The organism is Natrinema saccharevitans (assembly GCF_001953745.1).
Classification (GTDB): Archaea; Halobacteriota; Halobacteria; order Halobacteriales; family Natrialbaceae; genus Natrinema; species Natrinema saccharevitans.
Genome location: NZ_LWLN01000001.1, coordinates 1890649 through 2115622, shown reverse-complemented (window position 1 = coordinate 2115622; position 224974 = coordinate 1890649). Strand labels below are relative to the sequence as shown.

At 66.2% G+C, this 224974-nt stretch carries 219 protein-coding genes, 3 tRNA genes and 6 pseudogenes (2 of these 228 running past the window's edge); 125 read left to right on the top strand and 103 right to left on the bottom strand.

The genetic code is table 11. The annotated features are described in order from the left end of the window. The 18 genes and pseudogenes from A6E15_RS10730 to A6E15_RS10645 all read left to right on the top strand — a co-directional run. A protein-coding gene (locus tag A6E15_RS10730; protein WP_076146135.1) for a cobalt-factor II C(20)-methyltransferase crosses the window boundary here: on the top strand, window positions 1–367 show its final stretch. 446 nt of this gene lie to the left of the window's left edge; the window shows 367 of its 813 coding nt (coding positions 447–813); its start codon lies off the left edge, out of view; the stop codon is at window positions 365–367. Beyond that, the gene (locus A6E15_RS10725; RefSeq protein ID WP_076146133.1) at window positions 364–1260 is read left to right on the top strand and encodes a cobalt-precorrin-4/precorrin-4 C(11)-methyltransferase; all 897 of its coding nucleotides are present in this window, start codon (window positions 364–366) and stop codon (window positions 1258–1260) included. Before A6E15_RS10730 ends, A6E15_RS10725 begins: the two co-directional genes overlap by 4 nt. A gap of 201 nt (window positions 1261–1461) precedes the next feature. Then, the gene (gene cbiG / locus A6E15_RS10720; RefSeq protein WP_076146132.1) at window positions 1462–2454 is read left to right on the top strand and encodes a cobalt-precorrin 5A hydrolase; all 993 of its coding nucleotides are present in this window, start codon (window positions 1462–1464) and stop codon (window positions 2452–2454) included. Continuing rightward, window positions 2451–3329, top strand: a complete 879-nt coding sequence (locus A6E15_RS10715; RefSeq protein ID WP_076146130.1) for a precorrin-3B C(17)-methyltransferase — start codon at window positions 2451–2453, stop codon at window positions 3327–3329. Before cbiG ends, A6E15_RS10715 begins: the two co-directional genes overlap by 4 nt. An 18-nt stretch (window positions 3330–3347) precedes the next feature. After that, window positions 3348–4376 (top strand): precorrin-3B C(17)-methyltransferase, encoded by a 1029-nt coding sequence (cobJ, locus tag A6E15_RS10710; protein WP_076146129.1) that lies wholly within the window; start codon window positions 3348–3350, stop codon window positions 4374–4376. 16 nt (window positions 4377–4392) lie between these two features. Further along, window positions 4393–4659: a ferredoxin gene (locus A6E15_RS10705; protein ID WP_076146128.1), complete on the top strand. Its 267-nt coding sequence runs from the start codon at window positions 4393–4395 to the stop codon at window positions 4657–4659. Next, window positions 4656–5360 carry a cobalamin biosynthesis protein gene (locus A6E15_RS10700; RefSeq protein ID WP_076146127.1) on the top strand — a complete coding sequence of 235 codons (705 nt, stop codon included), beginning with the start codon at window positions 4656–4658 and terminating at the stop codon, window positions 5358–5360. Before A6E15_RS10705 ends, A6E15_RS10700 begins: the two co-directional genes overlap by 4 nt. 1 nt (window position 5361) lies before the next feature. Beyond that, window positions 5362–6594, top strand: a complete 1233-nt coding sequence (locus A6E15_RS10695; protein ID WP_076146125.1) for a CbiX/SirB N-terminal domain-containing protein — start codon at window positions 5362–5364, stop codon at window positions 6592–6594. Between the two features lie 59 nt (window positions 6595–6653). Beyond that, window positions 6654–7025 (top strand): DUF3209 family protein, encoded by a 372-nt coding sequence (locus A6E15_RS10690; RefSeq protein ID WP_076146123.1) that lies wholly within the window; start codon window positions 6654–6656, stop codon window positions 7023–7025. 2 nt (window positions 7026–7027) lie between these two features. Then, complete coding sequence (locus A6E15_RS10685; protein ID WP_076146121.1) at window positions 7028–8320, top strand: outer membrane protein assembly factor BamB family protein; 1293 nt, start codon at window positions 7028–7030, stop codon at window positions 8318–8320. A gap of 105 nt (window positions 8321–8425) precedes the next feature. Next, window positions 8426–8692, top strand: coding sequence for a hypothetical protein (locus tag A6E15_RS10680; protein ID WP_245800558.1), 267 nt, complete (start codon window positions 8426–8428; stop codon window positions 8690–8692). Next, window positions 8689–9204, top strand: a complete 516-nt coding sequence (locus A6E15_RS10675) for a hypothetical protein (RefSeq protein WP_076146119.1) — start codon at window positions 8689–8691, stop codon at window positions 9202–9204. Before A6E15_RS10680 ends, A6E15_RS10675 begins: the two co-directional genes overlap by 4 nt. A gap of 41 nt (window positions 9205–9245) precedes the next feature. Further along, window positions 9246–9923: a hypothetical protein gene (locus A6E15_RS10670; RefSeq protein ID WP_076148305.1), complete on the top strand. Its 678-nt coding sequence runs from the start codon at window positions 9246–9248 to the stop codon at window positions 9921–9923. 64 nt (window positions 9924–9987) lie between these two features. Beyond that, window positions 9988–10739 (top strand): annotated as a pseudogene (locus tag A6E15_RS10665) (hypothetical protein). A gap of 192 nt (window positions 10740–10931) precedes the next feature. After that, window positions 10932–11852, top strand: a complete 921-nt coding sequence (locus A6E15_RS10660; protein ID WP_076146117.1) for a substrate-binding domain-containing protein — start codon at window positions 10932–10934, stop codon at window positions 11850–11852. Window positions 11853–11891: 39 nt separating this feature from the next. Next, window positions 11892–12563 carry an ABC transporter permease gene (locus A6E15_RS10655; RefSeq protein ID WP_076146116.1) on the top strand — a complete coding sequence of 224 codons (672 nt, stop codon included), beginning with the start codon at window positions 11892–11894 and terminating at the stop codon, window positions 12561–12563. Between the two features lie 49 nt (window positions 12564–12612). After that, window positions 12613–13416 carry an amino acid ABC transporter ATP-binding protein gene (locus tag A6E15_RS10650; RefSeq protein WP_076146114.1) on the top strand — a complete coding sequence of 268 codons (804 nt, stop codon included), beginning with the start codon at window positions 12613–12615 and terminating at the stop codon, window positions 13414–13416. An 18-nt stretch (window positions 13417–13434) separates the two neighbouring features. Continuing rightward, window positions 13435–14151 (top strand): TOBE domain-containing protein, encoded by a 717-nt coding sequence (locus A6E15_RS10645; RefSeq protein WP_076146112.1) that lies wholly within the window; start codon window positions 13435–13437, stop codon window positions 14149–14151. A gap of 5 nt (window positions 14152–14156) precedes the next feature. Here A6E15_RS10645 and A6E15_RS10640 read toward each other — a convergent pair whose 3' ends face one another. Next, window positions 14157–14822, bottom strand: coding sequence for an HD domain-containing protein (locus A6E15_RS10640; protein WP_076146111.1), 666 nt, complete (start codon window positions 14820–14822; stop codon window positions 14157–14159). Between the two features lie 132 nt (window positions 14823–14954). On the opposite strand from A6E15_RS10640, the gene A6E15_RS10635 reads away from it, so the two are divergent. From A6E15_RS10635 to A6E15_RS10600, 8 genes are all read left to right on the top strand, one after another. Beyond that, the gene (locus A6E15_RS10635) at window positions 14955–15440 is read left to right on the top strand and encodes a universal stress protein (protein WP_076146109.1); all 486 of its coding nucleotides are present in this window, start codon (window positions 14955–14957) and stop codon (window positions 15438–15440) included. Between the two features lie 51 nt (window positions 15441–15491). Further along, window positions 15492–15992 carry a universal stress protein gene (locus tag A6E15_RS10630; RefSeq protein ID WP_076146108.1) on the top strand — a complete coding sequence of 167 codons (501 nt, stop codon included), beginning with the start codon at window positions 15492–15494 and terminating at the stop codon, window positions 15990–15992. 85 nt (window positions 15993–16077) lie between these two features. Next, window positions 16078–18078, top strand: coding sequence for an acetate--CoA ligase (gene acs / locus A6E15_RS10625; protein ID WP_076146106.1), 2001 nt, complete (start codon window positions 16078–16080; stop codon window positions 18076–18078). A 134-nt stretch (window positions 18079–18212) separates the two neighbouring features. Then, the gene (locus A6E15_RS10620) at window positions 18213–20429 is read left to right on the top strand and encodes a bacterio-opsin activator domain-containing protein (RefSeq protein ID WP_076148303.1); all 2217 of its coding nucleotides are present in this window, start codon (window positions 18213–18215) and stop codon (window positions 20427–20429) included. 259 nt (window positions 20430–20688) lie between these two features. Next, window positions 20689–22668 (top strand): acetate--CoA ligase, encoded by a 1980-nt coding sequence (gene acs, locus A6E15_RS10615; protein ID WP_076146104.1) that lies wholly within the window; start codon window positions 20689–20691, stop codon window positions 22666–22668. A gap of 59 nt (window positions 22669–22727) precedes the next feature. After that, a complete protein-coding gene (locus A6E15_RS10610) occupies window positions 22728–23174 on the top strand; it encodes a DUF4212 domain-containing protein (RefSeq protein WP_076146102.1) in 447 nt (148 codons plus the stop codon). Beyond that, the gene (locus tag A6E15_RS10605; protein WP_076146101.1) at window positions 23171–24862 is read left to right on the top strand and encodes a VC_2705 family sodium/solute symporter; all 1692 of its coding nucleotides are present in this window, start codon (window positions 23171–23173) and stop codon (window positions 24860–24862) included. The genes A6E15_RS10610 and A6E15_RS10605 overlap by 4 nt, the downstream gene beginning before the upstream one ends. A gap of 4 nt (window positions 24863–24866) precedes the next feature. Beyond that, window positions 24867–25325, top strand: a complete 459-nt coding sequence (locus A6E15_RS10600; protein ID WP_076146099.1) for a universal stress protein — start codon at window positions 24867–24869, stop codon at window positions 25323–25325. A gap of 103 nt (window positions 25326–25428) precedes the next feature. Here the strand turns inward: A6E15_RS10600 and A6E15_RS10595 are convergent, their stop codons facing one another. Together A6E15_RS10595 and A6E15_RS10590 are read right to left on the bottom strand one after the other, a co-directional pair. Continuing rightward, window positions 25429–25647 (bottom strand): hypothetical protein, encoded by a 219-nt coding sequence (locus A6E15_RS10595; RefSeq protein WP_076146098.1) that lies wholly within the window; start codon window positions 25645–25647, stop codon window positions 25429–25431. 65 nt (window positions 25648–25712) lie between these two features. After that, on the bottom strand, window positions 25713–26201 hold the full coding sequence (locus tag A6E15_RS10590) for a cupin domain-containing protein (protein ID WP_076146096.1): 489 nt from the start codon (window positions 26199–26201) through the stop codon (window positions 25713–25715). Between the two features lie 278 nt (window positions 26202–26479). On the opposite strand from A6E15_RS10590, the gene A6E15_RS10585 reads away from it, so the two are divergent. Further along, complete coding sequence (locus A6E15_RS10585) at window positions 26480–27037, top strand: tRNA (cytidine(56)-2'-O)-methyltransferase (protein ID WP_076146094.1); 558 nt, start codon at window positions 26480–26482, stop codon at window positions 27035–27037. A gap of 52 nt (window positions 27038–27089) precedes the next feature. On the opposite strand, the gene A6E15_RS10580 is transcribed toward A6E15_RS10585, so the two are convergent. Continuing rightward, the gene (locus A6E15_RS10580) at window positions 27090–27743 is read right to left on the bottom strand and encodes a hypothetical protein (protein ID WP_076146093.1); all 654 of its coding nucleotides are present in this window, start codon (window positions 27741–27743) and stop codon (window positions 27090–27092) included. Between the two features lie 129 nt (window positions 27744–27872). On the opposite strand from A6E15_RS10580, the gene A6E15_RS10575 reads away from it, so the two are divergent. After that, window positions 27873–29450 (top strand): class I adenylate-forming enzyme family protein, encoded by a 1578-nt coding sequence (locus tag A6E15_RS10575; protein WP_076146091.1) that lies wholly within the window; start codon window positions 27873–27875, stop codon window positions 29448–29450. 21 nt (window positions 29451–29471) lie between these two features. Here the strand turns inward: A6E15_RS10575 and A6E15_RS10570 are convergent, their stop codons facing one another. Further along, window positions 29472–30467, bottom strand: a complete 996-nt coding sequence (locus A6E15_RS10570) for an MBL fold metallo-hydrolase (RefSeq protein WP_076146089.1) — start codon at window positions 30465–30467, stop codon at window positions 29472–29474. A 160-nt stretch (window positions 30468–30627) separates the two neighbouring features. Here A6E15_RS10570 and A6E15_RS10565 point away from each other — a divergent pair, with 160 nt between their 5' ends. Genes A6E15_RS10565 through A6E15_RS10555 form a run of 3 tightly spaced genes read left to right on the top strand, consistent with a single transcriptional unit; the run spans window position 30628 to window position 32610 of the window. Next, window positions 30628–31152, top strand: coding sequence for a transcription factor (locus tag A6E15_RS10565; protein ID WP_006181860.1), 525 nt, complete (start codon window positions 30628–30630; stop codon window positions 31150–31152). Further along, a complete protein-coding gene (locus A6E15_RS10560; protein ID WP_076146087.1) occupies window positions 31152–31838 on the top strand; it encodes a DUF2110 family protein in 687 nt (228 codons plus the stop codon). The genes A6E15_RS10565 and A6E15_RS10560 overlap by 1 nt, the downstream gene beginning before the upstream one ends. A gap of 1 nt (window position 31839) precedes the next feature. Continuing rightward, complete coding sequence (locus tag A6E15_RS10555) at window positions 31840–32610, top strand: DUF5803 family protein (protein WP_076146086.1); 771 nt, start codon at window positions 31840–31842, stop codon at window positions 32608–32610. Window positions 32611–32666: 56 nt separating this feature from the next. On the opposite strand, the gene A6E15_RS10550 is transcribed toward A6E15_RS10555, so the two are convergent. Further along, on the bottom strand, window positions 32667–33125 hold the full coding sequence (locus tag A6E15_RS10550; protein WP_076146085.1) for a chemotaxis protein CheW: 459 nt from the start codon (window positions 33123–33125) through the stop codon (window positions 32667–32669). Between the two features lie 173 nt (window positions 33126–33298). On the opposite strand from A6E15_RS10550, the gene A6E15_RS10545 reads away from it, so the two are divergent. The 9 genes from A6E15_RS10545 to A6E15_RS10505 all read left to right on the top strand — a co-directional run bounded on the left by A6E15_RS10545 (window position 33299) and on the right by A6E15_RS10505 (window position 43890). After that, on the top strand, window positions 33299–34084 hold the full coding sequence (locus A6E15_RS10545) for a chemotaxis protein CheW (protein ID WP_076146084.1): 786 nt from the start codon (window positions 33299–33301) through the stop codon (window positions 34082–34084). Window positions 34085–34224: 140 nt separating this feature from the next. Then, on the top strand, window positions 34225–34587 hold the full coding sequence (gene cheY, locus A6E15_RS10540; RefSeq protein ID WP_006181855.1) for a chemotaxis protein CheY: 363 nt from the start codon (window positions 34225–34227) through the stop codon (window positions 34585–34587). Beyond that, on the top strand, window positions 34584–35789 hold the full coding sequence (gene cheB / locus A6E15_RS10535) for a chemotaxis-specific protein-glutamate methyltransferase CheB (protein WP_076146082.1): 1206 nt from the start codon (window positions 34584–34586) through the stop codon (window positions 35787–35789). The genes cheY and cheB overlap by 4 nt, the downstream gene beginning before the upstream one ends. Beyond that, on the top strand, window positions 35782–39291 hold the full coding sequence (locus A6E15_RS10530) for an Hpt domain-containing protein (protein WP_076146080.1): 3510 nt from the start codon (window positions 35782–35784) through the stop codon (window positions 39289–39291). The genes cheB and A6E15_RS10530 overlap by 8 nt, the downstream gene beginning before the upstream one ends. Before the next feature lie 31 nt (window positions 39292–39322). After that, entirely contained in the window at window positions 39323–39928 is a 606-nt protein-coding gene (locus A6E15_RS10525; RefSeq protein WP_066298150.1) for a chemotaxis protein CheC, read from the top strand. Next, window positions 39925–41193, top strand: a complete 1269-nt coding sequence (locus tag A6E15_RS10520) for a chemotaxis protein CheC (protein ID WP_076146078.1) — start codon at window positions 39925–39927, stop codon at window positions 41191–41193. Before A6E15_RS10525 ends, A6E15_RS10520 begins: the two co-directional genes overlap by 4 nt. Beyond that, entirely contained in the window at window positions 41190–41711 is a 522-nt protein-coding gene (locus A6E15_RS10515) for a chemotaxis protein CheD (protein WP_076146077.1), read from the top strand. The genes A6E15_RS10520 and A6E15_RS10515 overlap by 4 nt, the downstream gene beginning before the upstream one ends. Then, on the top strand, window positions 41708–42592 hold the full coding sequence (locus A6E15_RS10510; protein ID WP_076146075.1) for a CheR family methyltransferase: 885 nt from the start codon (window positions 41708–41710) through the stop codon (window positions 42590–42592). The genes A6E15_RS10515 and A6E15_RS10510 overlap by 4 nt, the downstream gene beginning before the upstream one ends. A gap of 89 nt (window positions 42593–42681) precedes the next feature. Then, on the top strand, window positions 42682–43890 hold the full coding sequence (locus tag A6E15_RS10505) for a hypothetical protein (RefSeq protein WP_076146074.1): 1209 nt from the start codon (window positions 42682–42684) through the stop codon (window positions 43888–43890). A 13-nt stretch (window positions 43891–43903) separates the two neighbouring features. Here A6E15_RS10505 and A6E15_RS10500 read toward each other — a convergent pair whose 3' ends face one another. The 7 genes from A6E15_RS10500 to A6E15_RS10470 are packed head-to-tail and all read right to left on the bottom strand — an operon-like array spanning window position 43904 to window position 52652. Further along, on the bottom strand, window positions 43904–44680 hold the full coding sequence (locus tag A6E15_RS10500; protein ID WP_076146072.1) for a DUF7289 family protein: 777 nt from the start codon (window positions 44678–44680) through the stop codon (window positions 43904–43906). Further along, on the bottom strand, window positions 44677–45150 hold the full coding sequence (locus A6E15_RS10495; RefSeq protein WP_076146070.1) for a DUF7266 family protein: 474 nt from the start codon (window positions 45148–45150) through the stop codon (window positions 44677–44679). Before A6E15_RS10495 ends, A6E15_RS10500 begins: the two co-directional genes overlap by 4 nt. Continuing rightward, entirely contained in the window at window positions 45147–45569 is a 423-nt protein-coding gene (locus A6E15_RS10490) for a hypothetical protein (protein ID WP_076146068.1), read from the bottom strand. The genes A6E15_RS10495 and A6E15_RS10490 overlap by 4 nt, the downstream gene beginning before the upstream one ends. After that, window positions 45563–46165, bottom strand: a complete 603-nt coding sequence (locus A6E15_RS10485; RefSeq protein ID WP_076146067.1) for a DUF7288 family protein — start codon at window positions 46163–46165, stop codon at window positions 45563–45565. Before A6E15_RS10485 ends, A6E15_RS10490 begins: the two co-directional genes overlap by 7 nt. 1 nt (window position 46166) lies before the next feature. Next, a complete protein-coding gene (locus A6E15_RS10480) occupies window positions 46167–46697 on the bottom strand; it encodes a DUF7287 family protein (RefSeq protein ID WP_076146066.1) in 531 nt (176 codons plus the stop codon). Window position 46698: 1 nt separating this feature from the next. Next, window positions 46699–48762, bottom strand: a complete 2064-nt coding sequence (locus A6E15_RS10475; RefSeq protein WP_076146065.1) for a type II secretion system F family protein — start codon at window positions 48760–48762, stop codon at window positions 46699–46701. After that, window positions 48759–52652 carry an ATPase, T2SS/T4P/T4SS family gene (locus tag A6E15_RS10470; RefSeq protein WP_076146063.1) on the bottom strand — a complete coding sequence of 1298 codons (3894 nt, stop codon included), beginning with the start codon at window positions 52650–52652 and terminating at the stop codon, window positions 48759–48761. Before A6E15_RS10470 ends, A6E15_RS10475 begins: the two co-directional genes overlap by 4 nt. A gap of 217 nt (window positions 52653–52869) precedes the next feature. Here A6E15_RS10470 and A6E15_RS10465 point away from each other — a divergent pair, with 217 nt between their 5' ends. Further along, complete coding sequence (locus A6E15_RS10465; protein WP_076146061.1) at window positions 52870–53637, top strand: SDR family NAD(P)-dependent oxidoreductase; 768 nt, start codon at window positions 52870–52872, stop codon at window positions 53635–53637. Between the two features lie 114 nt (window positions 53638–53751). Then, a complete protein-coding gene (locus tag A6E15_RS10460) occupies window positions 53752–54993 on the top strand; it encodes an acyl-CoA dehydrogenase family protein (protein WP_076146060.1) in 1242 nt (413 codons plus the stop codon). A 330-nt stretch (window positions 54994–55323) separates the two neighbouring features. Here A6E15_RS10460 and A6E15_RS10455 read toward each other — a convergent pair. Both A6E15_RS10455 and A6E15_RS10450 read right to left on the bottom strand, forming a co-directional pair. Further along, window positions 55324–55396: transfer RNA gene (locus tag A6E15_RS10455), tRNA-Arg, on the bottom strand. 16 nt (window positions 55397–55412) lie between these two features. Further along, window positions 55413–55712: a Sec-independent protein translocase subunit TatA/TatB gene (locus tag A6E15_RS10450; RefSeq protein ID WP_076146058.1), complete on the bottom strand. Its 300-nt coding sequence runs from the start codon at window positions 55710–55712 to the stop codon at window positions 55413–55415. 231 nt (window positions 55713–55943) lie between these two features. Here A6E15_RS10450 and A6E15_RS10445 point away from each other — a divergent pair, with 231 nt between their 5' ends. Both A6E15_RS10445 and A6E15_RS10440 read left to right on the top strand, forming a co-directional pair. Further along, window positions 55944–56423, top strand: a complete 480-nt coding sequence (locus A6E15_RS10445) for a redoxin domain-containing protein (RefSeq protein ID WP_076146056.1) — start codon at window positions 55944–55946, stop codon at window positions 56421–56423. Between the two features lie 59 nt (window positions 56424–56482). Then, window positions 56483–57298 carry an HD domain-containing protein gene (locus A6E15_RS10440; protein ID WP_076146055.1) on the top strand — a complete coding sequence of 272 codons (816 nt, stop codon included), beginning with the start codon at window positions 56483–56485 and terminating at the stop codon, window positions 57296–57298. 342 nt (window positions 57299–57640) lie between these two features. Here A6E15_RS10440 and A6E15_RS10435 read toward each other — a convergent pair whose 3' ends face one another. Continuing rightward, window positions 57641–57865 (bottom strand): helix-turn-helix domain-containing protein, encoded by a 225-nt coding sequence (locus A6E15_RS10435; RefSeq protein ID WP_076146053.1) that lies wholly within the window; start codon window positions 57863–57865, stop codon window positions 57641–57643. 255 nt (window positions 57866–58120) lie between these two features. Here A6E15_RS10435 and A6E15_RS10430 point away from each other — a divergent pair, with 255 nt between their 5' ends. Further along, window positions 58121–58315 (top strand): XapX domain-containing protein, encoded by a 195-nt coding sequence (locus A6E15_RS10430; protein WP_076146052.1) that lies wholly within the window; start codon window positions 58121–58123, stop codon window positions 58313–58315. 83 nt (window positions 58316–58398) lie between these two features. Here the strand turns inward: A6E15_RS10430 and A6E15_RS10425 are convergent, their stop codons facing one another. The 6 genes from A6E15_RS10425 to A6E15_RS10400 form a co-directional block, all read right to left on the bottom strand. Continuing rightward, window positions 58399–58590, bottom strand: coding sequence for a hypothetical protein (locus tag A6E15_RS10425; protein ID WP_076146049.1), 192 nt, complete (start codon window positions 58588–58590; stop codon window positions 58399–58401). Window positions 58591–58750: 160 nt separating this feature from the next. Then, window positions 58751–60589, bottom strand: coding sequence for an FAD-binding protein (locus tag A6E15_RS10420; RefSeq protein ID WP_076146047.1), 1839 nt, complete (start codon window positions 60587–60589; stop codon window positions 58751–58753). A 2-nt stretch (window positions 60590–60591) separates the two neighbouring features. Continuing rightward, window positions 60592–61464, bottom strand: coding sequence for a succinate dehydrogenase/fumarate reductase iron-sulfur subunit (locus A6E15_RS10415; protein WP_076146046.1), 873 nt, complete (start codon window positions 61462–61464; stop codon window positions 60592–60594). A gap of 1 nt (window position 61465) precedes the next feature. Further along, window positions 61466–61831, bottom strand: coding sequence for a succinate dehydrogenase hydrophobic membrane anchor subunit (locus A6E15_RS10410; protein ID WP_076146044.1), 366 nt, complete (start codon window positions 61829–61831; stop codon window positions 61466–61468). Then, a complete protein-coding gene (gene sdhC, locus A6E15_RS10405) occupies window positions 61831–62259 on the bottom strand; it encodes a succinate dehydrogenase, cytochrome b556 subunit (RefSeq protein WP_076146043.1) in 429 nt (142 codons plus the stop codon). Before sdhC ends, A6E15_RS10410 begins: the two co-directional genes overlap by 1 nt. 158 nt (window positions 62260–62417) lie before the next feature. Continuing rightward, window positions 62418–63500 carry a succinylglutamate desuccinylase/aspartoacylase family protein gene (locus tag A6E15_RS10400; protein WP_076146041.1) on the bottom strand — a complete coding sequence of 361 codons (1083 nt, stop codon included), beginning with the start codon at window positions 63498–63500 and terminating at the stop codon, window positions 62418–62420. A 184-nt stretch (window positions 63501–63684) separates the two neighbouring features. Here A6E15_RS10400 and A6E15_RS10395 point away from each other — a divergent pair, with 184 nt between their 5' ends. The 4 genes from A6E15_RS10395 (at window position 63685) to katG (ending at window position 70494) form a co-directional block, all read left to right on the top strand. After that, a complete protein-coding gene (locus tag A6E15_RS10395) occupies window positions 63685–64437 on the top strand; it encodes a GNAT family N-acetyltransferase (RefSeq protein WP_076146040.1) in 753 nt (250 codons plus the stop codon). 289 nt (window positions 64438–64726) lie between these two features. After that, window positions 64727–66196, top strand: a complete 1470-nt coding sequence (locus tag A6E15_RS10390; protein ID WP_076146038.1) for a flippase — start codon at window positions 64727–64729, stop codon at window positions 66194–66196. A gap of 597 nt (window positions 66197–66793) precedes the next feature. Next, window positions 66794–68137, top strand: coding sequence for a RimK family alpha-L-glutamate ligase (locus A6E15_RS10385; RefSeq protein ID WP_076146037.1), 1344 nt, complete (start codon window positions 66794–66796; stop codon window positions 68135–68137). 209 nt (window positions 68138–68346) lie between these two features. Next, complete coding sequence (katG, locus tag A6E15_RS10380) at window positions 68347–70494, top strand: catalase/peroxidase HPI (protein ID WP_076146035.1); 2148 nt, start codon at window positions 68347–68349, stop codon at window positions 70492–70494. 98 nt (window positions 70495–70592) lie between these two features. On the opposite strand, the gene A6E15_RS10375 is transcribed toward katG, so the two are convergent. The 6 genes from A6E15_RS10375 to A6E15_RS10350 all read right to left on the bottom strand — a co-directional run bounded on the left by A6E15_RS10375 (window position 70593) and on the right by A6E15_RS10350 (window position 79549). Beyond that, entirely contained in the window at window positions 70593–71879 is a 1287-nt protein-coding gene (locus A6E15_RS10375) for a hypothetical protein (protein ID WP_076146033.1), read from the bottom strand. 239 nt (window positions 71880–72118) lie between these two features. After that, complete coding sequence (locus A6E15_RS10370; protein ID WP_076146032.1) at window positions 72119–72709, bottom strand: DNA-3-methyladenine glycosylase family protein; 591 nt, start codon at window positions 72707–72709, stop codon at window positions 72119–72121. 67 nt (window positions 72710–72776) lie between these two features. Continuing rightward, window positions 72777–74657 carry an L-aspartate oxidase gene (locus tag A6E15_RS10365; RefSeq protein WP_076146030.1) on the bottom strand — a complete coding sequence of 627 codons (1881 nt, stop codon included), beginning with the start codon at window positions 74655–74657 and terminating at the stop codon, window positions 72777–72779. 198 nt (window positions 74658–74855) lie between these two features. Then, on the bottom strand, window positions 74856–77318 hold the full coding sequence (locus tag A6E15_RS10360; RefSeq protein WP_076146029.1) for a heavy metal translocating P-type ATPase: 2463 nt from the start codon (window positions 77316–77318) through the stop codon (window positions 74856–74858). A 63-nt stretch (window positions 77319–77381) separates the two neighbouring features. Next, the gene (locus A6E15_RS10355; RefSeq protein ID WP_076146027.1) at window positions 77382–78137 is read right to left on the bottom strand and encodes a helix-turn-helix domain-containing protein; all 756 of its coding nucleotides are present in this window, start codon (window positions 78135–78137) and stop codon (window positions 77382–77384) included. Window positions 78138–78403: 266 nt separating this feature from the next. Continuing rightward, on the bottom strand, window positions 78404–79549 hold the full coding sequence (locus tag A6E15_RS10350; RefSeq protein WP_076146026.1) for an acyl-CoA dehydrogenase family protein: 1146 nt from the start codon (window positions 79547–79549) through the stop codon (window positions 78404–78406). A gap of 115 nt (window positions 79550–79664) precedes the next feature. On the opposite strand from A6E15_RS10350, the gene A6E15_RS10345 reads away from it, so the two are divergent. Beyond that, entirely contained in the window at window positions 79665–81638 is a 1974-nt protein-coding gene (locus A6E15_RS10345; RefSeq protein ID WP_076146024.1) for a 3-hydroxyacyl-CoA dehydrogenase/enoyl-CoA hydratase family protein, read from the top strand. Window positions 81639–81831: 193 nt separating this feature from the next. Further along, on the top strand, window positions 81832–82404 hold the full coding sequence (locus A6E15_RS10340; protein ID WP_076146023.1) for a HalX domain-containing protein: 573 nt from the start codon (window positions 81832–81834) through the stop codon (window positions 82402–82404). 145 nt (window positions 82405–82549) lie between these two features. Here A6E15_RS10340 and A6E15_RS10335 read toward each other — a convergent pair whose 3' ends face one another. Further along, window positions 82550–83701, bottom strand: coding sequence for an acyl-CoA dehydrogenase family protein (locus A6E15_RS10335; RefSeq protein ID WP_076146021.1), 1152 nt, complete (start codon window positions 83699–83701; stop codon window positions 82550–82552). A 143-nt stretch (window positions 83702–83844) separates the two neighbouring features. On the opposite strand from A6E15_RS10335, the gene A6E15_RS20955 reads away from it, so the two are divergent. Beyond that, complete coding sequence (locus tag A6E15_RS20955) at window positions 83845–84102, top strand: hypothetical protein (RefSeq protein WP_175607241.1); 258 nt, start codon at window positions 83845–83847, stop codon at window positions 84100–84102. Here A6E15_RS20955 and A6E15_RS10325 read toward each other — a convergent pair. The 3 genes from A6E15_RS10325 to A6E15_RS10310 all read right to left on the bottom strand — a co-directional run bounded on the left by A6E15_RS10325 (window position 84099) and on the right by A6E15_RS10310 (window position 86001). Next, window positions 84099–84473, bottom strand: coding sequence for a cupin domain-containing protein (locus A6E15_RS10325; RefSeq protein WP_076146020.1), 375 nt, complete (start codon window positions 84471–84473; stop codon window positions 84099–84101). The genes A6E15_RS20955 and A6E15_RS10325 overlap by 4 nt on opposite strands. Before the next feature lie 251 nt (window positions 84474–84724). Continuing rightward, window positions 84725–85150: a nickel-responsive transcriptional regulator NikR gene (nikR, locus tag A6E15_RS10315; RefSeq protein WP_076146018.1), complete on the bottom strand. Its 426-nt coding sequence runs from the start codon at window positions 85148–85150 to the stop codon at window positions 84725–84727. Between the two features lie 80 nt (window positions 85151–85230). Further along, window positions 85231–86001 (bottom strand): creatininase family protein, encoded by a 771-nt coding sequence (locus A6E15_RS10310; protein WP_076146017.1) that lies wholly within the window; start codon window positions 85999–86001, stop codon window positions 85231–85233. Window positions 86002–86297: 296 nt separating this feature from the next. Between A6E15_RS10310 and A6E15_RS10305 the strand changes: the two genes are divergently transcribed. Next, window positions 86298–89732, top strand: a complete 3435-nt coding sequence (locus tag A6E15_RS10305) for a PAS domain S-box protein (protein WP_076146015.1) — start codon at window positions 86298–86300, stop codon at window positions 89730–89732. A gap of 94 nt (window positions 89733–89826) precedes the next feature. Continuing rightward, window positions 89827–90276 carry a hypothetical protein gene (locus A6E15_RS10300; RefSeq protein WP_076146014.1) on the top strand — a complete coding sequence of 150 codons (450 nt, stop codon included), beginning with the start codon at window positions 89827–89829 and terminating at the stop codon, window positions 90274–90276. 33 nt (window positions 90277–90309) lie between these two features. Here the strand turns inward: A6E15_RS10300 and A6E15_RS10295 are convergent, their stop codons facing one another. Continuing rightward, on the bottom strand, window positions 90310–90975 hold the full coding sequence (locus A6E15_RS10295; protein ID WP_076146012.1) for an O-methyltransferase: 666 nt from the start codon (window positions 90973–90975) through the stop codon (window positions 90310–90312). A gap of 129 nt (window positions 90976–91104) precedes the next feature. Here A6E15_RS10295 and A6E15_RS10290 point away from each other — a divergent pair, with 129 nt between their 5' ends. Next, on the top strand, window positions 91105–91557 hold the full coding sequence (locus A6E15_RS10290; protein ID WP_076146010.1) for a dCTP deaminase/dUTPase family protein: 453 nt from the start codon (window positions 91105–91107) through the stop codon (window positions 91555–91557). Between the two features lie 34 nt (window positions 91558–91591). Here the strand turns inward: A6E15_RS10290 and A6E15_RS10285 are convergent, their stop codons facing one another. Both A6E15_RS10285 and A6E15_RS10280 read right to left on the bottom strand, forming a co-directional pair. Continuing rightward, window positions 91592–92392: an enoyl-CoA hydratase-related protein gene (locus A6E15_RS10285; RefSeq protein ID WP_076146009.1), complete on the bottom strand. Its 801-nt coding sequence runs from the start codon at window positions 92390–92392 to the stop codon at window positions 91592–91594. After that, the gene (locus A6E15_RS10280; protein ID WP_076146007.1) at window positions 92392–93960 is read right to left on the bottom strand and encodes a long-chain-fatty-acid--CoA ligase; all 1569 of its coding nucleotides are present in this window, start codon (window positions 93958–93960) and stop codon (window positions 92392–92394) included. The genes A6E15_RS10285 and A6E15_RS10280 overlap by 1 nt, the downstream gene beginning before the upstream one ends. Before the next feature lie 219 nt (window positions 93961–94179). Between A6E15_RS10280 and A6E15_RS10275 the strand changes: the two genes are divergently transcribed. Beyond that, complete coding sequence (locus tag A6E15_RS10275) at window positions 94180–94800, top strand: universal stress protein (RefSeq protein WP_076146005.1); 621 nt, start codon at window positions 94180–94182, stop codon at window positions 94798–94800. A 32-nt stretch (window positions 94801–94832) separates the two neighbouring features. Here A6E15_RS10275 and A6E15_RS10270 read toward each other — a convergent pair whose 3' ends face one another. Continuing rightward, complete coding sequence (locus A6E15_RS10270; RefSeq protein ID WP_076146004.1) at window positions 94833–96398, bottom strand: HTTM domain-containing protein; 1566 nt, start codon at window positions 96396–96398, stop codon at window positions 94833–94835. Between the two features lie 146 nt (window positions 96399–96544). On the opposite strand from A6E15_RS10270, the gene A6E15_RS10265 reads away from it, so the two are divergent. Further along, window positions 96545–96961 (top strand): thiol-disulfide oxidoreductase DCC family protein, encoded by a 417-nt coding sequence (locus A6E15_RS10265; protein WP_076146002.1) that lies wholly within the window; start codon window positions 96545–96547, stop codon window positions 96959–96961. A gap of 70 nt (window positions 96962–97031) precedes the next feature. Continuing rightward, complete coding sequence (locus A6E15_RS20950; protein ID WP_175607240.1) at window positions 97032–97202, top strand: hypothetical protein; 171 nt, start codon at window positions 97032–97034, stop codon at window positions 97200–97202. A 157-nt stretch (window positions 97203–97359) separates the two neighbouring features. On the opposite strand, the gene A6E15_RS10260 is transcribed toward A6E15_RS20950, so the two are convergent. The 7 genes from A6E15_RS10260 to A6E15_RS10230 form a co-directional block, all read right to left on the bottom strand. Continuing rightward, window positions 97360–97433, bottom strand: a tRNA-Thr gene (locus A6E15_RS10260). A gap of 12 nt (window positions 97434–97445) precedes the next feature. Then, window positions 97446–97961, bottom strand: a complete 516-nt coding sequence (locus A6E15_RS10255) for a GNAT family N-acetyltransferase (protein WP_076146001.1) — start codon at window positions 97959–97961, stop codon at window positions 97446–97448. Next, the gene (locus A6E15_RS10250; protein WP_076145999.1) at window positions 97930–99153 is read right to left on the bottom strand and encodes a phosphoglycerate kinase; all 1224 of its coding nucleotides are present in this window, start codon (window positions 99151–99153) and stop codon (window positions 97930–97932) included. The genes A6E15_RS10255 and A6E15_RS10250 overlap by 32 nt, the downstream gene beginning before the upstream one ends. Window positions 99154–99254: 101 nt before the next feature. Continuing rightward, complete coding sequence (locus tag A6E15_RS10245; RefSeq protein WP_076145997.1) at window positions 99255–99863, bottom strand: CBS domain-containing protein; 609 nt, start codon at window positions 99861–99863, stop codon at window positions 99255–99257. Window positions 99864–99947: 84 nt separating this feature from the next. Continuing rightward, the gene (locus A6E15_RS10240; RefSeq protein WP_076145995.1) at window positions 99948–100718 is read right to left on the bottom strand and encodes a GTP cyclohydrolase III; all 771 of its coding nucleotides are present in this window, start codon (window positions 100716–100718) and stop codon (window positions 99948–99950) included. Between the two features lie 152 nt (window positions 100719–100870). After that, complete coding sequence (locus tag A6E15_RS10235; protein WP_076145993.1) at window positions 100871–101197, bottom strand: DUF5785 family protein; 327 nt, start codon at window positions 101195–101197, stop codon at window positions 100871–100873. 48 nt (window positions 101198–101245) lie between these two features. After that, window positions 101246–103465 (bottom strand): hybrid sensor histidine kinase/response regulator, encoded by a 2220-nt coding sequence (locus A6E15_RS10230; protein ID WP_084177353.1) that lies wholly within the window; start codon window positions 103463–103465, stop codon window positions 101246–101248. Window positions 103466–103841: 376 nt separating this feature from the next. Between A6E15_RS10230 and A6E15_RS20945 the strand changes: the two genes are divergently transcribed. Beyond that, window positions 103842–104012 carry a hypothetical protein gene (locus A6E15_RS20945; protein WP_175607239.1) on the top strand — a complete coding sequence of 57 codons (171 nt, stop codon included), beginning with the start codon at window positions 103842–103844 and terminating at the stop codon, window positions 104010–104012. A gap of 304 nt (window positions 104013–104316) precedes the next feature. Continuing rightward, a complete protein-coding gene (locus tag A6E15_RS10225; RefSeq protein ID WP_175607238.1) occupies window positions 104317–104493 on the top strand; it encodes a hypothetical protein in 177 nt (58 codons plus the stop codon). Window positions 104494–104878: 385 nt separating this feature from the next. On the opposite strand, the gene A6E15_RS10220 is transcribed toward A6E15_RS10225, so the two are convergent. Further along, window positions 104879–105559, bottom strand: coding sequence for a hypothetical protein (locus tag A6E15_RS10220; RefSeq protein ID WP_076145990.1), 681 nt, complete (start codon window positions 105557–105559; stop codon window positions 104879–104881). Window positions 105560–105738: 179 nt separating this feature from the next. Then, window positions 105739–105972: pseudogene (locus A6E15_RS10215) on the bottom strand (restriction endonuclease); the annotation flags it as partial. A gap of 50 nt (window positions 105973–106022) precedes the next feature. On the opposite strand from A6E15_RS10215, the gene A6E15_RS10210 reads away from it, so the two are divergent. Beyond that, a complete protein-coding gene (locus A6E15_RS10210; protein ID WP_175607237.1) occupies window positions 106023–108668 on the top strand; it encodes an AAA family ATPase in 2646 nt (881 codons plus the stop codon). Further along, window positions 108661–110007, top strand: coding sequence for a hypothetical protein (locus A6E15_RS10205; protein WP_076145987.1), 1347 nt, complete (start codon window positions 108661–108663; stop codon window positions 110005–110007). The genes A6E15_RS10210 and A6E15_RS10205 overlap by 8 nt, the downstream gene beginning before the upstream one ends. Window positions 110008–110240: 233 nt before the next feature. Here the strand turns inward: A6E15_RS10205 and mct are convergent, their stop codons facing one another. Next, window positions 110241–111413, bottom strand: coding sequence for a succinyl-CoA:mesaconate CoA-transferase (gene mct, locus A6E15_RS10200; RefSeq protein WP_076145985.1), 1173 nt, complete (start codon window positions 111411–111413; stop codon window positions 110241–110243). A 163-nt stretch (window positions 111414–111576) separates the two neighbouring features. Here mct and glmS point away from each other — a divergent pair, with 163 nt between their 5' ends. The 10 genes from glmS (at window position 111577) to A6E15_RS10150 (ending at window position 122696) form a co-directional block, all read left to right on the top strand. After that, window positions 111577–112032, top strand: coding sequence for a methylaspartate mutase subunit S (gene glmS / locus A6E15_RS10195; protein ID WP_076145983.1), 456 nt, complete (start codon window positions 111577–111579; stop codon window positions 112030–112032). Then, window positions 112033–113478, top strand: coding sequence for a methylaspartate mutase subunit E (locus tag A6E15_RS10190; protein WP_076145982.1), 1446 nt, complete (start codon window positions 112033–112035; stop codon window positions 113476–113478). It abuts the gene before it with no gap. Beyond that, window positions 113479–114756: a methylaspartate ammonia-lyase gene (locus A6E15_RS10185; RefSeq protein WP_076145980.1), complete on the top strand. Its 1278-nt coding sequence runs from the start codon at window positions 113479–113481 to the stop codon at window positions 114754–114756. Continuing rightward, complete coding sequence (gene mch / locus A6E15_RS10180; protein ID WP_076145979.1) at window positions 114749–115816, top strand: 2-methylfumaryl-CoA hydratase; 1068 nt, start codon at window positions 114749–114751, stop codon at window positions 115814–115816. The genes A6E15_RS10185 and mch overlap by 8 nt, the downstream gene beginning before the upstream one ends. A 54-nt stretch (window positions 115817–115870) precedes the next feature. Next, a complete protein-coding gene (gene citE / locus A6E15_RS10175) occupies window positions 115871–116914 on the top strand; it encodes an L-malyl-CoA/beta-methylmalyl-CoA lyase (RefSeq protein ID WP_076145977.1) in 1044 nt (347 codons plus the stop codon). Window positions 116915–117337: 423 nt separating this feature from the next. Continuing rightward, the gene (locus A6E15_RS10170; RefSeq protein ID WP_245800557.1) at window positions 117338–118213 is read left to right on the top strand and encodes a glycerophosphodiester phosphodiesterase; all 876 of its coding nucleotides are present in this window, start codon (window positions 117338–117340) and stop codon (window positions 118211–118213) included. A 334-nt stretch (window positions 118214–118547) separates the two neighbouring features. Beyond that, a complete protein-coding gene (locus A6E15_RS10165; protein WP_076145975.1) occupies window positions 118548–119735 on the top strand; it encodes an ABC transporter substrate-binding protein in 1188 nt (395 codons plus the stop codon). An 18-nt stretch (window positions 119736–119753) separates the two neighbouring features. Beyond that, on the top strand, window positions 119754–120638 hold the full coding sequence (locus A6E15_RS10160; RefSeq protein WP_076145974.1) for a carbohydrate ABC transporter permease: 885 nt from the start codon (window positions 119754–119756) through the stop codon (window positions 120636–120638). 1 nt (window position 120639) lies between these two features. Then, window positions 120640–121524: a carbohydrate ABC transporter permease gene (locus tag A6E15_RS10155; protein ID WP_076145972.1), complete on the top strand. Its 885-nt coding sequence runs from the start codon at window positions 120640–120642 to the stop codon at window positions 121522–121524. 2 nt (window positions 121525–121526) lie between these two features. Then, window positions 121527–122696: an ABC transporter ATP-binding protein gene (locus tag A6E15_RS10150; protein ID WP_076145971.1), complete on the top strand. Its 1170-nt coding sequence runs from the start codon at window positions 121527–121529 to the stop codon at window positions 122694–122696. 341 nt (window positions 122697–123037) lie between these two features. Here A6E15_RS10150 and A6E15_RS10145 read toward each other — a convergent pair. Together A6E15_RS10145 and A6E15_RS10140 are read right to left on the bottom strand one after the other, a co-directional pair. Beyond that, window positions 123038–123121, bottom strand: a tRNA-Ser gene (locus A6E15_RS10145). Between the two features lie 41 nt (window positions 123122–123162). Next, the gene (locus A6E15_RS10140; protein WP_076145969.1) at window positions 123163–123903 is read right to left on the bottom strand and encodes a hypothetical protein; all 741 of its coding nucleotides are present in this window, start codon (window positions 123901–123903) and stop codon (window positions 123163–123165) included. Between the two features lie 104 nt (window positions 123904–124007). Between A6E15_RS10140 and A6E15_RS10135 the strand changes: the two genes are divergently transcribed. After that, a complete protein-coding gene (locus tag A6E15_RS10135; RefSeq protein WP_076145967.1) occupies window positions 124008–124226 on the top strand; it encodes a hypothetical protein in 219 nt (72 codons plus the stop codon). 24 nt (window positions 124227–124250) lie between these two features. On the opposite strand, the gene A6E15_RS10130 is transcribed toward A6E15_RS10135, so the two are convergent. From A6E15_RS10130 to A6E15_RS10110, 5 genes are all read right to left on the bottom strand, one after another. Beyond that, window positions 124251–124853: a uracil-DNA glycosylase gene (locus A6E15_RS10130; RefSeq protein WP_076145966.1), complete on the bottom strand. Its 603-nt coding sequence runs from the start codon at window positions 124851–124853 to the stop codon at window positions 124251–124253. Window positions 124854–124962: 109 nt separating this feature from the next. Then, the gene (locus A6E15_RS10125) at window positions 124963–125223 is read right to left on the bottom strand and encodes a hypothetical protein (RefSeq protein WP_076145964.1); all 261 of its coding nucleotides are present in this window, start codon (window positions 125221–125223) and stop codon (window positions 124963–124965) included. After that, window positions 125220–126296 carry an Mrp/NBP35 family ATP-binding protein gene (locus tag A6E15_RS10120; RefSeq protein ID WP_076145963.1) on the bottom strand — a complete coding sequence of 359 codons (1077 nt, stop codon included), beginning with the start codon at window positions 126294–126296 and terminating at the stop codon, window positions 125220–125222. Before A6E15_RS10120 ends, A6E15_RS10125 begins: the two co-directional genes overlap by 4 nt. Window positions 126297–126408: 112 nt before the next feature. Then, on the bottom strand, window positions 126409–127224 hold the full coding sequence (locus tag A6E15_RS10115; protein ID WP_076145961.1) for an aminoglycoside N(3)-acetyltransferase: 816 nt from the start codon (window positions 127222–127224) through the stop codon (window positions 126409–126411). Window positions 127225–127294: 70 nt separating this feature from the next. After that, the gene (locus tag A6E15_RS10110; RefSeq protein WP_066298326.1) at window positions 127295–127618 is read right to left on the bottom strand and encodes a hypothetical protein; all 324 of its coding nucleotides are present in this window, start codon (window positions 127616–127618) and stop codon (window positions 127295–127297) included. Between the two features lie 91 nt (window positions 127619–127709). Between A6E15_RS10110 and A6E15_RS10105 the strand changes: the two genes are divergently transcribed. From A6E15_RS10105 to A6E15_RS10095, 3 genes are all read left to right on the top strand, one after another. After that, complete coding sequence (locus A6E15_RS10105; protein ID WP_076145959.1) at window positions 127710–128033, top strand: DUF5783 family protein; 324 nt, start codon at window positions 127710–127712, stop codon at window positions 128031–128033. 78 nt (window positions 128034–128111) lie between these two features. After that, window positions 128112–128963 (top strand): translation initiation factor eIF-2B, encoded by an 852-nt coding sequence (locus tag A6E15_RS10100; RefSeq protein ID WP_076145958.1) that lies wholly within the window; start codon window positions 128112–128114, stop codon window positions 128961–128963. Between the two features lie 95 nt (window positions 128964–129058). Beyond that, window positions 129059–130351: a TIGR00341 family protein gene (locus A6E15_RS10095; protein WP_076145956.1), complete on the top strand. Its 1293-nt coding sequence runs from the start codon at window positions 129059–129061 to the stop codon at window positions 130349–130351. A gap of 5 nt (window positions 130352–130356) precedes the next feature. Here A6E15_RS10095 and A6E15_RS10090 read toward each other — a convergent pair whose 3' ends face one another. Then, window positions 130357–131052: a ThuA domain-containing protein gene (locus A6E15_RS10090; protein WP_076145954.1), complete on the bottom strand. Its 696-nt coding sequence runs from the start codon at window positions 131050–131052 to the stop codon at window positions 130357–130359. A 269-nt stretch (window positions 131053–131321) separates the two neighbouring features. On the opposite strand from A6E15_RS10090, the gene A6E15_RS10085 reads away from it, so the two are divergent. Then, a complete protein-coding gene (locus A6E15_RS10085; RefSeq protein ID WP_076145953.1) occupies window positions 131322–132446 on the top strand; it encodes a Gfo/Idh/MocA family protein in 1125 nt (374 codons plus the stop codon). Between the two features lie 189 nt (window positions 132447–132635). Here the strand turns inward: A6E15_RS10085 and psmB are convergent, their stop codons facing one another. Continuing rightward, window positions 132636–133367, bottom strand: coding sequence for an archaeal proteasome endopeptidase complex subunit beta (gene psmB, locus A6E15_RS10080; protein WP_076145951.1), 732 nt, complete (start codon window positions 133365–133367; stop codon window positions 132636–132638). Between the two features lie 165 nt (window positions 133368–133532). Further along, window positions 133533–133703, bottom strand: a complete 171-nt coding sequence (locus A6E15_RS20940) for a hypothetical protein (RefSeq protein WP_175607236.1) — start codon at window positions 133701–133703, stop codon at window positions 133533–133535. A 362-nt stretch (window positions 133704–134065) separates the two neighbouring features. Between A6E15_RS20940 and A6E15_RS10075 the strand changes: the two genes are divergently transcribed. The 4 genes from A6E15_RS10075 to A6E15_RS10060 all read left to right on the top strand — a co-directional run bounded on the left by A6E15_RS10075 (window position 134066) and on the right by A6E15_RS10060 (window position 136362). Further along, entirely contained in the window at window positions 134066–134419 is a 354-nt protein-coding gene (locus tag A6E15_RS10075; RefSeq protein WP_076145950.1) for a DUF555 domain-containing protein, read from the top strand. Window positions 134420–134482: 63 nt separating this feature from the next. Further along, window positions 134483–135022 carry a CBS domain-containing protein gene (locus A6E15_RS10070; RefSeq protein WP_076145948.1) on the top strand — a complete coding sequence of 180 codons (540 nt, stop codon included), beginning with the start codon at window positions 134483–134485 and terminating at the stop codon, window positions 135020–135022. 142 nt (window positions 135023–135164) lie between these two features. Beyond that, entirely contained in the window at window positions 135165–135407 is a 243-nt protein-coding gene (locus A6E15_RS10065; protein WP_076145946.1) for a hypothetical protein, read from the top strand. Between the two features lie 58 nt (window positions 135408–135465). Beyond that, complete coding sequence (locus tag A6E15_RS10060) at window positions 135466–136362, top strand: universal stress protein (RefSeq protein ID WP_076145944.1); 897 nt, start codon at window positions 135466–135468, stop codon at window positions 136360–136362. A 99-nt stretch (window positions 136363–136461) separates the two neighbouring features. Here the strand turns inward: A6E15_RS10060 and A6E15_RS10055 are convergent, their stop codons facing one another. The 5 genes from A6E15_RS10055 to A6E15_RS10035 all read right to left on the bottom strand — a co-directional run bounded on the left by A6E15_RS10055 (window position 136462) and on the right by A6E15_RS10035 (window position 143510). After that, entirely contained in the window at window positions 136462–137436 is a 975-nt protein-coding gene (locus A6E15_RS10055; protein WP_076145943.1) for an aldo/keto reductase, read from the bottom strand. A 169-nt stretch (window positions 137437–137605) separates the two neighbouring features. After that, window positions 137606–139477: a formate/nitrite transporter family protein gene (locus A6E15_RS10050; protein WP_076145941.1), complete on the bottom strand. Its 1872-nt coding sequence runs from the start codon at window positions 139475–139477 to the stop codon at window positions 137606–137608. Window positions 139478–139562: 85 nt separating this feature from the next. Next, on the bottom strand, window positions 139563–140717 hold the full coding sequence (locus A6E15_RS10045) for an ABC transporter permease (protein ID WP_076145939.1): 1155 nt from the start codon (window positions 140715–140717) through the stop codon (window positions 139563–139565). After that, window positions 140707–142596 carry a PrsW family glutamic-type intramembrane protease gene (locus tag A6E15_RS10040; protein ID WP_076145938.1) on the bottom strand — a complete coding sequence of 630 codons (1890 nt, stop codon included), beginning with the start codon at window positions 142594–142596 and terminating at the stop codon, window positions 140707–140709. The genes A6E15_RS10045 and A6E15_RS10040 overlap by 11 nt, the downstream gene beginning before the upstream one ends. Further along, window positions 142593–143510, bottom strand: coding sequence for an ABC transporter ATP-binding protein (locus tag A6E15_RS10035; RefSeq protein ID WP_076145936.1), 918 nt, complete (start codon window positions 143508–143510; stop codon window positions 142593–142595). Before A6E15_RS10035 ends, A6E15_RS10040 begins: the two co-directional genes overlap by 4 nt. Before the next feature lie 119 nt (window positions 143511–143629). Here A6E15_RS10035 and A6E15_RS10030 point away from each other — a divergent pair, with 119 nt between their 5' ends. After that, window positions 143630–144049, top strand: coding sequence for an SRPBCC family protein (locus A6E15_RS10030; RefSeq protein WP_076145935.1), 420 nt, complete (start codon window positions 143630–143632; stop codon window positions 144047–144049). Between the two features lie 29 nt (window positions 144050–144078). Here the strand turns inward: A6E15_RS10030 and A6E15_RS21890 are convergent. From A6E15_RS21890 to A6E15_RS10015, 3 genes and pseudogenes are all read right to left on the bottom strand, one after another. Continuing rightward, window positions 144079–144363 (bottom strand): annotated as a pseudogene (locus tag A6E15_RS21890) (type II toxin-antitoxin system RelE family toxin). Continuing rightward, on the bottom strand, window positions 144353–144649 hold the full coding sequence (locus tag A6E15_RS10020) for a ribbon-helix-helix domain-containing protein (protein WP_076145933.1): 297 nt from the start codon (window positions 144647–144649) through the stop codon (window positions 144353–144355). Before A6E15_RS10020 ends, A6E15_RS21890 begins: the two are co-directional and overlap by 11 nt. A gap of 146 nt (window positions 144650–144795) precedes the next feature. After that, window positions 144796–145424 (bottom strand): annotated as a pseudogene (locus A6E15_RS10015) (flavin reductase family protein). A gap of 123 nt (window positions 145425–145547) precedes the next feature. Between A6E15_RS10015 and A6E15_RS10010 the strand changes: the two are divergent. Next, window positions 145548–145898, top strand: a complete 351-nt coding sequence (locus A6E15_RS10010; protein ID WP_076145931.1) for a winged helix-turn-helix transcriptional regulator — start codon at window positions 145548–145550, stop codon at window positions 145896–145898. Between the two features lie 39 nt (window positions 145899–145937). Here the strand turns inward: A6E15_RS10010 and A6E15_RS10005 are convergent, their stop codons facing one another. Next, window positions 145938–146384: a UPF0179 family protein gene (locus A6E15_RS10005; protein ID WP_076145930.1), complete on the bottom strand. Its 447-nt coding sequence runs from the start codon at window positions 146382–146384 to the stop codon at window positions 145938–145940. Between the two features lie 85 nt (window positions 146385–146469). Further along, entirely contained in the window at window positions 146470–146901 is a 432-nt protein-coding gene (locus tag A6E15_RS10000) for a DUF5820 family protein (protein WP_076145928.1), read from the bottom strand. Between the two features lie 581 nt (window positions 146902–147482). Between A6E15_RS10000 and A6E15_RS09990 the strand changes: the two genes are divergently transcribed. From A6E15_RS09990 to A6E15_RS09965, 6 genes are all read left to right on the top strand, one after another. Then, window positions 147483–149555 (top strand): PrkA family serine protein kinase, encoded by a 2073-nt coding sequence (locus A6E15_RS09990; protein WP_076145926.1) that lies wholly within the window; start codon window positions 147483–147485, stop codon window positions 149553–149555. Between the two features lies 1 nt (window position 149556). Next, on the top strand, window positions 149557–151848 hold the full coding sequence (locus A6E15_RS09985) for a PrkA family serine protein kinase (protein WP_076145925.1): 2292 nt from the start codon (window positions 149557–149559) through the stop codon (window positions 151846–151848). After that, the gene (locus A6E15_RS09980; protein ID WP_076145923.1) at window positions 151839–153167 is read left to right on the top strand and encodes a YeaH/YhbH family protein; all 1329 of its coding nucleotides are present in this window, start codon (window positions 151839–151841) and stop codon (window positions 153165–153167) included. Before A6E15_RS09985 ends, A6E15_RS09980 begins: the two co-directional genes overlap by 10 nt. Next, window positions 153160–155187: a SpoVR family protein gene (locus A6E15_RS09975; RefSeq protein WP_076145921.1), complete on the top strand. Its 2028-nt coding sequence runs from the start codon at window positions 153160–153162 to the stop codon at window positions 155185–155187. Before A6E15_RS09980 ends, A6E15_RS09975 begins: the two co-directional genes overlap by 8 nt. Window positions 155188–155334: 147 nt before the next feature. Further along, window positions 155335–156357: a HEAT repeat domain-containing protein gene (locus A6E15_RS09970; protein ID WP_076145920.1), complete on the top strand. Its 1023-nt coding sequence runs from the start codon at window positions 155335–155337 to the stop codon at window positions 156355–156357. Window positions 156358–156407: 50 nt separating this feature from the next. Further along, window positions 156408–156809: a secondary thiamine-phosphate synthase enzyme YjbQ gene (locus A6E15_RS09965; protein ID WP_076145918.1), complete on the top strand. Its 402-nt coding sequence runs from the start codon at window positions 156408–156410 to the stop codon at window positions 156807–156809. A gap of 111 nt (window positions 156810–156920) precedes the next feature. Here A6E15_RS09965 and A6E15_RS09960 read toward each other — a convergent pair whose 3' ends face one another. Beyond that, the gene (locus A6E15_RS09960) at window positions 156921–157586 is read right to left on the bottom strand and encodes a glycerophosphodiester phosphodiesterase (RefSeq protein WP_076145916.1); all 666 of its coding nucleotides are present in this window, start codon (window positions 157584–157586) and stop codon (window positions 156921–156923) included. 181 nt (window positions 157587–157767) lie between these two features. Between A6E15_RS09960 and A6E15_RS09955 the strand changes: the two genes are divergently transcribed. Further along, window positions 157768–158199, top strand: a complete 432-nt coding sequence (locus tag A6E15_RS09955; RefSeq protein WP_338141481.1) for a response regulator — start codon at window positions 157768–157770, stop codon at window positions 158197–158199. Between the two features lie 152 nt (window positions 158200–158351). After that, window positions 158352–159086: an SDR family oxidoreductase gene (locus A6E15_RS09950; RefSeq protein ID WP_076145915.1), complete on the top strand. Its 735-nt coding sequence runs from the start codon at window positions 158352–158354 to the stop codon at window positions 159084–159086. 21 nt (window positions 159087–159107) lie between these two features. Here the strand turns inward: A6E15_RS09950 and A6E15_RS09945 are convergent, their stop codons facing one another. Continuing rightward, window positions 159108–160457, bottom strand: coding sequence for a sodium-dependent transporter (locus A6E15_RS09945; RefSeq protein WP_076145913.1), 1350 nt, complete (start codon window positions 160455–160457; stop codon window positions 159108–159110). A 353-nt stretch (window positions 160458–160810) separates the two neighbouring features. Between A6E15_RS09945 and A6E15_RS09940 the strand changes: the two genes are divergently transcribed. Both A6E15_RS09940 and A6E15_RS09935 read left to right on the top strand, forming a co-directional pair. Further along, the gene (locus A6E15_RS09940; RefSeq protein ID WP_076148295.1) at window positions 160811–162355 is read left to right on the top strand and encodes an acyl-CoA carboxylase subunit beta; all 1545 of its coding nucleotides are present in this window, start codon (window positions 160811–160813) and stop codon (window positions 162353–162355) included. A gap of 1 nt (window position 162356) precedes the next feature. Continuing rightward, entirely contained in the window at window positions 162357–162710 is a 354-nt protein-coding gene (locus A6E15_RS09935) for a hypothetical protein (RefSeq protein WP_076145912.1), read from the top strand. Window positions 162711–162767: 57 nt separating this feature from the next. Here A6E15_RS09935 and A6E15_RS09930 read toward each other — a convergent pair whose 3' ends face one another. Continuing rightward, a complete protein-coding gene (locus tag A6E15_RS09930; RefSeq protein ID WP_076145910.1) occupies window positions 162768–163922 on the bottom strand; it encodes an SPFH domain-containing protein in 1155 nt (384 codons plus the stop codon). Window positions 163923–164109: 187 nt separating this feature from the next. Here A6E15_RS09930 and A6E15_RS09925 point away from each other — a divergent pair, with 187 nt between their 5' ends. Continuing rightward, entirely contained in the window at window positions 164110–165954 is a 1845-nt protein-coding gene (locus tag A6E15_RS09925) for an acetyl-CoA carboxylase biotin carboxylase subunit (protein WP_076145909.1), read from the top strand. Here the strand turns inward: A6E15_RS09925 and A6E15_RS20930 are convergent. Both A6E15_RS20930 and A6E15_RS09920 read right to left on the bottom strand, forming a co-directional pair. Then, the gene (locus A6E15_RS20930; RefSeq protein WP_175607176.1) at window positions 165937–166098 is read right to left on the bottom strand and encodes a hypothetical protein; all 162 of its coding nucleotides are present in this window, start codon (window positions 166096–166098) and stop codon (window positions 165937–165939) included. The genes A6E15_RS09925 and A6E15_RS20930 overlap by 18 nt on opposite strands. Window positions 166099–166171: 73 nt before the next feature. Continuing rightward, window positions 166172–166641: pseudogene (locus A6E15_RS09920) on the bottom strand (radical SAM protein); the annotation flags it as partial. Between the two features lie 147 nt (window positions 166642–166788). On the opposite strand from A6E15_RS09920, the gene A6E15_RS09915 reads away from it, so the two are divergent. Both A6E15_RS09915 and A6E15_RS09910 read left to right on the top strand, forming a co-directional pair. Continuing rightward, on the top strand, window positions 166789–167151 hold the full coding sequence (locus A6E15_RS09915; RefSeq protein WP_076145907.1) for an Htur_1727 family rSAM-partnered candidate RiPP: 363 nt from the start codon (window positions 166789–166791) through the stop codon (window positions 167149–167151). Further along, complete coding sequence (locus tag A6E15_RS09910; RefSeq protein ID WP_076145905.1) at window positions 167148–168371, top strand: TIGR04347 family pseudo-SAM/SPASM protein; 1224 nt, start codon at window positions 167148–167150, stop codon at window positions 168369–168371. Before A6E15_RS09915 ends, A6E15_RS09910 begins: the two co-directional genes overlap by 4 nt. A 33-nt stretch (window positions 168372–168404) precedes the next feature. Here A6E15_RS09910 and A6E15_RS20925 read toward each other — a convergent pair whose 3' ends face one another. From A6E15_RS20925 to A6E15_RS09900, 4 genes and pseudogenes are all read right to left on the bottom strand, one after another. Beyond that, on the bottom strand, window positions 168405–168554 hold the full coding sequence (locus tag A6E15_RS20925) for a DUF7577 domain-containing protein (RefSeq protein WP_175607234.1): 150 nt from the start codon (window positions 168552–168554) through the stop codon (window positions 168405–168407). Between the two features lie 72 nt (window positions 168555–168626). Continuing rightward, window positions 168627–168758 (bottom strand): annotated as a pseudogene (locus A6E15_RS21395) (CGCGG family rSAM-modified RiPP protein); the annotation flags it as partial. Between the two features lie 133 nt (window positions 168759–168891). Next, the gene (locus A6E15_RS09905) at window positions 168892–169317 is read right to left on the bottom strand and encodes a MoaD/ThiS family protein (protein WP_076145904.1); all 426 of its coding nucleotides are present in this window, start codon (window positions 169315–169317) and stop codon (window positions 168892–168894) included. 108 nt (window positions 169318–169425) lie between these two features. Further along, window positions 169426–169677, bottom strand: coding sequence for a hypothetical protein (locus A6E15_RS09900; RefSeq protein WP_394329271.1), 252 nt, complete (start codon window positions 169675–169677; stop codon window positions 169426–169428). Between the two features lie 297 nt (window positions 169678–169974). On the opposite strand from A6E15_RS09900, the gene A6E15_RS09895 reads away from it, so the two are divergent. After that, window positions 169975–170268 carry a HalOD1 output domain-containing protein gene (locus A6E15_RS09895; RefSeq protein WP_049964392.1) on the top strand — a complete coding sequence of 98 codons (294 nt, stop codon included), beginning with the start codon at window positions 169975–169977 and terminating at the stop codon, window positions 170266–170268. 4 nt (window positions 170269–170272) lie between these two features. Here the strand turns inward: A6E15_RS09895 and A6E15_RS09890 are convergent, their stop codons facing one another. The 3 genes from A6E15_RS09890 to A6E15_RS09880 form a co-directional block, all read right to left on the bottom strand. Continuing rightward, entirely contained in the window at window positions 170273–170671 is a 399-nt protein-coding gene (locus A6E15_RS09890) for an acyl-CoA thioesterase (protein WP_076145902.1), read from the bottom strand. A gap of 72 nt (window positions 170672–170743) precedes the next feature. Further along, the gene (locus tag A6E15_RS09885) at window positions 170744–171496 is read right to left on the bottom strand and encodes a ribonuclease H-like domain-containing protein (protein WP_076145900.1); all 753 of its coding nucleotides are present in this window, start codon (window positions 171494–171496) and stop codon (window positions 170744–170746) included. 69 nt (window positions 171497–171565) lie between these two features. Next, window positions 171566–173185 (bottom strand): hypothetical protein, encoded by a 1620-nt coding sequence (locus tag A6E15_RS09880; protein WP_076145898.1) that lies wholly within the window; start codon window positions 173183–173185, stop codon window positions 171566–171568. A 259-nt stretch (window positions 173186–173444) separates the two neighbouring features. Between A6E15_RS09880 and A6E15_RS09875 the strand changes: the two genes are divergently transcribed. Continuing rightward, entirely contained in the window at window positions 173445–174179 is a 735-nt protein-coding gene (locus tag A6E15_RS09875) for a DUF7547 family protein (RefSeq protein ID WP_076145896.1), read from the top strand. 265 nt (window positions 174180–174444) lie between these two features. On the opposite strand, the gene A6E15_RS09870 is transcribed toward A6E15_RS09875, so the two are convergent. The 3 genes from A6E15_RS09870 to hflX all read right to left on the bottom strand — a co-directional run bounded on the left by A6E15_RS09870 (window position 174445) and on the right by hflX (window position 177321). Then, window positions 174445–174804 (bottom strand): nucleic acid-binding protein, encoded by a 360-nt coding sequence (locus A6E15_RS09870; RefSeq protein WP_076145894.1) that lies wholly within the window; start codon window positions 174802–174804, stop codon window positions 174445–174447. Next, window positions 174801–175958: a thiolase family protein gene (locus tag A6E15_RS09865; protein ID WP_076145893.1), complete on the bottom strand. Its 1158-nt coding sequence runs from the start codon at window positions 175956–175958 to the stop codon at window positions 174801–174803. The genes A6E15_RS09870 and A6E15_RS09865 overlap by 4 nt, the downstream gene beginning before the upstream one ends. Before the next feature lie 61 nt (window positions 175959–176019). Next, window positions 176020–177321, bottom strand: a complete 1302-nt coding sequence (hflX, locus tag A6E15_RS09860) for a GTPase HflX (protein ID WP_076145891.1) — start codon at window positions 177319–177321, stop codon at window positions 176020–176022. Window positions 177322–177687: 366 nt separating this feature from the next. Here hflX and A6E15_RS09850 point away from each other — a divergent pair, with 366 nt between their 5' ends. Further along, window positions 177688–177990, top strand: coding sequence for an FUN14 domain-containing protein (locus tag A6E15_RS09850; RefSeq protein ID WP_076145887.1), 303 nt, complete (start codon window positions 177688–177690; stop codon window positions 177988–177990). 33 nt (window positions 177991–178023) lie between these two features. On the opposite strand, the gene A6E15_RS09845 is transcribed toward A6E15_RS09850, so the two are convergent. The 7 genes from A6E15_RS09845 to tbsP all read right to left on the bottom strand — a co-directional run bounded on the left by A6E15_RS09845 (window position 178024) and on the right by tbsP (window position 183024). Then, window positions 178024–178749: a ribosome assembly factor SBDS gene (locus A6E15_RS09845; protein ID WP_076145885.1), complete on the bottom strand. Its 726-nt coding sequence runs from the start codon at window positions 178747–178749 to the stop codon at window positions 178024–178026. A gap of 170 nt (window positions 178750–178919) precedes the next feature. Beyond that, the gene (gene psmA / locus A6E15_RS09840; protein WP_076145883.1) at window positions 178920–179681 is read right to left on the bottom strand and encodes an archaeal proteasome endopeptidase complex subunit alpha; all 762 of its coding nucleotides are present in this window, start codon (window positions 179679–179681) and stop codon (window positions 178920–178922) included. Between the two features lie 4 nt (window positions 179682–179685). Then, window positions 179686–180171 carry an Rpp14/Pop5 family protein gene (locus tag A6E15_RS09835; protein WP_076145882.1) on the bottom strand — a complete coding sequence of 162 codons (486 nt, stop codon included), beginning with the start codon at window positions 180169–180171 and terminating at the stop codon, window positions 179686–179688. Then, on the bottom strand, window positions 180168–180806 hold the full coding sequence (locus A6E15_RS09830) for a class I SAM-dependent methyltransferase (protein WP_076145880.1): 639 nt from the start codon (window positions 180804–180806) through the stop codon (window positions 180168–180170). The genes A6E15_RS09835 and A6E15_RS09830 overlap by 4 nt, the downstream gene beginning before the upstream one ends. Further along, complete coding sequence (locus A6E15_RS09825) at window positions 180790–181494, bottom strand: RNase P subunit p30 family protein (protein WP_076145878.1); 705 nt, start codon at window positions 181492–181494, stop codon at window positions 180790–180792. The genes A6E15_RS09830 and A6E15_RS09825 overlap by 17 nt, the downstream gene beginning before the upstream one ends. Before the next feature lie 61 nt (window positions 181495–181555). Continuing rightward, window positions 181556–181990 carry a cytidine/deoxycytidylate deaminase family protein gene (locus tag A6E15_RS09820; protein WP_076145876.1) on the bottom strand — a complete coding sequence of 145 codons (435 nt, stop codon included), beginning with the start codon at window positions 181988–181990 and terminating at the stop codon, window positions 181556–181558. A gap of 215 nt (window positions 181991–182205) precedes the next feature. Then, window positions 182206–183024 (bottom strand): transcriptional regulator TbsP, encoded by an 819-nt coding sequence (tbsP, locus tag A6E15_RS09815; RefSeq protein ID WP_076145875.1) that lies wholly within the window; start codon window positions 183022–183024, stop codon window positions 182206–182208. A gap of 266 nt (window positions 183025–183290) precedes the next feature. Between tbsP and A6E15_RS20920 the strand changes: the two genes are divergently transcribed. Beyond that, window positions 183291–183434 (top strand): hypothetical protein, encoded by a 144-nt coding sequence (locus A6E15_RS20920; protein WP_175607233.1) that lies wholly within the window; start codon window positions 183291–183293, stop codon window positions 183432–183434. A gap of 1 nt (window position 183435) precedes the next feature. On the opposite strand, the gene A6E15_RS09805 is transcribed toward A6E15_RS20920, so the two are convergent. Next, window positions 183436–185574 carry a hypothetical protein gene (locus A6E15_RS09805; RefSeq protein ID WP_076145873.1) on the bottom strand — a complete coding sequence of 713 codons (2139 nt, stop codon included), beginning with the start codon at window positions 185572–185574 and terminating at the stop codon, window positions 183436–183438. A 163-nt stretch (window positions 185575–185737) separates the two neighbouring features. Here A6E15_RS09805 and glyA point away from each other — a divergent pair, with 163 nt between their 5' ends. The 3 genes from glyA (at window position 185738) to A6E15_RS09790 (ending at window position 188985) form a co-directional block, all read left to right on the top strand. After that, entirely contained in the window at window positions 185738–186985 is a 1248-nt protein-coding gene (gene glyA / locus A6E15_RS09800; protein ID WP_076145872.1) for a serine hydroxymethyltransferase, read from the top strand. Window positions 186986–187183: 198 nt separating this feature from the next. After that, complete coding sequence (locus A6E15_RS09795) at window positions 187184–187996, top strand: alpha/beta fold hydrolase (protein WP_076145870.1); 813 nt, start codon at window positions 187184–187186, stop codon at window positions 187994–187996. Between the two features lie 95 nt (window positions 187997–188091). After that, on the top strand, window positions 188092–188985 hold the full coding sequence (locus A6E15_RS09790; protein ID WP_076145868.1) for a bifunctional methylenetetrahydrofolate dehydrogenase/methenyltetrahydrofolate cyclohydrolase: 894 nt from the start codon (window positions 188092–188094) through the stop codon (window positions 188983–188985). Window positions 188986–189054: 69 nt separating this feature from the next. Here A6E15_RS09790 and A6E15_RS09785 read toward each other — a convergent pair whose 3' ends face one another. The 3 genes from A6E15_RS09785 to A6E15_RS09775 form a co-directional block, all read right to left on the bottom strand. Beyond that, a complete protein-coding gene (locus A6E15_RS09785) occupies window positions 189055–189420 on the bottom strand; it encodes a PqqD family protein (RefSeq protein ID WP_076145867.1) in 366 nt (121 codons plus the stop codon). A 34-nt stretch (window positions 189421–189454) separates the two neighbouring features. Further along, window positions 189455–191437 (bottom strand): OPT family oligopeptide transporter, encoded by a 1983-nt coding sequence (locus A6E15_RS09780; protein WP_076145865.1) that lies wholly within the window; start codon window positions 191435–191437, stop codon window positions 189455–189457. Window positions 191438–191783: 346 nt separating this feature from the next. Continuing rightward, window positions 191784–192494, bottom strand: coding sequence for a DUF7117 family protein (locus A6E15_RS09775; RefSeq protein WP_076145863.1), 711 nt, complete (start codon window positions 192492–192494; stop codon window positions 191784–191786). 251 nt (window positions 192495–192745) lie between these two features. On the opposite strand from A6E15_RS09775, the gene A6E15_RS09770 reads away from it, so the two are divergent. From A6E15_RS09770 to A6E15_RS09750, 6 genes are all read left to right on the top strand, one after another. Then, window positions 192746–193399, top strand: coding sequence for a hypothetical protein (locus A6E15_RS09770; protein ID WP_076145862.1), 654 nt, complete (start codon window positions 192746–192748; stop codon window positions 193397–193399). 192 nt (window positions 193400–193591) lie between these two features. Then, a complete protein-coding gene (locus A6E15_RS20915; protein ID WP_007142875.1) occupies window positions 193592–193738 on the top strand; it encodes a hypothetical protein in 147 nt (48 codons plus the stop codon). 485 nt (window positions 193739–194223) lie between these two features. Further along, a complete protein-coding gene (locus tag A6E15_RS09765; protein WP_006181693.1) occupies window positions 194224–194499 on the top strand; it encodes a PadR family transcriptional regulator in 276 nt (91 codons plus the stop codon). A gap of 122 nt (window positions 194500–194621) precedes the next feature. Next, window positions 194622–195920 (top strand): MgtC/SapB family protein, encoded by a 1299-nt coding sequence (locus A6E15_RS09760; protein ID WP_076145860.1) that lies wholly within the window; start codon window positions 194622–194624, stop codon window positions 195918–195920. 48 nt (window positions 195921–195968) lie between these two features. Then, window positions 195969–197315: an aminotransferase class III-fold pyridoxal phosphate-dependent enzyme gene (locus A6E15_RS09755; protein ID WP_076145858.1), complete on the top strand. Its 1347-nt coding sequence runs from the start codon at window positions 195969–195971 to the stop codon at window positions 197313–197315. A gap of 97 nt (window positions 197316–197412) precedes the next feature. Then, window positions 197413–197673, top strand: coding sequence for an AbrB/MazE/SpoVT family DNA-binding domain-containing protein (locus tag A6E15_RS09750; protein WP_076145857.1), 261 nt, complete (start codon window positions 197413–197415; stop codon window positions 197671–197673). A gap of 101 nt (window positions 197674–197774) precedes the next feature. Here A6E15_RS09750 and purD read toward each other — a convergent pair whose 3' ends face one another. Further along, complete coding sequence (purD, locus tag A6E15_RS09745; protein ID WP_076145855.1) at window positions 197775–199124, bottom strand: phosphoribosylamine--glycine ligase; 1350 nt, start codon at window positions 199122–199124, stop codon at window positions 197775–197777. Between the two features lie 182 nt (window positions 199125–199306). Between purD and A6E15_RS09740 the strand changes: the two genes are divergently transcribed. The 9 genes from A6E15_RS09740 (at window position 199307) to A6E15_RS09700 (ending at window position 209010) form a co-directional block, all read left to right on the top strand. After that, window positions 199307–199552, top strand: coding sequence for an antitoxin VapB family protein (locus A6E15_RS09740; RefSeq protein ID WP_076145854.1), 246 nt, complete (start codon window positions 199307–199309; stop codon window positions 199550–199552). Next, window positions 199549–199941 carry a PIN domain-containing protein gene (locus A6E15_RS09735; protein ID WP_076145852.1) on the top strand — a complete coding sequence of 131 codons (393 nt, stop codon included), beginning with the start codon at window positions 199549–199551 and terminating at the stop codon, window positions 199939–199941. The genes A6E15_RS09740 and A6E15_RS09735 overlap by 4 nt, the downstream gene beginning before the upstream one ends. A 58-nt stretch (window positions 199942–199999) precedes the next feature. Then, the gene (gene thyA, locus A6E15_RS09730) at window positions 200000–201016 is read left to right on the top strand and encodes a thymidylate synthase (protein ID WP_076145850.1); all 1017 of its coding nucleotides are present in this window, start codon (window positions 200000–200002) and stop codon (window positions 201014–201016) included. Then, window positions 201013–201570: a dihydrofolate reductase gene (locus A6E15_RS09725; protein WP_076145849.1), complete on the top strand. Its 558-nt coding sequence runs from the start codon at window positions 201013–201015 to the stop codon at window positions 201568–201570. The genes thyA and A6E15_RS09725 overlap by 4 nt, the downstream gene beginning before the upstream one ends. Before the next feature lie 622 nt (window positions 201571–202192). Beyond that, the gene (locus A6E15_RS09720) at window positions 202193–202753 is read left to right on the top strand and encodes a calcium-binding protein (RefSeq protein WP_338141480.1); all 561 of its coding nucleotides are present in this window, start codon (window positions 202193–202195) and stop codon (window positions 202751–202753) included. Window positions 202754–203258: 505 nt separating this feature from the next. Next, the gene (acnA, locus tag A6E15_RS09715) at window positions 203259–205991 is read left to right on the top strand and encodes an aconitate hydratase AcnA (protein WP_076145845.1); all 2733 of its coding nucleotides are present in this window, start codon (window positions 203259–203261) and stop codon (window positions 205989–205991) included. A 104-nt stretch (window positions 205992–206095) separates the two neighbouring features. Beyond that, window positions 206096–208288, top strand: coding sequence for a thioredoxin domain-containing protein (locus A6E15_RS09710; protein ID WP_076145843.1), 2193 nt, complete (start codon window positions 206096–206098; stop codon window positions 208286–208288). Window positions 208289–208390: 102 nt separating this feature from the next. Next, window positions 208391–208621, top strand: a complete 231-nt coding sequence (locus tag A6E15_RS09705; RefSeq protein WP_076145841.1) for a hypothetical protein — start codon at window positions 208391–208393, stop codon at window positions 208619–208621. Continuing rightward, complete coding sequence (locus A6E15_RS09700) at window positions 208618–209010, top strand: PIN domain-containing protein (RefSeq protein WP_076145839.1); 393 nt, start codon at window positions 208618–208620, stop codon at window positions 209008–209010. The genes A6E15_RS09705 and A6E15_RS09700 overlap by 4 nt, the downstream gene beginning before the upstream one ends. On the opposite strand, the gene A6E15_RS09695 is transcribed toward A6E15_RS09700, so the two are convergent. After that, on the bottom strand, window positions 209007–209381 hold the full coding sequence (locus tag A6E15_RS09695) for a TlpA family protein disulfide reductase (RefSeq protein ID WP_076145838.1): 375 nt from the start codon (window positions 209379–209381) through the stop codon (window positions 209007–209009). The genes A6E15_RS09700 and A6E15_RS09695 overlap by 4 nt on opposite strands. Window positions 209382–209629: 248 nt before the next feature. Between A6E15_RS09695 and A6E15_RS09690 the strand changes: the two genes are divergently transcribed. Both A6E15_RS09690 and A6E15_RS09685 read left to right on the top strand, forming a co-directional pair. After that, window positions 209630–210610 carry a PLP-dependent cysteine synthase family protein gene (locus A6E15_RS09690; protein ID WP_076145836.1) on the top strand — a complete coding sequence of 327 codons (981 nt, stop codon included), beginning with the start codon at window positions 209630–209632 and terminating at the stop codon, window positions 210608–210610. A 130-nt stretch (window positions 210611–210740) separates the two neighbouring features. Then, on the top strand, window positions 210741–211511 hold the full coding sequence (locus tag A6E15_RS09685) for a hypothetical protein (RefSeq protein WP_245800554.1): 771 nt from the start codon (window positions 210741–210743) through the stop codon (window positions 211509–211511). A 21-nt stretch (window positions 211512–211532) separates the two neighbouring features. Here the strand turns inward: A6E15_RS09685 and A6E15_RS09680 are convergent, their stop codons facing one another. From A6E15_RS09680 to cyaB, 5 genes are all read right to left on the bottom strand, one after another. After that, window positions 211533–212123 carry a DUF5804 family protein gene (locus A6E15_RS09680; protein WP_076145835.1) on the bottom strand — a complete coding sequence of 197 codons (591 nt, stop codon included), beginning with the start codon at window positions 212121–212123 and terminating at the stop codon, window positions 211533–211535. A gap of 524 nt (window positions 212124–212647) precedes the next feature. Then, window positions 212648–213829, bottom strand: a complete 1182-nt coding sequence (locus A6E15_RS09670) for a tRNA sulfurtransferase (protein ID WP_076145831.1) — start codon at window positions 213827–213829, stop codon at window positions 212648–212650. 86 nt (window positions 213830–213915) lie between these two features. Continuing rightward, on the bottom strand, window positions 213916–215175 hold the full coding sequence (locus tag A6E15_RS09665; protein WP_076145829.1) for an MFS transporter: 1260 nt from the start codon (window positions 215173–215175) through the stop codon (window positions 213916–213918). Window positions 215176–215301: 126 nt separating this feature from the next. After that, window positions 215302–216507, bottom strand: coding sequence for a methionine adenosyltransferase (locus tag A6E15_RS09660; RefSeq protein WP_076145827.1), 1206 nt, complete (start codon window positions 216505–216507; stop codon window positions 215302–215304). A 102-nt stretch (window positions 216508–216609) separates the two neighbouring features. After that, window positions 216610–217152: a class IV adenylate cyclase gene (cyaB, locus tag A6E15_RS09655; protein ID WP_076145825.1), complete on the bottom strand. Its 543-nt coding sequence runs from the start codon at window positions 217150–217152 to the stop codon at window positions 216610–216612. An 88-nt stretch (window positions 217153–217240) separates the two neighbouring features. Here cyaB and A6E15_RS09650 point away from each other — a divergent pair, with 88 nt between their 5' ends. Further along, on the top strand, window positions 217241–218200 hold the full coding sequence (locus A6E15_RS09650) for an FKBP-type peptidyl-prolyl cis-trans isomerase (protein WP_076145823.1): 960 nt from the start codon (window positions 217241–217243) through the stop codon (window positions 218198–218200). 171 nt (window positions 218201–218371) lie between these two features. Here A6E15_RS09650 and A6E15_RS09645 read toward each other — a convergent pair whose 3' ends face one another. After that, window positions 218372–218998, bottom strand: coding sequence for an RAD55 family ATPase (locus tag A6E15_RS09645; protein ID WP_076145822.1), 627 nt, complete (start codon window positions 218996–218998; stop codon window positions 218372–218374). A gap of 152 nt (window positions 218999–219150) precedes the next feature. Between A6E15_RS09645 and pyrB the strand changes: the two genes are divergently transcribed. The 4 genes from pyrB (at window position 219151) to A6E15_RS09625 (ending at window position 223224) form a co-directional block, all read left to right on the top strand. Further along, complete coding sequence (gene pyrB, locus A6E15_RS09640; protein ID WP_076145820.1) at window positions 219151–220095, top strand: aspartate carbamoyltransferase; 945 nt, start codon at window positions 219151–219153, stop codon at window positions 220093–220095. Beyond that, entirely contained in the window at window positions 220088–220576 is a 489-nt protein-coding gene (gene pyrI, locus A6E15_RS09635; RefSeq protein ID WP_076145818.1) for an aspartate carbamoyltransferase regulatory subunit, read from the top strand. The genes pyrB and pyrI overlap by 8 nt, the downstream gene beginning before the upstream one ends. A 247-nt stretch (window positions 220577–220823) precedes the next feature. Then, on the top strand, window positions 220824–221666 hold the full coding sequence (locus A6E15_RS09630; RefSeq protein ID WP_076145816.1) for a hypothetical protein: 843 nt from the start codon (window positions 220824–220826) through the stop codon (window positions 221664–221666). Window positions 221667–221946: 280 nt separating this feature from the next. Further along, a complete protein-coding gene (locus A6E15_RS09625; protein WP_245800553.1) occupies window positions 221947–223224 on the top strand; it encodes a hypothetical protein in 1278 nt (425 codons plus the stop codon). A gap of 195 nt (window positions 223225–223419) precedes the next feature. On the opposite strand, the gene A6E15_RS09620 is transcribed toward A6E15_RS09625, so the two are convergent. The 3 genes from A6E15_RS09620 to A6E15_RS09610 all read right to left on the bottom strand — a co-directional run. Then, window positions 223420–223890 carry a hypothetical protein gene (locus tag A6E15_RS09620; protein WP_076145812.1) on the bottom strand — a complete coding sequence of 157 codons (471 nt, stop codon included), beginning with the start codon at window positions 223888–223890 and terminating at the stop codon, window positions 223420–223422. 103 nt (window positions 223891–223993) lie between these two features. Continuing rightward, window positions 223994–224755, bottom strand: coding sequence for an enoyl-CoA hydratase/isomerase family protein (locus A6E15_RS09615; RefSeq protein WP_076145810.1), 762 nt, complete (start codon window positions 224753–224755; stop codon window positions 223994–223996). 124 nt (window positions 224756–224879) lie between these two features. Next, on the bottom strand, window positions 224880–224974 hold the 3' end of the coding sequence (locus A6E15_RS09610; RefSeq protein WP_076145808.1) for a helix-turn-helix domain-containing protein. 571 nt of this gene lie beyond the right edge of the window; only the last 95 of its 666 coding nucleotides appear in the window; its start codon lies beyond the right edge, outside the window — the gene reads right to left on this strand; the stop codon is at window positions 224880–224882.

The window sequence follows — 224974 nt, the reverse complement described above, 5'->3', positions numbered from 1 at the left end:
CAGCCCGACGGGACCGGACCGGATGATCCTGTTCAAGGTCACCGACGCGCCGGCGACCCACGAGGGCCTCGTCGAGGCCGGCTACGACGTGACCTACGGCCGCCGGCTGTTCATGGAACAGGGCGACACGATCGTCACCGACGACCCCGCCGACATCGACGAACGCGACTACTACACGCTCGCCTACGCCGAGAAGGAAGACCTCGAGGTCGAGCAGGCGACGGCGGCGTTCGAGACCGACAGTACCGGCTCGGAGCTGCGCTCCGACGGCGGTCGCGAACTCGCCGACGACGAACTGGCCGCCCTCGAGCGCGCCGAGGGCCGTGCGGGCGGCGACTGCGGCGGCTATCGCGGAGGGAAGCGATGACCGACGACGCGGGGAACGATCCCCAGGACGCGATCGACTCCGAAGGCGAGCGCCGCCGCGAGGAGCTGGACGACCGGATCTTCGACCACAGCGCCGGCGACGACCAGAAGGGGATCCCCTTCGTCGGCGCCGGCCCCGGCAACCCGCGGCTGCTGACCGTCGCCGGGAAGGAACTCCTCGAGGAAGCCGATCTCGTCGTCCACGCGGGCTCGCTGGTCAACAGCGAACTCCTGGACGAGTACTGCGGCCACGCCGAGCTGGTGAACTCCGTCGGGAAAGATCTCGAGGAGCTGATCCCGCTGATGCGGGACGCCTACGAGGACGGCGACGACGTCGTTCGGCTGCACAGCGGCGACCCCGCCATCTACGGCGCGGCGCTCGAGCAGATGGACGCCTTAGAACACGAGGGCGTCCCGACCTACTTCGTGCCCGGCGTCACGTCGGCGTTCGCGGCCAGCGCGACGCTGCGGACCCAACTGACGCTCAACGAGGTCTCGAACCACGTCGCGTTCACCCGACCACAGGGCAAGACCCTGACCCCGGAGGAGGACCACATCTCCGAGTTCGTCGAGATGGGCGACGTGACGACCTGTATCTACCTCGGGACCCACGCCGTTCGCGACACGATGGATCGCCTGCTCGAGGACGGCCACGACCCCGAGACGCCGGTCGCGGTGATCTACCACGCCTCGTGGCCGGACGAGGACGTGATCGTCGGCGATATCGGGACGATTGCGGACAAGGTCGAGGAGGCGGGCTACCGCGCCTCGGCGCTGGTCGTCATCGGCGACGCGGTGACCGGCGCGGGCTACGAGCGATCCTTCCTCTACGGCGACTGGGCGGATCGCGGGCCTTCCGAAAACTCGGCCGAAACGGAGGCTAGTGATGACTGAGATGCGATGGTACCGCGAACACGATGAAAGCCCCTGCCGCGCTCGACCGGTTGCGGCTCGCTGTGGTCCTCGCTCCGCTGCGGTCCTTGCGTCGCCTTACCGGACCGAGCGCGGCAGCCCCTTTCAGTCCCACCCGGGCGGTGGATTGGACGGGAGCGGAAAGCGTGGACGGGACAATATCGATATGAGAGAGAGTACACAATGAGTTCCGGAACTGAGAACACGGACACGACGAACGAATCGGACTCCGATGGCGGCCACTGTTCGACGGCCGACTCGGACGGCGAGGTCGCCGAGGAGATCGCGATCGTCTCCTTCGGGCGGAAGCTGGACACCGCCGAGGAGATCAAGGCGGAGATCGGCGATCGCTACGAGGCGATCGACATCGTCGAGTACCACGGCGACGTCTTCGAGGAGCACTGGGGCGAGTACGACTGTTTCATCGGGCTGATGGCCTCGGGGATCGCGATGCGCAAGACCGCCCACCTGTTAGACGACAAGTGGGACGACCCCGCGATCTGCGTGGTCGACGAGGAGTTGACGTGGGCCATCCCGATCACCGGCGGCCACCACGGCGCGAACCAGGTCGCACAGGATCTGGCGACGATGGGTGCCGTCCCGGCGATGACCACGGCCTCGGAAGCTGCGGGCAAACAGGGCGTCGAATCCAAGGCCAAGGCGATGGACGCCCACGTCGTCAACGGCGACTCGACGGTCAAAACCAACCTCGCCGTGCTGGACGACGAACTCGGGCCCGTCGCGCGACTCGACGGGCCGAAGGCCGTCCTCGTCGGCGACGACGTGACGGTGCTCAAACGGAACAAAGACGACGGCGTCGTCCTCGGGACGGGTAGCGTTTCGGGGGCCAGCAAGGACGCCTTCCTCGCCGCGTGGGAGCAAGCCCTCGAGCGGACCGACTACGACTTCGACGACGTAGAGTTCGTCGGCACCGCGACCCGGAAGGAGGACGAGGCGGGCCTGCTCGAGGCTGCGCAGGAACTCGATCTCGGCGTGGTCGCCTTCGACAAGGAGACGCTGCTCGCGAACGAGGGGCCGACGCCCTCGAAGTCGAAGGAGCTGATCGGCTGGCCCGGCGTCTCCGAGGCCGCCGCGATCGCAGGCGGTGCCGAACAGGAGCTGGTCCTCGAGAAGATCAGCTACGAGAACGAGGTCACGGTGGCGATCGGCCGATGAGTTCCGACGCCGAGTCCATCGACGCGACGGCCGGCGGCACCCCCGACGACCACGGCACCCTCTACGTCGTCGGTATCGGTCCCGGGCTTCCCGACCACATGACCGAGCGGGCCAAAGAGGTCATCGAGACCGCGGACGTGGTCATCGCCTCGAGCCTCTATCAGGAGTTCCTGCGGGACGACGGCACCCTACTGCCGGAAGATGAAACCAACGAGGACGGTATCGCGATCCGAGACGATGGCTTCGAGCAGGAGATCGTCCGCTCGACGATGGGCCGCCAGATCGAACTCGCCCGCGCGGCGTTCGAATACGTCCGCGAAGGAAAGGACGTGGCTCACGTTTCCGGCGGCGATCCGTCGGTCTACGGCAAGTCCGACCTCATCTTCAAGATGGCCGAGGAAGAGGACGCGACGGACATTCCGATCGAGATCGTGCCCGGACTCACCGCGGCGCTTGGCGGCTCGGCCAACGTCGGCGCGCCGCTGTGTAACGACTTCTGTACGGTCTCGCTGTCGGACAAGTGGCGCGGCTGGGACGAGATCGAGGAGAAACTGCGCGCCGCGGCAATCTCGGACTTCGTGATCGTCCTCTATAACTGCTGGCGCAACTACGAGCAGGCGGTCGAGATCGTCCGCGAGGAGCGGACCGACGACGCCTACGTGGCGATCGTCAACGACGCTGGCCGCGCGGACGCCGGCCGCAACGGCGAGAGCCAGTTCATCACGACGCTGGGCGAGGCCGCCGACCACGACGACAAGGTGTCGGGGATGGGCACCTCGCTGATCATCGGCACCCACGAGACCGAGACCTGGCGCAACGACGACCGAACGTACCTCGTCACCCCGCGCGGCGGGCGTGACGTCGACGACTTCTGAACCCAACAGTACACAACCATGAGCACGGACACCAACGCGGACGCTGACGACGAATCGACTTCCAAGTGTGGCGCATCGACGAGCGACGCGAGTACCGACACCTCGAGTTCCGGCTCGAAGTGCGGCGCGTCCAGTAGCACCGACGACTCGAGCGGGTCGAAATGCGGTGGGTCCTCGAGTTCCTCGTCGTCCTCGAACTGTGGTGCCTCGAGTTCGGACGACGGGAGTTCGAACGAGCAGGAGGTCGGCGCGACGGCCGACGACTTCGACGCCGAGCCGGGCCAACTGATCGCCGTCGGCCTCGGTCCCGGTCACCCCGAGGGGATGACCGACCGCGCGAAGACGGCGCTGCTCGAGGCCGACCACATCGTCGGCTACACGACCTACATCGAGCTGATTCCGGACGAGATCACCGACGAGGCCGAAGACATCTACGACACGCCGATGTGCGGCGAAGTCTCCCGCACCGAGGAGTCGATCGACCGCGCGCTGGCGGGCAACGACGTCGCCATCGTCGGCAGCGGCGACCCGAACGTCTACGCGCTCGCGGGGCTGGCCCTCGAGATCTTAGAGTCCAAAGGCGCGACGGCCTCGATGGTCGACTTCGAGGTCGTGCCGGGCGTCCCAGCAGCGCAGTCCTGCGCCGCGCGCCTGGGCGCGCCGCTGGTCAACGACACCGTCTCGGTCTCGCTGTCGGACCACCTCGTGCCGATGCCCGAGATCGAGTCCCGACTGCACTCGGTCGCGAGCGAGAACTTCACGATCACCATCTACAACCCCTGGAGCCGCAAGCGCCGCGAGAACTTCGAGAAGGCCTGCGAGATCCTGCTGACCCACCGCGGGCCCGATACGCCCGTCGGCATCGTCCACGGCGCGGGCCGCGAGGACGAGCAGGTGCTGATCACCGAACTCGCCGAGCTCGAGAACCTCGGCGAGAGCGAGATCGTCGACATGACGACGACGATCGTCGTCGGCACCGAGGACACCTACGTCTGGGACGACCGGATGGTCACACCCCGGGGCTACGAGACGAAGTACGACTACTGAGCGACAGGAATTCACCATGCCACGATACGAAGTCACCATCGAGAAAGACGCCTGCGACGGCATCTTCGCCTGCCTGACCCGCGACCCGCGCTTTATCGAGGGCGAGGACGGCCTCGCGACGATCGATCCGACCGCGGATCCGGTCTACGACTGCGAGGGCGAGGTCATCGACGACGCCGAACGCGTCGTCGCGACGTTCGACGACGACCGTATCGACGAGGCCCAGCAGGCCGCCGCGGCCTGTCCGACCGACGCCATCGTCGTCGAGGAGGTGGGCGAATGAGCGACGCCCGATCCGCCGACGGCGGCGACGACGCCCTCGAGGTTTCGGTCCCGTCGGACCCGCTGGCCGGCCACGCGGCCACGGCGTACTTCTGGGGCCACGTCGCCGGCAGTGGCGACGTTACCGACGACCGGATCGAGGTCGTCGCCAACGACGAGGCGTCCGCACAGGTGCTGGCCGCCGTCGCCGGCGGCGACCTCGAGCGCGAGACGACCAGCCGCGAGTACGCCCACGACACGTCGATCACGCGGACGGAGGAGGAGTACGTGCTGACGATCGAGGGCGAGGACGGCCTGCTCGGCCGCAGCGGCGCGCTCGGACTGCCCGTCGACGGCCGCGGCAACTACCGCTTCGGCGCGTTCGCCGACTACGATCGCGAACTGCTCCGGGGCCTGCTCGAGGGCTGTGGCACCGTCTGCTTCAAGTCCTCGAGCGGCACCGTCGGGATCTCGTTCGTCCACGACGATCGGGACCTGCTCGCGTTCGCACAGGAGTTGATCGCCGACTGTCCCGTCGATGCGCCCTTCGGCGAGCTATCCGAAACCTCCTCGGGCGGCCACTGGTTCGGCGTCGACGACGCCGCCGCGCCCGCCTTCGGCACGTGGCTCTACGAGGACTGCGAGGAGACCGGCCTCTTCGCGCCGAGTCGCCGGCGCAAGTTAGAGCGCAGTCTCGAGCAGGCCGACGCCTACGACGAGTAATATGAGCACACCAGACGACACCACGGCCGCTCCCGCACCCGGCTTCGACGACGAGGCCGTCCTCCTGATCGGCCACGGCTCCAGGCGCGAGAAGTCCAACGAACAGGTCCGCGAGCTGGCCGCCGACCTCGAGTCCCGACTGGGAATCCCGGTCGACGCCGCGTTCCTCGAACTCGCGGAGCCGGCGATCGACGAGGCCTTCGCGGGACTCTCGCCCGTCGCCGAGCGGGTGACGGTCGTCCACTGCTCGCTGTTCGCCGCGAGCCACGTCAAGAACGACGTGCCGCTGGCGATCGAGCAGGCCCGGGCCGAACACGACGTAGAGATCGACAACGGCTCTCATCTGGGAGTTCATCCCGCGATCCTCGACCTGCTGGACGACCGCGCCGCGGCTGTCGAGGCCGAACTCGGCGTCGACCGTGCGGACGGCGACGTGGCCGTCGTCGTCTGCGGCCGGGGCTCGAGCGATCCGGACGCCAACGGCGACGTCCACAAGCTCGCGCGACTGCTCTACGAGGGGCGCGAGTTCGACCGCGTTGAGGCCTCGTTCATCGGCGTCACCGAGCCGACCCTCGAGGAGACGCTCCACGGGCTCTCGAAGCACCGGCCCGACGCGGTCGTCGTCCTCCCCTATATGCTCGGCGACGGCGTCCTCACCCAGCGGGTCCGGGACTGGACCGCCGACTTCGACTCCGACTACCCCTACGTCGACGCGATGGCCGGCGACCCGCTCGGGACCGACTCCCGGCTGCTGGACGTCTTCGCCGACCGCTGGGAGGAAGCCCGGACCGACAGCGTCGAGATGTCCTGTGACACCTGCAAGTACAAGGTCGACCTCGAGGGCTACGAGGAGGATGTCGGCGGCGCTCGCGCCATGTTGCGGGCGCTAGCTCACCAGGAGGCCCACGCCGATCGCGACGACGTCGACGACGAACCCCACAGCCACGACGCGCCGGAGAAACACGTCGCGGTCTGTACCAACCAGACCTGCGCGAAGATGGGGTCGCCGGCCGTCCTCGAGCGGCTTCGACAGGAGGTCCGGGATTCGGACCACTGCGACGCCCGCATCACGCGGTCGTCCTGTCTCGGCCGCTGTGGCGACGGGCCGATGGTCGCCGTCTACCCGGACGGGATCTGGTACGGTGACGTCGACGACGGCGACGCCGAACGGATCGTCTCGGACCACTTAGACCGGGACCGCATCGTCAGCGACCTCGTCGATCAGACGCTGTAGCGGCCGCGAACCGATCACCGACCGAACCACACGACTCCGATAATTCACGACACACACCCATGAGCTGCCACGAAATCGAAGCACTACGACTCGGACTGATGAACGTCCTCGGCGTCGGGGACGACAGTACTCGCGACCACGCGGAGAAGGAACTCGAGGGACACCTCGAGGGCCCCATCGAGGGCCTCGCGGAGGCCGACAGCCTCGCGGAGATCGAACGCCACCTCGACGCGGCGCTGGTCGATCTCGAGCAAGAGGTCGCCGAACTGGACAGCGAGGACCCCGAATTCGATTATACTCGGGGTCGGTTGCTCGAGGTCCGCAACGCCGAGCGGGCCATCCAGCGGCTTCGCACGCAGGGATCGAGCATCGTCGACGGGCTCGGCGACGCCCACGACACCCTCCACGAGACCTTCCCGGTAGAGGAGTAACGATGGCCGGAACTGTCGACACGGAACGCGAGGACGGTCTCGACTTTCGGACCGTCCCGCTGGGCGAGATCGACCCCGCCCGCAGTCGCCACATGTGGACCCGCTCGGCGGTCGGGCTCGCCGAGTCGGGCGACCTCGTCGTCACCGGCGAGTGGGACGGCACCGTTACCGCCCGCGAGGTCGACTCGCTCGAGCCCCGATGGACGGCCGACCACCCCGATCACGCGGTCGGGATCGCGTCGCTCGGAGGCGACGGACCCGGAGACGACGAGACGATCGTCGTCGCCGGTCGCGGCGAGACGGGAACGATCGCGGCTTACGACGCCGCGACGGGTGAACGCCGGTGGCGCTACGACACTGCCGACGACGTCGGTGCGGCAATCGAGGACTCCGTCTTCTACCTTCCCTACGTCGTGGCGCTCGAGACGGGGACCGACGCGGACGGCAACGAACGGCTCTACGCCGCCGCGCGGCGGTACGAACGCGACGGCGAGACCCGGCAGTGGCACAGCACCGTCTACGCGTTCGACTCCGCGGGGTCGCTCCGGTGGACCTACGAGACCGACGCCTCGCCGATCGCGCTCGATCTCGACGCCACGGGCCAGCGCCTCGCGGTCGGCTACAACCGCTGCATGGGCGACCACGACACCGGCCTCGTCGTCCTCGAGGCCGAGACGGGCGCCCTCGAGTGGACCTGGGACCCCGGCACCGAGGGCGATCGCCGCGTCGGCGATGTCTCGTTCGACGGCGACGCGATCGCCGTCTCGAGCCACGGCGACAAGCGGGGCTACCTGCTCGGGCCCGGCGGTGCCGAGCGCTGGGCGATCGACCTCGCCGTCGAAACGGAGATCGACGGCGAGCGGCTGTACGCCTACCCGAACCACGTCTACGCCGACGACGGCCGAGTGGCGTTCGTGACCGGCAACACCTACGCCGTCGAGAGCCGCGAGACCGACGGTCGGCATCCGAACGAACACCGCGTCGCGGCGTTCGACGCCGACGGGACCCCCCTGTGGGACGACGACGCTCGGGGCTTCGTCCACGGCCTCGCCGCCGACGGCGGCCGGCTGGTCGCTCCCTGTGCCCAGAACTTCCGGGTCCGCGACCCCGAGACCCACGCCGTCCGCGCGTTCGACCTCGAGTCCGGTCCGGCCGAGGTCGAACGGCTCGCGGGAATCGCCACGGCTGCCGCCTTCGGAGACGGAACGCTCGCCGCGATCGAGGAACCGGTCGCCTACCACGACGACGGCGAGACCCGCGGCGAGTACGCGCTCCGAGTCGGCTCGCTCGAGTAGCGGATTAACAGCCGTTTTCGACGCTCTTTGTCCACCGAGCCCGCCGACTGTCGCATACGCAAGGCCAATTCCCACAACGCTCACTGCCGTCCGCTTTGCCGTATAATGACCGCAGAGTTCGAACGTGACGGTTCGAGAGAACGTTCGCCCCTCGAGCGGGGCGAGCGTTCCGCGGGTCGTCCCGACGACGGCGAGCGGCTGACGGGGCCGCCGCGTCGGGTACTGACCGACGGCGGCCGGGCGGAGGTGGGAGAACCGGCCGACGAGGGAGACGGCCCCGAGAGCGACACCTCGGAAGCGACGCAGGACGAGTCGACCCGAGATGGCGACGAGGAGACCGAGTCGTCCGCGGGAACGGAGGCGACATCATGAGCGACGAATCAATCACACAGCGGATCGATACGGAGGCGATCACGGAGAATATCGACGTCGACCAGCTCGTCGAGGGCACTCGGTGGGAGGACCAGATCGACGAGGACGTGCTCCTCGGCGCGGTGCTGGGCGGGCAGATCGGCGCGCTCGTCGGCCGGAAGGTCGGGGAGTCGCTCGGTCGGACGATCGGGAACGTGGTCGTCGAGGAACTGCTCAGTAGCGACGAGGCCGAGTCGGTGGCAGAGGGGGAAAGCGGCGTCGCCGACGGCGAGGAGACGGCCGACGAGGAGTCGGACGAGTCAGAATCGGAGAGTCAGGAGTCCGAGGAATCGGACGACGAGGAGAGCGCGGAGTCCGAAGACGGGGCCTCCGAAGAGGAAACGGCAGCGGAGGGCGATGACGAAGGCGGCGAAAAGACCGACGCCAACGCCGACGCCGAGGAGGCGACGGACGGGAGCGATGACGCGTCCGACGAGGAAGAAATGGAAGCCGAAGCCGAGGAGGAAGCGTAAGCCCGTGAGCCGGCTTCGCAATGGCCGCGACTCGAGCGGCGGTGATCGCCGTGAGTAACGAGTCCGGGCTGAAGGGGATGGTCGCCGACGAAATGAAAGCACAGATCGACGTGGCCGACATGCTCGGGGACGGCAGCATCGAGGACAGCATCGACGGCGGCGAGATCGGGACCGCGGTCGGCCGCCAGTTCGGCGAGCAGTTCGGCCGGCAACTGGGGACCGCCGTCGGTCGCGGGGTCCACGAGACGGTTGCCGAGGGTCTCGAGGACGGCAAAGAACTCGGCGAACTGCCGGCCGAGGTTCGGACGGCGGTCGCGGACGCCGTCCGGGAATCGATCTCGGAGATCGGGGGCCGCGACTCCCTCGAGTCGATGGCGAACGGCGTCACCGAGGGCGGCGGCGTCGAAGGGCTTCTCGAGGGGGTCGGCGGCGAAAGCGAGGACAGCGACGGGACCGAGTCGGAAACCGAGGGCGGCGAGGAGATCGACGAACCGGCGGACTCGGACGGCGACCCGTCCGTCGAAGAGATCGAAGACCTGCGGGAAGACACCCTCGAGGACTTCCTCGGGGTGCTGTCCTACAGCGACCTGCAGTCGATCGCGAAAGACGTCGGCGTGAAGGCCAACCTCAGCCGCGAGGAGATGACGGCGGAGATCGTCGAGACGGTGACCGGCGAGGAAGCGGACGACTCGGAGACGGAAGCGGCCGAGGCCGAGTAGTCGACCGACCGCATCGTGTCCCGTCGCGGGGACGACCAGCGAGAACGAAGCGACACAGACACAGATGAGCGACGCAGCACTCCGGGACCGCGTCCGCGAGGTACTGCACGACGCCGACGATGCACGACGCCGACGAGCGCGGCGGCTCGCTCGTCACCGGCGGCGACGAGGACGCCGAATCCGACCCGCTCGAGACCGCACGCGAGGCCGACGACATCCTCGAGTCGGCCGATCCCGACGACCTGCTTTCGGCGGTCGGCCTGGACACGCTCGAGGACGGCTCGGAGCCGGACTCGATCCCCGAGGCGATCGCACGGGGCGAGCGGGAGAACGTCGCGGATCTCCAGCGGTTGCTCCGGCTCTCGAGGCTCGCCGACCGAGCGGACGACGGCGGGCTCGGGGACGCCGTCGGCGAGCTGCAGGAAGCGATCGGCGAACCGGCCGAGTCGACGGAAAGCGAGAGCGGAGCCGAGTCGTCGGCCGACGACCTCGGCGACGGGTTCCGGTCGGCGATGCGCGACTCGTTCGCCGACTTCGGGGACGAGGTGTCGCGACTGAAGGCGCGACTCGAGGAGCGACGCGCCGGGACGGCCGAGAGCGACGCGGACGACACGACGGCCGGGGACGAGGCTGCGGAGGCCGAAGCCGCCGACGAGGACGAGGGGCTGCTGGGCTCGGGACTCGGCGGCGACGGGGAGCGGGGGCACGGCCTCGGGCGGGCCGAGCCGACACTCGACGATGGCACCGCCGCCGTCCCAGCGGGCGGACATGCGCGGGACCGCCCGCCACTCGACGATGCCGGACAAACGCGGGTAAGCGGTCGTTCTTCGGCCGCCCCGCTCGAGCCGACCTTTTTCCGCGGATCCGAGCCGAGCCGTATCGGCCCGCTCGAGTAACCGATTGGGGTTACGATAGCGCCGCTCGACGGCCCTCGAGCGCGTCGCGTAACCGTCCGCGGGTGCCCCGAGCGGTACGTTTATACGATTGTGTTCCATCGTTGTTCCCAGTATGGAATATCGACGTCGGGAGGTACTCGGTGCGAGCGCGGCGGGGATCGCCGCGGCGGTCGGCGGCTGTCTCGGAGACAGCGACGACGACGGCGAGGGGTCGATCGCCGGCGAGGAACTGGCGATGGCGACGACGACCAGCACGGAAGCGACGGGGTTGCTCGACGAACTCAACGCCGCTTTCAGGGAGCGGTTCGGCACGCGCGTGGCGGCCAACGCGGACGGGACCGGTGCCGCGATCCGGTCGGCGCGGGACGGCAACGCCGACGTCATTCTGGTCCACGCCCGGTCCCAAGAGGACGAGTTCATGCGGGAGGGGTACGGCGTCAACCGGCGCGACCTGCTGTTCAACGACTTCGTCGTCGTCGGGCCGAGCGACGATCCCGCGGGCGTCGGCGACACCGAGCAGGCGACGGCGGCGTTCGAGGCGATCGCGGACGCCGAGGCGACGTTCGTCTCCCGCGGGGACGAGTCCGGAACCCACACCAAGGAGCTGGTGATCTGGTCGGAAGCCGGTCTCGAGCCCGGCGGCGAGTGGTACCAGGAACTCGGACAGGGGATGGGCGAGACGCTGACCAACGCGAACGAGTCGGGTGCCTACACCCTCTCGGATCGGGGCACGTACCTCTCGCGGGACGATCTCGACCTCGAGATCCTGTTGCAGGGGCCGATCGAGGGCGGACCCGAACTGCTCGCGAACCCCTACGGGATCATGGCAGTCAACCCCGAGATCCACGACGACGTCAACTACCAGCTCGCGATGGCCTACATCGGCTTCGTCACGAGCCCCGAGGGACAGGCGGTCATCGAGGACTTCACCGCGAACGGCGAGCAGTTGTTCTTCCCGGAGGCACTGTCGGAGGATCCGGACTTCCAGCAATACGTCCCGGAGGGCTGGCAGCCGGACGGATCGGAAGAGTAAACCCCGGCCTGCGAACACGGACGGATACCACCACTACAGATGCCACTCGACGCGCTCTCGGATCCGACGTATCTCCGGAGTATCATTCGGCTCTCGCTGACGGTCAGCCTCGTCGCCGTGCTGGTGAGTACCGTCCTGAGCCTCCCGATCGCCTTCGCCGTCGGGTTCGCGGACTTCCGGGGCAAGCGGTTCGTCACCGCCGTCATCAACACCGGCATGGGGTTCCCGAGCGTCGTCGTCGGCCTGCTCGTCTGGTACGTCCTCTCGAATCAGGGGCCGCTGGGGACGCTGAATCTCATCTACACGCCCGAGGCGATGATCATCTCCCAGTGCGTGCTGGCCGCACCGGTGATCACCGGCGTCGCGCTGTCGGCGGTCGAAAGCGTCGACGACGCCGTTCGGGACGCCGCCTACGGCGTCGGCGGGACACGAGCCGATGTCGCCCTGATCACGCTCAAAGAGGCCCGCTACGGCGTCATCACCGGGATTCTCGCCGGCTTCGGCCGGGCGATCAGCGAAGTCGGCTCCGTCCTGATCGTCGGCGGCAACATCGCCTACGCCGACGGCACCTCGAAGACCCGCACCCTGACGACCGCGATCCAGTTCGAGGTGCGCAAGGGCGAGTTCGAAGTGGCCCTGATACTCGGTGCGGTGTTGCTCGTCCTCGTCTTGCTCGTCAACGGGGTCGTCCTGCGGCTCGGGGGGCGATGACCATGCCGGGGATCGAACCCGGACGGCCCGCAATCGAGGTGGGAACGGCGTGAACCTCGCGTTCGAGAACGCCGCCTACGGCGTCGACGACACGTCGATCCTGACTGACGTCTCGCTGTCGGTCGGGTCCGGCGAGGTGGTGACGATCATCGGCCCCTCAGGGGCCGGCAAGACCACGCTGTTGCGGCTGGCCGCGCTGTTCGAGCGGCCGACCGGCGGCGCCGTTCGCTGTGACGGGGCCGATCCGTGGGCGCTGTCCCGGGCGGAGCGGCTGGCGGTTCGCCGGCGGATCGGGATGGTCTTTCAGCAGGCGAGCCTCTTCGAGGCCTCGGTGGCCCGCAACGTCGACGTCGGTCGGCGCGTTCGCCGTCCGTGGCCCCAGCGACTGCGGGGGTTCGGGCGACGCCTCGTCGATCGGTGGCTCAGTGGCGAACCGACCGTCGACGACCGCACCCGCGAGGCCCTCGAACTCGTCGGCCTCGACGACGCGTGGGACCGCGACGCCGCGTCGCTGTCCGGCGGCGAGGCCCAGCGGGTGTCGTTTGCCCGCGCGCTCGCGACCGAACCGGACCTGCTCGTCCTCGACGAGCCGACCTCCGATCTCGACCCGCGGAACACGGCCATCCTCGAGCGCGCCATCGACCGGGCGCGCGACCGCGGTCACGGCGTCTTGCTCGCGACCCACGACATGCACCAGGCCGAGCGGATCTCGGACCGGGTCGCGTTCCTGCTGGAAGGCGAACTGGTCGAGACCGGGCCGGCAGCGCGGGTCTTCGAGAACCCGCGAGACGAACGAACCGCGCGGTTCGTCCGGGGCGACCTGCTGTACGATGACAACGAACTTTTCGCCTGACGATCAATGGGGAGTCGAATGGAGAAGGAGTTCGAGCCCTACCTGCGGATCGACGACGTGACCGTCGACCGGAGCGACGTCGCGATGTTGCGCGCGATCGACGACCGCGGCTCGCTGTCCGGGGCCGCCGAGGCCCTCGAGCGATCCTATCCTCGCCTCCAGCAGCGCGTGGTCGAACTCGAGGACGCGATCGGCCCGCTAGTCGAGCGCACCCGCGGGGGTGCCGGCGGCGGCGGGAGTTCGCTGACCGACCGAGCCCGGGACCTGCTGGCGCGGTTCGATCGACTGGTTGCCGCCTACGAGGGGGTCGCCCGCGTCGACGAGACGGTGTTGTCCGGGCCGGTCGTCGACCGGGACGGGGAACTCGCGACCGTCGCGACCGACGCCGGCGAGGTGCTGGCGGTCGTGCCCAGCGAGGCCGCGACCGCGTCAGTGACGGTCCGCTCCGACGCCGTGAGCCTGCACGCTCCCGACGAGGTGCCACGGGCCGAGGGCACCAGCGTCCGTAACCGATTCCCCGGGACCGTCTCGTGGCACGAGGCCGGCGACGCGGTCGCGAGGGTCGGGATCGACCTCGAGACGGACGAGGGCGACGCGGACGACGCCGAACTCGTGGCGCTGGTCACGCGGCGAAGCGTCGACGCGCTGGGGCTCGAGCCCGGGCGGTCGATCGTCGCCTCGGTGAAGGCGACGGCGGCCCGCGGCGTCGAGGGCCGAGGGACCGACGGCGACTGAGTCGGTTACTGCGTCCCGTCGACGCCGATCTCGTTCTCGAAGCGCGCGAAGAAGTCGTCGACGAACCGCCGGCGGGACTCGCCGAGGCGGCGTCCGGGGTCGGTATACAGCGCGTCGAGCCGCTCGTCGGCCCACTCCCGAAGGAGCGTGACGTCCGGCAGTCCCGACGCGGCCAGTCCGGACGCCGACGCGTCGTCGATGACCGCGTACGCCTCGTCCCGTCTGCCCGATCGTTCGCCGACGATACAGGCCAGCCGGACGATCCCGCGCGCGCCGGCGGCGTCTAACTTGTCCGCGTCGAAGAGCAGCCGCGCCTCGAGCGTCTCGGGCTCCGGCGAACTCGCGCGGATACTGTGGGCTCGGATACAGTGCGTGACGGCGTCGATCCGGTCCGCCGCCACGCCCTCCGACTCGAGGAGGGCCGCGGCCTCGGCTGCGGCCCACTCGTCGTGATCGTCGATCTCGTCCGTTCGCTCCCGCGGGCGACCGATGTCGTGTAACCAGGCCGCCGCCGCGAGAACGTCGCCGTCGACGGGTCGTTTGCAGTCGTTCGCCAGCCGAATCGACAGGTCGCGGACGCGCTCGGCGTGGTACCGATCGTGTGCCGGGAGGGCGTCGCCGTAATAGGACGACGATAGCGAGCGAGCCAGCGGGCCCAATTTCTGTGCCATCGTGCCCGTGAGAAGTACCGTCCGATACTATAATATTTCTCTACTGTCAGGTCGGCAGTCGGGTCCCGTCGAGGGTGGGACTGCCGGTCGGCGAGCCATAGGCCTTTCTCGAGGGGGGCCGTACCGACGCCCATGTACGACTCGATTCTGGTCGCGACCGACGGCAGCGAGGCGGCGGCGACGGCGGTCGATCACGCCGTCGCGCTCGCCGACCGGTTCGACGCGGCGCTGTTCGGCGTCGCCGTCGTCGACGAGCGAACCGACTACGACACCGGTATCGTCGATCCAGAGGAGGCCAGACGCCACCTCGAGGAGCGGGCGGCCGGCTGGCTCGAGGACCTCGAGGCGCGGGCTCGCGAGGACGGGATCGAGGCCGAGACGGCGGTTCTGTCGGGCGTTCCCCACGAGGAGATCCTCGCGTACGCCGACGAGGTCGGGGTCGGCGCGCTCGTGCTTGGCTCTCGCGGCCGCTCGTCGTTCAAGGGGGCCCTGCTGGGCAGCACCGTCGACAGGGTCGTCCGCATGACGGACCGCCCGGTACTGGTCGTCGGTGGGGGAGAGGAGCCCGACCGGGAAGCGGCGGAACCGACTCGAATTGCGGACGGGGAACGGACGTAGATCCCGGTGTTGGGGCGAACATTTACCTTCGCTGTCGTATGACCTAGCGGCATGTCACTGCTCGTTCCCTTCGACGGCTCGGCGTTGGCGACGCGGGCGCTCGAGCGCGCGTCGACGTTCGGCGACTTGCTCGACGAGGAGGTCGTCGCCCTGACGGTGATTCCCGACGACCCCGAGTACGCGCGCGATCGGGGCTGGATCACGGAAGGCGAACCGTTCGACATGGACGCGGTCGCCGCGGGGATCGGGAACCGGGCCGACGAGGTCGCGCCCGAGGCGACGGTCCGGACCGAGCGGGTCGACTCCGACGAGCCGACCGCGACGTCGACGACTAACGTCGTCCGCGAGATTCGCCGCGTCGCCGCCGAGATCGAGGCCAGCGTGGTCTTCATCGGTTCGGAGAACGCCGGCTCGGTGATCGCGCCACAGTCGAGCGTCGGGAGCCCGGTCGCGAGCGATCACCGGTACGACGTCTACGTCGTCCGCGAACCCGACCACGAGGTCGATCCCGAGGACCTCGCGGATATCGACTCGACGCAGGACGACCTCTAAGCGGGATTCGACCCCATCGAAACCGGCTACCGGCTGGCGATTCGGAGGAACGTTTATTCCGTTGACCGACCACGGTTCGGACGAAATGGTCGATCGGAACGGGCGAGACCGGGACGGCGCTGCGCCGACCGGGACCACCCATAGCCCGCCGGCGTCGTTCGCCGAGCAGGCGAACGTCGCCGATCCGGGAATCTACGAGGCGTTCGAGGCCGACTGGCCGGCTTGCTGGACGCGCGCGGCGGACCTGCTCTCCTGGGACGAGCCGTACGACACCGTCCTCGAGGACGACGAGGCCCCTTTCTATCGGTGGTTCCCAGACGGACGGCTCAACGCCGCGTACAACTGTCTGGATCGCCACCTCGAGTCGGGTCGGAAGAACCACGCCGCGATTCGCTGGGAGGGCAAACAGGGCGAGCGCCGCACCTACACCTACCGCGACCTCTACGTCGAGGTCAACGAGTTCGCGGCGGCGCTGCGGGATCTCGGCGTCGAAGAGGACGACGTCGTCACGATCTATCTGCCGATGATCCCCGAGCTGCCGATCGCGATGCTGGCCTGTGCCCGCATCGGCGCACCCCACAGCGTCGTCTTCGCGGGGCTCTCCGCGGACGCCTTGGCGACCCGGATGGACGCCGCCGACAGCGAGTTCCTCGTGACCTGTGACGGCTACTACCGCCGCGGCGACGCCTTCAATCAGAAGAGCAAGGCCGACAACGCACGGCTCGCGCTCGAGCAGGACGTGCGGACGGTCGTCGTCGACCGACTCGGTGACGACTTGCCCCACGTCCTCGGCGACGACGAGTACGACTATCACGAGCTACGGGAGGCGTTCGCCGGCGAGACCGTCGATCCGGTCGTCCGATCGGCGACGGACATGCTGTTTCTGATGTACACCTCGGGGACGACCGGCGAGCCGAAGGGCGTCGTCCACTCGACGGGGGGCTATCTCGCCCACGTCGCGTGGACGAGCCACGCCGTCCTCGACGTCAAGCCCGAGGACACCTACTGGTGTGCGGCCGACATCGGCTGGATCACGGGTCACTCCTACATCGTCTACGGCCCGCTGGCGATGGGCACGACGACGGTGATGTACGAGGGGACCCCCGACTACCCCGACCGGGACCGGCTCTGGGAGATCGTCGACCGCAACGCCGTCGACGTCTTCTACACCGCGCCGACGGCGATCCGGGCGTTCATGAAGTGGGGCTCGGAGTACCCCGCCGAACACGATCTCTCCTCGCTGCGGCTGCTTGGCTCCGTCGGCGAACCGATCAGTCCCCGGCCGTGGAACTGGTACCGCGACCACGTCGGGGGCGGCGACTGTCCGGTCGTCGACACCTGGTGGCAGACCGAAACCGGCGCGGTGACGATCTCGACGCTGCCGGGCGTCGACGAGATGAAACCCGGCTCCGCGGGGCCGCCCCTGCCCGGCATCGACGCGAACGTCGTCGACGAGGCCGGCGACCCCGTCGAGCCCGGTCGGACCGGCTATCTCACCATCGACCGGCCGTGGCCGGGGATGGCACAGACGCTGTACGACAACGACGACCGGTTCGTCACGGAGTACTGGCAGCGCTTCTCCGACCCCGCGTCCGACGACTGGCGCTACTTCAGCGGCGACACCGCCCGGATCGACGAGGACGGCTACATCACCGTCCTCGGCCGGGTCGACGACGTTATCAACGTTTCCGGCCACCGACTGGGCACCATGGAGGTCGAGAGCGCGATCACCGACGTCGACGGCGTCGCCGAGGCCGCCGTCGTCGGCCGCACGATCCCGGCCGGCAACACCGAGATCTACGCTTACGTCAGCACCGAGAGCGGCCGCGAACCGGGCGAGGCGATCCGAGCGGCGATCCGCGAGAACGTCGCGGCGGCGATCGGCCCGATCGCCAGCCCGACCGAACTCGTCTTCACGCCGGAGCTGCCCAAGACCCGTTCCGGCAAGATCATGCGTCGGCTGCTCGAGGACGTCGCCAACGGGGAGTCGCTGGGCGATACGAGCGCCCTTCGCAACCCGGAGATCGTCGGCGAGATCCAGGCCGCGGTCGGCGACGAGGGAGCGGACGTCTACCGCGACCGATAATAGTTTCGCGCTCTCTGCAATCACGAAACGGTTTCTATGCCGGAATCAGTGCCGTAGATTCGCTCTCGGTCACGGGCCCGCTGGATCGGCGATACAATTATGTTCGCGTCACCAGAATGAGCGAACCAGACGCCATGAGTCTCGAGGCGACCACGGGGGCGGTACTCAGGCGGCGGGAGTACGAATCGCTGCTCGACGCCGCGGAAACCTACCGGGAGGCGCTGGTCGTCCGGCTCTGTGGGGACGTGGGGCTGCGGCCGGCCGAACTGACCCGGCTCACGATCGACCACGTCGACCAGGTCCGGATCGATCCGCCCCGGTATCTGGTTCGGGTGCCGACGGACGACGAGCGGGACGAACGGACCGCCTACCTGCCGACCCGCGTCGAGCGCGAACTCCGGCGCTACGCCCGTAGCAACGATCTCTCGCCGGAGGACCGGATCTTCTCGGTCACGCCGCGGCGGCTCCAGATGCTCGTCTCCGACGTCGCCGATCGGGCCGGCGACCTGTTCGACGACCCCGCCCTCGCGGACGTCTCCACCAGCGACCTCCGGCAGTACTTCGCCCACACCGCCTTGGTCGACCACGACGTCAACCCCCGCGTCGTCAAGACCGCCGGCGGCTGGCGCAGTTTCGAGGCCCTCGAGCCCTATCTCCCCGAGCCGACCGACGCCGAGATCGTCGACGCCTTCGACCCTGTCGAGGGGCCGTCCGGTCCCCGATCCGGCGACACCGGGCCCGGGCCCGCGGTGAGCGACGACAGCGTGATCCGCCTGCTGCTGGCCGCCAGCGACCGGTACGCCCTCCTTCGGCTGGACGCGGACGGCTACGTCGAACGCTGGAACCGTAGCGCGGCCGCGATGTTCGGCTATCGGGCCGGCGAGATCGTCGGCACCCACGTTTCGACGTTTTACACCGACGAGGCCGTCGCCGACGGCGCGCCCGAACGGATCCTCTCGACCGCCCTCGACGAGTCCGGTTGCGAGGCCGACGGCTGGCGCGTCCACAAAGACGGCTCGCGGTTTCGCGCGACCGAGGTCGTCTCCCCGCTCCGGAACGACCAGGGCCACCACCGGGGGTTCGCCGTCTTCGTCCGCGACGTCACCGCCGCCCACGAGGAACTCGCGGCCGCGCGCGACCGGCGCGACGAACTCGAGGGGCTGTACGCGGTCGCCCGGCGACACCGCTCCGTCACCCACGCCCTGCTCGAGGCGACCGACCACGAGGAGATCGAGACGGCTACGTGCGCGACCCTGACCGACAGCCGGGCCTACGAGTTCGCCTGGATCGACCGGGCGACGTTCTCCGATCGCCGCCACGAGTGGCGCGCCGCCAGCGGGATCGAACCCGACGCCGTCGAGCGGCTCGTCCCCGATGAGTGGGACGACGATCCGACGGTCGACCTCGAGAGCGCCGCGTTCGTCCCCGACACGGGCGGCGATGTCGGCGAGCCACCGGTAACCGTGGCCGACGACGTCGCGGCGACCGTCGGCGGGGACTCCTTCGAGGGCGCGATCGCGCGAGTGCCCCTCGCCTACGGAGAAACCGTCTACGGGACGCTCTCGGTCGCGACCGACCGCGCGGGCGCGTTCGAGGACGACGAACGAACGTGGCTCGCGACGATCGGCCGACAGGTCGGCTACGCCATCGCCGCCATCCGGCGGCGCAACCTCCTGCTGTCCGATCGCGTGATCGAACTCGAGGTCGCCTGTCGGGACGATCGCTCCTTCTTCGTCGACGCCTCGCGGCGGCTCGACTGCCGGCTCGAACTCGACTCGCTAGTGCCGATCGACGAGTCCACCCGGCTCTACTACGTCCGGCTCGCGGACGGCTCGCCCGGCGACGTCTTCGACCTCGCAGCGGACGATTCCGCGATCGAGGACTGTCGGCTGGTCGAGACCGACGAGGACGGCTGGCGGATCGAGGTCGTCGTCGAGGGAGCGTGTCCGATCGGCACGCTGACCGAGTACGGCGCGACCGTCCACGAGGCGGTCTTCGACGGCGGCACGGCGACGATCACCGCCGAGTGCGCGGCCGACGCCGACCTCCGGACGATCCTCGACGGCCTGCGCTCGGCGTTTCCCGACTCCGAACTGGTCGGCAAACGCGAGACCGAGCGGGCCGTCCAGACCGCCCGCGAGTTCCGCGAGGGCCTCGAGGACCGACTGACCGACCGGCAGGAGGCCGCGCTCCGGGCGGCGTACTTCGGCGGCTACTACGACTGGCCCCGGGAGAGTACGGCCGAGGAAGTCGCCGACGCGATGGGCGTCTCCTCGCCGACGCTGCACAACCACCTGCGGAAGGGCCAACACGAACTGTTGCGGACCTTTTTCGACGACCCGGACGGCTAACGCGGGCTCCGGGGCGACGCGTAGAGGCTACATACCTAGAGGTGCCGTTCGACCGACCGCCGATCGCGGCCGCCGGCGCGATGACGACCGCGCGATCGGCTCGTCGCGCCGGCGATTCGCCCCCGTTTGCGCGCGTCCCGCACGCCTATCACGTCCTAATACAGTCAATATATGCTAGGGTGTCCGGGGTGAATGGGGTCGATTTTGCACAACTAGAGGGGCTCTTTACTATGGAAGTACGTGATTGAGTGTCTGTACCATGTCACAGGACAATGCCGAACTCGAGGCACGACTCGAGGAGCAGGCGGCCTTCGAGCCGCCCGAGTCGTTCGTCGAGCAGGCAAACGTCACTGATCAGGGGATCTACGAGGAGTTCGAGGAGAACTGGCCGGAGTGTTGGGAGCGTGCGGCCGACCTCCTCTCGTGGGACGAGGCGTACGACACCGTTCTCGAGGACGGGGACGCCCCGTTCTACGAGTGGTTCACCGGCGGCGAACTCAACGCCTCGTACAACTGTCTCGACCGACACGTAGAAGACGGTCGCGCCGACAGCGTGGCGATCGAGTGGGAAGGCGAACTCGGGGAGACGCGGACGTACACCTACGAGGAACTGCTCGACGAGGTCGAGGACTTCGCGGCGACGCTGCGGGATCTCGGCGTCGAGGAAGACGACGTCGTCACGCTGTACATGCCGATGATTCCCGAGTTGCCGATCGCGATGCTGGCCTGTGCCCGCATCGGCGCGCCCCACAGCGTCGTCTTCGCCGGCTTCTCGGCGGACGCGCTGGCGACCCGAATGAACTCGGCCGACAGCGAGTATCTGGTCACCTGCGACGGCTACTACCGACGCGGTGACGCCCTCGATCACATCTCGAAGGCCAACGAGGGCCTCGAGGGCGTCGACCACGAAGTCTCCGACGTCGTGGTCGTCGACCGACTCGGCGACGACTTGGATCACGAGCTGGCGGACAACCAACACGATTACGACGAACTCGTGGCCGACCACGAGGGGTCGACGGTCGAACCGGTCACTCGCGACGCCGAGGACATGTTGTTCCTGATGTACACGTCGGGAACGACCGGTAAGCCGAAGGGGGTCAAACACACCACCGGCGGCTACCTCGCCTACACGGCGTGGACGAGCCACGCGGTGTTGGACATCGAGGCCGACGACACGTACTGGTGTTCGGCCGACATCGGCTGGATCACCGGCCACTCCTACATCGTCTACGGGCCGCTCGCGCTGGGGACGACCAGCGTCATGTACGAGGGGACCCCGGATTACCCTGACAAGGACCGGCTGTGGGAGATCGTCGAGAAGAACGGCGTCGACATCTTCTACACCGCGCCGACGGCGATCCGGGCGTTCATGAAGTGGGGCTCGGAGTACACCGAGAACCACGACCTGTCCTCGCTGCGGCTGCTGGGGACCGTCGGGGAACCGATCAACCCGCGGGCGTGGAAGTGGTACTACAAGCACATCGGCAACGAGGAGTGCCCGATCGTCGACACCTGGTGGCAGACCGAGACGGGCGGAATGATGATCACGACGCTGCCGGGGGTCAACACCATGAAACCCGGCTCCGCCGGGCCGCCGCTGCCGGGCATCGACGCGCAAGTCGTCGACACCGAGGGTGAGGAAGTCGAGGCCGGACGGGCCGGCTACGTCACGGTCAACAACCCCTGGCCCGGCATGCTCCGGACGCTGTACGACAACGACGAGCGGTTCGTCTCGGAGTACTGGGAGGAGTACTCCGACCCCGACGCCGACGAGTGGGTCTACTTCCCCGAAGACGGGGCGAAGATCGACGAGGACGGCTACATCACCATCCTCGGCCGGGTCGACGACGTGATCAACGTCTCCGGCCACCGGCTGGGCACGATGGAGATCGAGTCGGCCGTCGTCGGCGTCGAGGGGATCGCCGAAGCCGCCGTCGTCGGCGGCGACCACGACGTCAAGGGCGAGGCGGTCTACGTCTACGCCATCCCCGAGGACGGCTACGAGGACCGCCACGCCGAACTCGAGGAGACGGCCATGGAAGCCGTCCTCGACTCGATCGGACCGATCGCCAAACCCGAGCAGATCGTCTTCACGCACGAACTGCCCAAGACCCGCTCGGGCAAGATCATGCGTCGCCTGCTCGAGGACATCGCGAGCGGCAACGAACTCGGCAACACGTCGACGCTCCGGAACCCGGGGGTCGTCGACGACATCGCCGAACAGGTCTCGGACGACTGACCGACTGACGAACAAATTTTTCAACAACAAAACGACCGATACGAACGATTCGCAAACATATGCCAGATAATAACACTCAGGATTCGACCGACGATCGAACCGTCACGGACGGTGGCGTCGCCGGCCAAGCGGGCCAGGCCCACCGGAACACCGACTACCTCAGCGCGGAGGTGAACCTGCTGAACCCGAGTACCCAGTTCATGCGCGATCACCTGCGCATCGTCTGGACCGGCTTCGTCATCTGGGTCATCGCCGTTTGGGGGCCGGTGACGGCGACGTACCTGGCGACGGATACGATGACGACCCAGATGCCGGTACTCGGCTTCCCGCTGCACTACTTCCTGGTCGCCTTCGGCGCGCCGACCAGCGCCTTGCTCCTCTCGTTCTGGTACTCGCGCAAGCGCGACGCGCTGGACGAGAAGTACGGCATCGATCACGGTGCCGTCGAGAGCGCCGGCCGCGAAAGCGGTGACGCCGCGGCCGCCGACGGAGGGGTCGACGAATGACGGGCGCTGCGACCGTTCCGCTGCAGGAGAGCCTCCTGCCCGAGGCTCTCAACATCTCGTTCAAGCTCCTCCCGGCACTGCTTGTCATCGGGATGCTCGGGCTGTTCCTGGCGATCGGCTTCGTCTTCCGCGTGGCCGACACCGAGGACATGTGGGTCGCCGGCCGCTCGATCGGGAACGTCGAGAACGGGATGGCGATCGGTGCCAACTGGATGTCGGCGGCCTCCTACCTCGGGATGGCCGCCTCGATCGCACTGGCCGGCTTCTACGGGCTGGTGTACGTCGTCGGCTGGACGACGGGCTATTTCATCCTGCTGATCTTCATGGCCGCACAGCTGCGCCGGTTCGGGAAGTACACCGCGCCGGACTTCGTCGGCGACCGCTTCAACTCCGACGGCGCGCGCGCCATCGCAGCGATCACGACGTTCCTCATCGGCTTCGTCTACGCCATCGGGCAGGCGAAGGGGATGGCACTGGTCGGCCTGTACATCTTCGGCGACTACGGCGGCATCATCCCCGGACTCGACGGCTACCAGGTGATGGTCGTCGCCATGATGGTCATCACCGTCGGCTACCTGACGCTGTCCGGCATGATGGGTGCGACGAAGAACCAGGCGGTCCAGTACACGATCCTCATCATCGCGTTCGTGGCCGGGCTGCTCGTCGTCGGCTACACGAACGGCTACTCGACCGTGCTGCCCCAACTCGAGTACGGCATGCTGATCGACGACCTCGGCAGCGAGTTCAGCGAACCGTTCGCAACCTCGAGTTACTACCTGTGGGTCGCGACCACGTTCTCGCTGATCGTCGGGACCTGCGGACTGCCCCACGTGCTGGTGCGGTTCTACACGGTCGAGAGCGAGCGGACGGCCCGCTGGTCGACCGTCTGGGGGCTGTTCTTCATCTGCATCCTGTACTGGAGCGCCCCCGCGTTCGCGGCGTTCGGGACGGACCTGTACACGCAGAACGTCGACCCGACCTACGGCGATCCCGGTATGACCGGTGCCGCCAGCGAGGTCATCGTCGTGCTTGCGGCCCAGCTGTCGAACCTGCCGCAGTGGTTCGTCGGCATCGTCGCCGCCGGCGGGATCGCCGCCGCAATCGCGACGGTCGCCGGCCTCTTTATCGCCGGCTCGTCGGCGATCAGTCACGACATCTACACGAACATCATCAACGAGGACGCGACCCAGCGCCAGCAGATCCTCGTCGGCCGTCTCTCGATCGTCGCGCTCGGCGTGCTGACGACGCTGGCCGCGCTCGACCCCGCGTCGTCGATCGCCGCGCTCGTCGGCTACGCGTTCGCGCTGGCCGGCTCCGTGCTGTTCCCGATGTTCTTCCTCGGGATGTGGTGGGAGAACGCCAACCGTCCCGGCGCGCTCGCCGGCATGACCACCGGGCTGGTCGGCTGGTCGATCCCGATGATCAACGAGATCGTCCCGACCTACGTCTCCTCGCTCGAGGCCCCGCTGTCGGCGGGCCTGGCACAGTGGATGCCGGCGATCGGCTCGGCGCTGATCACCCTGCCGGTCGTGTTCATCGTCACCATCGCCGTCTCGCTGGTGACCGAAGAGCCGGACATAGAGACCAAGCGAGTCGTCCGGCAGTGTCACAGCCCCGAACCGATGGGCCAGCAACAGGCCGCCGAAGACGTCGTGACCGACGGGGGCGAGACCCCCGCGGACGACTGAACCCATGTACGAACACATACTCGTTCCGACCGACGGTAGCGACACGGCCGAACTGGCGGTCGAGCACGCGCTCGATCTCGCCGAACAGTACGGGGCCGAGGTACACGCCCTGTACGTGGTCGATACCAACGCGATGAGTCTCAGCCTCGGTGGCGAACAGCTCGACCGCATCGAGCAGGGCCACTACGGCGAGATGGACGAGGTGCGAGAACGCGCCGAGAACGCCACGGGTTACGTGGCCGACAGCGCCCGCGAACTCGGGATCGACACCGTCGAACACGTCTCGGCGGGCCGACCCCACGACATGATCGCCAACTACGTCGCGGACAACGACATCGACCTCGTCGTCATGGGATCGCACGGACGTACCGGCGTCCGCCGGGCGCTGCTCGGGAGCGTGACCGAACGGACGCTCCGGTCGACCCGCGCGCCGGTACTCGTCATCGACGCCGACGAGGAGTAACGCGGCTCGAGACTGTTCTTTCGACGCTCCGTCGACCAGCGACGGCGATAGCACGGATTCGCAGCGGCGGGAAAGAGACGACTGCGGCGGGACCGCTCGCGGACTAGTCCTGCTGTCGGACCGCCAGCTCGACGTTCCACATGAACCCGAAGTAGGCGACGATGCCCGCGAGCATGAGCATGTAGTACACCCAGGTCGGCGGCTCGAGGAGGTAGGCGACGACCTCGACCAGCGTCACCCAGACGACCGCGAACGCGAGGTCGGTCAGGATTCCCCACCGCTCCTCGCGGGCGGTCCGCAGCCACTCGCCGGCCCCTGTCATCGGCCGCTCACCCGACGGTCGGATCCGTTCATCGTGTGTCTCGTTCGCAGGGTCGCGGAAAAAGCCTATCGACGCTCGTTTTCCTCCCAGTACTCGACCTCGTCGCCGAGGGCGTAGTAGCCCTCGAGCGATCGCTCGTCCCGACCGCCCGGCGGCGAACCGACGAAGACGTCGAATTTCTCCATCTCGGGGTAGACCGTAACGTCGGGCTCGTTCATCGTTGATATCGCCAGGTATCGCAGCGGTTCGTCGCCGTCGTTGACGACTCTATGCCCGCCCGACTGGTCGGCCGGGAAGGTCGCGTAGTCTCCGGCTCCGAGGGGCTCGAGACCGTCTTCGGTTTCGAGTTGGCCGTCACCCGCCAGCACGTAGATCGCCTCCTCGTTGGCCGTGTGATAGTGGTAGGGCCAGGACCGCTCGCCCGGCGGGAGTTCGTAGAGACTACAGCCGAGGTCGGCGGCGTCGACGGCGTTAGACAGTTCCTTCCGACGGAACGAGGCCTCCTCGCGGTCGTACTCCTTCCAGTCAACGTCGCCCTCGTTGATTTTCTCCATATCCGGGTACCGACGCTCGTCAACGGTATAATATTTCCCGGGACGCGAACCGCCTCGAGTCAGTACTGATCCGGGCTCGAGAGGTGGACGAGGCGATAGTCAAATGCAGTCCAGCATCCGCGAACGAAGTGAGCGGTTCACCGAGCGCGCCGTCGGCGCGCTCGGCCTTTTTTCATCGAAGTTTTTGCGTCGAGAGGCTCGCCGAAGGCGAGCCCGAGACGGAAAAAGTTCGGTGGGAAAACGAAACCCCCTAACCCCGTCCCGGAGTGGGTTCGGCCATGCACGACGACAGCGAGGTCGCCGTCCTCCGGCTCGGACACCGACCCGGACGGGACGACCGGATGACCACTCACGTCGGCCTGACCGCGCGGGCGTTGGGGGCCGACCGCGTGATCTTTCCCGACAACGCCGGCCAGTCGCTCGAGACGGTCGCCGACATCACCGATCGGTTCGGCGGCCCATTCGAGGCCGAACTCACCGCGGGCCCACAGGGCGTCATCCGCAACTGGGAGGGACGGATCGTCCACCTCACGATGTACGGCGAGCGCGTCCAGGACGTCGAGGACGAGATTCGGACGGCCCACGCCGAGGCGGGCGAGCCGCTCCTGCTGGTCGTCGGCTCCGAGAAGGTCCCCTTCGACGTCTACGAGGAGGCCGACTGGAACGTCGGCGTCACCAACCAGCCCCACTCCGAAGTGGCCGGGCTGGCGGTCTTTCTCGACCGCCTGTTCGAGGGGCGGGAACTCGAGCGGGAGTGGGCCGACGCCGACCGGCGCGTCGTTCCGATGGAGACGGGCAAACGCGTGGAATCGGCGGACTCGGACGCCGACGAGTAAGCGAACCGAGCCCTGTAGCCTTCGAGGGCCGTGACGCCGGCCGGCGATGATCTCAACCGCTCGAGCCGACCAGCCGAACCGGGCGGACGAGTCGTCCCCAGACCAGTCGGAGGACCGTTCGGACGGCCGCGAGGACGCCGGTCTCGTCCTCGTTCAGGACGTAGCCGTTGCCGACCCGCTCGATCGGACCCGATCCGCGCTGTACTTCGAGTACCCGGTCGAAATCGGGTTCCATGAGTCCGATCCGGTCACAGAGTTCCGCCCTCGTGAGCGGCCGGTCGGCCTCGCGCAGCTCCTCGAGCAGCCAGCGGCTGTGCAGTGCGACGAGGTGGAACTCGTCGTCGGTCAGGTCGTCCTCGTCGGTCTCGGAACCGTCGTCGGCCCGTCGCGCGGACAGGCCGTCGAGGAGGATCCAGCAGCCGACCGCCAGCAACGCGGCGGCGAGCCAGTGGCTCCCGGCCCGCAACTGCACGGCGCCCGCGGCGACGGCGGTCAGTCCAACACCGATCCAGGCCAGCGCCGGGTCGACGTCGAACTCCTCGAACGCGGCCTCGAGCAGCGGCGCGCCGATCGCGATTCCGAGGACCGTTCCGAGCACACTCGGATCTACGTCGAGGACGGCGACCGCCCCTGCGGCGACGACGGCGGCGACGATATCCCCGGGGTCGATCCGATCGGCGAGACGGGCGACTCCCTCGAGCACCATTCATTGGTGATTCGACACTACCGCTACTAAATCTAGCGCTTTTCGCGGCCCGGACGTCGTCCGGCTTGCGCTCGAGTCTCGGCTGTAAGAGAGGTACAATTTTAAACATGGGGTTCGGTATCACGATTCATGGACCTGGAAGCGGTCGACGAGTCCGCCCTCGAGGGCAACGTCGCGAAGCTGTTCGACCAGACGGCGGCCCACCACGGGGACGCACAGGCGATGGAACACCACGGCCGGCGCTGGACCCACGCGGAGGTCCGGGACTGGACAGCCGAACTCGCCGGCGGGTTCCACGACCTCGGCCTCGAGCCCGGCGACCGCGCGCTTCTGTTCCTGCCGAACTGTCCGCAGTACCTGATCGCCTCGATCGGCGCGTTCAAGGCCGGCGTCGAGATTTCGCCGGTCAATCCCCAGTACAAGCGCCGCGAAGTGGCCTACCAGCTCGAGGATACGAACGCGGGCGCGATCGTCACCCACCCGGCGCTGCGGGAGGTGGTCGACGAGGCACTCGAGGACGCGGGGATGACACCGGAGATCATCACGATTCAAAGCGAGGACTGGCCCCGCGATCCCGAGGATCACGCCTTCGAGGAGCTGCGCGGCGAGCCGACCACGGTCGAGCGCGCGGACGACGACGTGGCCCTGTTGCCCTACACCTCCGGGACGACCGGCGACCCGAAGGGGGTCCAGCTCACCCACGAGAACACGCGGGCCCAGCTCATGTGGCCCCTGACGGCCTCGAACGTCGACGTCGAGCCCGAGGACGTCCGCAGTCTGACCTGGCTCCCGCTCTATCACATCACTGGCTTCACCCACACCGCCCTCCAGCCGCTGGTCGGCGGCGGCCGGCTCTACTTCCGCAGCGCCCTCGAGTGGGACGCCCAAGAGTGTCTGCAGCTCATCGAGGACGAGGGAATCACCCACTACGTCGGCGTGACGACGATGTACGCCGACATGGTCGCGTCCGACGACTTCAGCGAGTACGACCTCTCGAGCCTCGAGTCGGCCTCGGAGGGTGGCGCGAAGCTCTCGCCGTCGGTCCAGAAGCGCTTCGAGGAGGTCGCCGGCGTCGACATCTCGGAGGGGTACGGCCTCACCGAGACCCACGGCGCGACCCACACCCAGAGCGGGTCGACCTTCGGCCTGCAACACGGGACGATCGGCCAGCCCCTGCGGATGACCGACTGCAAGATCGTCGACGGATCGGGCGACGAGGTCGCCCCCAGCGAGGAGGGCGAACTCGTCGTCCGCGGCCCGCAGGTCATGAAAGGGTATCTCAACATGCCCCGGGCGACCGAGGCGGCCTTTACCGAGAACGGCTACTTCCGGACCGGCGACATCGCCCGCCGCAACGGGAACAACTACTACGAGATCGTCGACCGGAAGAAACACATGATCAACACCGCCGGCTACAACGTCTACCCCAGCGAACTCGAGAACCTGCTGCTGGAACACGAGGCCGTCGCGGACGCCGCCGTCGTCGGGATTCCGGACGAGCGGCGCAACGAGGTGCCGAAGGCCTTCATCGTGCCCGCCGAGGGCGTCGAACCGGGCAGCGACGTGACCGCCGACGAGTTACAGGAGTTCTGTCTCGCCGAGGTCGCCGAGTACAAACACCCCCGCGAGGTCGAGTTCATCGAGGAACTGCCCCGGACAACCTCGGGGAAGATCCAGAAGTACAAGCTCGAGGACGGCGAGGAGTAGTCGGCGTCGCTCCACGTGTTTTCACGCGAGCTCGTAGTATCTGACGCCGTCTCTGGTTTCAGAGGTTATCGATCCTCGGCGCTCGAGCGTGCCCAGCGCTCCGATCGTATCGAGCAGGGGGGCCATGTGCCGAACCGTCCCGACGCGTTGTTCGGCGATCGCCAGCGGGCTCGCGGGCCCGACGGCCGCGGCGGCGTCCCGGGTCTCCTCGAGGAGCGCGTCCAGTCGGTCCCGAGTGTTCTCGATGACCGCTTGCGGCCCCTCGAAGACGGGGCCGTGGCCCGGGAAGACGAGCGTCGCGTCCGTCGCGGACAGTCGGTCCATCGCCTCGTAGTAGGCGTCGACGGCCACGTCGGCACCGCGGTCGAGGCCGACCTGGAAGGCGCCGGCGCGGAACGGCTCGATGAGCGCGTCGCCGGAAAACAGCACCGTCGTCCCCTCGACGGTCGTCTCGAGACAGAGGTGATCGACCGCGTGACCCGGCGTCGCGAACGTCTCGAACTCCCGACCACCGATCGCGACCGTCGCGTCGGGCTCGATCTCGCGGGCGGTCTCGGGCTCGATCAGCCGCCGGTCGCGGCGCAACTCCTCGAGTTCCTCCTCGACGATCTCGGCGCGCTTGTCCCCGTCGTAGCCCGCCGCCGTCGTCATCTCCTCGAAGCCTTCGCGGGCGGTCCCGAGATCGCGCTCGAGTCGCGACAGCGACCGCGTCGGCACGTGGACGGTCGCGCCGACGTCCCGAAGGACGGGCAACTGGCCGATGTGATCGCTGTGGACGTGGGTCACGACGACGTGGTCGACGTCTTCCGGTTCGTAGCCGGCCGCGGCCAGCCCCTCGCGCAGTTCCGCCTCGCCGGCGTCGTCCGGTGCGCCCGCGTCGAACAGGATCGTCTCCTCGCCCTCGAGCAGATAGGCGGCGACGTGTTTGGGCGGCCAGGGCACGTCGAACTCGAGTCGATGGATCCGTTCGCGGGCGCGGTCGGCACGGACGGTCCCACAGGAAGTATCGGTAGTCATTATCCCGAGAAGTGCCACCCAGGCACATAAACGTCGCGCCCGAACTCGCCGACGGCGTTCGATTTCGCGCCAGTCGGAGTGGAATTTACCGCGACTCGGCCGGTCGGCAGCGCAGGGCAGTTGGCAAGACTTAATGGCGTCATACCGTTACACGTAGGTAATGGCTTTTGAGGACCTGCTCGAGGACCCGGTAATCCAGAAATATTTGCACGAGCTGGTCGGTCCCAAGGGGATGCCCGTCGCGGCAGCACCGCCTGACGGGGAAGTGACCGACGAGGAGCTCGCCGAGGAACTCGACCTCGAGTTGAACGACGTGCGGCGCGCGCTGTTCATTCTCTACGAGAACGATCTCGCCACGTATCGGCGACTGCGCGACGAGGACTCGGGGTGGTTGACCTACCTCTGGACCTTCGAGTACGACAACATCCCGGAGAATCTAGAGGAGGAGATGTACCGGCTGCGCGAGGCCTTAGACGAGCGCAGGGAGTACGAGCGCAACCACGAGTTCTATCTCTGTGAGATCTGTTCCATCCGCTTCGAGTTCGGCGAGGCGATGGACTTCGGCTTCGAGTGCCCCGAATGCGGCTCGCCGCTGGAATCGATGGACAACGACCGACTCGTCAACGCGATGGACGACCGCCTCGACGCGCTCGAGGACGAACTCAACATCGACGCGGACGCCTAATGGTCGTACTCGCAACCAAACTGTACGTCGAGGGCGAGGCCCGCGAGCGGGCGCTGGACTCGCTGCGCTCGCTGGTCGGCAACGAGATCGGCGATCTCGACGTCGCGTTCGAGATCGGCGTCCGACACGACGACTTCCCCTCGGTGACGATCGAGGGCGACGACGCCACCGTCGCGCGAAACGTCCTCCGCGAGGAGTTCGGCGAGATCGTCCCCGATCTCGAGCCCGGCGAGACCTACGTCGGCACCCTCGAGTCCTGGGACGAGGGCGGGTTCGTCCTCGATGCGGGACAGGGCGACGGCGTCCGGATTCCGACCGACGAACTCGGGCTCGGCCCGGGGTCGGCGACGCAGATCCGCGAGCGCTACGGGCTGGTTCAACACGTGCCGCTGCGATTCGTCTACGGTGCGGACGACGAGTCCGAGCCATCCCGGCTCGCCGACGCCGAACAGGACCGCCTCTACGAGTGGACCCGCGGCGACGGCCGGCTCAACGTCAACAGCGCGACCCGAGCGGAGGTGCGGGCCACGCTCAACCGCGCCGGCCACGCCCAGGACTACGTCACCGTCGAACGGCTCGGCCTGCTCGAGCAGAGCGTGATCTGTCCCGAAGACACCGATCCGCCGGGGCTGCTCGCGAGCGTCGGCGAGTATCTCCCGGCCGAACTCCGCTGTGTCGTTCCCTAGTATGAACCGACGGCTCCTCTTCGCGATGGTCGCGGTCGCCGTGCTGACGATGGGAGCCGGCTGTTCGGCGTTTTCCGGCGGGATCTCGGACGACCAACTCGACCAGGACGCCGAGTACGGCGATCTGCGCGACAGCGACGCCGATGTCGCCATCGAGGTCGAAGGCGGAAACGTGATCAGCAACGGCGAGTTCCGGGCCGTCTACGACCTCGAGGGCACCGACGAACTCTCGCTGTATCGCTCCTCGCTCTATCAGGACGAACCCTTAGAGATCAGCGCCGTCCGCTACTGGCATCCAAACGGCACCGTAGTGAACGGCTCGGACCTCGAGATCGAGCAGGGCCAGTCCGAGACCACCGTGCAGGTGCCGAACGAAAACGGCACGCTGGCGTTTTCCGGTGATGCCGGCCGGAAGACCTTCCAGCTGCCGGCCTACGTCGAGGGCTCCTACGAGGTGACGATCCCCGAGAACCATCGCACCTCGAACTTCTTCTTCGGGGACGTCTCGCCGAACGGCTACGAGCGCGAGGTCGTCGACGATCGGGAACGGCTCACGTGGGACGAGGTCGACAGTCCGATCTCGCTTCGGTACTACCTCACGCGTGACATCCCGCTGTTCCTCGGACTCGTCGGCGCGGTCGCGATACTCGGGGGGATCGGGATCGCCTACTACTACCGGCAGGTCAGACAGCTCCGGGCGCAACGCGAAGAGTTCGGGCTCGACGTCGATACCGACGACGACTCCGACGACGGGCCGCCGGGACTGTTATAGTCGGATCGCCGACACGCGGGATCGGCTCCGCTCGAGGCGGAGTCGAGCCGCCGTTTTCAGCCGTGAATCGTCCGCTCGTCGAGCCAGACGACTTCCTCGCCGCCGATCTCGAGTCGGCCCTTGACGTGGGTCGTCTCGACGCGGAGCGGCTCGAGCGAGGCGGGTCGAACCGAGCGCGTCACGTCGACGTCGTCGACCAGCCAGCCGTAGTACCGGCCCTCGTCGTCGGTCACCGCGAAGACGAGCAGTTTGGGTTCGTCGACGCGAGCGGTCGTCCGAAGCGACGAGCCGAAGGCCCGCGGGAGGTCGACGACTCTGACCCGCTCGCCGGCGAGGGTGACCGTTCCCGCGTCCCACGGGTCCGCGGCGTCCGCGAGGGGGTCGTCGTTCGCCACGCCGAGGACCGATTCGACCGACTCGGCCCTGACACAGTAGCGTCTCCCCTCGAGGTCGAACGTGAGGACGGTGACGGAGTCGTTCGTCTCCGTGTCGTCGGGGTTCGAAGCCGATCCCATTCGAAGTGAACGAGGCCTGTTCGGAAGATAAGCCTTCCGAAAGGTTGGATTTTCGTCGAATTGACGTGTGCAGCGACCGAGACGGGACTTGGGGTTCGGCGACGTGTCAGCTCCGACGACTCCCACGGTGGAGTCAACGTTTTATTGGTGGAACCTGATACACGAACAGGACCATGGCCCCGGATCTCTCGGAAAAGCTTCTCGGAATCGATATCGACGACGACCGGCCCGATGACGGCGACGAGGACGATCAGGAGACGCTGCTACGGTTCGTCTTCGTCGGCGTCGGCGAACACCGACTCGCGCTCCCGGTCGATTCGGTCAGAACCATCGCGGAACCGCCGGACGAACTGACGCGCGTCCCGCGTGCCCCGCCGGCCATCGAGGGGCTGATGGACCTTCGCGGGGAGATCACGGCCGTCATCGATCCGCGGGTCCACTTCCCGGTCACCGAGGAGCGATCGGGGCGCGAGCGCCTGCTCGTTCTCGATCGGCCGAGCGACCGGCAGTCGGCCGCGATCCGGGTCGACGACGTCATCGGCGTCGAGACGGTGCCGGAAAGCGACATCGTCGACGCCGAGTCGGTCGCGGACAGCGACCTCACGGGCGACGCTCTCGAGCATCCGCTGGTCGTCGCGATCGTGACCAAAGAGCGGGACCCGCGCGTCGACGTGGGCGGTGTCCATCCCGAGCGACTGCCCGACGACGGGATGGGCGCTGTCCCCGGTGTCGAGGTCGGAGGCGGAACCGAAGTCGGCGGCGCCGCGGCCCTGTCCTCGAGGCCGGCCGGCGGCGCGCTCGGGAAGTCGGTCGGCGACACGTTCGAAGTCGAACCGATCGACGAATCGACCGCCGAACCCGACGAGAACGACGAGAGGGACACGACGACGGAGATCGTCGTCGAAGCGACGGCCGTGGTCGACGTCGAGCGACTGTTGTTAGCGTCCGGTGGAGCGTGACGAAAGGCCGAGACCACGCCGTTCGCTAAGGGGGGCTTTGACCCGGGTTTCCGGCCCGTATCCGTCGTTTATCACGAGTGATAATCGAGAGACAGCATTTATGGTAGTTGTATCTCAACGAGAGTTTGGTGTACTACTGAATGTCGACAGGGGTGCTCATCGTGGACGACTCTCATTTTATGCGGAACCTCTTGCGTCAGATCTTGGAACAGGATTACCGCATCCTCGGAGAGGCGTCCAACGGCGCTGAAGCCGTCAAACTGTACAAAGAACACGATCCCGACATCGTTATGATGGACATCGTGATGCCCAAATGCAACGGCATCAAGGCGACCGCGGCGATCAAGAAGATCGACCCGGACGCCCGCGTCATCATGTGTACGAGCGTCGGACAGCGTGAGAAAATGAAACTCGCCGTAAAAGCTGGGGCGGACGGCTACGTTACGAAACCGTTCGAAGAACCCAGCGTCAGAAAGGCCCTCTCGGACGTCGTCGCTGCATGACGCGAGTACTCGTTGTCGACGACTCGAAGTTCATGCGGACAGTCATCGGCAACGCGCTCGAGGAGGCCGGCTACGAGGTTGAACGGGCTGAAGACGGTGCGAACGGCGTCGAACGCGCCGCCGCGGTCGATCCGGACGTCGTGACGATGGACGTCGAGATGCCCGGTATGGACGGGATCGACGCCGTCGAGCGAATCATGGCGTCGAATCCGACCCCGATTCTTATGCTCAGCGTCCACACGGAGTCGGGAACGACGGCCACGCTCGACGCGTTAGAGCGCGGGGCCGCGGACTTCCTCCACAAGCCCGACGGCTCGGGCTCGCGCAACATCGCACACCTCACCGACGAGGTCGTCGAAGCGGTCGACGACCTCGCCGCCGCCGAGGTGTCCTCGATGGCGCTGGCCCGGGCGGCCGCAACGGCCCACGCGACCCGGACTGGACGGGCCGGCACGGGGGAACCCGCGACCGGCAACGCCGTCGCCGGCGGGAGTACGGAAACGCAGGTGTCCGATCGATCGACGCCCGGCCCCGCCGTGCCCGGCGTCGGTTCCGGACCCGGACTCGAGGAGGGCGCGACGCCCGTGACCGTCGACGGCGAAACCGAGACCGCCCCGACGGTCGTCATCGGCGCGTCGACCGGCGGCCCGAAGCTCATCGAACAGCTGTTCGAGCGGCTCCCGGCCGCCCTCGAGGCGAAGGTTCTGGTGGTCCAGCACATGCCGCCGGGGTTTACCGATCGGTTCGCCGAACGCCTCGACGCACGCAGCGAGTACGACGTAAGCGAGGCTACGGACCACGAGCGACTGGCCCCCGGCGAAGCGGCCGTCGCGCCGGGTGGCGTCCACCTCGAGGTAGCGAGCAACGTCGGCGAACGGCTCCGCCTGCGACTCGACGACGGCGAACGGGTACACGGCGTCCGGCCGTCGATCGACGTGACGATGGAAAGCGTCGCCGCCCGGGTTACCGACCCGCTCTGTGGCGTCGTCATGACCGGGATGGGCCGCGACGGCGCGGCCGGCATCGAAGCCATCGACGCCGCCGGCGGCCACACGATCGCACAGGACGAGGCGACGAGTCCGGTCTTTGGCATCCCCTGTCAGGCAATCGAAACTGGCTGCGTGGATACGGTCGCGCCCGCCGACGGCATCACCGACGCGATCGTCGACGCGTTCACGACGGACGGTGAGAACGATGAGTGATTATCTGACGGATTTCGTTCAGGAGAGCGAAGAACGAATCACGGAACTGAACAACGCCCTGTTGACCCTCGAGCGGGACCCGGACGACGAGGAGGCGATGGAGCAGATCTTCCGGATCGCACACACGCTCAAGGGCAACTGCGGGGCGATGGGACTGGAGTCGGCCAGCGATCTCGCACACGCGATCGAGGACTTACTCGACGCCGTCCGCGGGGGCGACATCGAGGTAACGCCGGAGCTGATGGACGTCGTCTTCGACGCGGTCGACGAACTCGAGACGATGATCGACGAGGTCGCCGCCGACGGCGAGATCGACACCGATCCGTCGGCGACCATCGACGCGGTCCGGGAGTACCTCGAAGGCGATGCTGACGAGATGCCGGCCGGGCTCGCGTCGCCGACGCCCGAGGAGATCGACGAGATCTGTTCGCGGTTCGCGCCCCCGACCGACGACGACCGGGACGTCTATCTCGTCCGCCTCGAGATCGCCGAACGGGAGGGCGTCAACAACGGCAAACTGGTCGTCGACGCGCTGATCGACGCCTTCGAGCTGATTGGGACCGCCCCGTCCCAGGATCGGATCGAGGCCGACGAGTACGACCGTGGCTTCGACGCCGTCTTCGCGACCGCGGTCGGCGAAGCCGCGATCGCCTCCGGGCTCGAGCCCGTCGAGGAGGTCGACGACTTCGAGATCGTCGACGTGGACGATCGGTTCGAGGCCGCGCCGGCGGACGACTCCGGCGACGTCACGGCCGAGGACATCTCGTCGGCCGACGCCCAGGACCTCGAGGTCGACGAACTCCTCGACGAGTTCGACGAGTTCGACAACTTAGACGAGATGGTCGAGGACGTCGAGGACGAGGACCTCGACGCCTTCGAGGACATGGGCGAGGCCGGTTCCTTCGACGACCTGCTCGACGAGGAAGACGTCGCGGAACTCGAGGCCGAGCCGGGCCAACCGCCGGCCGACCACCGCGAGGCCGACGCAGCGTCCGATGGAGCCGACGGCGCTGCATCGGCGGCCGACGACGAGGTCGAGGACGCCAGCGCGGTCTTCGACGAACTCAAAGACGAGGTCGAGATGGTCGGCTTCGACGAACTCCAGGACGAACTCGAGGAACTCGAGTTCGACGAGTTCGACGAGGAGGAGGAAGTCGACATGGACGATCTCCTCGGCGAGGAGGCCGACGACGAGGCGTTCCTCGAGGGCGAGGAGCCCACCGAGAGCGCGGTCGACGACGTGCTCGTCGACGCCGAGGCCGACGCGGAGACGGAACCGGCGGCCGTCGAGTCGGGAGGCGACGACGCCGACGACGCAGCGGACGCCGAGCAAACGACCGCTACCGACGCGGTCGCTGCGCCCGCTTCCGACGCCCTCGAGAGCGGGGCCGAGCGCGACGAGCCGTCGTTCGGCTTCGAGGACGAGCCGACAGCTGACGAGGCGACGAACGACGCCGCCGAAACCGAACCGGCCGACGACGCCGAAACAGCAACGACAGCGGAGCCCGGCGAACCCGCTACCGCGGGCTCGCCGGAGCCGGACGAGGGCACCGCCGAGTCGGCCGATACCGAAGCCGACGAACCAGTGACGGCAGCGGGGCCCGACGAACCAGAGACGGCGCTTGATAAGTCGACGGAGTCCGACGACACGGCAGCGCCCGACGCCGACGGCGTCTCGGCGGCGGCCGGCACTGACGATACCGACCTCGAGGCGGCGGCGACCGACCGTCCCGACGACGAACCGGCCGCGGTCGACGACGCTCCTGCCGACGACGTGGAAGTCACGGACGCCGATACCGGGACCGACTTCGAGGAGGCCGACACCGTCACCGCTGGGGCCGACGCCGTCGACGACGGTCTCGAGACCGCTGACGCCGACGGCAGTGCTACCGACACCGATGCCGACGCCGACGCGACCGACGGTTCGTTCGGCGACGACGACGGGTTCGAACCGTCGACCGGGTTCGACGACGCGTTCGAGGCGGCCGACGACGACGCCTTCGGCGACGAGTCGCTCGACGCCGCTGCCGACTCGTTCGACACCGACGACGCGTTCGAGGTGTCGGCCGATTCCGTCGACCTCGAGGACGAAGCCGACGCGTTCGGCGGCTTCGATGACGATATCGACGACGGACTCGAGGACGACGCGTTCGGCGATACCGACGCGTTCGACATCGAGACCGACTTCGGCTCGTCGACCGACGAACCCGCATCCGGGACCGAATCGTCGTTCGATGACGACGCCGACGCCGACGATGACGACGGCGAGGACGACGTCGTTCGGATCGTCGAGGAACCCGAGTTCGAGATTCCGGACGTCGAGGTGCCCGACACCGACATCCAGCCCGACGAAGACGAGGCCGACGAGAGCCAGTCGGTCCGGGTCGACATCGAGCAGGTCGACTCCCTGCTGAACCTCGTCGAGGGACTGGTGACCAGTCGCGTTCGGCTCCGGCACGCGGCCGAGGCCGACGACAACAACGACGCGCTCGAGACGGAACTCGACGCGCTGTCGGACTTGACGACCGACCTGCAGGAGACGGTGATGGACATCCGACTGGTCCCGCTGCGGACGGTCACGAACCGCCTGCCGCGGGTCGTCCGCGACATCGCTCGCGAGCAGGACAAAGAGGTCGCCTTCGAGATGACCGGTGAGGACGTCGAACTCGACCGGAGTATCCTCGACCGAATCGGCGACCCGCTGATCCACCTGGTTCGCAACGCCGTCGACCACGGGATCGAACCGCCCGCCGAGCGCGAAGCGACCGACAAACCCAGCGAGGGCAGCGTCGAAGTTCACGCCGACCGTGCGAGCGATCGTGTGACGATTACCGTCGAAGACGACGGCAGCGGGCTCGACCCCGATCGGCTCCGCGACGAAGCGGTCGAGGCGGGCGTCCTCGAGTCCGAGGTAGCCGCCGAACTTCCCGACGAGGACGCCTACGATCTCATCTTCCATCCCGGCCTCTCGACGGCCGAGGAGGTGACCGACGTCAGCGGCCGCGGCGTCGGGATGGACGTCGTCAAGCGGACCGTCGAGGACCTCGAGGGGACGGTCTCGATCGACAGCGAGGCCGGCGAGGGAACGACGGTGACGATGGAACTGCCGGTGACGGTCGCGATCGACGAGATCCTCTTCGTCGAAAGCGGCGGCGAGGAGTTCGGCGTCCCGACCAAGGCGGTCCGGGACATCGAGTCCGCCGCGGCGATCGAAACCGCGGGCGCCGAGTCGATCCTTCCCGGCGAGGACGGCGATTATCCCGTCGTCTCGTTGGCCGACGTCCTCGAGACGCCGGGGGCCGGCGCGAACGGGAACGGCATGGTCGTTCGCATCCGCGACGACGTCCGCGAGGTCGCGCTGCACTGCGATCGGGTCAGCGGCCAACAGGAAGTCGTCGTCAAGCCCTTCGAGGGCTTCATGAGCGGCGTCCCCGGAATCAGCGGCGCGACGGTTCGTGGACGGGGGGAGGTAGTCAACATCCTGGACGTGACGACACTATGAACGAACAACACCCAACCCTACGGAGGAATCAATGACGATGATGGTCGACATTCGAAAGCTGAGTTTCATAAACGAGATGGCGAAGGTCGGGACGAACGGCGTCGCCGACAACATGAGCAAACTGACCGGCGAGGACTCCCAGATGGAGGTGACCAAGACAAACTTCATCGACGTCGACGACATCGAGTCACAGCTCGATGCCGGGAAGCGCGTCGGCGTTCGGGTCCGGCTGCTCGACCCCCCACACGGACACATCCTGATCCTCTTCCCCGAGGCCAGCGCCAAGAAGATCACGGCGATCATGCTGCGTGATGTCGTCGACGACATGGGCGACGTTTCGGGCAAGATGGCCCGTAGCGCCGTCGAAGAGATGGGCAACATGATGGCCAGCGGCTTCATCGACGGCTGGGCCGACGTGCTAGGCCGGGCGATCGACATCGCCGCGCCACAGTTGGTCTACGCCCCGACGGGCGAAATCGTCACCCGGACCGCGAGCCTCGGCGGCGACGACCTCGCGCTGTTCTTCGACTCCGATCTGTCGGTCCCGAGCTACCAGATCGAGGCGGAGATCTACGCGTTCCCGGACTTGGAAGAGTTCGTGGAAATGGTCAACGGCATCGAAGTCCAACCCGCATGAAACTCGACGTCAACGCACTCGGCACGTTCTACCGAATGGCTCGAGAGGGTGCCGGGATCGCGGCCGGCCGACTGACCCACATGATGGGCGTCGAGACGCAGGTCGGCGTCACGAAACTCAACTTCATGCGCGGCCAGGAGATTCGGCGCGATTTCGAGGACTCGACCGAGAAGGTCGGCGTCCGCGTCAAACTCACCGGCGCGATCGAGGGCTACTCGGTCGTCGTTTTCGAACGCGAGAGCGCGTTCCGAGTCGTCGAGACGCTGCTGGCCGAGGCCGGCCCCGACGCGGAGATCGAGGGCGACGCGGGCGAAACCGACGAGTTCGACGAGATGACCGAAAGCGCCGCGACGGAGGTCGGCCACATCATAAACAGCGGGTTCATCGACGGCTGGGCCGACGTCCTCGAGGCCGTCATCGACGTCTCGACGCCCGAGTTCGTCGAGGGGGTCTCCGCGGAGCCGTTCTTCGGCGACATCGACGAAGCGCCGGGCGACGACGACTTCGCCTTGCTCTTCCAGAGTCGGATCGAGACCGTCGGCACCGAGGTCGGGTTCAACCACTACCTGTTCCCGAAACGGGAGTCGATGTCGAAGCTCTTAGAGCGACTGCGAACCAGCGAGGGCATCGAGTACGACAAGCTAGACGGGTTCGACCGAATGGCCGAACGCGGCGCGGAGGAAGTCGCAGAGACCGCCACGACGCTGACCGGCATCGACACCAGCGTCGAGATCCGGCGGCTCAACTTCGTCTCGCTCGAGGCCATTCCGGAGCAGGTCGCCGAGGAGAAACTCGTCGGCGTCGCCTTCGAGTTCGACGGGATGCCAAGCGGCTACCTGCTCTTCCTGTTCGACGAGGAGTCTGCCCACGAGATCGTCGACGCGATGGTCCCGATGGAGGTCGACGAAGACGGCTTCGGCGAGATGGGGACTAGCGCGATCAAGGAACTGGGCAACATCATGGCCAGCGGCTTTCTCGACGGCTGGGCGAACGTCCTGGACACGACGATCGATCACTCGACTCCAGAGTTCATCCACGACATGGGTGCCGCGGCAGTCGATCCCGTCATCATCCAGCTCGGCGAGAACCAGGACTTCGCGTTCGTCTTCGACACGGTCGTCGTGGCCGACGGCCGCGAGTTCGACTGTGAAGTGTACGCAATCCCGGACGAATCGGACCTCGAGCGGGCGCTGAACAACCTGGACGTCGATCGGATCGAAGACGCCAAGACGACGGCGGAGTTCCAGGAAGTCGATACCACATGAAGACCTACGGTACCGAACCGGGCGCACCGACGCCGGTCCAGGTCGGCATCTCCGAACTCGTCGTCAGCGACGGTGACGACACGCTCAAATCCTACGGGCTGGGCTCGTGTCTGGCGATCGCCCTGTATGACCCGCAATCGGCGATCGGCGGCTTGGCACACGTCATGTTGCCCGACGGCGACGCCGCCGACAACAGCGACCGCAAACCGGGTAAGTACGCCGACACGGCCATCCGGGCGCTACTGCGCCGAATGGTCGAACAGGGGGCCAACTACACCGCCGTCGAGGCTAAGATCGCCGGCGGCAGCGACATGTTCGAGTTCGAAAGCTTCGGCGACGGCGTCGGCCAGCGCAACATCGCCGCCGCCAAAGAGGAACTCGAGAAACTCGGCGTCCCCCTCGAGGCCGAAGACGTCGGCGGCGAACACGGCCGCACCGTCGAGTTCACGCCCGGAACCGGAACCCTCGTCGTGAAGACCTCCGACGGCGACGACGAAAACGGAGTGACGGAACTGTGATCGGCGACGGTGCCGGCGAGATCGATCCCGAGGATCTGGATCTCCCTCTCGACGACACCGGCGACGACGACGAGGAGACGTTCACGGAACTGCTGGCGTTCGTCGAGGAGGAACTCTCCTTCGCTACCAGTCACTACAACGACAGCTATCTCGACCGGCGCGTCTCCTCCCGGATGCGACGCACCCAGTGTGACTCCTACGAGTCGTACTTCGAGTTGCTCCGGCGAGACCCGAACGAACGGGAGGCGTTGCTCGAGGCGTTGAGCATCAACGTCACGGGGTTCTTTCGGAACCCGGACGTCTGGGAGGGGATCCGGACCGTCCTCCGACGGCTCTCGGGAAACGGCCCGATCCGGGTGTGGAGCGCCGCCTGTGCCGACGGGCGCGAACCCTACTCGATCGCGATGCTCGCCCACGACGATCCCGAGATCGACGAGTCGTCGGTCTACGTCCTCGGGACCGACATCTCGCGGCCGGCGCTCGAGACGGCCCGCGAGGGCGTTTACGAGGAGTCGCGGACGATCGATCTGGACGAGCAACTTTCCTTTCTCGACGACTATCGGCAGTACGTCGACGTCGACGGCCGACGCTACCGGATCGCCGACGACGTTCGGACGAACGTCCGCTTTCAGCGCCACGATCTGATCAACGACGAGCCGAAGTCCGGATTCGACCTCGTCGTCTGTCGGAACCTGTTCATCTACATCGACAACGCGTACAAACGCTCCATGCTCGAGACCATCGCCCGGTCGCTCCGGCCGTCGGGCTATCTCGTCATCGGGAAGGCCGAAACCATCCCGCCGAACCTCCAGTCGGCCTTCGATGTCCGCGAGGCTCGTCTTCGGATCTACCAGCGAGAAAAGCCGACCGCGACGGACTAGTAGTCCACTCGAACGCGACCGCGGTCCCGTCGCTCGCCGCCTGCAGTCGACCGGACGTTACATGGCGGTCGACCGACTACTCCCGACGAATGCCACCCCTCGACATTCGCTCCTACACCGCTCGCGCCGAGGCACTGGTCGACGCCTCGCCGCCGACCACCCTGCGGGACACCCGCAGGTGGCTCGTCGAGCCCCTCCTCGAGACGCTCGGCTGGGGCGTCCGGGCCGACTCGTGTCTGACCGATCGGGACGTCGACGACGTCCGCCTCGAGTACGTCCCGACCGTCGACTCGATGCCGGCGCTGTTCGTCGCCGTCGAACCCGCGACCGACTCGCTGGACGGCCGTCGGGCGAACGCACTCAGACGGGCGATGGCCTGGACCGGCGTCGACCGGGCAATCTACACGAACGGTCGCGACTCTCTCCTGCTGGCGGGGACGTCAGATATCGATTACCGCACCGTCCGGCTCGCCGACCTCCCCGACGAGGAGTCGGCGCTTGCCACCTACACGCGATCGACGCTCGGGGGCCGCCTCGAGCGTCACTCGCGGGAGTTGGTCGCCAGACAACTCGCCGTCGAACGGCCGGTCCTCGTCGAATCGATCGTCGACCGGCTCACGGCAGCGACGGCACAGGGTGAGGCCTACGCTCCCGAGTTCGAGGCCGCAGCCGAGCGGTTTCTCGACCAGCTCGTCGTCGCGTTCGCCGAGGAGCAGCCGGCCCCGGGCGACGGCCCGGACGTCTCGGTCCAGTTCAGCGAATCGGCGATCACCGACGACGGTCCGACTCGTGAGGGAACGGCCGAGTCACCGACGGCGGCCGGCGACGCCGCGCTCGAGGCGGCCGACTCGACCGGAGCCGAACACGACGAGTCGACGGACGGATCTCGGGACGGGGGGGCCGACACCGAAACTGACAGCAGTTCGGAAAAACGGGACGACGAGCGGGGCGAGGACGGCGAGTACGTCGTCCGGTTTTTCAACGAGCGCGGGTCGATCGGCGCGATCGGCCACTCGACGTCGGACGGCGCATTGGTCGAGGCTGCCGAATACCTCCTCGATCGCGGTCTCGCCGGGATCGATCCGCCGTGGCGTCCCGACGGGAGCGACCGCGCGGTCCTCAACGACGACCCCGTCGGCGCCGACGGCTCACCGATGGCGGCACCGAAGCGGCTCTCGAACGGCCTCGCGCTCGAGACCGCCGGTAGCGTCGATCAGCGAGCCGCCCGCGTCAAAGCACTGGCTGACCGCGCGGGGCTGCGGGCGATGCTGACCGGCGACTGGGCCGAAGACCGGTGACGACGTGAGCCGGTCAGTAGTTGATGTCGACGGGAACGACGGTGATCACGAGTCGGTCCACGTCCTGACACCGGAGTTCGACGGGATTGTTGCGTTCCTCGACGTCCCAGTCGCCGTACGTGGGGTTCGACGCCCACGCCCGTTCGTAGTCCGTATCGACGTGAACGGTAACGGTTGCATCGGAATACTCCTCGACGCGTCGGACGGGGGATCCGTCCTTGGAGATGGTAAATTCCTGTCCCCCGTCGCTCTGGATCGCCCTCTCGGCCGCGTCGACCGTAACAAACGAGACGATCGCCGTATCCGGCCCCGAACCGTCGGTATTACAGCGCAATTGCGGCCGTTTGGCGACGACGCTTCCGGAGTCGGTGCTTCTGATGACGCCGCCACCCTCGTACGCGATCCGCGTCGAATCGTGTTCGTACGTGAACGTGCCGAGGTCAGTATCGCCCAGCGGATCGTCATTCCCGTCTGCGGTAACGTTGACCGTCGTTCCACCGCCACCGATCGCTACCGTTCCGCCCCGAAGTGAAAGCTCGCCATCCCGTTGTTCGACGCCATCGTAGCGAAGCACGTCGTTGAAGTTGTCCGCGAGCGAGACCATCGCGCGCTCGGCGTTTCGCAACTGTTCGCCCTCCTGATAGTCGGTCATCGCCTGAAAGCCGACCGTCGAGAGCAACCCGACCGAGCCGATGATAATCGCGAACACGAGGACGAACGCGATCATGTCCGATACGGCACGGTCGGCGTCGGACGTCCCGGTCTCCCGAAGGTCGCGGCGCGGGATCATCGCTCCTCCTCCGTAATCGAGATTTCGTCTCCATCGGACTGTATCTCGATGGCTCCGCCAGTCGACGTACCCTCGAGGTCCGCGTCGGTCTTGATTGGGACGTACACGGTGACGTCCACGCTTTGTGCCGTCAGTTTCAGACAATCGGTCTCACCCTCGATCAACGGTCCACAGTTCGATGGGGCTGCAGTTACCGTATATCTCGAACTCCCTGCAGTACGCGGATGAGTGACGGTGGCGTCGACCGTCGTATTCTCGTCTGCGATCTGATCGACGTTACCGATCTCGTTGGCGAGTCGCTCACCGATCGTCTCGAGGGACGACTCGGTACTGCGTTCGCTCTCGATATCAAGCATCGTGCTGGCACTGGTCAACAGCATTGCGATCAGGATGGTCGTGATCCCGACCGTCAGGACGTGCGTGATCGAGATCGAGACCGCACGATCGCGTTCCCTTCGTGACTCGATCATGGCTCCTCCGTCGGGCAATCGGACGCAGTGATCGTTCGATTTCGTTCGTAACTGCTCTCATGAGAATCGTACGTGATAGTAATCGTGGCCCGTGGATCCGAGGGAGTCATATTGACATCCAGATCACTGACATTCACGGCCACCGGCCTCGATTCACCCGTCATGTTGCGATAGGCGTCGTTGAACGCCGACACGTTCGATTTCCCGTTACCTCCTTTCGCGAGCGCACAGCTGACTCCCCGTTCGATCTCGAGGTCGGTGACGGTCGCGTCCGGTCCGCTCTGACTCACCGGCCCCGAAGAGAGGGTCTCGGTATAGAGTACGCCGTTGAAGACGACGACGATCCCCAGAATGATGAACGCGAGCGAGATCGCACCGATGAGGATGATCTGTCCGCGGGGCTGCCGGTCGGCTACCATGCGATCACCCGTACTTCGACGACGTTGTAGAGCGTCTCGTCGTTGCCGTCGGCGACATCAGAGATCGGTCCGCTAACGTTCGAAACGGTTTGATCCGACTGGAGGTCGCCGGTAACGTTTTGATCGTCGTATATCGTGACGGTGTAACTCGCAGTGACGGCGCCCGACGGCGGCGTTCCTTGATCGACCAGGTCGTATGTTTCGTTGGTTTGCGAGTGAAGTTCCACGTTGTAGCTCCGTGTGTCCCCGAATCGCCGTTCTAGGATTGAACCGAGGACGAACTCGCTTTTGAACGTCGACTCGTCGTACGTTACGTCGTCGTTGTCGGCGTCTTCGAATCCGTCATCATGCCAGTGACGAACCATATACGAGAGATTCTCGTCGTCGGCCGTCGCAGCGACGACCAGCGCGTCTTGTATCTCCTGTTGAACATAGGGCTGAACCGCTCGGTCGCCACCCGTCGACGGCGCTACTGCGGCCGATTGCAACGCGAACAGCACGGCCATCAACACGATCATCGCACCGATGAATCCCTCGAGCGTGTAGGCTTGTCCCCGATCCGTCGTCGATCGATACGGAGAATCCATCCCGGTCATATTACCAAACCCTCACGACGAGCCGACAAGCGGGCTCGCAGTCGATTGATTCGTCGAACGTGACGATACGGGCGGACATTTCCGCCGGCTGGTCGTCGTACCGGTCACCGCCCGTCTCGACTCTCGTTCCGTCCTCGAGATTCCAGACGGTCACGTTGACCTTGTCTACCCTGACCTCATCGGACGACCGGAGTCCGAGTTCAGATTCTAAGTCCGCAGCGGTGAACTTGTCGAATTTGGTATCGTCGATCTCGTTCGGCGTTTCGGTCGAGGCGTTGCTGACGATCCGATCGGCGATCCGATCGGCCTGTGCCGTCTCCGCGTCGCCGACCGACGACTCAAAGGGCGTCACGACCGACGGCAGGAACAGAAAGACGAACGCAAGCGCCAGCAGGAAGATCCCGATCCCGATTGCGAAGTCCTGCGTGGTCTGGCCCCGATCGCGCTCGGTCACCGACCGACTCGAGGCCACCAGCGGTCCGCGTTCGTCCCCTCGATCTGGGCGTCGATCGCGCGTTCGGTTCCCGGTCATGTTAGGCCACCAGCGTCCAGCCGATGAGTGCGATTGCGGACAGTCCGATCGCGTACTTCAGGCCGCTCAGCAGGTCCGCGTCCCGGATGTAGCCACAGATGAACCCGGAGATGATCGCCTGCAGCGTCACCGCGTGGAAGAACAACACCGACAGCATATTGACGTCGATGTTCTCGCTCAGGTTCGCCCCCTGCATCGCACCGCCGCCGGCGGCCCCGCCACCGCCACCGCTGTCGCCGGTCTCGAGCCCGGCCATCGTGTCGATGAACTGGGTCTTGAGGATCGCGATCACCGCAAGCACGGTCATGAACGTCATGATGATGATCACGATCTGCATGCGGGTGCGTGACTTGCGTTCGCGTTCGATGTCGTCGTGGTTCTCGCTGGCGGTCGCGGCCGTCCGGAGGACGTCCGAAATCTGGTTCGACGCCTCCTGTGCCTCGGTGATCAGCCGCGTCGTCCTGGCCAGCCGCGGGATGTGATACTTGTTGTTGAACTCGATGAGTGCCTCCGTCAGGCTCATCCCGTAGTTGACCTTCGTGTGCATCATCTCGAACTCCCGGGCTAATTTGCCGCTCGTGGTGTCCGAGACGGCCTTGAGTGATTCCAGCAGCGTCAGCCCCGTGTCGTTGGAACTCGAGAGCTTCCGGAGGTCCTCCGAGAGCTTGTTGACGACGGCGTTTCGGTGCCGGACGTTCCACTCCCGAAAGATCGAGAGCGGCAGCGCCGTGATATACAGCGGCACGTAGAGATAGATGAACGTCCCCCAGATCGGGGCGTCGAGCATCTCGTCCCACGAGGTCGGGGCCGAGCCGTTTACCATCGCCGTAACGACGATGACGAGCGCGATCGGGACGGTCAGTGCGAGGGTGACGAGCGGATGGTCCCGGAAGAAGAGGTGGGGTTGGCGCAGGACTTCGATCGTCTCGTGGGTTCCTTCTCGATTCTTGATCCGGTCGAAGACGCTGTGTTCGCCGGTGAACTGCTCGACGAGGCCGAGACTCAGCAGGCCGCCCTCCTGTCCCGTTTCGGTCCGCTGATCGGTGTTACCCATCGTGAGATAGCCGTCACCGGGTTCGTCGTGTTTGACCGTCGAAACCAGAACGATGAATCCGACGCCGATCATCGGGATCAGGCCGTAAACGACCATATACAGCATCTGGTCCGAGACGTCGGCGTTCGGGATCATCTGCATGATCACCATGATGATGATCAGCAACAGCGGGAACAGCGACAGCGTCATGTACATCTCGCCGAACAGCTCGAGCGTCTCGAGGGTCAGCTCCTGTTCCTGCTTGGCGGTCCGCATGTGCTTTTCCTTCTTGTCCTCGAGGAAGCCCTCCATGTCACCGCCGCTGTTGACGATCGAGAGCATGTCGGTCAAAAACTGCGAGAGGTCGTCGCTGGGCGTCTCGAGTGCCTGTTTTCGGATCGCCGTCCGGTAGTCGATGTCGAAGTACTCCGTCTCCTTGACGATGCTCTGGAACTCCCGGGCGACCTCGCCGTAGGTGTCGTCGGCCTCGGCCATCGCCTCGATGATCTCGAGTTGGTTCAGGCCGCCGACCGAGAGGGCGTACATGAACGAGACCGAATCGGTCAACAGCATGTTGATCTCGCGTTTCCGGCTCGAGGCCCGCGAGTAGGGGATCGCGACCATCGAGCCGAACCCGAACGCAAAACCAATCGAACCGAAAATGAGGCCGCTGAAGAAGACGACTGCGGGGACACGAAGGAAGTTAATGATATCGAGTAACAGCCCCTCCCCGACCGGAATCCCGAGCAACGGCTCGTTCGCAAGCAGTCCGAGCGCGAAGAGCCCGTAGCCGATCATCAGCCCGATCAACCAGAGGCTCAGTCCGCTAATGAAGCCGATGCCGAGCGCTCGGGAGAGGTAGAGTTCGACCGTGTCGGTCATCCGGGCCTGTGCGAGTTTCGTCTCGACGTCCGCGACGAACTCGCTGTCCTCGCCGAACAGCCGGTCGTAGAGCGGGTAGAACCGATCACCGAGGGCGTTGGAACTCGCCGACATCCCCGTCCCGCCGCCGTCGTCCCGTTGGAGGCTCATGTGTCTCCGTCCTCGTTCGCATCTCCGGCGTCGAAGATGCCGTCGTCGTCGCTCGATTCATCTTCCTCATCCCTGAATATCGTCTCGTCATCGTCGTCACCGCCGTCGAAGAGCGAACCGCCGTCATCGTCGTCGTCGGCCTCGTCGCTGAAGATCGAGTCCGACCTCCCGCCGAAGATCGACTCCTCGTCCGCCGCGGAGTCGTCGCCCCCAGCAGACGGGTCGTTCGGCGGCGAGCCGTCCGTATTCGTGGCAGCCGAGTCGGAAGCGGCTTCGTCCCCGTCGCCGCTATCGGGGCCGTCCGGCGGGTCCGAACCGCTTTCGTCGATCTCGATCGTCGGCGGTTCGACCGCCGTTGCGTCCGCGGGCTCGTCGTCGCCCCCCTCATCGACGGCGTCGGTCGCTCCCACGTCGTCCGACGACGGCTCGCCGACGTCGATCGTCGGTGGCTCCGGCTCCGACGGTGACGCCTCGTCGACGTCGACCTCCCCCGACTGTGTGGTCGTCTCGCTCGAGGCGGCCCTATCGGTCGCCGACGCGTCCGTCGATGTGGCCGACGCGGTGTCGCTGTCGGGGGCGTTCGGGGGGTGGTCGCCCCGTGGGCTTCCCTCGTGTCCCCCACCGTCGTCCGATTCCGGATCGAAGATCGAGTCGAGATCGTCCTCGGGGAACATCGAATCGAAGCCGGAGGTGTCGGGCCGGCCCGCCGCGGCCCCGTCCCCACCGGCCGGCCGACCGGACTCCGTCGGCTCCCCCAGTTCGTCGATCGTCTCGCCCATGTCGTCGAACAGGCCGCCAAGATCGCCGTCTTCGGCGTCTTCAGTGGGCATCAGCGCCGAGTCGCGGTCGGCTCGTTTCCCGGATGTCGTGCTGTTGGCGGCGGCCGACTGACTCCCGGTCCGTGAGCGATCCGGCGCGGCGTCTGCGGTCGACGCCTCGGTATCGACCCCGGCAGCGACGGCCGAGTCCTCGCTCGAGCGAGCGCTGGCGCCCGTCGCAGACCCGTCAGCACTCGGCTCGAGTTCGGTGGTCTCGCCGGTATCGGGAGCCGTGTCCGCCGGGGCACCGGCGGCGTCGGCCTCGATACCGCCACCGCCCGTCGCGGTCCCGTCGTCATCCCCGATCTCGAAGCCGGTGTCTTCGCTGAGCCACGCCGGTTCGTCGACAGCCTCGTCGCCACCCTCGACGGCGAACGTCGCGTCGCTATCGCCGAGTTCCCACTCCGTGTCGTCGACGCTCTCGTCGACGTCACCCTCGAAGTCGAACTCGTCGCTGTCGGCCTGGTCGACCTCGATCGTGCTTTCCTCCTCGATATCGCCGAGCGCGCTTGCAAGCCCGCTCGGTACCTTGCCGCGGTACTCCTCGAACAGCGACTCCTCGGCCCGTTCGAGGATGTCCATCGAGATGTTGTACGTCTCGTCGGTCGCTTCCGGCCGGGGGACCAACTCCTCTTTCTCCTGGTCGACGTCGATCAGGACACTCTCCATCTCGCGGAGGTCCTCGAGGCTGTCCTCGAGTTGCCCGTTCGCGATCAGCGTCAGGATGGTGTCGGGATCGTTGATGAACGCTTGGACCGTCGCAGCGACCTGCGCGTACGTGTTCAGCCCGTTCTTGATGAGATAGGCCAGGATGACCTCGCGTTTGAACAGTTCGTCCTCGAGTTTCTCCGTACTCCACCCGCGGTCGAACTGGATCTCCTCCAAGGTGTTCGAGTCACCCATCTTGAGGAACTCGTCGGTCTCGGCCTGCCACTGGTAGACGTCCTGAACGTTGATCTCGTCGTGTTCGGCCTCGTAGTGGTTGATCTCGGTCAGGGACTTGTTTCGGCGGACCTTGTGTCCTTGCACCCGGGTCTGGGTCTGGATCGACACCAGATCCAGCGCGGTGAACATCGTCTTCGAGACGTTGATCGGGTCCGTTGTGAACCGCTTGAGGACTTCGTCGACGGAGTCGGCGTGGAAGGTCGTATACGTAGTGTGACCGGTCGACATGACCTGGAACAGGGTCCGACCCTCCTCGCCGCGAATCTCGCCCATGACGATGTAGTCGGGGCGCTGGCGGAGCGCGGCCTCGAGCAGGTCGAACTCGTCGACATCGCCCTGTTCGTCGTCGGCGAAGGAAGGGCGTGTCACGCTGGCGATCCAGTTGCGCTGTGGCAGTTCGACCTCTCGGGTGTCCTCGATCGAGACGATCTTCGCGCTGCTCGGGATAAACAGCGAGACGGCGTTCAGCGAGGTGGTCTTCCCCGAGGCGGTCCCGCCGGCGAAGATCAGGCTCTTGTGGTTCTCGATGGCCAGCCAGAGGAAGGCCATCTCGTCGAGCGAGAAGGTGTTCCAGTTGATGAGGTCGATCGGCGTGAAGGGGACGTCCTTGAACTGGCGGATCGTGTAGTTGGTCCCGTGATCGGACACCTCCTCCCCGAGGGTCAACTGGGCACGCGAGCCGTCGGGCAGGGTCGCGTCGACCTGCGGGAGCCGCTTACTAATGCCTTTTCCGGACCGCTGTGCGAGCTTGACGACGAAGTCGTCCAGTTCGTCTTTCCCGTGGTAGATGTTCGTGATGATCTGTTCGTACTCGGAGTGATAGACGAACACCGGCGAGTTGTAACCGTCGACGGAGATGTCCTCGACATTGATGTCGTGTTTGATCCCGTCGATCCGTTCGTAGCCGATGAAGTCGCGTTTGAGCAGGTACAGCAGCTTCTCGACCTGATACTCGCTCAACGTGTCCGGATCGTCCGCGAGGATCGCCGGCTCGGGCCGGACCTCGATCCCATCGAGTTGACTCGGACCGACGTCTTCGACCTCGACGTCCTCCGGATCGTCGAGGAGGCCACGGAGCGTCTCGAGCATGCTTTTCGACGCCTTCTCGGAGGTCGCCTCGAAGAGATCGTACCGCTCGAGCAGCCGTCGGGTTTCGTCCTCGATGACCGTCCGCCGGCCGTCCTCGGTCGCTTTCTCCTTGATTCCGTCCTCGGAGTATTTGATGGCCGTCCTGAGCTTGCCCGAGAGGAACTCCTTGAGTTCCGTCTCGATCTCGTTCTGGTAGGGCTCGACCATGTAGTACTTCTTCTCGTTTTCCTTTTCCGAGTGGAAGATGACGACGAAGGCGTAGGGTTTGTTGACCCAGTAGCGCTCGACCTCACGGAAGTGAGTCTTCTTCTCGAAGGGAACCGCCTTCTCGAGATCGTATCGGTTCGAGACGGTCGTATTGCCAGCAGCCGTCGAGAAGAACTCGTCTTCATCGATCTCGTCCTGGATGTTGACGGTCCGTTCCTCGACGATGTCGTCGAGTTCCAGCGCGGCGTCGTTGCCCGCCGCGAGCCGGTTCTCGAGGGTCTCGGGATCGAAACCGAGCGCCTCCTCCCTGTCGTGACGGACGATCTCGCCGTCGCCGTCCCGCGGACGGCTCCCGTCGTCCTCGTAGTAGTACTCCCACTTGTAGTGTTCCCACGTCCAGGTGTCCTTGACGACCGGCGTCGTCTCGGGATTGGCGTACTCCCAGTAGGCGTCCCAGATCGTCTCGCCGTTGTCTCCCGCAATCGGGAGGACGGTGTCCTCGAGGTCGTCGGGGTGGTGACCGAGGTATTCCTCGGGGTCGAACTCGACGTCGTTCCAGTCGTCCCCGCTCGGGACGACCGACCCGACGTCCTCGTCGGTGTCGAGCCCGAGCTGGTCGTCGCCCTCCGCGGGCTCGTCCGGGTACAGGTCGGCGACCTCGTCCCCGTGTCCGTGTTCCTCCATGAACGCTTCCCACGTGTACTCGCCGACGCGGACGCTCGAGTCCCGTTCCGACGGCTCGTGGGTCCGCTCGTCTTCCGACGCAGGGTCGGACGCTTCCCCCTCAGAAAAGTCCCCGGCGTCCGATTGGTCGGCCTCGTCAATAGCCATTGCCCCTACACGAACGCTCACCCCTCAAAAAATTCATCCACCTATTACCAGTTCTGATAATTCGCTGTCCTGCTGTTTTCTATCGGTTACAGCTCGCTCGAGGTGGATTTAGGTTCACCGATTGACACGCTGACAACGGTGTCCGTTGGGGGAAGCCGACAGTCGACGGCCAGCCGCGCGAAAAGCTTGACGTGGGTACCCACGAAACGAGGGACCGATGAGCGACCTCTTCGATCTCGAGGGACGAGTTGCAGTGGTAACGGGTGGCGGTCGCGGCATCGGCCGCGCGATCGCCGTCGAGTTGGCGAACGCGGGTGCAGCGGTCGTCCCGAGCGCCCGATCGACGGGCGAGATCGAGTCCGTCGCCGCGGACATCGAGGCCGCAGGCGGCGACGCCGTCGCCGTCCCCGCGGACGTGACCGATCCCGACGCCGTGGGCGACGTGATCGACCGGGCGGCCGACGAGTTTGGCGGCGTCGACATCGTCGTCAACAACGCCGGCTTCAACCCCGACGACGCGCTGGGTCGACCCGAAGACGTCGAGACCGAGAGCCTCGATCGGGTGCTAGACGTCAACCTGAACGGGGCCTACGAGGTCACCCACGCCGCCGCCGACTACCTCCTCGAGAGCGACGGCGGCTCGGTGATCAACGTCGCCAGCGTCGGCGGACTGGTCGGCCTGCCGCGCCAGCACCCCTACGTCGCCTCGAAACACGGACTGGTCGGGCTCACCAAGAGCATGTCCTTAGACTGGGCCCCCGAGGTCCGGGTCAACGCCGTCGCACCGGGCTACGTCTCGACAGAACTGACCGAGGACCTCGAGGACAACGACCGCCTCCGCCAGTCGATCGTCGATCGCACGCCGCTGGATCGGTTCGCCGATCCCGAGGAGATCGCCGGCCCGGTCGTCTTCCTCGCGAGCGACGCCGCCAGCTACGTGACCGGTTCCGTCCTCGCGGCCGACGGCGGCTGGACGGCTCGATAACTCCCCGAACCGATCAGGTTCGGTTCGAGCAGTCCTTCATAAAAAATCACGGGGTAGTTGTGACCGCGCGGGTGTTCTCCAAACGCTTAGCCTTCGATCGGAGGTATCCCCACTATGCGCTACAATGACAGTGACCAAGCACGCGAGGTCGCAGCGCGTACCAACGACTTGATGGAGGAGGTCGTCCTCCCGATCGAACGCGAACGAGCCGGCGGGATGGCCGTCTCGAGCGGCACCATCGCGGAACTTCGCGAAGCCGCCCGCGAGTACGACGTCTACGCACCACAGATCCCCGAGGAGTACGGCGGCATGGGGCTTTCCTTCCGCGACTCGCTCCCGGCCTTCGAAGAAGCGGGCCGGAGTCTGCTCGGACAGATCGCAATGCGGGTCGACGCCCCCGACGAGGGGAACATGCACTTGCTCGAGTTGGCCGGCGACGAGTTGCAGAAAGAGACCTATCTCGAACCGCTCGTTCAGGGCGAGATCAAGTCCGGCTTCTCGATGACGGAGCCGATGCAGGGGGCGGGGTCGGACCCGAAGATGATTCAGACCACCGCCGAGAAAGACGGCGACGAGTGGGTCATCGACGGCCACAAGTGGTGGACGACACAGGGGGTGGAGGCCGACGTGCTGATCGTCCTCGCCCGAACCGATCCCGAGGCGCACCCCTACGAGGCCTGTTCGCTCTTCCTCGTCCCCGCCGACGCCGACGGCGTCGAGGTCGTCCGCGACGTCCCACACATGGGCGGCGGCAATCACGGCACGTCCCACGCCGAGATCCGCTACGAGAACGTCCGCGTTCCCGAGGAACACCTGCTGGGCGAACTGAACGAGGGCTTTACCCACGCCCAAGAGCGGCTCGGCCCCGCTCGCTTGACCCACTGCATGCGCTACTCCGGGATGGCCCAGCGGTCGCTGGACATCGCGAAGGCCTACATCAGCGAGCGCCGGGGCTTCGATTCGACGCTGTCGGACAAGCAGTCGCTCCGACACCGGATCGCCGACGCCGAGACGAAACTCCACATGGCCCGGACCGGGATCCGCGACGCCGCCGACCGGATCGCCGCCGGCGACGAGGCCCGCGTCCCCGTCTCCATGTGCAAGGTCTTCTCGGCCAACGTCACCCAGGAAGCCGTCGACCTCGCCGTACAGTGTTGCGGTGCCAACGGCATCGGAAAGGACCTCCCGCTGTCGGATTTTTACGAATCCGTCCGCCAGTTCCGCATCGTCGACGGTGCTGACGAAGTCCATCGCCGAGTCATCGCCCGCGCTGCCTTCGAGGACGTCCCCGAGGAGGAACTCGAGCCGTTGACCCGCTTTGGCGATCCGAACCGGGACCGAAGCGCCGACCACTGACAGACCGTTCGCTGCAGCGTTTTTCGTCTGCCCCCGTCGGACCCCCCCCCCTGCCCCCTCTCGAGTGGCACGATCGGCTAGGGGCGGAATCGTTGGTCACCGGCCGAATCATTCCGGTGTCGTCGCCTCGAGAGTCGGCCGTCGGGGTTCGACGGGCGATCGATTTCGCCCGGGATCGCCTCGAGGATGTGAACGGCAGGCGTGGCGGTTCACTCCCTATTCGCTGTATGGGCGTGGCGGGATCGAACCACGCGAACGCTCGCTTCGCTCGCCGTTCTCTCATTCGAATCCCGCCATGCCGGTTCACTCGCCACTCCGTGGCTCGTTGTACGGGCGTGGCGGGATTCGAACCCACGATCAGAAGGTTAGGAACCTCCTGCCCTGTCCGCTAGGCCACACGCCCCGGCGGAAAAAGAACGTTAGTTGGTCTCCGTCTCGGTGGTTGTCTCGTCTTCGGTGGTGACGGGCTCGGTGTCGACGAACTCCTCGTCGTCGGTGGTCTCGCCCTCACTGACGGTACCGCCCTCGCGCATTTCCTCGAGTTCCGATTCGACCTTTTCGCGGCCCTTCTGGAACTCACCCATCGCCTCGCCGGTCGATCGCGCGAGCTTCGGGATCTTGTTCGCCCCGAAGAGCAAGACCGCGATGACGAGAATGATGGCGAGTTCCGGAGGCCCCATGCCGCCGGGAATGAACAGCGGTGTGATTTCGGCTACCATCTCTATGCGTAGCTTACCCGCTGGCAATTATAACCTTTTTGGAGCAATAAGGTAAGCATGCGGCCGCGACAGTCCGTCTGAGCGCACAGTTCGGTCTTTTCATCGGTCTCGAGTCGACTGACGCCGCTCCCGTCGATCGGTCGTCGAATCCCGACGGCGAACCGACCCGATCGGACCGCATCGCTTCCGGGAGCGAAACTGTCTTTCCGGTTTGTACGTAACGGTCAGACGATGGCAGCAACCGGAGACGCCGCACCCGACTTCACCGCACCGCTCGCAAACGGCGACATCGAGGAGTTCTCCCTCTCGGAGCGCCTCGAGGACGAGGCACCGGTCGTCCTCGCCTTTTTCCCCGGCGCCTTTACCGGCGTCTGTACCACCGAGATGTGTACGTTCCAGGACCGGCTGGCCGCGTTCAACGACCTCGACGCCACCGTCTACGGCGTCAGTCGCGACTCGCCGTTTACCTTGAACGAGTTCCGCGAGCAGAACGGTCTCGAGTTCGGCCTCATCAGTGACTACAACAAGGAGATCATCGACGAGTACGACCTCTCGATGGACTTCGCCGACCTGGGCGTCCACGGCGTCGCCAAGCGCTCGGTGTTCGTCGTCGACGGCGACGGACAGATCGCTTACTCGTGGGTCAGTGACGATCCCGGCGTCGAACCCGACTACGACGAGGTCGAGGCCGCCGTCGAGGACCTGTCGTAACGCCGGTTCGGAACGGAACCCGTCGCAGGGCTTTTTTAGTCAGCAACCGAGGAGTACGTATGAGCGATTCTGCCGCCGCCGAGGATCCCTACCACGTCTACACCCCCGACGACGATCACCACTTTCCCGACGGGAAACTGCACCGCGTCCTCGAGTTCATCGAGACCGACGAGGAGATCGCGGCCTATCTCGAGGCCCAGAACGTCAACGCGGTCGATCGGATGCAGTACAACGATCACGGTACCAAACACATCGAGATCGTCCGCAATCGGGCACTGTGTCTCTACGACCTGCTCAAGGCCGGCGACGTCGACTTCAACGGCGCGCGCCAGCAGGGGCTCGACGAGGAAGACGAGGCGGTCATCATCGCGCTGGCGGCGACCCTACACGACGTGGGCCACGTCGTCCACCGCGACAGCCACGCCTACTACTCGATCCCGCTGGCCGCGGACATCCTCGAACGAATTCTCCCCGAGTTCTACGGCGTCGCCGACCGCGTCCGGATGAAAGGCGAGATCCTCCACGCGATCCTCTGTCACCACACCGCCGAGACGCCCCTGACGACCGAGGCCGGCGTCATCCGCGTCGCCGACGCGCTGGATATGGAAAGCGGCCGTTCGCGGATTCCCTACGAGTCCGGCGGACGCGGAATCAACACCCTCTCGAGCCAGGCGATCAAACGCGTCTCGCTCCAGCCCGGCGATACCACGCCCGTGATGGTCGAGATCGCGATGACCAACGCTGCCGGCGTCTACCAGGTCGACAACCTCCTCAAGGCGAAACTCGAGGATTCGGGGCTCGAAGAGGAGATTCGCATCGTCGCGGTCAACACGAACGAAAACCACGAACGGCTGGTCGAGCGGATCGAACTCTAAGGAACGAACTTTTGCTCTGCGGACCGGCTTCGCCGGCCCTCGGCAAAATCTCGAGAGAGCAGAACTCTCTCGGACCTCGCGGAGCTTCGCTCCGCTTAGCTTCGATGAAAAGCACCGGAAGACGCGTTGCGTCTTCCGAGCCTCGTTCACTCCGTTCACGAGGACACTCTTCCTTCCGTTCCGACCCGCGGCGCGGGTCTCCACGTCAGTCGTCGGCCCGCTCGCTCGGCCTCCGGCCTCGCTCGCGGTCGTAATCGGGTGACGGCCTGCCCTCCCTCGGGTCGCGAGGTCCTCGCAGCACTCGGACCTCGCTCTCGGCCGTTCGATTTGGCCGAGTATCCGTTACGCGAGTTCGTATCGGCCGTCCCGGCGCTCGAGGTAGCCCCGCTCCCGAAGGGTCCCCGTAATCGAGAGGACTGTCCCTTTCGTGACGGCGAGGTCGTCACGGAGGTCGTCCGCGGTCGCACCGTCGGCCGCGGCGAGATACAGGAAGACGAGTTTGGCGCGGGCGGAATCGAGATCGGTCGGCAGCGATACGTCCGGTGTCGTCGTCGCTGATCGTGTCATACCGAACCCTGTATTTTTCGACGATAATAAATGGTCTCTACAACGATCGTCGAAAGAGGGCGGCGAGCGAGTATCACTCGTGTCGATAGATAGTACGTCGATAGTCGAAAACTGACAGTCAGACCGATAGGCTGCCCTCGAGCGGTTGTATAGGCGATCGTCGTACCGTTGTTGGGTGCTACCGAGCAACGAGATTACGAGAGTTGATGCATACAGACCGACCGCTTTTGTGGACGGATTCGAGAGTAGTAGCAGATGACGACCCAGCTTACCGTCCTCGCGTTGCTCACCGGAGTGGTGACCGGCGCGCTGTTTCGGTTTCTCAACGTCCCGATCCCGGCCCCGCCGGAACTCCCGGGCATCATGGGGGTCGTCGGGATCTATCTCGGCTACAAACTGATCGCGTACTTCGATCTTGGGATCGATCTCGTCGAGACGCTCGGACTATAGTAGCCACTCAACGTCATTGCACACCTGATCGCACGACAGCGCTGCGATCAGTGTGTGAATCGTTGCAGCGGCTACTATATGAGTTACGTCGAGTCGCCGGTCGCCGAGCGCACCGCGAGCCATCGGATCGTCAGCAGGACGAGCGGCGGCGCGAATATCAGCACCGCGAGGGGGCGAAGCGTCGGCGAGAGTTGGCTGTAGAGAACGTAGCCGACGCCGACGAGGAGACAGCCGACGATCGCGGTCCACAGGAGACCGGTTCGGTCATCGATCATTGCTTCGATGTCGGCCGTGAGACATATAAACGATTCTACTCGAGGCGACGGCGAAAAAACGCGAACCGGGACGAACGGCTCATACGGACTGCTGTAAGTCATTTCCGGCGCGGCCGCAAGACGGACGCGGCCGCCCGATAAATCGGTACGGGAGACCGTATCAGTAACTGCGCTCTTTGGGCTCGTAGGTCTTGTTCTCGCCCTCGAGGATCACGGGGCGATAGAAGATCGACGGTTCGCCGTCGTCCCACGAGATCAGCGTGTGCTTGAGCCACTCCTCGTCTTTGCGCTCCTGGTGTTCCTTGCGCCAGTGCGCGCCGCGGAACTCGTCGCGCACCAGGGCACCGAGCGCGATCGTCTCGGCGACGTCGATCAGGTTGCGCGTTTCGATGGTCTGCTGGAGGTCCGTGTTGAACGTCCGGGAGGGGTCGTCGACGTAGACGTCCTGGTACTCCTCGCGGCATTCACGGATGATCTCGAGGGCCTTCTTGACGCCCTCCTCGGTCCGGAAGACGTTGACGTAGTCGGTCATCGCCTTCTGGAGTTTCGCGCGGATCTCGGCGTGCTGGACGCCGTCTTCCTTGTCCATCAGGGTATCGACGCGCTCACGGGCGGTCTCGACCTTCCGCTGGAGGACGCCCTCGGCGTCGGCGGCCACGCCGCCGTCGGCGGCGACGCTCCCGCTGGTCTCGAGTCCCGCCTTGCCGGGCGCGACCGGCAGTTCGGTGTCGGTCTCGTCCTCGACGTCGTCGCCGTAGCCGGTCCGGATCTCGGGCTCGCCGAGGTCCTCGCCGGCGGCGTGTTGACCGGCGCGCTTGCCGAAGACGATCAGTTCCGGCAGGGCGTTGCCGCCGAGTCGGTTGCCGCCGTGGACGGAGACGCAGGCGCATTCGCCGGCCGCGTAGAGGCCGTCGACGCAGGTCTGACCGTTCTCGTCGACCTCGATGCCGCCCATGGCGTAGTGCTGGCCGGGCTTGACCGGCATCGGCTCGACGAGCCCGTCGACGCCCTCGAAGTCCTCCGCGAGGTGCAGGATGTTCTCGAGGCGGTCCATGATGCGCTCTTCCCCGAGGTGGCGCATGTCGAGGTGGACGTACTCGTCGTCGACGCCCCGTCCCTCGTCGACCTCCGTGAGTTCCGCGCGGGCGACGACGTCGCGGCTGGCGAGTTCGCCGGAGTTGTTCGCGTAGCCGTACTCGAACATGAACCGCTCGCCCTCGCTGTTGTAGAGGATGCCGCCTTCCCCGCGGACCCCCTCGGAGATCAGGACTCCGGTCGAGGGCAGCGAAGTCGGGTGGAACTGGATGAACTCCATGTCCTCGAGCGGCGCGCCGGCACGATATGCCATCGCGTGGCCGTCGCCGGTACAGGAGACGGCGTTGGTGGTGTGGTCGAACGCCTGGCCGGGGCCGCCGGTCGCGAGGACGACGCCGTTGTTCGCTTTGAACCCTTCGATGTTGCCCGACTGGACGTCGTAGGCGACGACGCCGTGACACTCGCGGTCGTTGGGATCGTCCTCGTCGGTCGTCGCCAGGTCCATGACGTACCACTCGTCGTAGACCTGAATGCCGCGTTTGACGACCTGTTCGTACATCGTGTGCAGCAGGTGATGGCCCGTCTCCGCCCCGGCGTAGGTGGTCCGGGGGTAGGAGAGGCCACCGAACGGCCGCTGGGAGACGGTCCCGTCCTCCTCGCGGGAGAACGGCATCCCCCAGTGTTCGAGGTTGATTGTTTCCTCGGGCGCGTTCTGGGCGAGGGTCTCGACCGCCGGCGCGTCGCCGAGGTAGTCCGAGCCCTTCATCGTGTCGTAGGCGTGGAGTTCCCAGTCGTCGCCCTCCTGAAGCGCCGCGTTGATGCCGCCCTCCGCCGCGCCGGTGTGGCTGCGGACGGGATGGAGCTTCGTGACCATCGCCACGTCGGCTCCCGCTTCGTTCGCTGCGATCGCGGCCCGGAGGCCGGCGCCGCCGGCGCCGACCACGATGACGTCGTGTTCGTACATAGTTACCAGAATTTCAGGTTCTTCTTGACTGCCTCCCGCTTGAGCTCCTGAATGTGCTCGGTGAGCGGGATGTCCTTCGGACACACCTCGGTACAGGAGAACTGGGTCTGGCACCGCCAGACGCCGTGTTCCTGCTCGAGAATGCGGAGTCGATGCTCCTTGATCTCCTCGCCCTCGCGGTCGTCCATCGCGAACTTGTAGGCCTTGTTGATCGCCGCCGGGCCCAGATACTCGTTGTCGCCGGCTGCGATGTTACACGAGGACATACACGCGCCACACCAGATACACCGCGAGGACATCTTGATCTTCTCGCGGTTTTCCGGGCTCTGGCGCTGCTCCTCGAGGTCATCGACCGGCGGCGTGTCCTCGTCCTGGAAGTACGGCTCGACCGTGTGCATCTGGTCGTAGAAGTGATCCATGTCGACGACCAGATCCTTGACGACCTCCTGGTGGGGCAGCGGCTCGATGCGGACCGGCTGTTCCAGATCGGAGATCTGGGTCTTACAGCCCAGTCGCTGCTTGCCGTTGACGAAGAACGCGTCGGAGCCACAGACGGCCTGCCGACAGGAGTGACGGAACGTCAGCGACGAGTCGTACTCGTCGCGGGCGTACATGACCGAGTCGAGGACGGTCATCCCCTTCTCGAAGGGGACGTGAAAGTCGTCGAAACGGGGTTCCTGCTTGCCCTCGACTTCGGGGTCGTAGCGGAACACCTTGATGTGGACCGTCTCCCCCTCGAGTTCGGCGGCCTTCTCGGCGTGTTCGTCGACCATCCCGCCGCCGTTCTGTTCGTCCGCAGCCGGCGACTCCGCGCCTTTCATCGCCGGGTCTTCCGGTGCTTCCTGGCTCTCGGGTTCGGCTTGTTGTGTACTCATGTTAGATCATGCCCGCCATTGTGAGTGCGACGTACGTTCCCTGCGCGACGAGGCCGACGCCGGCGATGGTCAACACCGCCAGCACGACCTTCTTCTGGGTCCCCTCGAGTCCCTGGTTGACCAGGGCGTTGTAAACGCCGTTGACGCCGTGGAAGGCGGCGGTCACCAGGAACAGGACCATCGTGAGGAAGTACCCGATATTCTCCATTCGGGCCTGAGTACCCATGAAGCTTACCTCGTACGCGTGGTTGACGAAGTGCAAGAGGAAGAAGTGGAAGGCGAGAACGACGACGAGGAACGCGGCGGTGACGCGCTGGAGGAACCAGCCGGTGCCGCCGGGCGTAAAGGAGGAGTAGCGCTCCGCCATCAGATCCCCACCCCCGTCAGGAAGGTCGGGACGCTGGCGACGGTGATCGCGCCCGTCAGGATCAGCGAGGCGTAGAAACTCTTGTCCTGCGACTCGAGCCCGATCCCGAGATCGACCATCAGCAGGCGCAGTCCGTTCAGAATGTGGAAGACGGCCACCGCCAGCAGGCCGATCTCGAGCAGGCGGATGAGGAACAGCCCCTCGAGTCCCTGCAGCGTCGTCGTGTAGATGTCGTTTTGTGCTTCGATCACTGCCGTACTTTCTCCTGCGGCGCTGATAGACGTACTCAGCACGGCGATGTGGGTGAACAGGTAGCCGATCAGCATCCACCCGGTGAACTTGTGGAAGATCCACGCCCACATGCCGGCCGAGAACTCCTTCCACCGCCCGAAGTCCTCGATGAGGCCGCGATTGTAAGACTGACTCATGCGCTCATGTGGACCGTTTGACCGCGGCGGTATAGAAGTTACTTTTGTCGCTCCTCTTCTCCCGTTCGGTCCGACAGAACACGACCGGAAACCAACTCGTTTCGTTGACGTGTCCCGAAAGAGTTCGGGGAACTCCCAGCGGATGTGGGACTTCCCGCTCAGTCGTCCCCCTGCCGGAGGTCCGACCGCGACCGCTCGGTCGTCCGCTCGCGCTCGAGCGCGGTGAGGGTGTCCGGAGAGAGCCCGACGAGGTGACACAGCGGGTTCCCCGGGTAGACGACCGGGTTCTCGAGGACGCCGACGATGAGGCCGGTGAAAGGGGCTTCGACGGTGACGATGTCCTCGTCTTCCTTGAACGGGTTGGTGATGGTACAGATGACCTCCCCCTCCTCGACGAGCTGGCCGCGGCCGCGTTTCATGTCGACGATGCCGCCGGCGTCGGCCCGGAGCCAGGTCTTCTCGTCGTCGTCGTCGATGACGGTCCGCCAGCCGGGCCAGTGAACCGACGACTCGCGGTGGAGTCCGAACTCGGCGAGGACGCTCGCGACGCCGGTAAGCGCGCGGTCGATCAGCCGCCGCTGGAACCGGTGGGCCTCGCCCATTTCGACCGTGATCGTCGGAACCCCGGCCTCGGTGGCCTCGCGGCGGAGCGTTCCCGACGGCCCCTCGCCGGCGATGATGACGTTGGAACTGAACGCCTTGGCGAGTCTGGCGACGGTCGATCGCTCCGTGTTCGCCCGGACGTGAAGCATATTCGTCCGACCCCGCGTCGACGTGTGGAAGTCCAGCCCGAGATCGCAGGGTTCGATGAAGTTGGTGAAGATCTGGTTGGCCATCCGCCGGGCGCTGGTCGACCCCTCCCGGCCGGGGAACGACCGGTTCAGGTCCCGATCGTAGATCGGGAGATACCGTTCCTGTGCGAGGAAGCCGGGGACGTTCATCACGGGCAGACAGACGAGCGTCCCGTGCAGTATCGAGTGGTCCCAGTCGTGGGCCACCTCCCGAACGACCTCGATCCCGTTGAGTTCGTCGCCGTGGGCCGCCGCCGAGAGGAACATCGTCGGCCCCGGATGTTCGCCGTTGACGACCGTCACGGGGATCCGGACGGGATCGCCGAGATACGTCTCGCTGATACCGTATCGGATGTTCGCCGATTCGCCCGGATCGACGCGGCCGCCGTTGTAGGTGAACGCTTCGTTGGTCGACCCGTCGGGAGGTTCGCTCGTCGCGTCGTCGCTCATACCACGTTCTCCGGGAGCAGCGACGTGAATGTTCCCCCTCGGACCGCGTCGAGTCTCGACTCTCGAGCGCCCGCGACGGTTCCGTGCCACTTTTCCCGGAGAAAAGCCGCTTCGCTCGAACAACGCCCACCAGCGACTGGGAGCGTGGGCATACGTTTTGTATCTGGCAGTGGTATGGACGCCCATGAAGATCCGAGAGGCAACCGATTCGGACGCCGAAGCGATTCGGACGATCGCCCGCGACTCGCTGGGTTCTACGTACACCGACTTCCTCGAGGCCGAGACCATCGACGAGGCCGTCGAACAGTGGTACGGCGACTCGATCGCGGACGAACTCGCGGACGACCGGACGCTGTTCTTGCTCGTCGAACGCGACGGCGAGATCGCGGGCTTTTCCCAGAGCGAACTGGTCGGCCAGCGGGCCAACACCGGCCGACTGCTCTGGCTCCACGTCCACCCGGACCACCGCGGCGACGGGACTGGCGTGCGCCTGCTGGTTCGCACCCGCGAGCGACTCCTCGAGGAGGGGACCGACGGGATCCAGTGTTTCGTCCTCGCGGACAACGAGGGCGGCAACGAGTTCTACCGCAGTCACGGCTTCGAGCAGGCGGGCCAGCGCGAGGTCGAGATCGGCTCGGAAACGTTCACCGAGAACGTCTACGTCGAGGCCGACCTCGAGGACGAGGGCGAGTGGGGAACGGTCGACGAACTGACCGTCGACGGCGAGACGATCTACGTGAGCTACGGCGAGGCCGCCAGGGGATCGCGGGCACCGTTTTACGTGGCCTACAGCGACGACGACCGCACCGAACACTACGCCTGGTTCTGCGGGAACTGCGATTCGATCGACAACGCCATGGATGCGATGGGCCGCATCGAGTGCAACGAGTGTGGCAACCGCCGCAAAGCGACCCGGTGGGACTCCTCGTACCTCTGATCCGGTCTCGGTAGGCGGTCATCGACGGAGTTTCTCTCGGTTTTGCCGGCCAATTCGAACCCCGTAAGAGGTCCCTTCAGTCGTTTACGCCCAGTTACGGGCTCGCACCCCATCGGGCGGTCTCGACTCGATCGAGCCACCGCGGGCGATCTCGGTCCCGCCGCGACTGTTGTCCGATCCTTCGATCCGTTGGGTCCGCATTACAATTGCTCGATCCCTCGAGTCACCAGTCAGTGGGTCGCTGCCGGTGCGGTCGGACAGCGTCGCGTGTCTCAGTCGGTCGGCTACTATGAACAGGGAGGATCACATCGTCCACGGCTTCAAGGCAACGCTCGTCGCGCGCGGGATCTACATGCTCTCGAGCGCGCTGTTGATGTTCGTACTGGCGCGGTACCTGCTGGACCCGGACGGGTACGGCGCGCTCTACTGGGCGATCGGGGTGTTGGCCATCGTCCAGCTGTTCGCGGACCTAGGGCTGTCCCGGTCGGTCGCACGGTACATCTCCGAGTACCGCGAAACCGATCCCGGGCAGGTTCCCCACCTCCTCGAGACGACGATCACGGTCAAAGTAATCTTGCTCGCGGTCGTCGGCTACGTCCTGTTGCTCTACCACGAGTGGATCGCGACCGCGCTCGGCGATCCGGGAGCGGCCCCGTTCCTCGCAGCCGGCGTCGTCTATCTCGTGGTCTTCTCCGCGAGTACTTTCTCGCAGGTCGCCTTACAGGGGTTTAATCATCTGGAGTACAGCGCCATCGTTCAGGCGATCAGCGGCGCGGGACGACTGCTCTTTGCCGTCGGGTTCGTCCTCGCAGGCTTCGGCGCGCTCGGGGCCTTCTTCGGCTACGTCGTGGGGTATGCCATCGCCGGGGCCGTCGGGATCGGCATCCTCTACTCCGGCTTCTACGCCCGCCACGACGCCGCCGACGAGTACGAGGAGGGGCTCTCGAAGCGGCTGCTCGAGTACAGCATCCCCCTGACGGCGACCCGGAGCGCGAACGTCATCGACAAGCAGATCGACATCGTGCTGGTCGGGATCTTTCTGAACCCCGCCGCAGTCGCGTTCTACACGCTGGGCAAGCAGATCACCGATTTCGTCCTCGCGCCCGCCGAGTCGCTCGGCTTTACCATCTCGCCGAACTTCGGCGAGCAGAAGGCCGCCGACCAGCTCGAGGAGGCCAGACGGATCTACGAGACCTCGCTGACGAACGTCCTCCTGCTCTATATCCCGGCGGCGGTCGGGCTGGCGATCGTCGCCGAGCCGTTCCTGACGATGGTGATCGGGCAGAACTACGCCGGTGCGGTCCCCGTGTTGCAGGTGCTCGCCGGCTTCGTCGTGTTGCAGGCGATCACGAACCTGACCAGCGACAGTCTCGATTACCTCGGTCGCGCCCGCGCCCGCGCCGTCGCGAAGGGCGGAACGGCGCTCGCTAACTTCGGGCTGAACATCGTCCTGATCCCGGCGATCGGGGTCGTCGGCGCGGCGATCGCGACGGTAGCGACGCACTCGGTCTACGTCGCGGTGAACCTCTATATCGTCCACACCGAACTCGGGCTGAACGTCCAGCGGCTCGCCCGGACGACGGGCCTGATCTGTGCGATCACGGGCGTCATGGCCGTCGCCGTGTTGCTGGTGACGCCGCTGGTCTCGAACCTCTTCATGCTGTTCGGTGCGATCGCGGTCGGGGCGATCACGTGGGGTGCGCTGGCGGTACTGAGCGGGCTGGTCGATCCGGGGCAGGTTCGGTCGGTCATCGGGTGACGTCTACCTCGAAATCGAAGAACGGATAGTAGCCGCTGAAAGTCATTGCACACCTGATCGCACGATGGCGCTGCGATCAGTGTGTGAATCGTTGCAGCGGCTACTATAGTTGGAGGCCTACGAACTGACCTGTACCCAAAATTTGGAAAAAAGATATTGAACGTACAATGTTCCGAAAAATAGAAGTAATAACGAGGCATCTGAAGTTATGAATCGAGAGATAATAATATATAGTCCCGTGTATGTTACGATAGTTAGACCACTCCCAGAAACGGTCCAAAGAAAGCGGACTCCCCTAGTAGCCGCCTTGGGGCCTCGGATCGTATAGAAGATGGGTAATGATCCAGCGATATCAACAGCGAAAAAAACTCTATCGACAACACTGTTTCCCAGTTCGAAGAAAAATAGCACACAAATGCCGAGAACCGTAGTCGTAAGCCCGATTATCGGGTAGTCAACGACGAGGCCAAACACACGTCGCCGTATCGATCGGTTCGATATCGCGATATAGTTTAAATCACCCCTGGGAAGATAATAAGCGTCTTGGTCCCCGCACTGTCTATCAATACTTATCCGACGGCTATACGTCTAGCCGTTATGTCCGGTGCCGATCCCGTGACCGTCGGGGTACTGAGTCTGCATACGAGCAAGGAAACCAAAGCGATTCTCAACGCCGCCGAGGATCTCGGCCACGACACCGAGTGGCTCCGTGCGGAAAACACGTCCGTCAGCGTCACGGACGGCACTCCCGTCCTCGAGCCCGACGTCGACGTGATCGCCAACCGGATGCTGCTGTCGAACACCGAACAGCCCGCGGAGGAACTGGGGCTCGCGAACACCTTCACCCAGCTCGTGCCGATGCTCAACGAGCCGAACACGGTGTTGACCGCGATCCACAAGCTGTCGACGGCGACCGCGCTGGCGTCCAACGAGATCCGAACGCCGGACGTGACCCTCGCGCTGAGCGGCGACCGGCTGAACGCCGCACGGGAGCGCTACGGCGAGGAGGCCGTGTACAAGACCGCGATCGGGACCCACGGCGGGGGAACCTGGAAGGTCGGCCCCGACGACCCGATCAACGCCAAGGTCGGCAACCGCTATGCCTTCCTCCAGGAACTCGTCGACCAGGAGGACGTCCGCCACCGCGACCTGCGGGTGTACGTCGTCGGCGGCGAGGTCGTCGCCGCGATGTATCGCTACGCGCCGGACAACGACTGGCGAACGAACGTCGCGCTCGGCGGCTCCGTCGAGGACGCGACCGACGACCTCCCCGAGGAGGCCGCCGAGATGGCGCGGCAGGCGGCCGGCGTCGTCGGCCTCGACTACGCCGGCGTCGACCTCGTCGAGGGCGACGAGGGCTGGTACGTCCTCGAGGTCAATCCGACGGCGGGGTTCAAGGGACTCTACGAGGCGACGCAGGTGAGCCCGGCACCCTACATCGCGAAGTTGGCGATCGAACGCGCCGGTGGCGAGGTCGACGACGACCGGGTACGAGAGATCGCGAACGTCCTCGACGACTCCCGGCCGACGGCCCAGCCGCCGGACGCGGTGACGTCGGCGACGGAGCCGGCGGTGATCGGCTACACCGAGGAGGTCGTCCTCTCTGGGACGAGCGGGTCGAAGACGGTTCTGGCCAAGTCCGACACGGGCGCGACGCGGACGAGCATCGACACCGGGCTGGCCGCCGATATCGGTGCCGGACCGATCAAGTCCATCACCCGCGTCCGCTCGGGCAGCAGCAAGCAATCGAAGAGTCGCCCCGTCGTCGACGTCGTCGTCGGCGTCGGCGGGAACCAACACACCGTCACGGCCAGCGTCGAGGACCGCAGCCACATGGATTACCCCGTCATCCTCGGCCGCGATATCCTCGAGAACTATCAGGTCGACGTGAGCCGCCGGATCGACGGCGACGCGCCCGACACGCCCGAGGAAGAAGAATAGCCAGACACCCGACTCCGTATTTGCTTCCGCCTCCCTTGCTTTCGTTCGATGCGCCCCTCGAGAGCGTCGTTTCGGCGGGTCCGCTGGAACCGAGATCCCGACGTTCAGTTTGCAGTACCGCAAACAATGTGGCCGAAACCCAAAACACAACTTCGGATCGGTACATCTATAATTCTCTAATCCTATCTTCCGACCGTAGACGCCCATTCATGCCAAACGGAAATACAAATCAGGACTGGTGGCCGGATCAGTTGAGCTTGGACGTTCTCGATCAGAACGCCGCGGACGTCGCTCCGTACGACGAGGACTTCGATTACGCCGAGGAGTTCCAGCAACTCGACCTCGCGGAGGTAAAGGCGGACCTCGAAGAACTGATGACGACGTCCCAGGAGTGGTGGCCGGCCGACTACGGCCACTACGGGCCGCTTTTCATCCGGATGGCGTGGCACAGCGCCGGCACTTACCGAACCACCGACGGTCGCGGCGGCGCGTCCGGCGGTCGGCAACGTCTCGCGCCGCTCAATAGCTGGCCCGACAACGCGAACCTCGACAAGGCGCGTCGACTGCTCTGGCCGGTCAAACAGAAGTACGGCCGTAAGCTCTCGTGGGCCGACCTGATCGTTCTCGCCGGAAACGTCGCCCTGGAGTCGATGGGCTTCGAGACGTTCGGCTTCGCCGGTGGCCGCGAGGACGACTTCGCGCCCGACAGCGCCGTCGACTGGGGGCCCGAAGACGAGATGGAAGCCTCCGAGCGCTTCGACGAGGACGGCGAACTCGAGGACCCCCTCGGTGCTACCGTCATGGGGCTGATCTACGTGAACCCGGAGGGGCCGGACGGCGAGCCGGATCCCGAGGCGTCGGCGGCGAACATTCGCGAATCGTTCGGCCGAATGGCGATGAACGACGAGGAAACGGCCGCGCTCATCGCCGGCGGCCACACGTTCGGAAAAGTCCACGGTGCCGACGATCCCGACGAACACGTCGGTCCCGAACCCGAAGCGGCTCCGATCGAGGAACAAGGCCTCGGCTGGAAGAGCGAACACGGCTCCGGGAAGGGTGCCGACACGATCACCAGCGGGATCGAGGGTCCCTGGAACACCACGCCGACCCAGTGGGACATGGGCTACATCGATACGCTGCTCAACCACAAGTGGTGGCCCGAGAAGGGGCCCGGCGGTGCGTGGCAGTGGACCACGCAGAACGGAGAACTCGACGATGCCGCACCGGGCGTCGAGGACCCGTCGGACAACGAAGACGTGATGATGTTGACGACGGACATCGCTCTGAAGCGGGACCCCGACTATCGGGAAATCCTCGAGCGCTTCCAGGAGAACCCCCGGGAGTTCCAGGAGACGTTTGCCAAGGCGTGGTACAAGCTGATCCACCGCGACATGGGCCCGGCCGAGCGGTTCCTCGGCCCGGAGGTACCCGACGAGGAGATGATCTGGCAGGACCCGCTCCCAGACGCCGACTACGACCCGATCGGCGAGGACGAGGTCGCCGACCTCAAAGCGGAGATCCTCGAGTCCGAGCTGTCGATCTCCCAACTGGTCAAGGCCGCCTGGGCGGCGGCCTCGACCTACCGCGACAGCGACAAACGCGGCGGCGCGAACGGGGCCCGCATTCGCCTCGAACCCCAGCGGAGTTGGGAGGTCAACGAGCCCGACGAACTCGAGACGGTTCTGGAGACTCTGGAGGGAATTCAGGCGGACTTCAACGACTCGCGAGCCGACGGGACGAGGGTCTCGCTGGCCGACCTGATCGTCCTCGGCGGCAACGCGGCCGTCGAGCAGGCGGCGGCGGACGCCGGGTACGACGTCGAGGTTCCGTTCGAACCCGGCCGGACCGACGCCTCGCAGGAACAGACCGACGTCGAGTCCTTCGAAGCGCTCAAGCCGAACGCAGACGGCTTCCGGAACTACCTCGGTGACGACGCCGCCCGCAAGCCGGAGGAGCTGCTGGTCGACAGGGCCGACCTCCTGAGCCTGACCGCCGACGAAATGACGGTTCTGGTCGGCGGGATGCGCGCGCTGGATGCGAACTACCAGGACTCGGATCTCGGCGTCTTCACCGACCGGCCGGAGACGCTGACCAACGACTTCTTCGAGACCCTGCTCGATATGGACTACGAGTGGGAGCCGGTCTCGGAGGACCGGGAGGTCTTCGAACTGCGCGACCGCGAGACGGGCGACGTCGAGTGGAAGGGCTCCCGCGTGGACCTCGTCTTCGGATCCAACTCCCGGCTTCGAGCCATCGCGGAAGTCTACGGCGCCGACGACGCCGAGGAGAAGTTCGTCCAGGACTTCGTGGACACCTGGAGCAAGGTCATGCAGCTCGACCGCTTCGACCTCGAGTGATCGAGCGCTCGCGCTGCCGCTGACATCGCCGACGAACCGTCGCGTTCGCCGGGGCCGATCATCGCCCGGTCGCGGTCCTCCCGCCGCGACCGACGTCGCTATTCGCTTCTGATGACGACCGCGTCGTCTCTGATTGCCGCTATCTGTGCGGCGTCGACCGGGTAGTCGTCGTCGCCGTGGCCGCCCCAGTCCATGCGCGCTTTGAGTCGGTCCGTCAGCCCGGGCTCCGGATCGACGTAGGCGGTCTGGCCCTCGACTTCGGCGACCATCCCGATCTGCTGACCCGACTCGTCGACGACGTCTTTCCCCTGATCGGCATGCGAGAGTTCGACCGCCGGGGCTGCCGTCTCGTCCGTCGGTCCCGTCCCGGCCTCTCCCGCCGTGCTGGCCGTCGCTTCGCCGCCGACGGCACCGCCGGACGCGGCCGCCGCCCCGCCGGCGTCCATCGACCCGTACTCCTCGACGTCGATGATCTCGCCCTCGAGCAACTCGCTGCTGACGACCTCGGACTCGACCAGTTCCGACTCCTCGAGGACGTATCGTATCTCCAGCCGTTCGTCGCGTTCCTCTTCGACGGTGCGGCGCTCGATGAGTTCGCTCCGGACGGCGTCGCCTTCGGTGCGCTGGCTCCGGATGACCTCCCGCTCGAGTACCTCGTCGGGCGCGACGCTCGAGCGGACGACGTCGCTCTCGAGGATCGATCGCTGGACGCTCTCGAGTTCGATGTCGGTCTCGATATCGTCGCGTTCCATCTCCCGGTCCCGCTCGATGTCGACGTCGACGACCCGGCTCTCGACGATGTACCGCTCGATCTCCTCGATCGTCTCGAGGCGGGTCTCGTCGACGATCACCACGATGGTGTCGTCGCCGACGAACTCGGTTTCGACGACCTCGCGAGAGCGGCGTTCGGAGTCGACGATATCGCGTTCGACCAGCTCCGTGTCGATCACCTCGCTCTCGATCGTGTCCCGCTCGACGACCTCGGTCTCGACGACCTGCGTCTCGACGATCTCGGTCGTCACCGTCTCGCCGCGTCGCAGCGAGTCCTCGAGTTCGTCGCGACCGAGATCGGCCCGCTCGAAGGCCCGTTCGCGTTCGACGATCTCGAAGAACCCCAGCCCCTCGCCGGTGGGTTCGTCCTCGTGGTAGACGAAGACGTAGTCCTCGTCGTCGAACCGCCGCTCGAACTCCTCCCACGAGTACTCCTCGTGGCCCTCGCCGAGCTCGTCGCGGCGGGCGAACGAGTGGCCGTGGTCGTCGCTGTCCCGGACCCGTACCGGGACGGCGTCGCGGGCCTCGGCCCACTCCCTGATCCGCTCGGGATCGCTGGTCATCCGGCGTTGCTCCGGCGCGTCCGTATCCGTCGGGGACGTGTCGTTTGCCATCTCCAGTAGAGTCCGGACGCCGCCGCACTTCAGTCGACGTGGCCGTCCCGTCGGTTCAGTGTCTCGTTTCTCCGGCCCCCGCTAGCGGCCGGCAGGAGCCGGGACGTAACCCGGTCTTGCCCGCATCGCCGTCGTCCGTTTCGATCGGTTTCGTCGCTCGAGGCGCGTCCAAGCGGACGTTACCGGCGAACCGACGGGGCCGGGCGAACGAACGGCAGGCCGGACGCGATCAGGGGCGCTCAACCGGACTCGTACTCGGCCCAGAGATAGCGCGTGGCGACGCTGCGATAGGGCCGCCACGGCTCGGCGATCTCGCGCATCTCGGCACGGGACAGCTCCTCGCCGTCGGCGTACAACTGCTCGATCCCGCGGCGGACGGCGAGGTCGCCAAGCGGGAGGACGTCGGGTCGCTCGAGGACGAACAGGAGGTACATCCGCGCGGTCCACTCGCCGATCCCTTTGATCTCGGTCAGCAGGTCGACGACCTCCGCGTTCGAACACGAGGCCAGTCCCGCCCGCGTGTAGTCCGCTTCCCGGAAGGCGCGGGCGGCGTTTCGCACGTACTCGATCTTGCTCACGGAGAGGCCGGCGTCGCGAAGCGCGGCCTCGTCGGCGGCCAGCACCGATTCCGGCGTCACCTCCCCCTCGAGGACCTCGAAGACCCGCTCCCGGACGGCCGCGGCGCTCGCGGTCGAGAGCTGCTGGTTGATGATCGAGATACAGAGCCGCTCGTACTCGGTCCAGTCCCGTTCGACGTAGGGGTCGTGTCGGTCGACCAGTCCGGCCATCACGGGGTCTTCCCGGAGGACGGCGTGTGCCTCGTCGTTCATGCGCAGATAGATAACGGGTGTAGGGAACCGGAGCCAGATAGGCGTCTCGATGGCTCGCTCGCGGAGCTCACTCGAGGTGGTGGTAGTCGAGTTCGTGGTCCGCCTCGAGGGCCGCCCGAACGGCCGGGCTGGGATCACCGACGCCGCGACGACTGAACGAGAGCTCCGCCGGTTCGGCCGTGATCACGAGGTTCACCCGCCAGTCGTCGGCCGTGTCGGGGTAGTCCGTCCGGTAGTGTGCGCCGCGGGACTCGGTCCGCTCGAGGGCGGCCCGCAGCATCGCCTCGGCGACGGTGAGACTCGCCGAGAGGTCGACGGCGTACTCGAAGGACTTCGAGGTCCGATCGCCCTCGACGCGGAGGTCGGCGGTGCGGTCCCGCAGGGCGTCCAGTTTCGCGAGTCCCTCCCGGAGCCCCGCGTCGTCGCGGAGGATGCCGGCATGGTCCCACAGCAGGTCGCCGAGATCCTCGAGCAGTTCCGTCGGCGTGACGGTGCCGTCCGAGGCGGCGAGATCTCGGAGGGCCGCGAACTCCCGTTCGGCGAGCGCCCGCTGGCCGTCGGTGACCGTTGGATCGTCGTCGCCGTCGGTCACCGCGGCCGCGACGTGGTCGCCGACGAGCTTGCCGATCGCGACGGTCTCGGCCAGCGAGTTCCCGCCGAGGCGGTTCGCGCCGTGGACGCCGGCAACCGTCTCGCCGACGGCGTAGAGCCCGCCCACGCCGGTCTCGCCCGTTCGGAAGTCGATGTCGACCCCGCCCATCGTGTAGTGGGCCGTCGGCCCGACCACCATCGGTTCCTCGGTGATGTCGACGCCCAGCGACTCGAAGCGCTCGACCATCGACGGCAGCCGGTCGCGGACGTACTGGTCGTCACGGTGGGAGATGTCGAGGTAGACACCGCCGTCTTCGGTGCCCCGTCCCTCGCGGACCTCGCGGGCGATGGCCCGCGCGACGACGTCGCGGGCGTCGAGTTCCATCTGGTCGGGCGAGTACCGCTCCATGAACCGCTCGCCATCCGCGTTGTACAGTCGGCCGCCCTCGCCGCGGACCGCCTCCGTGACGAGCCGGCCGTCCCACTCCTCGCCGTAGCGGTCGCCGACCATCCCGGTCGGGTGGAACTGGACGAATTCGAGGTCGACGAGTCGGGCCCCCGCCTCGAGCGCCAGCGCCTGTCCGTCGCCGTTGTTCTCGTCGTCCCGCGAGGAGTGGCGGTGATAGAGCGCCGAGAACCCGCCGGCCGCGAGGACGACGTGGTTCGTCCGGAACAGGAGTCCCGAGCCGGTCTCCATGTCGAAGCCGACGGCCCCGTCGACGCGCTCGCCGTCCGAGAGCAAGCGCGTGATCATCACGTTCTCGCGGTGGGTGACCTCGAGTTCGCGAGCGCGGTCGACCAGCGTCTCGAGCATGGCCTCGCCGGTCCGGTCGCCGACGAAGCAGGTCCGTCGGTAGGACTGCGCGCCGAAGTAGCGCTGGTTGACGTCGCCCTCTTCGGTCCGGTCGAACGGCATCCCCCACGACTCGAGTTCGCGGATGCGGTCGGGCATCTCCCGGGCCGTCAGTTCGACCGCCTCGGGGTCGTTCAGGTGGTGGCCCTCGTTAAAGGTGTCCGCCGCGTGGATCGTCCAGTCGTCCTCGGAATCGAGCGATCCCAGCGCAGCGTTGACGCCGCCGGCCGCCCACGTCGTGTGGGCGTCGCCGTGATCGCGCTTGCCGATCACGAGCGGGTCGATCCCCGATTCGGCGAGCGCGATCGCGACGCGAGCGCCCGCCGCGCCCGCCCCGATCACGAGTACCGGGGTCGTCACGACTTCGTACTCGAGGCCGGCGGCGGGGCCGGGATCGCCCTCGGTCTCGAGGCGGTTCTCGATCCCGGCGGTCGACCGCTCGCGGCTCGTCGCTCGGCGGTCGTCGTCGGTCGTGTCGCTGTCGTTGGACGGCAATTTTGTCATCGAGTGAACGTAATCACCGACCGGGTTTAGGTCTCGTCCCGAACGATGCAAAAGTCGCTTCTCAGGCCGATTACGTACAATACTTCGCCTTCGAACTGCCTCGAGAGACGCGGAGAAAGTTCGGTTCGGACACCCGTATCCCGGTCGTCGGAAACTGTCTTTAAATCCGACATAACTGGTCGGACGGCCGTCACACCGTTACCGCCCGTCGGATCCGTCTTCGGCGACCGCGGACCGCTCGGGTTCGACGTTCGCGAGCCGCATCGCGTTACCGGTGACGCCGAGGCTCATCCCCATGTCGCCGACGACGACCGCCAGCGCGACGCTCACGAACCCGAGCGGGACGCCGATCGCGAGCAGGGCCTTCACCCCGAGGCTCGCCCAGACGTTCTGTCGGATGACGCCGTTTGCCGTGTGGGACAGCTCGTACAGGTACGGCAGCTTCCCGATGTCGTCGCTCATCAACGCGATATCGGCCGTCTCGAGGGCGGTGTCGGTGCCGGCCGCACCCATCGCGACCCCGACCTCGGCGGTCGCCAGCGCGGGCGCGTCGTTGATGCCGTCGCCGACCATCGCCACGTCGCCGTACCGCTCTTGGAGGTCAGCCACGGCGTCGACCTTCTCGTCGGGCAGGAGTTCGGCGCGGTACTCGTCGACGCCGACCGCCTCGGCGATCGCCCGCGCCGTGCCCTCGTTGTCCCCGGTCAGCATGACGACGCGCTCCACGCCGAGGTCGTGGAGGCGCTCGACCGCCCGCCTGGAGTCGGGCCGAACCTCGTCGGCGATCGCGATCGCGCCCAGCAGTTCGGTCTCCGTCCCGACGAGGACGACCGTCTTTCCCTCCCGCTCGAGCGCGGCGAGCGTGTCCGCGGCGAAGGCCCCCTCGTCGGCCTCGAGCGCGCTCTCGGACGCGACGCCGCCGTCGGTCCGCGGATCCGACGCGCCGTCGGCGCGGGCCCGCGAGAGATCGAAGCCCAACTCCTCGAACAGCGCGGGCTTGCCCGCGTAGTACGTCTCGCCCTCGATCTCACCGCGGATCCCCCTGCCGGTGAGGCTCTCGAACCCCGTCGGCTCGGGGAGATCGCCCACGTCCGCCTCGTCGGCCCGAGCGAGGATCGCCGCCGCGATGGGGTGTTCGCTGCGTCGCTCGAGGCCGGCCGCGTACCGAAGCAGCGTCGCCTCGTCGGTGTCGCCGGCCTGGCTCGCGGTGTCACCGCTCACCTCGTTCGCGGCGCTGGACGCCGCGCAGGGCACGACGTCGGTGACGGCGAGTTCGCCCTTCGTGAGCGTGCCGGTCTTGTCGAGGGCGACGGCGTCGACCTCGCCCATCGCCTCGAGGTAGTTGCCGCCCTTGATCAGGACGCCGTTTCGCGCGGCGCTGGTGACCCCCGAGACCACCGAGACGGGCGTCGAGATGACGAACGCACAGGGACAGGCGATCACCAGCAATGTGAGCCCGCGGACGAACCACGTCCCCCAGTCGCCGGCAAAGACGATCTCGTAGCCGGCGATCCCCGCGGTGACGGTGTCGCCGATGAGAAGCGGCGGCACGGCGGCGGTCAGGATCGCCAGCACGACCACGACGGGCGTGTAGTAGCCCGCGAACCGGTCGACGAACTGCTCGGTCTCCGTCCGCTCGGCCTGTGCGCCCTGGACCATCTCGATGATCCGAGACAGCGTCGAGTCGCCCGCCGTCGAGGTGACCTCGATCTCGAGGTAGCCGTCCTCGGTGATCGTCCCGGCGTACACCTCGTCGCCGGTCGACTTGTCCACGGGGACGCTCTCGCCGGTGATCGGCGACTCGTCGACCGCGCTCTCGCCCTCGCGGACCGTGCCGTCGAGCGGGATCTTGTCGCCGGGCCGGACGACGACGGTCTCGCCGACCGCCACGTCGTCCGCGTCGACGGTCACCTCCTCGCCGTCACGGACGACCGTGGCCTCGTCCGGCGAGAGTTCCATCAGCTCGCGCAGGGAGTCCCGCGCCCGATCCATCGCGTAGTCCTCGAGCAGTTCGGCGATGCTGAACAGAACCGCGAGCGTCGCGGCCTCGACGAAGTAGCCGATGCCGGTCGCGGCGACGATCGCCGTCCCCATCAGGAGGTCGATGTCGAGGCTCCGGTTTCTCGCGGAGTAGTAGCCGCTGCGGACGACGGGGACGCCGCTGACGGCGACCGCCCCGAGGAAGAGCAGATCCGCGACGTGAAGGGGATACTCGAGGACGCTCGCCACCGCGACGTTCCCGCCCGTCAGGAGGAACTCGAAGCCCAGTCCGAGCGTGACGAAGACCGCGCCGAGCCACGTCTTCTTCGCGCGGGGACTCGTCCAGACCTCCGAGGGCGGCGCGACGTCGACGCCGTCGCCGCTCGAGGCCGATTCCGTCGCCCCGCCGTCGGCCGTTCCCCCGGTGACCTCGTAGCCGGCACCTTCGATCGCGGCGACCACGTCGGCCTCGCCGGTCCGATCGCGGTCGTACGTGACCGTGGCCGTCCCGGCGGTCGGGTTGAGTTCGACGTCGACCACTCCGTCGAGCCGCTCGAGGCTCTTGTCGACTTTCCCCGCACAGGACGGGCAGTCCATCTCGGGAACGGCGAGTCGGGCGGTCAGCTCCCGTCGCTGTCCGCCCCCGTCCGTTCCCTCCGTCGCGCCCGATTCAGCACTCATTACTTCGGAGTAAGGGCGTCAGTTCGATAAGCCTTGGTTGGAATATTCCAAAACCCGCCGACGCTAGAGCGGCGTCGACGGCGCGTCGGCGAACCGCTCGTCCGCGACGTACCCCTTGGCCAACCGTTCCTCGGCCCGGCGGAGCCGGTAGGTGAGCGTCGACCGAGGCACGTCGAGGTGATCGGCGAGGTCGCCGACGTCGACCTCTCGGGGCGACTCGTAGTAGCCGTGTTCGACCGCGGCCCGGAGCGCGGCCTCCTGTTCGGGGGCGAGGCCGCTCGCCCCGCCGGTTCCGTCGCCCGTCGGCGCGTCGGCCTCCGTCGTCGCCGCCCGGAGCATCTCCATGCGGGCGCAGTCACCGACCGCCGCCTCGAGGGCGTCGAAGAACGCGGCCGGGTCGCCGACGCCGGAGTGGACGATCCGCCAGGTGTAGTGGCGCCCCTCGTGGCGCGTCTCGAACAGGACGCCGTCGCCGAGGTGATCGCGGGCGATGTGGGGAACGGACGCGCAGGTCGGCGTTCGCTCCCACGTGGAGTAGAGAACGAGCGTGTCGTCGGTCCGATCGAGGACTCGCGTCGTCTGGGTCGCGCCGCAGTCGTCGGTCGCGAGACAGTCCGCGTAGTAATCGCCGTTGAGGAAGGCGCCCTCGATGTCCTCGAGGGCCGCCGACGTCCCCGTGGCGTGGTCGACCCGCCAGAGGCGATCGTCGGTGGCGTGCAGCGACAGCGAGCGGATCCGGGCGTCGGGGTGGTCGGCCAGCGCGTCGGCCACCCGGTTACAGCCGGGCTCGTACTCGAGGGCGAAGACGAACTCTCTCATTGCGCCGTCGTAGGCTCCCGCGGGGCAAAGCGTTGCTGGGTGCGAGGACGGCCGGGAGCGCGACTCGAGCGACTGCGAGAGCCGCGGGACCCGGGGGAGGGCAGGCGGTTACCCGACGACGACCGCGAGCGAAGTGAACGAGAACTCGGGAGACGCTATGTGGCTTCCGGCGCTTTTGATCGAAACTGAGCGGGATCGAAGGTCCCGCTCTTTTGAAGATTTCAACGAGGGCCGCCGAAGGCGGCCCGCAGAGTGAAATTTCGCTACTATTCGTCCAGCAACTCCCGCGCGATGACGTTCTTCTGGATCTCGGTGGTGCCCTCGTAGATCTGGGTGATCTTCGAGTCGCGGTAGAACCGCTCGACGGGGAAGTCGTTGACGTAGCCGGCACCGCCGTGGATCTGGACGGCCTCGTTGGCGACGTCGACGGCGACGCGGGAGGCGTACTCCTTGGCCATCGAGGCGAGCTTGGTGATGTCGTTGCCCTGGTCGACGTTCCAGGCGGCCTTGTAGGTCAGGTTGCGCGCGGCCTCGGTCTCGGTGGCCATCTCCGCGAGTTTGTGCTGGATGGCCTGGAACTCCGAGATGGACTGGCCGAACTGCTCGCGGTCCTGTGCGTACTCGCGGGCGGCCCGGAGCGCGCCCTTGGCGATGCCCAGTCCCTGCGCGGCGACGCCGGTCCGGGTGGCGTCGAAGAAGTGCATCTGATGGAGGAAGGCGGCGTCCTCGTCGCCGACGAGGTTCTCCTCGGGCACGCGGACGTCGTCGAAGATGAGTTCGGCGGTGTCGGAGGCTCGAATGCCGAGCTTGCCGGTGATCTTGTCGGCGCTGAAGCCGTCGCGATCGGACTCGACGATGATCTGACTGAAGCCGCCGTAGCGGCTGTCGGCGTCGGGGTCGGTCTTACAGAGGACGACGAAGTAGTCGCCGACCGAGCCGTTGGTGATCCACATCTTATTGCCGTTGATCACCCACTCGTCGCCGTCCTTCTCGGCGCGAGTCGACACGGAGGAGACGTCCGACCCGGTGTCGGGCTCGGAGATGGCCGCGCCCGAGATCTTCTCGCCGGTCGCGACCGGCTCGAGGTAGCGCTCTTTCTGATCTTCGGTCCCGAACTCGCTGATTGCCTCGGTCCCGAACGAGCAGGCCATGATCGACAGCGCGATGCCGGGATCGTAGGAGAACAGTTCCTCGGCGATGAGCGCCGATTCGAGGGTGGAGTAGCCGGCCCCGCCGTACTCCATCGGGATCGAGGTGCCGACCAGGCCCATCTCGGCGGCCTCGTCGACGATCTCGTGGGGGAACTTCTCTTCGGTGTCGTACTCCTCGGCGTGGGGTACGATCTCGTTCTCGGCGAACCGGCGAACTTCGTCGCGGATCTGTTCCTGTTCTTCGTTGAGTCCGAATTCCATGAACGACCCTTACGATCGGAACGGTAAAGAGCTTTGTAACCGATAATAAACGAAACTCCAGTTCCCATTAAGTGAGAGGGAAACGTTGAAACGGGTCCGAATAGGATTTTCGAGCATGGAACTCGAGGACATCAACACCATCACAGTTCTGGGTGCGGGCAACATGGGTCACGGTATCGCGGAGGTCGCCGCGATGGCCGGCTACGACGTGAACATGCGCGACATCAAAGAGGAGTTCGTCCAGAACGGCTACGAGCAGATCGAGTGGTCGCTTGACAAACTCGCCGAGAACGACCGGCTCACCGACGAGGAAGCCGAGGCCGCCAAAGAGCGAGTGACGCCGCTGGTCGACATGGGGGAGGCCGTCGCGGACACGGACTTCGTCATCGAGGCGGTCCCCGAGCAGATGGGGATCAAAGAGGACGTCTACACCGACCTCGAGGAAGTCGCGCCCGACGACGCGATCTTCGCGACGAACACCTCGAGCCTCTCGATCACCGACCTCGCCGAGTTCACCGAGCGGCCGGAGCGGTTCTGCGGGATGCACTTTTTCAACCCGCCGGTCCGGATGCAACTGGTCGAAGTGATCTCGGGTGCCGAAAGCACCGAGGAGACGCTCTCGGTGACGGAGGCCCTCGCCGAGGACTTCGGTAAGACGGCCGTTCGGGTCCGCAAGGACTCGCCCGGGTTCATCGTCAACCGCATTCTGGTGCCGCTGATGAACGAGGCCGCGTGGCTCGTCAGCGACGACGAGGCGACGATCGCCGAGATCGACTCGACGACGAAGTACGACATGGGCCTGCCGATGGGCAGCTTCGAACTCGGCGACCAGGTCGGTAACGACGTCAGCTACCACGTCCTCGAGTACATGAACGAAGTGCTGGGCGAGGCCTACGAGCCGGCTCCGCTGCTCGAGGAGAAAGTCGAGAACGAGGAACTGGGCAAGAAGACCGGCAAGGGCTTCTACGACTACGAGGACGGCGAGGGCGTCCAGATCCCGACCGACGAGGGATCGGAGTTCGTCGAGCAGCGCCTGCTCGCGACGATAGCCAACGAGGCCGCGAAGCTGATCGGCGGCGACGTCGCCCCGCCGGCGTCGATCGACGAGGCCGTCCAGCTCGGGGCCGGCTTCCCCGACGGCCCGGTCGCGCTGGTCGACGACTACGGCCTCGAGACGCTGCACGACACCCTCGAGGACGCCTACGAGGAGACGGGCCACGAGCGATACGCGCCCGACGACTACCTCGCGGAGCGAGCCGAGGCCGGCGGCTTCTACGACGACGGCGAGGACGCGTCGGGGGTCGACTTCGGGACGATCCGACTCGAGTACCCCGCCGACTACGTCGGACAGATCGTTCTCGATCGCCCGCACCGGATGAACACCATCAGCGACGAACTCCTCGAGGAGCTATCGACCGCGATCGACCACCTCGAAGACGACGACGAGGTGCGCGCGATCCTCGTCACCGGCGAGGGCGAGCAGGCCTTCTCCGCGGGCGCGGACGTCCAGAGTATGGCCGGCAGCGGTGCCGACCCGATCGAGGGACAGGAGCTCTCGCGACTGGGCCAGCAGACGTTCGGCAAGCTCGAGGCCTGTAACCTGCCGGTCGTCGCCGGGATCGACGGCTTCTGTCTGGGCGGCGGGATGGAGCTGGCGACCTGTGCGGACCTCCGCGTGGCCAGCGAGCGCTCGGAGTTCGGCCAGCCCGAGATCGACCTCGGCCTCATTCCGGGCTGGGGCGGCACCCAGCGACTCAAGCACATCGTCGGCGAGGGCCGCGCGAAGGAGATCATCTTCACCGCCGAGCGCTACGACGCCGAGACGCTGGCCGACTACGGCTTCGTCAACGAAGTCGTCGACAACGCTGATCTCGAGGACCGTGCCCTCGAACTGGCGACCGACCTCGCGGGCGGCCCGCCGATCGCCCAGAAGTTCACCAAGCGCGCGATGCTGGCCGGCCGCGACGACACCGAGTCCGGCCTCGAGTACGAGGCCTCCGCGTTCGGGCACCTGATGGGGACCGACGACCTGATGGAAGGGATCACGGCCTTCATGGAAGACGAGGAGCCGGAGTTCGAGGGGCAGTAAGACGACTCTCGCTGCTGGCCGATGGCCGGTCAGCGAGAACCTACGACGTCCCGGATCGAGTCGACCGGCGGGACACCGACTATTTTCTCGCAATTATTATACGGTATTTGATCTTTGGTCGCGAGATTTATGACCCAGAGGTACCATGGGTGTCCCGTGGCTGTAACGATGAAGAGAACGGAGGGGTTCCCCTATGAGTGACGGGCCATCGGTCCTCGTCGTCGACGACGAGGCGCGACTCGCGGACCTGTTCGCCGCGTGGCTCCAGACCGACTGGACCGTCGAAACGGCGTACGACGGAGAGGAAGCGCTCTCGAAAATGTCCGACTCCGTCGAGGTCGTCCTGCTGGACCGACGGATGCCGGGGCTCTCCGGTGACGAAGTCCTCGAGCAGATCCGCGGTGACGGGTACGACTCCCGGGTCGTCATGGTAACGGCCGTCGATCCGGACTTCGATATCATCGAGATGGGGTTCGACGACTACCTCGTCAAGCCGGTTTCGAAGGACGAACTCCTCGACATGGTCGAGGATGTCGCCGGCCGCTCGGACTACGAGTCCGACATTCAGGAGTACTACGCGCTCGTCTCGAAGAAGGCGCTGCTGGAGTCCGAGAAGGCTGATCGCGAACTCGCGGACAACGAAGAGTATCAGGACCTCCGTGACCGCGTCGACCGCCTCGAGAAACGGGTCGACGAGACGGTCTCGGGGATGTCCACCCACGACGACTTCGTGGGCGCGTTCCAGGATCTTCAGTCCGAGAACTAGGACTCGAAGCGAGCCCCTCCGCTCTCGCTCGTGGTGGCCGTTCACCCGTGTCCGGTAGCGATATCTTTGGCGGTCGACGCTCTGTGATCCATTTTCCGACGACGAAAACGCCACGTCGGCGCGCCGAATCACCGGCGGCAGACGCCTACTCCGCTTGCCCGTAGATCAGATTGCGCTGGATCTCGTTGGCCCCCTCGTAGATGACGGGGATCCGGGCGTCGCGGTAGACGCGGGCGATCCGCCGTTCGTCGAGGACCGATCGGCCGCCGTGGAACTGCATGCCCTGTTCCGCGACGTCGACGGCCGTCTCGGTCGCCTTCGTCTTCGCCATCGCCGCCCAGTAGCCCGCGTTGTCCTCCTCGGCGACCTTCTCGCGGGCGCGCCAGACGAGGGTCCGGGCGCTCTCGAACTCGAGCAGCATGTCCGCGAGGCCGTGCTGGACGCTCTGGAAGTCGCTGATCGTCTTGCCGAACTCCTCGCGGCCGTGGGTAAAGTCCCAGGCCTCCTCGATCGCGGCCGCGGCGATACCCAGCCCGTGGCCGGCGACGGCCACGCGGCCGTGGTTGAAGAAGTCGGCCAGCAGCATGAAGCCGTCACCCTCCGAGCCGATCACGTTCTCGGCGGGGACCCGGCAGTCGTCGAACTCGATGTGGGCCTGCTTCGAGGCGCGCATCGCCATCTTCTCGGGGATGTGTTCGGCCTCGTAGCCGTCGGTCTCCGTCGGCACGATGAACATCGAGTGGTTGCCGTACGGGTTCTCCTCGTCGTCGCCGGTGCGGGCGTAGAGGGTGATCCAGTCGGCCTCGACGCCGTTGCCGATCCAGTACTTCTCGCCGTTGATCACGTACTCGTCGCCGTCCCGCTCGGCCGTGGTCTGCATCCCCGCGAGGTCGCTGCCGGTGTCGGGCTCCGAGACGGCGAGCCCGGAGCGTTGCTCGCCTTCCGCGACCGGGCGGATGTACTCCTCGCATTGCTCGTCGGTGCCGTGTTCGTAGGTAATCTCGCAGCCGAAGCTGGCGAGTTGCAGCGTCAGCGCGATCCCCGCGTCCGCCCGGTAGAACTCCTCCGTCATCGCGAGCAGCTGGGCCAGATCCAGCCCCCGCCCGCCCCACTCCTCGGGGATGTCCTGTGCCACGAGGTTCGCCTCTCGGCCGGCCTCGAGGATCGCCTCGGGATACTCGCCGGACTGGAAGTACTCCTGGGCGTTGGGTTCGATGTGTTTCCGGGCGAACTCGCGGGCCTCGGCTTTGATCTCGCGAGCGTGTTCGGGGACGATATCGTCGTCGAGCAGTTCCATGTCCCGCCGTACGATCGCACAGAGGAAATAGTCGCGGGCGAATATTGCAACCTGAGTACGGTCCGGTCGGGATCCGCGGACGGTAATTCCGGCTCGCTAACCGAAGTCCGCACCAGATCGTCGGTCGAGTCGGCCGCGTCCGCGTGGGCCTCGAGCAAGTGACGGTCCCAGACGAGATCGGCCAGCAGGTGGGCATAGAGGATGCCAGCGGTCACGACCGCGAGCTGGACGCTCGCCAGCGCAAGCGCCTGAACCGCGAGACCGCCGATCACGACGTGGCTCAACGGCCGCGAGAGGACGCCAACGTCGCCGGGGTCGAAGATTTCGGACTGGTCCGCGATCGTCGCGCGTGGATGCGGTTTTCACGGGGGGACCAATCGCCTGCGGCGACTCGAGGCTAGCCCGCAAAGCCCGAGAGCGACCACTCCTCGTCGCCGTCCTCGTCGGCGATGCTGGGCGCGCTCACGAGGACGAACGCGCTCTCGCGGTCCCCGTTGCGGATCTGGCGGGTCGCCTCCGGCGGGAGCCACAGCGCGTCGCCGGCCTCCATCGCCACGGGGTCGTCGTCGACGACGACCGTCGCCGCCCCCTCGATGAGGACGTAGACCTCCTCGTGGTCGTTGTCGGTGTGGTCGTGGGGCTTGCTGTTCCAGCCGGGATCACACCGCGCGACCGTGACGCCGACCTGCTCGGTCTCGAGCGGATCGCTGAGAAAGTGCATCGCGCTCGAGACTTCCTCGACCTCCTCGTAGTTGACCTTCCGGTATGTCATATGGATCCATTCGGGAGACGACAGTAAAACGATACTGTCTGTCGAACCGGGTCGGGTCGGTCGGCAGTGCCGGTCGCGATAGTCCCGCGGCGTCGATCGACGGCGCGAGCAGACTGCTCGCGGTCGTCGGACTCCATCCACGAGATCGGCGCGGCGTCCGGGCGGGACCGAACAGCCACGGGGACCGACGGAGTCGGTGTGGGATCGGTGACGATCGAGAACCGGATGGGGTCGCCCGGACGCGCTCGCCGCTAGCCCTGCGCGAGCGGGTCGAAGCTGTCGACCGGAATGACCGAGTAGTCGACCGTCAGCGCGTCCTTGGTCGCGCGGATCTTCCCGACGAACGCCGAAATGTCCTCGAGTTCGCCCTCGAGGACGAACAGCTCCATACAGTAGTGGTCGCCGACGTGGCTGTGGAAGTTCGACGCGACGAGGTGTTCGTGTTCGTGGCGCAGGTGCATCATCCGTTCCTCGACGCTGGTGGTCTCGTAGTCGAACAGGACGGTGATGATCCCCATCAGGTCCCGGTCCTCGAGTCGGGTGTCCTCGAACTCCCCGAGCAGGTTGCGGGAGGCTTCCCTGACGACTTCGCTCCGGCCGGTGTACCCGTGTTCCTCGGCGAACTGATCGAGTCGCTCGAGGAGCTCGTCGGGCATCGAGACGCTGACGACTGCCATATAATAACTTAGTGCAGTGTCGCTATTAACGATTATCATTGTCTCGGCCGAAGGGGGATGCGACTGCGACCGCCGATGGGTCAGACGTGGTCCTCGGGGAGCAGGTCGTCGAAGTCCTGTGCGGCGAGCCACTCGCTCAGTTGGACGAGTTGCTCGCTCGCGGCCTCGAACAACTGTTCGCCCTTCTGGGCCGAGGCGTCCGTCTGGTCGCCTAACACGCCGTTGTCGGTGTTGTCGGCCGCATCGAAGAACGTCCGCGAGCCGTGTTTAACCGTTTCGGCGTCCTCGACGCTCGGGACCCCGGTATTCCTGGCTTCCTCGAGGCGGTCGTCGTGGACCAGGTCGGGCTCGAGATACTGGATCATCGCGGTCTCCTTTGGCCCGCCGTGGGGGCCGTTCTGCGCGAACAGGTCGTCGACCAGTTCCGGAATCGACTCGTCCCACATCCACTCGATGGCGTAGGCGACTCCTTCCTGTCGGAGCCGGCTCCCGACCTCACGCAGGTGCGGGACGTTACCGCCGTGGGCGTTGACGTAGATGACCCGGTCGATCCCGTGGGTCGTGAGGTTCCGGGTCAGCGATTCCACGTACTCGCGAAACGCCGACGGGTCGACCCACATCGTCCCGTGAAACTGCCGGTGGTGGCCGCTGACGCCGACGTTGATCGTCGGCGTACAGAGATAGCCCGTCCGGTCGGCGACCTCGCGGGCGAACGCTTCCCCGATCAGGTGGTCGGTCGCCTCCGGCAGGTGCGGCCCGTGCTGTTCGGTCGATCCCAGCGGCACCAGCGCCAGCGACTCCGATTCGAAGTATGACTCGAGGTCCGGCCACGCGTGGTCGGCGAGGTACATACTGACTCTCGTATGCGGATCCCCCTAAGCGTGGGTGTCACGGCAGTACGCGAACGGGCCGTGGCAACGCGGACCCGAGGCGTGACGCCCTCGTTCCGGCGGACGCGGCTGCTGCGGTCCCGATTCCGGTAAGACTGGATTACCGAGCGAAGGGGCTCGACCCCGTTTGCTGGTGGTTCGTCCGGGACTGATCACCCGGTCGCCGCGTTTCGGCTCGATGACCGGGCCCGCGTGCGGACCCCACCGTCACAGCCCCCGGCGCTGCACTTATCCGTCGGAGCGGCGTTGCTCTCCCAATGACCGAACGGGCGGAATCAGCGGGCCCGCCACCGTGGAACGAGGGCGACGACCGGGCGGCCCGCCAGTGGTACCGAACGCTCGTCGAGACGGTCGACGGCGGCGTGATCCAACTGGACGCCGGCGATCGGATCGTCGCCGTCGACGACGCCCTTCTCGAACTGACTGGGTACACGCGCGAGGCGCTCCGGGGCGAACACGTTTCGCGGCTGCTCGAGGGTGCCGACGCGCTCGAAGCTGTCGACGCCCCGCTCGAGTTTCCCGTTCGGACGGCCGACGGGGCCGCTGTGCCCTGTACGGTTCGCCTCGGGACGGTTCCGGCCGACGAGGACGACCGGGGATCGATCGCGCTCGTCCGTGAACTCGACGACGCATCCGACACGCCGTCGACCGCCGCGGGATCGCCCTCGCCGTTCGAACCGATCACGGCCGTCCTCGAGGAGGCCGACGTCGGCGTCTTCGTCCTCGACGACGAGTTCGATATCGTCTGGATCAACGACGCGACGGAGCGGTACTTCGGGATCGACGCCGCGACCGTCGTCGGCCGGGACAAGACGGCGGTGATCGACGACGTGCTCAGCGATCGGATCGCCGAACCGGCCCAGTTCGCCGACATCGTCGGTGCGACCTACGACGACAACAGCGACACCGAACGGTTCGAGTGTCGCGTGACGCCAGGCGAGGGCCTCGAGGAACGCTGGCTCGAACACCGGAGCAAGCCCATCCGATCGGGGCCGTACGCCGGCGGACGGCTCGAACTCTACTACGACGTGACCGAGCGACACCGGCGGGCCTACCAGCTGCGGCGGCTCAACGAGGCCGTTCGGGAGTGGCTCGGAACCGGCACGCGACGGGCGGTCGCCAAGCAGGCGTGTCGCCATCTCGCCGACATTCTCGCGCTCGAGGTCAACGGCGTCTTCCTCCACGAGCCGGCCGACGAGACGCTCGAGCCCGTCGCCTGGACCGACCCAGCCGCGGCACTGCTCGGCGAGCCACCGACGTTCGAGGCGGGCGAGGGGATCGCCTGGCGGGTCTTCGAGACCGGCGCACCGGAAATCTACGACGACGTCACTGCTGCCGAGGACGTCTACAACCCCGAGACGCCGATCCGAAGCGAGATCTGTCTCCCGATCGGCGACCACGGGATCGCCATCATCGGGTCCGAGGAGCGGGGGGCCTTCGACGCTGCCGACCTCTCGCTGGCGAAGATCGTCGCCTCGAGCCTGGAGGCGACCTTCGACCGGATCAGCCACGAACAGCGCCTCGAGCGCGAACGGGTCCAGACCGAGACGCTGCTCCGGGCGACGCCGGTGGCGATCTCGGTCGAGGACGCCGAGGGCGAGACGGTGCTGGCGAACCGGCACGCACAGACGGCGCTCGGACTCGCGGATCGCGAACCGCTCGGCGAGACCGAACTGCTCGCCGAACGGACCGCCGTCGACGCCGACGGCGAGCCGATCGGCCCCGATCGCGGCCCGTCGGCGCGCGTCAGGGACACCGGCGAGCCGGTCCGCGACGCGGAGCTGGCGATCGAGGCGGCGTCGGGCGAGCGGACGTGGCTCTCCATCACGGCCGTCCCCGTGTTCGGCCCCGACGGCGACGTCGAACGGGTCGTCTCCGCCGGCGAGGACATCACGGCGCTGAAAGAACAGGAGCGCCGTCTCCAGCGTCGCAAACACGAACTCGAGTCCGAGCTGAGCGAGATCCTCGGGCGCGTCTCGGACGCCTTCTACGCGCTCGACGACGAGTGGCGATTCACCCACGTCAACGACCGCGCCGCGGAGCTACTGGGCCGCTCGCGCGACGAACTGCTCGGACGGACCGTCTGGGACGTGTTCCCCGGCGGGATGCGCTCGGACCTCGTCGACCGCTACCGGGAGGCGATGGCGACCCAGGAGCCGGTCTCGTGGGAGCGCTACTCCGAGTCGCTCGAGATCTGGATGGAGATCCAGGCCTATCCCTCCGAGACCGGGCTGTCGGTGTACTTCCGGGACATCTCGGAGCGGAAGCGGCGGGAACGACAGCTCGAGCAGTACGAACGGATCATCGAGACGGTCGAGGACGGGATCTACGTCCTCGACGCCGACGGCCGGTTCACGATGGTCAACGACGCCTACCTCGAGCTGACGGGCTACGACCGCGAGGAACTGCTCGGGAGCCACGCGTCGCTGGTCGTCGACGAACGCGTGATGGCTCTCGCGCGGAAGATCGCCGCCGACGAGCGCGACGAGCCGACCGTCCAGGCGGACCTCGAGACGAAATCGGGCGACCGGCGTCCGATAGAGGCGACGGTCACGTCCGTCACGACCGCCGACCGCGGGCGCGAGCGGATCGGCGTCGTCAGGGACGTCACCGAACGGAAGGCGCGACAGCACCGGCTCGAGGCGAGCGAACAGCGCTACCGGACCCTCGCCGAGAACTTCCCGAACGGGCTCGTCGCGCTGTTCGACGAGGACCTGCGGTACACGGCTATTGGCGGCCGCCTTCTGGGTGAACTCGGCGTCGACCGCGAGACCGCGATCGGCCAGACGATCCACGAGCGCTACGGCGGCGACCTGCTCGCGGACGTCGAACCCCACTTTCGGGCCGCACTCGAGGGCGAGGAACGGTCCTTTGGGGTGACCTACCGCGACCGGGAACTGCGCGCGACCACGCTGCCCGTCCGAGCAGGGGGCGACGTCACTTCGGGAATGATCGTCATTCAGGACGTCACCGAACGCGTGGAGTATCGGCGTCGACTCGAGCAGTCGAACGAACGCTTAGAGCAGTTCGCCTACGCCGCCTCCCACGACCTGCAGGAACCCCTGCGGATGATCTCGAGTTACCTCCGCCTGCTCGAGGAGCGGTGCGCCGACGACCTCGATGCGGACGGGCGGGAGTTCATCGACTACGCCGTCGACGGGGCCGAGCGCCTCTCGGAGATGATCGACGGCCTGCTCGAGTACTCCCGCGTCGAGACTCGCGGGGCTCCCCTCGAGCCGCTTTCCCTCGAGGACGTCCTCGCGGACGTCCGCGAGGATCTCCAGTTCAGAATCGAGGAGGAAGACGCCGCGGTCACGGTCGGGTCCCTGCCCGCGGTCCGGGGCGACGCCGGCCAGCTCCGGCAGGTGTTCCAGAACCTGCTCGCGAACGCCCTCGAGTACAACGGCGACGAGCCGCCGGAAATTCACGTCGGCGCGGAGCGAGCCGGCGACCGGTGGGCGATCTCGGTCCGTGACGAAGGAATCGGCATCGATCCCGAGCATCAAGAACGGATCTTCCGGGTCTTCCAGCGGCTCCACAGCCACGAGGATCATCCCGGGACGGGGATCGGCCTCGCGCTCTGTCACCGGATCGTCGAGCGCCACGGCGGCGAGATCACCGTCGACTCCGAGCCGGGCGAGGGCGCGACGTTCACCGTCACTCTGCCGGCCGCCGACGGGTCGGCCGAGTGAGCCCGTCGTGCGGGCGGCGAGTCGGGGATCGTGACTCGAGCCGTCCGCCAGTCAACAGCTATATATCCGATCACCCATTCAACCCGGCAAAGCAGTGCCTGACGTGATTTCGACACCACGCGGGACGGACCGCTTTCGCCTCGCCGCCGCGCTGGCCTGTTTCGCCGTCGCCGGCGTCGCGAACGCCACCGTCGACGGGCTCGCCCTCACCCTCGCGGCGACCGCCGTTGCCGTCGTCGGCGTCTACGCCCTCGCCCGCCACGCCGAATCGATCAGCCGGCGGGCGCTCGCGCGGACGGCGCTTGCCCTCTGGTTCGCCTTTCTGGCGACCGCCGTCGGCCACGCCGTCGGTCTCGAGACGCTCGGTGCGGTCGCGCCGGGCCCCGCCGCCGCGACCGTCGTCGCAGTGGCCGCGGTCACGTGGGCGACGCTGCTCGCCGCCGCCGGCACCACGCTCTTTCTCGGCCTCCGGGAGTACGGTTCGCCGGCCCCGGCCGACGACGCCGTCCTCGAGGGCGAGACCTCCGACTACAGTAGCCCCTGAAACGGGTGCTGCGTCGATCGCCGCCGCTCGCGGCTACTCGACGCGGTAACTCACCGTGATGCCCTCGCCCAGCGGGACGACGACTGTCTCGAACGCCGGGTCCGCCTGAACCGTCTCGAGGTAGTCGATGACCCCCTGCGTGTGGTCGTTGGTCTCGACGGCGTCGCCGTCGGCCCACGCCAGCAGGTCGTCGAACTCGACGACGCTCGCGGTGATGGCGTTGTCGGCGACGACGACGCCGCCAATCTGAATCTCGTCGCGAACGGCCTCGAACGCGTCCGCGTAGCGCGTCTTCTGGTGATCGATCAAGACGACATCGAAGGGGCCGTCGAAGCGGCCGATCGCGTCCATCGCGTCGCCGAGTTCGTAGGTCGCGATCCCGTCGTAGCCGCCCGCGGCCATGTACTCGCGGGCGAGGTCGAGTTCCGCCTCGTCGACCTCGGTCAGGACGATCTCGCCGTCCGCGGGCAGGGCCTCGGCGAACCAGTAAGCCGAGTAGCCGTAGCCCGAGCCGAACTCGAAGACCCGCTCGGCGTCGGTCAGCCGGGCCAGCAGCCGGAGGAATCCGCCGACCTCGGGGCCGACGTGTGGAAAGCCCTCGGCGGCGGCGTACTCGTCCATCTCGATCAGCGTCTCGTCGGGTTGGGGACCGACCGCGCGGACGAACCGCGCGATCTCGTCGGAGAGGACGTCGGTCATACGCGGCGCTACGGTCGCCGGCCTATTGGGTCCGGGGCCTCGGCAACGGATCGCGCGACCGGTCCGGGGGTCGCGACGCCGTCGGTGACAGTATCCTTTTTGCCGCTCGAAACCGTCCGTTCACCCGACATGTCCGACGAACACCCCCTCGCGGACGCCGTCGACAATCTCGTCTACGAACCGGTACAGCTCGACGACCACGGGATCGATCTGACGGTGGGTGCCGTCTACGAGGTGGCCGCACCGGGTCGGATCGACTTCGGCGGCGACGAACTCGTCGACGCCGACCTCGAGCCCGTGCCCACGGACCTCGAGGCTTCCGACGACGAGTACGGCTGGTGGCACCTCGAGGGCGGCCAGTACGTCATCCAGCACAACGAGTTCCTGACCGACCTCGCGGAGCCGGTACAGCTACAGCCGCGCAACGAACTGCTGGCTCGGGGCGGCTCGCATCCGTCGATGCAGGTCCGGGATCACCTGCCCCTGATCCCGCTGACGGTGGCCGACGGCGGCCTCCGGCTCAAGGAGAACGCGCGGGTCTCGCGGCTGGTTCCACTGGGCGGTTCGACCCGGCGCGAGTGACTCGAGTCGGAACGAAAAACCGGCGGGCGGGTCCCTACTGTCCCTCGAACTCGGGCTCGCGGTCCTCGAGGAAGGCCTCGACTCCTTCGGCGTGATCCTCGGTCTCGAAGACGATGCCCTGAGCGACGGCCTCGTCGGTCAGCGCCTGCTCGAGCGATTTCTCGAGACCCTCACCGACGAGTCGGTTGGCGTGGCGCAGGGCGATCGGCGGCCCGGAGACGACGTTCTCGACGAACGCGTCGACCTCCTCGTCGAACTCGTCGTCGGCGTAGACGTGGTTGACCAGGCCGAGTTTCTTCGCGCGGTCCGCGCCGAAGATGTCGCCGGTCAGGACCAGTTCCTTGGCCACGTTTTCGCCGACGATTCGGGGCAGCAGATAGGAGGTGCCGGCGTCGACGCTCAACCCGACCTGCCGGAAGACGAAGCCGAACGCAGCCGACTCGCTGGCGAGTTGGATGTCACAGGCGATCGCGAGGTTCGCGCCCGCGCCGACGGCGGCCCCGTCGATGGCCGCGATCGTCGGAATGGGGAAGTCGACGAGCTTGGTCATCAGTTCGTTCGTCGAGCGCTCGAGGCGGCGGACCCGATCGTCCGCGGGGACGTCGCTCTCGATGGCCTCGGTCATCCGCTCGATGTCGCCGCCGGCGGAGAACGAGCCGCCGGAGCCCTGCAGGACGACGACGCGGGCGTCGCTGCCCTCGATCTCGTCGAGGGCTTCGGAGATCCCGGTGCTGATCTCCTCGGAGAGGGCGTTGCGCCGGTCGGGCTGGTTGAGCGTGATCGTCGCCGTCCCGTCGTCCTCGATCTCGAGGAGAACCGCGTCACCGAGCGCCATCAGTTCTCACCCTCTTGCTCGCGGAGCTTGAACTTCTGGACCTTCCCGGTGGTCGTTCGGGGGAGTTCGTCGACGAACTCGACCTCACGTGGATGTTTGTATTCCGCGAGGTTGGTCAGACAGTACTCCTTGAGCTCTTCCTCGGTCACGTCGCCGTCGGGCGTGCGGACGACGAACGCCTTCACGGTCTCGCCGCGGCGCTCGTCGGGGATGCCGGCGACGGCGGCGTCGGCGACGTCCTCGTGTTCGAAGAGGAGTTCCTCGACTTCCCGCGGGTAGACGTTGTACCCGCCCGTGACGATCATGTGTTTCTCGCGGTCGACGACGTAGAAGAAGTCGTCCTCGTCGTGGTAGCCGATGTCGCCCGTGTGGAACCACGTCCGGCCGCCCTCCTCGGTGAACGCCTCCTCGTTGGCCTCGGGCAGGCCGTAGTAGCCTTTCATGACGTTCGGCCCGGCGACGACGATCTCGCCGGTGATCTCCCGGAGGTCGGCCTCCTCCTCGTCGATCGGCCCCTCCTCGACCGGCGGGACTTCCTCGAAGTCGTCGTCGACGACCTTCGAGTCGACGCCGGGGACGGTCTTCCCGATGCTGCCGACGCGTCGGCCGTCGATCGGGCTGTTGAAGTGGGTGATCGGGCTGGTCTCGGTCAGGCCGTACCCCTCGTAGATCTTCGGCTCGTAGAGCTCCTCGAACTGGCGCAGGACCTCGACCGGAATGCCCGAGCCGCCGACGCCACAGAGCCGTACCGACGACAGGTCGAACTCCTCGGCGTTGGGCTGGTTGATGACGTCGTTGTACATCGCCGGCACGCCGTGCATGATCGTCAACTGCTCGTCCTCGATCAGCGAGACGGCGTCCTGTGCGTCCCACTCGGGCATCGGGTAGAAGGCACCGCCGTTGAACAGCGTCGCGTTCATCGTGACGGTCATCCCGTAGATGTGAAACAGCGGGAGGACGCCGAGTCCTTTGTCGTCGGCGCGGATCCCGTCGGGAATGAGCTTCGCGGCGGCGTTCGCGTTCGACGCGAGGTTGTCGTGGGTAAGCTGGACGCCCTTCGGCTGACCCGTCGTCCCGGAGGTGTAGGGCTGGACCGCCACGTCGTCGTCGGCCCGGTCCGCGATATCGGGATCGCCCGACTCGAGGAACTCCTCGAGCGTGACCGCGCCCTCGGCCTCGCCGCCGATGCTGACGACGTGTTCGACGCTCGTTTCGTCCTGTACCTCGTTGACGAAGGGAACGAGGTCGGCGAGCGCGACGACGACCTTGGCCTCGCTGTCGCCGAGCAGGTGGCCGATCTCGCGGGACTTGTACTGCGGGTTCATCGGGACGACGACCCCGCCGGCTCGCAGCGTCCCGTGGAACCCGATCAGGAACGGCGGCACGTTCGGGAGATAGAGCGCGACGCGGTCGCCCGCGCCGAGCCCTCGCTCCTCGAGCGCGGTCGCGAACGCACCCGTCTGTCCCCAGAACTCCTCGTAGCTCGTCTCCGACCCCTGGTAACCGATCGCGGTGTTATCGCCGTGTTCCTCGACGGCGGCCGCGAGATTAGTGACAAGATTTGTCATAGTCCGTGGGGTACGTTCGCGCGTATCGTAAAAAAGATTTACATCGTTCGGAGATCGCGCCGGGATTTCTTACCAGCGATAATCGAACTGAGTACTCCCGATCGCTGATACGCACTCGCGGTTTCGAGGCGGCGGCCAACGGCCCACGCGGGACCGCCATCGATCCGTGGACACCGACTCGAGGGTATTTACGGTCGCGTTCCTAACCCCCGGACAGCGATGTATCAGGACATCCTCGTCCCGACTGACGGGAGCGACGGCACCCGCCGGTCGATCACCCACGGGCTGGCGATCGCCGACCGGTTCGACGCGACGGTCCACGCGCTGTCGATCGTCCCAGAAGGCCCGCTCGGCACGCTACAGACCGACGAAGCGATCCCCGCGGCCGAGCGAGCGGTCGAGCGCGTCGAATCCGAGGCCGACCGCGAGGGCGTGACGGCCGTAACGGCCGTCGAACAGGGGGTCCCCCACGAGGCGATCCTCGAGTACGCCGACGAGAACGATATCGACATGATCGTGATGGGGACGCAGGGCCGGACCGGACTCGACCGGGTGCTGGTCGGGAGCGTCACCGAACGGGTCGTCCGGATGGCCGACGTCCCCGTGGTGACCGTCCGGCTGACCGACGACATCCGCATCGACGACGCCGACGAGGCCGAAGACATCGCCCGCAAAACTGTCGCAAACGACGGGTACGATGACCTCGCGCTGGCCGACCAGCCCCACCGGACCAGCGCCTCCTGGATCGTCCCCCTCGAGACCGACGCGGGACCGGTTCACGTCCACGTCGACGCCGTCTCCGGCGAGGCCCGCGTCGCGACGGGACCGGCCGACGAGTAGCGCCGGCGGTCCCACCGGGACGGCAACCCGTCTCAGTCCTGCACGAACGCGCCGTCGCAGTCGTACTCGCGCAGTTTGATGCTGGTGACCGGTTCGGTCTCGTTGTACGGGTCCGACCGCTGGGCCATGTAGTAGAGTTCGAGGCGCTCGATGTCCGTTTGCTGGTCGTCGTTCCACCGCTCACAGAGGTAGTTCGACACGTACGACTGGTGGTTCTCGTTGTCCCCGCTCTCCACGTTCGCGAGGTACTTCCGCCACCGCGTGGTCGGGTAGACGTCCGCGTGGCTCGGAGGGGGGTTCCAGTTGATCGCGGACCGGTGCATGGCGTCGACTCGAGAGCCGTTCTCGAGGTCGGCCGGCGCGTGGAACCAGCCGTCGGTCCGAAGCGGTTCCGGGGCGAACATCCGCCACGACTGGTCGGTCTCGGTGGCCTCGAGGGCGGTTTCGCCGGCGTCGGGCACCTGCGTGTATCCAAGCGCCTGGGCGTTCGAGAGTAGTACGAGGACGAGAAAGACCGCTGGAACGGCCGTCGACAGCAGCGACCGGCCGCGGGCGACGCCGGCGGTGAGGAACCGATGCGACGGCACGACGGCGGTCCCGACCACGTCGGCCATCGACCGCTCGAGACGGAGCCGCCGGAGCCGTTCCACCGCGTTTCGGAGCGGCCCGACGAGGCCGACCCGGGCGATCGCGGCCGCCAGCTTGTCCCAGACGACCGGCGGGAAGAAGGGCACGAGCGCGGCGACGACGACCAGCGGGAACAGCCCGATCCGCATCGTCACGAGCATTCCGAGGTGCATGCCGGCGAACGCCGCGGCCAGCGCCGCTCGCGGCCAGCCGGTCAGGAGGAGCAACAGCGGCGTACAGACGAGCAACGCCACCCACAGATACGTCGTGAGCCGTAGTAGCCCGGGATAGGCCGTGAGGACGTCGCCGAGCAGGTACGTGAACATGTAGTCGAGGCTGAAGACGTAGGCGACCGCCTCTCCGTCGAACCACAGTTCCCCTCGGCTCTTGTGGATGGCGTTCGAGACGTACATGACGACGACCTGGAGCAACAGCGCCATCGTCGCCACGTTCGCGACGGTCGCCCGGGCCGCCTCGGGACGGCGCGCGTCGACGGCCCAGCGCTCGCTCAGCGGGAGGAACATCGCCCAGAACACGAGGAGCCGAAGCAGCGTGTCCCCGCCGTTGAGAACCATCGGGTTCCGGGCGTGCAGGGAGACGAGCAACAGCCACGAGCAGACCGTCGCGAGCCGCGTCCGGTAGCCGACGGTCAGTGCGAGCGCGAAGCCGCCCGCCAGGACGAACAACAGCGCGATCGCCCACGCCTCGCCGGAGAGGGCGTGCAGCGAGTACACCTGCGAGTAGTCCGAAAACAGGGCCCGCCGCGGGAGGACGCCGGCGTCGGTGTAGAACGCCTCGAGGTTTCGAGCCCGGAGCGCGAGGTCGGCGAGCAACAGGAGTCCAATCGCGATCCGAAACGCTGCCAGCGCTCGCGCGTCGATCGCGAACCGGCGTTCGATCCCGGCGGCGACTCGATCGGCACCGCTCGAGAGCCGCCGGCGGACGTCGGTGATGGAGAGTTGTCGGGGCATCGTCGTGGAGAGACGTCCGGGCGTCTCGACCGACCCGGAATATGCTTCGTGCAAGCTGAAACAGCTATTTGTGCGATCGCTTCTCGTTCGAAGACGGGTCCGATCGGAACGCTGAACTGGCCCCGCCGCCTACCACGATACGTCCGATGAGTTCCGAGGTCCCCGACGAGAGTCCGATCGTCCTGTTCGACGGGGTCTGTAACCTCTGTAACGGGTTCGTCCAGTTCATCGTCCCCCGGGATCCGGCGGGGAAGATCCACTTCGCGTCCCTCCAGTCCGACGTCGGTCAGGAACTGCTCGCGGCCCACGACCTGCCGACTGACGCGCTGGAGTCGATCGTCCTGGTCGAGGGCGACGACTGTTACGTCAAGTCCGCAGCCGTGGCTCGGATCGCGGCCCACCTCGGCGGCGTCTACGCTCTCCTGTCGGCACTGCGGTATCTCCCGCGCCCGATCCGGGACCGCGCCTACGACTTCGTCGCGGCCCGTCGCTATCGCTGGTTCGGGCGGAAAGAACAGTGTCTGATGCCGACCGGCGACGTCCGAACCCGGTTCCTCGAGTAGGCCGTCGGGGCGTCGCCGACCGCCGCGTCCCGCGGACAGCTTTTAGTCGTCCCCGTCCGTACCCGCGTGTGTGTCACCCGACGAGCGGGCCGATTGGCGCCTCGACCGGCCGACCGGTCGTCCGACGCGAGTCGCTCGAGCCCTGATTACTGCCGTCTCGGCGGAAGCGCTGGTTTTGATCCTGCTCGGGCTGGCGATGTTCGCGGTCCTCGCGACCGGTCGCGCACTCGGACTGTGGTAGGCCGCCGGCGGAACCGACGGCCGAGCAGCCACGAGACGACCGTCTTTCGCCCGCGAGACACCGCTCGGTCGCGTCTCGAGCGCGTGACTTTCGACGGCGGTCGACAGAAATCGACGGTCCGAACCGGTCGGTAGGGGGGTTCGAAGGCGAGGGGGAAAGCCAGGGCGGGGATTTGAACCCCGGAAGTCTCGATTACAAGTCGAGTGCATGAACCGCCCATGCTCCCCTGGCGCAGGCCGTGGGTTAGCCGTCCTCCTTTGAGTGTGTATCGTTTTCGTCGCGGTCCGCGAGCGAGCGCGACATCGACACGCGGAACGGATCGTAGCCGTGGCGACGGTAGAACCGGCGGGCGGCCTCGTTGTCGGCCATCACCTCGAGCAGCAGTTCGTCGACGCCGCGGTCGGAAAGCGACGCCTCGGCGGCCTCGAGCAGTGCGGTGCCGATCCCCTGCCCCCGGTAGGCCGGCCGGACGTAGATGTTCGAGAGCAGGCCGCGGGTGGTGTCGAGTTCGAGGGTGCCGCGTTCGACCGTCACCGAGACGAAGCCGACGATCGCGCCCCCGAGGCGGGCGAGGAACAGGCCGTCGCTGACCAGGTAGGCCCCGAGCGTCTCCCGCATGGCCTCGCGGTTGGCCTCGGGGCGGACCGCCGACTCGTACCGGCGCTGGTCGCGGGCGAGGTCGACCCAGAGATCCGTGAGGACGTCGAGGTCGGCCCGCGTGGCGAGTTCAATCGTCGGCCGCTGGTCGTTCGGGGGCATTCTCGAGTGCGGTCACGGCGGGCAGCGGTTCGGCGGTGAGCATCCGGAGGGCCGCGCCGCCGCCGGTGCTGACGTGTGAAAAGCCCTCGACGCCGAGCTGGCGAAGCGCCGAGGCGGTGTCGCCGCCGCCGACGATGCTCGTGGGGACGTCGGTCGCGGCGTCGTAGAGCCGTCGCGTCCCCGTCTCGAAGCGGTCGTCCTCGAAGACGCCGGCGGGGCCGTTGAGGATGACCGTCTCCGCGTCCGCGAGGATCCGGCGGTAGTACTCCAGGGTCGACCCGCCGATGTCCATGGCGGACTCGCCGTCGCCCGGCGGGAGGGCGTTGACGCCGAGTTCGTGGCGGCCGCCGTCCCGGTCGACGGCGACGTCGCGGGGCAGCGCGATCCGGTCGCCGTAGGCGTCGAGCAGGTCCGCGGCGCGGTCGATCTCGTCCCAGTAGCCCTGATCGTAGATGAAATCGGAGCTGGCGTCGCCCAGATCGACGCCGTCGGCGATGAGAAAGACGTTGCCGACGACGCCGGCCGTGAGGACGTGATCGGCCAGCCCCTTCTCGAGGACCGACCAGGCGACGTCGATGGAGTCGGAGACTTTCGCCCCGCCGAGGACGTAGACGCGGGGTTCGCCGGTCTCCTCGATGGAGCCCAGCACGTCGAGTTCGGACTCCATGACCCGGCCGGCGTAGCTCGGCAGGACCGTCGGCAGCCCGACCAGCGAGGGCTGGGATCGATGGGCCGCCGCGAAGGCGTCGTTGACGTAGACGTCCAGGACGGGCTCGAGGCCCTCGACCAGATGAGTCCGGGCGGCCCGTTCCGGCTCGAACTCCATGTACTCCTCGCTGTAGAAGCGGGTGTTCTCGAGGACGACGCAGTCGCCGTCCTCGAGGTCCCTGACGGCCTCGCGGGCGGCGTCGGTGAAGGTGGCGTCCACGTAGTCGACCGGTTGTCCGAGCAACTCCGAGAGCCGTTCGGCGTGTGACTCGAGGGAGACGAACTCGTCGCCGCCGGGTCGACCCTGATGGGCGAGGACGGCGACCCGACCGCCCCGCTCTAGCAGTTCCGCGAGGGTATCGACGTGTGCGCGCAGGCGGGCGTCGTCCGCGAGCGTATCATCGTCGTCGATCGGACTATTGACGTCGACGCGAACACCGACGGTAGTCCCTTCGACGTCCAGGTCGTCGAGGGTCGCGATCATTACGGGTCAGTCCACTGCGGCACCCGAAAGGTCTTTCTATCGGAGAGATAGCCACGGCGATTGATGGCATGTAGCACGCAGATGCGGGAGTCGAGAGCGGTCTAGACCGTCCGACAGTCCGAACAGACCAGCTGGCCGTTGGCGTCCCACAGCGCGTCCGCGAGCGAGCCACAGGCCTCGCAGACGCCCTGCGTGGTGTACTCGTCGCCGCCGTTGGGGAGGACGGCGGCCTCGCCCTCCGCGGCGAGGGACGCGGTCGCGGGATCGGCGACGCCGCGGTCGCGATCGATCGGCGGCTCGCTCGAGCGGGCGGGGGTCATCGTCGCCTGGAAGGAGCTGGCGGCCGCGATGACGTCGCGCTGGGTGACGAGGCCGACGATCCCGTCCGGGCCGTCGACGACGACGTTACGGATGTTCTGGCGGGCCATCGTGGTGGCGACGTCGGTCAGCGACCGGTCGGGGTCGACCGTGATGACCGGGGTCGTCATCACGTCGTCGACGGTCGTTTCGGTCGGCTCGCCTTCCTCGGCCATCAGCTCCAGTACGTCCCACTCGGTCACGATGCCGACGGGCTCGGAGCCCCGGACGACCAGCGCACAGCTGGTCCGTTCCTCCCGCATGAGCCGCACCACGTCGAGGACGGTGTCCGATTCGCTGACGCCGACGTACTCGCTCGTCAGCACGTCCCTGACGGACAGTTCCGATTCCATACGTGTACGAATCACACGAACGGGCTAAAAGCTACCTCCGCTACACTTAAGAAAATCGGGAGCGAAGTTCTCTAACTCCCGAACTCAGGCGTTCTCCCACTCGAGTTCGACCCGCGTCCCGTCTGCTCGACAGGTCTCGAGGGCGTGTTTGGCGTCGTAGCCGGCCTCGTGGGCGCTCTTGCCGCGGCCGACGCCGACCTGCATCTCGACGTCGACGCTCTCCGCGACGTGGGCGACGGCCTCCTCGTAGTCGGCTTCGCCGAGGTCGGGGCAGACGACGATGACGTTGTCGCCGCCGACGAAAAACGAGAGGCTGTCGTGGACGTGGCGCATGTGCTGCATGAGTTCCGCATAGCCCTGCTCGATCTCGATGAAGGTGTCGAAGGCGTTGAGTTCGTCCGTGTAGTTGCCGGTCGCGTCGATCACGTCGAAGTGTGCGATCTGGACGTCGTCGTCGGCCCGGAACTCCTCGTCGATGGCCCGGCCCTCGAGACACTCCCGCCGGTCCTCGTCTTGAGCGCTGCCGGCGTCTTGCAGGCGTTCGGTCGCGTCCGACAGCGCCTGGACGGGGTCCCGACCGGTCGCGACGCCGAGACTGAGCGTCACGGGGTACCGGTTGCCGACCGACTCCTGGAGGAGCGCGTGATCCGCCATCGAGCAGCCGTTCGTGACGGCGACGATGTTGTCGAACCGGGTGAAGAAGGTGTAGCCGCCGCGGTTGCCGACGAACTGGGAGATGTCGGCGTACAGTCGGGATTGCATGGTCTGGAGGTCCGCTTCCCGGCGGGGCTCCGGGGTCACGGTCCAGGGGCCGTAGTTGTCGATCTGAACGAGCGTTACCTGCGTGTTAGTCACTGTGAACGTTCCTTTCGAACGCCGTCGTATAAGTGATACGTAATCCAGATTCGTGATGCATCGGGGCCCGGTCGGACGATCTCCGGTCCGTCATTGCCGGAGGACCGCGACCGCCCCGCGTTCCCACCGGCAGATCGGTACAGCGACCCGTCTCAGGCGTGGACCTTCTCCGGGTCCTTGCCGTGCGGGTGGTACTTCCAGAAGTCGCCCTCGCGCATCGCCGCGCCGACGGCCTTGTGCATCTCGAGGATCGTCTCGAACTCCTCGGCGTCGACGTAGTCGAAGATCTCACTGAGCGCGACGACCCGCTCGTGGTTGATTCGGATCGGGTAGTCGCCGTACTCGTCGACGAACTCGGCGACGTCCATCGGGAAGTCCTCCTCCTCGTCGACCTTGTCCGCGATGATCCGCATGTCGAACTTGCGCATCCCCTCGCTGCCCTCCTCGCCGTCGGGATCGACTGGCCAATCGTTGCTCATACCTCGACGTGTGTGGGGGGCCCGCAAAAGGATTTCTCCTCGTCGCCGTCACCGGTCGACAGCGTCGACGCCGGCCAGCTCGAATCGCGCGCCGCCGGCCGCGCTCTCGGTGACCGTCGCCGTCCAGCCGTGAGCCGTCGCGATCCGCTCGACGATCGCGAGTCCGAGCCCGGTCCCGTCCCCGTCGCTCGAGTAGCCGCTCTCGAAGACCCGCTCGCGTTCGTCGAGCGGGATTCCCGGGCCGTCGTCCGCGACGTAGAAGCCGTCCCCGCCCTCGCGGTCGCCGACCGTGATCGTGACGCCGGGGCGGTCGCCGCCGCGTGGTTCCGCGGGGTCGGCGTCGCCGTGGTCCACGGCATTGCGGAGCAGGTTCTCGAGCAACTGCTTGAGCCGCGCCCGATCGGCTCGAACGACCGCGTCGGTTTCGACCCGCAACGCGGCCGCCCCGGTCTCGACGTGATCCCAACAGTCGTCGACGACCGCCGCGAGACTGATCGGCCCGGGATCGGGCTCCGGGTCTCGCTCGCGTGCGACCGTCAGGATGTTCTCGATCAACACGCTCATTCGGTCGTGGGCCCACGCGACCTCCTCGAGGTGGGCCTCGGCGCAGTCGCAGGTCCCGCGGGCCTGCTCGAGACGGCCCTGGGCGACGTTCAGGGGGTTCCGGAGGTCGTGGGAGACGATACTCGCAAAGCGCTCGAGGCGCTCGTTCTGGGCCCGCAACTCGCGCTCGCGTTCCTTGCGATCGCTGATGTCTCGCAGGACGCCGACGGTGCCCTGAAAGCGGCCGTCCCCGTCGAGCGGCAGGATCGCGATGTGGTTCTCGTGGGGGCGGCGCTGCCCGTCTTTCGTGATCGTCTCCATCTCGAAGGAGGCGGTACTGCGGTCCGGGTCGTTCAGCAAGGCCCCGATCTCGCGGTCGCCGGTGGCGATGTCGTCCTCGTCCATGATCAGCGAGACGTGTTCGCCGACCAGCTCCGCGGGCCGGTAGCCGGTCGTCGTCACCTCGGCGTTGCTCGGCGGGACGACCTTCGTGAGGCGTCTCTCGGCGTCCAGCGTGTAGACCTCGTCGGGGATCGTCTCGACGATCGTCTCGTACTCCTCGAGTTCGCGCTCGCGCTCGGCCCGGTCGGTAATGTCGCGGACGACGCCGGCGATGCCGCGGAACTGGCCGTCCGCGAGGGGCAACAGCGAGACGTTGTCCTCACACCGAATCGCCTCGCCGTCGCTCGTCTCGACGGTGATCTCGTAGGTACATTGGCGGCCGTCGGTGTCCGCCGACAGCAGCGATTCGACGGTCGCTTCGCCGCGCTCGACGGACTCGTCGTCGAGCAGGACGGAGACGTGCTCCCCGACGATCTCGTCTTTCTCGTAGCCGGTCATCGCGGCGTAAGCGTCGTTGACGTAGGTGTAGCGTCCGTCGTCGTCGACCGTGTAGACCGGATCGCCGAGCGCCTCGATGATCGTCTCGTAGCGCTCGAGGTCGCGTTCGCGTTCCTTGTGGTCGGTGATATCCTGGACCGTGCAGATGAGATCGCCGTTGCCCGTCGTCGACAGCGAGTGGGCCTCGACGAAGGTGCTGCCGTCGGCCCGGAGCCCCGTCGTCTCCCCGCGCCACTCGCCCTCGGCCATCACCGTCGGAATGATCTCCTCGTGAGCGGCCGCGACCTCGTCGTCCGGGTAGAGCAGCTCCCAGTGTTCGCCGATCATCGCCGCGGGCTCGTAGCCGTACAGGTCCGCGTAGGCCCGGTTCACGTAGACGAATCGCCCGTTCGAATCGAGGATGCTGATCCCCTCCTGTGCGGTCTCGACGGCGTGGAGCTGTCGATCGCGCTTGCGCCGGCCGTGGGCCGCCTCGACGGCGTCGACGACCGCGTCGGCGAGGACCGCGTCCCGATCCGGATCGTCGGCTTTCCGGACGTAGTCCGTGACGCCGGCCGAGATCGCCTCGCTCGCGATCGCTTCCGAGCCCGATCCGGTAAACAGCAGGAACGGGATCGAGTCGACTTCCGATCGGGCGGCCTCGAGCAGTTCGAGGCCGTCGGCGTCCGGCAGGTCGTACTCGGCGACGATACAGTCGATTTCGCGCTCGGTCAGGTACTCGAGAGCCTCGCTCGCGGAGGTCGCGCTGAGCGTCTCGATGGCGACGTCACGTCGGTCCAGAAGCTCGGCGGTCGTTACGGCCCATTGCGGCTCGTCGTCCACGTAGAGGACGCGGATTTCGTCCATCGAGACGCCCCCGGACCGGGGCCCGTCCCGAATGCTCATGCCCCCTCTCTCGCGACGAGGGAGATATAGATTGTGGCTGGGTCATCACCTGCGACGGCCCTCGAGTCGGGATCGCTCGTCATCGGGATCGGCGCTGACGCGTCGCGAGTCCGCTCGACCGGACTCTCTTTCACCCGATTAACAGTAGATATAAGTCCTAAACGGTAGAGTTCCAAACTGGACGTCGGGCTCCGAAACGGGGGCACATCGAAACGCCCCGGGTGCGTACACACCCGAGACCGGCTTCCAAATCCCCACTACAGGGATTCGGTTGCCATGATTCCGTTCATTTTACCGGGATATAAACGTCCCGCACGGCCCACGAATCGCCCGCCGCAACGACCCTCGCCGCTGGGAGCTACTCGAGGGGGCCACGATGACTGAGGACGACGCGAGCGAGTCCGACGGGGCCGACGACGGACCGCTGCCGAACTGTCCCCGCTGTGGCGAACCGGTGTTGATGTCGGTCGTCATCGGTCCCGGCGCGAGCACCCTCGAGCCCTGTGGCTGTGCGGTGTCGCCGACCACCCTCATGGACCGCGAGTAGTCGGGGCCGACTCGAGTCCTGCCGACACACCGCTCTGGATCGCTCGAGCGACCTCTCTTCTCACGCGCGAACAGTAGATATAAGTCCGAACAGCTAAACGTACTAACTGGAAGTCAGACTCCGAAACAGGGGGCGCATCGAAACGCCCCGGGTGTAGTGGCACCCGAGACTGGCTTCCAAATCCCACACAGGGATTCGGTTGCCATGATTACGTTACTACTTCCGGGATATAAACGTCCCGCACGACCCACGAACCGCCCGACGCGACGAGTCTCGACGCTGCGCGCCGCACGCGGTGGTTGCGATGGCTAGGGACCGCTCGAACGACCGGGATTCGGACGCCGACGACGACTGGTCGCTGCCCGACTGCCCCAACTGTGGGGAGCCGGTGACAGTGTCGGTCGTCACCGGCCCCGACACGAGTCACCTTCAGCCCTGTGGCTGTACGGTGCCGCCGGCGACGTTCGCGGGCTTCGAGTAGCCGGGGCCGACTCGAGCCCCGGCGGTCAGTCGGCCGGTCGACGCTCGCGGGCGAATCCACCATTCGACACACCACCTCTCCGTCGGCATCGGCAGTCGGCCGGTCGGCCCGTAAGCGGGGCTCGGGTCTATTGCCCCGTCCGAACGGACTCGAGGAACTGATTCGATGCAGTACCGAGTCGGAAATCGCTAGTACAAGTGGCGTTCGAGGAAGGACACGACAAGAACGGGTTCAGTCGTCGTCTCGGTCGCGCTGCCGACCTTTCGAAACGCGTTCACCGCCGCTGAGAAGACTTTCTCGCGCCTGCTCTCGCTTCCGGTCACGGCGGTCCTCGTCGTCGTTGCTCATGAACGGGACTATGGCAGTCTCCGTAATAGTTTTTGGGCTATCTCCACTCACGGATATCTCGAACTGCTCGAACGAGTTGCATGGGTAATCCCGAAACCACCGTGACACAAATTAGGACGATAAGAGCGGCCGCCGAAAGCCACTTCGGTAGAGGGCCGATCACAGCGTCGTAGATCCCGAGTGCAAAGAACACGACTGACGAGACGACAAAAATGATCGTTAATTGAATCAGCGGAATATTTCGGATGTTAGTACTCCTATTGAAGTTAATTCTGGCAATGTGGTTCTTCACGAGGAGTTCCTCCACGTCCTCTTGTGAGAATTCTGCCTGGAGCAGTGCTGTGAGATTATCCGAACTAACACCGACGTCCAGTTCCGAAGCAGTGTAGGTAACGGCAGCGAAGGCGGTTGAAATGACCAGTGATCCAATACCGATTTTCATCGGTGTGTTTACGAACGGTTCGGCAGCGCTGAACGTCGTATCAGATCCAGAGTCGTTCTGTGCCGCGATCGATAGAACAGAAACCAGAATACCAATAAGCGTAATATTGAGGCGGAGAATTTTGCTGGCCTTCGTATCGATATCGTTGAGGGTTTTTCGCTGGGAATTGACGGTTTCACGAGCTTCAGCCCGGAGATCAGATAGCATTTCAACGTCTCCCGAGAACTCGATTTCCTCTAATTCTTCCTTTAATTCGTCGGGATCGCGACTGGTCATTCCAATCTAATTCAATAAATAATCTCAAATTTATCTATATAATTCCATCGGTACAATTGTAACTATCCGAAGCAAACCCTGGAGGGGTAGCAACTGCTGGCACGCACTCCGAACTCACGGGCTCACGTCCGTTCGTCTTCTCACAGCGCAAAGCGCCTCGCTATCGATCGTTCGCAGTCCTACTCGCCGACCGCCTCTTCGACGATTTCGATTTCCTCGTCGGTCAGCCCGTACAGTTCGTAGACGATTTCGTCAATCAACGCGCCGATCTTCTCGATCTTCGCCTCGAGTTCCGTTGCTCGTTCTTTCGTCTCGAGGTTGCTCTCGAGGCTGCCCCGGACATCGTCAACGGCGACGGGGACGAAGGTCTTGATCAGGTCGGCCTCGGTTTCGGTGCGGTTCTGGAGAGGGATTCGTGATATCGTAACAGGATTTATACGTGGATACTGTATCGGAGAAGACAATGGGTGCGGGACTATCTGCTGCGGAAGACGATAACGGGCCGCCGACGGTCTATCAGGTTCCGGTGAAAACGGAAGCGGACGAGCCGATTCGGATCAATTTCGAGCGAACCGTCGTTGACGGCGTTCGCCGGGATCGGCTCGCGGACGTTTGTGAACTCCCCCTCGAGTACGAGACGCTTCGCGTCTGGGGCAATCGAGAAGACATCGCGGCGGACACCGGGGACTACCTCCTGTTCGCGGATCGAGATGGTCGCCGTGGCGGCGAGTACACGCTACTGGCACGTATCGATCACGCGACGATCCTGAACGAGGAGACGGCGACGGCGTTTACCGACGCGATCGGATGGGGCGACGTGTCGGACGCCACGTATCAACACGTCATGTTTCTGGATCCCGTCTTCGAGACGACCCTCGAGCGCGAGGACTTCTGGGAGGCGCTCGGTTTCCGAGGGTGGCCCAACGACGCGTTCAGCTCGATCGACTTCGAACGCGACGGATCGACGTTCTTCGAGGAATACGATTCGATTTCGGATTTTATCGCGGAGATTCGGGGTCATAAGCTCTATCCGGCCGAACCGCCCGAGGACTACGAGACCCTCGAGGCGGCGATGGCCGACATCCGAACTCGTCTCGAGGACTCCGACCGAGACGTGTCATGGCTCGAGACCCGCCTCGGACGGGCACTCATCGCCGAATGGTCGGCTGCACTGTCCGGGTTCAAACCCTCGGGCACCGTCTCGGCGAGTACAGCGGCGACGTTCGATCAACTCAGACGGATCTGCGAATCGCTCGAGCCCGAACTGGTGGAGATCGCCGAGGAACTCGGTGTCGGATCCCACTACTCGTTCGCACCGGCCAAGACGCTCTTTCTCTGCTGGGTTCGTATCCTCCAGGCTGAGATCGACCACGCGGGCGGCGTCCTCAGCCAGCCCCGGCTGAACAGCATCCTCCGTGACACGTACACAGTAACAGCAGACGAAGAGTCGATGTCTGAGCCGTCGGACAGTAGCCATCCGGCCATCTCACACGTCCGGGCGTCAACGCCGGCGGTCTACAAATTCACTGCACCGCCGGACTACTGGCTCACGAGCGTCGAATACGGTGCCGTCTCGTTCGAAGCGGACCACCGAGATCGGTGGGAAGGCATTTCGGAAGGTGACGTTGCGATCCTCCATTCTCGCGGTGAGCCCTCGGACGGCGATCTCAGCCGACAGCCGAACGGGATCATCGGCGTCGGCATCCTCGGCGAGCGGATCGAGAAAGACGAGCCGTGGTGGCGAGACGAACATGAAACCGGCGCTCACTATCCGTTTATAGTGACGTTCGATCGGCTGTTCCTCACGGGTTCGATCGACGATATCGATACGTCCCGATCGATCGTCGACAAGTCGATCGCGGAGATCGATCGCGAGACCGCTGCACTGACAACGGGTTCGCTTTCGATCGACCGAGCCAACGGTCTCTGCGGGGACGCATCAGGGAAGGGATTCCCCGTTCAGTCCGAATACGCGACGTTTCGAAACGACGACGGTACGATCGACTACGATAGACCCGTCGCGCTCCTCGAGGCGCTTTCGCCGGAGTTGCGTGAAGTTTCTCCGATCAACGTCCACAAACCGTATCGGGGCTCGATACCGGCCGAGACGCTCGACGGACTCTACTTCCCCGAAGAACAGGGCGAACGGATTCTCGAGCAGATCGCGACGGCCCTCCGGTCCGGGAAGCACGTCCTTTTGACCGGACCGCCGGGAACCGGAAAGACGGAGATCGCTCGCCGTGTCTGTTCGTCCCTCACGGACAGCTATCCGTACCTGTATTCGGATTACGAATTGACCACGGCGACCGCCGACTGGTCGACGTTCGACACCGTCGGCGGTTACATGCCGAACGAATCCGACGAGAGCGGTAGCGACGAACTCGCGTTCACGCCAGGGGTCGTCCTCAATCGTCTCAAGAACGACCGGACAGGAACGCAATCGAACGACTTGATCGTCATCGACGAGTTGAACCGCGCCGACATCGACAAGGCGTTCGGTCAACTCTTCACGCTTCTCTCCGGTCAGTCGGTGCAGTTGCCGTACACCAAGAACGGTCGCGAGATCGAACTCACGACGACCGGCGAACTGACCGGACTTCCGGCGGACAACCAGTACGTCGTGCCGGACTCGTGGCGGATCTTCGCGACGATGAATACCTACGACAAGACATCGCTCTACGAGATGAGCTACGCGTTCATGCGTCGGTTCGCGTTTATTCGCGTGTCGGCTCCCGAGCTTCCGTCTGACGACGACCAGTTAGAGGACCTCGTCTACGAGTATGCGGACGCGTGGGGACTCGACCCCGACCGGAACGTCGCGATGGCGACCGGCCGCGTCTGGCGGGAGACGAACGATGCCGTCGAGGAACGAGCGATCGGGCCAGCGATTGTCAAGGATATACTCCGCTACGTGGATCAGCATCCCGAATCGGACCTCGAGTACCACCTCACGCAGGCCGTCATCAGCTACGTCTTCCCGCAACTCGAGGGCGTCCCGAAGCGACGGCAGATCGTCCGCGAGATCGCGGCCGTCAGGGAGATCGACGAGTTGCTGCTTGAGCAAGCCGCTCGAGAAATGCTGCAGGTGGCCCTCGCCGAAAATGAATAGGGACGAACTCCTCGATCAACTGACCGAAGACATCCTCGCGCACGTCATGCGAGGCTCGTTTCCCGAACGCGAGCTAGCGGCGTCGATTAAACCCGAACAGTTGGACGAGCGATTCGAGGAGTACGAACTCCTCCTCGATCTCCACTTCATTCTCAAATCCGACATCGTCGACTTCGTGCGCGACCTTCGGAGTCACCTTCGGAGCGTCCGAACTGAAACGCGAACGACGTCGCGAACCCGACGCGGGACGGTCGATGGTCGAATCAATTGGAACGAGACCATGAAAAAGAGGTATTCCGAGCATCCTCGAGACCGGTCTATCTTCGTCTGTGACGATCGGACAATAGACTACGACATCCCCGAAAACATCGTCCTCAAACGTCTGATCTCGATTGTCCATACGACGATTCGGGAAGCTGAAGAGTACCTCCGTGACGATTACGACTGGGTCCAAGAGACGTGGAAGGGAAACGAGGATCTAATCGATGAACTCCAGCGGATCGTCGAGCGAAACGTCCACGTCCGACGGATTCGCGATCCGGACAGCTACGAGCCGACGGAGCGAATGCTCACCACGGCGGCGAACTCGCGCCACGCCGTGTACCGCGAGGCGGCGTCACTCCTGCGGACTCGAGAGCGACTGTTCGATGGCGACGCCGACGCGATCCGCGCATTACTCGAGGAGACGGCGATCGCCCCCGACGATCAGGACTCGCTGTTCGAACTGTTCGTCCTCTTTCGGTTCGTCGCGACGCTCGAGCGACTCCGGGAGAATCGGCCGACGTACAAGACGATCGCGACGGGCCGACAGGAGGTAGCGCGGTTCGAGGACGAGAAGGAGATCGTCCTCTACCACGACAACTCGGCGAGCGATCGGAACCTATCGTTCGTCGCCGAACCCGACGAAGACACGGAAACGCTCTCGCGGACCGACAAAGTCCAACTCGAGGCACAGGAAATCGCGAGCGACTACTTCGGTCGAGAGTTCAGGAATCACACCGGTCGCCCCGACGTGATCGTCCTCGAGGTCATCTCTGAGGACGATGACCAACACGAGTACCTGATCGTCGAGGTCAAGAACAGTGCCAACGTCGACACGATCCGACGGGGAATCAAGGAGACGCTGGAGTACCTCGCTTTCCTCCGTGTCAACGAGGAGTTCGTTTTCGGTCCTGACGAGGACGAGTACTTCGGCTCCGGGTGGAACGGCCTGCTGGTAACGCAGGACCTTGAGGACGAAACGGCCTCTCTCGAGGATCAGACCGAGAACCCGGTAACGATTCTGCAGGCCTCGGAGTTGGAGCAAAGCCTCGAACGCATACTACACGAGATTTTGTAGGATCAGAGAGCATACAGGTGTGCGCTGTGCTAGGCCGACGTTTTTGTCTCTCGTCACACCACGGATTGGTAACCGATGACTTTCGAAGAACTCCCAATCGATCTCGAGGAACTCCGTCGTGACGTTCGTGATCGAGCAGAAGAACGATCGGAACTCGCTAAGGGTGCCTACGAAGTCGGGACGAATTTGGCCCATCTTCCCGACTGATATCTGAGAAAACCGAGTGATCGGTGTTAGTCGTCGGCCGTCTCCTCTGCCTGCTCGCCCAGCACTTCCTCGCGGTGTTCGTCGAGCAGCGGCGCGCGACCGCGGGGCTTGGGTTCGGTCTCGCTCATCTTGATCGGGTTGCCCGCGATCTCGACGTCGGTGTCGGCACCGGGCTGTTCGACGGGGACGAGCATGTCGCGTGCGCGGACGTGGTCGTCCTCGAAGATCTCCTCGGTGGTCTGGACGGGCGCGGCCGGGACCCGCCCCTCGAGCTGGCCGACGAGTTCGTCGTTGGTCTGCTCGAGCGCCCACGCCGAGATCTCGCCGCGGAGGTGATCGCGGTGCTCGAGGCGTTCGGCGGTCGTGGGGTACTCCTCGGCGAGGTCCTCGCGACCCATGATGTCACAGAGTTCGGCCCAGTGGTTGTTGTTGAACGCGGCGATGACGGCGTAGCCGTCGTCGGTCTCGAAGGCGTTGTAGGGAAAGAGCGTGGGGTGGGAGTTGCCCCGTCGGGTGGGGGCCTCGCCGGTGTAGGACTGCTGGTAGATGGCGCGCTCGGTGAAGCTGAGCATCGAGTCGTACATCGCGGTGTCGACGTACTGGCCCTCGCCGGTCTGTTCGCGGTGGTTCACGGCGGCGAGAATCCCGATGCAGTTCAGCGTCGCGGTAAAGAGATCGCCGACGCCGGGGCCGGTCTTGGTCGGCGGGCCGTCGGGCTGGCCGGTGGTCTCCATGACGCCGCCGAGCGCCTGGGCGATGAGGTCGAAGGAGGGCTGGCCCTGCCGGTGGGTTTCGCCGGTTCGCGGGTCGCCAAAGCCCCGGATCGAGGAGTAGATGATGTCCTCGTTGTACTCTTTGAGGGTCTCGTAGCCGAGATCGTACTTCTCCATCGTCCCGGAGCGGTAGTTCTCGACGACGATGTCGGCCTCCTCGACCAGCGAGAGGAAGTCCGCGCGGTCCTCCTCGTCGCCGAGGTTCAGTTCGATACTTTTCTTGCCGCGGTTGACGCTCTGGAAGTAGCCTCCGTAGGCCTCCCCGTCGGGGTCGTCGACGAACGGCGGGTTCGACCGGATCATGTCGCCGCCCGGCCGCTCGATCTTGACCACGTCCGCGCCCATGTCCGCGAGCAACATCGTGCAGTACGGCCCGGCAAGCACCTGGGTCAGATCCAGCACGCGAAGGTTCGAGAGTGCGCCCATGTCTGTACGCCCCCCTTTCCAAACCAGTACCAAAACCCTTACCATCGATCATGTAGTTGGTGTCGGGTACCGAGGGCAACGTGAGCAGTTCTCATTTGGATGCTCTTAGGATCTTTAAAGAATATTATCATGGAAGATCATTAGGTTTATACCCCGGTCGCTCATGATTCCGAGTACGATGTCCCAAACGGTCGTCCTCGGCGTTATCGGCTCCGATGCCCACGTCGTTGGCATCACAATCCTAGAGCAAGCCTTCAGTGCAGCCGGCTTCGATGTCGTGAACCTCGGTGTCCAGACCTCTCAGGAGGAGTTCGCCGAGGCCGCCAAAGCCCACGACGCCAGCGCTGTACTCGTCTCCTCGCTCTACGGACACGCCGAGCAGGACTGTCAGGGATTCCAAGGCGTTCTCGAGGACGCGGGCGTCGACGCGGTCACGTACATCGGCGGCAACCTCGCCGTCGGACAGGACGAGTTCGAGGAAACCCGCCGTACCTTCCGCGAACTCGGTTTCGACCGCGTCTTCGATTCGGAAACCGATCCCGAGGACGCGATTGCCGCGCTGCGCGAAGACCTCCAGATCACACCGACGGAGTCGGAACGCGCTACTATCAGTTCCTAGATGATACGAGACGAACGTATTCCGTCCGACGAGCTACGGCGTATCGACGAGGAAATTCGATCTAACTGGCCGACGGGCGACGACGTCGACTTCGAGGAGGCCATCGAGTACCACGAATCGCTGCCCGACCACAAGCGGTTCGCCGACGTCCTCGAGTCGGCCGACAAGCCCCTTCTGCAGCCTCGGGCCGGCGTCCCCCGGCTCGACGATCAGATCGAACTCCTGCAATACCTCCACGAGGAGGGGAAGGCGGATCTCCTGCCGACCACGATCGACTCCTACACCCGGGACAACGAGTACGAGAAGGCCCAGCAGGGGCTCGACAAGGCCCTCGAGACGGGCGACGACACGCTCAACGGGTTCCCCGCCGTCAATCACGGCGTCGACGGCTGCCGACAGCTGATCGACGCGATCGACGCGCCGATCGAGGTGCGCCACGGGACGCCCGACGCCCGACTGCTGGCGGCGATCACCTTCGCCGGCGGCTTCCAGAGCTTCGAGGGCGGCCCGATCTCCTACAACATTCCGTACACGAAGCGACACGGCTTGGAGGAGACCATCGAGAAGTGGCAGTTCGTCGATCGACTCGCGGGGGCCTACACCGAACGGGGCGTGCGGATCAACCGCGAGCCGTTCGGCCCCCTTACCGGTACCTTGGTCCCGCCGTCGATCGCGATCGCGGTCATGCTGGTCGAGGGCAAACTCGCCGCCACGCAGGGCGTGCGCTCGATCACCCTCGGCTACGGTCAGGTCGGCAACGTCGTGCAGGACGTCGCCGCCCTGAACGCCCTCAAGAAACTGGGTAACGAGTACCTGCCCGACGAGGTCGTCGTCACGACGGTCTTCCACGAGTGGATGGGCGGCTTCCCGCCGGACGAGGCCCGCGCCAACGGCGTCATCAGCCTCGGCGGCATGACCGCCGCGATCGCCCAGCCGGACAAGGTCATCACCAAGTCCCCACAGGAGTTCCAGGGGGTCCCGACCAAGGAGGCCAACTCGGCCGGCCTGCGCACGACGCGACAGGTCATCGACATGGCGATCGAACAGCAGATCGACATCGACGGCATCGAGGAGGAGCAGGACCTCATCGAGCGCGAGACCCGCTGTCTGATGGACACCATCTTCGACCACGGCGACGGCGACGTCGTCCAGGGGACGCTCAAGGCCTTCGACTCGGGCGCACTCGACGTGCCCTTCGCACCCAGCGACAGCGCGAAGGGTGCGGTCCTCCCCGCACGCGACGACGACGGTCGCGTCCGCATCTTCGAGTGGGCCGACCTCGAGATGGACGAAGACATCAAGGAGATTCACAAGGCCCGGCTCTCCCAGCGTGCCGACACCGAGGGCCGCGATCAATCGTTCCGCATGGTCGCGGACGACGTCGACGCGATCAGCGACGGAAAGCTCATCGGCCGACCGCAGTCACAGCCACAGGGTGACGTCTAAATGGAGATTACAGGAATTTACGCCACGCCCGGCTACTCCGGGTTCTTCTTCGACGACCAGCGCGCGATCAAGCAAGGTGCACAGCAGGACGGGTTCACCTACGAGGGCGAGCCCGTCACCGACGGCTTCGACGAGATTCGCCAGGCCGGCGAGTCGATCATCGTCGACGTCGAACTCGCCGACGGGACCGTGGTCCGGGGCGACTGCGCCGCGGTCCAGTACTCCGGTGCCGGCGGGCGCGACCCGCTGTTCAAAGCCGAGGAGTACGCCCCCGTCGTCGAGGGCCCCGTCGCCGACGAACTCGAGGGCCGGGACGCGACCGACTTCCTCGACAACGCCGAACTGCTCGAGGAGATGACCGTCGAGGGCGACCGCCTCCACACGGCGATCCGGTACGGCGTCTCGCAGGCTTTGCTCGCCGCCGCGGCGGAGGCAGAGAACACGACAAAGACGGACGTGATGGCCGATGCGCTGGGCACCGAACCCGCCACGGAGCCGGTGCCGGTCTTCGGCCAGTCCGGCGACGACCGCTACAACAACACCGAGAAGATGTTCGTCAAGGGCGTCCCGGTCCTGCCACACGCCCTTATTAATAGCGTCGAGAAGATCGGCGAGAACGGGGAGGTCCTCCTCGAGTACGTTGACTGGCTCACCCAGCGCTCCCAGGAGCTTGGGCCCGAGGGCTACGACCCCCGTTTCCACATCGACGTCTACGGGATGATCGGCGAAATCTTCGGCGCACCCTACGACCGCGACGAGGTCGTCGACTACTTCGCCGCCCTCGAGGACGCCGCCGCGCCCTACCCGATCCAGATCGAGGGGCCGATGGACGTCGGCAACCGCGCCGACCAGATCGACGCGATGGTCGAACTCCGCGAGGGACTGAAAGATGCCGGCGTCGACGTCGACATCGTCGCCGACGAGTGGTGTAACACCTTCGAGGACGTGCAGGCGTTCGTCGATTCGGGAGCCGCCGACCTCGTGCAGGTCAAGACGCCCGACCTCGGCGGCATCCACCGCAGCGGACAGGCGGTCCGCTACTGCCAGGGGACCGACACCCGCGCCTACCTCGGCGGGACCTGCAACGAGACCGAAACCTCCGCGCGGGCCTGCGCACACGTCGCGCTCGCGACCGACGCCGCACAGGTTCTCGCGAAGCCCGGCATGGGCTTCGACGAGGGCTACATGATCGTCGAGAACGAGATGCGACGGACGATCGCCCGACGGGAACGAGAACAGCGACAGACAGACACTGACGAGGTGACCGCAGATGACTGACTGGACAGATCCGGAGACGTTCGCACAGGCGCTCGACGAAGTCGAGACCAAGGAGAAGGGCAACTGTTTCGAGGACTTCGCGGAAGGCGACGTCATCGAACACGACCCCGGCCTCACGCTCACCCAGTTCGGCAGCGAGAAGTGGATGAGCCAGACCCTGAACCACGACCCCGCTTACTGGCGCAGCGACGCCGCCGCGGCGCGGGGCTTCGAGGAACCGCCGGTTCACCCGGACTACCTGACCGCCGCGACGCTGGGGATCACCGTCGAGGACCTCAGTGAGAAGGGCGGCTACTTCCTCGGCCGGACCGACGTTCGCTTCCCCGAAGCGCCCGTCTACACGGGGACCGAACTCCACGTCGAGAGCGAGGTCGTCAACACGGCGACCTCGAGTTCCCGACCGGAGTACGGCATCGTCTCCTGGCGCACCCGCGGCAAGGACGCCGAGACCGGCGACGTCCTCTGTTCCTACGAGCGGACGAACATGATCCCGCGCCGCGAGCCCGTCGCGACGGACGGCAGCGGCGCTGCAGCGACCGACGAAGGAGCGGACGACGGACCCGACCTCCCCGAGACGTTCGTCACGCCCGAGGGCGGCTACTTCGAGGATTTCGTCGACGCTCTCGAGCAGGCCGACGACGAGAACGCCGCCGTCGCCTACCGCCACGAGCGGGGTCGCACGCAGGACGACGTGACCGTCGCCTCGCTGCCGCTGTCGACGCTCAACACTGCCAAACAGCATCACAACGTCGACGTGATGTCCGACTCCCCGTCGGGCAACATCGTCACCTACGGCGACGTGACCCGATCGACCGCGCTGGGCCACGCCCGCTCGGACGAGCAGACCTGGCGCGAGGTCGGCTTCGACGACGAGTCCTTCCACACGTTCGTCGCCGTGGGCGACACCGTCTACGCCTTCACCCGCGTCCTCGAGGCCGAAAACGACGCCTCGAGCGACGCGGCCGGCACCGTCCGGTTCCAGCACATCGCGTTCAACCAGGACGACGAACCTGTCTACTCCGGAACACGAACCGCGGAGATTCAGAAACGTTCTAAGTAACACGATCGAACGTTATAGACGACCGCATCCAATCGCGACTTCAGACTCAAATCCATGACCGACGACATTCGACTCTGCCGTACGTTCCAGACCGCACCGGCCGCCGTCCCGAAAGACGACTCGGCGAAGTACCTCGTCTCCGCGCTCACCGCGGAGGGCTTCCAGGCCCCCGACTGGCTCGTGCCCGACATGGAGGACGGCACCGCGCCCAACATGAAGGCCGAGGGCCTCGAGAACACGATCGAACACGTCCCCCAGCACGACTTCCCCGGCGAGATCTGGCCCCGCGTCGAGTGGAGCTACGAGGACGAAACGTACCGCGAGAAGGGCCGCGACCAGATCGACCAACTCGTCGCCGAGATCGGCGACGAGATCGACGGCGTCGTCGTCCCCAAAGTCGGCCGCCTCGAGGACGTGAAACGCGCCGCCGAAGTCGTCGCCGACGCCGAGGCCGAACACGGCTACGAGGACGGCTCGATCGGTCTCTCGATCATCATCGAAACCGGCCGCGCCCGCTCTGACCTGCGCGAGATCGCGAAGTTCGGCGAGGACTCCCGACTGACCGGGCTCGTCTTCGGCCCCGTCGACTACGCCGCCGAACTCGGCGGCCGTAACCTCGGCGACGGCATGCCCCGCTGGGACGGCCTGCTCGAGGCCCTGTCCAACGAGGCCAGCGCCGCGGACCTCGTCTCGATCGGCGGCCCCTTCGACGACCTGTTCAAGGAGCGCGCCGGCCTGACATTCTACAACGCCGACGACTACGCCGATCAGGTCGAACACGAGGCCCGCCTCGGACTCGACGGCTCCTGGTCGCTGTACCCCAAGCAGACCCTGCAGGCAAACACCGTCCACATGCCCACGCCCGAGGAACTCGAGCGCGACGTGAGCAAGATCGAGCGCTTCAACGCGGCCAAACGCGAGGGCACCGGCGCGGTCACGCTCGACGGCCAGATGGTCGACGAGGCAACGTTCAAGAACTTCCGCAACACGGTCCAGCAGGTCCGCGCGATCCACGAGATGCGACCCGGCCAGACCGAGGAGTATTACGACGACGACCTCCTCGAGCGGGCGCTCGACCTCGAGCTGTCCTATAACTGACCGGTTCAGTAGCACCGTCGGTCGGCGACTAACGCCCACCGGACGCTACCAACGCCGACCGCGAACCGTTCGCCGTCGCTGGTATCGACCCGAGCGGCCGCTGTCTTCCGTTTTGTCTCGACTTGAGTTGCCCTGCAAGCGACAGGCGGGGCTAGCCCAAGAGACGACTACATACCGCTCTGTAGCCCACATAGCAGCCGCTATACTCGAACCGTAGGATGACAGGCTATGGTCGAACGCGTCGGGACGGACCGACTGTCATGTCGGATGTCAATTCCCGATCGGATGCACAGTGCCAACGATCGAACGGACCTACCGGTCCGAACGGGGAGTTCGACGACACCGGCTTCTCGAAGCCGGCGTCGGTCGGTCCTGATCGGGACGGCGGGAATCGCTGCCGCAGCTGGGGTCGGTATTGCGTATGTGCTGAGTGGGCTGACTGATGACGATCACGAGACGGACAGTCTCTCGTGGGAGAGCGACCCGAATCTCATTGCCCACCGCGGATTCGCCGGGGAGAACCCCGAGAACACGATCGCGGCCGTTGACGCTGCGACAACCGACACTGAAGCAACCGGGCAGCGGGCGGATCTCATCGAAATCGACGTCATCCCGACGGCCAACGACGATGTGGTCGTATTCCACGATGACGGGCTGTCCGAACGCGACGACGGCGACGGCCTCACCGATGCGAGCGGCATCGTCTGGGAAACCGACACTGAGACCGTTACCAGTGCGGAGGTACTCGACAGCGGTGAGACGGTCCCGCTCCTCACGGAGATTCTCGATGCGATCCCGTCGACCGTCGGCGTGAACATCGAACTGAAAAATCCCGGCAGTACGGAGCTTCGGTTCGCTGAAAAACTCCCCAATAGCGAACTTGCCGAACAGAAAGAGATTTGGCGACCGTTCGTCGACCGCGTCCTCGAAATCGCTGACGAGTACGACAACGAGATCCTCCTCTCGTCGTTCTACGAGGCCGCGCTTGCGATAAGCCATGAGCTATCTACCTATCCGATCGCACCGCTGTTTTGGGGCTCGATGGACGACGGCCTCGAGATCGCTCGCACCTACGACACGTCGGCAATTCACCCGCCGATATCGATGATTCAGGGGACGCCGTTTTTCGATAAATCGAATCTGCCGGACATCGATCTGGTTGCACTCGCCCACGAGGACGGACGAGACGTGAACGTCTGGACGGTCGACTCGACACAGCAGGCCAAACACCTCGCAGCCGCCGGCGTGGACGGCATCATCGCCGATTACTCGGATCTGCTCGCGGGGGAGTCCAATTGACTGAGACGGGTTCAACTCGTCGTGTCCGGGAGACGCTCTCGAAGTGGGTTGGAAAATATGGGGTGGTTGTTCTTTCCGGAATAGAGATATACGTAGTTATATCACTAGTTCATATCAGATAATAGCACTCTTAGCAGGACCTATTAGAGTACTTTCGCCTACGTTCTCTCGGATGAACGATACTGAGGACGCGACAGATGGGATTTCACGTCGGGGCACGCTCGTCAAGAGCGGACTTGCACTGGGTGCCCTTTCCAGCCTGGCAGGATGTCTGAGCGGAGGCGGAAATCAAGAGATCACACCGATTGCCGACGAACTGACCGTCTGGCACGCGATGGGCGGGACGAACGGAGAGACGCTCGACGGAATCGCCGCCGATTTCGAGAGCGAATACGGGACATCGGTGAACATGGAGTTTCAGGATTCCTACGAGAACGTACTCACGAACACGCTCGCAGGGTTCGACTCCGGAAGTGTCTCGGACATGTTGCAAGTCGACAGCCTGTTCGCTCAGCAAGTGCTCGATACTGGAAGGGTACGACCGGTTGAGAACATTCTCCCGGATGATTTTGATACGGACGATTTCCTCGATAACGTCGCGGAGTTCTTCACCGTCGATGGCGAACTCGCGTCGCTGCCGTTCAACAACTCGAACGCGATCATGTACATCAACCGTGATGCCTTCGAGGAAGCCGGGCTCGACCCTGACGACCCACCGCGCACGCTCGCAGAGGTGCGGTCTGCCTCCGAGCAACTCGTCGATCAGGATGTCACCCAGTACGGGATCACTTGGCCGAACCACGTCTGGTTCGTCGAAACGTGGTACGGCTTCGAAGGCGAACTCATGACCGACGCCGAAAACGGGCACGCGGGCGACCCTTCGACGTTCCGAACGCCGGACTCGATCCACGATCTCTTCGACTGGTGGAAGGGGATGGCCGACGACGGTCTCTATACGAACCCGGGAATCGAGGCGTGGGGCGAGGCAACGTCGCTGTTCATCGAACAGGAGACCGCGATGGTCCTGACGAGTACCGCGTCGGTCTCGGGATTGATCGCCGACTCCGAGGACTTCGAGGTCGATGCAGCCCCCTATCCGAGTATCAGTGAGACTCGCGTCGGACCGGTTATCGGCGGTGCGTCGTTTTACGTCCCCGAGGGACTCCCCGAGGATCGCTACGAGGAAATCGGACAGTTGCTCCAGTACATGGCCCAACCCGAGGTACAGACCGAGTGGCACAAAGGGTCTGGCTACTACCCGATTACCCAAAGCTCGGTCGACTCGCTCAGAGCGGACGGCTGGTTCGAGGAGAACCCGATGTACAACGTCGCACTCGAGCAACTCCAGAACGGTGACGCCGATGATCCGGCGACGAAACGGGCCCTGCTCGGACCGGCACGGAACGTCCAGACCACCATTCAGGACAAATCGGTCGACATCATCAACGCCGACGATATCGGGTCGGAGATCGGCGCCATGAAAGACGAGGTCGAAACGATTCTCGACGACTACTACAACTGATCAGCGGGTCCCATTATCATGTCCACGCGAGAAATATTCGATGGGCGGCTCGAGGCAGCGCTGTTGCTCTTGCCGACGATCATCGTGTCGGTCGTGTTCCTGTATTATCCGACGGCACTGGCGGTCCGAACCAGTTTCTTCGACTCTGGGTTCGGTCGACAGGACGAGTTCGTCGGCTTCGAAAATTACACCACGCTGCTTACCAGCTCGGACTATCACTCGAGTATCCTGCTGTCGGTACTGTTCGCCGCGATCGTTGTCGTCGGCGTGATCTCGTTTTCGCTGTACGTGACGTTTCTCATCCACGAGGTGGAGTACGGCCAGACTGCGTATCTGCTCTCCGTCATTTGGCCGTACGCGCTCCCGCCGGCAGTCGGTGCGCTCGTGTTCTTGTTCATGTTACATCCGACGCTAGGCGTCTTAACCGGGCCAATCGAGGCGCTCGGGATCGACCTCGACTGGTTCAGTAACGGGTCGCAAGCGTTCGTCGTCGTGGCCCTCGCGGCGATCTGGAAGCAGATCGGCTACAACGTGATCTTCATGATCGCTTCGATGAACACGATTCCCGACGCACTCACCGAAACCGCTCGACTCGATGGAGTGAGTCGGTTTCGTCGTCTCGTCTCCGTCTACGTCCCGATAATGACCCCCACGCTGTTCTTCCTCGTGATCATCAACACGATTTACGCGTTCTTTAGTACGTTCGCGCTCGTCGATCTGCTGACCAGCGGTGGTCCCTCGGGCGCGACGAACATCCTGATCTTCGATCTGTATCAGGAGGGGTTCTCGTTCTTCAATTTCGGCATCGCATCCACGAAATCGGTCGTCCTCTTTCTGGTCGTTGGCATCCTCATGTACGTCCAATTTCGTGTGACTGACAAGTACTCGTACTACGGTGGGTAGAATGGACGGAGTCATCCAATACACGAAACGCCGAATCGGTGCAGTGATCGGACGATCCCCCGAGCAGACGGAACAGGGGAGCAACGCTGGCGTCCATCTACAACTCTGGGTGTTGGTGTTGCTGGTGGTGTTTCCCATCGCCGTCGCCCTCATCGTGAGTACGAAACAACAGGGGATCGTCACGAGCCTCGGCGATCTCGCTCCCGGAACGTACGCGCTCGAGAACTATCGGGAGGCGATCGTCGACTACAACTTCGGCCGGTTCATGTGGAACTCGCTGGTGATGTCGACCGTCGTCGTCGCTGGGAAGCTCGTCATCTCAGTCTGTGCGGCGATGGCGATCGTCTACTATCGGGTTCCCTACAAGGACCTCGTGTTCTTGTTCATCCTGTTTACGCTCCTGCTACCCGTCCCGGTTCGGTTTATCCCGTTGTATCAGTTGATCAACGACTTCGGGTGGGGAAACAGTTTGCTCGCGATCACCGTTCCGTATCTCGCCAGCGCGACGGCGGTGTTCATCCTTCGACAGCACTTCCTCTCGATTCCGACGTCGATCGTCGAAACCGCCAAATTAGACGGCGTCGGACCGATACAATTCATGGTCTACGTGCTGATCCCGATGTCGAAAGGCGTCCTCGTCGGCGTCTCCATCATCATGTTCGTCTACGCGTGGAATCAGTACCTCTGGCCCCTGGTAATCATCAACTCGGAGGCCAATCAGGTTGCACAGGTCGGCTTGCAGTTGCTTCAGGGCGACGTTCAGGGTGGCCAACTCTCCTGGTCACTGGTAATGGCGGGATCGATGCTAACCCTGATTCCGCCGCTGGTCTTGATGATCATCTTCCGGAAACCGCTCCTCGAAACGTTCACCATCCAACAGAAATAACAATGACAACAATCAAACTACGGAATCTCCGTAAGGAGTTCGACGATGTCGTCGCCGTCAACGGAATCGACCTCACCATCGAAGACGGGGAGTTCCTCGTGATCGTCGGTCCGAGTGGCTGTGGCAAGAGTACGACGCTCCGGCTCCTCGCCGGGCTCGAGCAGGCAACGGACGGCCGGATCGGTATGAACGGCCGGGACGTCACCGATACCGAGCCGAAAAACAGGAACGTCGCGATGGTGTTCCAGAACTACGCGCTCTATCCACACATGACGGGGCGACGGAACATCACCTTCGGAATGAAGTCGACCGGATCGTTCACCGACGAGGATATCGACCGGCGAGTCGAGGAGGTCGCGGAGACGCTCGACATTACGGATCTCCTCGATCGAAAACCCCAAGCCATGTCCGGCGGCGAACGCCAGCGGATCGCACTCGGTCGCGCGATCGTCCGCGATCCGGACGCGTTTTTGATGGACGAGCCGCTCTCGAATCTGGACGCGAAACTCCGGATTCAGATGCGCGCCGAGCTAACGAGACTCCACGCGGAACTCCAGACGACGACGATTTACGTCACACATGACCAGACGGAGGCCATGACGCTCGGCGAACGAGTCGTCGTCATGAACGACGGGCAGATCATGCAGGTCGACTCGCCACAGGTGCTGTACGATTTCCCGGAGAATCGCTTCGTCGCCGAGTTCATCGGCGATCCGGCGATGAACATGATCGATGTCACGGTCGAACACTGGACCGCGGTCCACGACGCCTTCGAACTGCCACTTCCCAGCGATGGTGGCGAAGACGGGATCACCGAAACGAGCCCTGCCGCTCGGCAATCGAAAGAGCAGCAGGCCGCGATTCTCGGTATTCGCCCGGAGGACTTCTATCTGGCACGGGAGTACCCCGATCTCGGCGACGAGACGTTCACAGCGACGGTCGACGTCACCGAACCGCTCGGAGATAGCCTCCTCATACACTGTTCGGTTGGCGACGCCGCTTTCAAAATCCAGGCCGAACCGCGAACGTCGCTGCAGACGGGTGACGAGATCACGGTCACGTACGATCCGGAGCGACTCCACCTCTTCGACCCGGAGACCGGTGAGGCAGTCTATCACTCGGCGAACGCTCCCGCGTCACCCGAGCGAGTCGAACAGGCCCCTCGAGGGTAGACGGCCTGTGAGTCGCCCGTTCGGAGTACCCGTACGCCGACTACAGTTCAGTTCAATACCGTGGTTGACCGCGATTTTCGATGGAGAGTACGGTTGGACTGGCCGCGACCTCGACGGATCGGACACTCCTCACGAAACGACGATGGGGATGAGATTTACCGCTCGCGGCAAAATATGGCGGGGATGGAATTCGAACCACGCCCGAGAACCTGCTCGCTACGCTCGCAGAACCGCGGTCTAATTCAAATCCATCTTGACGCTTTGCTCCTCACGTCCGTTCATCGTGAGAACGGAGTTCTCACGGGCGTTCGCTCGCATTACTCGCGAACGCGTCGCAAAAGCGGTGGGGATGGGATTTGAACCCATGAGGCTTGACAGCCACCTGCTCTCAAGGCAGGCGCGTTGGGCCGCTCTGCCACCCCACCTCACCTACCGCTTCCGCACACGCTCAAAAAGCCTTGTCGGTCTATTCGCGCTCGAGCCCGCCGTCCGCACCGACCCGAAGCCCGAGTTCGCCCACGAACGCCGCGGTCGCCTCGCCACCCGCCCGACCGGCCGCGCGTCGCGCCTCGAGGCCGGCGATCGTCTCACAGAGTCCGGCCGGCGTCCGGATCGTCGGGAGCATCGGTGCGAACCCGACGCCGAGGCCGGCGTCGGCCCCCCGTCGGGCGAGCGTCGATAGTTCGGGCGCGGCGTAGGCGTCGGCGAAGTCGATGGGGTCCGAGAAGCCGGCGAAGTAGACGCACCCGCCGGTCGAGGGACCGAGGACGACGTCGTCCCGGCGCAGCGACATCGCCGCGCCGTCGATCTCGGTGCGGGCCACGAGCGGGGCCGCCGGCTCGAGGACGCCGACGCTCTGTGCGCCCTCCTGCTCGAGCAGGTGGGAGACCGTGTTGCCCACGCGGGCCGAGCGAGTCGAGCCGACCTGTCGCTCGAACCGGACGTCGGCGTCCTCGCCGAGGCCGTCGCGTACTAGCGCCCGGACATCCGCCTCGGGGTCGCCGTGGGCGCGGCCATCGGGCAGGGTCTCGGCGTCGCGGTAGTTGACCAGAAGGTCACCGCCGCTGGCGGCGACGGCTCGGCAGACGTCGGCGACGGCGGCTTCGTAGAGGGTCGCGGCCTCGGGGTCGGTCAGCGGCGACTGGGCGGAGAGTGTAGGCAGGACGAGCCCGTCCCGCGGCGGGTCGACCGGAACGACGACGATCATGGCCGGTACTCCGCGGGCGCGGGCCTTGAACGCGGCGCTTCCCGAGGAGAGGTGCCGACACCGAAAGACCACGAATTATAGTGGGGGAGTGCGTGCGAGTCGGTATGGACGAACGTTCGATCGCTGGACTGGTCGCGACGGCCGTCGTCGCCGCGCTGGCGGTCCTCGGCCTGTATGGGTTCGGAACCGGCTATCTGATCGACTCGCCCGGCGACTACCTCGCGCCGTCGATCGGCGTTCTCGTCGTCGCCGTCGTCGCCGTCGGCGCGCTGATCGCATCGGGCATCGGCTCGGGCCGCTGGCGTGAGAACCCCTACTGGTAGCCGCCCGCGATCACCCTCACTTCCTTACCGTTCCCGCCGCCCCTTCGTCTGTCGATAGTCCGACGCCATCAACTCGACGAACGCCTCGAGCCACGCCTGCGTCTGCTCGGCGGTCTGCTCGCGGGGGTCGATCATCGGCACGAGTTCGAAGCCTCGGCCCCGGATGCGCCGCGCGTGATCGTCCGGGAACCCGAGGTCCGCCGCGGTAGTCGTGGTGTACTCGCGGCCGAGTTCCGAAAGCGCACGCTCGCCGACCGGGATCAGGATCTCGGGGTTTATCATCCTGATCTCCGCGCTGAGATACGGCTCACAGTTGCCGATCTCCTCGTCGGTCGGTCGACGGTCGGGGTCCCGACAGCGCGTGAGGGTCGTCAGGTAGACGTTCTCGAGGGCGGGGTCGTCGGCCGGCGAGTCGACGGCACAGAGGCCGAGTCGCTCGAGCAGCCGCCGCAAGCCACCGTCGCCGTCGCTGCCGCCCGCGCCGGCGAAGGGGACGCCCGTTTCGTCGGCGCGGGCGGTCGGCCGCTCGCCGACGAACAGAAAGTCCGCGCCCACGTCGCCGTAGCCGTGGACGACTTGCGCGCGCGTCTCACAGAGCGCCGGACAGTTCCGGCAGTCCTCGTCCATGCCGTAGGGGTTCGCTCGAGACCGTTGGTTCGCGTCCACAGTGGCCCCTCGAGGCGGATCGACAAAAGCGCCGCGTCGAGGGGCCGGCCGGGACCGCTATCGACCCGCCTCAGCGGCCGAGGCCGCCGCGGTCGTTGACCTCGAGGATGAACTTGACGTTGCGGACGATTTCCTCGGGCGTAGTCTCCTCCTCGTCGTCGTAGAGGTCGCTCGTCCGGTAGAGGACGTTCGCGAGCTGTTTGCTCTCGCTGGTCTCGCCGCGGACGTCGTCCGCGATCTCTCGCAGCCGTTCCACGCGTTCGGGATCGGGCTCGAACCCGTCCGTCCCGACGGGACCGTCCCCTTCGTTGTCGTCGCCGCCGTCGGTCATCGGTCGGGCGAGGCGGCCTCGTTGCGCCGGCCCTGAGAGACGGCCTGCCGGTGGACGATCCCGGTATTGTTAGCGACGTTTTCGGTGATCGTCCGGAGGGCGTCGCTGGTCGCGTCGCCGTCTTTCAGCACCGTCGGCTCGCCGCCGTCGCCGCCCTCGCGGACGGCGGGGTCAAGCGGGATCGAGCCGAGGAAGGGCAGTTCGTGTTCCTCGGCGAACGATTCGCCCCCGCCGGAGCCGAAGATGTCGTGTTCGCCGCCGCAGTCGGGACAGGCGAACGTCGACATGTTCTCGGCGATCCCCAACACGACGGTGTCGTGTTTGGCGAACATCTCGAGGCCCTTGCGGGCGTCGTCCAGTGCGACGTCCTGTGGCGTCGTGACGATGACCGCGCCGGTGACGGGCATGGTCTGGAGCATCGTCAGCTGGGTGTCGCCGGTCCCCGGCGGGAGGTCGACGACGAGGTAGTCGAGGTGGCCCCACTCGACGTCTTCCGTGAGTTGGGTGATGACCTTGTGGACCATCGGGCCGCGCCAGATGACGGGGTCGTCCTCGCCGGTGAGAAAGGCCATGCTCATCAGCTTCACGCCGTACTTCTCGGGGGGGACCAGCGTCTCGTCTTCGGTGGCCATCGGCGGCTCGTCGGCGTCGAGCATCCGCGGGACGTTCGGGCCGTAGACGTCGGCGTCAAAGAGGCCGACGCGGGCTCCCAGTTGCGAGAGACCGGCCGCGAGGTTGACCGCGACGGTCGACTTGCCGACGCCGCCCTTCCCGGAGGCGACGGCGATGACGTTCTTGACGTTCGGCAGGACCTGGTCCTCGCTCGTGAGGTCGTCGCGGTCCGGGACGCTGGCGGTCAGGTCCGGCTCGAGGCCCGCGTCGGTCAGGATCTCGCGAACGTCGGCGGCGATGTCGCTCTCGCTGGGGGAGTAGGGAGCGCCGAGTGCGAGATCGATCGCGACCTCGTCGCCGTCGACCGTGATGTCGTTGACCAGTCCGAGCGACACGATGTCGTCGCCGAGTTCCGGATCCTCGACCGTCCGGAGGCGGTCGCGAACGGCGGCTTCGTCCATGTCGATAGGTTCGTCCGACGCTCGAAAAGGGTTGTGTTCACCGGAGGAGAGCGTCGCCGCCGGTCTCGTGAGATCGACGGCACCGGGGAGCGGTCGATCGCGAACGGGTCACTTACCCGCGATTCGCCTCGAACCACTCGACGGCGAAATCGACGAGCGGCCGCTGGGCGAGCAGCTTCGCGTCGCCGACGCCCACCCGGCCGGCTTCGAACGCGGCCGGGCGGGCGCGTTCGAACGTCTCGCCGCAGTCCGGGAAGTCGCCGTCGTCGATGTCGAGGTCCTCCCACTCGACCCACTCGCGTTCGCCGTCGACGATCACTGCGCTGGCGTGGCTCGTCCGCTCGAGGTCGATGTCCGCGCGATACTCCGCGAGGTGGAGCGAGGTGTTCGTCGCGTGAGTGGTACCGAGAAACAGGACCCGGCTCTCGAGCTCGTAGAGCCGGGCGAGCGGCGACGATTCGCCGAGCGAGTCGTCGTACGGGTGCTCCTCGGTAACGAACTCGGCGTCGGCCCCCCACGCGGCGAAGGAGTGTTGCGGGTGGGCGCTCCGGCGGACACCGGGATACGAGCGGAAACACTCGGGGATGGCTCCCATCCCCTGGGTCGGCGTCGCGGCGGGGCGATACGGCGGCATCTCCTCTCGAACCGTGTCGTACCAGGAGTCGGGGACCGGCGGGGACCCCATGTTCGTGGGGTCCCTGTTGCCGGGCGAGTGCGTCGGCATCACGAGGGTACCCTCCTCGCCGACGACGCGCTGGAGGGCGTCGACCACGGCAGGAGCGCCGCCACAGACCCATCCCAGAGAGGACAGCGAGCCGTGGACAAGCACCGTCTCTCCCGCCGTCACGCCGAGGTCGCGGAGGTCCGTCGTCAGCGACTCGACCGTGATCGGCTCCGACGATCGCGCTTCGGGAAGCGGGTCGCTCATGGGCCGACGTGATCGGGTCGCGGCATAAGTTTCGTGGCGAAACGGCCCTCGAGCGCGCCGCTCGACGCGATCACCGCATGAAGTCGAACCGCGGCCCGCCGTAGGTCGGCGGCTCGGGCTCGAGTTCGACCCCCTGCTCGTAGCGGACGAAGTTCAGGTAGAACGGGCGGCCACAGCCCTCGACCGGTTCGCCCTCGAGGTCGGTGACGGGGCCGTCCTCGCCGCAGACGAACTCGATCCCGTCGGCCGACTCGCGGTCGGGGTCGTCCGGGCTCGCGTACTCCCAGCCCGGCTGGCGGACCTTCGTGACCGACCGGTCTGCCAGGTCCGGCGGTCGCTCGAGGCTGACCATGGCGTTGCAGTGGGGACAGGTGTAGCGGACGGTGACGGTCATGTGACGGCTAGGGGGTGGGGGAACCTATACCGTTCGCTGCGGTCGGGCGCGGTCCCGAACGGTTTACCCGATCAGACGCCGATGGACGCCCATGACCGAGTTCGACCCCGAGAAGTTCGAGGAGAAATACGTGTACTACTTCGAGGAACTCGAGGCGGCCTACTCGGAGGCCTACCAACAGCTTCACGGTCAGTACGACTCGGCGATCCTCAAAGCGATCGACCGGAAAATACTGAGCGAAAGCGAGCCGTTCTACGAAGGGAACGGTGAATTCCGCGTCGAACTCCCCGACAACCCACGGGAGCGAGTCGGCTCGGTGGGCGACCGCGAGGGGTTCGACACCGTCCTCGAGGCGCTCGTCGCCCGGATCGAAGCCGAGTTGCGCCGCCAATTTGAGTTCGGCGAAACCGAGTGACGGCGAGGCGAGGACGACGCAGGAGTTCGCCTGAGAGTACCCGGAACACCTTTGGCGCTGACGGGAAACCGTGTAGGTATGATCGACGAGACGGCCGAGGAAATTCGGGAGATGCAGACGCACAGTTCCTCGGTGGTTGCGGTCCGCGCCGCCCAGGCCCTCGAGGAGTTGACCGAACGGGAGTTCGCCACCGTCGAGGAGTACGTCCGCGCCCTCGAGCGCAACGGCTCCGTGCTGCGGGGGGCAAACCCCTCTCACGCCTCGCTGCAGAACGCGGTTCGGGAGGTCGTCGACGACGTGGCCGACGCCGATCTCGACAGCGTCGAGGACGCCCAACGGCTCACCAGCGAGACGATCGACGCGGTCGTCTCGCGGATCGAGTCCGGCAAGCAGTTGGCGGCCGAGAACGCCGTCGACGTCCTCGAAGACGGCGCGACGCTTTTGGTCCACGACTACTCCTCGACCGTCCAGGCGGCCCTCGAGCAAGCGACCGACGCGGGCAAGACCGTCGACGTCTACGTCACCGAGGCCCGACCGCGGTATCTCGGCCGCAAGACCGCGCGGGAACTGGCCGCCATGGACGGCGTCGACGCGACGCTGATCACCGACGGCGCACACGGGATCTACCTCGCGGAGTGCGACCGGGTCGTCGTCGGCATGGACTGTATCGTCGAGGACACGCTGTACAACCGGGTCGGAACCTTCCCGATCGCGTCGACGGCCGACCGGCTCGACGTGCCGGTCACGGTCCTCGGGGCGTCCTCGAAGATCGTCTCCGAGGGATTCGTCTTCGAGAACGAACACCGGTCCAGCAGCGAGGTAATGGCCGAACCCGCCGACGGGTTCGCCGTCGAGAACCCCGCCTACGACGCGACCCCGGTCGACCTCCTCGAGAGCGTCGTCACCGACGAGGGGTGCCAGGAGTTGTGAGCCGCCTCGACCGATAGATCGGTCGACCCGTCAACACGGTCGACAGTCGCGGCCGCGTGACGACAGCCTATACCGCTCTCTGACGTACGGTCCGTATGCGTCTCGTACAGGTATTCGTCCCCCGAGGCGAGCTGGACCGCGTCCTCGAGACGGCGGACGAAGCCGGTGTCGATTACAGCGTCGCCCGGGATACGGACCGCGGCGAGTTCGAGGCCGTCGTCTCGATTCCGCTTTCGCCGTCGGGCGTCGAACCGCTGCTGTCCGCTCTCCGAGACGCGGGCCTCGACGAACGGTCGTACACGGTCGTCACGGCGGCCGAGGTGATCGTCTCGAGTCGAACCGACGCCGTCGCCGGGCCGGCTTCCGGGACGCGGATCTCGCGGGAGGAACTCCGGGCGCGAGCGGCCGACCTCGCGCCCGCGGCGTCGACGTACTTCAGTCTGCTCGTCGTGAGTACGGCGATCGCGACGGCGGGACTGTTGCTGGACTCGGCGGCGACGATCATCGGCGCGATGGTCGTCGCCCCGCTGATGGGGCCCGCACTCGCGGCGAGCGTCGGCGTGATCGTCGACGACGAGTCGCTCGCGACACGTGGCGTCGTCCTGCAGGGGGTCGGGCTGGTCGTCGCGATCGCGACGGCGGCGCTGATCGGGTGGGGGCTCAGGGGGACGGTGTTGCTCCCGCCGGGGTTCGACATCACGACGGTACCCCAGATCCACGAGCGGATCACGCCGAACGTTCTCGCGTTGTTTCTCGCGCTGGGCTCGGGCGTGGCCGCCGTCGTCAGCCTCACTCGGAACGTCGGCTCGGTCCTCGTCGGCGTCGCGATCGCCGTCGCGCTCGTTCCTCCCGCCGCCACCGCGGGGCTCGGAATCGCCTGGGGGAACCCGGAAGTCGTCGTCACCGCCGGGACGCTCGTTCTCGTGAACATGCTCTCGATCAACCTCACGGCGCTGTTGCTGCTGTGGGCGTCCGGCTACCGACCGCACCGGACCGCGGACATCGATCGCGTCTACGGTCGCCTCCGCTCGCGAATCGTCGTCCTCCTCGTGGCGATCGTCGTTCTCTCCGTCGTCCTCGGCGGCGTCACGTACGGGACGTACCGTACTGCCGCCGTCGAACACGATGCGAAGACCGAACTCGAGGCGATGAGCGACGAGGGGCGGACGGACGGGACCGGCCTGTCCTTCCGTGAGAGCGACGTCGACTACGAACTCGTCGACGTCTACACCGGCGATCGGCCCGTCATCACCGTTCTCGTCGAACGGCCGCCGGGCGAGCTGCTCCCGGGCGACTTCGCCGACGACGTCCGCGACCGGCTGGCGTCGGCGGTCGGCGTCGATCTCGAGGTCGTCGTCGAATTGGTCGATACGCAGCGAAGCGGCTGAGGGGACTACTCGCGCTCCCCGAACGTCCGCGGCGAGCCCTCGGTCGGGGCCGCCCACTCGACGGCGTTGTGCAGGACGCGCCGAACCCTCTCGTCCTCGTAGATCGGATACGTCTCGTGGCCCGGCCGAAAGTAGAAGATCCGACCGTTTCCGCGCCGATAACAGCAGCCGCTGCGGAACACCTCCCCGCCAGCGAACCAGCTGACGAACACCAGTCGGTCGGGCTCGGGCACGTCGAACGGCTCGCCGTACATCTCCGTCTCGGGGAGGGCGATCGATTCCGCGAGGCCGTCGGCGATCGGATGGCCGGGATCGACGACCCAGAGCCGCTCCGCCTCGCCGTCCTCGCGATACTGGAGGCTACAGGATGTCCCCATGAGTCGCTTGAACGGCTTCGAGTAGTGAGCCGAGTGCAGCGGGACGAATCCCATCCCCTCGAGGACCCGTTCCTGCACCCGATCGACGACCCGGTCCGTCACCTCGTCGTGGGCCTCGTGGCCCCACCACAGGAGGACGTCCGTCGCCGAGAGGGCCGCGTCGGTGAGCCCGTGGTCGGGGTCGTCGAGCGTCGCGGTCCGGACATCGTGGTCGTCGGCGAGCGCCTCGGCGATCGTCTCGTGGATGCCGTCGGGGTAGACCGTGGCGACGGCGTCGTCCGTCCGTTCGTGGCGGTACTCGTTCCAGACGGTGACTGCGACCATGGCCGCTCTCCGCTCCCCGGCGGCTTATACTGCCGGCCGTTCCGGAAAGGCAGGAACGATCAGATATTCGATACACATTCGGCTACCACACAGTAATAGCATAGTAAAACACGAATATCCGAAAAACTGCATAGATTAATCGGTCACAACCCTTATTTCGATCGCCGACCGCCACTCTCTATGGAACGGGATCGACCACAGACACCATCGAAACGACATTTTTCTCACTGCGGGTCGTTCGCCGATGCGACGCAATCGGGGGTTGAACGATGATCGGCGGCGGGATCGGGGTCGGCATCGTCGGCCTCGGCGGGATGGGAACCCTCCACGCGCGAAGCGTCCGCGATCTCGGCGCTGACGTCGTCGCGGGCGCGGACCTCGTCCCCGAGCAGCGCGACCGCTTCGCCGAGGAGTTCGGCGCGCGCACCTACGAGACCCACGACGATCTCCTCGAGGACGCGGCGGTCGACGCCGTCATCGTGACGACGCCCAACCGATTCCACGAACCCATCGCCGTCGCGGCCCTCGAGGCCGGCCGCGACGTCCTCGTCGAGAAGCCACTCGCACACACCCTCGAGAGTGCGGAACGGATCGCCGAGGCGGCCGCCCGCGCGGACGGGATCTGCATGGTCGGCTTTCACAACCGTCACGCCGCGTCGATGGCCATGTTCGACGAACAACACGCCCGCGGTCGGTTCGGCGATCTGACCCACGTCGAGGCCGACTACGTCCGCCGGCGCGGCGTCCCCGGACCCGGGTCGTGGTTTACCGATGCCGAACTCGCCGGCGGCGGTGCCCTCATCGACATCGGCGTCCACGCGCTCGATCTGGCCCTCTATGCGCTCGATTTCCCCGACATCGCCGAGGTCAGCGGCGTCACCCGGACTACGTTCGGGACCAGCGAGGAGTACGCCGACCCCGACGGCTTCGGTGACAACTGGGACGCCGAGGCAGAGACCTACGAGGTCGACGACTCCGTCAGCGCCTTCATTCGGACCACCGACGGGCGGACGATCTCGCTCGAGGCCGCGTGGGCGACCAACCGCGAGGAGAGTATGACATGTACAGTCCGCGGCACGGAGGCAGGTGCCCAGTTCGAGATCGGCAACACGGACCTGCGGATCCTCGAGTCCGGTACCGCCGGCTCCGACCACTACACCGACGTGGAGATGACCGGCGATACCGCGATGACCGGGTACGCCGAACAGGACGAGCAGTTCCTCGAGGCCATCGCCGCCGGGACGACGCCGGAGTCGAACACGATCGAGGAGGCCCTGACCGTCCAGCGGGTCATCGACGCGATCTATCGCTCGAGCGAACGCGGCCGGTCGGTGACGCTTACGGAGTCGACGCTGACGGACGACGAGGTCGAGCGGGCGACCCGACTGGAGTGATCGGCGCGGCCGTTCTGCGGTCCGCTTTCGGCGGTTAGCATCGTCCGTCGGTCGGACGTGCCGGTTTCGATAGGCGACGCAGTCGCGTCGCGAAACGACGACGGTCGTCGGACGGACCCCGAGACGAGTCGCTCGAGAGCGGACGCTCCGTGCCGGTAAAAACAGTCAAACAGCCCGTTTCGCCCGCGACTAGAGGACGTCGTCGAAGTCGTGGTGGCCGTGGATGTCGACGCCCTCGTCGGTGATCTCACAGAGGAAGACACCGTTGCCGGAGCCGGTGTCGCGCTCGACGGCGGACTTGATGCCGCGGGCGGCGACGGTCTTGGCTTCCTCGGTGGACATGTCCGGCTCGTAGGCCTGCTCTAAGTGCCCGTAGGCCAGTTGCATCCCGGAGCCGGTGACGGTGTAGTCGTCTTCCATGACGCCGCCGGCGGGGTCGATGCTGTAGACGTGGCTGCCCTCGTCGTCGACGCCGCCCAGGATCGGGTGGATGGCGAAGAACGGGCCGCCGCGAGCGAAGTTGCCCGCAAGCGTCGCCAGCGCCTCGATGCTCATGTTCTCGCCGCGGCGGGCTTCGTAGAGGTTGACCTCGGCTCGAAGCGTCGAGATAAAGGACTGGGCACCGCCGACGGAGCCGACCAGCGTTAGCGCCGCGGTCGGGTGGATCCGTTCGACCTTCTGGACGTTCTTGTTCGAGACGAACCGCCCGCCGAGACTGGCGCGCATGTCCGTCGCGATGACGACGCCGTCGGCGGTCGAGATGCCGATCGTCGTCGTTCCCGTCTTGTTGACGTTCTCGAGATCGGCCTGCGTGAGATCGTTCTCGGGGAGGGAGCCGACCTCGGGCTCGTAGGGGTTCGGCTCGTCGGCCAACTGCTCGACCGTCCGGGAAAAATCGGAGTCGTTCGTGGGCGTATGCATTGACCGACATCTACGGCCGGGACGATATAAAACACCGGCGGTCACAACCGTCGTTTCCGCTTTCGACGACGGGTCGAATCGACACCGCGGACGGCGACTCGGGGTCGATGCCGACGGCTCGTCGACGGATCAAGCGTGGGAAAACGAGCGACTCGAGTCGGGTCGTTAGCGCTGTGCGGATTCGTACGCCCCCTCGACGGACTCGATGAGGCGGTGGATCGGGAGGGTGAGGCCGGCCTGGCGGGCGGCGATCGCGAGTGGCATCGCGACGATGCCGATCACGATACAGAGCTGGTACAGTGCGAACAGCGTCGCATGGTACGCGCGGGATATCATCAGCGTTCGTCCGTCCCCAGACGGAGCCCATATATAAGTCTTCGTGAAAATAGAAAACCATAATGATAGTAAACTAGCTATTGGGTCGACGCCTGCATGCGATTCAACTATAGTTTCTGCGAAGACAACTCGAGGCGCACTCGAGTCGATCTACGGGTATGTCGGGGGGAATCGATCGGGTGATTTCCCGTAACTTATGGGAATAATGCGATTCACGTGCGCACGATCGGGTCCGGGCCGAGCGGGAGCCGTCGCCGGCGACGAGTCCCCGATCGGATCCGATCGAGGACCGCCCCGAACGGCCGCGGATACCGACGCCGACGAACCGCAAGACAGGAAACCCCCCGGAACGACCACCACGTATGGGCAATTATCTCGTCGCGATGGAAGCGGCATGGCTCGTTCGTGACGTCGAGGAAATCGACGACGCGATCGGTGTCGCCGTCAGCGAAGCCGGGAAGCGACTCAACAGCGAAGACATGGACTACGTCGAAGTCGAGGTCGGCGCGACGGGCTGTCCCGCCTGTGGCGAACCTTTCGACTCGGCCTTTATCGCGGCCGACACCGCCCTCGTCGGGCTCGCGCTCGAGATGGAAGTGTTCAACGCCGACGGCGAGGAACACGCCTCCCGAATCGCGAAAAGCGAGGTCGGCGGCGCGCTGCGGGACGTGCCGCTGTCGGTCGTCGAGGTCGCCGAAGTCCCCGAAGACGAGTAGCGACTCGCGGCGCGGGCTCGAGCGACCCAAAACCCTTTCTATAACCCGTAGTTATTGTTCCGTATGGAGCTTCCGACGCCCGCCGACCTGCGCCAACGGCGTACCGACCTCGGACTCACCCAGAGCGAACTCGCCGAGACGGCCGACGTCTCCCAGCCGCTGATCGCCCGCATCGAGGGCGGCGACGTCGATCCGCGGCTGTCGACGCTCCGGCGGATCGTCAACGCCCTCGAGACGGCCGAAAGCGACGTCATCCGTGCCGAAGACCTGATGAACGAGGCGGTCGTCAGCGTCTCCCCCGACGATCCGGTCAGCGAGGCTGCCCAGCGAATGGAAGAGGAGGCCTACTCCCAACTGGCGGTGATTCAGGACGGGATTCCGGTCGGCTCGATCAGTCAGAGCGACCTCGTTCACCTCGACTCCGAGGACCGAGACGAGCCGATCGAACAACACATGAGCGAGAGCTTCCCGACCGTCTCGAAGGACGCCACGCTGGACGAGATCAGCAACCTGCTCGAGCATTACAAGGCCGTGATGATCACCGAGGCCGGCGAGACCGTCGGGATCATCACCGAGGCCGACGTCGCCGCTCGCCTCTCCTGACGGCCCCCTCGAGTCCGGATCGATACCGGGTCAGTTGCATCGAACATCGACAGGCAGGCAGTTCAGCCCGTATCGTAGTTCCAGACGGATCGGAATCAACATGTGATATTTCCGGTCCGATCGACTACCCTCTCGTAGGACGATGGATCACTACGACCGGCTGCTCGTGGGCATGTTGGCGTCCCTGCTCCTCGGGGCCGTCCTCGGGCTGTATCTGTCCATCGACGTTCGGTACGGCCTCCTCGCGGGCGCGCTGCTGTCGACCGGGTTCCTCTGGGACGCGATCGTTCGCCGGCCGCCGGTGCCGACGGCAGAGCCACGATACACGGCGGCGATCGTCCTCTGGCACGGGGCCGTACTCGCCTCGCTCGTCGCTAGCGTGTAGTCTCGGCTCGCGGGATCGACGGGATCGATTTAAGCGACGCGACCGCGTTCGCTGATTCATGTACGATTCCGTTCTCGTTCCGACCGACGGAAGCGATCACGCCGCCCGAGTCGCCCGTCACGCACTGGGGCTCGCGCGGTGGTTCGACGCGACGGTCCACGTCCTCAGCGTCGTCGACGTGAGCGCTACGGGCGGCGTCTTCGACGCCGGCGGCGTCAGTCCGGCGTTCGTCGAGCGCCTCGAGGACGACGCGGCCGACGCGATCGAGCGGATCGAATCGATGGCCGACGACGATCGGGTTCGGTCGGCGGTCCTGAAGGGCAGTCCGGCACCGACGATCCTCGAGTACGCCGGGGACCACGATATCGACCTCATCGCGATGGGGACCCACGGCCGAACGGGCGTGAGCCGCTACGTCACCGGCAGCGTCACCGAACGCGTCGTCCGCCAGTCGGACGTGCCGGTGATGACCGCCCGCGTGACCGACCGAAGCGAGTGGACCGGTGGCTACGACGAGATACTGTTACCGACCGACGGCAGCGAGGCGGCTGCCGCCGCGATCGACCACGCGCTCGCGATCGCGACGCGGACGGACGCCCGCGTTCACGTCGTCAGCGTCGTCGACGTCACCACCGTCGCGGGCAGGCCGACCATTCTGGCTCCCAACGATATCCTCGCCAAGTTCGAGTCCGACGCGGAAACCGCGGTCGAAACGGTCGCCGCGGCGGTGCGGGACGCGGGACTCGACGTCGTGACACACGTCCGGAAAGAGATCCCGTCGCAGGGCCTCCTCGAGTACGTCGACGACCACGACATCGACCTCGTCGCGATGGGGACTCACGGTCGGACCGGGGTCGATCGGGTCCTCCTGGGGAGTACGACGGAACGGTTCGTCAGACGCGCGCCCGTCCCGGTCCTCGCGGTCGGCCCGGACGCCGACGGCGGTTCGAACTGACCAACCGTCGGGGGAGCCGAGCTCATACGGTTTACTGTCAGTACCGGTGTCCCCGTGACCGTCCTGGGGAACTCCGGGAAACAGTGACACTAATCCGTATCAGGCGTGGCCCGACACCGGCACCGGCTCGTACGGCTCCTCGAGGTACGCCAGCTCCGACTCCGAGAGGTCGATCTCGAGGGCTTCGACCGCCTGCTCCAGGTGTTCGACGCTGGTGGTGCCGACGATCGGCGCGTCGACCCAGTCCTTGTGGAGCAGCCACGCGAGGGCGATCTGGGCCATCGTCGCGCCCCTGTCGGCGGCGACCTCGGCGACGCGCTCGTTGATCTCGCGGCCGCCGCCCTCGCGGTAGGGGTGTTCGTACAGATACTCCTCGGTCTCGCCGCGGGCCGTCGCGTCGATCTCTTCGTGGGGCCGGGTGAGATAGCCCCGCGCCATCGGCGACCACGGAACCACCCCGACGTCTTCCTTCTGGCAGAGGGGTAGCATCTCCCGCTCTTCCTCGCGGTAGACGAGGTTGTAGTGGTTCTGCATCGTCTGGAATCGCTCGATGCCGAGCCGATCGCTCGTCCGTAGGGACTCGGCGAACTGGTGGGCCCACATCGAGGAGGCCCCGATATAGCGGACGTGGCCCCGACGGACGGCGTCGTCGAGCGCCCGCAGGGTCGTCTCGACGGGCGTGTCGTAATCCCAGCGGTGGGGCTGATAGAGGTCGATGGTATCCATGCCGAGGCGCTCGCGGCTGGCCGCCAGCTCCTGTTCGATCGCCTTCCGCGAGAGCCCGCCCGAGTTCGGGTCGTCCTCGCGCATGCGGAAGAACCCCTTCGTGGCGACGACCGCCTCGTCGCGACGACCCTCGAGGGCCTCGCCGAGGATCCGCTCGGACTCGCCCCGCGAGTACATGTTCGCGGTGTCGAAGAAGTTGATCCCCAGATCGATCGCCCGGTCGATGATCTCCTTGCTCGCCTCGTCTTCGAGGACCCACTCGCGCCAGTCGCTCGAGCCGAAGCTCATACAGCCCAGACAGATGCGGCTGACCTGCATGCCGGTCGACCCGAGGGTGGTGTACTCCATACCGACGCTACGAGAACCGACCGGAAAACGGTACGTGGTGCGGCAAACGACACCACATCACGTGGCAGCGTCGTTTTCAGCGGCGAAATCGTCACCGACCGAGCGCCGCTGGCGGCCGAACACGGCGATCGAGCGACGGATCAGCGGCGAGCGTCGGCGTCGCGGTCAGCTACCAGTGCCCGAACAGCCGCTGGATGACAGTGCGGTCGCTGGGCCGTTCGGCCAACAGGACCGAGCTGTCGACCTCGTTGACGACGTCCATGTGCAGCGAGTCGCTCATCAGCCGCGAGATCACGCCCTCCTCGGTCGCGCCGATGAGGACGAGCGTGTGATCGCCGGCCTGTCGGCAGATCGCGCGTTCGACGTCGCCGGAGTCGTCGACGACGAACTCGGCGTCCTCGAGGTCGCGGTCGGCGGCCCACTCGGCGAGGAACTCCTCGCCGCGCTCCCGGTCCTCGGGGCCGGCGACGACGTGTTGCAGCGTGATCTCGGCATCGGATTGGTCCCGGAGCGTCCGCGCGACTTCGGCGCTCAGATCCGAGTCCGGGCCGCCGGCGGTCGGGAGCAGGATCCGGGAGGCGTCTAGGTCCCGATCCTTGAGGATGAGGAAGTCACAGGGGAGGTTGCTGGTCAGTTCGTCCATCCGGCCCTCGGCGCGACCCTGACCCCACGGCCGGTCGTCGCCCCAGCCGAGTACGACGAGGTCGGCCCGTTCCCGTTCCGCGGTGTCGAAGACGTCCTCGAACGAGCGATGCGAGACGACCGTCGACGTCTCGAAGTCGACGTCGTAGGAGGCCGCGCGCTGCCGGACGGTCTCCATGCGGTTCTCGGACTCGGAGACGATCCGTTCGGTCTGTCCCGCGCCGTACCGCATCGACGACCGACCCGGCATCTGGACGATGTGGACGGCGTGGACCGTCGCGTTCTCGTGCCCGCTGGCCAGCCGACAGGCCAGATCGACGATCGTCGACTCCGTTCGGGGGTTGGCGATCGGCACGAGGATCCGATAATCGCCGTTCTCGCTCGCGTGGGCCTCCGCGGTGTCGATCAGCGGCACGTACGAGCGACCGACGTAGCTGCCGAACAGCCACTCCCGGATCGAGAGTTGGCGGTCGGCCCCCTCGAATCGGGCCGACTCGAGGCGGTGTTCGCTGGTCTGGAAGTAGTTGACGACGGTGACGAGGACGATCCCGCCGATGGTATTCCCGAGTAGGACCGGGAGAACGAAGTCGGTCATGCCGACGAGAACGGCCAGTTCGCCGGCGAAGACCATGTACAGCATCTCGGTAAAGGAGACGACGACGTGGAACAGGTCGCCAAGCGGGATCGCGAGGAAGGCCATGTAGACGACGACAAGCCGCGAGATCGTATCCTGAGAGGCGTAGACGATCCAGACGACGCCGGCGACGATCAGGCCAGCGAAGGCCGCCTTCGAGAACAGCGTCCACCACGGCGTCTCGACGCCGTGTCGCGCGAGGTCCATCGCCGCGGCTGCCGAATCGTCGTCGAAGACGCCGCCGTAGGAGAGCGCGAGCGCGCCGAGCGCGCCGCCGGCGAAGTTGCCCGCGAGGACGATCGACCAGTGGCGAAGCAAGGCGGGGATGCTGGCCAGTCGCTCGAGGGCCAACGTGACCGGCGGCACTGTGTTCTCCGTGTAGAGCTGGTAGCCGCCGATGATGATGTAGATAAAGCCGAGCGGATACAACAGTTTGCTCAGTATCGGATGGCCGTCGGTCGACGCCGTCAGCGTGGCATACAGCAGGAACGTGATCGTGATGGAGAAGCCGGCCGCGAGGCCGCTGAAGAACAGTTCCCGCCCCCCCGAGGTGACCTCCTCGTCGGCGGCCGCGACGATCCGCTGGAAGATCTCGTCGGAGGAGAACCGGTCGCGCACGACCGCACCGACGGCCGGAGCCCCACTTCTGGACCGTTCGACCGCCCGGCGGACCTGCTCTTGCTCCGACGAGTCGTCGGTCCTCTGTCCCCTGCCGGGCGGCTCTCGGTTCGGCCGTTGCCGATCGGGAGGGTTCGAATCACTCATTACCGCATACGCATTCGGGAAGCGACTAATCGTTTCGCATCTCTCACCGGTGCCGTCGGACGGGACCGGCGATTGACTCCGTTGATCAGAGCGACTCCGGCTCGAGGCGGCCGACGCCGCGTTGCAGCGCCACGAACGCGGCGATCGCGAGCAGGCAGTAGCCGGCGAGCAGCCCCCACGTGGTCGTCGTCGGATTGCCGATCGCGAACTTCGCGACGGTGTTTGCGGGGTGTTCCGGGAGGACCGTCGCGACGACCAGCGCGCCGACGGTGGCCATGGAGTAGAGCAGTTGCGCCTGCCGCCTGTCGGGTGCCCACAGCGCGACCGCGACGCCGCCGGTCACCACGAGCAGGGACAGCGCGGCGACCAGCACGACGAGCGCGACGGGGCCGGCGATCGCCGTCCCGTTGACGGCGAGCAACGCCAGCCAGGCGATCGCCTGCAGCGGTGCCAGCGCCGCGATCGCGAGGAGTTTCGCGTCGATCACCTCGGCGAGCGACGGCGGCGCGACCCGGAGCAACTCGAGGGTGCCCCGCTGGCGCTCCTCGATCAGCGAGTCGACGGCGATCGAGCCGCTGATGAACACCGGCAGGAAGCAAAGCAGCGGCACCAGGATCGTGTAGGTAAAGCCGACGTACGGGCTGGCCTCGATCTCGCTCGGCACGGGGACCGGCGAGCGCTCGAGGCGGCCGGCGTCGGCGTTTCGCTGGCGCTCGACGCGTTCGACCTGCTGGAGGGTGTCCCGCAACTGGACCACGAGCAGGGTCGTCCGAATCCCCTCCTCCGGGGCCGTCACCCTGACGCTGAGCCGGCCGTCGTCGTTCCTGTTGGCGTCGAGAACGGCCGAAACCGAGCCGGAGTCGAACGCCTCGTAGGCCGTCCCGCGGTCGTCGAACCGCTGGGCGGTGACGCCGTCGCGGTCGTTCGCGACCGACAGCAGCGTCTCGGTGTCGTCGCCGGTGACCGCGACGTCCATTTCGTAGCCGTCGACGGCACCGGGATCGTACAGCGAGACGAGTCCGACGACCAGAAACGACGAAAAGGCCGCAATGAACAGTTGAATCGCCAGCGCCAGGATAATCGTCTTCTCGGAGCGCAGCGAGGCCAGTTCGCGACGGGCGATCGCCCACCGGGCCCGCCGGCTCGAGCCGGTGTCGACCCCATCGTCGGCCCGCGTCGGCGGGTTCGGGCCGCGCGGGTCCGCGTCCCGGTCCCGACCGGAATCGTCGTCACGCGACAAGGGTCAACACCCCCAGGTTGTACGCGACGTGAACGAGCGTCGCCGCGAGGAAGCCGACGGCGTAGCCCGTCCGCCCGCGGCTGGCCCCGACGGCCGAGGGGACCGCCGCCACGACGTGCAGGGCGAGCGGCGCGAGGAACACGACCGCGAGCAGCAGCGGGTCGCTCGAGACGGCCGGGCCGAAGGCGGCCGTCCCGACCGGCAGGTCCGGGAGGCCGACGAACTGGACGACGTGCGTGACCTTCTCGCCGAGGAAGAAGCCGGTCCCCGAGAACGCACCGAGGACGACGGCGGTACGCAGGGTGGCGTCGAACCGCGAGCGGGCGAAGCCGGCGTAGACGCCGACGCTCTTGGCGAGTTCCTCGATCGCCGCGGCGGCAACAACCATGGCCGGTATCGCGACGGTCTCGGGGACGGCAAACAGCAGCGCGACCGAGAGGAGTTGGCCGACGAAGACGAAGGGGATAAAGAGGATCGACAGCAAGGCGACGCTCCGGCGGCCGCGGAGTCGGTTCGCGACCGCGTCGAGAACCTTCGCCGGGATCGGCTTCTGGGCGAACATGTCCTCCTCGCGGTAGACGCCGACCCCGAGCAGGAACAGCACCGCCGCACTCAGGTAGAACGGTCCCGTCGAGAACAGATACTCGCCGAGCCGAACCGACTCGTTCTGTAAGTCCATCACGATCAGCGTCAGCGGAGAGATCAGCGCGATCGGGTTCGAGTCGGTGAAGATCGCCGGCACGAACGTGTACGTCGTCAGGAAGACGCTTATCGTGACCGTCACGAACGTGAGTTCCTTGAACGAGCGGGCGAACATCGCGCCGGTAAACGACGCCGCCAGGAAAAGCAGGGCGATCGGGACGGCCGCGGCGACCGCGAGCTGGCTCCCGCGGACACCGACCGTGATCGCGACGACGATCCCGACGAGTCCGAGCAGATACGGCAGTGTCTTGCCCACGACGATCTCGCGGCTCGAGGCCGGCGATACCAGGAGGAGTTCGCCGCGGCGGTTGACCCGCTCGTCCATGATCGTACTCCCGTAGGCCTGAATTACGAAGTTCATCGGCACGACGAACAGGAAAGCGAGCACGAGCGAGTCGAAGGGGAACGGCGGCGCGAGCGAGCCTGGCGTCCCCGGCGCGCTCGAGGCTCCCGAATCGCCGCCGACGTTTGGCACCTGTAGGCGGTCGTCGCTGCCGCCTTCCGTACCGCCGTCGACGTCGTCGGTCGCGGGCTCGTCCCCGTCGCTGTCGTTCCCGCCGCCGTCGGATCCGCCGCCATCCCCGTTCGTCCCGTCGGCGGTTCCGTCCCCGTCACCGCTCGTCCCGCCCGCGGTCGTCCCGCCGAGGTCGCGGTCCTGATACTCGAGGGAGACGAGGACCGGGTAGGCCGCCGCCCGGTCCGACTCCCGATCCATCAGGTTCGCGTTGTACGTCTCCACGGCGCTCCGGAACCCGTCGTAGGCCGCCTCGCCGTTCGGGCCGTCGTGGGCGATCCGACCATCTCTGGTCACCACCACGTCGACGGTCGCGTCCTCCCGAAGCGCGATAGTGTCGGCGTTCCCATCACCGGATTCGGCCACGACGTCTCCCAGTGGAACCGGGCGGAACTGCTCGCTCCCGACCGCGACGTCGTGGTACCGACTGTCCTCGGCGACGCCGACGACGTAGATCTCGCGCTCGAGGCCCAGCCCCTCGTCGGCGACCGAGAGGCCGGCGGTCCCGGCCGCGAGGACCAACACGACGAGCGCGACCGCCGTCTTCCGGTCGACGGTACCCGCGCTGGAGGTGACCTCCCAGCGGGCGATCCGGCCCGTGCGTGCGATGGATTCGCGGAGCCGTCCGAGTCGCTCGACGAGCGCGTGGCGGCCGTCGCTCACGCCTCCGTCTCCTCCGGTTCGCTGGCCACCTCGAGGAAGATCTCCTCGAGGCTCGGGGTCTTCGTCTGGATGTCGGTCACGCGGCCGCCGCCGGCCTCGACGGCCTCGCGAACGGCCTCGACGGCGGCCATGTCGGGGACGACGTGGCGGACCTGGCCGTTCTCCTCGGTGGCCGCGATCGGCGAGTCGGCGGCCGCCGGCCCGTCGCTACCGTCGGCCGTCGCGTAGACGTGGTACTCGGTACCGCCGTGGGCCTCGCGGATCGCCTCGAGCGTACCGCGGGCGACGATCCGGCCGTCGTTCATGATGATGAGCCGGTCGCAGATGCTCTCGACGTGAAAGAGGTTGTGCGCGCTGAAGACGATCGTCTTCCCCTCGTCGCTTAGCTCCCGAGTGAACTCGATGATGTAGTTGGTCGTCAGCGGGTCCAGTCCCGAGGCGGGCTCGTCGAAGATCAACACGTCGGGGTCGTTCACGAGGGCGCGAGCGATCGCGACCTTCCGCTGCATCCCCTTGGACATGTTGCCGATCCGTCGCTCCCGGTGTTCGAGATCGAGCCGGTCCAGCGTGTCGTGGATCCGCTCGGCGGCCGCGTCCGCGGGCACGTCGTAGAGGTCCGCGAAGAACTCGAGGTAGCCGACGGCGGTCATCTCCTCGTAGAGCGGGGACTCCTCGGGGAGGAAGCCGAGTCGGCGCTGCATCTCGCGCTCACCCGGGGTGTGGCCGGCGACGACGGCGGTGCCGGCCGTGGGTTCGATCAGCCCGGCCAGCATCTTCAGCGTCGTCGTCTTGCCCGCGCCGTTGGGACCGACGACGCCGAAGACCTCGCCGCGTTCGATGTCGAAGGAACTGCCCTCGACGGCGACGAAGCCGCCGTACTCCTTCCGGAGGTCGTCCACTTCGAGTATCGCCATTCGTTACGCCGACGGAGGGGGCCGCCCCAGTAAAGTCTAGTGGCTGGCGACAGTCAGGTCCGACACCAGGTCGGCGAACCGTCCGAACTCCCATTGTCGTCGACGACGTAGAACCACCAATGACTCGAGTCCGAACCGCGACGACGCCGGACGGCCGCCGCCTCGAGGTGTCACACGTCCTCTCGGTCCCCGCGGCCGAGGCCTGGGACGTCCTCGTCGACACGACCCGCTGGCCGGAGTGGTCGCCGCTGGTCAACGGCGTCGAGGCGACCGACCGGCGACTCCGCCCCGACACGAGGGGACGGCTCCGCGTGCCGGGCGCGTGGGTACCGTTTCGAATCACGTCGCGTACGGAACGGCGCTGGACCTGGCGCGTGACCGGGATTCCCGCCGCCGGACACCGCGTCGATGACCTCGGCGAACGGCGGTGTCGGATCGCGTTCGAACTCCCCGTCCACGCCGCGGGGACGGTTCCCGTCTATCTGCGGGCGCTGGAGAACCTCGAGACGCTGCTCGAGGACGAACGGACCGCTCACTAGTACGAGCAGGACAGACCGTCCGCCGATACTCAATCGTCGGCGGTGTACGCGCCGCTGCGGTGTTCGATCCGGTGTACTTCGAGGACCCCCTCTCCACGATCGAGGACGCAAGCGAGGCGATACTGCCCGACTCGGAGTTTGGAGAACGGACCGCCGGTCAACGGTTCGAGGAAGTCGTCCGGCGTCCGTCACGCCGAATCCACGACATCGTCGAGTTTCGAAACGATACGGTCCTGGACGCGTGACTCGAGTCCGTCGAACTGGTCGGCGGCTCGCGGGGTAAACTTCCTGGTCCAGTCGTCGTTACTCGGCATCCTCGTCCCGCCCCATCATTTCTACGACGTCCTCTCGAGAAACTAACTCCGCGCTTCCCGACCGAAGTTCGTGTTCGCTCGCCGCGATCTGTTTCCACCCTTCCCGTGAGAACTCGGGGTGTTTCACCGCATCGCGAGCCGCATACCGAAGGAACTCGCTCCGAGAGTTGAATCCCTGTTCTTTCCACGTCGTATCGATGTCCTCGAGGAACGCCTCGCTCAGCCGGAGATTGATCTGCACCGTGTTCGGCCCGTTATCCCCGGCCCCGGTATCAGCGTTCGACATACACGAATGCTTTACGTACGTGTGGATATATCCTCTCCCTCTTCGTCGTCCGTGTTCGGTCCGGCTGTAGATTCGGAGTCGAGACCGAGACGCTTACCGAACGGTGGTCGCGGTACCTGAGAGAAAAGTTACTACTGAATACTCGGTTATGGCGGCCGTTCGAGCGAGAACCGATCCCCGGTTCGGGCGTACCGGCTCCCCGCCAGCCGGCCGAGGGCGTCGATCTCGTCGACGTCGATCTTCCCGTCGGTCGTCACCGACTCTTTCAGGTGAACGTGTTCGACTTCGCCCAGTACGAGCGTCGAGCCGCCGACGTCGACGAGGTCGTGGAGGTACACTCGAATGCGACCTTCGCGCCCGCGACCCGCGGCACGTCGACCGCGCTCGAGGCGGCGCGCTCGAGGCCGGCGTGGTCGAACTCGCTTTCCGCGGCCGGCAGCGTGGCGCTGGTCTCGTTCATCGCTTCGGCGAGGTCCTCCGTGACGAGATTGACGACGAACTCGCCGGTGTCGCGGGCGTTCCGGGGCGTGTCCTTGAACCCGTCGGCCCCGTCGACCGGCGCGAACAGCAAGACCGGCGGATCGACCGACGCCACGGTGAAGAAACTGTACGGCGCGAGGTTGTCGACGCCGTCCCCGTCCGTGGTACTCACCCACGCGATCGGCCGCGGGACGACCGCACTCGAGAGGATTCGGTACAGCGAGCCGTCGTGGTCGGTAGCGTCGATCTCGAGGGCCGCGGAATCGTCGCCCCCGGCCGTTCCGTCGTCGGTCATCGCCGTCTCACCCGTCGGGTCGGCGTCGGCGCTGCCGATAGCCGCGCGCAATCGACTAACACAATGATACCCGATTCGGATCCGAACTACTAAAACGGTTCGCGACGTAGTCGTCGATACTCGATGGCATCTCAACGACCTGAAACCCGCGAAGAGGACGATAGCGCCTGTCCCGTGATCGCCTCCCTCGAGCAGATCGGCTCCCAGTGGCGACTGGCGGTACTCCACGAGCTACTGGACGGCGAACAGCGCTTCAACGAACTCAAGCGCTCGACGGGCGCGAACGCCCGCACCCTCTCGCGGGTCCTCGACGATCTGGGGGAGATGGGCTTCGTCGAACGACGCATCGAAGAGGACGCCCCCGTCGCCACCTTCTACAGCCTCACCGACAAGGGCGAGTCCCTCGAGCCGGTCTTCAGCGAGATCGAGTGCTGGGCGGGCAGCTGGCTCGAGGAGAGCGCGCTCGAGGCGTAGGTCCGGACGGCGAGGGCAGCGCGGCGGTTTTCGACGCGATCACTCGTTGGTCTCGAGTTCGACCAGCTCGAGCGACCGATCGAGGTGACAGACCTCGTGTGGCGGCTCGCCGACGATCTCGGCGATGCGGTACTCCTCGTCGAACGAGACGCCGTCGGGGTCGCAGTACTCGTGGCTCGGACACTCGACGTAGGGACAGGGGCCGGGGAGGCTGGTCTTGCTGCCGGCGAAGGCGCCCTTCGTCGTGATGTTCGCGCGCACGGAGACCGGCTCGACCTCGACCGCCCGAACCCCGCCGTCGTGCATGGCACACTCGAGCGTCTGGGCGTTCTCGCGGATCGACGTGATCTGGTACTTGGTCCCGGGTGAGAGATTGAGACATTGACTCCGGTACGGACAACCGGCACAGGCGTCGGCTTCGCCCTCGTAGATGAACTCGGTCCCCGGCTCGGTCAGCCGGGACCCGACGAGCGTAACGGTCGACATAGTAACCGATAGTTGCCACTGGCGGTTAAGGGTCACGTCCCGAAGCGGCCGCGACGGCCCGGTTGCTCACCGCCTCGAGAGCTGTTCAGTCTCCGCCCCCGTCGCCGGTGAGGTCGTCGAGTCGCTCGAAGTACTCCTCGCGGGGAACCTGATACAGGTCGCGGTAGTCGATCTCGCCGTCGTCGAACCGCCGGGCGAGTTCGATCGTTTTCTCGAGGGCGGCTTCCCGGGTCGGGTACCGCAGCGTCTCGTCCAGCGAGACGTCGGGCTCGAGATAGAGCGTGACGAACCAGTCCGCGGTGTCGGCGGTGTCGCCGGGGTGAACGCCGGGCCGTCGGGTTCGCTTGCCGTGGGTGAGATACAGCGTCGGCAGACACGCCGCGGGAAAGTCCGCGGCGTCGAAGACGTCCGGTCGGTACGCCAGGACGAGCCGGCCGTCCTCGCCCCGACTCCAGACCTGCCAGGCCTCGGGGAGTCGCGAGTCGATACCCCCGTCGTCAGCGGCCGAATCCGACATGGCTTCCGGTAGGGACCCCGCCCCTAAATCCCCGTCGTCGCGGTGGCCGGGAGTGCGGGTGACCCGGTGAATCGACGCGACCGCGAGCTGGCGCGCGCGAGCCCACGCTGCCTGTGCAGGCTGGCAACTTATGTCGCAATCGTCCGAATGTGGTGTATGATACCTATGCCCAATATATGTTTCTGGTAAAAATCGCGCGGAAAGAGGTTCTGACAAATACCTTTTGGGGCTAAGGTTAAGTAGCTGGATTACTCACTCATTAAATACTATCGGTATCCGATCGCCGGATCGATCCACTCCGCGCCCGTCCCCGGCGCACCGTTGCTCGACCCCCACACGGTGTTGCACAACGAAGAGTGATGATAGGTGACAAATGACACGCTACGACGCCGCCCACGAACGGAGTACGCTCCCCGAGCGTCCCTCGAGGAGCCCGACGAGTTCGACGCTCGCGTCGGGTACAGCGAGGCGACGGATTCCGACGGTTCGGCCGCGAGACGCCTCGGCTGGTCGAAGACGTCCGCTTGCGCTCCGCGCGATCACGGACGACCGCGAACGGGGGGACCCCACTCAACGATACCATGACCGGTGACATCGAGACACTCGAGCAGCTCAGTACCGATTACAAAGAGTCGATGCCCGCGGACCTGCGGGAGACCAAGTCCTTCGACTGGTACCTCGAGGAGGTGTACGAAGACCCGAAGGTGGCCCGCAACGCCCATCAGCGCGTCGCGGACATGTTCGACTACTACGGCACCACCTACGACGAGACCGAAGGGATGGTCGAGTACCAACTCGCCAGCGAGGATCCGCTCGGTGGCGGCGAGAACACCTTCTACGGGAAGGTGATCCACCAGTCGATCCACGAGTTCGTCAACAAGGTCAAATCGGGTGCCCGCCGGCTCGGGCCGGAACGGCGGATCAAGCTCCTGCTGGGGCCGGTCGGCTCCGGGAAGTCCCACTTCGACAAGCAGGTCCGGCGGTACTTCGAGGACTACACGCTCCGCGAGGACGGCCGGATGTACACCTTCCGGTGGACGAACCTCTGTGACGTGATTCAAGACCAGGACCCGGCCGACGACACGGTCCGGTCCCCGATGAACCAGGACCCGCTCGTCCTCCTGCCGCTCGAGCAGCGCCAGCGGGTCATCGACGACCTCAACGAGAACCTCGATGCCCCCTACACCATCCAGAACGAGCAGGCGCTCGATCCCGAGAGCGAGTTTTACATGGACAAACTGCTGGCGTACTACGAGGACGACCTCCAGCAGGTCCTCGAAAACCACGTCGAGATCGTCCGCTTCGTCGCCGACGAGAACAAGCGACAGGGCCTCGAGACCTTCGAGCCCAAGGACAAGAAGAACCAGGACGAGACCGAACTCACCGGCGACGTCAACTACTCGAAGATCGCCATCTACGGCGAGAGCGACCCGCGCGCGTTCGACTACTCGGGTGCCTTCTGTAACGCGAACCGCGGTATCTTCAGCGGCGAGGAACTGCTCAAACTCCAGCGGGAGTTCCTCTACGACTTCCTCCACGCGACCCAGGAGCAGACGATCAAGCCCAAGAACAACCCCCGGATCGACATCGACCAGGTGATCGTCGGCCGGACGAACATGCCCGAGTACAAGGACAAGAAAGGCGACGAGAAGATGGAGGCCTTCAACGACCGCACCAAGCGGATCGACTTCCCCTACGTCCTCTCCTACGAGGACGAGGCCAGCATCTACGAGAAGATGCTGAACAACGCCGACGTTCCCGACATCAACGTCGAGCCACACACGTTGGAGATGGCGGGCCTGTTCGGCGTCCTCACGCGGATCGAAGATCCCGACACCGAGACCGTCGGGCTGCTCTCGAAGGCCAAGGCCTACAACGGCGAGATCGACGAGGGCGACGACATCGACACCAAGAAGCTCCGCGAGGAAGCCGAGCAGAAGGCCGAGATCGGCGAGGGCATGGTCGGGGTCTCGCCGCGTTTTATCGGCGACGAGATCGCCGAGGCGATCATGGACTCCAAACACCGCCAGCGCGGGTTCCTCTCGCCGCTGACCGTCTTCAACTTCTTCGAGGAGAACTTAGAGCACCACGGTTCCATCCCCGAGGACAACTTCGAGCAGTACTACCGCTACCTCGAGACGGTCCGCGAGGAGTACAAGGAACGGGCCATCGAGGACGTCCGCCACGCGCTGGCCTACGACATCGACGAGATCCAGCGCCAGGGCGAGAAGTACATGGACCACGTGATGGCCTACATCGACGACGACACCATCGAGGACGAGTTGACGGGCCGCGAGCAGGAACCCGACGAGACGTTCCTGCGGTCGGTCGAGGAGAAACTCGACATCCCCGAGGACCGCAAGGAGGACTTCCGACAGGAGGTCTCGAACTGGGTCTCGCGGCGCGCTCGCGAAGGCGAGGCGTTCAATCCCCAGGACAACGAGCGCCTGCGCCGCGCCCTGGAACGCAAGCTCTGGGAGGACAAGAAACACAACATCAACTTCTCCGCGCTGGTGTCGGCCAACGAGTTCGACGACGACGAACGCTCCGCGTGGATCGACGCGCTGATCGAACAGGGCTACTCCGAAGGCGGCGCGAAGGAGGTCCTCGAGTTCGCCGGCGCGGAGGTCGCCAAGACCGAGATGGAAGACTAACATGACCGGCAACGAGTACGTCACCGAGGCCGACCGCGCCCTCGAGGAGACCTACGAGGAGCCGATGAGCCTCGCGGCGTACGTCGATCGGCTCTTCGAGAACCCACAGATCGCCTCCCACGCCTCGAAGTACCTCCTCGAGGCGATCGAGGCCGCCGGCACCCGCACGGTCGTCGAGGAGGGCGAGGAGAAAGAGCGCTATCGCTTCTTCGACGATCCGCACAACGACGGCGAACACGCCATTCTGGGCAACACGGAGGTCCTGAACGGGTTCGTCGACGACCTGCGATCGATCGCCGCGGGCCGGGCGAAAGACGAGAAGATCATCTGGTTCGAGGGGCCCACGGCGACGGGCAAGTCCGAACTCAAGCGGTGTCTGGTCAACGGACTGCGCGAGTACTCGAAGACGCCCGAGGGCCGGCGGTACACCGTCGAGTGGAACATCTCGACCGCCGAGAGCGGCGAGCGCGGACTGAGCTACGGCGACGACGCCGGCGCGAGCGCCGCGGACGAACAGAACTGGTACGAGAGCCCCGTTCAGACCCACCCGCTGTCGGTGTTCCCCGACGGCGTCCGAGAGGACCTGCTCGCCGAACTGAACGGCGAACTCGACGATCACGTCCCGATTCAGGTCGACGCGGCGCTCGATCCCTTCTCCCGGGAGGCCTACGACTTCCTCGAGGAGCGCTACCGCCGGACGGGCGAAGACGACCTGTTCTCGGCGATCACCGACGAGGACCACCTGCGCGTGAAAAACTACGTCGTCGACATCGGACAGGGCGTCGGCGTCCTCCACTCCGAAGACGACGGCCGACCCAAGGAACGGCTCGTCGGCTCGTGGATGCACGGCATGCTCCAGGAACTGGACTCGCGGGGCCGGAAGAACCCGCAGGCGTTTAGCTACGACGGCGTCCTCTCGCAGGGCAACGGCGCCCTCACCGTCGTCGAGGACGCGGCCCAGCACGCCGACCTCCTCCAGAAGCTGCTGAACGTCCCCGACGAGCAATCGGTGAAACTGGACAAGGGCATCGGGATGGACGTCGACAGCCAACTGCTGATCATCTCCAACCCCGACCTCGAGGCCCAGCTCAACCAGCACTCGGATCGGAACGGGATGGATCCGCTGAAGGCGCTGAAACGCCGCCTCGACAAGCACCGATTCGGCTACCTGACGAACCTGAGCCTCGAGACGGAGCTGATCCGGCGGGAACTGACCAACGAGACGGCGGTCTGGGAGGCCGAGAGCTACGACGAACTCGCCGACCGGATCCGCGCGCCGGTGCGGGTGACGATCAAGGGCCGCGACGGCGAGACGCGGGTCCAGGAGTTCGCGCCCCACGCCATCGAGGCGGCCGCGCTGTACGCCGTCGTCACGCGACTGGACGAGGAGAACCTCCCGAACGGGCTCGACCTCGTCGACAAGGCGCTGATCTACGATCAGGGGTACCTGCAGGAGGGCGACAGCCGCCGCGAAAAGGATGAGTTCGACTTCGACGACGACGGGAACGACGGCGATCACGGCATCCCGGTCACGTACACGCGGGACACGCTCGCGGAACTGCTCCAGACCGACCGCGACCGCCACCACGCCGACCTCCCGGTCGAGAACGTGGTCATGCCACGGGACGTCCTCAACGCGATGGTCGAGGGGATGGTCGACGCGCCGGTGTTCTCGACGGGCGAGCGCTCCGAGTTCGAGAACCGCGTCGTCCCCGTGAAAAACTACGTCTACGACCAGCAGGAGTCGGACGTCATCGAGGCCATCATGTACGACAAACGCGTCGACGAGGAGACCGTCGCCGAGTACGTCGAACACGTCTACGCGTGGGAGACCGAGGAACCGCTGTACAACGACCGCGGCGAGCGGGTCGAGCCGGACCCGCTGAAGATGAAGCTCTTCGAGATCGAACAGCTCGGCCGGTTCTCCGAGAGCGAATACGACGGGAACCAGCCTCGCGAGAGCGTCCGGAACTTCCGCCGCGAGAAGGTCATCACCTCGCTGAACCGCCACGCGTGGGAACACCGCGACGAGGACTTCTCGGTCGAGGACGTCGACCTCACCGCGATCCCGGTGATCAAGACCGTCCTCGAGAGCCACGACTGGGACGACGTCGAGCGCACCTTCGAGGACTTCGATCCGCGACAGTGGAGCGACCCGCCGAGCGACACGCAGACGGCGGCAGTCAAGGCGAACACGATCGAAACCATGGTCGACCTCTTCGGCTACTCGGAGGCGTCGGCCGAGCTAACCAGCAGACACGTCATGGGACAGGTGAGTTACAGATGGGACTGAGAGACGACCTCGAGCGGTTCCGCGAGGTCGGCGAGGAACGGCGCGAAGACCTTGCCGACTTCATCCAGTACGGCGACCTCGCGGGGAGCGGCCCCGGCGAGATCAACATCCCGGTCAAGATCGTCTCGCTGCCGGAGTTCGAGTACGATCGGCGCGATCAGGGCGGGGTCGGCCAGGGCGAGGACGGCACCCCCGACGCCGGCCAGCCGGTCGGCCAGCCCCAGCCACAGCCGGGCGACGACGACGGCGACGACGGCGAACCCGGCGAGGACGGCGGCGACCACGAGTACTACGAGATGGACCCCGAGGAGTTCGCCGAGGAACTCGACGAGGAACTCGGACTCGACCTCGACCCCAAGGGCAAGACGGTCATCGAGGAGAAAGAAGGTCCGTTCACCGACCTCACGCGGACGGGCCCGAACAGCACGCTCGACTTCGAACGGATGTTCAAGGAGGGGTTAAAGCGCAAGCTGGCGATGGACTTCGACGAGGAGTTCCTGCGGGAACTGTGCAAGGTCGAGGGGATTTCGCCCCGCGAGGTCTTCGAGTGGGCCCGCGGCGAGAACCTCCCGGTGTCGATGGCCTGGATCGAAGAGGCCTACAGCGACGTGCCCGACGACGAGCGGGGCAAATGGGCCTCGATCGAGGAGGTCGAGGACAACGTCGAACGCGAGAGCGTCCAGCAGAAGATCCGCCGGGAAGGGATCCAACACGTCCCCTTCCGCCGCGAGGACGAGCGCTACCGTCACCCCGAGATCATCGAGGAGAAAGAGAAGAACGTCGTGGTCGTCAACATCCGCGACGTCTCCGGCTCGATGCGCGAGAAGAAACGCGAACTCGTCGAGCGCACCTTCACCCCGCTGGACTGGTACCTGCAGGGAAAGTACGACAACGCCGAGTTCGTCTACATCGCCCACGACGCCGACGCCTGGGCGGTCGAGCGCGACGAGTTCTTCGGCATCCGGTCGGGCGGCGGGACGAAGATCTCGAGCGCGTACGAACTCGCCCAGCAGCTCTTAGAGGAGTACCCCTGGAGCGACTGGAACCGCTACGTCTTCGCGGCGGGCGACTCCGAGAACTCCTCGAACGACACCGAGGAGCGGGTCATCCCGCTGATGGAGGAGATCCCGGCGAACCTCCACGCCTACGTGGAGACCCAGCCGTCGGGCAACGCGATCAACGCCACCCACGCCGAGGAACTCGAGCGTCACTTCGGCACCGACGCCGACGACGTCGCGGTGGCCTACGTCAACGACCAGTCGGACGTGACCGACGCGATCTACGACATCCTCTCGACGGAGGGTGAGACCGATGAGTAAACGCAATTCCAACGCGGACCGCTTCCGCAAACAGGCGATCGCGGGCGACCTCGAGGAACCGGTCTCCGAGGCCAGAAACCTCGCCGAGAAACTCGGCCTCGAGCCCTACCCCGTGAAGTACTGGATCATCGACTACGACGAGATGAACGAACTCATCGCCTACGGCGGGTTCCAGAGCCGATACCCCCACTGGCGGTGGGGCATGCAGTACGACAAGCAACAGAAGCAGGGTCAGTACGGCGGCGGGAAGGCCTTCGAGATCGTCAACAACGACAACCCGGCCCACGCCTTCCTGCAGGAGTCGAACACGCTCGCCGACCAGAAGGCGGTGATCACCCACGTCGAAGCCCACTCTGACTTCTTCGCGAACAACGACTGGTTCGGCATGTTCACGAGCGGCCGCGCCGACGAGGATCAAGTCAACGCCGCGGCCATGCTCGAACGACACGCCCGGGCCATCGACGAGTACATGGCCGACCCCGACATCGACCGCGCCGAGGTCGAGAAGTGGATCGACCACTGCCTGAGCCTCGAGGACAACATCGACCAACACCAAGTCTTCAGCCGCCGGCTCGACGTCGACGGGCCGGCCGCGGAGATCGACGAGGACCTCGCCGAGAAGCTGGACGAACTCGACCTCTCCGACGAGATCAAAGGGGAGGTGTTCGACGCGGAGTGGGTCGAGAAACTCGAGGACGAGGAGATAACGGGCAGCTTCCCCGAACAGCCCCAGAAGGACCTGCTGGCGTTCGTCCGCGAACACGGCAAGCAGTACGACGAGGAGGCCGGCCGCGGCGTCGAGATGGAAGACTGGCAACGCGACGTTCTCGATATGATGCGCGCGGAGGCCTACTACTTCGCCGCCCAGAAGATGACGAAGGTGATGAACGAGGGGTGGGCGAGTTACTGGGAGTCGACGATGATGACCGACGAGGCCTTCGCCGGCGACGACGAGTTCCTCAACTACGCCGACCACATGGCCAAAGTACTCGGAGCCGGCGGACTCAACCCTTACAGCCTCGGCATGGAACTCTGGGAGTACGTCGAGAACACGACCAACCGACGGGAGGTCCTCGAGGCCCTGCTGCGCGTCGAGGAGACCTCCTGGCGCAACCTGACCGACGTCGTCGACTTCGACGACGTCCTCGAGCGGCTCGAGCCGCCCGACGCCCTCGAGACCATCCTCCCCGACACGCTCGACCGACTCGAGGAGCTGCCCGACGAGTGGGTCGACCGGGAGGCGCTCGAGCGGGCTCGCGAGGGCGAGGTCGACGTCGAGAAGTATCCCTGGAAGGTCCTGACCTACGAGGGGCTAGCGCGACGGCACTACTCGCTGGTCAAGCGCCAGCACCGTGGCTTCCTCAAGCGGGTCAGTCAGAACGACCTCGAGCGGATCGGCCGCTATCTCTTCGACGACGCGCGGTACGACTCGGTCGACGAGGCGCTCGCGGATATCGACTACGCGGCCGGCTGGGACCGGCTGTTCGACGTCCGGGAGAGTCACAACGACGTGACCTTCCTGGACGAGTTCCTGACTCAGGAGTTCATCACGGAGAACAACTACTTCACCTACGAACACTCGCAGGCGACGGGGCAGTTCCACGTCGCCAGCGACGCCGCCGAAGACGTCAAGAAGAAACTGCTCCTGCAGTTCACCAACTTCGGGAAGCCGACGATCGCGGTCTACGACGGCAACTACAACAACGCCAACGAACTGCTGCTCGGCCACCAGTACAACGGCGTCATGCTCGATCTCGACCAGGCCAAGGAGACGTTGAAGCGGATCTTCGAGCTGTGGGGTCGGCCGGTGAACCTGCTGACGATCGTCAAGGAGATCGACGAACACGACATCGAGGTCGCGAAGCGGCGCAATCGCGAGCCAGAAGCCGAAGAGCAGGGCAAACTGATCCGGTACGACGGCCAGACGATGACGACCGAAGACGTCCCCTGGGAGGAGGTCGAACACCTCGCGGCCGACGACGTGGACTACGACACGAAGCCCGACGAGTGGCTGGCCTGAGACGGGCCGCTGTCGGACGACGACGGACCGGCAGCGCTCGAGCCGGCACCGGTTCCGAAGCTCGCCCGCAACGGCCCGTCGTCCGGCGAACGGGCGATCCCGTCGGCCAGAAGGCTTTTATCGACTTTCTCCGATGGGCCAGACACGATGGATGGGGATGGGGGCGAGGGCGTCGAGCCCCGGGGCCGGGGAGCCGCCGGGATCGACCTGCCAGCAGTCCTGACGCGACTCGACGGAGCGCCGAGCGAACAACGAGCGGCGGTCCGCCGGATCCGTACCGCGATCGACGAGCGAGACGGGGCGGCCGGCTGTGCCCCGACGGTACCGAAGCTCCGGTCGTTGCTCGAGCAGTCCGAGATCGACTTCCGCGGGACAGTCGCCGCCTGTCTCGCCGATCTGGCGGCCGAGGCACCGACCGACGTCGCGCCGTCGACCGGGTCGATCGTCGCCGTCGCCCGCGAGGCACCCGATCGGCCGATGACCGGCGAGTTGCTCCGGTGTCTCGCGGCCGTCGCGGCCGAGCGGCCCGATGTCGTCGTCGGTCACGCCGCGACGATCGCCGACGTCCTCGAGCGGCGATCGGGCTACGACACCGACGGCCTCGACGCGCTGGCCCACGTTTCTCGGATCGATCCGCCGGCGCTCGAGCCGGCGGTATCCGTGTTGAAAGGGGCGCTGTCGGCTGATCCGGCCGAGAACGGCCGGCCCGCACTGCGCGCGCTCGGGCGACTGGCACGGTCGGAGGGTGATCCCGGCTCGCTCGAATTCGTCTCCCACGCCGCGGCGCTCGTCGATCACGGGAACCCGGACGTCCGACACGAGGCGATCGGTTGCCTCGGCGACGTGGCTCACCACGACCCGACGGCTGTCGAATCGGTCACCGCGGAGCTGGGGGCGGCGCTTTCCTGTGACGATCCCGATACCCGGGCCGCGGCCGCGGTCACGATCGCCCGCATTGCTGCCCGAACCGAGGCCACGATCGGTCCGGTCCGCCGCCAGTTGCTCGCGTTGCTCGCCGACGACCACGCGCACGTCCGGGCGAACGCCTGCGTCGCACTGGGACACGGGGGCGTCGAGGCCGCCGAACCGCGACTCGCCGACCTCGCGAGCCGAGACCCGGCACCGAACGTCCGCGACCGGGCGTCGTGGGCCGCGGGCCAGTTGTCGTAGTCCGCGTCGGAACCGAAACCGAGCCCTTTCTCGCAGTCGTAGGCCCGTCCATGACGTTTACCGTCGAAACGGACGACCGGCTGACGACCGTCGACGTAACCGACGCGATCGCTGCGTCGGTCCCGGACGACTGCGAGTCGGGCACCTGTACGGCCTTCGTCGAACACACGACGGCCGCGCTCGTCGTCCAGGAGAACGAGCCGCGGCTCCGGGGCGACCTCGAGTCGTTCCTGGGGGACCTCGTGCCCGACTCGGGGCACGCACACGACGAATTAGATGGCAACGCGGACTCGCATCTCCGGGCGGGGCTGCTGGGCCCCGACGTGACGATTCCGGTCGCGGACGGCGAACCGGCGCTGGGGACCTGGCAGTCGGTGTTGCTCGTCGAGTGCGACGGGCCGCGAACGCGGACCGTCTCGGTGACGACGACCGAGGCCAATAGTAGCCACTGACAGCCATTGCACACCTGATCGTGCGATGTCGTCGCGATCAGTGTGTGAATCGTTTCAGTGGCTACTGTACCGTATCGGCGAGCGAGTCGGTCGGCGGCCGTCATTCGCCCGCTACACGTCGATCGGCCGATCGGCCGAGACGTAGTCGACGCCCCGCCGATCGAGCAGGCGCGCCGTCGGTGCCCGCTCGACCGTCCAGGCGTGGACCTCGAGATCGACCGCCGTCGCCCGCGGGACGATCCCGGTCGCCAGACACCGAACGCGGTTCGCGCCGAGGGCGGCACAGTCGAGTTCGACCGCCGTCGTCACCGGCGTCTCGAGGCGGTGGCTGGTCAGCAGTCCGATCGGCTGGCTCGGATCGCGCTCGCGGATCGTTCGTAGTTCGTCGAGCAGAAAGGAGGTAACGACGACCCGGGCGGGGAGGTCGGCCCGGTCGATGGTCGCGAGAACGTCGGCGGCGAGGCCGCGCTCTTTCAGTTCGATGTGGACTTCGACCGCGGGCGGGACGGCCGCGAGCATGGCGGCGAGCGTCGGGATCCCCTCGCCGGTCCCGCAGACGGACCGTTCGGCGAGCGCCTCGAGCGGAAGGGACGCAACGGTACCGGTGCCGTCGGTGGCCCGGTCGATCGTCTCGTCGTGAACGACGACGAGTTCGCCGGTTCCACAACGTCGCACGTCGAACTCGACGGCGTCGGCGCGGTCCGCCGCGGCGCGGACCGCACCGATCGTGTTCTCGGGCGCGACCGCGGCGAACCCTCGGTGGGCGATACAGTGCATACCGGTCGATCGTCGCCCAGCGGCTTCAGTCGGTCGCCGGGTCGCAGCCGTCGGATCCGCGGAGCGTCATCGGGTCCGGTCCAAAGCACTTAGCAAGTATCGTTAAGAGAACTGCCTGACTAGCTGGGAACGACCGTTGGACCGGGCGGGACACCGGCGCCCGATCAGTTCTGATCTACGCATGAGAGGCCAACGTGACGACGCGGTCGACGTCCTCCTCGTCGCGGACGACGACGAGACGACGAGACGTATCGCAGCCGAGTTCGACGCCGTCGCCGTCGAAACGTCGGTCCGGGTCGTGACCGACGGGACCGAGGCGCTTCGGATCCTCACCGACTCGCCGGCCGACCCGGATCTCGTCTTTCTGGATCGGTCCCTATCTCGAACCGACGGTCTCGACCTGCTCGAGGCGCTCGCCGACGAGGCGGTACTGGGACGGCGTCCCGTCCTCGTGCTGGCCCGGCCGGGGAATTCGGCGGCGATCCGCGAGAGGTACCGACTCGGCGCGAACGCCTCCCTCGAGAAGCCGAGGGACGCGATGGGTACACCGAGCTGGTCGAGGCGGTCGCGGACTTCTGGTTCAGACGCGGCCCTGCCGGCGGGCGACGGTTAACGGAACCTATAGTAGCCGTTGAAAGTCATTGTACATCTGCTCGCACGACAGCGTTGCGAGCAGTGTGTAACTCGTTTCAGCGGCTCCTATAGCGTGGATCGACGCCGGTCGCAGCCCCGCCTTTGATGCGACCGGGCCACGCACCTACCGGTATGTCACCCGACACCGACTTCGAGGTCGACTTCGCGGGGACCGTCGCAGTGATCACCGGCGCGAGCGGCGCGCTCGGCAGCGCCGCCGTCGATCGCTTCCGCGAGGCCGGCGCGACCGTCTGTGCGGTCGACGTGATCGCGCCCGACGACGAGGACAGCCTGCTCGAGCGCGACCCCGCCGACGAACCGGCGCTTCACTTTTACGAGGCGGACCTGACCGACGAGGACGAGGTCGCGGCGTTGATGGACGCGATCGTCGACGATCACGACCGGATCGACCACCTGTTGAACGTCGCCGGGACGTGGCGCGGCGGCGACCACATCGAGGATACCGACCTCGAGGAGTTCGACCTCCTGCTGAACGTCAACCTGAAGACGGCCTTCCTCGCCGCGAAACACGCCCTGCCCCACCTGCAAGAAACCGAGGGGGCGATCGTCGGGATCAGCGCCCGTTCCTCCCTCGAGGGCGGCGAGGGCGACGGCCCCTACCGGATCACGAAGGCCGGCATCCGGCTGCTGACGGAGACGTTGGCCGAGGAGAACCGCGGGACGGTGCGGGCCAACTGCGTCATGCCGAGCGTCATCGACACCCCGATGAACCGCGAGATGATGCCCGACGCCGACCACGACGAGTGGGTCGACCCGCTCGAGATCGCCGACGTGATGGCCTTCCTCTGTAGCGACGCCGCGGCGGTGACGAGCGGGGCTGCTGTGCCAGTGTACGGCGAGGCCTGATCGGCGAAAACGGACCGCCGATCAGCCGAGGATACCGCTGATCGCTTCGTACGCACCGATCGCGTTCAGTCCGAGGATCACGACCAGCGTGACGACGACGGGCACTCGGAGGGCCCAGATCCAGGCCGTTCCCCACCCGCCGAGGTTTCGGATCCCCTTGCCGAGTTCCTCGAGGCCGATGTCGGTCTGGACCCAGCCGATGTAGATGGATAACAACAGTGCTCCGAGGATGAGCAGGATGTTGTTAGCGAGTTCGTCGTAGACCGTGAGCCACGAGAGGCTCCCGTCGTACGCGACGGGAGCGCCGACGAGGAATATCGCAGTCCCGAGAAGCAGCGTCGCCGGGACGCGGTCCACATCGCGTTCGTCGATCAGGTAGGAAACAACGACTTCCATGATACTGATCGCGCTCGAGAGCGCCGCGATGGTGACGGTACCGAAGAAGACCGCCCCGAGAACGCTACCGAAGGGAATGTTGCTAAACGCCTGCGAAAGCGCGATGAAGATGAATCCCGGACCGTCGCCGATTGCGACGATGTCGGCGACGGCGAGGTCGCCGGAGAAGAGGACCGGGAACGCGACGAGGCCGACGGTGAACGCGATCGCCGTGTCCAATCCGACGATGATGACGGCGTCTTTGGCGAGGTTACGATCCTCTCCGAGGTAGGATGCGTAGGTAATCATCACGCCCATCCCGAGCGAGAGCGTGAAGAACGCCTGTGCGGCTGCTGCGGGTAAGATATCCGTCCAGTTCGCGGCGATCGTACCCAGATCGGGCGAGAGGTAGTACGCGTAGGCTTCACCGGCACTCGAGAGTGTGCCGGCGTAGACCGCCAGTCCGACCAGGAGGATGATGATCGCGGGAACCATCAGCTTCACGGAGAATTCGATACCGCGCCGGATCCCGAACCCGACGACGGCGATGACGGCCGCCATGAAAATCGCGTGTGTGAGGACCGACGTCATTCCCCCGGTCGTCGCGCCGAACTGCGCCGCACCGTCTGCGGCGTAGTTCCCTTGCAGTCCGTAGACGGTGTACTGCAAAACCCAGCCAGCGATGACGCTGTAGTACGAGAGGATAACGAAGCCCGCGAGGACGAACACCCACCCGATCCGCTGCCACGAACCCGTGCCGATCTGCTTGAGCGCGCCGACGGGATTCCGATCCGTGTACCGGCCGACGGTGAACTCGACCAGGATCACCGGGAACCCGATGACCGCGATCAAAGCGAGGTACACGACGAGGAACGCCGCGCCGCCGAACTCGCCGACTTGATACGGGAACCGCCAGACGTTACCCAATCCCACTGCACTGCCGACCGCGGCGAGGATGAACCCCGCTCTCGTTGCCCATGTTTCGCGTTCTGCCATGGTTTAACCCTTTCTCACCATCCCTTAAAACCTTACATTCGAGGACTATATTCAGTATTTTCCGCTTTCAGTGTTATCTGTCATAATTCGTCCCGTATTTATTCACGAATCGAAACGTATGATACGGAATACCTGTTCACAATGGGAAGATAGTTCACACCAAGCGGTCGTCACTCCGGCCGAATCGAACTCTCGGCCGCGACCGAGCGAAACTACGGCCGGTCGGCTGCCGTCCCGTGTGATACGACAACACCCGAACCCTCATGGGAAATAATACGAGTTACAGAACGTTTTTTATTCCGGTGGCCGTTGCCACGGCCAATGAGTCGCCACGGGAGGGTTTCCCTATGACGATGGAAGACCGCATCGACGAACTCGAGGAGCTCCGCGAAGAGGCACGCAAAGGCGGCGGCGAAGCGCGGATCGAGAAGCAACACGACAAGGGGAAGATGACCGCCCGCGAGCGGATCGACTACTTCCTCGACGACGGCACGTTCACGGAGTTCGACCAGCTCCGGACCCACCAGACGAGCCAGTTCGGGATGGAGGAGAAGAAGGTCCCGGGCGACGGCGTCGTCACGGGCTACGGCGAGGTCAACGGGCGAACGACGTTCGTCTTCGCCCACGACTTCACCGTCTTCGGGGGGTCGCTCGGCGAGGTCTTCGCCGAGAAGGTCTGTAAGGTCATGGATATGGCGATGGAGGTCGGCGCGCCCGTCATCGGGCTCAACGACTCCGCCGGGGCCCGCATTCAGGAAGGCGTCAAGAGCCTCGCCGGCTACACCGAGATCTTCCGCCGCAACCAGGAAGCCAGCGGCGTCGTCCCCCAGATCTCCGCGACGATGGGGCCGTGTGCCGGCGGGGCCGTCTACTCCCCGGCGATCACCGACTTCATCTTCATGGTCAAAGACACCAGCCACATGTACATCACCGGGCCCGGTGTCACCAAGACCGTCACCGGGGAGGAAGTCTCCCACGAGGAACTCGGCGGCGCGATGACTCACGCGAACAAGACCGGCGTCGCCCAGTTCGCCTGCGAGAGCGAAGAGCAGGCTCTGGACGACATCAAGCGACTCCTCTCCTATCTCCCGCAGAACAACGTCGAGGACCCGCCCCGCGTCGAGCCCTGGGACGACCCCGACCGCCGCGACGAGCAGCTCAAGGACATCGTCCCCCCGAGTCCCCAGAAGCCCTACGACATGACCAACGTCATCGACTCGGTGGTCGACGAGGGCTCCTTCTTCGAGGTCGCGGACAACTTCGCACAGAACATCGTCGTCGGCTTCGGCCGACTCGACGGTCGCTCGGTCGGTCTCGTCGCCAACCAGCCACGGGTCAACGCCGGCACGCTGACCGTCGACGCCTCGATGAAGGCCTCGCGGTTCGTCCGCTTCTGTGACTCCTTTAACATCCCGATCGTCACCTTCGTCGACGTCCCCGGCTACATGCCCGGGACCGACCAGGAACACCGCGGGATCATCCGCCACGGCGCGAAACTGCTCTACGCCTACGCCGAGGCGACCGTTCCCCTGCTGACCGTCATCACCCGGAAGGCCTACGGCGGGGCCTACTGCGTCATGGCCTCGAAGAACCTCGGCGCGGACGTCAACTACGCCTGGCCGACCGCCGAGATCGCCGTCATGGGCCCACAGGGCGCGGTCAACATCCTCTACCGCGAGGAACTCGAGGAGGCCGACAACCCCGACGAACTGCGCGACGAACTCATCGAGGAGTACCGCGAGGAGTTCGCCAACCCCTACACCGCGACGGACAAGGGCTTCCTCGACGACGTCATCGTCCCGACCGAAACCCGGCCGCGGCTGATCCGCGACCTCGAGATGCTCGAGACCAAGCGCGAACAGAACCCGGACAAGAAACACGGCAACATCCCGCTGTAACATGACCACCCAGCAACAGCCGTCGGCCGACGACCGGGCCGCCGACGCGGGCAGCGAGGGGGACGACGGTGCGTCGACGGGCCTCGAGGCGGCCGTGCCCGGCGACGTCTCGATCGACCTGCCCGACGACGCCGACGAGGACGAGACTGCGGCCATCGCGGCCGCGATCGGTGCCCACCTCCACGATCACGCGCTCGCGGCCGCCGCGGCCGCCGCCGAGGGCGAGGAGACGTGGGACGACAAGCGGTGGGCCTTCGCCGGCCGGGTCCGCGCACAGCAACACCGGACCGTCCGCGTGCCCCGCGGCGCGCCGACCGACGCGTGGTCGGCGGCGGGACGGACCGAGCAGTTCTAACTCACCGCGGGCCCGTTTCGCTGACTCCTCGAGCACGCGAGCGAACCGCTACCGACGCTACTCCGAATCCGATCCCAGTTCCGGCTCCGATTCGTCGTCGGGGTCGGACATGGTGATCGGCTCTTCGGCCTCCATGCCCACGTCCTGACCCTCCTTGATCGCCCGGGCCTGCTCTTCCATCGCTTCGACGTCCATCTCGGCCTGCTCGTCGATCTCGCCGATGATGTCCGCGATGTCGTCCAGCCCGATCAGTTCGCGGGTCTCGTCGTCGAACTCGAGGCTCTCGAGGTCAGTGCCGTTGCCCTCCACGTCGCTGCCCGAGAGGTGCTTGCCGTAGCGGCCGACCAGCGAGGTGAGTTCCTGGGGCATGACGAACGTCGTCGACTCGCCATGGCCGATCTCGGCCAGGGTCTCCATCCCCTTGTCGATGACCGCACGCTCGCCCATCGACTCGGCGGAGCGAGCCCGCAACACAGTCGAGATCGCGTCACCCTGGGACTCGAGAATCTGGCTCTGTTTCTCCCCCTGGGCGCGGATGATGTTCGACTGCTTGTCCCCTTCCGCTTTCTCGACGGCGCTGCGGCGTTCCCCCTGTGCCTCGAGGATCATCGCGCGGCGGCGGCGCTCGGCGGAGGTCTGTTCCTCCATCGCGCCCTTGACGCCCGCGGAGGGGGTGACCTCGCGGACTTCGACGCTCTCGACGCGGATGCCCCACTCGTCGGTGGGCTCGTCGAGTTCCTGACGGATGCGCTCGTTGATCATCTCCCGCCGCGAGAGGGTGTCGTCGAGTTCCATGTCACCGATCACGGCCCGCAGGGTCGTCTGGGCCAGATTCGAGACGGCGCGCTGGTAGTCGTCGACCTCGAGGAAGGCGCGTTTGGCGTTCATCACCCGGATGTAGACGACGGCGTCGGCCGTGACGGGGGAGTTGTCCCGCGTGATGGCCTCCTGCTGGGGCACGTCCAGCGTCTGGGTCCGCATGTCGAACGTGTAGATCCGGGAGACGAACGGCGGCACGATGTTCAGCCCCGGCTCGAGCAGTTTGCGATACTCGCCGAAGACGGTCAGTGCGGCCCGATCGTAGGCGTCGACGATCTCGACCATCTGCCAGACCGTGATCACCACGAGGAGCAAGACGACGGCACCGATCAGCAAGAGCGGGTCCTCCAGAACCGACTGGGTCTGCAACGGACCGGGTACGAACTCGGACATGCCTGAATCAGGGGCCGTGATCGGATAACGGTTGCCCATAACTAGCATGGGTCTGCCCTGTGAGGTCGCGGTCGCCGGGTCCGACTCGAGCCGACGGCGGTCGGGGCCGTCAACTGGCAAAAACTGACGCGTTGTCGAACCCGTTGCGAAAAAGTAAGGTAGGGCCCTGCCGACGGTTCTCACAGGAATGTTCAGGAAGGTTCTCGTGGCGAACCGCGGGGAGATCGCAGTCCGCGTCATGCGGGCGTGTGAGGAGTTGAATATCGGGACCGTCGCCGTCTACTCCGAGGCGGACAAGGACTCGGGACACGTCCGCTACGCGGACGAAGCGTACAACGTGGGACCGGCGCGGGCCGCCGACTCCTACCTCGATCACGAGGCCGTCATCGAGGCCGCGCGGAAGGCCGACGCCGACGCCATCCACCCCGGCTACGGCTTCCTCGCGGAGAACGCGGAGTTCGCGGGCAAGGTCGAGGACGCCGAGGGGATCACCTGGATCGGCCCGTCCAGCGATGCGATGGAATCGCTCGGCGAGAAGACCAAGGCCCGGACGATCATGGACGAGGCCGACGTGCCGATCGTCCCCGGGACGACCGACCCCGTTACCGAACCCGCGGAGGTCAAGGAGTTCGGCGAGAGACACGGCTATCCGATCGCCATCAAGGCCGAGGGCGGCGGCGGCGGTCGCGGGATGAAGGTCGTCTGGGACGAGAGCGAAGTCGAGGACCAACTCGAGAGCGCCCAGCGAGAGGGTGAAGCCTACTTCGACAACGACTCGGTCTACCTCGAGCGCTACCTCGAGCAGCCCCGCCACATCGAGGTCCAGATCCTCGCGGACGAACACGGGAACGTCCGCCACCTGGGCGAGCGCGACTGCTCGCTGCAGCGACGCCACCAGAAGGTCATCGAGGAGGGGCCGTCGGCGGCCCTCTCGGACGAACTGCGCGAGAAGATCGGCGAGGCCGCCCGTCGGGGCGTCGCCGCCGCGGACTACACCAACGCCGGCACCGTCGAGTTCCTCGTCGAGGAGGAGGACCGCGAGGCGGGCGAACTGCTCGGTCCCGACGCGAACTTCTTCTTCCTCGAGGTCAACACCCGCATCCAGGTCGAACACACGGTCACCGAGCAGATCACCGGCCTCGACATCGTCAAGCGTCAGATAAAGGTCGCCGCCGGCGAGGAAGTCGACTTCGAGCAGGACGACGTCGAGATCGACGGCCACGCGATGGAGTTCCGGATCAACGCCGAGAACGCCGCGAACGACTTCGCGCCCGCGACCGGCGGGACCCTCGAGACCTACGACCCGCCGGGCGGGATCGGCGTCCGACTCGACGACGCCCTGCGCCAGGGCGACGAACTCGTCACCGACTACGACTCGATGATCGCCAAGCTCGTGGTCTGGGGCGAGGACCGCGACGAGTGTATCGAGCGCTCGCTGCGCGCGCTCCGGGAGTACGACATCGAGGGCATCCCGACGATCATCCCGTTCCACCGGCTGATGCTCACCGACGAGGAGTTCGTCGCGAGTACGCACACGACGAAGTATCTCGACGAGGACCTCGACGAGAGCCGCATCGATGAGGCCCAGGAGCAGTGGGGCGGCGACACCGGCGACGGTGGCGCCAGCGAGGACGACGAGGAGTCCACCGAGCGGGAGTTCACCGTCGAGGTCAACGGCAAGCGCTTCGAGGTCGAACTCGAGGAACACGGCGCGCCCGCCATCCCGACCGGCGACGTCGAGGCCGGCGGCGGTGCCAGCCGACCGGAACCGGCGGGCGGCTCCGGCGGCGATACCGGCGGTGCCGAACTCGAGGGTGACGGCGAGACCGTCGACGCCGAGATGCAGGGCACGATCCTCGACGTCGAGGTCGAGGAAGGCGACGAGGTCGCGGCCGGCGACGTGCTGGTCGTCCTCGAGGCCATGAAGATGGAAAACGACATCGTCGCCTCGCGCGGCGGCACCGTCACCCAGATCGCCGTCGAGGAAGGCGAGAGCGTCGACATGGGCGACACGTTAGTCGTCCTCGAGTAACGCCCGCCAGCGGACGAACGTCTTCGCAGAACGGCGACGACAGGTCCCGCCCACCGACCGATCGCACGCGACGTCGGCGAGGACCGACTTGCGCTCGTGGCCGTTTCCGATTCGGTTCTCTCGGATCCGCTCCTCGGTAGTCACCGGTAACGCGCCTCGAGCGGCGGCGAAACCGTCGCGGAGAACGAGTGTCGATCAGTCGCTGGTCGAAAACCTCTTGGACTGGAAACCCGGCCTCGCGGGCGTCCTCGACGGCCCTGATCGTCTCCTCGAAGCTGCCGCCCCCGCCGCGGAAGGCCTCGTGGGTCTCTGGCGAGGCCCCGCCGAGGCTGACGGCCATCCGCTTGAGCCCGGCGTCGGCCATCTCCTCGATCCGATCGGCGGTCAGCGAGCCGGTCCCGCTGAGGAGATCGTCAACCGCAGGCCAAGATCGTCGCCGTGGGCGATCAGCTCCGGGACGTCGTCGCGGACGAGCGGGTCGCCGCCCGAGAGGACGATCAACTGGCCGTCGCCGAACGCGGCCGCGTCCTCGAGTAGCGCCTTCCCCTCGGGGGTCGAGAGTTCGTCGGGGTGGCGCTGGGGCTTGGCGTCGGCCCGACAGTGGTCACAGGCAAGGCCACAGGCCTGGGTGAGTTCCCAGATGAGGACGACCGGCCGTTCGGACGTGTCGAGGGTGCCGGGGCGCATGGCGGGACTTCGGTACCGGCGGACCGAAAACGCCGCTCCTGTTCCTGCGGGTCGGGAAGACCGGAAGATGTTCGGGCCGGGGGCGGGGAATTCCCGTGCGTTGGGAGGTCGCGCAACGGCCTTCGTTTTCGTCCCGAAGACACCGATATGGTCGAGAAAGCACGCCGCGCCGCGGTCGACAGCGACGAACGCGGGAACCCGACGCCCCAGTGGGAGGTCTTCGTCCGCAACGAGGCGGGCGATCCGATGCGCCACGTCGGTAGCGTCGCCGCGGCCAGCGCGACGGAAGTCCACGAACACGCCGCTCGCCTGTTCGGCTGGTACGCCGTCGATCTGTGGGTCTGCCCTGCGGAATCGGTCGAACGGTTCTCGACGCGAGGACTGGCTGCCGATGCCGAGGAACGGCCCGGCGATGGCACCGGCGCCCGCGACGCCGACGATGACGACGCCGACGACGAACCGCGCGTCTACGAGGAGACGGCCGGCGCGTCGGAGGTGAACAGCCTGTGATCTCGATCAGTAAGTTGCTCTGTGATCTCGACGCCGAGGGTGACGGACTACGCTACGACGCGGCCGACGAGTCGAAAAAGCCCCAGATCGCCGACGAGAAACAGCACCGCCCGGTCGTCGTCTGGAACACCACACGCCGGTGTAACCTCTACTGTTCGCACTGCTACGCCGGCGCGGAGAACCAGGCCGCGACCGGCGAGTTCTCGACGGCCGAGGCCAAGACGTTCATCGATCAGCTCGCCGACTTCGGCGCGCCAGTCCTGCTTTTCTCCGGGGGCGAACCGCTGGTCCGCGAGGACCTGATCGAACTCGTCGGCTACGCCGCCGATCGGGGAATCCGTCCGGTCCTGTCCTCGAACGGGACCTTACTGACCCGCGAGAAGGCCGCAGCCCTGAAAGACGCCGGCCTCCAGTACGCCGGCATCTCGGTCGACGGCCTCCCCGAGCGCAACGACCGGTTCCGCGGCGAGGAGGGGGCGTTCGACGCCGCCGTCCGCGGCATCGAGAACTCCCTCGAGGTCGGACTCAAGACCGGCCTGCGCTACACGATCACCGAGGCCAACGCGCCCGACCTCGAAGGGGTGGTTGACCTGTTGGCCGAGAAGGGGCTGGACCGCTTCTGTTTCTACCACCTGGACTACGGCGGCCGCGGCGCCGAGATCGTCGACGCCGACCTCTCCCCCGAGGCGAAACGCGAGGCGGTCACACGGGTCGCGGATCTCACGCTCGAGTATCACGACCGCGGCGAGGAGATCGAGACGCTGCTGGTGGGCAACTACGCCGACGCGGCTTACCTCGTCGAGTACGCCCGCGAGGAGTTCGGCGAGGCGAAAGCGCAGGCGGTCTACGACTACCTCGAGCGAAACGGCGGCGACCCGACCGGCGAGCGGATCGCCGACGTCGACTATCAGGGCAACGTCCACCTCACCCAGTTCTGGCAGGGCTACAGCCTCGGGAACGTCCGCGATCGGCCCTTCGGCGAGATCTGGGAGGACGAGTCGAACCCGCTGCTCGAGGCCCTGCGGAACCGCGAGGAGCGCCTGAACGGCAAGTGTGCGGACTGTCAGTACAAGTCGATCTGTCGCGGCGCGTCGCGGCTGCGGGCGCTTTCGACGACGGGCGATCTGTTCGCGCCGGATCCGCAGTGTTATCTCACCGACGAGGAGGTCGCTGGTGCGGGGTCGGCCGACGGCGACGTGGCCGGGGCCGGAGCCGACTGACGAGGACGGACGGCGAACGGTCGAGCGGGCCGTTCAGTGCGAGCCGCCGGGGTGGCGCTGGGAGTCGGGCCGCGCCGGCAGGTAGCCGGTGCAGCGTCGACAGTACGTATAGCGGTGTTCGTTTTCCGTCCCGCAGTGCCGACAGGTGACCGGTTGCTCGATCGACGTCGTGGGAGAACTCATCGGCGGGGCTACGAAACGCGAGCGAATAGCCCCTAGGCAGACGTTTGCAAGGAGCCGTCGCCGTCGGTCGATCTACTCCGCGAGGACGTGCGCGCGGGTGACGTGGCCGCCACAGCCACACCGGTCGACGTACTCGAGTCGGAGGTCGTCGAAGGCAGTTTCGGGTTCGTCCCGGACGGAGGTCTCGGGGTGGCCGTTGTCGCCGCGGTCAGGGGTTCGACGCGGGAGCTGTCTTCGGTCATAGTCGTCACTCGGCCGTCGACGGGGGTAAGTCCCGAGACGAACGTATTCACCTCTCGTTCCGAGTCGGACCGGACTGGAGCGACGCCGAACCGTATCAACAGCAGAACATAAACGGATAGATCAGGGCGACGCGATCGCCCTCCTCGAGTTCCGTCTCGAACCCGCCGAGGTGTTCGTTGAAGCGGCCGTTGACACAGACGCGAGCGTAGGGCCGGGTCTGGTCGCCCTCGGGGTTCTTGCGCCAGGTGCCGGGCAGGTCGTCGGGGACCGGAGCCCAGCCGCTGTGGGTCGCGTCGGCTTCGGTCTCGGCGATGAGCATGTTCTCGAGGTCGTACACCGCGAAGAAGTTCTCGAGGAAGTCCCGCAGGCGGTCGCCCTCGAAGGTGAATTCGAGTTCGTGGGTCCCGACGGCGGTGCGGACGTGACCGGTACAGCGGACGGTCACGGTAGTCGTCTCGGGGTCGCGGTCCTCGGTCGCGACCGATCGCGGCGCGGTCGACGTGGTCTGGTCAGTCTCCATAATCGAGGATACGACACGAGCGGCCAAACAGTACCCCCCGAACCTGTTCGGGGGATGGGGACGACGATCCGGGCCGAACCCCGAGACATGAACGGGATACCGGGCGGGTTACGGACCGATCAGCAGCACCCGATGGCGATCCCGCTGCGACAGGTTGTAGCCGAACGTGGCGTCGTAGACGCCTCGTTCCTCGAACAGTTCCCGCGAGACGTCGTGGAGGGCTACGTGATCCTCGCCCTCGAGGAGGTCGTGGCCCTCGAGGAATCGTCCCGGCTCCGAGAGGTGTTCCGGAACGAACGCCTCGGGATCGTCGAACCCGTCGCCGTTGCCCGTCGATCGCCCGCTCGAGAAGGAGTTCATCGTACTCTCATTACTGCCCGAATCAGCCAGTGCGGTTTCCCGAACATGTACCCCTCGATCCGCCATTCGGCCTTCCGTTCCCGGTGAGTCGACGTTACCGACGGTGTAACCAGTGATTTCTCCGTGACTGTCGGTCCCTGAACAGTTTTAGAATATTTGAATATACTAGAATTATATATAACTATGCATCCAATAAATACACTAGTGTACTATCTCAACCGTTAACGTTGGGTTCTGTATATTCAATTTAGGTTTGGGCCAGAGGATTTATATCCGATCGAAGTAAGAGACCGGCCAATGCTACTCTCAGTCGATCGTTCCGACGCGACAGCCGGCCAATCAGTCTGTTTCGATATCATCGCCGCTGTCGCCGAGCGGGAAGGCATCGATCCGGTAGACCTCGAACCGCCCGAGTACGAGGCCCTCTACGACGTCGTCAACCCCGAGGCGCTCGATGCGCTGTTTGCGACCCGCTCGAACGGCACACAGCGGCCGACCGGCCGCGTCGAATTCCCCTTCTGTGGCTATCACGTGGTCGTCGACAGCGACGGCGAGGTCGAGGTGTCCGACCCCGAGACGGACCTGGAGTGACGAGTCAGTCCCGCCGGCGTTCGATCCGTCGACGCCAGTCGTCCGGAATCGGACGCGAGCCCTCACCCTCCGGATCGGCCAGCACCTGCACGGTTCGTGCCGTCGCCGCCCGCTCCCCGTCGGCGCGGATCTCGTAGGTCATCGGCAGACTCGCCTCGCCCAGTTCCGCCACGCGGAGTGCGACGGTGACCGTCTCGTCGGCCTCGATCGGTCGCTCGTACTCGATCTCGAGGCTCACGAGGACCGTGGTCGTCTCCTCGAGCGAAATTCCGAGGACGTCTCGGAAGTAGGCCTCGCGGGCCTGCTCGAGGTAGGTCGCGTAGATCGCGTTATTGACATGCCCCATGAAGTCGATATCGCGGAGCCGTACGTCAATCTCGGTCGCGTAATCGTAGTCGGTCATCGGCGGAAACGTAGGAGAGACGGGCCCGTATAGCTACTCACTCGCGGTCGGAGAGATCGAGACCGAGTCGCGTCAGTCGCCGGCCGTCGCCGCCTCGAAGACGTCCTCGTGCAGCCGGTCCGCGACGTGTTCCATCAGCGGCTCCATGTTGCGGGTATCGGCCCGGTTGTACTCGACCAGGGTCTCGAGGGCCCCCTCGTCGCCGCTTTCGTACTCGTGCCAGAGGCGGACGGCGTCGCGGCCGCTCAGTTCCGGCCTGTCGCGGTCGATGCCGATTTCGCGTTCGATCGCCTTCAGCCCGCCGTCCAACCCCAGCTTCTTGCAGGGGTACATGAGATCGACGTGCGGGACATCGATCGAGACGTCGAAACACGTCTCGAGGAAAGGGACATCGAACCGCTGGCCGTTGAACGTGACCAGCAGGGCCGACTCGCCGAGTTCGCGCTCGAGGCGGGCGGCGGTGAGATCGCGATCCTTGACGAAGGTCGTAGTGTCGCCGTCCCGGTAAAGGCTGACCGTCGTCACGTCCTCACAGGTGGCGTCGAGGCCGGTCGTCTCGATGTCCAGAAAGCAGGTCTCGTCGCTGACGTTCTCGTAACAGCGCCAGCGGCTCGCGGCCGGCAGCGCCTCGGCGAACGGCGAGATGTCGCCGCGCTTTAGGTGGGTCCGTCCCTCCTCGATGAACGTCTCGATCCGCTCCGCGAGCGTCGAACCGACGACGCTGCCGTCGAACTCGTCCCAGTGGGTCACGCCGTTCTCCCAGAGCCGGCGCTCGGTGGTCTCTCCGACGCCGCGAACGGGAATGAAGCTGTTCTCGATTCGCACACCGGTTGGAGGGTGCGGGGTGGGTAAAAACGCTTGGATCGTCGGTGGTGTCGCGCCGTCAGATCCGCGCTAGCTACTGTTGTCCGAGAGGTACAGCGTCCGGTCGACGATGCTGACCGCCGCTTCGCCCCACTGCCGGACGGCCGCACCGTCCGAATCGGGAATCTCGATGACGATCCGATCGCGGTCGATCGTCACCTCCCCTTCCGGCGTCGACTCCCGGTCTGCGAAGCTCTGCATCTGGTACTGGAGCAACCGCTTCGTCGAGCCCGTGATATCGACGGTGTCGGATCCGAACTCGAGGGTCACGACCGCACTACCCTCGGTCTCCTCGGCCGTGACGTCGAACCGGTGGCTCGAGAGTTCCGGGGCCGGTGCGTCCTCGTTCATGGTGTCGACGGCCTCCTCGAGGGAGACGTCGTCGTCGGCCTCGAACTCCTCGGCATCGAACTCGAGCCCGGCGAGTCCCTCCGGTTCCGCCTCGCCGTCGGACGGTCCGGAGTCGGGATCGATCAGTTCGGCGTCGGAGTCGGCGCTCGACGGTTCCGACGCGGACTCGGTCCCATCTGCCGACTCGGCGTCGGGTGCCGTGGTCTCCGGCTTCGTAACGGCGTCGGCGTCGTTCCCGTCACCGGTCGGCCGCTCGAGGTCGGTCGCTGCGTCCACATCGCGGTCGGATTCGTCGACCGACTCGTCGCCGCCCTCGAACGAGAGGACGTCGATGTCCTCGGGGGCGTCAGGAAGGGGGGCGGCGTCCGATGCGTCCGCGTCCTTGTCGGGAGACTCGGCGTCCGTCACGTCGTCCGATTCGGCCGCTGTCGGTTCGTCAGCGCGGGCGTCGTCGCCGGCGTCTCGCACCGTCTCGCTCGCCGCAGCGGCAGCGCCGCCGTCCGAGGCAGTATCGACCGGTCCGGCGGCGATGATCTCCGAGTCGTCGATCTCGGACTCGGAGCCGTCGGGGAGCGCGCCGGCGATCGACGGCCGCGCCGCGTCGATCGCCTCGCGGTCCAGCGGCGTGGCGTACCAGGCGGTTCGGTCCGGCGAGGTGATAAACCGGCCGCGGTTGCGCTCGGCGTGGGGGTGTGGCTCGGTCTCGTCCGCGTCGTGTTCCGTCGGTTCGTCCACCGCGGCGGCCTCCTCGGTCGGACGCTCCGGTTCGTCGGGAACGGGACCCTCGTCGTCGGCCGTCGCGGTGTCGACCTCGTCGGCGTCGGCCGGTTCGTCCGGTTCGGGGGTCGCCGCGGGTTCGTCGACCGAGTCCTCCTCGGCGCCGTCCGGCTCACGTCGGGCCGCCTCGGTCGGCTGTTCGGGTGACTGTTGCCCCGGCGACGGGTGTGGGCCACCGGCCGGGTTCGGTCCGCCGGCCGCAGCGCCTCGGGTCCCCGCAGCCGCTTGCTGGGTCTGCTGGGCCTGTTGCGGTCCCGTAACGCTCGGTCCCGAACTGATCGTGCCGCTGCTCAAGTGCAGTTGCGTCCCCCCGCTCCCGCCGGGGGCGTTCGACATGCCGTCCAGACTGTGTGCGATATCGGTTAGATCGTCGTCGATGTTGTCCTCGAGTTTATCGATCTTGTCGCCGACACTTCGTAGCGCGAGTGCGACGTCCCAGAGGACGACGACGCCGAAGAACAGGAGCGCGAGGAAGACGGTAACCGCAGCGCCACCGAGAAGCTCAGTACTGGCTTGGACCATGGATGCTACTCTTTGAACGGATTGGTCGTTCGATATATAGACCTTGTGCCGTAACACCGATATCCCTGGAGTCACATCGGCGTCAGACGGTCCGAGGGGTGCGTTTTCGTCCCACAGTTGACTCGAGTGGTCACTCTCGGCCGTGGACGTATCCTATCGCGTAGTAGTTTCGGCCGACCGTCTCGGGTCGGCGGCGTAACCCGTCGCTCGAGCGGCGAGCGACCGCCCGACTTTTCGTGTTGGCGGCCGTAGGTGTCGTATGGCCGACCACGAGGACGAACTCGTCGACGCCGTTCGCGAACTGACGCGGACGGTCGACGCGCTTCGAGCGGAACTGGAGGAATCGGGGCCGCGCCGGCCGCCGCTTCGACCGCCGACACCGCGGGAACTGTTGCGCGTGACCGACGAAGTCGCGCTCCCCGCGGCGCTGGCCGTCCTCGAGACCGGCGTCCGCGCGCTCGAGGCGTTCCAGCGCGGGCTCCGGGTCGTCCGCACCGAACGCGAGGTCCGGTCCCGGACCTCGACGGCCGCCGCGTCGACCGGCGAGCGAGCGGACCGACTCCGGGAGACGACGCTGTCCAGCCTCGATACCGTCCTCTCGGAACTCCAGCGGGCCGCCTCGTCTGGACAGTTGCCCGCCGACGACGAGGCCCGCGACCTCCTCGCGGAGGCGCGCGAACTCCGCGACGACGTCGACAGCCGACTTCGGGCGGCCGCGGAGACGGACACGGAGGCGACCGATCTGGACCGATCGGACGGTGCGGGCGGGGTCACGATCGATATCGAAGAGGGGCCGCTGGGCGACGCTGGTCCGGACGGCGCCGACGGCGAGCCGGACCCCGCCGTCGACGTCGACGCCGAACTCGAGACGCTACGGGATCAGTACGGCGAGGACGACTCGAGCGACAGTGATGCGGATTCCGCGAACGAGAACGCCTCGAGCGGGGGCGAAAACGACGACGGGACGGCCGACGGCTCGAGCGACGAGAACTGAGGGACGAACTTGCGGACGCCCGTTCCTTACGGGGGCGCCCGCGATGAAGGGGGAGAAGAAGCGTTCTGCTATCGTGGCAACGGGGAGTTGCCACACCCTCCCCAGCCGACTCGTTCGCTCTTTGCAGTCGCTCACTCGTCCCTCGCACAATGTCATCGACTGCCCTCACCGTCGTTCGGGCAGTCGACAGCGCGCGCCACCGCACGCCGGATGACTGGGATGCCGTTCGTCTTCCGAAGAATAAAATCGCGCTACTGCCCGGTCGTTAGACCGGTTCGAACCGGTAGCCGTCCCACGCCTGGCTCTCGGGTTCCCTGATACCCGCGCCGGGTTCGCGGAGTTCGTCGACGTGGACGGGCCGGACCTCGTCGCCCGTCTCGAGGTCGTCGGTCGTCGCCTGACCGATCGCACGGACCGTCTCGCCCGCTACCTCGAACTCGACGATCGCGAGCGTGTTCGGTTGGCGGACGCCCGGCGGCGTCGCAGTGCTGGTCGTCCAGGTCACGACCTCGGCGGTGTACTCGCTGAGGTCGATCGTTTCGACCGGCTCCGAGCCGCCCGGTCCGCGCGGGTGGCCGGGGTAGGTGATCGAGCCGTCGTCGTAGCGGGTCGCTTCCATCGTCATTGTGCTGCCTCCATGATCGTGGTGATGACGCAGTTGCCGAAGCCGCCGACGTTACAGCACAGCCCCACGTCCGCGTCGACCTGTCGGGGGCCGGCCTCGCCGACGACCTGTTCGTATATTTCGACGCCCTGTGCCACGCCGCTGGCCCCGAGCGGGTGGCCCTTGGACTTGAGCCCGCCCGAGGTGTTGATCGGGAGGCCACCGTCCCGTTCGGTGTAGCCCTCTTCGACGAGTTTCCAGGCCTCGCCCTGCTCGGCGAAGCCGAGCCCCTCCATCTGGAGGAACTCGAGGATGGTGAACATGTCGTGGAGTTCGGCCACGTCGATATCGTCCGGCCCGCGTCCGCTCATCTCGTAGGCCCCCTTGCCGCTCTCGACGACCCCGCCCATGACGGTGGGGTCCTCGCGCTCGTGGACGACGTGGGTGTCCGTCGCGCCGTCGATCCCGGTGATGACGGCGTACTCGTCGGTGTACTCCCGGGCGACCGACTCCGGACAGAGCATCAGCGCCGCCGAGCCGTCCGTGATCGGACAGAAGTCGTACAGCCGCAGCGGGTCGGCGACGATCGGCGACTCCAGTGCCGTCTCAACGTCGATCTTCTTCTGGAACTGCGCGTTGGGGTTATCGACGCCGTTTTCGTGGTTCTTGACCGCCACCTTCGCGAGGCTCTCGCGGGGCGCGTCGAACCGCTCCAAGTAGTGACGCGCCGTCAGGCCCGCAAAGGAAGGCAGCGTGACGCCGTGTTTGTACTCCGCGGGATGGGTCAGCGACGCGATGACGTCGGTGGCCTCCCCGGTGGTCTTGTGGGTCATCTTCTCGCCGCCGACCAGCAGGGTCATCTCGCTGGCCCCGCTGGCGACGGACTGCCAGGCGGCGTAGATCCCCGCGCCGCCGCTCGAGCTGGTCTGATCGACCCGTTGCGTATAGGCCGGCATCGCGTCGAGGTCATGGGCTAAGGCGTTCGGCACGCCGGTCTGGCCCTCGAACTCGCCGCTTGCCATGTTCGAGACGTACAGGTGGTCCACGTCGTCGGCGTCGACACCAGCGTCCTCGAGACACTCGATCCCGGCCTCCGCGAGGAGATCCTGAATCCACTCCCCCTCGCGTTGCCCGAACTGGGTCATCGAGGCACCGATGATTGCAACCGGTTCCATATCCTACCGGACTCGAGTCAGTAATTTATAGGTGAGGGTCGTCGACCGGGACGACCGGAGGTCAGGCGGACTCGGCCGCGGCCGTCCGCAGCTCGCTCGCGCGCGAGCGCGCCTGCGAGATCACCGCGGGACGCGCCTCGAAGGAGACGACGACGTCCTCGTCGCCGTAGGTGACGTCGTCGACGCGAGCGTTGTCGTGGAGCCACGAGACGACGCTCATCGTGTCGTCGGTCATCGGCAAGAGCAATCGCTCGGCCTCCCAGTCGGGCAGTTCGCGCTCGATGCGCTCGAGCAGGCCGTCGACGTTCAGTCCCTCTTTGGCGCTGACGGAGACCGGGTTCGGCGCGAGCGAGGACAGCGCCTCGCGTTTCTCGGCGAGTTCCGCGTCGCTGATCTGATCGATCTTGTTCAGCACGGTCACGATGGGGGCCTCGTTGCGCTCGTAGAGGGTGTCGTGGGAGGTGACGAGCTTCTCGTGGATCTCGTCGATCGGCTCGCTGACGTCGACGACGAGCAAGACGAGATCCGCCCGGTAGACCGAATCGAGCGTCGACTTGAACGACTCGACGAGCCAGTGGGGCAGATCGCTGATGAACCCGACAGTGTCGGTCACCAGCACGTCGCGGCGGTCGATGTCGGCGCGTCGCGTGGTCGTTCCGAGCGTCGTGAACAGTTTGTCCTGCGATTCGGCAGTCGGGTCCAGATCCCGGTGGAGGTCCTCGTTCTCCTCGACCTCGAGATCGGTCGCGAGCCGCCGCAGCAGGGTCGACTTGCCGGCGTTGGTGTAGCCCGCGAGCGCGACCAGATCGAACCCCGAATCGCGCCGGCGCTCCCGGCGCTGCTGTTCGGTCTGTTCGATTCGCTCTAACTCGTCTTTAATCCGGCTGATCTGGGTCTTGATGTCCTGTTCGCGGCTCTCGTCGTACTCGCCTAACCCCATGAACCCGGGGTGTTCCTCGCGCTTTGCGAGGCTGGTCTTGGCCTCGGCCCGGGGAAGTTCGTACCGGAGTTCGGCCAGTTCGACCTGGAGTTGCGCTTTCCGAGTCTGGGCGCGCTGCCCGAAAATCTCGAGGATCAGGGTAAAGCGGTCGATGACCTCGACTCCCTCCGGCAGGAGCTGCCCGAGGTTGTACGTCTGATAGGGGCCCAGCCGGTTGTCGAAGACGACCGTCGTCGCGTCGGTTTCCTCGACCAGCGCCGCGAGTTCCTCGGCCTTCCCCTCGCCGATCTGCAGCGCCGGATCGGCCCGGCGGGACTGGGTGACCTCACCGACGACGGTATACCCCGCCGCGCGGGCGAGGTCGCGGATTTCGCTCGTGTCGGGCGGTCCCGAGTCGACGCGTTTGGCAATGATCGTGTTCATGCGGGTAGCTGTGTGGTCCCCGGGTGCGGCCGTGATCGGGCGCGGTCGCTCGAGCGGCGTGGCTCGTGGCCCCCGACGGCCGCCGTCGGGAGACGACGGTCGCGAGGGCGGTGTGGACACCGCCGCGTGATCCCGGAAACGCTAACGATGCCGGCCGAACACCTCCGTTGCGTGGCGCGGGCGGACGTGACACATGCCCGTCCGTACGCGACCGATCGCCTTGAATCCCGTGCCCGGTGCCGTCCCGCGATCGGCCGCTCGTGGACCCGGTCCCGCCACGGAGACGGTCTCGCCGACCGGCCGGACGGATCCGAACGTCTCGCTGATCGCAACAGTCATGAGAACCGACTCGAATGCAACGGCCACATGCTAGATCTCGATCCGGCGACGCTGGGCCTCGAGTTCGGGGCCAGCGCGCTCGTCGGTGGCCTCATCGGCTACGCCGCCAAGAAGATCGCGAAGCTACTCGCGATCGTCGTCGGCGTCGAACTGATGGCCTTTCGCTTCCTCGAGTCCGAAGGGATCGTCACCGTCGACTACGAGCGCCTCACCGCCGGGTTGCTCTCGTCGGGCAACCGCACGGGGAGTTGGCTCGAGTCGGCCGTCTCGACGCTGTCGATCGGCGTCGGCTTCACCAGCGGCTTCCTGATCGGCTACAAGCGAGGGTAGCGACACGGCGGGGACGCGTCGGATCCCGCCCGCTCAGCGGGTGTTCAGATCGTCTTTGTCCTTGACGATCTCCGTTTCGGCCTCGCCGCTGGTGTGTTCGTTGACCACGTCGTAGAACTCGTTTTGCATGCCGGCCGGGAACGTCAGCACGCCGATCCACGAGCCGTCCGACTGCCACTCCTCGCGCTCCAAGTCGCCGAACTGGCGGATCTTGGCCTGTGCGCTGCCCGCGTAATCGGCCGGGACGTTGACGGCGACGGTGACCTCCTCGAACCGGATCGGGATCACCGGTCGCAGGGCGTCTAGAGCGTCGTCGACCTGTTGTTCGACCGGTTCCATCGGATCGACGGTGACGCCGGCCTCTTCGAGGGCGTTCTCGATCCGCTCGGGCGGATGGGGCGCGTTGTCCATCTGCGGGTTGACCGCGTTGCGCGTGATCGTGTCGATCAACTGCTTGCGCTTTTGTTCTTGCATCTCGCGGCGCTGATCGGCCGTGATCTGGATCTCCCCCTCCTTGATGACCTCGGGGATGATCTCGAGTGGCTCCGTGGTGTCGAAGACCTTTTCCAGGTCCGCCTCCGCGGGCCGGTCGCCCCGCGAGGCGTCCTCGAAGACGTCCTCGGCGGCGATCACGTCCTCTAACTCGCCGTCGAACTCGCCACGTTTGATCGCCAGTGCCGCGTCCGGGTCGACCAACACTTCGAAGCGCGCCCCGTGGGACTCGAGTCGCGCCGTCACTGCCTCGTCGAGCGAAATCATATCACACGGTTCCGCCGCCAGTGAAAAGAGTGTTTCCCGATAGGCCCCCGAACGCGGCCACGACTCGACGCGGCTCCGACCCGTTCGGCAGTGCCCGCGTCGGCCGCGTCGCTCGTGGTGGGGCGATCGGCACGCGGAAAACGCGTCGAAAACGGACCGCGGCGGGTCGGTTACTCGTCGTCTTCGGGCTCGTCCTCGCCGGTATCGAGGAGGTCGTTCTCCTCGAGGTGGTCGGCGATCCGGTCCCGATCGAACTGTTCGAAGGTCTCGGTCTCGACGTCGACGGTCGCCAGACCGACCTCGCTTGGCAGCAGGGAGCCGTCGTTGACCGACGCGAGCGCGTCCAGCGCGAGCCGGATGCCGCCGTCTAAGTCGGCGTCCTCGTCGTAGTTCTCCTCGAGGAAGCTCTGGAGGTCCCCCCGGTCGGCACCGACGGCCAGCGCCTTCCACTCGTAGGGGGTCCCGGAGGGGTCGGTCTCGAACAGCCGCGGCTCGCCGTTCTGGATGCCGCCGACGATCAGCGCGACGCCGAACGGGCGCGCGCCGCCGACCTGAGTGTACTGCTGGATGTGGTCGGTGACTTCCTTGGTCAGCGTCTCGACGCCGATCGGCTGGCCGTAGCGCAGCTGGTTGACCTGGGTCTGGCGGCGCGCGAAGTCGATCAGCTGGCGGGCGTCGGCGACGTGGCCGGCGCTGGCGATGCCGATGTGGTCGTCCGCCTTGTGGATCTTCTCGACGCTCGAGTCCTCGAGCAGCGGGGAGGGGACTCGTTTGTCGACCGCCAGGACGACGCCGTCCTGCGTTCGAACGCCGATGCTTGCCGTGCCTCGCTTGACCGCCTCGCGAGCGTACTCGACCTGGTAGAGTCGGCCGTCGGGCGAGAAGATCGTGATGCCGCGGTCGTACGCCTGCTGTTGGGCTTGTCCCTGCATAGTATCACGCTAAATCGTAGTCGAGGTCTGTCGCGCCCACGAACGCCTCATCGAGTCGAACGTCCCCCACGCTGTCCCGGCGGACGGCGACTCGCTCTTCGTTCCCGAACACGACGTTTCTCTCCTCCGAATCTTGCCCGCGTCGCCGTAAATAGTTTTCTTCAGCGGCACGGATCGTGCCACTGATACCGCGGACGGCGACCCCGACGGGCGCGCCGTCTACCTCGTCGAGACAGGCCAGCGCCGCCCGAGCGGGCTCGGTCTCGCCCCGACGGACTTTGACGATTGCCTCCCCTCGTCCGTCGGCGAAGTCATAGCGGACGACCGAGAGGTCGGCGTCGGCGCTGCCCGGATCGCCCAGCAGGTTCTGGCCCGCGTACCACAGCTCGCGCTGGAACGACCGCCTCCCGATCCGCTCGTCGGGCCAGGTCTCGAGTTCGACCGCGAGGTATCGCCATCGCGGCCGGAGGTGTTTCGGCAGGTGCTTCATGACTTCTCGGTCGCCGCGTCGACGGCCGGCGTCGGGCTCCGCTCGGCGACCAGCACGCCGACCTGGTCGTGGATGCGTTCGACCGCTGTCAGCGAGAAACCGGCGTCGGTGAACGCGTCCGCGAGGACGCCGACCGTCGCGGGGTCGTCCACCTCGGGCGAGTAGAAGGGGTCGTCGGGATCGGGCTCGCCGAAGAACATCACGTCCCCGAGGACGAACCGCCGGGGCTCTAAGTCGGCGACGACCGCGATCGCCTCGCGTTTCTCCTCGTCCGAGAGGTGATGCAGGGCGAAGTTCGAGGTCACCACGTCGACGGGGCCGTCGTAGTCGGGCTCGCGAAAGGTGCCGTGGCCGAACTCGACGTTCTCGAGCCCGGCGTCGGCGGCCTTCTCGCGGGCTTGCTCGAGCATCCCGTCGCTGATGTCGCGACCGACGACCCGCTTTGCATCGGGGGCGACCGCGAGCGCGATCGCGCCGGTCCCGGTCGCGAGGTCGAGGACGACCTCGTCGGCCGCGGGCGATGCGTGTTCGACGACGAGGGTCGCACAGGCGTGGTACTCTTGGGACTTCGAGTTGTCGTACTCGCCGGCCTTCTCGTCGAACCGGGCGGCGTGTTCCTCAAGCGTCCTCTTCATACCTGCCCCGTTCGACCCCCGGCTCAATGAACGACTCGGAGTGGACGTGCCGATTGCGCTCGGCCAGTCGACCCCACTCCGCGAGGCCGTCTTCCACGAACTCGGCGGAGAAGCCGAGCTGCTCGCCCAGGGCTTTCAGTTCGCGCGGGACCCGCAACTCGAGGTGCGAGGTCGGCTCGGCGCTGACGACGTAGGGCGCGTCGTAGTGTTCGACGATCTCTCGGAGCTTGCGCAGCGACTGGAGGATTCGAACGCGGTGGCCGCCGCTCTCCCGGAGGGCTCCCGAGAAGTCGAACTCGAGGCGGACGCCGTTCTCGACGGCGGCTTTGACCAGCACGTGGTTGACGTCGCCGTCGCCGGTCATCGGATGCGAGAGGACGTCGACTTTCGGCTGTTCGACGGCGAAGCGATTCAGTGCGGTCGTTCCGCCGTGAACGGCGACGATCGTTTCCGACGAACGGTAGTTCCCGACCGCGCCGCTGGCTCCCTGCGGGTCGTCGGCCCGGATCTCGACGCCTTCGACGACGTCGATCCCGTACTCCTCGCGGATTTCCTCGGGATCGTACTCGGCTCGAGCGCCGCTGTGATTGCGCACGACCACGCCCTCGTAGCCGTAGTCGGCCGCCCGGCTCGCGAATCTGGCGACCGTACTCTCTCCGTCGGGGTGGGCGCGGACGGCCTCGTACATACTTCGGGACTCTCGCGGCGACGACTTGGGATTTGCGTCATGTAGCGACGCCGCGTGAAACTCACCACGTCCGAGTCGGAAGCAGATCGATAGCGGCGACGACTCGGTTCTCACCGCCGACGGGGACGACGACCCGCATGTCTTCGTTGTAGTCCGCCAGCAACTCCCTGCAGGGGCCACACGGTGGGACGACTCGGACTTCGGTCGCTTCGTGGTCCGCCATCGGGTAGGCGACGGCGACGCACGTCCGGAGTTCGTCGTGTCGGTAGCCGTCAGCGATGGCCGATCCGACCGCGGTCGGTTCCGCACAGACGGAGGCGCGTCCGATGCTCGCCGGGAGACTCACGCCCTCGTAGACGCTGCCGTCGTCCGTTTGGACCCCCGCAGCGACGATGTGTGCGCCGCCGAAGAAGTTCTCATCGACCGTTCGCTCGTTCGTCTCGATGACCCGCTCGAGTAGGGATTCGTCCTCGGGAGTCAGCGGCGACGTGTTCATACTGGCCACCTATCACCCATCGACCATATCAGCACGGGTTGCCGAGAGCGTCCCGAGCGAAGTGAGGGCGCGGGACCCGGGGAAGGGGAGCCAGCTACCCGATAGCGCGGCGCTTCGCGCCGCGAAAAGACGAACGGCGATGTCGTTCGAAACGCCGGAGGCGTTTCGTGATGACGAGAGAGCGAAGCTCTCTCGAGCGATAGCGCAAAAATTCGCTAGTTGAGAATCGATTGAGCCACCGTCGCGAGCTGGCCGTTGTCGGCCTCGCTGAGTCGCTCGTCGCCGATCTTCAGGCGGAGCCGTGGGCGACCGACGTCGATCGGGACCTTCTCGGTGTCGATCAGGCCCATGTCCTCGAGCTTGGTCTTCGTCCGGGAGAAGGTCGCCTTGGAGGCGATCCCGACGTCCTCGCCCCACTTGCTGATGTCGTACAGCAGGGCCTCGTTCTTGGCGGCGACCAAAAGCGAGATGGTGACCTCGTCGAGCCCGTCGCCGTCGCCGCGGGCGGTCTCGAGCGAGTCCAGAATCGCGGTGAAGTCTGCCTCGGCCTCGGGGCTGATCTCGTCGGTGAGGGTCTCGCGAACGTCGGTGATCGGGGGCGTCCGGAGGTTGAACTCGCTTGCGTCGGTCCAGCGGTCGGCGTAGGTGTCGTAGGTGTCGGCGACGAAGCTCTCGTCGTCGGTGACGAGCCCGCCGACGCGGTCGCCGGCGTGGACGATGGCGACGACCCGATCATCGCCGACGAGCAGGGAGTTCTCGGGCGCCTCCTCGAGCGTCCGCAGGACGAGTGCCCCCTCGCTGATGAGGTCCGCGGCGTTCGAGGCGACGATGAAGTCGTCCATGACGTCTTTGAGCGTGCGTTCGTCGGCCAGCATGTGTACCGACGGCAGGTCGTCGTCGAAGGCGGTCGCGACGGAGACGAACTCCTCGATGGCGTCCCGCGAGGGGTTGACCATGTAGACGTTCCCGGTCACATCCCCGAGGACGGACTCGAGGATATCGTCAATCTGGTGGTTAAGTAAATTCGAGGTCATGCCTATACAGAAGTAATCGATAGCTCGGTACTTAATTTTGGTGGCCGTTTGCACAGCAGAACAGTTGGCTGCGCGCCTGTACCGGTAATTTTTGTCCCGAATCCCGTTAGTTCGCCGACGAAACACCGATGGTCGTTGTCGACTGTCGTGTGGAACTCGGGCAGGGACAGCGGCGGTCGCGACGCCGGCCAGATCGACACCGCGTCCTATTGTTGGGTTACTATCAGCAATAATTATATACACGTGTCGATGTATTACAGTATCGTATGGCCGTTCCACACAACCGGCTGTGGTGGGTCGTTCACGAGTTGGCCGAACGGGTCCGAACCACGACGGGAACCGTCCGTGGTCGATCGCCGCCGGCGATGGCCCTCGAAGCAAAGCGTGTGAGTACGTACGGCGGACCCTGAGTCAGCGATCGAACCGGGGCCACAGTTCCGTCGACCAGTAGATGTCCCCGTCGTAGATCACCGCCGCCTCCGTTTCTTTGAGCATCGTCACCAGTTCCGGCGCCGTGAGCGTGAAACTCGACTCGTTGCCACAGAGGTAGGCGTAGTCGTTGGTTTCGGTGTGGGGGAAGTAGTAGGAGCCGGTCGCCCGGGTCGAGTAACAGTCGACTGTCAGCAGATATTCCTTCTCGCTGTCGTCCTCGAGTTCCTCGAGGGTCGCGGTCGTCGGGAGCCGCTGTTCGCCCTGGACCAGCGAGTGGGTGCCGTCACCGACGACGGCGTAGTCTTTGCCCATCATGATGCGCCGCCGAGCGAGTCCCATCGCGCGCTCGATGCTGAACCCGTGGACCGACAGCTTGGCGAACGTCGAGCCGACCTTGACGGCGTGATCGTTGAGGACCTTGGTGAACGTGACCGCGCCGGCGACGCTGCCTTTCTCGATCAGTTCCCGCCCCTCGTAGTAGGAGCCACAGGCGTTGAGAAAGAACGTCTGGGCGTTGCAGCGATCGAGGCTCGAGGCCGAAAGCGTTCCGTCGGGACAGCACAGGCCGCCGGTTTCGCAGTGGCCGATGTAGTGGACGAAGTCGTGGTCGTCTTCGAAGACCCGGGCCAACGCGGCCGTCTCGAGCGACTCCGCGACGGTGACATCCATCGACAGCTCCTGAGAGCGCCGGCGGTAAATGGCCGCGACGTCGTCGTGTTCACCGGCCATCTCCGGGTCGTTGAGGACGACACAGATCGAGGTCGCGTCGCTGGCCCGCTCGAGGAACTCGAGGCGGTTGTGGTAGGCTTCGGGGGCAGATTTGAAGACGTCGATCGGGACGCCGTCGGCGAGCCAGCCGTGCGTGCGGCCGCCCCGGAGGTCGGGTTTGACGATATCGACGGAGGCCACCTGCCCGCCGCTCGCTCTGTTTGCGCCCGGTGACGGCGACCGCACCGGTCCGGGTTCGTCGCCCCGGTAGAAGTCCTCGAGCGAGCGTTCGACGAGTTCCTGACCCTCGAGTTCGGAGGCCCGAGGCGTGTAGACCATGCTCAGTCGGTCGAGGAGAAACGGCAGGGTCTCGACGCTGTCGTACTCGGGCTCGACGTACGTCGAGAGATGCCAGTCGGGGAGGCGGTGTTTGATCGCCGCGTAGGGCACGTCGAGATACGCGGCGAGACGTTCCCGCGGGTCGGCGTCGTACAGACGCTCGGCGTCGAGTTCGAGGGCCTCGAGCAGGCTGCGTTCGGCGAGGTTCGTCCCGTAGGGACCGACGTTGCGAACGAGGCAATCGAGGAAGAAGGTCTTCCGGAGCAGCCGCTCGACGTCGCGCTCGAGGTCGGGCATCGCGGCCAGTTCGACGTCGATCCCCCGGTCGGGGATCCGGAGCCGCGGTCGGTTCGGGGCCGCGCCGGTGTGGGTCCCGAGGACCTCGCCGGTCGTCCGAACGGTCGCCTGCAGGTAGTACGCCAGCGGTGCAGTGACGTACAGCGACTCGTAGTCGGGTGGGACGACTAGCTCGATTCCGTGATCAGGGGTTGCGACCCGGAGGCAGTCGGGAATCCTGAGTTCGGTCCCGCGTTCGATCAGCGAGGGATGACCGCGGAGCGTGGGATAGCTCCGGTCCGGGCCGTCGGTCTTGTGCGAGCCGGCCATGTGAGTGACGGCCTCCGCGATCGCCGGCGGGGAATCGGGAACAGTGATCGTCCCGGCGGGAAACTCGTGTCGGCACCGAACCCCGAGGACGACCCGGGTCCGCTCGGGGAACGAGACGACGATTTCCTCGTAATCGTCGGTCTTCGCGATCGTCGCGGCCCCCGAGAACCGCAGATAGGACTTGATCTCCGTATCGACGTCGACGACGTACTCGCCGGGGGACAACGGGAGGGGCTCGCCGCAAGGATCGAGTTCGTGGCCGTCCTCGGCGCCGACCGAGAACGCGTAGACGACCGCGTGCGGGAATCGGAGTTCATCAGTCGTCACGACGATGGTGTCGTCGATCGGACGCGGGATGTCTTTCCCGGAGCCGTCGACGACGAGTTCGTCACCGGTGACCGCCAACTCGGCGTTGTCCGCGTCGGTGACGTGGAGGGTGTCGCCGTCTACCGCCCACTCTATCATTCGGTTAGCTGAATGTCACTCCGACAAGTTAGTTGTATCGGGGCGTGATATCCTCACGAACTCGGCCGGTCGAGGTGCGGGGGCCGGTCGCCGGCGGCCGGTATCGCGACGCGTGTTACCGAGGAAAGGTACACTTATGCGGCCGCCAGTCCCCACTCCGAACATGGACCACGACAAGGTACGGGACGTCGATCCCGCCGTCGCCGACGCCCTCGAGGGCGAGGTCGATCGCCAGCGCGAGACGCTCCAGATGATCGCCAGCGAGAACCACGCCAGCGAGGCCGTCATCGACGCGCAGGGTAGCGCCCTGACCAACAAGTACGCCGAGGGTTACCCCGGCGAGCGCTACTACGGCGGCTGTGAGTACGCCGACGAGGTCGAGGAACTCGCGATCTCCCGCGCGACGGAACTGTTCGGTGCCGACCACGTCAACGTACAGCCCCACGCGGGTACGCAGGCCAATCAGGCGGTGTACTTCGCGATGCTCGAGCCCGGCGACAAGATCCTGTCGCTGGATCTCAACCACGGCGGCCACCTCAGTCACGGCCACCCGGCGAACTTCACGGGCCAGCTCTACGAGGTCGAACAGTACGAGGTCGACCCGGAAACGGGCTACCTCGACTACGACGCCCTCGCGGCCCACGCCGCCGAGTTCGACCCGGACATCATCGTCTCGGGTTACTCCGCGTACCCGCGCGAGATCGACTTCGAACGCGTCCAGGCGGCCGCCGACGACGTCGACGCCTACCACCTCGCGGACATCGCCCACATCACCGGGCTCGTCGCCGCGGGCGTCCACCCCTCGCCGGTCGGCATCGCCGACTTCGTCACCGGCTCGACCCACAAGACGATCCGCGCCGGTCGCGGCGGCATCGTGATGTGCGACGAGGAGTACGCCGACGACATCGACGCCGCCGTCTTCCCCGGCGGCCAGGGTGGCCCGCTGATGCACAACGTCGCCGGCAAGGCCGTCGGCTTCAAGGAGGCGCTTCAGCCTGCGTTCACCGAGTACGCCGAGCAGACGGTCGCGAACGCGAAGGCGCTCGGTGAGAGCCTCTCCGAAAACGGCTTCTCGCTGGTCTCGGACGGGACCGACAACCACCTCGTCCTCGTCGACCTGCGCGATAGCCACCCCGACACCTCCGGCGGTGACGCCGAGGACGCCCTCGAGGAGGCGGGCATCGTCCTCAACGGGAACACCGTCCCCGGTGAGACGCGTTCGCCCTTTAACCCCAGTGGGATCCGTGCCGGCACCCCGGCGCTGACGACCCGCGGCTTCGACGAGGACGACTGCCGAAAAGTCGGCGACCTGATCGCCCGCGTCGTCGACGCCCCCGAGGACGAGGCCGTCATCGAGGACGTCCGCGCCGAAGTCGCCGACCTCTGCGACGCCAACCCGCTCTACGAGTAGTCGACGACCGCGTCGCCGCGGCCGGTCGACCGCGAACGCTGCTCTCCCGTTTTTCGGCACGTTCTTCCCGCAGGCTTGAAGGCCGTCGACGTCCGCGATCGCGTCGTGCTAGACACCACGTCGTCGGCAGCCATCCGTTTCGAGCGGGATCGGTTCGGACCGAATACCTTTTGTCACGTACCAATGTGGGTAGGTAGCATGAGTGACGAAACGGCGACGGCGATGTACCGCACCAGAACCGACGCGGTGACCACCGACGTCGGTGAGGGTCGACCGGTCGTCTTCGCCCACGGGACGTTGATGGACCGGACGATGTTCGCGCCCCAGCTCGAGGCGCTGCGAGACGAGTACCGGGCGGTCGCCTACGATCTCCGGGCTCGGACCGACTGGTACGCACCGGGCTACGACCTGTGGGATCTGGCCGACGACTGTGACGCACTGCTCGACGGGATCGGCGAGGACAGCGCCGTCGTCGCCGGCATGTCGATGGGCGGGTTCATGGGGCTGCGTTTCGCCCTCGAGTACCCCGAGCGCGTCGACGGGCTGGTCTTGATCGATTCGATGGCAGCACCGCACACGGCTGAAGAGCAGGAGGTCTACGGCGACCTCGTCGAGCCGCTGGAGAGATCCCGCGAGGCGACCCCGCGCGAACTGGCCGACGGAGTGACGGGATATCTCTTCGGCGAGACGACCCGCGAGGAAAAACCCGAACTGGTCGAGACCTGGGTCGACCGCTGGGCGACTTATCCCGGCGCGGCGGTCTATCACGAGTTGCACTCGTGGCTCGACCGGCCGGACGTGACCGACCGCCTCTCGGAGATCGACGTGCCGGTCCTGATCGTCCACGGCGAGGAGGACCCCTCGATCGACCCGTCCCGAGCGGAGCCGATGCTCGAGGAGTTGCCCGACGCCGAGATGGAACTGATCCCGGAGGCGGGCCACACCTCGAACCTCGAGAGAGCCGAGGCGGCCAACGACGCGATCCGGTCGTTCCTCGACGAGCGGTTCTGAGGGCTGACCACGAACGTGTATATTCCGACCTTTTCTGTGCCCGTTCTAGGCACGAATCCGGGGATTAATGAGCCTCGCGGCCGCCCACTCGAGTAATGACCGAGAGCATCGACGGCAACGCCGTCGCGAGCGAGATCCGAGACGAGCTGACCGACGCGATCGAACGGCTGGCGGACGCGGGCGCGCGGCCAGGGCTGGCGACGGTCCTCATGGGCGACGACCCCGCGAGCCAGACTTACGTGAACATGAAACAGCGCGACTGCGAGGAGGTCGGCATCGAGAGCCACCACGTCGACGTCGATGGCGACGCCCCGCCCGAGGAATTGTTCGACACCATCGCCGACCTCAACGCAAACGACGACATCCACGGCTACATCGTCCAGGCCCCCGTCCCGGACCACGTCGACTACCGCGAGGTCATCCGCCGGGTCGATCCCGCGAAGGACGTCGACGGCTTCCACCCCGAGAACGTCGGCCGACTCGTCGCCGGCGACGCCCGGTTCCGTCCCTGCACGCCCCACGGGGTACAGAAACTGCTCGAGTCCGCCGGGGTCGACACCGAGGGGAAGGACGTGACCATCGTCGGCCGCTCGGACATCGTCGGGAAGCCGCTCGCGAACCTGCTGATCCAGAAGGCCGAGGACGGCAACGCGACGGTGACGGTCTGTCACTCCCGGACCGACGACCTTGCCGAAAAGACCCGCAGCGCCGACATCGTCGTCGCGGCCGCCGGCGTCCCCGAACTCGTCGACGGCTCGATGCTCGAGGACGGCACGGTCGTCATCGACGTCGGCGTCAACCGCGTCGACGCCGATACGGAGAAGGGGTACGAACTCGTCGGCGACGTCGAGTTCGAGAGCGCCAAGGAGAAAGCCAGCGCGATTACCCCTGTCCCCGGCGGCGTCGGGCCGATGACCCGCGCCATGCTGCTGTACAACACCGTCAAGGCCGCCGGTCTGCAGGAAGGCGTCGACGTCGACCTTCCCTGAACGCAGTCCGGATCGACTCGCCGACAGTTTTTCGCTCCCGGTCGACGACCCCGTCGAGTCAGGCGTGACTCACTCCCCGGACGTTTCGCTCGCTTCGAACCGGACGAGGTCCCGCTCCTCGAGTTGCATGAGGAAGTGCGCGAGCGTCTCGTCGACGGGATCGACCCGGGCGGCGTCGTGGGACGCCGCGACGCGTTCGGCGATCTCCGCGACGGTGTGATCGCCGTCGCAGTGTCGCCACACGGTCGTCCCGACGTGATCGAGCTCGAGTTCCCGCTCCCGATCGGTCCCGAAGAGGTCGAAGAGGAACCGATCGAGCCGGTTGCGCGGCCGCTTCGTCCAGCGGATCGTGACCCGCGGCTCGCCGTCGACGGTCGCTACCTCCCAGTCCTCGGCGTCGCGTCTCGGAACCGCGGTCGGGCCGTGTTCGGTCATGCGATGGCGTTCCCGGGCACCGTTTTCGACTCGATCACTGGTCGGTCGCCTCGGTGTCGGGCGCGTTCCAGAGGACGCTCGCGGTGAAGAGTCCGACGAGCGCGACGAGCGCGACGACGCCGAGGATCGACTGCGTCTCGCCGCCGAGGCCGAGCGGGAACGGCGCGCCGTCGGCGTTTCCGGTACCGGTGATGTAGAGCGCGCCGATGACGATCCCCATGATCGCCTCGCCGGTGATCAGCCCGGCCGCGACGATCCGGCCCCTCGAGGTCGCGTGCTCGGCGAGCGTGCCGTCCTCGTCGTCGCGTCGCGCGACGTAGCGGTCGATCCCGGCCCGGAGCAGGCCGCCGAGGAAGATCGGCGTCGCGAGCGTGATCGGGAGGTAGATCCCGACCGCGAACGGCAGGACGGGGACGTTCATCAGGATCAGGACGATCGCGAAGACGGCGCCGATGAGGATCATTCCCCACTGGGCGGTGCCCGTGAGGACGCCCTCGGAGATCAGCGCCATCATCCCGGCCTGCGGCGCGGGAATGGTCTCGCTCCCGATCCCGTAGGCCTGATCGAAGAAGGACAGGACCCACCCGGCGAACAGCGCCGAGACGGCGATGCCGATCACCTGTGCGAGCTGTTGGTTCCGGGGCGTCGCACCGAGGAGGTAGCCCGTCTTGAGGTCCTGTGAGGTGTCGCCCGCGACCGCCGCGGCGATGGCCACGACCGACGCGGTCACCAGCACGACGACGGGGTCGGTGACACCGGTCGAGCGCAGTGCCAGCGCGGCGATCAGGATCGTCGCGACGGCCATCCCCGAGACGGGGTTCGAGGAACTCCCGACGACCCCGACGAGATAGGCCGAGACGGCGACGAAGAGGAACGCGGCGATCACCGCGATGAACCCGCCGAGCAGGCCGACCTGGACCTGCGGGACCGCGACCAACGCGAGCGCGATCAGGATCGCGCCGACCACGACGACCTTCATCGGCAGGTCCCGCTGGGTCCGTTTGCGGTCCGCGGTCGCGCCCGATCCCGAGTCGCGGATCTCCGCCGCGGCGGTGCCGAGCGCGTCGGCGATCGTCCCCCGCATCGAGACGACCGCGTAGAACCCGCCGACGATCATCGCCCCCGCGCCGACGTAGCGGATGTACTCGTCCCAGACCGCGTTCGCCTGCGCCATCAGTGCCGCGTCGGCGGCCGACTCCGGGACGAACCCGCCCGTGATCAAGAGCGGAATCAGCATCATCCAGGCGATCAGTCCGCCGCCGAAGACGTAGCCGGCGATCCGGGGGCCGATGATGTAGCCGACGCCGATCAGCGCCGGCGTGAAGTCGCCGCCGATCGCGAACCCGTCGGTCTCGCCCGCGGAGAACGCCGTCTGGATCGTCGTCCGGAACGCGGCCATCCCGTTGGCCAGCCACATGTAGACGAAACTCGCGAGGAACCCGACGGAGATGAGCTTCACGCCCTCGTCGCCGCGCGAGCCGGCTTCGAGGACGTCGGCGCACGCGGTCCCCTCCGGATAGGGGAGTTCCTCGTGTTTGTCGACGATGAGATACCGACGCATCGGGATCATAAAGAGGACCCCGAGCAGACCGCCGAGTATCGCCACGACCGCGGTGTTGACGATATTGATCGGCTGATCGAGGAACGTGACGCCGGCGATCGTGAAGATGATGCCGGCCGCCAAGGCTTCGCCGGCGGAGGTCATCGTCTGGACGATGTTGTTCTCGAGAATCGTCCCGCCGACGCCGATCCGGCGAATCCCGTAGAACACGCCCATACTGATGACCGCCGCCGGGATGGAGGCGCTGATCGTCATCCCCGAGCGCATCCCGAGGTACATGTTCGCGGTCAGCATCACCACGTTGAGCGCGAGCCCGATCAGGACCGCCTTGACCGTGAGTTCAGCGACGCTCCGTCCGGCGGGGACGTACGGTGACGGTCCGTCGCCCGTCGCCTGCTCACTGTCGATACGACTGCCGTTCGAATCCGTCTGCTCCTCTGGTGATCCGTGTGACATAGTCGATTGCAGCGAACGGCCACGACCGTTCGCTCCGGCCGCTCGAGCGCCGCAGCAGGTGACGGGGTCCGGTAGCCAACGCGGAGGGGGCGGCTCGAGCGCGTTCCAAGCCTGTCTCGGTGGGTCGGCTCCGGCCCGTCCGCCGGTTCGAATCGGCGGCCGACACCGGGAGAGCGAGTTCGGGCGAGGGCGTTCGCTGCGTTCGCCTGGCAATAATTGATGGATCCTATAAGAATGAAAAGATTCGGACCGGCGGTTGTTGCCGGCCGCCATTCGTTCCGGCCCCCAACGCGCCCGTCGACGGTACCCGAATGGGTCCGGCGACCCGCTCTGAGTTCGACCCGCGTCACTCGAGGGCGTCCAGTCGCTCCTGGGCCTGCGCGAAGGCGAACTCGTCGCCGCGGAGCCCGTTTGCAAGGTCGCGCGTCGCCTCGACGAGTCGTTCGGCGGTTCGGGGTTCGACGTCGCCGTCGAGCATCCGGATCCGCTTGACGTGTTCGCCCAGCGTCTCGAGGGCCCGCCGTTCGCCGGCGGTCAGGTCGCGGTCCTCGGCCCAGGTGCGGACATCGCGCCGGTACTCCCGGACGGCGTTGGCGTAGGCGAGCCCGCGGGCCGCCCGCAGCGTCGGCGGGACGTCCGCGACGGGCGGCCGCTCGCCCTGATCGGCATCGCGCAGCAGAGCGAGGAAGTACAGTTCCTCGCGGTCCTCGAGGCGGGTCGTCCGGCCGACGATGTCGGCGACGTGGAGCAACTCGCTGGCCCCGAGGTAGGTGTCGTCGAGGTTCCGGAGGGTGCCGGCGTTGACGAACCCGCGGCGGCGGACGTACTCCCGACAGCGATCGCCGGCCCGCTCCGCGAGGTCGTCGGCGTCGGCCTCGTCGATGGCGTTTCGAACCGGCGTCAGATCGAACTCGACGCGCAGGTCCGTGTGTTCGGTCCGCTCGTCGACGCCGACGCTCCGGAGGCTCCCGCAGGCCGGACAGCCGACGCTGCCCGTCTCGTAGTACGACCAGCGGGTCCCACACTCCTTGCACTCGCGCTCGCCCCGGATCTTCATACGTCGTCGTAGGGTCGGGACCGCAAAAGGCCCACCGGACCCGATTCGCGCGTGCAGCGCGCTCGAGCCACCGCTGTCGGTCCGGTGCCGTCGGGCAGGCGGTAGGCCGCCCCGCGTTCGTTTCGTCCCAAGGGAATGTTGCGTTCCGAAAGCGATGACAGTCATCGGTCCTCGGGTGTCGTTCAATAGGTTATTAACGGATAGCAGGTGCAGGCCATACCCAGACCAACGGGACCGTCCAACGAACGGATATGTCCCATCGACGACTGACCCGACGGACGTTCGTGACCGCAAGCGGAACCGCAGGCGTTGTCGCGCTGGCCGGCTGTGCAAACAGCGGCCCCGGCGACGACAACGAGTCCGACGACGAGACGAACGACACCGACGACGAGACGGGCGCCGACGAGGACGGAACGTATACCCTGACGGTCACGGTCGAGGACGACGACGGCCCGGTCGAGGGCGCGACCGTCACCCTCGAGCAGGCCGGTACGGGCGAGATGGACGGCGAAGACGGAGGAACCGGCAACGAGTCGGACAACGAGACGGACGATACGATCGGTAACGAGTCGGATAACGAAACCGAAGACGGCGGACTGGAAAACGAGTCGGACAACGAAACCGAGGACGACGGGACGGACAACGAGACGACCACCGGCGGGGCGGGCGAGGAGTTCCCGATGGAGGACGAGACCGACGGTGACGGCGAGGTCGAGTTCGAGGACCTCGAGGACGGCGAGTACACCGTCACCGCCGAGAACGAGGGCGAGGAGACGGAGGACGACGTCGAGATCGACGGCGACGACGAGGAAGTCACCCTCGCGTTCGGCGACGCCGAGGCTGGCGACGGCGGCACGGACAACGAGAGCGAGAACGCGACCGAAAACGAGAGCGACGACACGTAGCCGCGTCGTCCGTCCCGTCTCCGATCCCCGCGGGGGACCGGCCCCGTTTCCCACCGATCCGCGATCGTTTCACGGGAAAGCGGCCGTTCCGTCCCGAAACGGCTCGCGCTGCATCGAACTCGACACCATCGCTCGAGCGACCGAACCGATCACGTACCGACCTTTTTGGCCTCTCGGTCGGTAGTGACTGGTATGCGCGACGAAGAAGAAATCCGCGAGCAGTACGAGTTCCTCAAGGAACACCTCGAGAGCGACGAGATGCGCCACGACGGCGTCGAGGAGATGTTTACCTACTACAAGCGCGCGATCGGCTGGGTCCTCGAGGAGGAACACATCTGATCGCGGCCGGGCCAGCCTCTCGATCGATCCGGTCGCGCCGCGGCCGAGCCATGTCGTTACATTTAAGTAGGCGCAACTGAATCTTCCACGTGACGCTTCGCTTGGAGGGCCGAAGCGTCAGCGGGGACCAATTCAGGGCGGCAAGCGATCGCGTGACACTTTTCCCGTCACGCGATCTGCTTTCCTGTTTCGATACGAATGTTCTAGTCCTGACTCTTCGATTCGGCTACGACTGGTCAGTCGCTCGTTTGCCGAAAAACGACTGCTCGGGCACCGTTCTCGGCAGTATAATTGTACGGAAATATAATAGCTGTACTGTAAACATGAACCACTCGTTATGTGTGGTCTGTCGGACGATGCGTCACCGGCATTATGGATCCCGATCGTTCGAAACGACACTGCTCACTGGTAATACGACTCTTTCGATCGAAACAACCCGATAGCCTTATTAAAATTCGACAGTAAATGCGATTGGTACTTCCCCAATGTACGACCTGACAGGATTTCAGCGTGACCTGCTCTACGTCATCGCTGGCGAGGAGGAGCCACACGGACTGGCGATCAAAGAGGAACTCGAGCAGTACTACGAAAAGGAAATCCACCACGGCCGCCTCTACCCGAACCTCGATACCCTCGTCGACAAGGGACTCGTCGAGAAGGGCCGGCGCGACCGCCGAACGAACTTCTATACGCTCACACGGCGCGGCCGCCGCGAACTCGAGGCGCGTCGTGACTGGGAGTCCCAGTACGTCGACCTGTAGCGCGCTCACCGAACCGGGTCGGCGTCGCACTGTCCGTTCCGGACGGCCGCGCATCGAACCGCCACCGAGCCGTCGTCGAGGTCGGCGGGCCCCTTATATGCCACCACGGTGAACGGTCGGGAGTGAACACGGTCCCGTTACAACTCGCCGACGCGCCGCTCGAGGAGACGGTCGTCCGCCTCGCGCTGGCCGGCGCGCTGGGGATGTTCCTCGGCCTCGAGCGGGAGTGGTCACAGAAGGCCGCCGGCATCCGGACGTTCTCCCTGATCAGTCTGCTCGGGGCGGTCTTTACCGTGCTGGTCCGCGAGGCCGGCTTCGGCGAGAGCCTGCTCCTGCTGGGCGGATTGCTGGTGATCGTCCAGGGGGTCTTGCTGGCCGTGCAGGGGCTCATGGAAGGCGAGGAAGCGGAAACCGGCCTCTCGCTGACGACCTCGGTGTCGATGCTCGTCGCCTACGGCGTCGGCGTGTTAGTCTCGGCCGGGTTCATCCTCGAGGGAGTCACCGTCGCGGTCCTCTCGTCGCTGTTGCTGGTGTTGAAGCGGGAACTCCACGAGTTCGCGTGGGGGCTCTCCCGCGAGGAGATGCGCTCGACGACCGAATTTGCCATCCTCGCGTTCGTCATCTATCCGCTTCTCCCGGCGACCTACGAGCCCGAGATCGCCGGTATCACCATCCCGCTCGAGCCCCAGGTCATCTGGCTGATGGTCGTCGCCGTCGCGGGGATCGGCATCGCCAACTACGCGATCGTCTCGACCTACGGCGGCCGCGGCATCGCGATCACCGGCTTCTTCGGCGGGCTGGCCTCCTCGACGGCCGTCGTCGGGACGATGCTCGATCACGTCGACCAGCGCCCCGAGGCGGCCTCCTACGCCGTCGCCGCGATCCTGCTGGCCAACGCCGCGATGGCTGCCCGCAACCTCGCGATCGCGGTCGGCTTTACCGCCGGCGGCGAGGCCGGTATCCTCCTCGAGGCGATCGTCCCGCTGGGGACCGTCATCCTCCTCGCGTTCGCCGTCGCGGCCGCGACCGCCGACTGGAGCGAGTCCGGACCGATGGAACTCGAGAGCCCCTTCTCGCTGAAAAACGCTCTCGGGTTCGGCGCGGTCTTTCTCGTCGTCCTCGTCTTCGGGTCGCTGGCCGAGACCTGGTTCGGGACGCTCGGCTTCTACGCGACGGCCGTCGCCAGCGGCTTCGTCTCGAGCGCCGGCGCGACCACCTCGGCGGTCGTCCTCTACCGCGGCGGCCAGCTCGGACCCGCGGAGGCGACGATCGCCGTCCTGCTCGCGACCGTCTCGAGCATCGTCGTCAAGGCGCTGCTGGCGGCCGCGTCGACGAACGACGGGTTCCGAAACCGGGTCGCGGCCTACAGCACCGTGCTGCTCGTCGGTGGGGCGCTCGCGTCCGTCCTGCTCGTCGTCTGAACTGAGACCGAGCGGCGGCTATTTGGATCGGGCGTGCTAACACATCGTATGGACCGCGATACGGTCGAGCCCACGGTCGATGACCTCCCCGGCCAGCGGGCCCGCGAGTGGGTCGACTACCACCACCGGTTCGCCGCCCCGAGTACGTACGTCTACGAGTTCGTCTGGGACGCCAGCGGCGAGGCGATCGGCCCCTTCTGTACCGACGTCGACGGCAACGTCTTGCTCGATTTCACGAGCCACGTCGCCGCCGCGCCGCTCGGCTACAACAATCCGACGATCCGGGAGCGGCTCCGCGATTTCGGCCCCGTCGATCCGGGCAAGATCGCGGGACAGGACTTCTACGTCAGTGGCGGCGGGCCGCCAGATGACCCCGACTTCCCCGGCCCGACCCAGCTGATGGACCGGTTGGTCGCGATGACGGATCACTACGACATGGACCGGGTCTTCCTCTCTAACTCCGGCGCGGAGGCCGTCGAGAACGCCGTCAAGAGCTGCTACGCCGCGGGCGGGCACCGCGCGTTCACATTCGAGGGGGCCTTCCACGGCCGCACGCTCGGCGCGCTCTCGCTCAACCGCTCGAAGGCCGTCCACCGACGCGGCTTCCCCGAGGTTCCGGGCGTCGTCAGCGTCCCCTACCCCGCGACCGACGAGGCCTACCAGCGCCGCTGGCTGACCGACGGCCCCGGCGGCAACGTCGTCGCCGACGCCCTCCACCCCGAACGCGGCGTCGTCGACCCCGACGAGGTCGCCTTCCTCATCCTCGAGCCGATTCAGGGCGAGGGCGGCTACCGGGTCGCCCACCCCGAGTTCGCCCGCGACCTCGAGGCGCTGCGCGAGCGGTACGACCTCCGGGTCGTCGCCGACGAGATCCAGTCCGGCGTGGGCCGCACGGGGGAATCGTGGGCCGTCGACCACCTCGATCTCACGCCCGACGTCATCACGAGCGGGAAGGGTCTGCGCGTCGGCGCGACGGTGTCGCGCTCGGACGTCTTCCCCGCCGAACGGGGGCGACTCTCCTCGACGTGGGGCGCGGGCGATCTCCTCGCCGCGATGCGGGGTGTCCTGACGATCGACGCGATTCACGCGAACGACCTGCTCGCGAACGCCCGCGAGCGCGGCGCGCAGTTGCGACGGCGACTCGAGGACGCCATCGAGGACGGCGACGCACCCGGCGCGGTCGAGGTTCGAGGCCGCGGACTGATGCTCGGCGTCGAGTTCGAGACGCAGGATCGGCGGGACGCGGTCCTCGAGGCGGCGTTCCGGCGGGGACTGCTGACGCTGGGCTGTGGCTACAAGACGCTGCGATTGCTGCCCCCGCTCGACGTGACCGAACGCGAGATCGAGCTAGGGGTAGGGCTGTTGCTCGAGGCGATCGACGAGGCCGCGTCCTGAGATCCGGCAGGTAGTCGGTTCGGTTTTCGGAAGCCGCGTTGCACCACCGAGAAATCAGGAGGCAAGTCATTTCCAAACGAATCACGTAGGGTCGAGTATGCCGCATCGGCTCGAGGAGGAACCGCCGATAAACGACAGCTATTCCGTCACGGTTCCGGCAGCGGTCCGACGCGAACTCGATATCGAACCCGGGGACAAAATCCGCTGGCGCGTCACCGAAGACGGGACGCTCGCCGTCGAAGTCGTGACGCAACGGGACGGTACGTTTTCCGAACTCGATCCCGTCGATATCGGTGACGAAACTGACGCGGCCGACGATCACGACTTCATCGCCGGTGAGACGAATCGATCGCCCTGACCGATACGGTCATCGCGGCTCCAACGGGCCGGCGGAATCACTCGGTTACGATGGCAGCGGATCCGTTCGAGTAGTCTATTTCCGTCCAGACGGGCCAATCGCTACTCGCCGCGGAGTTCGTTCATGTGGTCGATCCGCTGCTGGACGAGGTCGGCTTTCCCGATGTCGTGACGGATCCGGAGTCCGTCCTCGCCGGCGACTGCGAGCGCGTCCTCGGCGATCTCCTCGGCTTCGGCGATCGAGTCGGCGACGCCGACGACGGCGAACGACCGCGAGGTGGTGGTGTAGATCCCGTCGTCGCGCTCGTCCACGCTGGCGTAATACAGCAGCGCGTCCCCGGCGCTCTCTCGCGGCTCATCGCCGCTCGAGCTTTCCGTGGCGCGGACCGACCGCGCCACGCTCTCCTCGTCGACCTGCACTTTCGTACCCGCTTCGGGAGCGGTCGGGTAGCCGTCGGGGACGGCGTACTTACAGACCGTCGCCTGCGGGGCGAACTCGAGTTCCGGCGGTGCCTCGCCGTTCCGTGCCGCGGTGAGCACGTCGAGGAAGTCCGTCTCGAGCACCGGGAGCGTGTTCATCGCCTCGGGGTCGCCGAAGCGGGCGTTGAACTCGACGACGCGGGGGCCGGTCTCGGTCAGCATGAACTGGCCGTAGAGGATTCCGCGGTAGTCCTCGAGGGCGTCGACGGTGGCCGCGATGATCTCGACGGCCTCGTCGTACTCCTCGGCGGTCATGAAGGGGAGCTCCGGCGTCGCGTCGGAGTAGCTGCCCATGCCGCCGGTGTTGGGCCCCTCGTCGCCCTCGTAGGCGCGTTTGTGGTCCTGCACCGCGGGCGCGGTCCGGAACTCGCCGTTGGCGACGAACGCCTGGATCGTGAATTCCTCGCCGATCAGCCGCTCCTCTAAGACGATCCGGTCGTAGTCCGACTCGCGGACGTACTCCTTGCCCTCCTCGGCGGTGACCTGATCGCCGATGACCTTGACGCCCTTTCCCCCGGTCAGTCCGGCGGGCTTGATCGCCAGGTCGCCGTCGTACTCGTCGATGTAGTCACACGCCGCGTCCATGTCGTCGAACGTCTCGAAATCGGGACAGCCGGGGATGTCGTTCTCCGCCATGAACCGCCGCTGGAAGGCCTTGTCCGTCTCGATCCGGGCGTCGGCCTCCTTCGGCCCGAACGGGTAGACGCCCGCGGCCTCGAGCGCGTCCGCGACGCCGGCCTCGAGGGGCGCTTCCGGGCCGATAACGGCGATGGTCGCGTCGATCTCCTCGGCGTACTCGACGACGGCATCGGGATCGGTCGTCTCGAGCGTTTCGAACCCGACGGCGATCCGGGCGATGCCGGGGTTCTTGTTGCCGGCACAGGCGTAGAGGTCGGCCTCGCTGTCCTCGAGCGCGCGGGCGATGGCGTGTTCGCGGCCGCCGCCCCCGATCAGCAGCACGTTCTCTCGCATGGTCGATAGCGGAACGCACGAACCTGTAAGCGTTGCTCTTTCCTCGAGCGGAAATATGCACGGTTGTGGCCACCTTCGCGACTGAAACGCATCGAGATTCGGGGCAACCGGTCGGGATCATGGGGGCTGGTATTACATCGAGCGGGGCAAGGATTAAGCGCGTTCTGCACACACCAGTATACATGGGCGAAACCGAGTACCGAAACGTTCGACTTACCGAGGAGGCATATCAACGGCTCAAACGCCGAAAAAAGGCCGGAGAGTCGTTCTCCGATACCGTCGAGCGAATCGCCGGCGAGCGGTCGCTCCTCGACCTCGCCGGAATCCTTTCCGACGAGGAAGCCCGGGAGATGCGCGACGCGATTCGCGATCGGGACGAGCGATCGCGAGACGAACTCGACCGACTCGCCGATCGACTGGACTCGTGATCGTCGACACCGACGTTCTGATCGATCTGATGCGGGACGCCGACCGGGCGAAACGAACGGTCGCCGACCTCGAAGACCAGCGCGTTCCGCTTCGTCTTTCGGCGGTCTCCGAGTTCGAACTCTTTCACAGTCTCGAGCGAGTGGTCGATCCCGGTGAGCGGCGGCGACGCATCGAATCCGTCCTCGAGACGAAGCAGACGTATCCGGCCGACAGCGCGGTGATGAAGAAAGCCGGCCGAATCGACGGCCGGCTCGCTGCGGACGGGCGGGCGATCGGGCTCGGAGACACGATCATCGGTGCAACGGCGCTCGTCAACGAGGAACCAGTGCTGACGAGAAACGTCGATCACTTCGAACGGATCGATGATCTCGACGTCGAGTCGTATTGAGACGGCGGCGGGTCCCAGAAGTCAACGCTAAAGAACCAGCGGACGAAACGAGGTGCTAATGCGACAGTACCTCGATCTCGTCGAGACGGTCCTCTCGGAGGGCGCCCACAAGCCCAACCGGACCGGCGTCGACACGATTTCGTCGTTCAGCGAACACTACGAGGTCGACCTGCAGGAGGGGTATCCCCTGCTCACGACCAAGGAGATGGACGGCTACCGCTGGAACTCGATGCTCCACGAGGTCTGCTGGTATCTCTCCGGCGAGGAGCACATCCGCGACCTCCGCGAGGAGACCAAGATCTGGGACGCCTGGGCCGACGAGGAGGGGCGGCTGGACACGGCCTACGGTCGCTTCTGGCGGCGGTTCCCGGTCCCGGACGAGGACGCCCGCCTCGAGGGCGAGTCCTGGCCCGACGCGGCCCACCGGTGGGTCACCGAGGAAGCCGACGGCCGGCAGACCTTCGACCAGCTACAGTACGTGATCGACACGCTCTCTGACTCGCCGAACTCCCGGCGACTGGTGGTCAACGCCTGGCACCCCGCCAACGCGGCCGTCTCGACGCTGCCGCCCTGTCACTACTCGTTCGTCTTCAACGTGCAGGGCGACCGGCTGAACTGCCATCTCACCCAGCGCTCTGGCGACACCGCGCTCGGGATCCCCTTCAACATCGCGGCCTACGCGCTCCTGACGAAAGTGATCGCCCAGCAGACCGGCTTCGAACCGGGCACCTTCGCGCACACCGTCGTCGACACCCACGTCTACTGCGGCCGCGGCGACCGGGGCGACTGGTACGCCGACAACCTCGAGGCGCTCCAGTCGCGGCTGGCCGACGCCGACGAGCGCGAGGACTACCGCGAGATCAAAGACTGGCTCGAGACCGAGGCCCCGTCCGAGGCCGACGGTGACGAACGCCTCGATCACGTCCCCGGCCTGCTCGAGCAGCTCTCGCGGGAGCCGCTCGAGCGCCCGACGCTCGCGGTCGCGGACGTCTCGATCGACGAACTGAGCTACGACGACGTCGAGCTTCGGGACTACGACTCCCACGACGGCATCGAGTTCTCGGTGGCCGAATGAGCGGGGACCGGGACGAGGCGGCCGACGCGACGCAGCCCCTCGAGTCCGACCGCGAACTCGTCGGCATCGTCGCCGTCGCCGACAACGGGGTCATCGGAAAAGACGGCGACATGCCCTGGCACATCCCTGCCGACCTGCAGCATTTCAAGGAGGCGACGATGGATCACCCCGTCATCATGGGCCGAGTGACCTACGAGGGGATTCTCGAGACCCTCGGCGAACCGCTTCCCGGCCGAACGACGGTCGTGCTGACGAGCCGGGACCTCGAGACGCCCGAGGGAGCCGTGGCCGCGAACGGACTCGAAGCGGCCCTCGAGCGGGGCGAACGGGCCGCACGCGAGCGCCACGACGGCGCCGACCGGATCTTCGTCGCCGGCGGGGCGACCGTCTACGAGGAGTTTCTGCCCGCACTCGACCGACTGATCGTGACCGAGGTCCACGACGATCCCGAGGGCGACACCTCCTTTCCAGAGTGGGACCGAACCGAGTGGGACGTCGTCTCCCGCGACGATCGGGACGGGTTCGCCTTCCTCGAGTACGTCCGTCAGGACTGAGACAGTCGAAAGCGGGTCCGAAGCGTCGTTTTTCCCCCGCCTCGTCCGTCGTAATACGTCGTTTGATCCGGTGATCGGGTAACACCGACTGCCGGCGAGTCGGTCCATCTCCGCGACAGGTACGGTGTGTGATGGCTCTCGCGTACTGCCCTCTCGAGTGACCGTTCGGGAAAAGCATCTGTTTCCCGGACGACTCGTCCGTGTTGTCCCCGACGTCGGGATAGCACAGGTACGGCGCTTCGGCACTAAATCGTCGGCGGTCGCCCGAAGCGGGCCGCGTTCGATGCGACCGGTTTCGATGTGCGAGCCGTCGGTTTTAACGAGGGCGAACGGCGCTAGGGACACTCAGTTCCGCCCGAAAAACGATCATTGTTGATACGTCGTTCCGCGACGGCCGAGAGCGGCGATATCGCAGCTCATAACGGCTCTCGATGAGATTTACCCGTCGAAACCCGTCGTAGACGGTGAAACGATGGTCCCGACTTATGCGAAAAATCGGCCAAGGACTGTCTACCCCGAACAGGGGGAACTCAGAGTGAGAGACATGACAGAAGAAACTGACAGCGGATTATTCGACGACTCGCGGCGATCGTTTATGAAAAAGGGAGCGCTCGCCACCTCAATGGCGGCTCTCGGCGCGGGAGCGATGACGGGAACCGGGGCTGCTCAGGACGGTGGCGACGGCGAAGTGATCGTCCACGCGGACGACTACTTCCCCGATACGGATTTCACCGTCGCAGCGTCGCTGAACGACCAGACGAGAGACGACCTGCTCGAGGAGACCGGTGCGGCCGACGAGTTCGACACCCCCGACGACTGGGACGCGTACATCATCACCTACGACTTCGGTGGAACTGCCCCGTCGATGGGCATCCTGATGACGGAGGAAGCCGACCTCAGCCAGGGTGACAGCGAAACGATGGGAGCGGACGGAGAGTTCCGTAACCCCGAACTTGCAATGGTCGAAGCAACCCTCGGGGCCTCCGGTAACGGCGGCAACGGTGACGACATGGGCGACGACGGCGGCAACGGTGACGACATGGGCGACGACGGCGGTAACGGCGGCGATGCAGGCGACGACGGCGGTAACGGTGGCGGTGCAGGCGACGACGGCGGTAACGGTGGCGGTGCAGGCGGCGACGGCGGCGGTGCAGGCGATAACGAGACTGGCGGCGGCAACTAACCCAGTCGTTTCGCGTTCTTCTTTCGATTTATTCACATGTGGGTCAAAAAAGGGCTCGTTCGGCGAACGAGTTCGTCCCTGCGAAAGCGGAGCGAGTCAACCGAACGGTGGTTCATTTTGTGACGATTCCGTTTCACGACGGTCGTGGTCCATTCCGAACTCGACGGTTGTTCCACAGGCCTTCTTTCGTCCTCTCACGTCCGTATTCCTCGCAGACGACGCACCCACAACAGCAATTGATCGGAACAGAATGTGGCTCCTGAGAACGCAGCCAGCTTCGAACGGCCGACTCGGCGACCGAGCCGAGGGCCGAACGGCCCTGCAGCGCCCTCCGACTCCATCGAGGTCTGAACCCGCCTCGATAGATCGCTTCGACGGCCAGTGTCGGATTTCCACTACTTCGAAAGCGGCCCCCTGAATCCCGTAGCACCGACAAATAACGGGTGTATACAACGTTCCGTATCATTCTCGAGGGATTCAAATGCCCCCGCTTCCAAGCCGACGTATGGCAAGTGATACGTTCCCGGACGCGATCCGGGAGTTCGAACACGACGGCGAGACCTACAAGATGGCCGATCTCACGGTCCTCGAGGAGCAGGGGCTCTGTGACCTCGAGAAACTGCCGGTGAGCATCCGGATCTTGCTCGAGTCGGTGCTGCGCAACGCCGACGGGGAGACGATCGACGAAGACGCCGTCCGCGCGGCGGCCTCGTGGAAACCCGACGTGCCGGACGCCGAGGTGCCGTTTACCGTCTCGCGGGTCGTCCTGCAGGACCTGACCGGCGTCCCGGCGGTCGTCGACCTCGCGGCACTGCGCTCCGCGGCCGATCGCAAGGGCGTCGACCCGACGGTCGTCGAGCCCGAAGTCCCCTGTGACCTCGTGATCGACCACAGCGTGCAGGTCGACCACTTCGGAAGCGGGGACGCCTACGAGAAGAACGTCGAGATCGAGTACGAGCGCAACGAGGAGCGCTATCGCGCGATCAAGTGGGCCCAGGAGGCGTTCGACGAGTTCAACGTCGTCCCGCCGGGAACCGGGATCGTCCACCAGGTCAACCTGGAACACCTCGGCCGCGTCGTCCACGAGCGCGAAGTCGACGGTGAGCAGTGGCTCGTGCCCGACACGCTCGTCGGCACGGACAGCCACACCCCGATGATCGGCGGCATCGGATCCGTCGGCTGGGGTGTCGGCGGTATCGAGGCCGAGGCCGCGCTGCTCGGCCAGCCGATCAACATGAGCCTGCCGGAGGTCGTCGGCGTCCGTCTGTCGGGCGACCTCCCCGACGGCGCGACCGCGACCGACCTCGTGCTCCATATCACCGAGAAACTGCGCCAGGTCGGCGTCGTCGACAAGTTCGTCGAGTTCTTCGGTCCCGGCGTCGCCGAACTCTCGGTCGCCGACCGCGCGACCATCTCGAACATGGCCCCCGAACAGGGCTCGACCATCAGCATGTTCCCCGTCGACGAGAAGACCCTCGAGTACCTCGAGCTGACGGGTCGCGACCCCGACCACATCGACCTCGTCAGAGAGTACCTCGAGGCACAGGGCCTCTTCGGCGAGCAGGACCCCGAGTTCACCGAGGTCGTCGACTTCGACCTGGGCGAGGTCGAACCCAGCCTCGCGGGCCACAAAAAGCCTCACGCCCGCATCCCGATGGGCGATCTCGACGAGCACTTCCCGACGCTGCTCGAGGAGGAAGGCGTCCTCCCCTCGGGTGCCGCCGAGAGCGACGGCGGACTCGTCGCCGAGCAGACGCCCTCGCTCGAGGAAAAGGTCCCAGTCGAACTCGATGACGGCACCGAGGTCGAGATCGGCCACGGCGACATTCTCGTCAGCGCGATCACGTCCTGTACGAACACGTCGAACCCGTCCGTGATGGTCGGCGCTGGCTTGCTGGCCCGTAACGCGGCCGAACGGGGGCTCGAAGTACCCGACTACGTCAAGACCAGCCTCGCACCCGGCAGCCGCGTCGTCACGGAGTATCTAAAGCGGGCGGACCTGCTCGACGACCTCGAGGAACTGGGCTACCACGTCGTCGGCTACGGCTGTACGACCTGTATCGGCAACGCCGGCCCGCTGCCGGAGCCGGTCGAGGCGGCCATCGACGAACACGATCTCTGGACGACGAGCGTCCTCTCGGGCAACCGCAACTTCGAGGCCCGGATCCACCCGAAGATCAAGGCCAACTACCTCGCGTCCCCGCCGCTGGTCGTCGCCTACGGCCTCGCGGGACGGATGGACATCGACCTCGAGACCGAGCCGATCGGCACCGACGACGAGGGCGAACCGGTCTACCTCGAGGACATCTGGCCCGACACCGAGGAAATCCGCGAGACGATCCACGAGAGCGTCTCCCCCGAGATGTTCGAGGAGAAGTACGCGAGCATCTACGAGGGCGACGAACGCTGGGAGGCACTCGACGCCCCGACCGGCGAGGTCTACGACTGGGATCCCGAATCGACCTACATCCGCGAGCCGCCGTTCTTCAAGGACTTCCCGCTCGAGGAGCCCGGCGTCGACAACGTCGAGGACGCGCGCGCACTGCTGACACTTGGTGACACCGTCACGACCGACCACATCAGCCCCGCCGGGCCCTTCGGCGAGGACCTGCCGGCCGGCCAGTGGCTCACAGAGCGCGGCGTCGAACCCTACGAGTTCAACACCTACGGCTCGCGCCGCGGCAACCACGAGGTCATGATGCGCGGCACCTTCGCGAACGTCCGCATCGAAAACGAACTGCTGGACGGCAAGGAAGGTGGCTACACGATCCACCACCCGACCGGCGAGGAGACCACCGTCTTCGAAGCCTCCGAGCGCTACCGCGAGGAAGACACGCCGCTGATCGTCATGGCCGGCGAGGAACTCGGGACCGGCTCGAGCCGTGACTGGGCCGCGAAAGGGACCGACCTGCTCGGTATCCGCGCGACCATCGGCAAGAGCTACGAGCGGATCTACCGTGACAACCTCATCGGCATGGGCGTCTTGCCCCTGCAGTTCCGGGACGGCGAGGGCTGGGAGGAACTCGGCCTCGAGGGCGACGAATACTTCGAAATCGAGGGTTTAGAGGACGGCCTCGAGCCCAACGCCGAACTGACGGTCACCGCCGAGGACGACGACGAGACCACCGAGTTCGAGGTCACCGCACAGGTCGACACGCCGATGGCGGTCGAGTACGTCGAAAACGGCGGCGTTCTCCACCTCGTACTCCGTCGCCTGCTTAACGAAGAACTGCAGTAACGGACGCGAATCGACGTCCCATAGCAGTCGATTTTTGCCGCCGTCGCCGCCTCGAGAGTGGGTCGTACGTCGGGCTTTTACAATCCCTGGCCGTATGCATCCCTATGACCGACCCGACGCGGCGCAACCGGCTCGACGAGGAGGAAAGCCCCTACCTGCGCCAGCACGCGGACAACCCCGTCAACTGGCAGCCGTGGGACGAGCAAGCCCTCGAGACCGCCAAGGAACGTGACGTCCCCATCTTCCTCTCGATCGGCTACTCGGCGTGTCACTGGTGTCACGTGATGGAGGAGGAGAGCTTCGCCGACGAGGCCGTCGCCGAGGTGCTCAACGAGAACTTCGTTCCGATCAAGGTCGACCGCGAGGAGCGCCCCGACGTCGACAGCATCTACATGACCGTCTGCCAGCTCGTCCGCGGACAGGGCGGCTGGCCGCTCTCGGCGTGGCTCACGCCCGAGGGCGAGCCCTTCTTTATCGGGACCTACTTTCCGCGGGAAGGAAAGCGGGGCCAGCCCGGCTTTCCGGACCTCTGTCGGCGGATCAGCGACTCCTGGGAGAGCGAGGAGGACCGCGAGGAGATGGAACACCGCGCCCAGCAGTGGACCGACGCGGCGAAAGACCGACTCGAGGAGACCCCCGACGGGACGGGCGTCGGGGGCGGGGCCGCCGAACCGCCCTCGAGCGACGTGCTCGAGGCGGCAGCCGACGCCGTCCGCCGGAGCGCCGACCGCCAGTACGGCGGCTTCGGCACCGGGCAGAAGTTCCCCCAGCCCTCGCGGCTGCGCGTCCTCGCGCGGACGTACGACCGCACCGGCCGCGAGGAGTACCGCGAGGTACTCGAGGAGACCTTAGACGCGATGGCCGCCGGCGGGCTTTCCGACCACGTCGGCGGCGGCTTCCACCGCTACTGCGTCGACCGGGACTGGACGGTCCCTCACTTCGAGAAGATGCTCTACGACAACGCGGAGATCCCGCGAGCCTTCCTCGCGGGCTACCAGCTCACCGGCGAGGACCGCTACGCCGAGACCGTCGCGGACACGCTGGCGTTCGTCGATCGGGAGCTGACCCACGACGAGGGCGGTTTCTTCAGCACGCTCGACGCCCAGAGCGAAGGTCCCGAGACCGGCGAGCGCGAGGAGGGCGCGTTCTACGTCTGGACGCCCGCGGAGGTCCACGACGTCCTCGAGGACGAGACCGACGCTTCGCTCTTCTGTGCCGGGTTCGACGTCACCGAGGCGGGCAACTTCGAGGGGGCGAACCAACCCAACCGCGTCGCCCGTGTGTCGGAACTGGCCGCGCAGTTCGACCTCGAGGAGAGCGAGGTCCTGAAACGGCTCGACTCGGCTCGAAAGCGGCTGTTCGAGGCCCGCGAGGAGCGGCCCCGACCCGCTCGCGACGAGAAGATACTGGCGGGCTGGAACGGGCTGATGATCTCGACCTACGCCGAGGCGGCGCTGGTCCTCGGCGAGGACGAGTACGCCGAGACGGCGGTCGACGCCCTCGCGTTCGTCCGCGATCGGCTCTGGGACGCGGACGCGAAACGACTCTCGCGGCGGTATAAGGATGGGGACGTGGCGGTCGACGGCTACCTCGAGGACTACGCCTCCCTCGCTCGTGGCGCGCTCGATTGCTATCAGGCCACCGGCGAGGTCGACCACCTCGCGTTCGCGCTCGAGCTGGCTCGGGTCATCGAGGCCGAGTTCTGGGACGCCGACCGCGGGACGCTCTACTTCACCCCCGAGAGCGGCGAGTCGCTCGTCACGCGGCCTCAGGAACTGGGCGACCAGTCGACGCCCTCGTCGACCGGCGTCGCGGTCGAGACGCTGCTCGCGCTCGACGAGTTCGCACGGGAAGACTTCGCTGAGATCGCCGCCACCGTCCTCGAGACCCACGCGAACGAACTCGAGGCCAACGCCCTCGAACACGCGACGCTGTGTCTCGCCGCCGACCGACTCGAGGCCGGCGCGCTCGAGGTGACCGTCGCGGCCGACGAGTTGCCGACCGAGTGGCGCGAGGCGTTCGCGTCGCGGTACCTGCCCGATCGGCTGTTCGCGTTGCGGCCGCCGACGGCGGACGGGCTCGAGGCGTGGCTCGACCGGCTCGGGCTCGAGGACGCGCCCCCGATCTGGGCCGGCCGCGAGGCCCGCGACGGTGAGCCGACGCTGTACGTCTGTCGCGCCCGGACGTGTTCACCGCCGACCCACGAGGTGGACGAGGCGCTCGAGTGGCTCGGCGAGAACGTCGCTGACATCGGATCGGGCGAGACGACCGTCGACGAATCTGGCAGTCCGTTCTGATAGCTCGACGTGACCGTCCGGGGGTCGCGATTCGAGTCGGCGCCTCCCCCACTCGACTCGCGGTACCCGAGCATTGATATCGCTGTATACTCGAGTATACACATGAGCAAATCGGTCCGCGTCTCCGAGGAATTCCACGAATTCGTCGCGGCACACAAACGGGACGACGAGACGATGGAAGAGACGCTTCGTCGCCTCATCGGCGGTCCGCATCCGAAAGACGTCGCCGGGATACTGTCGTCCGAAACCGCGGAGGGTATGCGGGAACGGCTGGCGGAAAAACGCGAGCGCGATGTCGCGGGGAAAGACGAACTGCGGGAGCGCTTCGAATGATCCTCGATACGTCGTTTCTCATCGATCTCTTCGACGGTCAGCGACACGCGTTCGAGAAGGGGCAGCAATTGTCCGACGAGGGGGCCGTCCAACGGGTCCCGTCACCGGTAGTCACGGAACTCTCGTACGGTGCCGCGTTCGGTGACGAAGACGAACGGCGAGCAGTTCGAAACGCGCTCCGGATGTATCCGGTCGTCGAACAGACGGACCGCATCGCCCAACGCGCCGGCCGGTTACTCGCTCGAGCGGATATGGACGCCGACGGCCGGAGCGGAATCGACAAAGTCGATCCGATGGTCGCAGCCGTCGCGGACCGATACGACGAGCCAGTACTGACGGCCAACGTGGCCGATTTCGAGGCACTCGGTGTCGCCGTCGAGACCTACTAACCGAGTCTCGACTCGATCTCACTTGCGAGCCAGACCGCCGGCGGCACGTCCTCCTCCTCGACGAAGCGGACGATCTCCTCGCCGTCGTCGTTCTCGACGACGATCGTCGGGATGTATTCGATGTCGTACGCCTCGACGCCCGGCCCCTGCTTGTCCTCATCGACGTTGATCTCCTCGATACGGTCGTCGGGAACCTCGGCGGCCTCGAGCGCCGCGCCGAAATCGGGCAGCAGTGCCCGACAGTCCTTGCACCAGTCGCCGCCCCAGACCTTGTACACGAGTTCGTCGTTGTGCGCTGCGAGCGTCTCGACCGCCTCCTCGTAGGACGCCGCGTCCCACGTCGGGTTCGGCCGCATGGTCTCGAGACTCATACGCACGGCTTGTCGGTCGGCGGGCTTAACCGCGGTGTTTCAGGCAGCGGCTTCGCTCGAGTGGCGGCCTCCGTTTCTCGTACCCGATTGACCAACCACCGCCGGGCGGGACTGAAAGGGGCCGACTGGGTCGGGGGCTTTCGAGGGGGTTGCAGTATTCGATCGCCGACGGAGATGCCCCGCGACTAGCCGGCACGTCCTGCCGAGGTCCAGCATCGGTTTACGTCTCCAAAGCTTAGCGGTTGCCGATGAAAGGGAGCATCCTGGACACGATCGGCTCGCCGCTGGTCCAGGTCGACTCGCCGGAGGGCGCGACGGTCGCGGCCAAGATCGAATCGTTCAACCCCGGCGGCTCGGCCAAGGACCGGCCGGCCCGCGAGATGGTGCGAGCCGCCGAACGCGACGGGCTGATCGAACCCGGTGACTGGCTCGTCGAACCCACGAGCGGCAATACGGGAATCGGGCTCGCGCTCGTCGCGGCCGCCCGCGACTACGACCTGACGATCGTCATGCCCTCTGACAAGTCGAAGGAACGCCAGCAGGTCATGGCGGCCTACGGGGCCGACCTCGAGTTAGTCGACGGCGACATGGAGGACGCCCGCGCCCGCGCCGAAGAACTCGAGGCCGAGGGCGCGGTCCAACTGGGCCAGTTCGAGAACCCCGCGAACCCCGAGGCCCACTACAAGACGACCGGGCCGGAGATCATCGAACAGGTCGGCGACCGCGAGATCGACGCCTTCGTCGCCGGCGTCGGCACCGGCGGCACGATCTCGGGGATCGGCAGGCGGCTCCGCGAGGAGTTCCCCGACGTCGAGATCGTCGCGGTCGAACCCGAACGAAACGCCGTCCTCTCGACCGGCGAGTCCGGCAACGACGAGTTCCAGGGGATGGGGCCCGGCTTCGTCAGCGACAACCTCGACCGCGACCTGCTCGACCGCGTCGAGACTGTCAAGCTCGAGGACGCCGAGGACGAGTGTCGCCGCCTCGCCCGCGAGGAGGGGATCCTCGTGGGCCAATCGAGCGGCGCGACCAGTCTCGTCTCCCAACGGATCGCCCGCGAGATCGCCGATCCCGCCCTCGAGTGTCCGGAGGTTCCAACGGCGTTCGACGACGTCGGCGCGACGGCCTCGCCGGAAACCGACGGCGGACGAGCCGACGACTGCCCGCTCGTCGTCACGGTCTTCTGGGACAGCGGCGAGCGCTACCTCTCGACCGGCCTCTTCGACTGACCGGCTCGAGCGGGGTGGTTTCGTCCCGTTCGTCACGTTGTGCGGGCTCGCTCTCGGGAGTGACCCGGTACAAACGGCTCTTTCACCTAGCCGAACTGCCTTTAGGTCCCCTTTCGTACGGGTAGGTACAATGACATGCCCCTCCAGGCGGACGCTACTGAGTAGCACCGCAGGACTGCTCGCGCTCTCGGCCGGCTGTATCGCCGACGGCACCGACGACTCGCCCGACGAGGACGAGAGTGACGATCCCAACGAAGACGATCCCGGTTCGGACGACGACGACGGAAGCGAGGACCTTCCCGGCGAAGTGACCGGCTACGAGACACAGAAATACCAGTCCCCCACGGACGCGGAGACGGCAACGGTCGATCTCGTCCGGGACGCCGACGACGCGACCGAGTGGCTCGAGACGCGCACGCTCTCCGACACCGACCCCCTCACCGGCTTCGTCGACGACACCGACTTCGAGACGTCGATCCTGGTTTCGCTCGAGTCCGAGGCACCGAACCCCTGTTACGAATTGGTCCTCGAGTCGATCGACGTCCGGCCGATCGAGGACGACGAGACTGACGACGGAGACGACGATCCCAGTAGCAGCAGTGCCGGCGGCGACGACGAGACCGACAGCGACGGGACGGACGGAAGCGCCGACGAGGAACTCGTCCTCGAGGGGACGGTCCAAGACACGGCGGACGAGAACGAGGCCTGTACCTCAGTGATCACCACCGTCGGCCGGCTCGTGCGGGTGACCTTCGAGTCGGAGCCGCTGACGGCGCTCTCGGCGACGGTCGTCGATCACGACGGCAACAAAAGCGGCGCCTCGATGCGGGGCGACAGCGCGTCCGCGTCGGAGAGTACGAGCGTCGAGTCGGGTGACGAGACGTCCGACGACGGCTCGTAGCCGCTCGAGCGACGGCCCCCGCTACGGCGTATACTCCGCTTCGGTCAGGCGAACGACCAGCGTCTCCGCGACGTCGCGGAGGTCGTACTCCGGAAGATCGCCGTCCGTTCGCCGGACGTACAGCGGCTCGACGAGCCGATAGGTCGGTCCCCCGTCGGCCCCGCTCGAGGCTGCAGCGTCTCCGTTTTCTTCGCCCTCGCTCGCGGCCGCGGACTCGTCAGTCCCGCTCGCGGCCGCCGTATCGGCTGTGCCGGCCTCGTCCTCGACGGCGGGGACGACCCGCTCGAGGCCGTAGATCTTGCAGAACTCGCCCGTCTCGTCGGCGTCGATCTCCCCGTTCCGGAGCTGGGTCGCGAGCGCTCGCGAGAGCCACTCGTCGTCGCTGATGCTCGGTTCCCGGACGAACGCCTCGTTGACGAACCGCGTGCAGTACCAGTTCAGGTCGTTCAACAGCGAGACGGCGGCCCCGACGCTGACCGTCCGCAGGGCCAGCGAGTTCTCGAACGGCCGCTCCAAGTCGTAGGTCGAAAGCGCCTCGCGGGCCGTTTCCCGCGAGAGGAGTTCGTACTGGAGGTCGCTCCCGGCCTCGCCGATGAGACAGACGCGGGTCACTGTCCGCTAGTGAATCCGGTCGCGTATTGGTAGTTTCGACATTCGCGACTCCAGGATCGCTGACGGAGGACGAACAGGGACGGTCCGATACACCGCCCCGATCGGAACGATATCGGCGGGAGCGATCGAGACGCCGATTACGACGATCGAAGCGTGCCACTGCCGTCCGTCCGTACTTTCCGGAGATAGTCCGCGATCACGAGTAGCGTGCCGACGAGCAGTCCGCCGCCGAGTAGGAGATCACCACGAGTGAGCCAATAGAGACCGACGCAACCCGTGAGACTCCCACCGACGATGCCGAGGGCGGTGTCCGGTATCGAAACGATGCTACTACCGAGGAGCAGTATTGCTAGCCCCCCGAACAGAACGAGCCAAACGTGATTACCGAGCCTCGCTATCCCCGTGCTAGCGAGTAAAACGCTAATGCCCACAGTTCCCCAACGGACATTACGCTCGCCCATGAGCGGATATAATACTCCGCATCATATAATTTCACGTCTACCGTCGAAGTGGGCTGTGTGAAATCAGTCGAGAGCGACAAGCTCTGCGCTCTGCGCTGCTTCCTCGGCGCGCTCGAGCAGGTCGTCCGGTTCGTGCTCGAGCAGGGGCTTCAGGCGGGCGTTGGTCTCGACCTGATCGGGGGTGACGCGGTTGCAGCCGGCGTCGATCGTCGAGTCGTTGAAGGTGCCGATCTCGCGGGCGCGGGCGACGATGTCCTGCTTGTCCCAGGTCAGGAGCGGGCGGTGGATCGGGAGTCGGGTCGCGCGGCTGGTGACCCCCAGGTTGCGGACGGTCTGGCTGGACTTCTGGCCGGCGGCCTCGCCGGTGACGATGCCGTCGGCGTCGACGCGTTCGGCCAGCGTCTCGGCGGCCCGGTAGAAGAACCGTCGGAGTGAGAGCATCCGCCCCTGCTCCATCTCGCGGACCAGACGATCGACCGTCTCGCCGCCCGGGATCCGGTAGACCTGCATGTCGAAGTTCGGCGCGTATTCCGAGAGGAGCCGGACCGTCTCCATCGCGCGGGCCTCGTGGTCGATCCCGCCGTAATCGCCGAGGTCGACGTAGGCCGGTACGATCGGGCTGCCGCGGCGCATCATCTCGTAGGCCGCGACCGGCGAGTCGATGCCGCCGCTGACCAGGGCGATGACCGACTCCTGGGAACCCAGCGGGAGCCCGCCCGGGCCGTCGCGCTGCTCGAGGTAGATGAAGGCCGCGTCCTCGCGGACCTCGACGCCGAAGGTCAGGTCGGGATCGTCGAGATCGACGTCGGGCTCGAACTCGTCCTCGACGGCCGCCCAGATGGCGTTGCCCGCCTCGCGGGCGAGGTCCTCGCTGTCGTAGGGCAGGCTCTTGTCCGCTCGGCGGGCGTCGACCGCGAACGTGCCGCCGCCGTAGCGTTCCCGGGCCGTCTCCGCGAGGGCCTCGAGGATCCGCGCTTTCTCCGTACTGGTCGTCAGGGCGGGGCTGGCGGAGACGACGCCGAACGTGTCGGTGGCGGCGTCGGTGGCGGCCTCGACGGCGTCGCTCTCGGTGTGGATCAGCGGCCGGCTCCACCGGCGCTCGACCTCGCCGGGAATCGACCGCGCGGACAGGAGGGCCTCGAGGTTTGCCGCGAGGAGGTCCTCCATGTACCGCTTGACGGTGTTGCTCTTCGTGTTGACGTCCCCGTGACGGACGAGGACGGTATCGGCTCCCGGGGGGTGCATGGACTGTGATAGATGATCGCAGCTATAAGGGGATTACGAGGGCGGGCCCGCGGAGCACCGATTCCCTCGAGCTGATTTCCCGTGGCTCAGACGATCGACTCCTCGACGGTCGGACTCAGGCTGCCCGTGTAGGAGTAGATCCCGACCACGAGGATCGCGCCGGCCAGCAGCGGGATCGTCGCACTGAGCGCGTACAGCACGTCGAAGCCGATCGCCTCGGCGAAGGGCAGCGAGAGCAGCGGCCCGACCGCGCCGCCGACGTCGCCGAAGACGTTGTTGGTCCCCATCGCCCGTCCCATCCGGTCCTCGGGCGTGAGGTCGGCCAACAGCGCGGTCAGCGGGCCGCCGACGCCGCCCTGTCCCGCGCCGACCAGCGCGCAGGCGACGACGACGACCGAGAGCGACGGCGCGACCGTCAGGACCGCGAACCCGAGACAGCTCGTCACGAGGAAGACGAGCAACACGGGGACGCGAGCCCCGACGGCGTCGCTGATCTTCCCGCCGAGGATGGTAAAGAGCGCGCCCGAAAGCGCCGAGACGGCCATCAAGAGCCCGGAGGTCCCCTGCTCGCCGTACTCGAGGCCCATCCCAGCGACCTCGAGGGTGAGGACCGTCGACTCGGCGTCGAGATACAACACCAGCGTCGAGAACAGGACACCGAAGTACGCGAAGTAGAGTCCGAAGTTGACCAGTCCGACGGTCAGGGCGGGGAGCGTCGTTTCGAGGTCCCAGGGCTTGATCGACTGATCGGGGCTGTCGACGTGGGTCTCGGGGACGATGAAGAAGGCGATGATACTCGCCAGCCCGGCGAAGCCGGCCGCGAGAACGAAGGCCGCGACGTTGCCGTAGACCTCGCTGACGAGTCCGCCCAGCACCATGCCCGCGGGGAAGCCGAAGGTGATCCCGGCACGGACGATGCCCATGCTCTCGCCACGCGACCCGGCGTCGCTGACATCGGCGGTGATCGTGTAGGCCGTCGCGAATACGAGCGCGCTGCCGACACCCCAGCAGACCCGCGCGAGGACGAACCAGAACTCGGGCACCGCTGAGGTGATCGCGACGACGTAGCCCGCGGTCGCGGCCCCCTCGATCGCCAGCCCCGCGACGAACGGTTTCCGGGTGCCGATCCGGTCGACGAGCGCGCCGGCCGGCCCGTTCGCGACCAGCCGCGTCCAGCGATTGGCCGAGAGGATGACGCCGACCATAAACGCCGAGATGCCGAGTACCTCGCCGAGGTTCGGCAGGATGGGAAAGACGACCCCGCCACCGAAGCCGACGAAGAAGGTACTCGCGACGACGGCGTAGACGACGGGACGGGAGGTGGAGTCGGCGCTCGAGTCTGACACGTGGCGACACCGGTTTCGATTCGTAACGCCGTACACGGGGCCGGTCCTTGACGGTTCCGGCGGCACGCACGCCATGCCGGTTTCGGCCGGCGGTGGTCGCGAAAACGCCGCTCGAGGGACCAGCGTTCAGAACGTCGAGAGTTCGCCGTCGATCACGCTGCGCGTGATCTCGGTGACGTCGGCGAGTTCCGCGTCGACGATGGCCTCGACGTCGTCCTCGACGTCCGCGACCGAGACGCCGTCGTCGGTGACGACCTGGACGTCGGCGACGTGGGGCCGATCGATCGGCCGGCCGATCTGGGAGAGCAGACGCACACGCAGGTCGCGGATGCCGTCGACCTCGGCGACGACCTCCTCGGCGATCGCCGTCGAGAGCAGGTTGTAGATCTTCCCGATGTGGTTGACGGGGTTCTTGCCGCTGGTCGCTTCCATCGACATCGAGCGGTTCGGCGTGATGAGTCCGTTGGCGCGGTTGCCCCGGCCGACGGAGCCGTCGTCGCCCTGTTCGGCGGAGGTTCCCGTCACCGTGAGATAGATCGAGCCCTCGTCGTAGTCGTCGGCCGTGTTGACGTGGACGTCGACCGCGCGGTCGGTGTGTTCGCGCGCGACTCCGTCGACGAACTCGCGGACCGACTCGACGGCCTCGACGTACTCGTCGAGGTCGGCGACGTACTCGTCGACCATCGCGGCCGCGACGGTGACGTCGATCTCGTCGCCCTCGCGCTTGCCCATGATTTTCACGTCCGGCCCGAGTTCGGGATGCTCGTCGGCGTACTCGCCGTTGAGCCGGCGCTCGGCCTCGCGGACGATCCGCTCGGTTTCGGTCAGCGGCGCGTGACCGACGCCGAAGCTGGTGTCGTTGGCCATCGGAACCGACACTTCGTCCTCGCCGAAGACCTCCTGTAGGTCGCCGCTGCCCTCGCCGAGTTTGACGTCGACCACGACGTCCTCGCCGACGGTCAGCTGAGGGATGTTCTCCTCGAGGTACTCCCGCGCTGCTCGCAACGCGATCGTCTCGGCCGGGATGGTCTGGCCCTCGTAGTGTTTGGTTGCCCGGCCGACGATCAGCAGATAGATCGGGTCGACGACCTCGCCGCCCTCGAAGGCGGGCGCGGCCTCGCCCGCGACGAGCTGGGTCTCGTCGGTGTTGAAGTGTAGCACTTCGCCGACGCGGTCCAGATACTCGCGTGCGAGCGCCCCGGCGACGCTCTCGGCGATGCCATCACAGATGGAGTCGGGGTGACCGATTCCCTTTCGTTCGACGATTTCGACTTCCTGATCCTCGACCGCTTGCCGGTCGATGGATTCGATACGGATGTTCCGCTCGCTCATTGGCGGCTCTTGACGGACCGCGTTCGTATAACTTGCGGAAACAGATACGGGCCAGAAAATACCTGTCGGTTATCGGTTTAGCGGGCTCGGTCTCGGATCCCTTCAGGACTCGAGCAGCAAACCGAGATACGAGGTCCGGAGCTGGTCGTCGGGATCGAGTCCCAGTCGCTCGAGGACGTCGTAGGCCCCCTCGCGGGCGGTCTCGAGTTCGTCTTCGCGATCGACCTCGGTCTCGACCTCGACGTAGTCGCCGACGTCGGCGACCGAATCGAGGGTGACGGTATACCCCTCGAGCGAGAACCGCTCGCGCTCTTTCCGGACCGTCGCGGCGGGCTCGAAGCCGAGGTTCGTCAGGATCGCGTCGGTCTTTTCGCCGTCCGCGACGGCGGTTTCGACCTCCTCGCGGGTCTTGGACTCGTCGTCGACGAGCGGCCCCTTGTACGTGACACGGGTTTCCGCCTCGCCGTCCTCGGGGCGTTCCGATCGGATCCGCAGCGCCTCGTCGGTCTCGGCGAACTCCCGATGGGGCGCGTCGTAGTAGGTGTCGACCTGCACGACCGCGCCCTCGGGCGTCGCCGCGAGGCGCTCGAGCCGTTCGCGGACGACCCCGAGGTCCGCGGGAACCTTGGCTTCGACCTCGTACATGCTCGAGGCGACGTGGGGGGATCGTAAGTATCGGTCGCTCTCGCCCGAAAACGTCGTACTTAAATGTAGACGGCCGGACGTACAACGTATGACCGAGGAACAAGAGGCCGAGCTAGACGAGCAGGCCGATGACGTCGACGAAGAAGTAGCCGACGAAGCCGCCGACGGACTCCAGAACGGCGACTTCGTCGAACTCGAGTACACCGCCTACACCGTCGAGGACGACCAGCTGGTTGACACGACCGACCCCGAGGTCGCCGAGGAGGAAGGCGTCGACGAGCAGGGTCAGGAGTTCAAGCCCCGTACGATCGTCGTCGGCGAGGGCCACATCTTCGAGGCCGTCGAGGACGACATCGTCGGCTCCGAGCCCGGCGACTCCGGCACCGTGACCGTCCCCGCCGCGGACGCCTTCGGCGAGTACGACCCCGACGACGTCCAGACGGTCAGCGCCGAGAAGATCGACGAGGACGACCGCTACCCCGGCGCGAACGTGCAGATCGAGGGCCAGCAGGGCTACATCAGCACGATTATCGGCGGCCGCGCCCGCGTCGACTTCAACCACCCGCTGGCCGGCGAGGACGTCGAGTACGAGTACACGATCGTCGACGAGGTCGACGACCGCGAACAGCAGGCCGCCGGCCTCTTCGAGATGTACCTCGGGATGGAGCCCGAGCTCTGGATCGAGACCGACGAGGTCGAGGAGGAGGTTCCCGTCGAACCGGACGAGGATGACGACGAAGACGCGGAACCCGAGTTCGAGACCGAAACCGTCGAGAAGGAGACGCTCTACCTCGAGGCCACGCCCCAGATGACCATGAACCAGCAGTGGATGATGGGCAAACAGCAGATCGGGCAGGACATCATCGAGAAGGTCGGCGTCGACCGCGTCATCGTCCAGGAAGTCATCGACGGCATGGGTGGCATGGGCATGGGCGGTATGATGGGCGGCATGGGCGGTATGGGCGGCGGCGACATCGAGGAGGCCCTCGAGGACGCCGACGTCGACGCCGACGAGATCGTCGACGAACTCGAAGGCGCGGAAGAGTAAGCCGACGCCGCGGACCCGGCCGCTCACCGGTCGCTGCCGACGGACAACGAGCACGCGCGGATCGACTTTTTCGCCGCGAACCGTCCGGAGAGACCGGAGTGTCGAATCGACGAGCGAAGCCGAGGCGGATCACGACGCCCGCACAGGTGCTGACGGCCGTCCGTGCGTGGCTCAGGCGATGTCGCGGCTCGTGTCGATCGCCACTTCCTCGGTGAGTTCGAGCTTGATCGCCTCGGTCGGCTGACTCCCGCCGCGGAACTTCGGGATCGTGAGGTGGTTCTCGAGTTCGGTCCCCGCGATCTCGGTCCGCAGATCGAAGACGGCGTCGGCGGCGTGGTAGGTCCGAGATCGGTTCGGGGGCTCGTCCTCTCCTTTCAGACAATGTAAGACGGCGATACTGCCCGTCTCCAGCATGTGCGACTTGAGTTCGTTGAGGAACTCGATGTACTCGTCGGTGTCACAGCGCTCGAGGACGTCCGTCGTGTCGATAATGAGGTTCGCCCCGTCGGGCAGGGCACCGATGAGTCGGGTCGCCTCCTCGAGGGTGTCCTCGCCGCTGACGTGTCTGACTGTCGGACTGCCGACCGAGGAGGGCGAGGTTTCGATGGCGTGGCGGACGGCGTCGTCGTCGCGCTCGGTCGTGAGATAGAGGGTGCCGCGAGCGGCCGTGAGTTCGTAGAGGAGGAGTTCGGACTGGCTGGCCGGCTCGGCGGTGTACGCGACGATACACCCCGGTGGGAGCCCACCGTCGAGCTTTCGGTCGAGGACATCGATCCCAGTATCTAGCCGGCCGACCATACAGTTGTGACCAATTGCTGCAGTGTCTGTATAACTCTTTGCCTTAGGTTACTGACTCGAAATCAACCGACGACGCGGGCGTCTCCCGACCGGTTCGGGGCCCGTCGCCGAATGGAGAGATTCAAGGGGCACGCCACAGCCTACACGAACGAATGCGCCACGATCACCTCATCACGAGCAAACAACTCTCGCGGGCGGACATCGAGACGGTACTCGACCGCGCGGCCGAGATCGACGCCGACCCGTCGGCGGTCGCCGATCGCCACGCGAACACGCTGCTCGGACTGCTCTTTTTCGAGCCGAGTACGCGGACGAAGATGAGCTTCGAGACCGCGATGAAACGGCTCGGGGGCGACGTCGTCGACATGGGTTCGGTCGAGTCCTCGAGCGTGAAGAAAGGGGAGACGCTGGCCGACACCGTCCGGGTCATCGAGGGCTACACCGACGCGCTCGTCCTGCGCCATCCCAAACAGGGGGCGGCGACGATGGCCAGCGAGTTCGTCGACGTCCCGCTGCTGAACGCGGGCGACGGCGCGGGCCATCACCCGACACAGACGATGCTCGATCTCTACACCATCCGGGAAAACGCCGGGCTGGACGACCTGACGATCGGCATCATGGGCGATCTCAAGTACGGCCGGACCGTCCACTCGCTGGCCCACGCGCTGACGAACTTCGAGACCCAGCAACACTTCATCAGCCCGGAGAGCCTCCAGTTGCCCCGCGAGGTCGTCTACGACCTCCACCAGCAACAGGGCGGCGCCGGGATCAAGGAACACGAGTCGCTCGAGGCCGTCTTGCCCTCGCTGGACGTCCTCTACGTGACCCGGATCCAGCGCGAGCGGTTCCCCGACGAGAACGAGTACCAGAAGGTCGCCGGCGAGTACCAGATCGACGCCGAGACGCTCGAGGCCGCGAGCGACGATCTGACGGTGATGCATCCGCTGCCACGGGTCGACGAGATCGCGCCCGAGATCGACGACACCGACTACGCGGCGTACTTCGAACAGGCCCACAACGGCGTTCCGGTCCGGATGGCGCTGCTGGACCTGCTGTTGAGCGACGATCGGGGGATTCGAGGTGAGACCGATGAGTAGCGACCACGACCACCACGACGGCGACGACGACCACGAACTGCGGGTCAGCAAGATCCGCGACGGAACCGTCATCGATCACGTCCGCGGCGGACAGGCGCTGAACGTCCTCGCGATACTGGGCATCGACGGGACCGACGGCGAGGAGGTCTCGGTCGGGATGAACGTTCCCTCCAACCGGTTCGCACGCAAGGACATCGTCAAGGTCGAGGGTCGCGAACTCAGCCAGGACGAGGTCGACGTCCTCTCGCTGATCGCGCCCGACGCGACGATCAACATCGTCCGCGACTACGACGTCGTCGAGAAACACCGCGTCGAACGCCCCGACGTCGTCGAGGGCGTTCTCTCGTGTCCCAACGCCGGCTGTATCACGACCGGTGACGAACCCGTCACCTCCCGGTTTACCGTCCTCGAGGACGGCGTCCGCTGTTCGTACTGCGAGCGGATCGTCCGCGAGGAGATCGCCTCGTTGATCGACACCTGACCGTCGTCCGCTATCGCCGTCGGATTTTCACGTTCGGACCACTATCCAGAATACCTAAGTATTCGCCGGCCGTATTCCGACTCGTACATGTCACGTACCGTCAAAGTCGTACTCGCCCTGTTCGTCATCGCCGTCCTCTACAAGGTCGCCTTCAGCGGCTCCTCGGACGTCGAAGTCGACTACGAACCGACCGAAGAATAGCGCTCGATTCCGAACGGCTTACGGGTGCGGGGCCGGACACTGAGGTATGTACGGCGTCGTCACCCGTAACGCCGAGGAAGTACGGTGGCCGGAGTTCGACCGCGGCTTCTACGAAGTCAAAGACGTGACCGGCCGGTCCGCCGAACCGATCGAAGACGGGGTGAACATGGTCTCGTGTTTCGGCGACAACGCCGCCGCCGACGCCGACCCGTCGCTGGTCCCCGTCGACGACATGGGCCGGCCGGCCGACCGCGAGCGACAGTACTTCGACTGGGCCTACATCTGCCCCTCCCGGACGGATTACCGGGACGGACTGCTCGAGGTCATCGACGACTGCGTCGCCGAAAACGAGGACGTCCGCCTCGACGACGTCGGCTTTCCGCGCGCGGAGTACTGTCACTGCGGCGTCTGCGAGCAGGCCTTCGCCGAGAGCGAGTACGACGACCGCATGGCCTGGCGGGCGAGCGTCATCACCGACTTCGTCGCCGAGGCCGCCGACCGCATTCCCGGCACCGTCTACATGACTCTCTATCCCGATCCGTACCCGGGGCATCTCTACGAACGGGCCGGCATCGACCTCGAGGCCGTCTCCGAGTACGTCGACGAGTTCGTCGTCCCGCTGTACGACACCGCCTACGGGACGACCTACTGGCTCGAGACAATCGCGAAGGGGTTCGACAGCGCGCTCGAGACGCCGTTTAACATCGAATTGTACGCGGTAAACGTCGATATCGAGAACCTGATCCACGCCCTCGAGGTCGCCGAGGAGTACGCCGAGGGGGTCTTCTTCGGCTACGACGCGAGCAAGGGCCGCGCCGCGTTGCGCCGGATGCAGGCCGACGAACGCGAGGGCGTGACCCACGGCGAACCCGGCGACCCGGACGCGTAATCGGCGACTCCGCTCGCGTCCGATGGGGCGGCGACTCTCGTCGCGCCACGCCTAACGAACAATTGTGCGCTTGGATAGCGTCGTTGTGAGTGATTACTGCCGCCGGTCCCGTCTTCCGGCCGACGGTTCGCGGCCGCGTCGCCGGGCGCCCGGTTTTCGGAGTTACGAACGATTGGGGGCTGGCTTCGGGTCGGAACCGACGCCGCCCTTTATCTGCGTCTCGGTCGCGCTCTCCCGTGACTGAGGAGCGCCGGCGGTAACCGCGTCCTCAGGTGACACGATGACAGACCACCGGAGCCAGCAATCCACGGACCGGATGGCGGAGTCGACGATCGAACGGAGTCAACGGACCATGGAGCGGTTGATCGACCTCCAGCGGAACATGGCGGAGATGACCTTGAGCGCGCTCGAGTGGGGCGAAAGCGCCCAGCGACAGGGTATCGAGCTGACGCAGTCGATGCTCGAGAGCGCGCCGGGACCGCAGTTCACCGAGTCGATGATGGAGCGCTACCTCGAGGGAATGGAGGCGATCGTGCCGGAGATGGAGCAAGCGATGGCGGAGGGGACCCAGGCCGTCACCGACCCCGAAATGGCCGGCGCTGCCGGAACGGGACGCTCGAGCGATCGGCCCCGTACCCAGGAGTCACGGGGCCGGCAGTATCGAGGCCGGCGAGGAGGCAACGAACCCGGATGGACGACGGGAGGACGCCAGCGGCCGTCCCCCCAGTCGATGGCCGAGCAGCCACAGCCGAGTCAGCAATCGAGGGGTGGACGCCAGCCGACCGGCCAGCGCCGGTCGACGGGCGGCGGGCAACGATCGACCCAGCAGCCGACGAGCGCCAAGCACCGATCGGCCCAGCCGATGGCCGGACAGCAATCGAACCAACGGCGACGCGACCGACAGGCCTCGAGCGATCGCTCCCGGTCACGGCGGCCCCGGCAGTCCGCCCGATCCGGCGATCGGTACCCCGAGACCGGGGACTGGGTCACACCACGGGAGTACGGCGGCGAATCGACGGGAACGACCGAGTACCAGCAGCGGCCGCTGTCGGCCGCGCCGAATCCGTCACCGGCGGACGGCTCTCGAGCGGTCGACGGGCAGTCACGGGGAGGTGAAACCGGGCCCCGACAGGAGTCCCAGCGAGGTCCGTCGTCGACCGGGATCGAACGGGGCCAACAGGGGGGACGACGGGGACAGCCGCGGGAACCGCAGCCACGACCCACGGCCGACTCGCAGCGGGGACACGGCCGGTCCGGTGAGTCGATGGGGGGCGGCGACCGATCCCGCGCCGCTCGAGCGAGCGACCGACCGGCGGAGGGCGGACAGCCGGGGCCGGGACCGGAACGGACCGAGCAGGGACGGCTTCGGGATCAGTACGCGCGGCGGGCCGACACCGATCGGGCCGAGAGCGAGCAGGGTAGTATCGATCGCGGCGAGGGAGCCGAACCGGAGCGGTCGTCGGAGCGACGCAGGAAGGCGGACACGGACGCGCAGTCCGACCAATCCCGGCCGCCGACCGAGCGGAGGGTCACCGACGAATCGCCGGAAGAAGAGTGAGTCGCGTGAGTTCCCCGCCGACGTGAGAACTCGCGGTTCGCCGCTTGCGGAACGGCCGCGAGCTCCCGGTAGTGGTGTGGGTCGCACTCGAGAGCGACGGCATCGAACGGAGACGAAAGAACTCAACCGCCGACTGACTGCCGTCCGCCCGGCGGGCGTCGAAACCCGGCTGTCGCGGTCCGGCGGATGGGTCGGTTAGCGAGTGCTGCCGGCGCGGTCGTCGTCATCGTCGCTGAGCAGTTCCTCGTCGTCATCGTCGTCACCGATCAGTCCCTCATCCTCATCGTCGCCCATGAGCGGGTCGTCGTCGTCCCGACGGACCGCTCTTTCGTCGTCGGTCCCGCTGATGTCGTCCCCGTCTCGATCGATGCCGCGGTCGGGATCCGCGTCGGTGGCACCGCCCGTCCCGGCCGAGCGGCCGCTCGAGCGATCGCCCTCGAGGTGGATCGCGTCGTCGGTGATGTGACCGACCGCCGCTTCCTGCAGCGGGTAGGTGTCCTCGCCGCTGTCGGTCCAGCCGAGCGCCGCCTTGATCGAGTCCGTGATGCCGGGGTCGGGTTCGACGTGGGCCGTCCCGTGGTCGACGTCGACGATCATGCCGACCTCGTCGCCCGCGTCGTTGACGACGTCCTTGCCGATGTCGTCGTCGGTAAACTGAAGGGACATTGCGATTCGTTTGACGGTCGGTTCGCGCAAGGCCGTGGTGCTTGCGGGTGCTTGCGGTCGGTTCGGGCACGGAAACGGTCCGCGGCCACCGACTTCGAACGGGCTAGAACTCCGGCTCCCTCTCCTCGAGGAGGGCAGCGACGCCCTCCTCGTGGGCCTCGGACGTCCGGGCCTGGGACTGGAGCAGGTTCTCGTAGTCCAGCGCGTCGTCCCAGGAGCGCCCGAGGTTCTCGTGCATGGCCTGTTTCATCAGCCCGATCGTCTCCGTCGGGCCGGCCGCGAGCGAGTCGACGGTCTCGGCGACGCGGTCGTCCAGTTCGTCGGCGGGCACCGCCTCGTTGACCAGTTCGAGGTCGGCCGCGCGCTCGGCGTCGAAGAACTCGCCGGTGAAGGCCAGTTCCTTGGCCGCCCGCAGACCGACGACGTGAGGCAGCATGACGGTGCCGCCGGTGTCGGGGACGAGCCCGACCCTGACGAACGCACAGGAGAAGGTCGCGTCGTCGGCCGCGTAGGCGATGTCGGAGACGGCGACGAGCGATAGTCCGGCCCCGATGGCGTCGCCGTTTACCTTCGCGACGATCGGCACTCGGCACTCGAGCATCGCCTCGACGGCACGGCCGAAGGTTTCGGTGACGTTCTCGTACGCGTCCTGAGAGGTGTCGGGGGTCTCAGCCAGCATCTCGAGGTCGCCGCCGGCACTGAACGCCTCGCCCGCGCCCGTGAGGACGATCGCGTCGTACTCCTCGGGAGTTGCGGCCTCGATCTCGTCGGCCAGTTCGGCGGCCGTCTCGCCGGTGAGCGCGTTGAGCGCGTCCGGTCGGTCGAACGTGAGTCGCAACACGCCGTCATCGTCAGTGATTCGCATGCGACACACATGGGCCCCCCGGATAGTAACTGTGGGCGGTTCGCGGGCGTCACTCGAACGGCGAGTTCGCTGGTGGTCGAAAGCATCGAGTCGGCCGTCGCGGGACGACGCGGTCGGAGTGGAATCAGTTCGTGGGGATCGGCGGCGCGGCGGCGTCTTCCTCGGTCACGTTGAGTTCGGCGGTGACGAGGGCGCGGTAGGCCCGGCGAAGCCGTTCGG

Coding starts and splice junctions, on each gene's coding strand:
- A6E15_RS09660 (WP_076145827.1), bottom strand. CDS start 216,507: ATGAGCGAGCGGAACATCCGTATCGAATCCATCGACCGGCAAGCGGTC.
- A6E15_RS10555 (WP_076146086.1), top strand. CDS start 31,840: ATGAACCGACGGCTCCTCTTCGCGATGGTCGCGGTCGCCGTGCTGACG.
- A6E15_RS10285 (WP_076146009.1), bottom strand. CDS start 92,392: ATGGCGCTCGGTGACGCGGTTCTCCTCGAGATCGAGGACGACGGGACG.
- A6E15_RS09915 (WP_076145907.1), top strand. CDS start 166,789: ATGGTCGAGAAAGCACGCCGCGCCGCGGTCGACAGCGACGAACGCGGG.
- A6E15_RS09650 (WP_076145823.1), top strand. CDS start 217,241: ATGACCGAGGAACAAGAGGCCGAGCTAGACGAGCAGGCCGATGACGTC.
- A6E15_RS10435 (WP_076146053.1), bottom strand. CDS start 57,865: ATGACACGATCAGCGACGACGACACCGGACGTATCGCTGCCGACCGAT.
- A6E15_RS10295 (WP_076146012.1), bottom strand. CDS start 90,975: ATGACCGACGTCCTCTCCGACGAGATCGCGCGGTTCGTCCGCGCGGTC.
- A6E15_RS10255 (WP_076146001.1), bottom strand. CDS start 97,961: ATGCCCCCGAACGACCAGCGGCCGACGATTGAACTCGCCACGCGGGCC.
- A6E15_RS09740 (WP_076145854.1), top strand. CDS start 199,307: ATGGGCGAAACCGAGTACCGAAACGTTCGACTTACCGAGGAGGCATAT.
- A6E15_RS10275 (WP_076146005.1), top strand. CDS start 94,180: ATGTATCAGGACATCCTCGTCCCGACTGACGGGAGCGACGGCACCCGC.
- A6E15_RS10565 (WP_006181860.1), top strand. CDS start 30,628: ATGGCTTTTGAGGACCTGCTCGAGGACCCGGTAATCCAGAAATATTTG.
- A6E15_RS09705 (WP_076145841.1), top strand. CDS start 208,391: ATGAGCAAATCGGTCCGCGTCTCCGAGGAATTCCACGAATTCGTCGCG.
- A6E15_RS10230 (WP_084177353.1), bottom strand. CDS start 103,465: ATGAGCATTCGGGACGGGCCCCGGTCCGGGGGCGTCTCGATGGACGAA.
- A6E15_RS09900 (WP_394329271.1), bottom strand. CDS start 169,677: ATGAACTCCTTCTCGAGCGGGCGATCGACGGGCAACGGCGACGGGTTC.
- A6E15_RS10470 (WP_076146063.1), bottom strand. CDS start 52,652: ATGGCTATTGACGAGGCCGACCAATCGGACGCCGGGGACTTTTCTGAG.
- A6E15_RS10465 (WP_076146061.1), top strand. CDS start 52,870: ATGAGCGACCTCTTCGATCTCGAGGGACGAGTTGCAGTGGTAACGGGT.
- A6E15_RS10350 (WP_076146026.1), bottom strand. CDS start 79,549: ATGGAATTCGGACTCAACGAAGAACAGGAACAGATCCGCGACGAAGTT.
- A6E15_RS10160 (WP_076145974.1), top strand. CDS start 119,754: ATGTCCACGCGAGAAATATTCGATGGGCGGCTCGAGGCAGCGCTGTTG.
- A6E15_RS10645 (WP_076146112.1), top strand. CDS start 13,435: ATGGAGAAGGAGTTCGAGCCCTACCTGCGGATCGACGACGTGACCGTC.
- psmA (WP_076145883.1), bottom strand. CDS start 179,681: ATGCAGGGACAAGCCCAACAGCAGGCGTACGACCGCGGCATCACGATC.
- mch (WP_076145979.1), top strand. CDS start 114,749: ATGACTGACTGGACAGATCCGGAGACGTTCGCACAGGCGCTCGACGAA.
- A6E15_RS10030 (WP_076145935.1), top strand. CDS start 143,630: ATGACTCGAGTCCGAACCGCGACGACGCCGGACGGCCGCCGCCTCGAG.
- A6E15_RS20920 (WP_175607233.1), top strand. CDS start 183,291: ATGGCCGTTCCACACAACCGGCTGTGGTGGGTCGTTCACGAGTTGGCC.
- A6E15_RS10420 (WP_076146047.1), bottom strand. CDS start 60,589: ATGTACGAACACGACGTCATCGTGGTCGGCGCCGGCGGCGCCGGCCTC.
- A6E15_RS10515 (WP_076146077.1), top strand. CDS start 41,190: ATGAAGACCTACGGTACCGAACCGGGCGCACCGACGCCGGTCCAGGTC.
- A6E15_RS10705 (WP_076146128.1), top strand. CDS start 4,393: ATGCCACGATACGAAGTCACCATCGAGAAAGACGCCTGCGACGGCATC.
- pyrI (WP_076145818.1), top strand. CDS start 220,088: ATGAGTAGCGACCACGACCACCACGACGGCGACGACGACCACGAACTG.
- A6E15_RS10115 (WP_076145961.1), bottom strand. CDS start 127,224: ATGAGCGACCCGCTTCCCGAAGCGCGATCGTCGGAGCCGATCACGGTC.
- A6E15_RS20945 (WP_175607239.1), top strand. CDS start 103,842: ATGACTGAGGACGACGCGAGCGAGTCCGACGGGGCCGACGACGGACCG.
- A6E15_RS10345 (WP_076146024.1), top strand. CDS start 79,665: ATGGAACTCGAGGACATCAACACCATCACAGTTCTGGGTGCGGGCAAC.
- A6E15_RS10360 (WP_076146029.1), bottom strand. CDS start 77,318: ATGAGTGCTGAATCGGGCGCGACGGAGGGAACGGACGGGGGCGGACAG.
- A6E15_RS09980 (WP_076145923.1), top strand. CDS start 151,839: ATGGGACTGAGAGACGACCTCGAGCGGTTCCGCGAGGTCGGCGAGGAA.
- A6E15_RS10370 (WP_076146032.1), bottom strand. CDS start 72,709: ATGAACGACGAGGCACACGCCGTCCTCCGGGAAGACCCCGTGATGGCC.
- A6E15_RS10035 (WP_076145936.1), bottom strand. CDS start 143,510: ATGGCGATACTCGAAGTGGACGACCTCCGGAAGGAGTACGGCGGCTTC.
- A6E15_RS10235 (WP_076145993.1), bottom strand. CDS start 101,197: ATGAGCAACGATTGGCCAGTCGATCCCGACGGCGAGGAGGGCAGCGAG.
- A6E15_RS10150 (WP_076145971.1), top strand. CDS start 121,527: ATGACAACAATCAAACTACGGAATCTCCGTAAGGAGTTCGACGATGTC.
- A6E15_RS09710 (WP_076145843.1), top strand. CDS start 206,096: ATGACCGACCCGACGCGGCGCAACCGGCTCGACGAGGAGGAAAGCCCC.
- A6E15_RS09820 (WP_076145876.1), bottom strand. CDS start 181,990: ATGAACACGTCGCCGCTGACTCCCGAGGACGAATCCCTACTCGAGCGG.
- A6E15_RS10185 (WP_076145980.1), top strand. CDS start 113,479: ATGGAGATTACAGGAATTTACGCCACGCCCGGCTACTCCGGGTTCTTC.
- A6E15_RS10310 (WP_076146017.1), bottom strand. CDS start 86,001: ATGTACCTCGCCGACCACGCGTGGCCGGACCTCGAGTCATACTTCGAA.
- A6E15_RS09620 (WP_076145812.1), bottom strand. CDS start 223,890: ATGTCCCTTCAGTTTACCGACGACGACATCGGCAAGGACGTCGTCAAC.
- A6E15_RS09770 (WP_076145862.1), top strand. CDS start 192,746: ATGTCCCATCGACGACTGACCCGACGGACGTTCGTGACCGCAAGCGGA.
- A6E15_RS10395 (WP_076146040.1), top strand. CDS start 63,685: ATGAAGATCCGAGAGGCAACCGATTCGGACGCCGAAGCGATTCGGACG.
- A6E15_RS10400 (WP_076146041.1), bottom strand. CDS start 63,500: ATGAGCGACGACGCGACGAGCGAACCTCCCGACGGGTCGACCAACGAA.
- A6E15_RS10130 (WP_076145966.1), bottom strand. CDS start 124,853: ATGGACGAGGACTGCCGGAACTGTCCGGCGCTCTGTGAGACGCGCGCG.
- A6E15_RS10050 (WP_076145941.1), bottom strand. CDS start 139,477: ATGAGTGATTCGAACCCTCCCGATCGGCAACGGCCGAACCGAGAGCCG.
- tbsP (WP_076145875.1), bottom strand. CDS start 183,024: ATGACCTCGAATTTACTTAACCACCAGATTGACGATATCCTCGAGTCC.
- A6E15_RS10715 (WP_076146130.1), top strand. CDS start 2,451: ATGAGTTCCGACGCCGAGTCCATCGACGCGACGGCCGGCGGCACCCCC.
- A6E15_RS10000 (WP_076145928.1), bottom strand. CDS start 146,901: ATGTCGGATTCGGCCGCTGACGACGGGGGTATCGACTCGCGACTCCCC.
- citE (WP_076145977.1), top strand. CDS start 115,871: ATGACCGACGACATTCGACTCTGCCGTACGTTCCAGACCGCACCGGCC.
- cheY (WP_006181855.1), top strand. CDS start 34,225: ATGTCGACAGGGGTGCTCATCGTGGACGACTCTCATTTTATGCGGAAC.
- A6E15_RS10205 (WP_076145987.1), top strand. CDS start 108,661: ATGAATAGGGACGAACTCCTCGATCAACTGACCGAAGACATCCTCGCG.
- cyaB (WP_076145825.1), bottom strand. CDS start 217,152: ATGTACGAGGTCGAAGCCAAGGTTCCCGCGGACCTCGGGGTCGTCCGC.
- A6E15_RS10125 (WP_076145964.1), bottom strand. CDS start 125,223: ATGACCGACGGCGGCGACGACAACGAAGGGGACGGTCCCGTCGGGACG.
- A6E15_RS10105 (WP_076145959.1), top strand. CDS start 127,710: ATGACCGAGTTCGACCCCGAGAAGTTCGAGGAGAAATACGTGTACTAC.
- A6E15_RS09845 (WP_076145885.1), bottom strand. CDS start 178,749: ATGATTTCGCTCGACGAGGCAGTGACGGCGCGACTCGAGTCCCACGGG.
- hflX (WP_076145891.1), bottom strand. CDS start 177,321: ATGAACACGATCATTGCCAAACGCGTCGACTCGGGACCGCCCGACACG.
- A6E15_RS10335 (WP_076146021.1), bottom strand. CDS start 83,701: ATGGAACTGCTCGACGACGATATCGTCCCCGAACACGCTCGCGAGATC.
- A6E15_RS10530 (WP_076146080.1), top strand. CDS start 35,782: ATGAGTGATTATCTGACGGATTTCGTTCAGGAGAGCGAAGAACGAATC.
- A6E15_RS10490 (WP_076146068.1), bottom strand. CDS start 45,569: ATGGTAGCCGACCGGCAGCCCCGCGGACAGATCATCCTCATCGGTGCG.
- A6E15_RS10155 (WP_076145972.1), top strand. CDS start 120,640: ATGGACGGAGTCATCCAATACACGAAACGCCGAATCGGTGCAGTGATC.
- A6E15_RS10680 (WP_245800558.1), top strand. CDS start 8,426: ATGACCGCAGAGTTCGAACGTGACGGTTCGAGAGAACGTTCGCCCCTC.
- A6E15_RS10325 (WP_076146020.1), bottom strand. CDS start 84,473: ATGACATACCGGAAGGTCAACTACGAGGAGGTCGAGGAAGTCTCGAGC.
- A6E15_RS10290 (WP_076146010.1), top strand. CDS start 91,105: ATGTCCGACGAACACCCCCTCGCGGACGCCGTCGACAATCTCGTCTAC.
- A6E15_RS10485 (WP_076146067.1), bottom strand. CDS start 46,165: ATGACCGGGATGGATTCTCCGTATCGATCGACGACGGATCGGGGACAA.
- A6E15_RS10620 (WP_076148303.1), top strand. CDS start 18,213: ATGAGTCTCGAGGCGACCACGGGGGCGGTACTCAGGCGGCGGGAGTAC.
- acs (WP_076146106.1), top strand. CDS start 16,078: ATGGTCGATCGGAACGGGCGAGACCGGGACGGCGCTGCGCCGACCGGG.
- A6E15_RS10140 (WP_076145969.1), bottom strand. CDS start 123,903: ATGATCGTCGTCGTTCCGGTCGACCCGCCGCGGGACGGGCTCGTCCTG.
- A6E15_RS10685 (WP_076146121.1), top strand. CDS start 7,028: ATGGCCGGAACTGTCGACACGGAACGCGAGGACGGTCTCGACTTTCGG.
- A6E15_RS20925 (WP_175607234.1), bottom strand. CDS start 168,554: ATGAGTTCTCCCACGACGTCGATCGAGCAACCGGTCACCTGTCGGCAC.
- A6E15_RS10075 (WP_076145950.1), top strand. CDS start 134,066: ATGGGCAATTATCTCGTCGCGATGGAAGCGGCATGGCTCGTTCGTGAC.
- A6E15_RS10355 (WP_076146027.1), bottom strand. CDS start 78,137: ATGAGAGAGTTCGTCTTCGCCCTCGAGTACGAGCCCGGCTGTAACCGG.
- A6E15_RS10575 (WP_076146091.1), top strand. CDS start 27,873: ATGGACCTGGAAGCGGTCGACGAGTCCGCCCTCGAGGGCAACGTCGCG.
- A6E15_RS20915 (WP_007142875.1), top strand. CDS start 193,592: ATGCGCGACGAAGAAGAAATCCGCGAGCAGTACGAGTTCCTCAAGGAA.
- A6E15_RS10280 (WP_076146007.1), bottom strand. CDS start 93,960: ATGACAAATCTTGTCACTAATCTCGCGGCCGCCGTCGAGGAACACGGC.
- A6E15_RS09690 (WP_076145836.1), top strand. CDS start 209,630: ATGAAAGGGAGCATCCTGGACACGATCGGCTCGCCGCTGGTCCAGGTC.
- A6E15_RS09865 (WP_076145893.1), bottom strand. CDS start 175,958: ATGGAACCGGTTGCAATCATCGGTGCCTCGATGACCCAGTTCGGGCAA.
- A6E15_RS09985 (WP_076145925.1), top strand. CDS start 149,557: ATGACCGGCAACGAGTACGTCACCGAGGCCGACCGCGCCCTCGAGGAG.
- A6E15_RS10700 (WP_076146127.1), top strand. CDS start 4,656: ATGAGCGACGCCCGATCCGCCGACGGCGGCGACGACGCCCTCGAGGTT.
- A6E15_RS10460 (WP_076146060.1), top strand. CDS start 53,752: ATGCGCTACAATGACAGTGACCAAGCACGCGAGGTCGCAGCGCGTACC.
- A6E15_RS10070 (WP_076145948.1), top strand. CDS start 134,483: ATGGAGCTTCCGACGCCCGCCGACCTGCGCCAACGGCGTACCGACCTC.
- A6E15_RS09790 (WP_076145868.1), top strand. CDS start 188,092: ATGACCGAGAGCATCGACGGCAACGCCGTCGCGAGCGAGATCCGAGAC.
- A6E15_RS10695 (WP_076146125.1), top strand. CDS start 5,362: ATGAGCACACCAGACGACACCACGGCCGCTCCCGCACCCGGCTTCGAC.
- A6E15_RS10225 (WP_175607238.1), top strand. CDS start 104,317: ATGGCTAGGGACCGCTCGAACGACCGGGATTCGGACGCCGACGACGAC.
- glyA (WP_076145872.1), top strand. CDS start 185,738: ATGGACCACGACAAGGTACGGGACGTCGATCCCGCCGTCGCCGACGCC.
- A6E15_RS10305 (WP_076146015.1), top strand. CDS start 86,298: ATGACCGAACGGGCGGAATCAGCGGGCCCGCCACCGTGGAACGAGGGC.
- pyrB (WP_076145820.1), top strand. CDS start 219,151: ATGCGCCACGATCACCTCATCACGAGCAAACAACTCTCGCGGGCGGAC.
- A6E15_RS10390 (WP_076146038.1), top strand. CDS start 64,727: ATGAACAGGGAGGATCACATCGTCCACGGCTTCAAGGCAACGCTCGTC.
- nikR (WP_076146018.1), bottom strand. CDS start 85,150: ATGGCAGTCGTCAGCGTCTCGATGCCCGACGAGCTCCTCGAGCGACTC.
- A6E15_RS10120 (WP_076145963.1), bottom strand. CDS start 126,296: ATGGACGAAGCCGCCGTTCGCGACCGCCTCCGGACGGTCGAGGATCCG.
- A6E15_RS09835 (WP_076145882.1), bottom strand. CDS start 180,171: ATGAAGCACCTGCCGAAACACCTCCGGCCGCGATGGCGATACCTCGCG.
- A6E15_RS10065 (WP_076145946.1), top strand. CDS start 135,165: ATGGATCACTACGACCGGCTGCTCGTGGGCATGTTGGCGTCCCTGCTC.
- A6E15_RS10365 (WP_076146030.1), bottom strand. CDS start 74,657: ATGACAAAATTGCCGTCCAACGACAGCGACACGACCGACGACGACCGC.
- psmB (WP_076145951.1), bottom strand. CDS start 133,367: ATGCATACGCCCACGAACGACTCCGATTTTTCCCGGACGGTCGAGCAG.
- acs (WP_076146104.1), top strand. CDS start 20,689: ATGTCACAGGACAATGCCGAACTCGAGGCACGACTCGAGGAGCAGGCG.
- A6E15_RS10250 (WP_076145999.1), bottom strand. CDS start 99,153: ATGATCGCGACCCTCGACGACCTGGACGTCGAAGGGACTACCGTCGGT.
- A6E15_RS10655 (WP_076146116.1), top strand. CDS start 11,892: ATGCCACTCGACGCGCTCTCGGATCCGACGTATCTCCGGAGTATCATT.
- A6E15_RS09780 (WP_076145865.1), bottom strand. CDS start 191,437: ATGTCACACGGATCACCAGAGGAGCAGACGGATTCGAACGGCAGTCGT.
- A6E15_RS09975 (WP_076145921.1), top strand. CDS start 153,160: ATGAGTAAACGCAATTCCAACGCGGACCGCTTCCGCAAACAGGCGATC.
- A6E15_RS10570 (WP_076146089.1), bottom strand. CDS start 30,467: ATGACTACCGATACTTCCTGTGGGACCGTCCGTGCCGACCGCGCCCGC.
- A6E15_RS09970 (WP_076145920.1), top strand. CDS start 155,335: ATGGATGGGGATGGGGGCGAGGGCGTCGAGCCCCGGGGCCGGGGAGCC.
- A6E15_RS10010 (WP_076145931.1), top strand. CDS start 145,548: ATGGCATCTCAACGACCTGAAACCCGCGAAGAGGACGATAGCGCCTGT.
- A6E15_RS20940 (WP_175607236.1), bottom strand. CDS start 133,703: ATGATATCCCGCGCGTACCATGCGACGCTGTTCGCACTGTACCAGCTC.
- A6E15_RS09645 (WP_076145822.1), bottom strand. CDS start 218,998: ATGGTCGGCCGGCTAGATACTGGGATCGATGTCCTCGACCGAAAGCTC.
- A6E15_RS09870 (WP_076145894.1), bottom strand. CDS start 174,804: ATGACGATGGAAGCGACCCGCTACGACGACGGCTCGATCACCTACCCC.
- A6E15_RS10055 (WP_076145943.1), bottom strand. CDS start 137,436: ATGGAGTACACCACCCTCGGGTCGACCGGCATGCAGGTCAGCCGCATC.
- A6E15_RS09940 (WP_076148295.1), top strand. CDS start 160,811: ATGGAAGACCGCATCGACGAACTCGAGGAGCTCCGCGAAGAGGCACGC.
- A6E15_RS09950 (WP_076145915.1), top strand. CDS start 158,352: ATGTCACCCGACACCGACTTCGAGGTCGACTTCGCGGGGACCGTCGCA.
- A6E15_RS10550 (WP_076146085.1), bottom strand. CDS start 33,125: ATGGGATCGGCTTCGAACCCCGACGACACGGAGACGAACGACTCCGTC.
- A6E15_RS09905 (WP_076145904.1), bottom strand. CDS start 169,317: ATGGAGACTGACCAGACCACGTCGACCGCGCCGCGATCGGTCGCGACC.
- cobJ (WP_076146129.1), top strand. CDS start 3,348: ATGAGCACGGACACCAACGCGGACGCTGACGACGAATCGACTTCCAAG.
- A6E15_RS10060 (WP_076145944.1), top strand. CDS start 135,466: ATGTACGATTCCGTTCTCGTTCCGACCGACGGAAGCGATCACGCCGCC.
- A6E15_RS10690 (WP_076146123.1), top strand. CDS start 6,654: ATGAGCTGCCACGAAATCGAAGCACTACGACTCGGACTGATGAACGTC.
- A6E15_RS09720 (WP_338141480.1), top strand. CDS start 202,193: ATGGCGGCTCTCGGCGCGGGAGCGATGACGGGAACCGGGGCTGCTCAG.
- A6E15_RS10220 (WP_076145990.1), bottom strand. CDS start 105,559: ATGACCAGTCGCGATCCCGACGAATTAAAGGAAGAATTAGAGGAAATC.
- A6E15_RS09765 (WP_006181693.1), top strand. CDS start 194,224: ATGTACGACCTGACAGGATTTCAGCGTGACCTGCTCTACGTCATCGCT.
- A6E15_RS10675 (WP_076146119.1), top strand. CDS start 8,689: ATGAGCGACGAATCAATCACACAGCGGATCGATACGGAGGCGATCACG.
- A6E15_RS09990 (WP_076145926.1), top strand. CDS start 147,483: ATGACCGGTGACATCGAGACACTCGAGCAGCTCAGTACCGATTACAAA.
- A6E15_RS10560 (WP_076146087.1), top strand. CDS start 31,152: ATGGTCGTACTCGCAACCAAACTGTACGTCGAGGGCGAGGCCCGCGAG.
- A6E15_RS09615 (WP_076145810.1), bottom strand. CDS start 224,755: ATGCGAATCACTGACGATGACGGCGTGTTGCGACTCACGTTCGACCGA.
- A6E15_RS10425 (WP_076146049.1), bottom strand. CDS start 58,590: ATGATCGATGACCGAACCGGTCTCCTGTGGACCGCGATCGTCGGCTGT.
- A6E15_RS10630 (WP_076146108.1), top strand. CDS start 15,492: ATGTCACTGCTCGTTCCCTTCGACGGCTCGGCGTTGGCGACGCGGGCG.
- A6E15_RS10190 (WP_076145982.1), top strand. CDS start 112,033: ATGATACGAGACGAACGTATTCCGTCCGACGAGCTACGGCGTATCGAC.
- acnA (WP_076145845.1), top strand. CDS start 203,259: ATGGCAAGTGATACGTTCCCGGACGCGATCCGGGAGTTCGAACACGAC.
- cheB (WP_076146082.1), top strand. CDS start 34,584: ATGACGCGAGTACTCGTTGTCGACGACTCGAAGTTCATGCGGACAGTC.
- A6E15_RS10005 (WP_076145930.1), bottom strand. CDS start 146,384: ATGTCGACCGTTACGCTCGTCGGGTCCCGGCTGACCGAGCCGGGGACC.
- A6E15_RS10020 (WP_076145933.1), bottom strand. CDS start 144,649: ATGTCGAACGCTGATACCGGGGCCGGGGATAACGGGCCGAACACGGTG.
- A6E15_RS10445 (WP_076146056.1), top strand. CDS start 55,944: ATGGCAGCAACCGGAGACGCCGCACCCGACTTCACCGCACCGCTCGCA.
- A6E15_RS10135 (WP_076145967.1), top strand. CDS start 124,008: ATGGACGAACGTTCGATCGCTGGACTGGTCGCGACGGCCGTCGTCGCC.
- glmS (WP_076145983.1), top strand. CDS start 111,577: ATGATTCCGAGTACGATGTCCCAAACGGTCGTCCTCGGCGTTATCGGC.
- A6E15_RS09625 (WP_245800553.1), top strand. CDS start 221,947: ATGACAGACCACCGGAGCCAGCAATCCACGGACCGGATGGCGGAGTCG.
- A6E15_RS09955 (WP_338141481.1), top strand. CDS start 157,768: ATGAGAGGCCAACGTGACGACGCGGTCGACGTCCTCCTCGTCGCGGAC.
- A6E15_RS10095 (WP_076145956.1), top strand. CDS start 129,059: ATGCGTCTCGTACAGGTATTCGTCCCCCGAGGCGAGCTGGACCGCGTC.
- A6E15_RS10600 (WP_076146099.1), top strand. CDS start 24,867: ATGTACGAACACATACTCGTTCCGACCGACGGTAGCGACACGGCCGAA.
- A6E15_RS09750 (WP_076145857.1), top strand. CDS start 197,413: ATGCCGCATCGGCTCGAGGAGGAACCGCCGATAAACGACAGCTATTCC.
- A6E15_RS09825 (WP_076145878.1), bottom strand. CDS start 181,494: ATGTACGAGGCCGTCCGCGCCCACCCCGACGGAGAGAGTACGGTCGCC.
- sdhC (WP_076146043.1), bottom strand. CDS start 62,259: ATGAGTCAGTCTTACAATCGCGGCCTCATCGAGGACTTCGGGCGGTGG.
- A6E15_RS10605 (WP_076146101.1), top strand. CDS start 23,171: ATGACGGGCGCTGCGACCGTTCCGCTGCAGGAGAGCCTCCTGCCCGAG.
- A6E15_RS10505 (WP_076146074.1), top strand. CDS start 42,682: ATGCCACCCCTCGACATTCGCTCCTACACCGCTCGCGCCGAGGCACTG.
- A6E15_RS10090 (WP_076145954.1), bottom strand. CDS start 131,052: ATGGTCGCAGTCACCGTCTGGAACGAGTACCGCCACGAACGGACGGAC.
- A6E15_RS09685 (WP_245800554.1), top strand. CDS start 210,741: ATGACATGCCCCTCCAGGCGGACGCTACTGAGTAGCACCGCAGGACTG.
- A6E15_RS09875 (WP_076145896.1), top strand. CDS start 173,445: ATGGCCGACCACGAGGACGAACTCGTCGACGCCGTTCGCGAACTGACG.
- cbiG (WP_076146132.1), top strand. CDS start 1,462: ATGAGTTCCGGAACTGAGAACACGGACACGACGAACGAATCGGACTCC.
- A6E15_RS09925 (WP_076145909.1), top strand. CDS start 164,110: ATGTTCAGGAAGGTTCTCGTGGCGAACCGCGGGGAGATCGCAGTCCGC.
- A6E15_RS10085 (WP_076145953.1), top strand. CDS start 131,322: ATGATCGGCGGCGGGATCGGGGTCGGCATCGTCGGCCTCGGCGGGATG.
- A6E15_RS09755 (WP_076145858.1), top strand. CDS start 195,969: ATGGACCGCGATACGGTCGAGCCCACGGTCGATGACCTCCCCGGCCAG.
- A6E15_RS10480 (WP_076146066.1), bottom strand. CDS start 46,697: ATGACCGGGAACCGAACGCGCGATCGACGCCCAGATCGAGGGGACGAA.
- A6E15_RS10525 (WP_066298150.1), top strand. CDS start 39,323: ATGACGATGATGGTCGACATTCGAAAGCTGAGTTTCATAAACGAGATG.
- purD (WP_076145855.1), bottom strand. CDS start 199,124: ATGCGAGAGAACGTGCTGCTGATCGGGGGCGGCGGCCGCGAACACGCC.
- A6E15_RS10245 (WP_076145997.1), bottom strand. CDS start 99,863: ATGGAATCGGAACTGTCCGTCAGGGACGTGCTGACGAGCGAGTACGTC.
- A6E15_RS10635 (WP_076146109.1), top strand. CDS start 14,955: ATGTACGACTCGATTCTGGTCGCGACCGACGGCAGCGAGGCGGCGGCG.
- A6E15_RS10265 (WP_076146002.1), top strand. CDS start 96,545: ATGAGTTCCGAGGTCCCCGACGAGAGTCCGATCGTCCTGTTCGACGGG.
- A6E15_RS09880 (WP_076145898.1), bottom strand. CDS start 173,185: ATGGTCCAAGCCAGTACTGAGCTTCTCGGTGGCGCTGCGGTTACCGTC.
- A6E15_RS09930 (WP_076145910.1), bottom strand. CDS start 163,922: ATGTCCGAGTTCGTACCCGGTCCGTTGCAGACCCAGTCGGTTCTGGAG.
- A6E15_RS10495 (WP_076146070.1), bottom strand. CDS start 45,150: ATGATCGAGTCACGAAGGGAACGCGATCGTGCGGTCTCGATCTCGATC.
- thyA (WP_076145850.1), top strand. CDS start 200,000: ATGCGACAGTACCTCGATCTCGTCGAGACGGTCCTCTCGGAGGGCGCC.
- A6E15_RS10520 (WP_076146078.1), top strand. CDS start 39,925: ATGAAACTCGACGTCAACGCACTCGGCACGTTCTACCGAATGGCTCGA.
- A6E15_RS10110 (WP_066298326.1), bottom strand. CDS start 127,618: ATGACCGTCACCGTCCGCTACACCTGTCCCCACTGCAACGCCATGGTC.
- mct (WP_076145985.1), bottom strand. CDS start 111,413: ATGGGCGCACTCTCGAACCTTCGCGTGCTGGATCTGACCCAGGTGCTT.
- katG (WP_076146035.1), top strand. CDS start 68,347: ATGCCAAACGGAAATACAAATCAGGACTGGTGGCCGGATCAGTTGAGC.
- A6E15_RS09670 (WP_076145831.1), bottom strand. CDS start 213,829: ATGCACCCCCCGGGAGCCGATACCGTCCTCGTCCGTCACGGGGACGTC.
- A6E15_RS09630 (WP_076145816.1), top strand. CDS start 220,824: ATGTACGGCGTCGTCACCCGTAACGCCGAGGAAGTACGGTGGCCGGAG.
- A6E15_RS09785 (WP_076145867.1), bottom strand. CDS start 189,420: ATGACCGAACACGGCCCGACCGCGGTTCCGAGACGCGACGCCGAGGAC.
- A6E15_RS10595 (WP_076146098.1), bottom strand. CDS start 25,647: ATGACAGGGGCCGGCGAGTGGCTGCGGACCGCCCGCGAGGAGCGGTGG.
- A6E15_RS09795 (WP_076145870.1), top strand. CDS start 187,184: ATGAGTGACGAAACGGCGACGGCGATGTACCGCACCAGAACCGACGCG.
- A6E15_RS10585 (WP_076146094.1), top strand. CDS start 26,480: ATGCACGACGACAGCGAGGTCGCCGTCCTCCGGCTCGGACACCGACCC.
- A6E15_RS09775 (WP_076145863.1), bottom strand. CDS start 192,494: ATGAAGATCCGGGGCGAGCGCGAGTGCAAGGAGTGTGGGACCCGCTGG.
- A6E15_RS09935 (WP_076145912.1), top strand. CDS start 162,357: ATGACCACCCAGCAACAGCCGTCGGCCGACGACCGGGCCGCCGACGCG.
- A6E15_RS10375 (WP_076146033.1), bottom strand. CDS start 71,879: ATGGCAAACGACACGTCCCCGACGGATACGGACGCGCCGGAGCAACGC.
- A6E15_RS10590 (WP_076146096.1), bottom strand. CDS start 26,201: ATGGAGAAAATCAACGAGGGCGACGTTGACTGGAAGGAGTACGACCGC.
- A6E15_RS09695 (WP_076145838.1), bottom strand. CDS start 209,381: ATGAGTCTCGAGACCATGCGGCCGAACCCGACGTGGGACGCGGCGTCC.
- A6E15_RS09945 (WP_076145913.1), bottom strand. CDS start 160,457: ATGGCAGAACGCGAAACATGGGCAACGAGAGCGGGGTTCATCCTCGCC.
- A6E15_RS10440 (WP_076146055.1), top strand. CDS start 56,483: ATGAGCGATTCTGCCGCCGCCGAGGATCCCTACCACGTCTACACCCCC.
- A6E15_RS10660 (WP_076146117.1), top strand. CDS start 10,932: ATGGAATATCGACGTCGGGAGGTACTCGGTGCGAGCGCGGCGGGGATC.
- A6E15_RS10475 (WP_076146065.1), bottom strand. CDS start 48,762: ATGAGCCTCCAACGGGACGACGGCGGCGGGACGGGGATGTCGGCGAGT.
- A6E15_RS10430 (WP_076146052.1), top strand. CDS start 58,121: ATGACGACCCAGCTTACCGTCCTCGCGTTGCTCACCGGAGTGGTGACC.
- A6E15_RS10580 (WP_076146093.1), bottom strand. CDS start 27,743: ATGGTGCTCGAGGGAGTCGCCCGTCTCGCCGATCGGATCGACCCCGGG.
- A6E15_RS09830 (WP_076145880.1), bottom strand. CDS start 180,806: ATGAAGAGGACGCTTGAGGAACACGCCGCCCGGTTCGACGAGAAGGCC.
- A6E15_RS10450 (WP_076146058.1), bottom strand. CDS start 55,712: ATGGTAGCCGAAATCACACCGCTGTTCATTCCCGGCGGCATGGGGCCT.
- A6E15_RS09965 (WP_076145918.1), top strand. CDS start 156,408: ATGACGTTTACCGTCGAAACGGACGACCGGCTGACGACCGTCGACGTA.
- A6E15_RS10545 (WP_076146084.1), top strand. CDS start 33,299: ATGGCCCCGGATCTCTCGGAAAAGCTTCTCGGAATCGATATCGACGAC.
- A6E15_RS09960 (WP_076145916.1), bottom strand. CDS start 157,586: ATGCACTGTATCGCCCACCGAGGGTTCGCCGCGGTCGCGCCCGAGAAC.
- A6E15_RS10640 (WP_076146111.1), bottom strand. CDS start 14,822: ATGGCACAGAAATTGGGCCCGCTGGCTCGCTCGCTATCGTCGTCCTAT.
- A6E15_RS09725 (WP_076145849.1), top strand. CDS start 201,013: ATGAGCGGGGACCGGGACGAGGCGGCCGACGCGACGCAGCCCCTCGAG.
- A6E15_RS09850 (WP_076145887.1), top strand. CDS start 177,688: ATGCTAGATCTCGATCCGGCGACGCTGGGCCTCGAGTTCGGGGCCAGC.
- A6E15_RS10340 (WP_076146023.1), top strand. CDS start 81,832: ATGAGTGACGGGCCATCGGTCCTCGTCGTCGACGACGAGGCGCGACTC.
- A6E15_RS10210 (WP_175607237.1), top strand. CDS start 106,023: ATGGGTGCGGGACTATCTGCTGCGGAAGACGATAACGGGCCGCCGACG.
- A6E15_RS10100 (WP_076145958.1), top strand. CDS start 128,112: ATGATCGACGAGACGGCCGAGGAAATTCGGGAGATGCAGACGCACAGT.
- A6E15_RS09700 (WP_076145839.1), top strand. CDS start 208,618: ATGATCCTCGATACGTCGTTTCTCATCGATCTCTTCGACGGTCAGCGA.
- A6E15_RS10270 (WP_076146004.1), bottom strand. CDS start 96,398: ATGCCCCGACAACTCTCCATCACCGACGTCCGCCGGCGGCTCTCGAGC.
- A6E15_RS10610 (WP_076146102.1), top strand. CDS start 22,728: ATGCCAGATAATAACACTCAGGATTCGACCGACGATCGAACCGTCACG.
- A6E15_RS09890 (WP_076145902.1), bottom strand. CDS start 170,671: ATGACCGACTACGATTACGCGACCGAGATTGACGTACGGCTCCGCGAT.
- A6E15_RS10725 (WP_076146133.1), top strand. CDS start 364: ATGACCGACGACGCGGGGAACGATCCCCAGGACGCGATCGACTCCGAA.
- A6E15_RS09895 (WP_049964392.1), top strand. CDS start 169,975: ATGCTACTCTCAGTCGATCGTTCCGACGCGACAGCCGGCCAATCAGTC.
- A6E15_RS10410 (WP_076146044.1), bottom strand. CDS start 61,831: ATGGCGGAGCGCTACTCCTCCTTTACGCCCGGCGGCACCGGCTGGTTC.
- A6E15_RS10500 (WP_076146072.1), bottom strand. CDS start 44,680: ATGATCCCGCGCCGCGACCTTCGGGAGACCGGGACGTCCGACGCCGAC.
- A6E15_RS10385 (WP_076146037.1), top strand. CDS start 66,794: ATGTCCGGTGCCGATCCCGTGACCGTCGGGGTACTGAGTCTGCATACG.
- A6E15_RS10415 (WP_076146046.1), bottom strand. CDS start 61,464: ATGAGTACACAACAAGCCGAACCCGAGAGCCAGGAAGCACCGGAAGAC.
- A6E15_RS10165 (WP_076145975.1), top strand. CDS start 118,548: ATGGGCGGGACGAACGGAGAGACGCTCGACGGAATCGCCGCCGATTTC.
- A6E15_RS09805 (WP_076145873.1), bottom strand. CDS start 185,574: ATGATAGAGTGGGCGGTAGACGGCGACACCCTCCACGTCACCGACGCG.